This window comes from Eubacterium sp. SB2, assembly GCF_001244405.1.
In the GTDB taxonomy this organism is placed as follows: Bacteria; Bacillota; Clostridia; order Lachnospirales; family Lachnospiraceae; genus Faecalicatena; species Faecalicatena contortus_B.
The window spans coordinates 1-230,686 of the sequence record NZ_LN865153.1; the positions used below are offsets into that span (position 1 = coordinate 1).

Here is a 230,686-nt window from a genome sequence, read left to right on the forward strand (position 1 = left end):
GTCCTGTACTGATCTGCTGTCTTTCTTTTCCCTTTACTCGCTGTGTCCCACAGACATTATTTTTACTGCCGATCCCAGATTGATCACGGTCAGCGTGGTAAATATGTACGTTTGGATTAACGGTTCCCCGATATCAAAGATCGCATTCAGCGGCAGTACTGTAACCGCACGCAGAAATGGCACCGTCGTGATCATGTTGCTCAAAAACGTCATCAGGTGCATCCACAGTTCGATGACAATATACCCGCCCAGAATATTTCCGAAAAGCCGGAGCCCCAGGGAGATCGGTAATGTACACTCCTCCAGGATCTTCAGCGGGAACATGAACGGATACGGGTCACACATTTCTTTGAGTTTCCCCTTTACTCCATGCACCCGGATGGAGTTACACAGGATCATCAGGAACGTCAGTCCTGACAGTGCAAACGCCACATTTAAGTCCGCCGTAATCGGGCGGATTCCGAACATCCCAAGGCAGCTCGCACAGAATACGAACCCAAGGATACTCCCCACATAGGGCGCATAGGACTTGTTCTCCTTCCCCATGTTGTTCTCCGTAAACTTATACACCCAGCCCACGATGAATTCCGCCAATATCTGTTTCCCTTTCGGCACCGTCTTCAGCCCGCTTCCGAGCCAGATCCCCAGCACCGCCAGTATCACGGCGATCACGAGTCCAAACAATGTACTCTCTGTGATAAACAGCTTTCCCTCTCCGAAGCCCAATATAATCCGGGCGCCGAGTTCTTCCACGTTTATCATTGTTTTTTTACTCCTCCTATTCCATATACGATGAAAATAGCCAGCGATAAGCCTAAGATTCCTGCTGCATACATCAGCACCGCCGCCCTCCCGGCCCTCATGGACACGTACGCGGCTGCGATATAGAGCAGATAACGGAAAAGAAATATCTGGACAACAAAAATATTCCTGACACCCAGCAGCCGGCCTACCGCTAATTTTAATAAGTAGTAATTAGCAAAGGCGGCTGCGGATCCCAGAAGCAGCCCAGTCATGGCCTTATATCCGGTTCCGCATAGGATACCGATTATCCCGGCCACTATAATATAAAGAATATAGATAGCTGCTAACTTCCCGCTCTTATTGTCACTCATTCCCATTTTCCTTTTGCTGACAGCTATTCCATTCTCTCTTCGATATCAGAAATTGACCCATACCCGTACATCCGTGTCGTGTTCTCCCTGATAAGAGACGCCAGGTTTCTATTCTGAGCAACGCACTCCTGAACATATTGAGAATACAGCTTTTCTGTGTTTTCACCGTAGGAATACAATTCCCCTCTTTGATACGTCTCAATAGAGGTTTGGCCCGGTGCCTCCTGACATGCACGGATCGGACGCCCCCGCCGTGCGTATTCAGGATGTTCCTGCTCAAATTCTTCCGCCCATTTTACATGTGCAGCAACCGTTTCATCCACGCGCATTTTCCGCTCATCAGAAATTACGGGAAGAACTTTTTTTAATTTTTCGAACTCTTCAGGCGCCGTACTTTCCATCATATACGCATACTTTGCAAACAACAGATTCCTGCCCTCTTCACGGGCTTTGCACAAATCATCGTAATAACTGTCCAATATCTCCTGCGGCCAAACAAGGAACTGACTTTTTCTCATAATATAGAAGGTTTTCCAGTCATCCTGGCAGGATGCCCTTCCGCCCTGATTGTTTACCTTTTGAAACTGTCTCCATTCCTCTTCGACTATTTCTCTTATATTACTCATAATTTTTACCCCATAAGTACCGGTAATGACCGAATCCGCTTATCCTGAATACGGGTCATCACTGCATAGGCATGTTCCTCGAGATAATCCGATGTACTGCTGCTTATTCCTTGGCTCCACAGTTCCTCTCTTACTAAATCCGCTATCTGCTCCACCATATCAACCATCGGATCTTCCCTGTTCAGTTTATACCGGCACTCTTTCCATTTACCCGAATCCCAGTGACTAACGTCCAAAGCCCCAGCCGCCATATTCTTCAAAAGATCTTTGACCTTGCCAAGCTTTGGCAGTTGTTCCATGCCTCTCCACATCCATTTATAATATGGACAATAAACACGATTCAGAAGAAACACCAGAGATATGGCATTTCTCATGAATTCGTCCAGAGCAAATTTTGCTGCCACAACATCGTGTCTCCACATCATACGTGCATAATTGCACTGTCCGGAATGCGCCATCTTGACTGCACAGGCTGCAATCTTTTTCAGCCTGATGTCTTCTGGATAATAATTGAGAAGCTTCTCACGTATTTCAGTAAACATGCCCAGATTATCCTCGAACACCTCTCCGTTCGTCGCTACAGCAAAATAATGTTCTGGAATCCGGAGCCAGTCTGTCAAGTTTTCCGGGACTATATCCCGGGTAAGAAATTTTTGATAAAAGCCCTCGATCTCCAGAATTCCCCGGCGCCCCGCAGACTGTTCTCTAATCAGGTTTGCGCTGACGCCTTTATATTCTTTCGGAAGTGCATCATAGATCTCAGACATGCTCTCCCTGACCTCGGTATATATATTTCTTGGAAACCATACACAAAAAGACGGTCCATAATCATGATCCATGGAAATCTGATCGTCAAAACCAAAGCACTCTGACCCTTCTCCAACCAGACCGACCGCCGCTTTTTCCATATACTCGGGAAACAATTCCATCAAAATGGGTTTACCGACATTTTCATAATATTCCCGTGACAAATCCAGGCCTTTCATCTCAACTTCTAATCCGCTCAACTGGCTCATCATTTTTTTTCTCCGTTCAGCAAAGCCTGAACGCCCTTATAATTCCGCTCCAGACGCTCATAGTCTGCATTTTTGCCATAATACTTCATTGTCTCATTCATTGCCTTCTCGTACATGTCCAGCGATTCCTGCAGATCCTTCTTCAGATAAGCAATATACGCCTTCATGGCCAATACACTGCAATAATGAGCACTATCTCCCTTTCCCTCAAAAAGCTTTAATGCTTCGTCCACACATGCATCCGCCTTTGCAACATCAGGCACTTCACTTCTCAATAACACGCCGGCCAGATTGCTGTAAGCGGCTGCACACTCATCCCAAACTTCCGGAATCGTCTTCAGCACGTCGATCGCCTTCTCACAATACCGCATGGCATCTTCACTTTTTCCGAGCTCCAAATATGCCACTGACATGTTGTTATATAAGGCGCCTCCACGGTACTCTTTTTCCAGTCCTTGTTTGCTGTAAGTCTCTTCCACCTGCTGATAAAGTAACAATGCTTCCTTAGGCTTACCGGCAGCCCGATAGACATTCGCTACATTCAGATAAGTAGTAATTCCTTCTGCACTGTCTCCTACCGCATACTCTTCTGTAATCTGTATTGCCCTGAATGCGTAATCCCACGCTTTACCAAGCTGGCTTATGCCGCGGTAATACCCCATCAATTCATTGATGATAGAAAGCTCCACCTTCCATTCTTCCTGATTCTGTGCCAGAACAGCCTTTCCCTCAAGAAATGCTGCGGCCTCCGCATGTTTTCCTTCGGCAAATAGTGCATCCGATTTTTCAAGTATTTCTTTAATTACCATCCTTCTTCCTCCCTTTATATCATAAGCTATATTTTCAGCTTACTTTTTTACTTAGCAATTCCTCTTTGTTCATAGCCCGATAGAAACATCTATGATATACGAACAATGCTCCGATAAAACAAATTAACTCTGTAGTTGGCTGGCCGCTTGCCACACCTTTCATAGCAAAAAGTGAATTTAAAAGGAATGTGATCGGAATATTGAATACAAGCTGCCGGATTGCGAGCATAATCAGTGAATATTGCCATTTCCCTACGGCCTGGCATAATGTACTTACCAGCAGTACAATTGCCATAAATGGTGTACAGAGCATATATTTACGCATAATCTGAACACCAGCCTCTATTGTAGCCGCATCATTGATGAATATCTTAATGATACCTGCACTGAATATCAGAGAAAGTATCATAATTGCCCAAGCAAGTATTTCTGTGATAAGGAATGCACATTTGTTAACACTCCGTACTCGCTTGAAGTTCTTGGCTCCGTAATTGTATCCGATTAGAGGCAGTACTCCCTGTGCTACGCCATGAACCGTATAAATGGAGATAAAACTGATTCGGTTAACAACGCCCCAGCCTGCTACTGCTGCATCGCCATACAAAGAATAAAGTGAGGTCTGTATGATACATCCTGTAGCACCGAGTACGGTCAAACAACCTGACGGCAGCCCGACCAGTATCACATCTTTTATCAGCTTCCAGGACACACCACCCGGGAATGGTTTCAATGTTATATAAGAAGTCTCACGTATCCGGATATAAACAACGATCAGGAAAATCAGCGATACACAATTAGAAATCAGTGTAGCCACAGCCGCACCCGCAACTCCCATATCTGCTCCGAAGATAAAGATCGGATCAAGGATACAGTTTAACAGGCCACCCAGCATAAGCCCGCTGCTTGCTGACTTTGCATGTCCTTCTGCACGCAGAAGATTGCTCATAACAATAGAAAGGACAGTAGGAATGCCGCCAATAACAAACACGATCAGCATGTATACAGATGCTGAATCATAAGACTGTGCGCTGGCTCCTGCCACGTAAAGAAGCGGTTTCTCCAGTATTTGGAATATGACGCATACCACAGCCATAAATACAAGGCTGCCCCAGAACCCATGAGAAGAGGCTTTTGATACCCGGTCATAGTCCTTTTCTCCAAGCGCCCGTGACATGACGCTGTTCGTACCAACTCCCCAGAGGCTTGAGAAAGCATTCAGGAACTGATAGTACGGAAATGCCACTGTAAGTCCAGCGAGCTGCGAAGGATTATTTAACATACCGACAAAAAGTGTGTCCGCCAGGCTGTAGATAATTGTAATAAGTGTGCTGGCAAGCGAAGGAACAACAAATTTAGCCACCGCCTGCGGTACAGGAAGTACCTCAAATACTTCCTTATTCACTTCTTTTGCCATTTAGAAGACTTCCTTTCCGAAATCATTTCCAGCGGCTGTATTCACCCGTCAGAGAAAAATATTCCACACTGTCAAGAACCAGGTAACGTGCCCCAACAGTCTCTTCCGTATAAGTTGCTTTTACAACCGGACATTCCATAGCCTTGGCAATGACGTCTTTGTCTGTCACCTTCTGTGCTGTCCCCTTGATACGCAGCCATGTCTCTGGTGTGCTGGCGCAAATCTCAAAATCCGGTTTTGCATCTATCTGCTTTGCCATGGCCTTTGTTGTGCTGATCGCAAGAATCAGCTCGTCTTTTATCTCTTCTATGTATGCGAGAGGCCGAACCCTTGGCATTCCATCTTCCGTTGTAGCAAAGAAGAAGAACCCCGCCTCACTTATAAACTTCAGTATCTTTTGATTTAATTCCTTTTTTTCCATAACTAATCCTCCAAAATTAGAAATATCTTTCACGGACATCAATGGATTTGCGAGTTGTCAGAACTGGTATATCCCCCGCCGCATCTATTGTTATAATCTCCGCAAGCTGCATAAGATCTTTGTCTACAAAAAAAACATACCCGGATTCCATCGAAATCACATCGTTCGGTTCCGACGAACCAGGAACAAGTCGAAGCTCATCCCGGCATGCATTGCAAGTAGGTTTAATATGCTGGATTTTAAATTTTGTCTGTCCTTTGGATCCAAAAGTTGTCTCCAACATCTTCTTCCCTTCTTTGGTTATCTTAATCATACAATGTCCTCCTTTTCGAAATCTCTTTAAAACACAAGATGAATTTTGGATTTCTGAGAACCAACCATTTCCAGTGCTAGTGCCACTGCTGCAGACCGGCTTCGTACTCCCATGCTGTCAAATATATTAGAAAGATGTTTTTTGACTGTACTAACACTCAGATTCAGTATGTAGGCAATATCGCCATTGCTCTTGCCCTGGCAGAGCCAATACATTACTTCCGCCTCGCGTTCCGTAAGTCCATGTCCTTTTAATATTTCCATGTCTGATTCTTTTTCTGGTATTGGCTTAATAATTCTCGATGCTTCTGTGCTGCCGGTTTCCATGATCGTATCACAAAAATAGGCATAATTTTTCCCAATAAGCCATAAATCCTGTCGTTCTCTTGCATCCCAGAATTGATCAAACATATCTCCATTCTGGAAATGCATCGTAACGATACGGGTTAGTGGTTTCTCGGAAAAAACTGCCTGATTAAACTCAACTGGTCTATTATTCTCATCTAAAATCAGTTTATTGAGAAATACAGCACCTACCGTGTTTGACAGTTCTTCGACTGCCGGCACAATATCGCTAAAATAACGCTTTGGTAACATTATCTGATTATGTGCAATTAAAAACATACACGTTCCTCTCTCCCATTAAATCCAGATTAAATAGAAGCCACATCTCATCCAACACGTGGGGGGCTACCTCAGTGGCGGAAAATCTCTCCCCCAAGTGATAACCCCTCACTGCCATTTTTAAATTATTTTGCTGCCGCCGGCGCTTCGTCTAATTTTGGTTCAGCTTCCGGCTGTTTTCCCCATAAGAATACTTTTATCTTACTAAGGAGCAATTTTCTCCAGAAATTAAGCATCGTTCCTACGCCCAGAGCTGCGATAATCGTTCCAATCCAAATGCCCTGATAGCTGTGCAGGAATACTAAAGAAAGAATCAACGACGTTGCAACAATACATAAATCAAAAATTCTCTTTACATTGCCCAAAGGTTTCTTAACCAGCCAAGCAAATGCAACCGCCAAAGCATCAGGCGGAATAGCCATAATATCTGCTTCCAAATATGCCATCAATCCTAATCCAAGGATAATAACACCAACAATTATGAATACTAACTGGATATACCATTTATCCGGTGTTCCAAGCGGCGAAATCAACCACTTACTGAAATCAGTAAAATATCCAAACATAACAGCTGCCGGGAACTGCAGAATATAAATAGGTTTAAATTCCTTACGATAAACTATTGCTTCAATGATAATATAGCAGCCGTATGCAATCCACGTTCCTGTACCGACACTGATATTCAGGATTCTGCCGACTACATAAGGCAGCGTTGTGACTGGTGAAACACCAAAATTAGAATTAACGGCAAATGCAATACCGAGACTCATAATCCACAAACCAATCACATAGGTCAGCAAGCGCTTAATGCCCATTGGCTTGCCCAAAAACTTTACTTTACTCATTATTAGGAGTCCCCCTTTTCAGTTCCGCCTATCTTACAAATCAGGCCGTAAGACCTAAAAATGTCACGGATTACCTCCATACGCTCATCTGATGGGGATTCCACCTCTTCTCCCAATGGATATTCCCGTCCGAGACCTGTATACTTGCCCATTCCCATACGGTGATAGGGCAGGATATGAATCTCTCTGGCACCTATCTCTTTCGCATACCTAGCAGTCGCGTCCATGTTTTCGTCTGTATCATTCGCACCCGGAATAACCGGGATGCGAATGATTACTTCTGTATTCGTCTCATCCATAATTTTACGAAGATTATCCAGAATCAATTCATTGGATACTCCTGTCAGTTCCTTGTGGGCTACCGGATCCATATGCTTCACATCATAGAGCGCCAGATCCGTATATCGTAATACAGGTTCAAATTTATCCCATGCCACATATCCACAGGTCTCTATAGCTGTATGGATATAATTGTCCTGACATTCACTAAAAAGTTCTTCTAGAAATTCTGGATGCATCAAAGGCTCGCCGCCGGATACGGTAATTCCACCGCCGTTACTGAAGAACGGTTCATCATGTAAAATTACATCCATTACCTCATCGACTGTCATCGGTTTCCCGACCCTTTCGATTGCCGCTTCATAGCATGAATGCTCACACATATCCTGATCTTCACATGTTACGCAAACATCGTGATCAAAGATTGGGTTATCACCCAGCTTCTCCGGCAGCTTAACTGCTCCTTTGGTGCAAAAACTTACACAACGATAACAATGTACACAAGAGCTAGGGACATGGATAACATCGGATCTAAAAACCTGTGACTCCGGGTTTGCGCACCATTGACAGCTCAGCGGGCATCCCTTCAAAAATACGGTTGTCCTTACCCCAGGACCGTCCTGGATTGAAAATCCCTGGATATTAAATACAAGGGCTGTTAAATCACTCATAATCTCTCTCCCTATTGTTTATTTAAACATTGTAATCAAAATTTACCATGTCTGGCTGGTACGTGCAATAATCTCATCCTGTACAGCATCTGCCAGTGTTACGAAGTAAGCACTGAATCCTGCAACACGTACGATCAGGTCTTTGTTCTCTTCAGGAGCTGCCTTTGCTGCCAACAGTTTTTCCTGTGTTACACAGTTGAACTGTGCCTGGTATCCGCCTTCATCGAAGTATGTCTTCAGAAGAGTCAGGAATTTGTCGATATTCTCTTTACCGGTCAGGGCTGTTGGGTGGAACTTCATGTTAAAGTGAGTAGATCCATAAACTACCGGGTCAATCAATTTAACGGCAGAGTGGATAACTGCTGTCGGTCCACTTGTATCTGTTCCAGGTGTTGCGGAAAGTGTAGCATCCGTAAATGTCTCGCCTGCTTTTCTTCCATCCGGTGAAGCCCAGCTTCTCATACCAAATGGATAATGTCCTGTTACTGAGTAAGCAGAAGGTGTAATTGTCGGACGGCCCATGTAATCAGGTCTGCGGTTATGGATTTCAGCGAAATCAGCATGTAACTGACGTCCAAGTAAATCTACATAATCATCATCGTTGCCGTACTTCGGAGCTTTCTTACACATGTTCTGGATATCTTCATATCCTTCCCAGTTAGCTGCAACTGCTTCAACAAGCTGTTTCATGGTGATTACTTTGTCATCATAAACAAGTTTCTTGATTGCTGCCAGACAGTTTGTTGTATCAACATTACCAGAGATACAGATTCCATCACCCCAGTTGTATCTAGCGCCACCGTCTACAACGTCCATACCTCTTGCAAGGCAGTCATATGTAACTGCGGAAAGCAGCGGACACGGGAAGTCTCTCATAACGTTCCACTCTAATGTAGAGATATCACGGCAGATAATTTCCCAATATTCATAATATTTCAATAACTGAGCATAGAAGTCATCCCATGTCTCACACTCGCAAGGATCGCCGTAAGCTGGTCCAATGCGTTTGCCGCTCTTGAAGTCAACGCCGTTTGAAAGCATGAATTCGAGAGGTTTGTACATATTGAAACGAGCTTCCCAAGCACCATCTGTGTAACCCGGAATAACGGACTGTACACAACCTGAAACAGCCTGGTTACGGATGTCTTCGATTGGGCCGTGCTCATGGAGCAGACGACGTTTCATAGCAACTTCCTGGCCATGGAATGATGGCTGTCCAATACCAGTAGCAACAAGTTCGGCACATTTAACAAGGAACCTGTGTGATAATTTATTGTGATACATACAAGCGAGAAGCGGTTCCGGACACTGTGCACGGCGCTGTGCTTCTACTACCAGATAATCAAGTTCATTTGTTCCGTCGTCGCCGGTCTTCGGATCAAGTCCGCCGATGGTCAGCTGCTGAGCGATACGGCTTGAGTTCCACAGAGCAAGCTCAGGTGACATAACGAAGTTCTGTGTATTAACTTTCAGGAACCAGAACTGGATTAAGTCGATAACTTCGTCGTCTGTGATACGTCCAGCATCGATATCATCTCTGTAGCAACGATACATATACTGTGGGAAACGAAGCGGTGCATGGTCAACTGTCATACACAGGTTCTGCCATCCGCCCATGGTGATGAACCACAGTGCCTGGATTGCTTCCTTGAATGTACGTGCCGGATTGCCTGGTACCCAATCACATGTCTCAGCCATTTCTTCTAACTCAGCCTTGCGTGCAGGATCAGTTTCAACTGCTGCTGCTTCTCTTGCTGCGTCTGCATAGCGATGTGCCTGAAGAATCAGAGCTTCACAAGAAATGATACAAGCCTCGTAGAATTCCCATTTCTTATAGTCAGGCATTGGAATCGTTGATTCATTGAATGTGTTTTCGTCAGGAACTTCACCAGCTAATGGGTCCGGACGGTCAACATTCCATATTTTCAATCTTGACTGATAGTCTTTACATTTTGCAATAATTGAATTTAAACCTTCATTAATAACTGTATCGTGATCCGGGAATGTTGTTGTACCCATATCATCGTCAAAGTTAAGGCCTACACCAACATCAATCAGTTCCTGAACATCAAGTCCGTAACGATCTTTAATAATCGGACGAACACGGTCTTTAACTGCATTTCCTACCCAGAACTCACCACATTTTCTGATGATCTCTTTTTCTTCTTCTGTTGCGATAGCTGAACCTCTCTGGAAAGCAAATTCATCGCGGTCAATTGCCCACTCAAACTCTCTGAACGGCTGGAAATAACTTCCGTATGTATAGTCTGTCAGATGTCCACAGATCGGATTGTCATCAATCCATACCTTTTTCTCGCGGCTTAAGCGGTCAAATACCATAGCTTTCAGCATGTTCGGGCTCTTTGTAAAGCCGTATTTCTGATAAATATCAGTCTCGATAATAAGTTTACGAGTATCAATGTGTGGCTCTGTAGCAAATAATTTTTCCTTTGCCGCTTTCAATCTCGGTGTTAAATCATCCCTCTTAGTGTAATTAAGTTTGATCTTTCTAGACATTCGTCTACCTCCTTTTGAAAATGTTAATACGTTTCTAACTGACTTAATAATAAACGAATATCTAGTTTTTCACCATACTACTTTCGGCTACTTTTTTTGTGTATATCGCCGGAAAATAATAAATACACAAAAATGTTTTGTCAATTTTACACAAATAAATCCACCAAAGTACACTTGCCGAGCCCTATACTTAAATATTATACATATTACGCCAAAAAATCAAGCAATACTAGTGAAATTTGCACATCTCCCATATCCGCCTCCCGTCAAAATAACACGCTTCATCAATAGCCGTCACACGGTTACTGTTCAGACCGTGCCGTGCCCCCCGCTGCACGGCATCGGAGCCGATAAAGTGATTGCCGCAGGGGATACAAATGTGGTCATCTGCCGGGCGTTCAGGGAAATGGAGCCGCTTATCCATTTTCCTGAAGCCCGGCAGATGACCACATTCGTATCCCCTGCGTCGCCCCCATCCTCATCTTGCCGACTTCTATTCATACCGCACCATCTCGCGTTTCAAGCGCTGCATGATTTTTTTCTCAAGCCGCGAGATATAGGACTGTGATATTCCCAGCAGATCCGCCACTTCTTTCTGTGTCTTTTCCTCGCCTTCCGGGTTATCGAGGCCAAAACGCATTTTTACGATCAGCTTTTCCCTGCTGGACAGCTTATTGATGGCTTTGATCAAAAGCTTTCTTTCCGCTTCGTTTTCCAGATCCTTATATATGGTATCCTCGTCCGTACCGAGAATGTCCGACAGCAGAAGTTCATTTCCGTCCCAGTCTACGTTGAGAGGCTCATCTATGGATACCTCCATCTTGGTTTTACTATTTCTGCGCAGGTACATGAGGATCTCATTTTCAATGCACCGGGATGCGTAGGTGGCCAGCTTGATTTTCTTCGTAGGGTTAAATGTATTGATGGCCTTGATCAGACCGATCGTCCCTATAGAAATCAGGTCTTCCACTCCGACTCCTGTATTGTCGAACTTTTTAGCTATGTAAACGACCAGACGGAGATTGTGCTCAATCAGAAGCTTTTTGGCTTCCTGGTCATACTCGGAACCGAGATGTTCTATCACTTCTGTTTCCCGTTCTGTCTCCAGCGGGGCCGGCAGCACCTCGGATCCTCCAATATAATGTATTTCTTTGTGGTTAGGGAAGAAAATGCTTCTGATGTCTGGTATTACTTTCAGTTTAAACTGCTGGGGTACTGCTACTTTTACAACCATTTTATATGCCTCCTAATATGTCAGGATTTAAAATCATCTGATATTCCTCTTCTTCTGAAACATGCTCCTCGCAGACGCCTATAACCGGCCTCTCGATCCACCGTTCCTCCTCCAGATGAATACACATTTTCCGAATTCTGAAAACCGGCATAATACTTTCCTTTCCGACCGTTCGGTACGGTATGTAATGGAAACCGTTTTTCATGTCGTCATCTGTCAGAATGGATTTTGCCAGAGCTTTATCTACTACACTTACCGGTTCTCTCGACACACTGTCCTCCAAACCGTTTCCCGTGTCAATTAACGCTTTTACTTTCTGTTCGCCTGCACTGGTATACAGCGTAATCTCACATATCTTTGCCTGCAGAGTCCGCAGTCTGATCAGGAATTTCCAGATTCCCCGTATCAGATAATAGCTGCCCACGGCTGCCGCAAAAAACAGGCTTCCCGCGCGCGCATAGGGATGAAATGCCTGCAGAATCCCCCCGTACAGAAATGCTGCGATATACAACAAACCAAATGCTTTCCAAAATTGCTTTTTTCCTTTGATCTTTAATCCTGTTTTTATCATGAATGTATTGATAACCGCGTGGAATATGATTAATTTTATGACACCCGGCATCGGCACAACTGTCACTGCACATGTCAGTACTGATCCCAATGCTCCGCCCAGAAAGATGCGTCCACGTGTGGTAGGACATTTCAGCACCTGGTTCACTGACAAAAGCAGAAGGGAATCCATCATAAAATTTACAAGAAACAACACGTCTATGTATAATTCATAGTACATGTTCCACCCTCTTTCTCGTTGGTACCATTGGGCACTCAAGCAAGACTTATTATATATTGCATGTCACTGAAATTTTGTCAGATGTTGACGGGAAAAAAAGAAATTGTTTCGACAATCTCACAAGAATCTAATAGAAAGGCTTCCCTGAGAATTTGCTGTAGAAAGAACAGGCAGGAGCTCCGCGGGGCTCCTGCCTGTTTTTTCTTATTGTAACCAGCCTGTCCGGTCTTATTTCTTAAAGAAATCCGGAATCTTAATGGACTGCTCTTTTACTTTACTTGACGGTGTTCTGGGCTGATCCAGGGTCGGCATTGTGCCGCCTGCCGGTCTGCCCGCCGGTCTCGGAGATGCTGTTCTGCGCTCCGGATCAATTGCACTTCTGCTTACCACATCGCCTGACGGAAGAATCGATCCCACCTTCTGCTGGCCTTCCAGTCTTGCTTTTAACTTGGAAGAACTGCCGCCTACGTTATGTAAGCCGGTTGCGATAACAGTAATTGTTGCCTCATCGGATCTGGAGTCATCATACATAGCACCGAAGATGATATTTGCATTCTCACCTGCGAGTTCCTGAACATACTCAGCAGCATCGGATGCATCCATGAGTGTAATATCTCCTGAAATATTGATAATAACGTGGGACGCTCCCTGGATGGTTGTCTCCAGAAGCGGACTGGCAACAGCCTGCTTTACAGCCTCCAGCGCCTTGTCGTCTCCGCGGCCTGCACCGATACCGATGTGCGCGATACCCTTGTCCTTCATGACGGTCTGAATATCCGCGAAGTCCAGGTTGATCAGGGACGGCACATTGATCAGGTCGGTAATACCCTGAATACCCTGCTGCAGCACTTCGTCCGCCTTCTTCAGGGCTTCCGGCATTGTAGTTCTTCTGTCCACTACTTCAAGCAGCTTGTCATTCGGAATGACAATCAGCGTATCCACGTTCTCTTTTAGCTTGTCAATCCCCGCAAGGGCGTTGGCCATACGGGTCTTCGATTCAAAACGGAAGGGCTTTGTTACGACGCCTACCGTCAGGGCGCCCTGTTCTTTTGCGATACGTGCAACGACCGGAGTTGCTCCTGTTCCTGTTCCGCCGCCCATACCACATGTTACGAATACCATGTCAGCGCCTTTCAGTGCGGCAGATATCTCTTCTGAGCTCTCCTCTGCAGCCTTCTCCCCTACTTCCGGCTGCGCACCAGCACCGAGCCCCTTTGTGAGCTTCTCGCCTATCTGCATTAAAGTTGGTGCTTTACATAACTGGAGTGCCTGTTTATCTGTATTAATCGCTATAAATTCGACACCTGCAATCTGCTCATCGATCATGCGGTTTACTGCGTTATTACCGCCGCCGCCGACTCCGATAACAATGATTCTTGCAGCTGCTTCTGATTCGTTGGTTTTAATTTCTAACAAGAGTATTTCCTCCTTTGTCGTCCTATTAATATTATTTTATACATCCCTTATGCTTGAACGATATAATTCAATAAGTATATAATATAGTCTTTTCGGTAAATAATCAATAGATATTTGTGTATTTTCTGATTTTTTTATTCAATTCACGGGCCTTTTATTTTCTTCTGCCAGGTCCCTGAAAGGCTTTTTTTATGGGGTTCTGGAAACATCTTCCATGTGGCTGGTACAGCAACTCATCTCCCTTTCCTTACTCCGGGGCCGGTTCCGTACCTAATGGTTCCTCCGGATTGTCTGTTTCCGGAACAGAATCCTGGTTCTCTGTGTCCTGTGGTTCCGTCACATTCTGTCCATTGTCCTGGCTCTCTTCCCCGCCCGTTATATCCTGCTGTCCTTCTGCTGCCTGTCCGTCGTCCTGCCCATCGCTCTCTGCCCCTTCCTGTGCTTCTTTCGGCACAAAACGCACCGCCTTGTCTGTGGCATCATAATTCTCCAGGTGCAGGGTGCCCTGCTTGTCCGGATACTGTTCTGTCAGTTTCTGCAGAATCGGCGGTACCTGCGCGAGCCGTACTTCGTAATTCGTCTTTCCCAGCAATACCTCAACATTGCCGAAATACAGGTTCAGGTCGCTCCCTGAGCAGGTAATCCGGTCCGGCGAGAGCTCGTACTTTACCAAAAGCTGCGAGATTTCCACAATACGCTTAAATACATTCTTATCGGAAACCGGCAGAACCTTGCCCAGTTTTACCTTAGAAGCATCCACTTCCATGCCCTCTATATAAGCCGCAGAATCTATCTTCTCCACGGTGGACAGCACAGCCGTACCGTCTTTGTCAAAGTAAAGGTACTGGTTGTTATAGTCAATATAACCGCTTATCTCCTTTTCTTTCACGGTAACCCGTATGGCCCAGGGGGCCCTGAACGAGATCTTTGAGGACTCTACCACCGGCAGCTGTTTCACATCTGCCTTATTATACTTCCACCAGACGTAAACCGAATTCACGGCATACTTGTCTTCCCGGAGCCAGCCGATGACATCATTTTCCGTGCAGTACTTGTTTCCTTTGACCTCGATCTTTTGTATATGAAAAAGAAGCAGAAAGGCGAATACAATAATTACAATACCAAGAATAAATGTCAGCAGTCCAAGAAATACTCCCCGCCGTTTTTTCTTTTTACGCTCCGGCGGACGGTATCCTTCCTTATATAATACTTCGTTTATATATGCCTCATCATCGTATTCTTCATATCTTTCACGTCTGCTCTTTTTTTTACGTTTCATCTGTCGTCCTCCTTTGTATTCTCTGCCCTATTCTATCAGATTGGAAACACTCAGCACAAGCCCCATTTCCAAAAGCAGAAACATAACAGATGTGCCCCCATAGCTGATAAAGGGAAGCGTTATACCAGTATTCGGGATCGAATTCGTTACAACTGCTATATTCAGGATCACCTGAATCATCATATGCGCCATTGCGCCGGCGGCAATCAGAGCCCCCATCAGATCCTTGGCGCGGGTTGCTATGACAAAAAAACGCCAGATCAGAATCAGGAAAAGCAGAATAATCAGGCTTGCCCCCACAAGGCCCAGTTCCTCGCATATGATGGAAAATATCATGTCGTTCTGTGCTTCAGGCAGAAATCCCAGTTTCTGTACGCTTTCTCCCAGGCCCCTGCCGAACAGGCCGCCTGAACCGATGGCATACAGGCCCTGCAGGGTCTGATACCCCTTTTCATAAAGCTCCGGATTCCTCCAGATGGCCAGCCGTTCCAGACGGTAGCTTTCCAATGCCAGAAAGATACCCATAAATCCGCCGGCGGCCACGATCATCCAGACAAACTGCGCGTATTTAGGGCTTGCCACAAAGATCAGCACCGCTGCGATTCCCATAATAATAATCGCAGTACTCAGGTTGCTGGCTCCAACCAGCCCTACTATAGGGAGAACCGGGACCATTACCTTTATGAGCGTCGTAAGTTTCCCCATTTTTTTTGCATTTTTCGTAACCAGGCAGGCCAAAAACAAGATGACGGCAACCTTAGCAAACTCCGACGGCTGAAATGAAACAGGCCCTAAAGACAGCCATCTTTTGGACCCATTGTACTCGTCTCCTATAAACATAACTGCAACCGATAACAGTATCGCCGTCAGGTAGCCCAGGCCTGCCAGGGGTACCCATTTGTGATAGTCAATTTTCGCCACGATCATCATGCCAACCAGTCCCAGTGCAGTTGCAAATCCCTGTTTTTTCAGGTAATAAAAAGAATCGTGGAATTTTACCCGCCCATTATAGGCACTGGTGCTGTACAGAAGAACCAGCCCTATGATCACCAGAAGTAACACAACAATCAGCAGTGTATAATCATACCGCTTCTTTTTAGCAGGATGCTCCAATATAAATTCACTCCTTATAACTGATTTACAAGTTCTTTGAATTTATCTCCACGTTCTTCATAATTCTTAAACATTCCCCAACTTGCGCAGGCAGGCGACAGAAGTACAGCGTCACCGGGCCGCGCATATTTTACGCAGGTTTCCACTGCCTCCTCAAACGTATCTGCAAGGATAATATCGCAGAAACCAAGACGTTCTGCTGTCTCTTTAATCTTTTCTCTTGTCGCTCCCAGCAGCACAAGCTTTTTTACTTTGCCGCCAAAAGCCTGAATCCATTCATCATAAGAGGATGCTTTGTCATATCCGCCCCCAATCAGCAGCGTGGGGCGCTTCATCGCCTGAATCCCTTTAATGGCAGCGTCCGGATTGGTTCCCTTGGAATCGTTATAGTATGCAACTCCGTTCTTTTCCGCAACGAACTCGATCCGGTGCTCTACCCCCGGGAATTCCTTCACGGTCTTCCGAATAATCTCCATCGGCACTCCATACGCCGCAGCCATAGCCGCCGCAGCCATTACGTTTTCATGATTATGTGTGCCCAGAAGCTTCAATTCATCTATATGGCAGACCGCCTCCGGTGTCCCATCTATACTGCAGACAATGCTTCCGCCTTCCAGATATATTCCCTTCTCTAGTTTACGCTGGCTGCTGAAATATAGAACCTTTGCGTTCACTTTTTCCGCAAAACCTCTTGTCACCTCGTCCTCATAGTTCAGAACACATGTATCTTCCCCGGTCTGGTTTCTCGCTACATTCAGTTTTGCTGCAATATAGGCGTCCATCGTGTGGTGCCGGTTTAGATGATCCGGCGTAATATTGAGAACAGCGCTTACTTTCGGACGGAAGGTATGTATGCTCTCCAGCTGAAAACTGCTCATCTCTGCCACAATCACCGAATCTGCCCTGGTGTCCAGCGCAATATCTGTATAAGGGTTTCCTATATTCCCCACCACAAAAGTACTGTCCCTGTAATTTTTCATGATCTCCCCGAGAAGCGCTGTGGTGGTCGTCTTTCCATTGGTACCGGTTATGGCAAGCACATCACCCTTCCCTGAAACAAAGGCCAGCTCAATCTCGCCCCATACAGGAATATTCTTTTCTCTCATCCGGCCTACGACAGGAAGATCCGTTGGCACGCCTGGGCTCATAACGGTGAGATCCAGTGTCTCCAGAACCGCTTCCGGAAACTCCCCAAATATCATCTTAACGCTGCCATTTTTACCATCCAGGATTTCTTCCCTTATCTGCTTCTCGTCCAGAGACGCGTTGCCGTCATAAAGGATCACGTTGGCGCCCTTTTTTACAAGCAGACGGCTTGCCGCCACGCCGCTGATCCCTGAGCCGAACACCAGTACATTTTTTTCTTTTAAGTCCATGATTTATACCCCCATCAGCCCGATCAGACACAGGATCGCCGTCACAATGGAGAATACGGCAACCACCCTCGTCTCAGACCATCCGCACAATTCAAAGTGATGATGGATCGGCGCCATTTTAAAGAATCTTTTTCCGCCTGTCTTTTTAAAATAGGTGACCTGGATCATGACCGAAGCCACTTCTACAAGGTAAATCAGGCCTACAATGATAACAAACAGCGGCATCTGCATCATATATGCCGTTCCAATGACAAAACCTCCCAGTGCCAGAGAACCTGTATCTCCCATGAACACGCTGGCAGGATATACATTAAATAGAAGGAATCCAAGCAGCGCCCCCACTACCGCACAGGTAATCGGCTCCACCCCGCTCTTCGTTCCGATTGCCACAACGGTAAAAAATGTCGCTACCAGCACGGTTACACTGGAAGCCAGGCCGTCCAGGCCGTCCGTAAAATTTGTGCCGTTTACGGTTCCAATCACCGCAATAAACATAAGCGGGATCGCGACCCATCCGATATCCCAGTACCTGCCGCCAGAAAACGGAAGCAGCAGCGTAAGCGGAATCTTTGCGACCTTTATAATATAGTAGGCAAAGATTGCGGTCACCACAATCTGAAGCGCCATCTTTTGTTTCGGATACAGCCCGTCGGACCGTTTCATTACCACTTTTAAATAGTCATCCAAAAATCCGATCAGTCCAAAGCCTATGGTTAAAAACAAAATCGGAATAATATTGGGATAATCCTTCACATAAAACAGGGAGGTAATGATCACGCTGCCAAGGATAATGACACCGCCCATCGTCGGGGTACCTGCTTTTTTCAAATGAGACTGTACGCCGTCCGTTCTCTCGGTCTGCCCCATCTTCAGTTTTCTAAGAAACGGTATTACCACTGGTCCCATGAGTAAACTCAATACAAATGAAATCAATACCGGAATCGCTAAATGATAACTCATACACACACCTCTTCATCTCTTTTGTTAACGGAAATTCGCTCCATACTCTAACTACTTTCGTGTCCTCCCGGCCCGCAGCAGAACACCTCATTCAGTATACCTCATTGGCTGCTGTTTTTCAACCAAAACTCTCTCTCGTTCCCTGACAGAACTCTTTCATTTTTTCTGCTTAATCCGCTATATTTTCTTCCCCTGTACCGTTCTCTTCTGCCTCATCCTGTGCGATTTCCTTTTTTTCTATCCCCAGATACGGCAGGACATTATCGTATATGCTGCGTACCACCGGTGCGGCGATTGTTCCTCCATAATACACGCCCTGCGGGTTATTGATCAGTACCATGCAGAGCACTTGCGGATTTTCTGCAGGCGCGAATCCTAAAAAAGATGAAATATACTTATTAGCGCTTCTGGGCAGTGTCTGAGATGTCGCAGTCTTGCCGCCGATGGTATAACCTTCGATATAGGCATTCTTTCCTGATCCTTCTGAAACAACGCTTTCCAGAAGCATCCTCATAGTTGCGGAAGTCTCCTCCGACACAATTCCCTTCTTCTCTTTATACTTTAATTTTTCGATCTCATTCCCCTCTTTATCCAGTACTGCCATCCCTAAGTGCGGTGTTACTCTCCTGCCCCCGTTTACAAGAGAACTGACTGTTGTCGCCAGCTGAATCGGCGTAACCTGAAATGACTGCCCGAAGGAGATTGTGGCCAGTTCCACCGTACCGATATCTTCCTTCTTATGCATAATGGTTCCAGCCTCTCCCGGCAGGTCAACATTTGTCAGGCTGAGGAGGCCGAACTGTTTAAAATAATCATAAAATTTATCGGAACCGAGCCTGAGCCCGATATCGATAAATACAGGGTTGCAGGAGTTCTGTATCCCCTGTACAAAGGTCTCGGCGCCATGGCCGCCCACCTTATGACAGCGTATTTTTCGGTCCTCCACGACTCTGTAGCCGGGGCATGAGAAGTTATCACTGAGGCTGACAACGCCTTCCTCGAGACATGCAGAAGCCGTAATGATCTTAAATACAGAACCCGGTTCATATGTGTCGTTGATGCATCCATTTCTCCACATACGGTTCAGCTCTTCCTGTTTCTGTTCGTCCGTCAACGTGTCCATATCTGTCCCTGTATTTAGTATATACGGCTCGTTCAGATTAAATTCCGGAACATTGACCATTGCCAGTATTTCACCGTTCTGTGGATTCATCATCAGCACGGAAACGCTGTCCGCCTGTTTTTCTTCTTTTACTTTCAGGGCCGCCTGCTCACAGAACGACTGTATATTGTAATCCAGGCTTATCTGCAGTGTATTTCCCGCCACAGGTTCAATTCGGTCCTCCGCAATTCCCTCCAGTTCAATTCCCCTCGCATCCGTCACAGTCAGGATCGTCCCATTTATTCCTTTGAGGTACTCTTCATACTTCACTTCCAGGCCGATGATCCCCTGGTTATCACCGCCTGTAAATCCCAGTACCTTTGAGCCAATCTCATCGTAGGGGTAATAACGCTTAAAATCTTCGTCTACTTTCACGCCGGCCAGATTATAATTGCGGATTCTGTCTCCCACTTCTTTGGCCACATTTGTTTTTACTTTTTCCATCGAAGAGACTTTTTCGACCCTCTTGCGCACAGTCTCCTCATCCAGCTCCAGCTCCTTCATCAGCGTCTGGATTACCAGTTCCGGATCTTCTATCTGATTGTGTATTACGGAAATCGTACAGACCGTCTTATTTGTGGCAAGCACTGTCCCATTTCTGTCCACGATTTCTCCTCTGGCCGCTTTGATCTCCCGCTCTCTCTCGTGAAGTGATTCCGCTTTTTTCTGGTAGTATTCTGCATCGAATACCATGAGATATACAAGGCGGCCGATCAGTGCCAGCAAAATGACAGATGCACAGCAGAATACGACAAGTATCTTCCTTTTATTATATGTTTTGTTCTTCATAAATAAATAACCTTACAAAAGACATTTTTATAACATATTACATCTTTTGTAAGGTTATGCGTATTCTATTCCGTTGGCTGACCGGCCGCCCAGTCATCCAGGTCCGGATTGTAGTTTTCATCTATATAGGAGCCGTCTGCATTATCATAAGTATCCTCATAGGCAGAATCAAAATTCTCGTACTCTGTCTGCTGGGGCTGTGTGCCCTCCTGTACGGTTCCTACCGTAGCTGCAGTATATCCCTCCATTGTTGTGATGCCAAGATAAGGAAATGCCTGCGCCATGATTTTATTTGACAACTCCAGAACATAGCTGCTTGTGGACTGATCCGGCACGTTTGGCTCGTCTATGACCACATATACAACGACCTCCGGATTCTCCTGGGGAGCGTACCCTATAAAGGATAGCAGATACTTTCCCTGATCACGCGGCAGTTTTTCGGCAGTACCGGTTTTTCCTCCGATATCATAGCCCTCCACTGCGGCGCCCTGTCCTGTTCCGGTAGTCATAACCGCCTTCATATACTGTTTGACCGTGGTCGATGTTTCAGAAGAAATTGTCTTTCTGAGGAGTACCGGATCCTTGGTCTCAATGACCTTTCCGCTTTCATCCTGGATCTGTTTTACTACATGGGGTTCGTAGTAATACCCTCCGTTGACCAGAGAGGAAAATGCCGCCGCCATCTGCGTCATAGTCACATTAAATCCCTGCCCAAAGGAATTGGTTGCCAGGTCTGTAATTCCCATTGTCTCTTCCGTATAGACAAGAGGTGACGTTGAGGCTTCTCCCGGCAGGTCTATCCCCGTATATTCACCGAATCCGAAAATATGCTGATACCTGGTGAAATCCTTGATTCCAATGGACTCAGCCATCTGCATCAGTGCCACATTGCAGGAGTTTGCCACTGCCTGTTCCACTGTTTCCGGGCCATGCCCTGTCCGGAGATGGCAATGGATATCATAATCTCCGACATGCAGATAGCCGCCGCAGACATAGTTCTCATCCCCCTTTAATGCCCCCGTTTCCAGTCCTGCCGCTACCGTAAAAGGCTTTGCTGTAGAACCGGGCTCAAACGCATCGCTGACACAGAAATTCCTCCACAGCGCATTCATTGCTTCAAGCTGTTCATCATCCGACATTTCTTTCAGCTGTTCTTCCGAATATAAGCCAGTCAGGTCTCTGGGATTATTCAGGTCAAAATTCGGATAAGATGCCTCGGCCAGAATCTCCCCTGTATTGGGGTTCATGATTATGACTGCTGTATTCTTACTTCCGGGTTCCCCTTCCCGCTCCTGTCCGGTATGCGCCTCGTTGAATTCTCTAATGCACTGCTCTACAATACTCTGTAGCGTCATATCTATCGTGGATACGACCGTACTGCCATTCTTTGCCGGCTTCACCGTGCGCTCTACCGTAGACTTGCTGTCAAAGTAACCATATTCACGGCCATCGGTCCCGTTCAGAATCGCATTGTATGCGCTCTCAATTCCGACCGCGCCCTGATTGCCGGATACGGTAAATCCTACCACATCGCTGGCCAGGGAGTTGTATGGATATGACCGGTTATAATCGTCTTCCAGCCAGATTCCCTTGACATTCGGATTCTTTTTCTTATCTTCCTCTATCGCCTCAAATTCCTTTGCCTTCTCGTAGGATACGCCCTTTGCCAGTATTTCATACCTGCTTTCCGGCTTTTCCTTTATAAGGGTCCGGATCTTTGATTCCTTGATTCCAAAGCAGTCTTCCAGCACTTTAATCGTGGGCTCTATATACTCATCGTCCGATACCATCACATTAACATCCAGGATGACATTGTACACTCTCTCGCTGGTGGCGATCTTGGTGCCGTTACGGTCCACAATATCTCCCCGTTTATAAGGGATTACTCTGCTGTCATACTCCTGCTGGTCAAGCACAATCTTGGTATATTTATTCCCCTTAGAGGCATTAATATAAGTAATTCTCCCTACAAGAACAATAAAAGCCAGTATGATTGCCATGAACAGCATTACCAGCTTTTTTTGCATCCTCTTCGGAAATTTTTTAGTTAAAAATTGAAATCTATTTTTTCTTTTACGTTTTGCCATAGTTGTTATCCTTAATCTGATACGTCTCTGGATTTCGCCAGAACACCGTCAGATGGTATGTCATTGTACTGCTTTACATAGTCGCTTGTAGGGCTCTCATACTCCACTACATTGCCCTGCGCCGCATATACCATTCCCATCTCATTCATGGCTTTGCTGCGTATCTCCTCCAGATTTACGGAGTCCGCAGCTGCGTTATACGCCGTATCATTCTCGTCTGTCAGGTCTGCAAGCTTCTCCTGCAGCACTGAAATGTTCTCTGACCTGTTTACAATGTCTGACTGCAGTTTCAGATATGCAACGCATATAAAAACTGCACAGACTGCTGCTGCTACCAAAAATACCGCGTAAGCGGGGCTCATATTCATAGCTCTTTTCCGGTTTTTTCGCACCTGGCGGCTTGTCCTTTCCGGACGCTGCGGCCGCTCCTCTGGCATTCTCTTTGGCAGGACTTCCGGCTGGCGTACTGTATTACCATAAACATATGCCTGTCTATGGCTGCTATTCATGCTGTCTGATCTTCTGTATGCGGTAACTTGTCTTCTTGCAGCCATGATCGTCTGCCCCTTTCCTTGATGCTGTTCCGCCAGGCTCTCCCCTTCCTGACGGAGCTCTATTTGCTATACTCCTTATAAATGCAGCTTCCCCACAATCGGAAGCTTAACCCTCATCAGGCTCCCTACTTCCTGATGGGATGTACTAGCTCCGTTCAAATATCCGCAGTTTTGCGCTCTTGGAACGGCTGTTTTCTTCCAGTTCTTCCTCACTGGGCAGAATTGGTTTTCTTGTAATTACTTTTCCTTTTGATACATTTCCACAGACACATACCGGGAAATGGCTCGGACAGGTACACGGATTCTCATTCTTCCGAAACGCACTCTTGACAATCCGGTCCTCCAGTGAATGGAAGGTTATGATACAAATCCTTCCGCCCGGATTCAACAGTTCAATCATGTCGTCCAGCGTGTCCCGAAGTACTTCAAGCTCACGGTTAAGTTCGATCCTGATGGCCTGATATGTCCTCTTGGAGGGATGTCCCGAAGTCTTTTGGATCTTCATCGGGATGGCCTGTCTGATAATCTCATTCAACTGTCCTGTAGTTTCGATCGGGCCCTTCCCGCGTGCGATTACAATATGCTTTGCAATATTCTTTGCAAACCTGTCTTCCCCGTAATCCCGTATCACGCGGTAAAGGTCCGATTCGCTGTAGCCATTGACAATATCCTTTGCCGTCATCTTCTGCCTCTGATCCATCCTCATGTCCAAAGGTGCATCTGTCCGATAGGAAAATCCCCGTTCTGCCGTATCCAGTTGGTAAGATGATACGCCCAGATCCAGAACAATTCCATCGACTTTGTCAATGCCTATCTCATGGAGCCTCGGCTTCATATCACAATAATTGCTCCTGATTATTGTAACTCTCTCCCCGAAGTCGAGTAATCGGGCGCCGGCCGCTTCAATCGCCGCCGCGTCCTGGTCTATTCCTATAAAACTCCCCTTGCTGCTTAATTTGCTGCACACTTCAAAGGCATGTCCGCCCCCGCCGAGTGTAGCGTCAACGTAAATCCCGTCCGGCTTTACCGCCAGACCGTCTACAGTTTCTTCAAGTAAAACTGATGTGTGCCTGAATGCCATAAATTCCTCCATTTGTCATCAGAGCAGCCATCACTTTTAGATTCTGATCCCAATTGCTTCCATTCTTTCTGCAATGGCATCCAGATCCTCTTCGCTGACCATGCTCCGCTCTTCCCAAAGTGCCTTATCCCAGATTTCAACGCGGTCCTGAACTCCCACGAGGACAACATCTTTTTCCAGTCCGGCTGCTTTCCTGAGCGTGGGAGGTACAAGTACCCTTCCCTGCTTATCAAAACTGCCTTCTGATGCACTTCCGAAGAAATAACGCTTGAATACTCTGGCATCTTTACTCATGCGTGGTAAGGTTTCCAGTTCGGCAACGAATTTGTTCCATTCGTCCATGGAGTAGACAAAAAGGCAACCCTCCAAGCCATTACAAATTACAAAACTATCTCCCAAATCGTCTCGTAACTTGGCTGGGATGATTAGTCGGCCTTTTTCATCAATTGTATGATTAAACTCTCCTAATAACATCCGGAACCCCTTCTGCTAAGTGGGCCTCCACATTCCTCCCCACTTTGTGCCACTCACTACCACTTCCTACCACTTGTCACCATTGTAAACCACTCTTCCTCCATTTTCAAGTCCTTTTTTCAAAAAAATTCTTGGGAGGGGGTGGGGCGTTTGGGTACGTCCGCCGGGAAAAGCGGGAATATGGGGGCCTGGGGCGGTATGCGGGGGTAAGCCAGACTAAAAGAAAAAAGACGGAAAACCAGGACAACCTTGACACTGAGCCCAAAATCTGATCATTTTGATCTCAGGGTCGAGGAAAAACTGTGATTTGTGATCACAGTTTTTGTCCTGGTTTTCCGCCTTTTTTCTTTAAGTCCGGCTAACTCCCGCAAAGACGCCCCTGGCCCCCATATTCCCGCTTTTCCCGGCTGTGTTCATCCGGAAACTGACAACTGCCGCTTCCCCTTTGGGGAATTGGCGGGAATGGCTGGGGCGCGGGGCTGGGCGGAGGTTTACGCTTGCGCTTTGGGGAGGGGATTTTGTGCGATGGAGAGAAGTGGGGGGAAATATGTTTAGGTGGTGGCCGGTGGGGGAATTAATCTGAGTGGAGACAGGTTGAGATGTTCTTCAATTCGTGGTGGCTGGTGGGGAATTAATTTGAGTGGGGACAGGTGGAGATATTCTTCAATTCGTGGTGGCTGGTGGGGAATTAATTTGAGTGGGGACAGGTGGAGATCCTCTTCAATATGTGGTAGCTGGTGGGGGAGTTTTAAACGTATCCCATCCCCGTCCCCCTTTCGTCACCGTCCACGAGGCCCGGTTAAGTAATCCCCAGCGGGGCATATCCGCCATGATGCATCCAGCCTGAACGGCAAGGTGTGTATGCCTTTTGCAGGGGCTGTATATGCCTCTTAGATTTGCTTAAATGAAAAAGACGAAAAAGCAGGGTCAAAACCGTGATTCCGGATCACGGTTTTGCCTCGGCCGGACGTGCGAAATTCATCAGAATTTCGGACGGCCTGCCGGGGTTGCCCTGCTTTTTCGTCTTTTTCATTTTAGCAAATCTTGATACATATACCGCCCCTGCAAAAGGCATACACACCTTGCCGTTCAGGCGGCCCCACATCTCGCGCATCTCCCCGCTATTGACTCAACTGACTCATATAATTATTGATGGAGTCATAGTTTACCTGGGCTACAGGTCTTTCTTTCCCCGCTTCATGTGTCTGGTATGCCGAGTATCCCAGCCATCCGACTAAAGCTATTACTGCTAAGCTGAGCACTGTTTTGCGCACAACATTCATAATTCTCTGCTTTTTAACTATTTTCTTCCTGTTGGCCTTTTCTTGTTTGTATCTATCTACTTTTTCCTGGCTCATCTTTAAACTCCTTCGTGTTTCTTTTTGAGATCATTATCCGGTCTCACTGCCTAAAAGCATTTTATCACAAACTTTTCTATATCACAACTATAATTCCACCGTCGCTTGCATACATTGTGCTGATCCCGGCTGTATCTATAATGAAGCTGGTCTTTACGTGAATCTTTTCTAAAAGCATCCGCTGTACTTCCAGCGCCCTCTCTTCACAGTTACAGTGGGAAATCGCCAATATCTTTTCCTCCGGCATCTCCAGATCTTCGATTATGTGATCCGCCATTTTTGCCAGCGCCCTTTTCATGCCTCTTGCCTGTCCCAGCTGACAGATGACGCCCTCGGGTTTTGCACCCATGACCGGCTTGATGTTCAAGGCGCTTGCCACGATTGCCTTAATACCCGACAGCCTGCCGTTTTTTCTCAGGGTATCCAGGGTCTCAAGTACAAAATAAGTATTCTGCCCGGCGATATATCTTTCAACGGTGTCAATCACCTCTTTGAATGTCATTCCCCGGTCTTCGCATTCCTGTATCTTCATCGCAATCAGGGTCTCCCCCACGGATGCGGAACGAGAATTGAAAATATAGATGTCCTTTTCTCCATATTCTTCTTTGTAAAGCTTTCTGCCCAGCTCCGCGCTGTTATAGGATCCGCTCAGTTCCGCAGACAGAGTAACCGCGTAAACCCTGTCCGCCTCACAGTGATATCTCTCCATGTATTCTTCCGGCGACGGGCAGGATGACTTGGGACATTCCGGGCTTGCCGCCACGCGTCTCAAAAAATCTGCCTGGTCAAATGTCTCATCGTCTATGATCCGGACTCCGCCCACTTCCATACTCAGGGAAGCTGTCTCAAAAAGTCCGCTTTTTTTCATATCTGCTGTTAATTCACCACAGCTGTCTACAATTACTTTATAGCTCATATTATATCCTCCCACACTACAAATAGTGCATTTCGCATCTATTATATGTAGTTTTAAATACTACATACTAATATAGCACACTTTATATCGTATGAAAAGATATTTTTTTAATTACCCGTCACTCAATTTGATTTTTCTGGATATTCCCAGTGCAATCCCCATCTCCGTCATCAAAAACAAGATGGATGTTCCCCCATAACTAATGAAGGGAAGCGTAATTCCCGTTGTAGGAATCAAGTTGGTAACAACCGCAATATTCAGAATTACCTGAAGTGCAATGTGGGCAAAAATCCCGGTGGCAATCAGGGAACCGTACAGATCGGGCGCATTTCTGGCTATAAACATCAGCCTGTACAATAAAAGACCAAACAAGACCAGAATCACAATTGCACCGAAAACCCCCAGCTCCTCGCAGACAATAGACAGAATCATGTCATTCTGCACTTCCGGAATTACCCCGAGTTTCTGTGTACTGTTTCCAAGACCTTTTCCAAAAAATCCGCCGGAACCGATTGCATACAGCCCCTGCATTACCTGGAAGCCGCCTTTGTCCGCGTGGTTTTCCGGATCCAGCCATGTAATGATCCGGCGCAGACGAAAGTTTTCACTTGTGGTAATGGTCGCCGCCATCACGGAAATCCCCACGACCGCCACTGCGGTAAATGCTCCCGCCACCGCGATAAAAGGCTTTGTCTTAGGGTGAACTACAAAAATCAGTATGCAGGTGATCGCCATCACAATAATCGCCGTACTCAGATTGTCTGTCAGAAACATGACTCCCCCGGCCGCAATTACGCCGAATGCCATAATCCTCACAATCCCTTCCCTCGTATTGATTTTCTTTCCCAGCCTGCACAATTCATAGGATATAAACAATATCACCGCTATCTTGGTTATCTCGGATGGCTGCAGTGTCAAATTTCCAGGCAGCTGGATCCATCTTCTGGCTCCATATATTTCAATTCCCAGCGGTGTCTGTACCAGAGCCATCATAATCATCGCGAATATGTAAAGTTCAAACGCAAACGCACCATATATATGATAGTCAATCTTGGATACTATAAACATAGCGGCAAAACTTAAAACACTGATGACCGCCTGTTTGGAAAAATAATACATATCGTTCTCAAAGTCTGACTGTGCGCTGTAGGCGCTGGTACTGTAGAGCATCACCAAACCAAAGCACATCAGAAAAATGATCACCAGCAGCAGATCGTAATCAAAATACCGGATGCCCTTTTTCACCCGCTGCTTCCTTCCGACCTTTTTCTCCGCAGGCGGCGGAGAATGCGGAATGCTCTGCATGGGCCATGTTGCGTCCGGCCTCTTTCTCCTGGCTTCTATACTGCCGCCATCACTGCTGCCTCTGCCCGGCGGCGTTGCACGCTTCCTCCCGTTATTTCGAATCGGCTGCACTGTCCTGCTTCTCATGATATCTCCCCTGTTCCTGAATTTTTACAAAAGATCTCGTCTGTTTACTCCTGCCAGGTATTATTGTGGCATTTTACGAAAACAGACGCGCTAAAACAGCCGGCCGCCATCGACTCCGGCCGGCTGTCCTTCTTTTCCTATCTGCTGCTCATAGCCGGATGCACCGGTTTGCCATGCTCAAAAAATCTGTCATACCACACAAGGAAAATATAGACCGTCCAGATCTTACGGCTGTTGTCTGTTTTCTCATTTGTATTCTTACCATCCTTATGCTCATCCAGCATTTTCACCAGCATGTCTGTATTGAAAAACTTCTCCGCTGCTTCGGATGTAAACATCTTTTTTACTATATTATAATACTTCTCTTCCCTCAGCCAAACTCTGATCGGAATCGGAAAGCCCAGCTTTTTCTTTTCTGCTGTCTTACTCCGTATTACTTTATCTGCTGCCGCCCTCAGGGCCACCTTAGTCCTCGGTGCGCGCACTTTATAATCCAGCGGCAGGGTCTCGGCCAGTTCCAGCACCTCCCTGTCCAGAAACGGCACTCTGACTTCCAGCGAATTAGCCATTCCCATCTTATCGCCCTTCATCAGGATATCGTGCACAAGCCACAGATGCAGATCCACATACTGCATCTTCGTTACCGGGTCTTTTCCCTTTACCCGTTCGTAAAGCGGGCGTGTTACCTTCTGAATCCCCGGCTCACATCCTTTCTTGAGCAAGCGGCTGGCTTCTCTCTCCGTAAAAATATTCGTAGCATTTGCAAAATAACGCTCCTCCAGTGTCTTGCCGTGCCTCATCAGGAATCCTCTCCCCTTCACTCCTCTTGGCAGACAGCGCTCCGCAAACTTACCAAGCACTCTTCTGATGCACATGGGAATCTTATTAAATGCGGTATGCTCCAACGGTTCACAATATATGTTATAGCCTCCGAAAAGCTCGTCAGAGCCTTCTCCCGAAAGTACTACTTTTACCTTCTTGGCAGCCTCTTCACTCAAAAAATACAGGGCGATAGCAGCCGGATCAGCCACCGGTTCATCCATATAATACTGGATATCCGATAATTTGTCCCAATATTCCTCCGGCGTAATTACCTTTGCATCGTTCTGCATATTGATGCTTGCCGCAAATTCCTTTGCATCCTGAATCTCACTGTATTTCCCCTCGTCAAACCCTACGGTAAAGGTACGGTCCACCTGCCCCAGATACGTCAGATAACTGGAATCCACGCCACTTGAAAGGTAGGACGCAACCTCAACATCACTGATCTTGTGTTTTTCCACCGACTCTTTCATAACGTGTTCGATATCTTCCACAATCTCCTCAAAGGACTTCCTGCTGTTCCCCGTAAAATGCGGTTCAAAGTACCTGGTTATCTCCATCTTTCCGTTTTCATATGTGAAATAATGGCCCGGCTGAAGACAGAATACCCCCTTGAAGAAAGTCTCATTTGTGGGTACAAACTGAAAAGAGAGGTAATTTCCAAGGGCCGCCTCATGAAAGACTTTATCAAACTTTGGATGCTCCATAAATGACTTGATTTCTGAGCCGAACATCAGTGTACCATTCATCTGTGCATAATATAGCGGCTTAATGCCAAAAATATCCCTTGCCGCAAAAAGTTTTTTCTTCTTGATGTCCCAGATTGCAAATGCGTACATCCCGCGCAGCCTGTCCACAAGGTTCTCGCCCCACTCCTCATAACCGTGCAGAAGCGTCTCAGAATCCGTATTTGATACAAATATATGCCCGGCCTCCACCAGGTCACTCCGCAGGTCCTGGTAATTATATATCTCTCCGTTAAACACCAGCACCATGCTGCGATCCTCATTGTAAAGCGGCTGGTCTCCCACCGATGAGAGGTCAATGATGCTCAGCCGTCTAAAACCCAGCGCCGCATCCTCATCCACATATCTGCCCTCACTGTCCGGTCCTCTGTGTACGATCGTGTTCATCATATTGACCAGTACCTGTTCTCTATCTTCAACTTCTCCTACAAATCCTGCAAATCCACACATAAAAATTTATCTCCTTTTATTATGCCATCCTGTTCTACCGCGTATCAAAGGATACTCTACTATATAACTTGTCCTATATTATAGCTTTTTTTACATATAAAAACAACTTTTTTTAAAAGAAGGGAAAAAGTACCCACATTCCTATTACTATTCATACCCCAGCTAACATCTAACTCGGGATTTAGTCGGCAAGCTTTAGACTTGTCGACGGACGGGGACGCTTCATGACAGGGAGGCCGGGGAGGTGCTGGGGCTGTATATGCCGTTGCGATATGCACCCGTGCTGCTAAGTGTTTCTAGAACAGCCGCTGCCGGATAGGCGGGTACGCTGAACACATCACGGGAAATCTGATGATTTCCCGCGCTGGGTTCAGCAACAACTTGATTTGGAGATCAAGTTGTTCCCCGCCTATCCGGCAGCGGCTGTTCAAGAATCACTAAGCGCACTCCAGCATTTCGCAACGGCATATACAGCCCCGGCACCTCCCCGGCCTCCCTGTCATGAAGCTGGCTCATCCAATCGGCAGGAAAGCCCGCCAACCGGGTGGGATCCCGGACCAGGGCAGCGGATGTGGATTGGCTATGCGTGTCTTTTCATCTTCAAGATGCGTATTGAATTATTTTGATACTGGAACCGTATCCCTTTGCTTATGTACACCTACTGGGGACATAAAAGTCCCGCCAATTCAATATCCATACGCTGCCCCCGTTTGAGGCTCCAACTTAGGAACGAGTCCTTTTCCTGCTGGTCGGATGCACCAGCTCCATGAAGGGATAGCTGAAAACCTCCCGGAGAACATCCATGTCCTTTCAAAAACGCTCAAAGCGAACCTTAGAAATTCTTGGTGGGAAACAGCCCTGAAAATGGAGAGATTTTTGGATTCCGAATCCAAAAATCAGCTGACCCAGCGCGAGAAATCATCGGATTTCTCGTGATGTGTCAGTGGTGCTCCATTTTCAGGGCTGTTTCCCGCCTAGAATTTCTTAGGCCCGCGGCCGCGTTTTTGAAAGGACATGGATGTTCTCCGGGAGGTTTTCGGCTATCCCTTTATGGGGCGTCCCCATCCGCGCCGAAACTAAAGCTCGTCGCTAACTCCCGATTTAGATGTTGGCTGGGACGTGTAAAGTAACGTCTGAACAGTAACACCTTCCCTGTGCTGGTCGAATAATTAAATTGAAACTTCCCAATTATAAAACAAGGGGATCACAGGACACGGAACCGTTTGGAGGTTATCCTCCAACACATGAACGTATAGTAATACATAAAGAAGAATCCCACAGGAAATATCAGGTCTTGAAACTCTTGATTCCCATGGGATTCTTCTTACTTCATATCAAACAGACTGAAGACATCGCCCGCACAAGCGGCTTTATTTACATCCACAATCCTGACGTATATCGAATTCTGGATTAATAGCATAGAAGTTTTTGCTGTCCAGATTATCCTGAACGATACGCAAACTTTCTCCGAATCTCTGATAATGAACAACTTCACGTTCCCTCAGGAAACGAATAGGATCGCAGACTTCCGGGTCTTTCACCAGTCTCAGAATATTGTCATAAGTAGTTCTAGCTTTTTGTTCGGCAGCCATATCTTCATGGAGATCTGTGATTGGATCGCCTTTCGACTGGAACACGGTTGCCGTCCATGGCATCCCGCTCGCCGCCTGCGGCCAGAGCGCAAGTGTATGGTCTACATAATAGGTACCGAAGCCGGATTTTTCAATTTCTTCCGGTGTCAGGTTTCTGGTGAGCTGATGGACAATGGCACAGATCATCTCCATATGAGCCAGTTCTTCCGTGCCGATATCTGTTAGAATACCGGTTACCTCTTTGTAAGGCATTGTGTATCTCTGTGAGAGATAGCGCATGGAAGCAGCGAGCTCGCCGTCGGGTCCCCCGAATTGTGTAATAATGATCTGAGCAATTTTCGGGTTGGTCTGTGTGATTTTTACAGGATACTGCAGTCTTTTTTCATAACCCCACATATACTAACATCCTCCTTCCTGCCATGGCCATGGCTCATTGATCCAGTCCCACCTGTCAGCGCAGGAATAGACAGTGGTATCAATTGTAAGAGGACCATAGTATGCGGCATATTCTTTCAGAGCCTCATTTCTCATGCGGCTGTACTCACGAAAGTAAGCGAGTGCATCTTCATCGCAGGGGTGGGTATCCAAAAAAAGTTTCACGTCATCCACCGCGAAGCTGACCGCATTGATATGGTCTAGTAAATCTTTTCTGCATGGACGTTCACTCATCGATTACACCCTCCTCTTCCATGAAATGGTTTTGAAAGGTCTTCAAAAATTGTACCTCTCTGGAACCCTTTACAAGGTTCGTATAAATTCCGCCATTTCTGCCAGGGCACGTATGCCATAGCAATTGGGAAATCTTCCAATGCATCATAACGGCATCCACACGGCTGTGACGGACGGCGTTCCGGGGTGCGACATTCACACGGTTCTGGTTTGTGGTGTTCCGGATGATGTCCGCATGGTTCCGGTGTGCGGCAACCGCACTGTTCTGGTTTACGGGGTTCTGGTGTGCGGCAGCCGCACTGTTCCGGTTTGCGGGGTTCCGGAGTACGGCAGCCGCATGGTTCCGGTTTGCGCGGCTCAGGAGCGCGGCATCCACAAGGCTCCGGCTCGCCGCACTGGCGGTCAGTTCTCGGCATTGGTGCAGGACGGCAGTTATTATTACCGTTGGGCATGCTGCGGCAGTTATTATAGTTCATTTGTCTGCCGTAGCGCATATTGTTTTGACAATTCGCCATTTGCGATATCTCCTTCCATATCATTTACAATATTATAGTATGGGAGAAAATTAAAAAGGTTCCACTTTACAATTTGGCAAAAGTCTTATATAATAGAACAAGTGAGGCGGGGTGTGGCTCAGTTTGGTTAGAGCGCACGGCTGGGGGCCGTGAGGTCGCAGGTTCGAATCCTGTCACCCCGATTCCTTATATTTACAGGGTTCTTGGAATCTAACAGCAAAGAAATTGATTGGAGTAGTCCTTTAGGGTTGCTCCATTCTTTTTTCCTTTTTTTTCTATTTCTTTCTTTTTTTATTTTGTTGTCATTATGAGTCTTATTTGGTATAATTCAAATAAAGTGTGACACTTCGACACTTTTAAGCAAAAAATCGTAATTTGATTTATCAATACACCATAAACTTCTTTGAGAACAGCTCAAAAACTATGTAGATAAATCTCTTTATCTGTATCAACGGAAGCGATGTTATGCCGGGTTGGCTTAACATAATAAGTTACCTTACATTAAAAACATAAGGAGGGGATTTTGATGAAAAAGAAAATCTTAACGATGCTGTTAGCAGCGGTTCTGGCGGTATCACTTGCTGCCTGTGGTTCCGGTGGGAAAGAAGCCACCGAAAAAAGTGCAAACAAAAGTGCTGCTTCAGAAGATAAGAAGCAGGCGGAGACAAAGGATAACGATGAGGCCGGCTCTCAAAAAGAGGATACAACAAAGGAGCCTGAAAAAGCTGCTGAAGAAACGCCTGAAGTGGTGACAGGTCCGTACGAAACAGAACTGGAAGCAGGTGACTATTATGTTGGCAGTCATATTCCGGAAGGGGTATACAATGTAGAGGTTGTTTCAGGATTAGGAAACATGATGACAAAATCCGGTATTGTAACCTCTTTAGGGTCCGGTACAGGCGTAGAATATGCATCAACCTACGAAAACGCAGCTCTTAAAAACGGGGATGTATTAAAATTAACCCAGTCTCTTAAAGTGAAGATCTCCACCCAGGAAGCTACTTTCAGTACAATGACAGGCTATGAGAACACGGCAAAAGAAGAAAAAGAATTTGGCCCCGGCGACTATTTGATCGGACAGGATATTACACCTGGCTATTATGATATATCGGTTGTTAGCGGTACAATCGTTAATGTGAGTTTAACTGATGGGGCTTTCACCGGGATGTTTTCATCTGATCCCGCCATGGCAGAATCAGCAGGCTCGTCATATAAAAACGTAGCGTTCCGTGAGGGCGCCACTCTGAAGGTATCCACCGGTTCCATTAAGATTACACCAATGGCCAATGTCACACCTATCACTCCATAAAATTACAGGACGCTGCCTTACCATAAAGGCTGCGTCCTGTATTGTATTTATGCGGTATCTGCCGCTGTGTGTTCTTTTTATCCCTGCAGGAAATACATCGAAGAGGTCCTGCAGGTATATATCTGCGTTCCTATATGGCTATTCCTCCTTTGCACCTAATGTTACCTGATAGGTATTTTCAGTGTATTCCCCGTTACTTCCTGGAACCTCAACCGTCAGCGTCACGGTGTCACCTTTTGCATAATATCTTAACTGTTCTTTCAGTGTATTCATGCTGTCAATGGTAGTTCCATTCAATGCTGTTATAACTCCGCCCTTTGTCATTCCAGCTGCTTTTGCTCCGCCTCCGCTGGTAACATCTGTCACATAAACGCCAAGCGGCATATTAAATCTCTGTGCATTCTCAGAGGTCACATCAATACCTTCGATTCCCAGATATCCTCTGTCTGCTTCCGCAACTTTGGATTTTGTCTGCTGATTCATGAGATTTGTAATAATATCTGACACATCGCTGATCGGAATTGCGTAGCCGACACCTTCAACAGAGCTTCCTACGAGTTTGGAGGAGTTAATTCCGATAACCTCTCCGTTTGCATTCACCAAAGCGCCGCCGCTGTTACCTGGATTGATCGCTGCATCTGTCTGAATCAGTCTGACATCGCTGGTTGTTGTTTCACCTGTCATAGTGTCTGTAGTCGTACTCTCACGATCCGTCGCGCTTATAACACCAGTCGTAACAGACTGGCCGTATCCGAGTGCGTTTCCGATGGCAATGGCCGGCTCCCCAACTTTCAACTGAGTAGAATCTCCCAGGGTAGCTACTGCAATCTTATCCATTGTATCTTTGGAAATCGTATCCAGCGGCACGGCAATGACTGCCAGGTCATGGGACGGGTCTGTCCCTTTAATATCTGCCTCAAGGCTTGTGCCGTCATCGAATGTAACTGTCAGTGTCTCACTGCCTTCCACCACATGATTGTTCGTTACAATCAGAAGTTCCGAGTCATTCTGGGCTATGATAATACCCGTACCTGCACTCTCGCTTTGCTGCTGAGATATGCCTCCGAAGAAATCCTGCACCTGCTGGACGCTCATATTGGTGATTGAAACAATGGAAGGCATAACGCTCTCCACAACACCGGACACATCCGATGTGATGACACTGGATGTTTTGGTAAGAGAACTGCTGTTAACCGGAGCCGTATTCTTGGCCGTTGTATTAGACGACTCATTCAGACCCAGTACCTTACTGCCTACAATATTAGATGTTAAAAATGTTGCGCTGGAGACAACTCCAAATAATAGAGCGCATCCGGTTACTACCACAGCCTTGGGCATTTTCTTTTTTAGTTTTCTGCTGTGACTGTTATGATCCGGCTGGCTATTATACTGAGCATTCCCCTGCTGTCCTTCGGGATTGTAATAATTATATTGGTTTTCCATACAAATACCTTCTTTCTCTTGTATTTTATATTGATATAATAGCCGCTCTTTGTGATGGAATTGTGTTTATTTATTTAACAAATTTTGAAACAGCAGTTATTTTATTCAACTGTTACCGATTTAGCGAGATTTCTCGGCTTATCCACATCGCAGCCCCTGCCTACAGAAATATAATATCCAAACAGCTGAAGCGGGATGATAGCCAGGGAATTTGTAAAATAACGGTTTGTCTCCGGTATATAGATTACATAGTCAGCTGCGCGCTCTACCTCGTCGTTGCCCTCGTTTGTAACAGCCAGAACAAACGCCCCCCGGGTCCGGACCTCCACCATATTACTGATCATCTTCTTATACAAATTCTCCTGCGTCAGAACCGCGGCTACAAGCGTCCCCTCCTCAATCAGGGAGATCGTACCGTGTTTTAACTCACCTGCAGCATATGCTTCCGAGTGTATGTAAGAAATTTCCTTCAATTTCAAGGAGCCTTCCATAGAAATCGAATAATCGATTCCCCTTCCGATAAAAAATACATCTCTGGCCGCCAGATATCGATTGGCAAATTTCTGAATTCTGTTTTTATTATTCAGAAGCAGTTCTACCTGATCCGGAATCCGTTTCAAGTCCTCAATATACGTCTTTAGTTCCGCATCGGTTATTTTTCCCCGTACTTTTGCAAATTTCATAGCCAGCAGATACATCGCGATGAGCTGACAGGAATATGCTTTGGTGGTAGCCACCGCGATCTCTGGTCCTGCCCAGGTATACATGACATTATCGGCCTCCCTGGCAATGGAACTTCCCACCACATTTACGATTCCCAGAACCTTGGCCCCTCTTGCCTTTGACTCCCTCAGGGCCGCCAGTGAATCTGCTGTCTCACCCGACTGGCTGATGATAACAACCAGGGTTCCCTCCTCAATGATGGGATCCCGGTATCTGTACTCCGAGGCCAGGTCCACTTCCACGGGAATCCTCGCCATTCCCTCGAATACATATTTACTGGTCATCCCTGCATGGTATGCGGAACCGCAGGCTACGATCATGATCTTGTCGATCTTTTGTATCTCCTCGTCCGTCATATTCAGCTCTTCGATCACGATATCACAGCCTTTGATGCGCGGTGAAAAGGTATCTGTAATCGCTTTCGGCTGCTCATACATCTCCTTCAGCATAAAGTGCTCATATCCGCCTTTTTCGGCGGCATCCACGTCCCATTCGATATGGGTGGACTCCTTTTCAATCGGTTCCTCATCCACATTGAAAAACTCCATGGAGTCCGCAGTCATTCTGACAATTTCTTCGTTTTCTATAAAATAGACGTCTCTCGTATACCTCAGCACTGCCGGCACATCGGATGCTATAATGCAGCCTCCCTCAGATTTGCCGACAATAAGCGGACTGTCCTTGCGTACCGCATAAAGCTCATCCGGATGGTCTTTAAACATAATTCCCAGCGCATAGGATCCCTCCATACGGTGCATAATCTTCGTGATCGTCTGCAGCGGATTTCCCTGGTAATAATAGTCCAGCAGATGGGCGATCACCTCCGTATCCGTATCCGATATAAATTCATACCCTTTATTTACCAGTTTGTTTTTCAGTTTCAGATAATTCTCTATAATTCCATTGTGTACAACGATGATACTCTCTTCTTTATTGAAATGCGGGTGTGCATTGACATCGGACGGTTCCCCGTGGGTAGCCCATCTCGTATGCCCGATTCCCACCGTTCCCGGCAGGGTCGCCCCGTCATGGGTCAGCTCATTCAGTACCTTGAGGCGGCCCTTGGATTTCTTCATCTCGATCTCCTGCCCGTCATATACTGCAATGCCGGCGGAATCATAACCGCGGTATTCCAGTTTTGCCAAACCGTCCAGCAAAATCGGGGCTGCCTGTTTTTCACCTACATATCCAACTATTCCACACATAATGTAACTCCCTTCATACTGTCTAACTCATCTGGTACAATAGTTCAGACAATTCTGAACTCTTACTTTTTCTGCATCTTACGGCAATGTATAAGGCGCCTGGTTAATTGCAAAATTAGGGTTATAGAACGGATCACCATTTTCCAGTATCTCCGGCCATTTCTTCTGAAATTTTTCTACTTCTTTCTCAAAACGTTTTAACTTTTCTGGAGTATCTTCGTAGCCTCTAGATTTTGATTCATAGTGATGCCACTCTGAAAATGCATTATAAACTATCAGTTTATCTGCTTTTCTTAATTTCAGGCAGAGATCCACATCATTGCAGGCAACAGCAAATTGTTCGTCAAAGCCGCCTACCTCCTCAAAAAGGGCCTTCTTGGTCATCAGGCACGCGGCTGTTACCGCACTATAGTTGCAGTTTATCCGGGCCCTCACCATATATCCATAGTCATCGCGCTTCAGTCCTACGTGTACATGTCCTGCATAATTTCCGAAACCAATGACTATCCCTGCATGCTGTACTGTATCATCAGCATACAGCAGTTTCGCTCCTACAGCTCCCACATCCTTCCGCATACAGATACCAAGCATCTCTGAAAGCGCAGATTCTGTTATCATCTCCGTATCATTGTTCAGAAACAGCAGATATTCACCGGCAGCATACTGTACACCAAAATTATTGATAGCAGAATAATTAAATCCTTCTTTCCAGTATACTACTTTAACATTGGAGTATTGCTCTTCCAGATATTTATAATATTCAAAGGTTTTCTTTTCGCTGCTGTTGTTTTCTATGATAATAAATTCGTAATTTTTATAAATACTCCGTTTCTGAATTGATTTAATACAGAGGTCTAAGTCCTCTATATGGTCTTTATTTGGTATAATAATAGATATTTTAGGATCTCCCGGAGTCGCATATTTTACATGGTACATTCCCCACAGTCCCACGTGCTCAACAGACGCTTCGATTCCAACTCGTTTTAAGTGCTCTTCGATTGCATGTTTTCCTGCTTCATATGCATACATTTTGCTTGCAGGATCACCGGCTACAGAATTCATATGAATTCTCCAATGATATAATATTTTCGGTATATGCCGTATCTTATCAGACTCTTCAATGCATCTGAACATCAAATCATAATCTTGAGATCCGTCAAATTCACTTCTGAACCCACCAATTTTTTTAATAATTTCTGTCTTAACAACGAAGAAATGCGTAATATAATTATGGGAACGGAATAAGTCCATGCTGAAATCCGGCTTAAAATTCGGATCATTGAACTCCGAACCGTCTCCTGTCATCTTATCCTCATCTGTATAGAGTATATCGTATCTGTATTCCTGTAATGCACTTGCCACTTCAAAAAGGGCATCCGGTGTCAGTACGTCATCATGGTCAAACAGCCCCACATAATCTCCGCTCACTAAATCCAGCGCTGCATTTGTATTTCCTGAAATACCAAGATTTTCTTTTAGTAAACAATATTTGATTCTGCTGTCCATGACAGCATACTCCTCAAGAATTCTTTCTACGTTTTCGTCACCACCGCTTCCGTCGGCAATACACAGCTCCCAGTTCTGATAGGACTGATTCCTGACAGAATCAATCATCTCCCGTAAAAAAATTTCCGGAGTTTTATAAGTGGGAACAATAATACTGACTTTCGGCTGCCATGCAAATATGGTCTCTCTCTGCTTTTTCAAATCTGCTTCTGTTGCTTTATTTTCCTCAAACCACTGTTGATATGGTTTCCCCTGTGCATTTACACAGGACAATATGTGATCCTTCAATCCATGCAATCCATTTTTCCGAAGGTACTTCATCCCTTTTTCTATGTTCTTTTTATTTAATGCCTTTACAAACCGTACTGCAAACTGCTTGCTGCGCTGTGCTCTCTCGTACTTTTTAAGTTTTACCGGATCAAGCCGGATCTTTTTCCGTTTCACCCCGTCTTCTATAACCAGTGTATAGCATTTTCCTGGATCGCATATAAATTCAACTATAAATCCGCATTCCACATTGTGCGCCTCAATGAGCCCTGCATCCTCTACATCTTTGCGCTTTGTCCTCTGCATTTTTACTTTTAGAGCCTTGCCCATATCATCCCTTACACTGACATGCACCTTATCTGTACCCGATGTAGATACTGCCCATCCTGATAGTATGATTTTCAGCGGCTCAACATGCACCCAGTCAATATTGTAAGAAATCGTACTCTCATCCTTTAAAGCAATGATCTCTTTACGGTCCATGGAGACAATACATTTTCTGTAACTGCCCCGGCGGATGTAAAGACGATAGCTTTCCGGAGTAACACCATTTTCGACATAAGTCTTTATGTGAAACCCGGTATCTGCAGACGGACTATACTTTCCGTTAAACTTGCTTTGTACGTCAGGACGTACAATTTTTTTAATTCTGCTCTCCACCACTTTACCATTCACTTCTGATTCGTAGGTAAACGGCTTTCCTTTTTTCTCAAAACACCATCCATTTACACGAATATATCTTTCTGCCGGTTTTATTCTGAACTTTTTTTGATCAATATAATATTTAAAATCCATACAATCCTTCTCTTTCTGAATCTGCCTATTTGAATAACCTATACAAAAACTTAATGAACACTGCTACATATAATATAAATACCAACAGGACAATAAAGGTCTCCAGATCAAATCTTTCTGTTACTGCTTTAAGAATCATTGTTCCTGTTGTACTTACGCCTTTAATTGTGAGTTCCGTTCCTGCTTCTGTTTCAGGCTGAAAACTAAACCCTATTCCCTTAGATTCATCCACACTTTCGTTCTCAAAAATTATTTTGTACGTATTCCCCTTACAATTTTTCACAGTGTCAAATTTAAAATAATAAAAGCGTCCATTTGTTATTTTTTCAGCATCCGCAGTGCCCTGTGCCTCTAGCTTGCCGTCATTCATGTTTATCAATGAATATTTTACTTTCATTCCCGTAACATTCCCAATCACTTGGCACTTGGCACGAATTCCATCCAGTGTCTCCTCCTGACTTACAAAAGTCTGCTCTATTTCCGCTACAGCTCCTGTTGGAATATACTGACTGTTATCCACATTCTTATCATATACCAGATTATTTTTTCCTATATGGGCATACAAAAATGCAGCCGCGAGTATAAGAACAATTATAATCAGACTTTTTACTTTTTTCATCTTATCTCCTCAGCACTTATCAATAGCATTTACTATATTCTTCACAGATTTTCTCTGCATCTCCAAATTTTCTGAGCTTTCCCTTTTCAAGCCAGACAATCTTGTTGCAGATAGATTTTACCTGCTCAATGCTGTGGGATACAAACAAGATTGTTGTCCCGGAATCCATCATGTGGTGAATCCGCTCCTCACACTTTTGCTGAAAACGAAAATCTCCGACAGACAGCACCTCATCCACAATCAATATATCCGGCGTACCGATCGTTGCTATAGCAAACGCAAGCCGGGACACCATTCCTGAAGAAAAATTCTTAACCGGTACATCCATAAAGTCATGCAGCTCGGAAAACTCCACGATGTCGTCGTAATACCCCTCCATCACTTTCCTTGAGTATCCCAAAAGTGCCCCATTCAGATAAACGTTCTCCTTGGCCGTCAGATCAAAATCAAATCCTGCACCAAGTTCAATTAACGGGGCCACATTCCCATAGACTGCCACGGAACCCTGGGTAGGTTTTAATACCCCGGCTATTGTTTTAAGCATCGTACTCTTCCCGCTGCCATTGAGACCAATCAGTCCCAGAGAGTCTCCCTGCACAACCTCAAAAGATATATCTTTCAGCGCCCAAAATTCATCATAAGATACCTGATTTTTAATGCTCTTTATAATATATTCCTTAAAGCTGTCAAACTTTTCAGATGAAAGGTTAAACTTCATTGATACATTTTCTACTTTTACCACTGTTTTCCTATCCATACTCAACTCCTAAATATTTAAAATAAACTTATCCTGATTTTTATAAAAGACGTACAGACCAATCCCCAAAGACAAGCATGCCTCAACAAGTGCAATCAAAAATGAAGATAAGCTAAACATACTGTTGTTTAACATCACATCACGGAACATCATTAAAATATTAGTCAATGGGTTCAGCATGACCACTTTATATAACCAGTCAGGTAAAATCGACATCGGATAAATAACAGGTGTTAAATACAACAGACCTGTTACAAAAACTCCATATAAATGTATAATGTCTCTGAATTTAACTGTTACTGCTGACAGAATCAGACCGATTCCTAATGAAAAGAGTACCAGCAGGATCAACGGTATGGGGAATAAAAAGGCTGTCCAGTGAAGCTCTGTTCTTGTTGCCACCATAACAATCAGCATCGCTGTAAAGGATGCCATCAGATTAATCGTGCTGGAAAAAACTCTGGACAGAACAAATAAGTATTTAGGAACGTACACCTTTTTAATTAACGCTGCACTTCCTATTATGGCCGACATAGCACCCGATGTAGCATCTGAATAAAAATTAAAAATCACCTGACCGCTTAGAATATATAATGGGAAATTTTCAATATCGAATTTAAACAGATTTGAAAAGACCACGGACAAAATAATCATCATACAGAGTGGATTTAGTAAGGTCCATAGTACACCCAGAACAGACCTTCTGTATTTAATTTTAATATCCCTTGCAACCAGTTCCCCCAACAGAGGTTTAAATTTCAAAAAATTTTGAATATATCTTGACAAAACAGTTACTTCTCCTCTTCTTTTGCGGTAGTTGAATCTATCAGGAGATACCCTGCAGAATAACGCGAACTGGCAGCATCCCGGGATACTGCCAGGTTCTTCCGCAAATTTTTCTTATCTATTATAGCACCCTGTTCCATATAGAGCAACGTTTTCTGTATCATGAAAAATGGCTGGTTTTCCCAGCCATTCTCTTTGATACATTCAACAGACTGTTACAAATCAATAAAATCTACTGAATAATCATCGTCATCTTTTTTCTTTCTGTTTCTGACTGAGGGTGTTTCTTCTTCATATTCTTCAAATTCGTCATCATAGGAATCATCGTCATCCTCATATTCGTCATTGAAGTCTTCGTCATATTCTTCGAAATCGTCGTCATAATCATCGTCATAATCGTCATCATATTCTTCCTTATCTTCCTGGAAACCGACAAACTGATCTCTGTCCCTCTTTCTTGACTTCGGCATATCATCCGGCTCATCCCCATCAATGTCATATTCATCATACAGGTCGTCCAACTCCTGATTCCTGCGGCTCAGTTTTACGCCCAGGACGATTATGATAATCAGCATGATAAGAAACACGCCCCATACAGCGCATAATATAATTGTCATATATTTATTTATAAAGTTTGTAAGCTTATCAGTCAGCGTATTGCTGCTCTCTTTTTTCTCTACCACTGGAAGCGTATATCTCTGGTAGGTCTTCTCTGTAGTATCATATTGGTAATATCCTTTGGTACCCTCACTGCTGAGTGCATATACTAAATAATACTCTTTTTCAGATGTATTCTGCCATGCAGTAAACACCTTTCCACCAATATCCGTTGTTGTCTCTTTATACTCTTCCGGCAGACCTTCTTTGTCCTTGTGGTCCATCAAAAAAATGGAAAGTGAAGAATTAACGTCCACTACCGCTGTCTGTGAAAAAGAGCCATCGTCACTGCTGTAAAGAAAATAGTCAGAATTGCCGTCGCTGTCCTGCAAATAGAATATATACTGCCCACTGGTCTCCTGAAGCATTGCCTTCGTCTTCTTACCGTCCAGTTCCGTATCCGCTGCCGCAAATCCATTTGGGATCACCGCCTCTGAAAAGTTTGCATTTACCGTATACTCTTTCCCGTCTACGGTTACCTTTAGCCCGTCTGAACCTGCCTGGCCTTCGTTTTCACCTGCTTCTTCCTCAGGAACCGGCGTACCACCCTGTATGGTCACCTGTGAAGTACCTAAAGTAAGATTAAGAGCTTCGTCATTGGCCAGATATGCCGTATATTCTTTTACCTCAAGTGTAGCAGTCCCTTCTTTCAGGGCCGTAAACTCCATAGAGTAACTTACTTCCATCGAAGTCCCGTCACCCTTTGCAGACAATTTGACTGTACCGTCGCCGCCAGTTGCATTTGTTCCACTTACAAATTTTAATATAGAAGGATCATAAGTGACTGTAATATCCGTGTCGCCCACAGCAACGCCTTCTGCGCCGGATATCACCTTTGCTGTGACCGTAACATTTTCTCCTGCCGCCGCTGAGGGGTCTGAAAACTGCAGAGAACCTTCTGCCGCCAATGCAACAAACGAAAAACATGAAACCGTCAGGCACAATGTCAATATTGCGGTTCCTATCTTTTTAAATGCTTTTTCCATCTTATCTACCTCTTTTGCCATCTTTTATTGTACTGCTCCACTTAACTGGTCTGAAGTTCCGCCTTCGGCTTCGCTCTCAGGATACTCGGTATTTCCACCTGTTCCAGAACTGTTTTCTCCGCTTTCCGGTACGCTGCTGCCGCCAGTGCCATCTGTATTCCCTGTACTTCCGCCGGTAACGTCCGTATTCCCTGCACTTCCATCATCATTTCCCTGGGGTGCATCATTATAATAATAGCTGCCCTCTTGTGGTTCGTAAGCTGCGGCCTCTTCATCCGAAATTATATTCGTAGCATAACTGCCTATCTCGGTACTTATCTCAGTTACAGTAGAGGACGGACTGTATCCATCATCACCAAAGAAAAATTCATGCAGCAAAAGGACATTACTCTGCAGTGTCTCCGGTACCACTGAACTGCCTACCCCGGATAAACTTGCAGTAGATTTATCGAACGGGAAACCACTCATATCTGTTAAATTATATTCAAAAGCATCTTTTGCATATGCTAAAATTTCTGTCAGTGAAAAATTAGTTTCAATCATCGGAAATACTTTATCAATGATCTTATTGATAGTAGTAAGATCAGCTGTCTGAGCTTTTTTTACAATCTGTTCCAATACCGTGCGCTGCCTCTCTGCCCGCTTGAAATCATCGCCCTGTGTATAGCGGATTCTGCAATAAGATGTGGCCTGTACTCCATCCAGTATCTGTTTGCCGGGCTGCGTCAGTTCGGTGGTCGTCTTACCCGTTACCCTTGATGTTTCCGTGCAGTAGCCGTTAGTCCAGAAAACTTCTTCTGACGTAAGATCCAGCTCAATGCCGCCCAGTGCATCTATAACATCGACCAGCGCATTAAAATTAACCGTTGCATAATGCTGTATGTCCATATCCAGATTTTTATTCAGCATGGCTACAGCCTCTTCAGGACCCCCAAAAGAATAAGCTGCATTTGCTTTATTGTATGATCCGTCCTCCTGCTGAAGCAGTGTATCCCTGAATACGGAACATAATCTGACTTCTTTATTCTCACGGTTCAGGCTTGCTATAATGATAGTGTCACTTCGTTCCCCCTCTTCGGGATTTCCCGGCCTGGTATCAAGGCCGAACAACGCCACATTCAAATATCCAGTTTCATTATGCTCAACTTCTGTCGATATATTCAGCTTTGATGCATCCAGCTTTGTGGTTTCTATCTTATTGAGCTTTGATGCCGCAAAGGCTACTCCGGCAGTTGTCAGCAGGATAACAGTCCCCCCAGCGATAGCCAGTGCTTTCTTCCATACTGCCCAAGATGCAAATCCTCTCTTCGCTCTTCTTCTGCGTCTTCTTATATTCTTTTTTCTCGCCATTGTAAATCCTTCCTAAAATATCGAATTCATGATCACAATTAATCATACAATACTTCCAGCTAAACTTCAATCTTAATTTCCGTATTCTTCCTGCTTCAATTCCAATATTTAGGATTTGAGGAGAGCTTTACTACTAGCCTTTGTGGAAGATGCTTATAACGCTGTCCCAGTTTATACCCCAGGTACTTAAACCCACTTTTTATTACAAGCGGCACAATCAGCCAGGGGCTCCTTATCTTAATAAGGTATCCTGCCGTATCTCTCACCAGTCTGATTCCTTCACTCTCAGACTTAATGCCGCCAAATATATCTGGATTATCAACCTGTGAAACAGCAACATCAAAATTTCTCTTGAACTGTTGAATACAAGAATAATTATGTGAGTGAATCACCTTTGCTTCCGATGCATATACACAACTGTACCCCGCCTTCAGCATTCTCCCAGCCATAATCATATCTTCATTAAAAATTGCCTTTTTCACAAACCCCCCCAGCTCATCATAATAGGTTCTTCTGTATGCCGCACATACATTAGAACAAAAAAATGCTTTTACCCCTATTTTATCAACCGAATTTAAATCTTTTATACAACCTTCTGCCGGATAATTAAAGCCTCTCGTATAGCGTTCAATCACATCACACTTCTCGTCCGGCAACTGCCTTGCATAGGCACAGGCGACTTTATCATCCTTAAAGGCCTCAGAAAGATGCAATATAAGATCACGATCTGCCGGAACGGCATCCTGGGTCATACAGATAAAAATATCGGCTTTACTTAAACCCGCAGCCATCCGGCGGGTCCCTCCGTGGTCAAACGCTTCCTTCTCAATCTCTTTCACTGTCACCTTGCTGTCCGGTCCCACAGCTTCCCAGGGAAATCGTCCCCCTTTTGTATGGATAATAAAAATATTCTGTATGGGATATGACTGCCTTTTCAGCCCTCTGATCAGCTTTTCAAATTTTATATCCGGTTTGTAAGCGGGAATAATAATATCTACTGTGGGTGTGTTCATAATTACTTCTCCTAATATCCTGCAGCATCTCCGTAATCAGCGCCACTGCTATCTGAGCCATCCGTATATCCATAATCTCCATTATCCTGGGTATCTGTAGATCCATAGGCATCTGTGCTTCCGGTTCCGCCTGCAGTATCCGTGTCTTCTGCACCGCCGGCGTTATCATCGTAAGAACCAGCGATTCCTGTCAGATAAGCTACATCACTGTCAATCTGCAGCACCTTGTCAGATACCTGATAATTATCCACACCAAACAAGAACTTGTGGAGCTGTCTCACATTATCAGCAAAACCAATTGATACGACAAAAGAACCCTCTAGCCCGCTTACTTCTTCCGATGTGGTAACATCAAACGGAAATCCCGACATTTCACCGATTGTATACCTTGCAGCACTTGCTGCCAGACCTACAAAATCGCTGGTAGACAAATTAGTCGAAACCTGTGGAAGTACCTGGTCAATAATTTTATTCAAAGTAGACAGGCTCGCGCTCTTCGCCTTATCAACCACCTTCTGCAGAACAGTTCTCTGCCGCTCGGCACGTTTATAATCATCCCCCTCTGTATATCTTATTCTTGCATATGAAACTGCCTGAATCCCATCTAAAAGCTGATTTCCAGGCTGGGTCAGTTCTGTTGTTTTTCTTCCTACTACCTGTGAAGTTTCCGTACAATATCCATTTGTCCAAAATACTTCCTCTGCAGTCAGATCGATTTCGATACCTCCAAGTAAATCAATCACATCTGCCAGGGCATTAAAATTCACACTCATATACTTGCTGATATCCAGGTCAAAATTCCGGTTCAGCAGTGCTATTGCCTCCTCCGGGCCTCCAAATGAATATGCGGCGTTCGCCTTCTCGTATGTCCCGTCGTCCTGCTGGGTCAATGTATCCCTGAATACAGATACAACTTTTACATTTTTTGTTTTATTGTCAATGCTTGCGATCATCATACTGTCGCTTCTTACTCCACCGTCCAGTTCTCCTTCTCTGGAGTCAAGTCCGAACAGCGCGATATTGGTAAATTCTCCCGTATCCTGATAGATCTCCAGGTTTGAGGTGTCAACCGTCTTAAAATCCAGTTTGTCCAATTTGGACATTGCATAAGCTGCTGCTCCCAAAACAAGAAGAAGAATAATTTCAACTACAAGCAGTATAATTCTTTTTCTCATCTTTTTCTTATGTAACAAAGCACGCTGCTGCTTTGTCAGTTTACCCTTGGATTTTTTTCTAGCCATTTTCACTTCCCCTTAAAATTGATCTCTGCCTAATAGGCATTTTTGTTTACAAAACCCTTAAAAAACGTCAGGAACAATATTTTAAAATCAAATCCTATCGTCCAGTTCTCAATATAGTACAAATCGTATTCTATACGCTTTCTAATGGAAGTATCTCCCCTCAGGCCGTTCACCTGTGCCCATCCTGTCAGGCCGGGTCGTACCTGGTGTTTTACCATGTATCTGGGTATTTCCTCCCTGAACTTTTCGACAAAAAGCGGCCGTTCAGGCCTGGGGCCGACCAGGCTCATATCGCCTTTCAAAACGTTAAAAAGTTGTGGGAGTTCATCAATGCTTGTTTTGCGAATAAACTTACCTACGGTTGTTACTCTGGGATCATTTTTAGTAGTCCATCTGCTTTTCTCTTTTTCTGCCTCCTGCACTACCATAGAGCGGAATTTATACATGGCGAAGGGTTTGTTCTGCAGTCCCACTCTTTCCTGATTAAAAATAAGCGGACCGGGGGATGTCACTTTAATTGCCAGTGCAGTAAACAGCATAATGGGTGAAAATAATATAATTGCCACAACCGCGCCAAAAATATCGACGCTTCTTTTCACCACTTTATTCACGGTATTGTTCAGAGGAACACGCCTGATGTTAATCACCGGCAGCCCTAGCAGATCCTCAGTATATGGCTTTGTTGGAATAATATTATTATAGTCAGGAATGAATTTTGTATGCACACCTGATTTTTCACACATGTTTACAATATATTCAAGCTTATGATACTCGTCAATGCCAAGAGTTATAGCGATCTCATCCACTCTGTTTTGAGGCAGAATAATAAGAAGATTATCAATACTTCCAATGACTTTTACGCCTTTATATTCCGTGCCTCTCGGCTGATGGTCATCCAGAATTCCTCTGACGGAATATCCCCATTCCGGATTAGCCATTATCCGGTCAATATATTGTTCCGCAGCGCGGCTGTAACCAACCAGAATCATATGCTTCTGGTTGTATCCGTTTCTTCTGATATTGCGAAGAAAATATCTTATCAGGTTCCTGGACAAAACTTCCAGAAAAACATTTACCACAAAAAACACGAAAATCATTTTTCGTGAAAAGTTGGGCTGCTTTGTCAGGTAAAGAATCAGGATGAAGCCCAGCAGTCCTATCACATTTGCCTGGGTAATGTGCCATGCTTCCAGTCTTCTGCCTTGAACACGCCTTGGTGTGTACACCTGAAAGCATCCATATAGGATCAAATATCCAGGAACAATATACGTCAGCGCCCGCATATATATTTCAAAAGGCAGATACCAGCCATCTACCTCCATCAGTCCGCTTCTGAATCGCAGATACCAGGCAAGCGCATAAGAAGCTATGATGACCAGCCCGTCCAATACCACCTGCATCCGGTTCAGATATTTCTGATTGTCTTTAATCATTATTTTCACCTTGCTCGTTTATATATAATACCATATACTGCGGCTATGCCGCAGACCCGCACGCAGAACTTGTATTACGAGATGCCCTGCGGTATTCTTTAATAGTGAATCTCAATTCATAGATTAGGTTATACATTATCTGTTATATGATACAATACTTTCGGTAAAAGGACAAGTGAAATCTATGTGTTCTTTAACATTTGCTTAATATTTCCGTAATATAATTCGGTTTTTACAGAATAGCCAACTACCGGCCCAGATTGATTTTGTACCACTTGTCCGTCGGTTCTGATAAAAATATAATTACGGTGTCTTCTGTTTCCTTTATGCTATTCTCCCCGGGCCATGGCTCCATTCCCGGTGTCAACTCTAAAGCATGCTCTATCTGCCCCGGTGTCGGCTGGCTCAGACTATATCCTACTGTTTTCATAAAATTACACATCCTGGAGATATTTCCGTCATCCCATTCAAAGATGGCGCTGCCGACAGTGTCTGACTTTACGAGCCCTACGTCATCCATAGGTTCCATTCCAATAAACACAACTGCTTTCTTGTCATACTCAATCCCCTGGCTTTTGATATCGTACATCACCTGGTTCGCAACATTTTTGTCATATTCATAGGCCACATTTGCCGAGTAAAAAAGCATATTCATATTTTTCGCATTTAAAAACAGCAAGTAGGCCCCGCCAATCATCCCCAGCCGCTTAAGCAGTGGCTTCTTCAAAACAGAGAGGATCAGATACATTTCAACAGCACCTGAAAGGGCCAGTCCCAACAGAGTACGGCCATGCGTCTTGTAGGTGCCGAGGGCCAGATATAATATAAAGGGGGCGGCCGTCAGCGCGACTGTAAAAAACAGAATGCCCAGCCTCCTTACCGCATGTTTTTCTTTCAGAAAACTCCACACTGCAAAAACTACAAATAAAACAGTAACTATCCGGATCACTTCGCCACCGTATATGTACTCTTCACCAACCGGAATTGCAAAAGATACCCTTGCAACATTAGCCAGTGCCATAAACAGAGCCTTCCCAATACCGCCCTCCTCAAACCATCCCACGTAATTATCTGCCAGATAAGTAGATGCTCCGAATAATTTCATTAGCAGAAGATTAATACCATAATACCCCGCAAGGCCGGCAGCAAATACGCCGGCCCATCTCACAAGTTTTTTCCCGAGGCCATCCATACCATCCAGATAATTTTTCAGGCAATACGCCACAATCGCAGTCACGTAAACACAGGTGTAAGCCTGATAAACAGCAAACGCATAAATCAGCATAATCAATGCATACAACCATTTTCTTCGGCATTTCTCTTCAATTGCCTCAACACTGAACATAAATCCCACTGCTGTACACAACATCCCTGACGCAATCTGTAAACTGAACATAGAAAAAGAGAACATTTCACCCATCACAAACGGTAAAGAGCAGAAGTAAGCCTGGAAAAAAAACAGCGGAACCTTTTTTGCTTTATCTCCAAATAAGGTGAAGCCAAACAGTGCTCCACCTGCGTTCCATAAGATAATAGCAAGGATATCCCATAAAACTGGCGCATACCGCCCATTATCCATGGAAAGAAAGTTAAATAAATCAATTCCCCATCTACCCTGGACAAACCATTTAGTAAAAGGTTCCTCAATCTGTATCCAGGTTTCTTCATCAATTGATACCCCCGGATTTACAAGCATATAAATAAAACACAGAAATGATAAAATACCCGCAGCAATAAAAACAGTCCTGTTTTTCTTAAAAAAATCATTCACTCTCATCTTATAGTTCTCCTGATAAACCGGAGTCTGCAGTGGTGAAACACTACAGACTCCGGCCCTACTCTTATGTCACTGTCTATTTAGACTTCTTTTTCAGTTTTCTTTGTCCCCAGTCTGCGGCATAAGCCCATGTATTCACAAAAAGTTCCCATTCTATCCGGCAATAATGGAAAAAGAATTTCCACTGGAACGGCACTTTTCGGCACATATTCAAAGTTTTCAGTCCTTCTTTAAGTCCATCACGGTAATCCTTTCCAAATCCATTTTTACAGAAAAACAGATACTTCATTACGTAACCTGCCGTCAACGGCAGAAAATTCAATGCCAACTGAAATACTGGCATATTTTTGTAATTTAGATAAATACTGTTTCTTGCAGACAGTTTTACTTTAAACGTGTTATACTTTGATCCACTTGTACCACTGCCCACATGGCGAACCAGCGCTGTTGGACAGTAAGTATTTTTATATCCGTAAATTTTTGCTCGGTAGCCTATGTCTATATCCTCTAAATATGCAAAATGGCTTTCATCAAAATAACCTATTTTTTCGAAAACAGATTTCCGGTATATTGCAGCTCCTGCGCAGGCAGAAAAAATCTGGTCTGTCTTCCTATAATTCTTTACTGACCGACTTACTCCGCGGCAGATCCCCCAGCCCAGCAGTGTATACAGATCCCCTGCACTGTCGATCAGATCCGGGTGGTATAATTGGATCATCTTGCTGCTCACCGAAAAAATCTTACAGCTTCGTTTCATTGCCTTGACCATTTCCTCTACGTAATGTTTTTCAACAACTGTATCATTATTCAGAAGTATTACATAGGGGGTATCAGACATCTTTATGCCCTTATTCACAGCATAACTGAATCCATAATTTTTATCAAGCGCTTCTACTTGTATGTTTGGATATGAGCTTCTCATATAATCCAGGCTTCCGTCCGTCGAACCGTTGTCTACAACAAGTATCCTGAAATCTTGATAGCTTTGCCTTGCCAGAGATTTCAAACATGGCTCCATAAAATGCCTGCCATTATAATTTGGAATGATAATTGTAACTTCCATTACATATCCTCACTTTTATCTTTTTTCTATTCCTGTCATGTAGCGCATCAGCATCGTCGCACACGCTGCACGGTCAGTCGAGCTGCCCGGGGCCAGTGAACCATCACCGTTTCCGCTTATAATGCCTGCTCCTACGGCCCATTTAACCGCTTCCATTGCAAACTGGCTTGTCATTTTTCCGTCTGGGAATTGATCCAGACTGCCGCCAGCTGATACATTATAACCTCTGTATTTTGCATATCTATTCAGCATAACTGCCAGCTGTTCACGCGTGATTTCATCTCCCGGTCCGAAATATCCGTTTTCATATCCCGTAGTAATTCCTGCCGATGACGCCCATAAAGCCCCGCTTGTATAAAACTCATTATTCTTTACATCTGGAAATCTGGGTGAATATGACACCTCCGGTGACCCTGCCATACGATACAGTATTGTTACGAACTGCCCTCTGCTCACTTTTTCAGAGGCACCGAATGTGGTGGAATTCAGCCCCGTCATCAATCCATTCCAGTACATATAATAAACAGCATCATAACACCAGCTGTCCTTGCTTAAATCTTTAAAAGGCAGGGTATCATCCATCCAGAAATTCAGATCCACATTTCCGCTGATTCCATCCACTTTCCCTGAAGAGGTACACTGCCATATGTCGTAATTTCCGCTGTAATCACAGGTAGTATTATATTGTGCAACCCATTTCGACCATGAACTGTTATTGAATACAGGATCTGTCAAAAGCCTGCTCCACCAGTCCAGATTTGCATATATTCCTGTTTTGTAACCTGCATTTGAAATTGTATCACAGAAAGTTTTTGCTATACTGCCCAGCATCTTTGTTCCGACGCCTGCTGTGGAACTGTCTTCCATATCCAGATATACCGGATAGGATGGTGTATGTCCCCTTAAAAGGCGCAGAACATGCGCTGCCTCACTTTTCGCCATTGTGATATCGGTCGCATAGGAATAAATATATACTCCATATGGTATTCCAAGGCGTTCGCATTCTGATACATTTCTTGCCCACTGTGCATCGTCCTGGTATGAATAATCATCACCGTATCCACAACGCAGTATGGCAAAATCAATGCCATCACTCTTCACTTTATTCCAATCGATTATTCCCTGATGTTCACTGACATCAATCCCCTTTTTCGCTGCCCCCACAATTATATTTCCGGTATTGTTGACATAAACACCATTCACCTTTTCCCATGCATTAGGATGCTGTGCGTAAAGCTCAATCCCCGGAATCGGACTTCCGTCCTCATACCTCCAGCTGTTCTCACGTTTTCCCCCGTCTTCTGTTTGAGCTTCACCGCCTTCTGAATTGCCAGAATTTTCAGATGTAGACTGATCACTATTTGCTGCAAAATCAGCGCCGTTATCTGCTGCTTCATCCCCCGCTGCCTTTTCCACATTATTGTCTGTGTATTCGCAGTAGCCCCCGTCCGGTTCACTGCCATCTATATTCTGAATATCCTGTGCTATCGGATCTCCGCCCATCGCTGCTGCATTGCTAATCGTCCCACTGACCGGTGCTCCGAGCGTTATCATACCAATACCAAGTACCGCCGCAATTAATCTTCTTATGTGTTTTAACATCTAGCATCTCCTCTCTGTAGTTAACAATTGCCACCTGCTAAGTATATATACTTTTTCCTGCCCTTGTCAATAGAACACTTCAAGCACAAAGGCATATGCATCCTTTTTTATGGATACACATGCCTTCTTCTCACTCAATTCTAAAATAACTTCTCCGGATATACTCCCGCATCAACAAGTCCCCTTACCGCTGAAACCACAGCATCTTTATCTTCCTTATAAGTTACTCCAAACCATTTATCCCCGGACTTCAGCACCTTAACGGCCAGTTTTCCTTCTCCCAGCAGCTCCCCTATAATCGTTGGAAGGAGGTATTCGGCTTTTAGGTTCTCCTCATCTGTCATACTCAAAAACTCTTCAAAACCATCCACAAGTATCTGGAAGAAGTCCGGCCTCAGTCCCCACATGTTCATGGAAACCGGAGACTCCACATCAATCTCCCGGCTGCCGCATTCCTTCTGCACGACCGCCCGGCCGTCAACTTTTTCGATGTTATGGGTCTCCTCGATGTCTGCAAGCATGCCATTTTCATCCACGCTGCATACACCGCGGGTCACTGCCCCATTGTCGCTCAGTGTATTTTTTAACACAAAACTGATCATGCAGATCTCCATGCCATCGCTTCGGGACTCCGCCGTGAGATATTCAAACCCTTCTCTGAATGCCTGCTTACCGTAATAATCATCCGCATTGATCACAAGAAACGGCGCGTCCACCACATCCTTGCAGCAGAGAATCGCCTGACCGGTTCCCCATGGCTTTGTTCTTCCGGCAAACCGCTCTTTATAAGGCTCTGGAATATCATCCACCTCCTGGAAGGCATAATCGACATCGATTACCTTCTCAATCCTGTTTCCGATCACTTCCTTAAAATCTTTTTCCAGATCCCGTCTGATTACAAATACAACTTTGTCAAATCCTGCCTCCATGGCATCATAGATCGAATAATCCATGATAATCTCACCGTTCGGCCCAACCGGCTCCAGCTGCTTAATGCCCCCGCCGAATCTGCTTCCAATACCAGCCGCCATAATCACTAATGTAGCTTTACTCATCTTTTTCTCCTTATTTCTGCCTTATCATAGACTGTATTCTATTCTCCCAAACCATCTTCTACAATACGTACCATCTCCCGGAGTGCGGTTTCCTCGTCGTCTCCTTCACAGATAATCCGAATCTCATCTCCGCTTTTAATGCAGGCGCCAAGCACGCTTAACACGCTTTTGGCATTCGCTGTTACATCCTCGGACTTTGTTTTCTTCTCCACCGTAATCTTGCTGCCATATTGCATGGCAGTTCTGCAGAACAGGCCTGCGGGCCTGAGATGCAGGCCTGTAGGGTTCTTTATCGTAACTTTTTCGCTTACCATGTGAACTCTCTCCTCCCGTTATTCTTCCTTTGTTACGCTTTGCTCCTCTTTTTCATCTTTCTCAGTAAGAGTAACCTTTACCGTTGGATTCTTCAGCAATGTAATATTGGAACCATTCGCGCCGTCCATATCCAGATCCACGTTTACCGGCACTTCGTATGACCCCGGTTTTGTATAAGTCTTTAAATCTATATATACTGCATTTTTCACATCCAATTTCTCAAGTGCTTCCTGAGCGCCTTTAAACTGCAGCTGAATATCTGTATTGTCCTCAAAGGATACCCTGAGATTATCCTGCACATTATTCACCCGGATGGATTCTGCGAGAAGCTCAATCGTTCGGGTTCCTTCCTGCTCAATGGATACGGTTACTACAACATTATTGGCGGTCTCGTCTACCAGTTTTATCCCCTCCGGCAGATATGGCACAATATCAATCGTCTGCTCCAGCTTTTCCGTAGCTCCGCTGATGTCGATCTCTGAAGCCGGTACGTCCAGTTCGGTGAACCCGCTCAGGGCCTCCGCCGTACCGCAGACCTGAATCCGCTCCGGTTCACTGGTAAGGCCGCTGTACACATATCCTTCTTCCGGAGTCCCCATAACATTGAAATTCAATGCTACGCTCTTTGTATTGAGTATCTCCACCTCGACGGTAATGCCATCCTCCCCCAGATTATCTTTCAGCTGGCTCTTATCCACCGGATTGCCGTTGCTGTCATAATAGGTAAGCTCGGCCTGCAGTACTGTCGTCTTGGACAATCCCGATACATCCACCTTTGCCACCGCTTTATCAATACTGTTGACCAGTGATTCCGCCCCGCTCACGGTAACCTTCGCCGGATTGGTCGGCGTATTGCCGACTACATACCCGTCACGCGGTATGCCCGTCACACTGACATTCACAGGGAATGGATTCTTTGTCTGATCCTCTATCTTAACCTTTAGGTTGCCTGGTGTTGCTTCCGCGGTATACTTTCCTTCATAACCTGGAACTGTTGCTGTGATGGGAATCAGTGAACTGATCTGCATCTCACTCATGTCCGCCGTCGCAATGATACTGCTGCTGGACAGCTTAGCCAAAACTGATCTCTTCGCACGCACTACCACACTTACCTTCTGTGTGTCGTCTAATATCTTATAGGTCTTTCCTTCATTTGTCACAACCTCGGTATTCTGTACCGTAACATCTATATTCCGGAAGGTCGTCGACTCCACCGGATCATCTATATTCACTACGATCAGCCACAACAGGGCAGCGAAAACCAGTGCCATAATCTTCAGCCCCAGGTTGTTCGTAAACTTATATTTCTTCATGCCTCTGCCGTCCTTTCCGTATAGTAAATTTCTTGCCTTCCGCAGTTCTATACTGGATTTGGTTCAGCCTTGTGGCAAGGTATTCCGGCGTAACTCCTCTCGCAAGCTGCCCGCCCATCGCAACGGAAACCTGGCCCGTCTCCTCGGATACAACAATAATCAGTGCATCACTTACTTCACTCATCCCCAATGCAGCTCTGTGCCTGGTCCCCAGGTCTTTGCTGATTGACATGTTATCTGAAAGCGGCAGATAACATGTGGCTGAAGTAATTCTGTCTCCTCTTATAATTACAGCTCCGTCGTGAAGCGGAGTGTTATGTTCGAATATATTCAGCAGAACCTGGGAAGAGACTTTGCAGTCCAGTTCGATTCCGGTCATCTCATATTCCGTAAGACGGATGGCCTGCTCTACTACAATCAAAGCCCCTGTACATACACTCCCCATGTCAAAGCAGGCTTTTACAAGACTCTCCAGCGTTACATCGGAGAACCTCTGGTTTTCTCTGCTTCTGTCAAACAGATTGATATTGCTCAGAAGGTTTTTCTCCCCCAGCTTTTCCAGCGCCCGCCGCAGCTCCGGCTGAAAAACCACCACAGCGGCTATTGCCAGAACGTTGATCGACTCTCTGGCAAGGAACAATATGGTATGCATCCGAAATATAGCAGCTACCAGTATAAACAAGCCAAGGACGATCATGCCCTTCAAAAGCATCCATGCCTTTGTATTCTTAATCCACAGCATAATCTCGTAGACGATGATCGATACAATGATAATCTCTATGATATCTGTCAGGTGAACATTCGGAAAGTACATGTCGCTCACATAGTTGTCAAAAAACGTTTTGATCCACTGTTCCATTCTGCCACCTCCTGTCTTAATTATGAATGCTGCTCCCTTTATTCATTTAATGCCCAAAGAACATAAGTCCCTGAGTTCCCCTTAGGTATTATTTATCTTCCAGATCTTCAAGATTTATACCCAATTCTTTGGTAAGGCTTCTTGTCAGCAGAATCTCGTCCGCCGCCCTGGCGTGATCTATCTTTTTCGCGTGTTCCCCCTGTTTTGGCGCCGGGCGCTTTCTCTGCGCATGCGGCTCCCCTGCCGCCCTCTGTACATTTGAAGTATCAATCAGCGCCGTCTCCTGGCTGTCCTGTGACTCCTGCCATTCACTCTGGTCCTGTCTTTCATTAATATGCTTCACACTCATCTCAGGTGCAGCTACTACAATTTTCGGAACGGCTTTTACATAATAATAATATTCATCATCCTCAAACTGCATACGCTCCGTTCTGGAATAGTTCACAGAAAAGAACAAAAACTCCAGCACCAGCCCAACCACAATCGCTGCAACACCGCTGACCACCATTGTAACGTATGACAGATGCGCGTCCAGTGTAATATTCCCCGCAGCAGCGATGACAATGCCTGCAATCGCACCAGCGACCGATCCGATCTTCCATGCATGGTCAACGGATCTTGTGCGTACGGCATATACAATCAGAAGACTGACGGCAGCAGCAATCACCATCACCCACATCTCCTTATTGGTCAGAGACTGCTTTGTGAAAACCATCAGGCTGTCCACCAGGCCTTTTGCATCCCCTCCCTTGAGGGCGGTGGATGACATCTTTACGAAATGCAGCATATAGTAAACAATCGTCCCAAATGCAACGGGAAGCACACAGACCGGCGTTCCCAGTAAGCCAAAGGCAACCGGAATCACAAACGGAACCTTCAGTGCAAACGCAACCGGCGTCAGCAGAACAAGCCATGCTTTTTTCGGTGTAAACCGGAAATAAAAGATGTACATGATCAGAAAAATCGCCAGAGATACAAGAGCTATGGGCATGGATAAGGTATAAAAATGCAGCAGTACCAGCAGCGTGGCTGCGATCACCATCACGACCAGCGGCAGAAATGCACAGACTGCGGAAAGTCCCACAGTACAGACAATAGACGACGCCGCCTTCATAAAACCGATGTTGGAATTAATCAGGCCGAAGACACAGAGTCCTAAAATAAATTGTAATGCTTTCATTATATATGTGGAATACTTCGCATATATTTTTTGCAGTTGCTCTTTCCAGACAAGTAAAGTACTCATATTTTATTTTTTCTCCTTCATACACATCTTTCCCAGGCGGGATAAATCCCGGTAATACTTTTTCACACGCTGTTTTGCTTTATTGTGCTTCGACTTGTAAAAGCTGCTGGCACATACGCAGTAAGCCACAAGTAAGATAATATATGCACCCACCACGACAGCCGCGATTATAATCAGCTTTGCAACCGTCAGATCCTTCAGCATTGCGTCGATGCTGCACAGGATAACCAAACCTGCGGCAATGGCGTATCCGATCGTGACCCAGATCGCTGTGATCAGTGTGTTGAGACTTGAATAATCTTTCTTATAATAACTGCTGATTTTCAAATCATCCGGCGCCAGAGTGTTCTCATATGCCGCCATCTTTGTCATCAGCCTGATGCGCTCCTTATCTAACATTTCCTCACCTCTAAGTTTTCTTTCAGTGCAGGCACGCCTTGGCGTACTTGCGGCGAGGCGCGCGTCATGCTCTGCATGACATCATACTTCTGCGCGCCTCTGCCGCCCGCCGGCGGCTTTATTCCGGAAGGAGACCAGACTCCCTCCTAAATTTAATTTTTCTTAACCACCTGTAAAGGTGGGAGTCTTATCTCCTTTTAAGATAAACATCATTTTTAGTATAGCATATACTCAGAGTCCTTGTCCAATGCTTATAGTTAAAAAATACACTTTTTCAGCTCCTGCAAGTCTCAGCATTTTTGCGCATCTGCGGATCGTGCTGCCGGTCGTATAGATGTCGTCTACAATCAGTACTTTTGCCTTTACCGTCTCTTTTCCGGACACCGCGAAGGCCCCTTTCAGGTTGCGGATTCTCTCCGTGTCATTGAGGCTTTTCTGCGGCCTGGTTTTGCGTATCCTGTAAAGCACGTCTTTCCTAACCGGTATATGAAGAAGGCAGCCCAGCTCCTCAGCCAGTATTTCCGCCTGATTATATCCACGTTTTCTTTTTCTGGCGGGATGGAGCGGAATCGGAATGATCTCTTCAACTCCCCACCTTCTGATTTGAGCCCCGCAGTGTTCCGCCATTTCCCCGGCAAATATCCGGCCGTAATTCCTTTTATTTCCATACTTGAACCGATAAATTGCGCCCGAAACAGGCTCCCTGTGCACCCATACGCTCCGCCCCTGTTCATAGGCGGCATCCTGTTTTGCGCAGTCCCTGCAGTATTCCTGTTCCGCCTTTTCGAGCGGCTTGCCGCAGCGCATGCATCGTGGTTCCTGTACATAGATAATCTTCTTTTTACAGGCACTGCAGATCCCCTGTTCCGATATTCTGCCGCAAAACGGACAGACCTGCGGATAGAGCAGATTTAAAATCCGCGTATACACTCCGCCAGGCTTGTGTAACGGTTCTGTTCGTTTTTGTTCTGTATCATTTCCTGAAATGTCGCTTCACTCCCCACTATTGTCAGGCATTTTTTTGCACGGGTTACCGCCGTATATAAAAGATTTCTGTTATATAGCATGCGCGGTCCCTGCAGCAGCGGTATCACTACCGCAGGATATTCGCTCCCCTGAGATTTGTGGACCGTAATGGCATATGCCAGTTCCAGTTCTTCCAGCATCTCGAAGGGGTACTTTACCGTTCTTTTCTCATCGTACTCGACAACCATGGATTCATCATAGGAATTGATTTCCTTCACAATCCCCATATCTCCGTTAAAGACTCCCATGCCTTTATCCACAGTGAGTCCGAATTTGGTGCAGATTTCCCACTCCAGCTGGTAGTTATTTTTTATCTGCATCACTTTATCCCCAACACGGAACAATCTTTGCCCGTTTTCTTTTTCCGCTTTCTCCGGAGAAGGCGGATTCAGATAACGCTGCAGGATTGTATTCAGCCGCTCCACCCCCAGCAGTCCCTTCCTTGTGGGAGTCATGACTTGAATCTCCGTGGGCAGTGCATCCACATACCTGGGAAGCTTTTTCTGAATCAGGGTAATCACTACACTGATAATCACATCTGCTTCCTGCCGTTTTAAAAAGAAAAAGTCACGGCTCTTGTTGTTCAGTACGACAGGTTCCCCGGCATTGATCTTATGGGCGTTCACAACAATATCGCTCTCGCCTGCCTGACGGAATATCTTTGTCAGCGTTACCACCGGAAACGAGTCCGAAGCGATAATATCCTTCAGAACACTCCCGGGTCCCACGGAAGGGAGCTGGTTCACATCCCCCACTAATATAAGCCGGGTGCCTTCCACAACGGCTGAAAGCAGGGCATGCATCAGCGGAAGGTCTACCATGGACATCTCATCGATAATCAGCACATCCGTCTCCAGGGGATTCTGCCGGTTACGCATAAAGCCATTTACATTGCCCTCTTCCTCCGGATTCCCGCTGACCTCCAGGAGGCGGTGGATCGTCTGCGCCTCATATCCGGTGGCCTCTGTCATTCTTTTAGCGGCCCTTCCTGTAGGCGCCGCCAGCAGAATGCTCATCCCCTCACTCTCAAAAAACTGGATCATGGTATTAATTGTAGTCGTCTTACCTGTCCCGGGCCCGCCGGTCAGGACCAGAAGCCCGTGCTTGATGGATTCTATCACCGCCCTGTGCTGCATGGGGTCTAGGGAAATCTGTTCCTGCCGCTCCACCTTTCTGAGCCGCTTCTCCATCATGTCCTCCGGCATATTGCAGTCGATATTCAGATCATGCAGCATCCTGGCCGTGTTGAGTTCCAGGTAATAATAGCGGGCCGGATAGATCCTGATCTCGCCCTCCGCCTCTTTGCGCACCGTCTTTTTCTCAATGCAGAGATCCATGATATACTTTTCCACATCCTGGATGTTCACCCCAAGAAGCTGCCCGGCGCGGGCCTCCAGTACCTGTTGGGGTAGATAGACATGTCCCTCCAGGGTGGACTGCTGCAGCGTGTAAAAAATACCGCTTCTGATTCTGAAATCCGAATCCGTATGTATCCCTATTCTGGAAGCGATTTCGTCGGCCGTCTTGAACCCCACGCCTTCTATGTTATCCGCCAGCTGGTACGGGTTCTCCTCAAGCACCTGGTACAGCTTCGTTCCATAATACTTGTAAATCTTAACGGCGAGAGTCGTGGATATCCCATATTTCTGCAGATAGATCATCGCCCGGCGCATATCCTTCTTCTCTTCTACCTGCTCGGCAATCTCCCTGGCCTTCCGCTCGCTGATCCCCTTCACCTCAGCCAGACGCTCCGGTTCCTCCTCAATGATGCGGAACGTATCCTCTTTGAACTTCCTCACGATTCTCCCTGCCAGCGCCGCTCCGACCCCCTTCACGGCCCCGGATCCCAGATAACGTTCTATAGATACAAGATCCTCAGGCTCCTTTACCTCATGGGAGTTCACTTTGAGCTGGCTTCCATACACACTGTGGTTCACAAACTCCCCGTGCAGTTCCAGCATCTCCCCCTCATTAATATAGTTAAAACTGCCAACACAGGTAGTCTCCCCGTCTTCATTTTCCAGATTAAATACCGTATATCCATTGTCCTCATTCCGGAACACAATATGCTCCACATATCCGGTGACTACTTCCAAAATTTCCTCCTAACCGGAGCCTTTCGTCTCGCAGAGTATCCGCGGAACGTCCGGCAGGCTCCTCCGTAACATAAGTTAAGACAGACCCCTTCGACAGCGCATTGCACCGTCTGAAGCAGTCTGTCCCACCCTGACTTTCTCCCTTAGAAGTCAGTCCTGCCGCTCATAAATTCTACGAACTGACCTGTTCCAATCGCTACAACCTTCATGGGGTCTTCGGCGGTCATTGTATGAATCCCTGTCTTCTCCTCAATCAGTTCCTCCAGACCGCGCAGCATGGCGCCTCCGCCGGTCAGTACGATACCCCTGTCCAGAATATCCGCGGAAAGCTCCGGCGGTGTCTGTTCCAGTACGGCAATTACTGCCTCTACAATCTGCCCTGTAGCCTCCCTCAGCGCTTCCTCAGTCTCCGAAGACGTCACCGTGACTGTTTTCGGAAGTCCTGTCACAAGGTTCCGTCCTCTGACCTCTATGGTCTCTTCCTCGACAAGAGGATATGTTGTCCCAATTTTAATCTTAATATCTTCCGCCGTGCGCTCACCAATCAGCAGATTATGCTTCTTTCTCATGTAACGCACGATTGCCTCATCAAAATCGTCCCCTGCAATCTTGATCGAAGTGTTGACCACTGTACCGCCCAGCGAAATCACTGCTATATCCGCAGTCCCGCCTCCGATATCCACAATCATATTCCCGCAGGGCTTGGATATATCAATCCCCGCGCCGATCGCAGCAGCTACCGGTTCTTCTATCAAATGTACTTCTCTGGCTCCTGCAGCAAACGTGGCCTCTTCCACCGCTTTCTTTTCCACTTCCGTTACACCGCTCGGCACACAGATACTGATGCGCGGCTTCTTAAAAGTCCTTTTTCCAAGCGATTTCTGTACAAAATATTTAATCATTTTCTCAGTAACCGTATAATCCGAAATAACCCCCTGGCGCAGCGGCCGCACCGCAACAATATTCCCCGGAGTTCTTCCCAGCATCAGGCGCGCTTCTTCCCCGATCGCCTTGATGACATTCGTATCCCTGTCAAACGCTACAACTGAGGGTTCCTTCAACACAACCCCTTTTCCTTTTACATACACCAGTACACTGGCTGTTCCCAAATCTATCCCGATATCTACAGACATATTTACGCTCCCTTCCACAACCCATATTACTCTTTATCTCCACTCATTCGTACTCCTCTGCCCCGCAGAAATTTTTCTTCAAGTATATTTTTAAACACGCCTTGGTCTAGATAAATTTCTCTGTTTCCTCGTGCAGTCTCTCCCCAACTTGCACCAATAGTATAATAAACTTTTCCAGAAATGGAAACCCCTTTTTTGTATTTTTAGTATTTCTTAAGGATTGTAAAAATACACCCGCCAAAATACGACCTTTTTTATATTTTATGATACTGGTATGCAGTACCCAAAAATATAAAAGGTTCTGTATATACTTATTTAGTATGCAGAATTCGAAAGTTTTTATGTCAGCGCTTCAGCAATAATTAAAATAAGAGTTCTCGAGAGTGCTCAATCAATAATCTGAGGCGTGAAATCTCAGCCCGCTATGCTTTCACCATCTGGTTAAGAGTGCATATTTACCGCACAATCAGAAGGTGTCTTTTCTTATTTAAATTCGTGTGCATTGTTCACTGTTTGTTCAGGTACCCAGATGATAAAATAATCTTACATAATAAATATCATATGATAATTATCAGTCAAAGGAGGCAAGGGGGAAAAGAATGTATATTAAGAGTATTCCGATACTCGTATCTCATCTATTTTAAGTATGCTGTCTGCCTCTCCAGCAGGTGTTTTGCAGAAGCAAAGGCTCGATCTTCAGCCCAGTCCGCGAGGGCTCTTTTTTAGTAGACGTCATAAAATAAAGAGCAATGCCGAAGATAATCAGCAATACTTAGGATATGTTTTTTAAGGTTGTTTTATAAGGTTATTTCTGCATCAACAAAATCTGTGGTATTCATGTACTTATGCACTTATTGAGAGGAGTGGTTTAAAGATGAGCAACAATAATGAAACAAATTCATTTACATCGGGACCCATATTGTCCCCATTTCTTAAGTTTACGTTTCCGATTCTGATATCTATGTTTTTACAGGCTTTATACAGTGCAGTTGACTTGATTGTTATCAGCCGTTACTGCGGGCCTGCAGAAAGTGCCGCTGTTTCCTCGGGCGGTAATGTAATGTATCTCCTTCAGGTGGTTGTCACAGGGCTTGCTATGGGTGTTACTGTAGCAATAGGGCGTTATATCGGAGAGAACGACGGCGAAAGCGCCGCAAAATCTATGGGAGCTTCCATCAGCATATTTGCTGTTTTTGGCGTAATTCTAACGATTATCATGGTTTTTGTAACACCAGTATTGGTAAGTGCTATGAACGTGCCTGCAGAAGCTCATGATTTTGCCGTTCAGTATTTGTCGATTTGCTGCGGAGGATTGGTTTTTATTGTCGGATATAATCTGCTGAGCTGTATATTCAGAGGTATCGGCAATTCTATTCTTCCGTTGGTTTTCGTTATCATCGCCTGTGTAATTAACGTTATTGGTGATGTTGTTTTAGTTTCCGTATTTGATATGGGAGTAAAAGGTGTAGCTATTGCTACCGTAAGCGCTCAGGCTATAAGTCTGATTTTATCAATTATTATAATCCGCTTTACAAAGCTTCCTTTCGTCTTCAAGTTAAGCCACATTCGATTTGATAATTATATGATCAAAGAGATGTTTTCCATTGGAACACCTGTAGCAATGAAGGATCTTGTTACACAGATTTCATTTCTCGCTGTCAATACATTCGCAAACGGCATGGGGCTCATCATGTCAGCCGGATACGGTATTGCATGGCGTGTTGTTAGTTTCGTGTTATTGATACCGATCTCATACATGCAGTCAATGTCTGCATTTATTGCGCAGAACATGGGGGCAAGGAAACCGGAAAGAGCAAAGAGAACGCTCTTCTATGGTATGGGGACTTCCGTAGTAACGGGACTTATCGTGTTCTATTTTGTATGCTTCCACGGTGATGTTCTGGCTTCAATTTTTACCTCGAACCGCGAAGTTATCGCAGCAGCGGCACAGTATCTCAAAGGATTCTCTATTGACTGTATACAGGTTGGTATTTTATTCTGCTTTATGGGATTTTACAATGGCTGCAGCCGAACAAAGTTCGTATTTTTCCAGGCTTTCTGGGATTCATGGGTTATGCGTGTACCAGCCGCCTATATTTTCAGCCATATGGCAGGCGCAACACTTTTCCATCTTTCACTGGCAACGCCTACTGCTACAACGAGTACGATTATCGTTTGTATTATTTACTATAATATTATTAAGAAAAATATTTTTAATTATCCTAAGACGGCACCGAAAAAAGCAGCTGGATAAGCGTTTCATAGTTACCTGTGTTCCTGTATAAATGTGGAAGAATAACAGATAATTTCATTACCAGGCAAAACGTATCGGTCAAAAAGGGAACTGCTGTACAAAGTAATTTGTACACAGTTCCCTTTTTTAGTACCTTGTAGCCACTGTATGCTGCGGAGCTGTTTCCCGTTTATACAGGAAAACATCCTGCCCTGCTGCTTAAAGATACCTGCCGTATTAGATATTCTGACCAAGGAATCGCTGCAGCACTTGTCCCAGTTCCGCCACATCAACCGGTTTCGCCAGATGTACGTTCATTCCCGCCTGCAGCGCGTCACATACGTCTTCTTCAAACGCATTGGCCGTCATTGCCACAATCGGCAGGGTTAATGCATCATCCCGGTTCAAAGCCCGAATCGCCTTTGTTGCCTGGTATCCGTCCATAACCGGCATTTGGATATCCATGAAAACCAAATCATAATACCTCTCCACAGATTCCGACACCTTCCGCACCGCTTCCTCTCCGTTATATGCCTCCTCCACCTGGACGCCGCTCTCTTCTATCAGTGTGCGTGCAATCTCCAGATTTATTTCGTTATCCTCTACGAGCAAAACACGTTTTCCATTGAAATCTCCGGCAGTTCCATTGAACATCGGTTTTGGCGCTTCCTCGTCCCCGCTTAGCTTCCTAAGAAGACTGGATATTTTCTCACGGTAAAGAGGCTTGGTAAGACTCGCTGTTGCTCCGCAGCTGCGGGCTTCGCTCTCTAATTCCGCCTGATCGTATGCAGTCAGGACGACCGCAGGAATATCATTTTCCACCGCTTCCCGGATACACCGTGCGGCAACACCCCCATCCATATCCGGCATCTCCAGACCCAGGATCACCAGCCGAATCGGATCCTGCGTATCCTTCGCCTGTAAAACAAAGGAAACGGCCTCCTCCCCAGAGGCGGCAGAACTGGCATGCATTCCCATGTCTTCCAACAGTTCCACCATGCTTTCACTAACCTGCGGGTCGCCGTCCGCAATCAGGCATCGTGCCCCGCTCCATTCGAGGGGGGCAGTCTCCGGTCCTTTTGCCTGCAGCTTCAGCGGAATACTCACGGTAAAGGAAGACCCCTTTCCCAGTTTGCTCTCCACCCGGATACTCCCGTCCATCAAGTCCACCAGGTTTTTGGTAATGGCCATCCCAAGCCCGGTACCGACAATCTTGCTGCTGGTAGTATCCTGTACCCTTTCAAAAGGTTCGAATAGTCTCTTTTGGAACTCCTCGCTCATTCCGATTCCCGTGTCAGAACAGCGGAATATAAAGCTGGAGTATCCGTTGTGACTCTCCTTTACCTGCCGCACATCCACACGTATTTTCCCATCTGAAGGCGTGTACTTCACCGCGTTGCTCAATATATTGATATAAACCTGCCGAATACGGAGAGAATCTCCTATTACTGCTTCGTTCTCCAATACAGCCAGATGCACATCCAGCTTCAGCCGGCATTCTGCCGTCTGCGGCCTGAAAAGTTCAATGACATCCGTTACCAATTCAGCAAAATTAAAAGGCTCCTCTCTGATTGACAATTTCCTGCTCTCTATCTTCGACATATCCAGCACATCGTTGATCAAACTGAGCAGATGCCTGCTGGAAATATCGATCTTTTTCAGGCAGTCCGCCACTCTGTCCGGATCATCCGGATGCGCGGCCGCAATCGCAGCCATCCCAATGACAGCATTCATGGGTGTACGGATATCATGGGACATATTTGATAAGAATTGGCTCTTAGCCACATTGGCGGCCCTGGCGCTTTCTAATGCACTCTTTAAAGTTTGCTGCTGCTGTTCCTCCTCATACCGCTGCTCATCGATCCGCCGGGAAATCAGGATCGCCAGCTTATCCTCGGAATAGGGATTGTCTACCGCAATGATTTGAGTAGAGATCCAATGATACTTCCCATCCGCCAGCAGGTGTTTATATTCCCCGCTGATTTCATCTCTTTCTCCGCCCAGGGCAGCCAGAAGGTATTCGGGTGCGAAACGCTGCTTAAAATGCTCCCGATGATCTTCGTGAATAGACGGCGCCATATCGGCATACAACTCACTGTAAGACTGCTGTCCTCCAATGGAGAGCATAAGTCCCGGCCTGATATACACAAACTTCAGAGTATCATGGGACAGGTTAAGGCTGATGATCAAAGGATACGCATTCGAGATCGCTCCCACCAGTGTTAAACGCTCCTGCAAATCCCTGCGCTTAGCCTCTTCTTCTGCCAATTTTTCCTCGGTAATGTCATGAATGGCAATGATGAATACCGGATGAGCATTTTCATCCAGAGTTTTTTCCACAATCCCGGCCGCCCAAAAGTAAGAATCATCCCTTGTTCTGACCCGGATTTCAAAAACATTCTTATGTCCATTCTCTGCGGCATCCTGAAACAGCTGCACCGCTCTTTCATAATCCTCGGGATATACCATGCTGCGGAGACTCTTCCCTTCCAGGACGTCGTTCGGGGATCCTTTCGGAAATCCCAGAAGGCGTAACCCCTCCTCATTGACCTGCAGAAACCGGTACGGCTCCTCTGATGTCGTTAAGGCAATTCCCTCAGGAACAGCATTATACAGGTGACTGATATACTCCGCCTGATTACGGAGCCTGTGGTTCGCCCGGTTTACATAACGGAAATACAGCAGAACCAGCAGGGCTATTCCCAGGATAATACAGCCAATCAAGGCAAAGGTGCGCATTATAATCTGGCTGGTCTGCTTATTCACAACAGCGGAAGGGATAATGGAAACCAAATACCAGTCAGTATCCAGCTTCAAAGGGATATAGCAGAAAACAGTATTTTCTCCCTGATAGGTAAAGGTGGCCCATCCCGTTTTCCCCTCCTTTAGGGACTGTGTAAAACGCTCCAGCCCGGTGTGGCTGTTTTCAGGTACCTGCAGCATATCAAAGAGATTCTGTACGGTTTTGTTGCTGTTGGGATGAGGCGGCCGGATAAGGACATTGCCTTCTGTATCCAGCACATAAGAAAAGCCTGTGTCCTGATAAAACGAAACAGTAAAAGTGTCGACGATCCGATCCACCTCAAACTCTTTGAGCAAATATCCTTTTGTACCGTCTTTCAGCGTCACCTGCACATACAGGTTAAACACATTGACGCCAGTAACACTGCTGATATGCGGGGCAATAATTCCCTGTTTCCGGTCATTCTTCGCCAGTATTTTCGTTAAGTTTTCATCGATCCCCACATCATCCGGATAGCATGCTGCATTCTCCAGGTACAAGAGGATGCCTGTGTCCACCGCACTGTAATCCCTTAAACATTCGTCCAGTTCGTCGGCCTGCGAACTGGCAAATCCACTTAAATGGGCCGCCACGGTTCCCATTACTTCGTATTCCCCTTGCAGCTGGATCTGCAGCGTGTTGCGCCCCTGCTGGGTACTCTCAAGAATGGAAGCCATCGACTGCTGCCACAGCTGGCTCTGTACTGCCCTTACGAAAAAGGCTGTAATGGTGCTGAGCAAAACGCCTGTAACAAGCGCTGCGGTCACAATCAGCAATTTTGATTTTTTTGGTTCTGTTGCTTCATTCTTTTTCAAGGCATCCTGTCCTCCTCCACCTGCAGATCCATCCAATCCATGACTGTATCCAGCGCTTCCCCCGCAAGCAGCTTCTGTGACGCTTCAGCAGTCAGCTCCCAGATCGGCAGATCCAGCAATGCGTCCGTGCCTATCACCGTACGCCCGCTTCTGTAACAGGACACCAGCGGCAGGATCTCCTGCGCCGGTGACGGATCTGCCCCCTGCAGCGGATTGAATGAAGACTGCTGATCTGCAAATTTTTGTATATTTTCCGCCCTGGTAAAATACTCTACAAATTTCATAGCAGCATCTATATGCCCGCTGCCGGCATTTACGCTCAATTTTGTATCCGGATTGATCACCAGCAGGGAACCGTCCTCTAAAACCGGAAGTGGATGCACCTCAAAGCCGAACTCCGGCTGCATCGCGCTGACGCGCCCGGCCGCCCATGCCCCCGTCAGCATAAAAGGAGACTCTCCCTTGATAAACTCTTTCAGATCATCGGAGGTTTTCTTCGTATCGAGTGCCTTTTCTCCGTCAATATATCCTTTCCGGATAAAACTTTCCACTATGGAGAACCCGGAACTCAGATAATGGCTCAGCGTCTCTTCACCGCTGTTAATCCGAGCAAATACTTCTGCCTGCACCTCTTCCTGATAGATAGAGTAAAATCCGTACCCGATGGCCAGTGTCTTCAGGGAAATGTCATTGTTAGCAATCATCGGTGTAATCCCCCTGTCTTTGAAATAACCGCAGACCGTTTCCCATTCTCCGAGATTCTGAGGCACCTCCTGCCCGTGTTTTCTGAGTAAATCCATGTTACAGTACAGCCCAAACGCCGATACCGTGGTAGGCATCCAGTAGATTTTTCCGTTCTCCTCCATTTGGCTGCGCATCTGCCTGGTATACTCCGGGATCACGCTGAGTGATGACAGATCCGCCACCTGCCCGCTCTGCTGCAACTCCAGCAAGATATCGTGATTTACCATAAAAACGTCGTTTCCCTTGCCGGAAGCCATCCTCTTTCTTAAGGCTTCAAAGTATTCGGTCCCTTTCAGGCTTTCATAGGAAACACGGATATCAGGATTCTCCGTCATGAAACCGGAAATGATCTCCTCTATGACCGTAACATTTTCCGGTTCATACTTATTCCCAAAAAAGGTAATGGTTGTAGTTTCTTCGTCCTGACCATCATAGTTTACTACTCTGCTGTTCTCTATGCATCCGGATAATATACACAATATTAAGGCAGAAAGGATCAGCAGAGCAATCGTTCTTTTTTTCATATCTTCTATCCTTTCGCTCATTTTCCGAATTGACGATCAATAGCATGCACGGGTAATTTCATTTAAACGAAGTAAAAATCCAATATGGACCCCATCCAATATCGAATCATTATACGATGTAACTAAAATTCATGACTGAAATTCTCCATTTAAAAATGTGCAGACATGATCTTCCCACTGACATTCATTATACCATAAACAGCCTTTTTTGCAATGTTTTCCCCTCACGGAAGGCGAGTTTCCGTGGGCTGGATGCGTAACCGTTCAGTCCGTCCTGAACGGTTACATGGTCTCGCAATTATACAGAACAAACATTCGGTTTTTACTGTACATTTTCCAGAACCTCTGCTATAATCATATCTGACACTATGAAAGTATGAAATTCCCAATTATAGGGAATTGTTTATATATGGAGGTATCGGGTTTATGGATCATTTTGAACTTGTATCGGAATACCAGCCCACGGGTGACCAGCCGCAGGCCATTGCCGAGCTGGTGCGTGGGTTTAAAGAGGGCAATCAATTTGAAACTCTGCTCGGCGTTACCGGTTCCGGTAAGACATTTACCATGGCTAACGTGATTCAGGCGCTGAACAGGCCCACTCTGATCATCGCACACAACAAGACTCTGGCCGCTCAGCTTTACGGGGAATTCAAGGAATTTTTTCCTAAAAATGCGGTCGAATATTTTGTAAGTTACTACGATTATTATCAGCCGGAAGCCTATGTTCCCTCATCGGACACATATATTGCCAAGGATTCGGCGATCAATGACGAGATCGACAAGCTCCGCCTGTCCGCCACCATGGCCCTGGCGGAACGTCGGGATGTGATCATCGTAGCCAGCGTATCCTGTATCTATGGACTGGGAAGCCCGATGGACTACCAGAACATGGTGATTTCACTGCGCCCGGGCATGACGCGGGACAGGGATGAAGTCATGGCAAAGCTCATTGAGATTCAGTATGACAGAAATGAAATGGATTTCCACCGCGGCACCTTCCGGGTGCGGGGTGACGTTCTGGAGGTGATCCCTGCTTACTCCGAGGATACCGCGATCCGCATCGAATGGTTCGGGGATGAGGTGGAGCGGATTACCGAGATTGACGTCCTGACCGGAGAGATCAAGGATGAGCTGAAGCACATCGCAATCTTTCCCGCATCCCATTATGTTGTGGACAAAGAGAATATCGCCCGCGCTGTAACCGCTATTGAGGCAGAGCTGGAGGAGCGCGTTAAGGAATTCAAGCGCCAGGATAAGCTGCTGGAAGCACAGCGGATTGCAGAACGCACAAATTTTGATATCGAGATGCTCAAGGAGACCGGATTCTGTTCCGGCATCGAGAACTACTCCCGCCATCTGTCCGGGCTTGCACCGGGGCAGCCGCCCTACACGCTGATCGACTACTTTCCCGATGATTTTATCATCATGATAGATGAGTCCCACAAGACCATTCCTCAGATCGGCGGCATGTACTCCGGTGACCAGTCGCGCAAGTCTACCCTCGTGGACTTCGGATTCCGGCTGCCGTCGGCAAAGGACAACCGTCCGCTCAATTTTGAGGAATTTGAGAGCAAGATCAATCAGGTTTTATTTGTATCTGCCACACCGAGTGTTTATGAGCAAGAACACGAACTGCTTCGGACAGAGCAGGTTATCCGCCCCACAGGGCTGTTGGATCCCGAGGTTACGGTCCGTCCGGTGGAGGGACAGATCGACGATCTGATCGGCGAAGTGAATAAGGAGATTGCAAAAAAGAATAAGGTTCTGGTAACCACGCTGACAAAAAGAATGGCCGAGGACCTGACCGACTATATGCGTGAGGTGGGCATCCGTGTCAAATACCTGCACTCCGATATCGATACCCTGGAGCGTACTGAGATCATCCGTGATATGCGTCTGGATGTATTTGATGTACTCGTGGGCATCAACCTTCTGAGGGAAGGGCTGGATATTCCCGAGATCACACTGGTGGCGATCCTGGATGCGGATAAAGAAGGGTTCCTGCGTTCCGGCACCTCACTGATCCAGACGATCGGCCGTGCAGCACGTAACGCAGAGGGGCATGTCATTATGTACGCGGATACCATAACAGATTCCATGCGGACAGCTATGGATGAGACACAGCGCCGCCGCGAGATACAGATGAAGTACAATGAGGAGCATGGAATCACACCGCAGACGATCCGTAAATCAGTACGTGATCTGATCAGTATTTCCAAGAAAGTTGCCGCAGAGGAGATGCGGATGGAAAAAGATCCGGAATCCATGAGCCGAAAAGAACTGGAAAAATTAATTGCAGACCTGTCAAAGCAGATGAAAAAGGCTGCTGCTGAACTGAACTTCGAATCCGCTGCTGAACTGAGAGACAAGCTGGTGGAACTCAAAAAAGTCCTGAACGATATGGACGACTGACAGATCATTATAAATACATTAGAAGGAACAGGAAGGATTACACATGGGCAAAAAAATGGACGCCAGAAAATACATTAAGATACGCGGCGCAAATGAAAACAACCTGAAAAATATAGATTTGGACATTCCCAGAAATGAGCTGGTCGTACTGACCGGTCTCAGCGGCTCCGGGAAGTCCTCTCTTGCATTTGATACAATTTACGCGGAAGGCCAGCGCAGATATATGGAATCACTGTCCTCCTATGCAAGGCAATTTCTCGGCCAGATGGAAAAACCGAATGTGGAGAGTATTGAAGGACTCTCTCCTGCAATTTCCATCGACCAGAAATCAACCAATCACAATCCCCGTTCTACAGTCGGAACCGTAACGGAGATCTACGACTATTTCCGACTTCTCTACGCGCGCATCGGTATCCCCCACTGTCCCAAATGCGGCAAAGAGATTATGAAGCAGACCGTGGACCAGATGGTGGATCAGGTCATGAACCTGCCCGAGGGAACAAAAATACAGCTTATGGCCCCGGTGGTCAGGGGCCGAAAGGGAACCCATGCCAAGCTCCTGGAACGTGCAAAAAGGAGCGGCTACGTGCGTGTACGCATCGACGGAAACCTCTATGAATTATCCGAGGAGATTACCTTGGATAAGAATATTAAACATAACATTGAGATAATCGTGGACCGCCTTGTCGTAAAATCCGGTATTGAGAAGCGCCTGACAGATTCTGTGGAAAGCGTACTGAGCCTTGCAGAAGGCCTGCTGACTGTCGATATCATCGGCGGAGAAGCAATGAATTTCAGCCAGAGCTTTGCCTGCCCGGACTGCGGAATCAGCATTGAAGAGATTGAGCCGAGAAGCTTCTCCTTCAACAATCCCTTCGGCGCATGTCCGGTGTGCTTCGGCCTGGGATATAAGATGGAATTTTCTGAGGACCTGATCATCCCCAATCCATCGCTCAGTATCAGCGAGGGGGCCATCACAGTCATCGGCTGGCAGTCCTGTACGGACAAATCCAGTTTTACCAGAGCGATTCTGGATGCGCTCTGCAAAGAATATAAGTTTGATCTGGATACTCCCTTTGAAAAGTATCCAAAGAAAGTGCATGACATCCTAATCCACGGAACAAACGGAAAATCTGTAAAGGTATATTATAAAGGGCAGCGCGGAGAAGGCGTCTACGATGTGGCCTTTGAAGGACTTCTGAAAAATGTGGAGCGCCGTTACCGCGAAACGGGATCCGACTCTATGAAGGCAGAGTATGAAACCTTTATGAATATTACCCCCTGCTCCGAGTGCGGAGGGCAGCGTCTGAAAAGGGGGGCTCTGGCCGTTACTGTAGGCGGTCAGAATATCGCCGCCGTTACCGCTCTGTCCATCAATAAACTGCAGAAGTTCCTTCAGGAGCTGCAGCTCACCGAGACACAGCTGCTGATCGGCGGGCAGATACTGAAGGAAATCAAGGCCCGGATCCAGTTTCTGATGGATGTGGGGCTGGATTATCTGACACTGGCAAGGGCAACCGCCACTTTATCCGGCGGAGAGGCCCAGAGGATCCGCCTGGCTACCCAGATCGGCTCCGGCCTGGTAGGCGTCGCCTACATTCTGGATGAGCCAAGCATCGGGCTGCATCAGCGGGACAACGATAAGCTTCTCGGCACACTGAAGCACCTCAGGGATCTGGGCAACACTCTAATTGTCGTAGAGCACGATGAAGACACCATGCTGGCTGCCGACTGCATCGTGGACATCGGCCCAGGCGCAGGCGAACACGGCGGAGAAGTGATCGCCGTCGGAACCGCACAGGAAATCATGAAAAACAAGAACTCCATCACCGGAGCCTATCTGAGCGGCAAGATCAAAATACCGATTCCCGAAAAAAGAGAACAGCCTGCCGGATACCTCAGAATTATCGGTGCACAGCAGAATAACCTGAAAAATATTGATGTAGACATTCCACTTGGAATTATGACATGTGTGACCGGTGTTTCCGGTTCGGGTAAGAGTTCTCTTGTGAACGAAATCCTTTATAAAAAATTGGCAAAGGAACTCAACCGTGCAAGGACAATCCCGGGGAAACACAAGCGCATCGAAGGATTGGATCAGGTCGATAAAGTAATCGACATCGATCAGTCCCCGATCGGACGTACTCCCCGTTCCAATCCTGCAACTTATACCGGAGTCTTCGATCTGATCCGAGATCTGTTTGCTTCAACCCCCGATGCCAAGGCGCGCGGCTACAAAAAGGGGCGTTTCAGCTTCAACGTCAAGGGCGGACGCTGTGAGGCCTGCAGCGGCGATGGGATCCTGAAGATCGAGATGCATTTCCTTCCGGACGTATACGTTCCCTGCGAAGTTTGCGGCGGCAAGCGCTACAACCGCGAGACTCTGGAAGTTAAATATAAAGGAAAGACCATCTATGACGTCCTCAATATGACCGTAGAGGAAGCCCTGCAGTTCTTCGAGCATGTTCCAAGCATCCGTAGAAAGATGGAGACCCTCAACGATGTGGGCCTTTCCTACATCCGCCTGGGACAGCCTTCAACGGAATTATCGGGCGGCGAAGCCCAGCGGATTAAACTGGCGTCCGAACTGAGCAGACGCAGCACAGGAAAGACAGTCTACATCCTGGACGAACCAACAACCGGCCTCCACTTTGCCGATGTCCACAAACTGACAGAAATCCTAAGGCGGCTCTCCGGTGACGGCAACACCGTCATCGTAATCGAACACAACCTGGATGTCATCAAAACTGCCGATTATATCATCGATATAGGACCGGAAGGGGGCGACAAAGGCGGAACCGTAGTCGCAACCGGAACACCGGAAGAAATCGCTGAGAATCCGCAATCCTACACAGGTAAATATATCAAAGGAGTGCTGAATCGGGATTGAGGGATTGCGGTAAAGGGGCCGCAGACGGGAAAGGCGGCTGGGAATGGGTCTACGGATATATAATCTATAGGTTATTATCACTTTATTGTATGTTTCTTACCGAGCATTCAGGCAACATCCGCTGCTCCCGTTCTGATTTTCTCCCGAGGAGGGATGATTTTCCGACCGGCCGGATGCACCAGCTGTCTGGAATCGCGGCAGTCCTCTTCGGGATGCTTCTTTGCGGTGTTACAGCCGCTACATCAAAATGAAAGCCAGCATATGGACTAATCGCAGGACTTCCAGTCCTGCGATTAAGCCGACTCAAGCGGGTATGCATCGGCATACCCGTGTTTGTCGGCGGTGTCCATCATGCTGGCTTTCATTTTGATTAGCGGCTGTTACGCCGCAAAGCCGCATCCCAAAGAGGACTGCCGCGATTCCAGACAGCGTCCCCCCCATCCGTTCGTTAAAAACCTCACTCCCTAAACAAATGTGATTGATGCGTCTTTTGGGAGTGCCAGTTTACATTCTACTTCGATGCATTTGATGATTCCTGCTATGGCAGGACAAGATGCATGGCCCGGAAGTTTTTCTGCTGCATAATCGTAGAGCGGGCCGGTCCCTGGTTTTCCAAGACAGACTTCGTAGGCGTCCCATGTATCACCTAATTCTTCTGTCATTTTATTGATGGATTCGCAGCCAGATGTAATCTTTACCTGTACTTCCATCCCGTCCTCTGAAGTTGCTTCTACCTGTGTGTCAAGTCCGCATGGGCCTGGCTGAATTAATACCTTTGTCATAGTAACGCCTCCATTTTCTTTATATGTAATTGTAATACAACTATTATAGGCCTGGAATCACCGGGAAGTCAATTCTTATTATGGTTCATGGGAAGGGGAATTTGCTTCCTGGTTTTCCCCTGTCATATCGTATCATTCCATGTTATAATATTACCGCTGTTTATAACTCTTCAGAAGTACAAACGGTACTGCTGTATTTATTTTAAATATAATTAACTGCTTAGTTAGGGGAATTCATAGAATGAAAAAAGGAATTGACTTGTTAAATGGCCCCATAGCCGGGTCGCTGGCCAGACTGGCCCTTCCCATTATGGGGACTTCGCTGATTCAGATGGCCTATAATCTGACCGATATGCTCTGGATCGGACGGATTGGCAGTAATGCCGTGGCAGCCGTTGGGGCGGCCGGCATGTATATCTGGCTTTCCGCCGGATTTACCATGCTTGCAAGGATGGGGGGACAGGTGCTTACGGCCCAGTCTCTGGGCGCCGGAAAAGAGGAAAAGGCGGTACAGTATGCCACTGCTTCCCTGCAGATGGGACTGCTCTTCGGACTTCTCTACGGCGTGATATCCGTGATATTTAATAGACCACTGATTGGCTTTTTCCGCCTCAACAGCCCGGAAGTGATTCTGGATGCCCGCTGGTACCTGGCGGTCACCTGTGGAGGAATTGTATTTAACTTTATCAATCAGATTCTCACAGGGCTTCTGACGGCCATGGGAAACAGTATGATCACATTCTGGTCCACAACGATCGGGCTTGTGATCAATCTGGTCCTAGACCCGGTTCTGATATTCGGGCCTGGGCCGCTGCCCCGTCTCGGCGTTAAGGGGGCCGCTGCAGCTACTGTTTTTGCACAGATAATGGTGTTCTCAATCTATCTCCTGCGTATACGGAGGGATGCTCTGATCTTTTCAAAAGTCCGTATTCTGCAGCGGCCTGCCGTAAACCGCATGAAGGAAATTCTGCTTGTGGGTCTTCCCGCTTCCGTCCAGAATTTGATTTTCACCGGCATCTCCATGCTGATTGCGAGAATGATCGCAGGCTGGGGCGATGCAGCCGTTGCAGTCCAGAAAGTCGGCAGCCAGATCGAATCCATCTCCTGGATGACCGCGGAGGGATTTGGCAGTGCAGTCAATGCATTTACCGCGCAGAATTATGGCGCCGGCAAAAACGACCGTGTCAGAAAAGGCTACTTCAGCGCACTCAAAATCATGTGCACCTGGGGTCTTTTTACGACGCTTGCGCTCCTTCTTTTCCCGGAAATCCTGTTCCGCGTCTTCATCCCGGAAGCAGACATCCTCCCAATGGGCACAGACTACCTGCGCATTCTGGCTGTCTCACAGCTTTTTATGTGCACAGAGGCCGCATCCGCCGGAGCATTCCAGGGACTAGGCAGAACACTGCCGCCATCTCTGATCGGAATCATATTCAACACACTTCGGATTCCACTGGCAGCCGTCCTCTCGGCCAGCCTGCTGAAACTCAATGGAATCTGGTGGAGTATCAGCATCTCCAGCGTCCTGAAAGGCATCATTCTGCCCATCTGGCTGATGCTCTGCATGTACAGCCTGCACCACGTAAAAAAGAGCGGAAAACGCCGAAACGGCTTGTAAAACCATCTGCTTCCCGTCACACTCTCCTGTCTTATCAATATACTGATTATATAAGAAAGAGAAGGAGTGTATCAATATGAGACCAAATTGTTGTCCACCGCCAATTCCACCATGTCCGCCCGAACCGCCCGGGGAAAGTATCAATTTTTATGCCCAGTACGGCGTACAGTCCAGTCCGCCGTCAGGTTCAAACCTGCCTCTGATCCCCATTTTCCAGGAGGGCACTCAGATACACCTAAACGGAAACACCGAAATCATTCTGCCCCCCGGCTATCTATACCTAATAAACTATCTGCTCCTGGCCACCACAGAGCCAGACAATTACATGCAGATCGTTCCCAGAATCAACGGAACCCTGCAGCTGCTTTATTCCTTCCTTGCCCCCGCAGGCAGCGGCTCCCGCAACACCTCCGCCGCCGGAAGCTTCACCACCAACGCAGCAGCAGCCGAAGAAGCCCGCCTATCCTTCAGCCTGACCTACCCTCCGGAAGTAAGAAACATAGACATCTCCGGAGCCATATCCATAACCCCACTAATAAAAATTTCCACCCAAAGCACCTAATTCTTCAAATACGAGAACATAAAAACAATTTTAACCCCCATCCGTTTAAACCACCTCCTGATCCGTCGCACCGCCTCACCGGATGCGCCCAGCCTGCCAGCGGTTTTGGTATCAGGCACAGGGGAAGTGTGTGCTGGTTTTACAGGCATAGAATAAGCTTAGCGCAGCTAGAGAGAAAACGGCCGGATTTTATGGATGACATTTGATTCACAAAATCAAATGTCATTGAAGGCTGAGCTGCGCTGTCATCAGACAGCGCAGTGAATCCTTCATGTTCCATAAAATCCGGCCGTTTTCTCTCTAGCTGCGCTTAGCGAATGGACAGCCAGTAAAACCAGCACACACTTCCCCTGTGCCTGATACCAAAACCGCTGGCAGGCGGACCTCCACCCCTACTCCCGCAGCCCCAGAACCCCCTCCACGAGTATCTTTACATCATCGAATATATAATCAAAAGCCCCAGCCTGGCACATGTTTATCAGTACCATTCCGACCGGAACCGCCAGGATCAGCCCGAGCACGCTGCTCACCTTGTATCCAATATAGAGCAGCAGCAGCGTCACAAGCGGATTCAGTCCCATGCTGTCTCCTACCAGTTTCGGCTGCAGAAGCTGACGCACCAGCTGGGTGATCACATAGATCACAAGCAGCGCCACCGTCATCTTGTAATCCCCCGTTAGGAGCTTATACAAGGCCCACGGTATCATGGCTGTGCCCGTACCAAAAAAGGGCAGGAAGTCCAGGAATGCGATTAGAAACGCAATCAGAATGGCGTAATGTACACCGAACATCCCCAGTCCTGCAAACAGGATAAGAAATACGATTCCCATGATCTTGAACTGCGCCTTGAAATATCCGCCCACCGCATATTTCAGATTGTCCATGACAAGGCTCATCCGCTTTTCCACCGATGGAGGGGAAACTTTTTTCAGCCATAGGATCACTTCTTCTCTCTGAACCGTGAAAAAATAGGCCGACATCATCGCCACAATAAAGGCTATCAGATAGGACGGCAGACTCTTTGCAAAGTTGCCCGCTGCAGTTACCGTCGGCTGGCTGATCTTAGTCACCAGCTCGCCCATCGACTGATCCAGATTTGCAACAACAGCATTCCAGCCGTTTTGTATCCCCGCAGGAAGCTTCGAGAATACTCCCGACAGTGTGCTCCCAATCTCGCGGAGGCCTTCCTCCAGCTGGGCGTAAAGATCCGGAAAATTTTTAATCAGATCCCCGATCTCCGCAGATACTTTACTGACGGCAAAGTAAATAAGCAGTACGATCAATGCCAGCACTACGATTACAATCAGGGCCGAACCCAGTTTTTTCACAATCTTCAGTCTTTTCTCCAGCCAGTTCACTACGGGCGTGGCAATCGCCGATATGATCCAGCCAATGACAAACGGCATAAAAAATCCGATTGATTTTATTCCAATAAACACAAAAGCCGCTGTCGCCGCAAGACTAAAAACAAGGCTTACAGCGACCTGCCAGTACGGCCGTCTGTTCTCCATATCTACTCCACCTCTGCTCTGTCTAAATACTCGCTTTCTATAAGCTCCCAAATCTCATCTCTGCCCTGTTTTGTGGTTGAGGAGAACGGTATAATCTTCGTCCCTGGAACCAGGTCAAGGCCCTCTCTCACCATTTTCACATGCTTCTGAATCTGGCTTCTCTTTAGTTTATCCAGCTTTGTGGCAATGATGATCGGCTGGAATCCCTGTTCCACGATCCAGCTGTACATCATCTTATCGTTAGCAGAAGGCTCATGCCGGATATCGATCAGCAGAAAAATAGCCTTCAGCTGGGTGGATCCATTCAGATAACGCTCGATCAGCTTTCCCCACTGTACCTTTTCCTTTTCTGAGACTTTTGCGTAACCATAGCCCGGCAGGTCTACAAGATACATCTCTTCGTTGATATTATAAAAATTAATCGTCTGTGTTTTACCCGGTGTAGCGGATATTCTCGCATAGGATTTCCGGTTCATCAGCGCATTGATCAGCGAAGATTTCCCTACATTAGATTTCCCTGCGAACGCGATCTCCGGCTTGTCATTGTCCGGAAGCACGCTTGTGATCCCGCAGACTGTCTCCAAATTAATGCTTTTGATTACCATTTTTATTCTCCTGTCTGCGGTTTATCCCCGCTCGTCTCCCCGGTCAGGGCCGCCTTCAGTACCTCATCCATACTTTCAACGGGCAGGATTTCCAGGCCCTTCGTGATCTCGGTGGAAAGGCCATCCACATCTATTTTATTTTCTTTTGGAATCAGCACCGTCTTGATCCCCGCGTTTTTCGCCGCAAGCAGTTTCTCCTTCAGTCCCCCTATCGGGAGCACCCGGCCGCGCAGCGTCACTTCCCCGGTCATGGCCAGATCTGCGCGGACTTTCTGTTCCGTAATGGCAGAAAGCATAGCCGTTGCCATAGTAATTCCTGCGGAAGGGCCGTCTTTGGGAACCGCCCCCTCCGGAATGTGTACATGGATATCGTGCTTTTCGAAGAAATCCTCTGCAATCTGATACCGCCTGCTGATGGAACGAATATAGCTGATCCCTGTTCGCGCCGATTCCTTCATCACATCACCCAGTTGCCCTGTCAGCATAATCTCGCCATTTCCGGGCATGACGTTCACTTCAATCTGAAGCGTGTCTCCGCCCACACTTGTCCAGGCCAGGCCGCGTACAATACCGATCTCGTCCGAAGCATTTGCCATCTGATACGTATATTTTTCTTTTCCGAGATATTTATGAATATTCTTCTCTGTTATCGTGATCTTATTCTTGTTTACTGTCAGTATTTCCTTGGCAGCCTTTCTGCAGATATTCCCGATCTCCCTCTCCAGCTGTCTGACACCGGCTTCCTTCGTATAGTTGCGTGCCATCTTCCAGATCGCATGCTTACTGAAAGTCAGCTGCTCCTCTTTTAATCCGTGTTTCTCCAGCTGTTTTGGAATCAGATGCTCTATGGCAATGTGGAGCTTCTCATTCTCCGTGTAGCTGCTCACTTCAATCACTTCCATACGGTCCAGAAGCGGCCTTGGTATGGTCTGCAGCGTATTTGCCGTCGTAACAAACAGCACTTCTGACAGATCCATCGGCACCTCCAGATAATGGTCCCTGAACTTGCTGTTCTGCTCGCTGTCCAGTACTTCCAAGAGAGCGGAAAATGTATCCCCCTTATAATCGGTGCTTACCTTGTCGATCTCGTCAAGCAGCATAACCGGATTTTTCACGCCCGCAGTCTTCATCCCATTCGCGATTCTGCCGGGCATGGCTCCCACATATGTCTTTCTATGACCGCGGATCTCGGCCTCATCCCGCACACCGCCCAGGGAAATTCTGACATAAGGCTTTTTCAGCGCTCTTGCAAGGGACTTTGCAATCGAGGTCTTACCGGTTCCCGGGGGGCCCACCAGACACAGAATCGGGCTTTCTCCCTTTTTAGTCAGGGAGCGCACTGCAAGAAATTCCAGCACTCTCTCCTTCACCTGCTCCAGACCATAATGATCCTCATCCAGCACTTTCCGGGCGAATACGATATCTCCGCTGTCTTTTACCGACTTATTCCACGGCATTTCCAGCAGCGTCTCGATGTAGGTCCTGATAACGCCGCTTTCTGCAGGACTGTTCAGGGAACTTTTAAAACGGCTGATTTCCTTCGCCAGCTTCTCTTTCACTTCCTTGGGAGCCTTCAGTCCCTTCGCCGCTTTTTCAAACTCCTCTGCATCCGTGAGGGTTGTATCGTCCCCCAGTTCCTCCCGGATTAGTTTTAACTGTTCCCGGAGAATATATTCCCTTTGGTGTTTATCCACCCGCTCCTTTACTTTCATCTGGATCTCTTCTTTAAGGTTCATGATCTGTATTTCATTCACCAGTTTAAAGGCCAGCGCCTCGTAACGCTTCCAAAAATCGGTTTCATTTAGAATCTCCTGAAGATCTGTATAGAACAGCGGAGTATTGGCCGCGATCTCATCGACCAGCTTTTTCAGCCCCTTGATCTCCAGAACCTGTGCCACTGATTCTTTGGACATCTTCCCGCTCTTTGCAGCAAAGTCCACAAACATATCTTTAAGGCCGCGCTCCATGGCCTGTGCATTCAAATCATCCCTAATCAGCACATCGGATTCGTCCATAACATCCACTTCCGCGCGCAGATAGGGATCCTCGTATTCGATCTTCTGCAGGACGCCTCTCGTCTCCCCGGAAACGAGTACCCGCATGATATGCTTCGGCAGCTTAATAATTTGTTTGATCGTTCCTACGGTTCCTACTTCATAAAGATCCTCCTGCTTTGGATTTTCAGTTTCCAGATCTTTCTGTGTTATCATGAAAATCTTCTGATCTTCTACCATAGCCTCCTGGATCGCCGCTATTGAACGCTGGCGGCTAACATCAAAATGCACCACCATCTCCGGCATGATAGTCATACCACGCAGCGCAACCATCGGAAGGCTCTGTTTTTCACTTTTCATATTATCTCCTCCACCCACAATACTGCCTTATCGGCTTTTTATGTGCATGTGAAAAGGCGGATACATGGTATACCACTGCACCCGCCTGTCTTTCTTATGCACTCTCCGATGCCAGGAACGATCTGCGTTCTTCTCCATCGCATTCATACAATGGTTTTCCCGTCCCTTTCACCACTTCTTTTGTGATACGGCATCCTTTGATCGTATCATCAGACGGCACCTTAAACATGGTGTCCATCATAATATCTTCCATGATCGCCCTAAGGCCTCTGGCTCCCGTCTTTCTTGCAAAAGATGTCTCTGCGATTGCGTAGAGAGCATCCTCATCAAAGTCAAGCCTAACGCCGTCTAATTCCAGCAGCTTCTGATACTGCTTCACAATTGCACTCTTCGGCTCTGTCAGTATCCGGATCAGGGCCTCTTCATCCAGCATATCCAAAGTCACCGTCACAGGCAGACGTCCGACAAGCTCCGGTATAAGGCCAAACTTTACCAGATCCTGCGGCAATACCTGATGCAGCAGCACATCCACATTGTATTCATGCTTGGATGCAATCTCCGCATTGAATCCAATTGACTTCTTATCGATACGGGTCTCGATCATCTTATCGATCCCCTCAAAAGCTCCGCCGCAGATAAACAGGATGTTAGTCGTGTCTATCTGAATCAATTCCTGATGGGGATGTTTTCTCCCACCCTGAGGGGGAACCGATGCAACAGTACCCTCAATTATTTTCAAGAGTGCCTGCTGTACTCCCTCACCGGATACGTCGCGTGTGATGGACGGATTTTCAGATTTTCTTGTAATTTTATCGATCTCATCGATATAGATGATGCCGTGCTCTGCGCGGGCAATGTCTCCGTCTGCAGCCTGAATCACCTTCAGAAGGATATTCTCAACATCCTCTCCCACATAACCGGCCTCAGTCAATGCCGTGGCATCCGCAATAGCAAATGGTACATTCAGAATCTTCGCAAGAGTCTGGGCAAGCAGCGTTTTCCCGCAGCCAGTCGGCCCAAGCATCAGTATATTACTCTTTTGCAGCTCCACTCCTAAATCCTGCTCTGCCATAATCCGCTTGTAATGATTATATACAGCTACTGAAAGGACTTTCTTTGCTTCATCCTGTCCGATTACGTACTCGTCCAGAAATGCCTTTATCTCCTCCGGCGTCAGAAGATTAATATCATCAAACGCTCTTATCTCATCGTATTCGAATTCTTCCTCAATAATCTCGGCACACACGTCAATGCACTCATCACAGATATATGCCCCGTTCGGACCTGCGATCAGCTTACGCACCTGCGCCTGCGTCTTATTACAGAAAGAACATCTAACTGTATCATCGCTTACTTTTCCTGCCATAATGCTTTTCACCTCATATTGCCCTTAATGACTGGCAATTACCTCATCTATTAATCCATACTCCTTAGCCTCCAGAGCCGACATATAATTGTCCCTCTCCGTATCGACCTTGATCACGTCCAGGCTCTGTCCGGTGTTCTCGGCCAGTATCTGGTTCAACTTCTGACGTGTCTTCAGAATATGCTCTGCTACGATCTGAATCTCTGTCGCCTGTCCCTGTGCTCCGCCTGACGGCTGATGAATCATAATCTCGGCGTTAGGAAGCGCAAAGCGTTTGCCCTTCTTGCCGCCTGACAGCAAAAACGCCCCCATGCTTGCCGCCATACCGATACACACGGTAGAAACGTCGCACTTGATGTACTGCATGGTGTCGTAGATTGCCATTCCTGAGGTTACAGAACCGCCAGGGCTGTTGATGTACAGCTGGATATCCTTATCCGGGTCCTCCGCTTCCAAAAAGAGAAGCTCTGCAACAATTACGCTTGCCGACACATCATTTACCTCTTCTCCAAGGAAAATGATTCTTTCTTTTAATAATCTTGAGTATATGTCGTAGGAACGTTCTCCACGGCTCGTCTGCTCAATGACATAAGGTACTAAACTCATTGATGTCCCTCCTAATAATTATTGAATACGGACTGCCCGGATTGTACCGGGCAAGTCACCGGGTTATCTCTGCTCAGCCATAAAGCCCATTGATTTACTCTTCCACAGCAGAAGCTACCAGCAGTTTAATGGCTTCCTGTACGGCAAGGCCATCCTCCATCTGCTTCTTTTCGTTCTCTCCCATGAATCCTCTGAGTTTCTCAACTTCCATCTCATAAGCATCCGCCATCTTCTGCAGTTCTTCCTGCAGACGTTCCTCGGATGTTTCAAGATTCTCAGCTTCTACGATTGCTTCCATAACCAGTTTCGTCTTAATGCGTTTCTCTGCCTCCGGCCTTAATTCCGCAAGCATCCCCTCTTTTGACACACCTGTAAACTGAAGGTACTGCTCCATGCTCAGGCCCTGCTGCTGTATGCGCTGTTCTAATTCTCCCAGGATCTCTCTCATCTTCAACTGGATCATCGCTTCCGGAATGTCCACCTGCGCATTCTCTGCAGCCATATCAATGACTTGATTCTCTTTCTTTTCTTTTCCTTCGCGCTCTTTGCGCTCTTTGATCTTTTTCTTTACTTCTGCCTTATAGTCCTCCAGTGTCTCACACTCGGATACTTCAGAAGCAAACTCATCGTCCAGTTCCGGAAGTTCCTTTGCCTTGATTGCATGTACTGTACATTTAAATACAGCATCTTTTCCGGCAAGTTCTGCTGACTGATATTCCTCCGGGAATGTCACATTGACTTCCATCTCTTTGCCGATCTCAGCGCCGATCAACTGTTCCTCGAATCCCGGGATAAAAGATCCGGATCCGATTACCAGCGGATAATCCTGTGCCTTTCCACCTGGGAATGCCACTCCGTCAACAAATCCTTCAAAATCCAGAGTGATCTGGTCGTTATCTTCCACTGCGCGGTCTGTCACATCAACTGTTCTCGCATTGCGCTCGCGCTCTTTGTCGATCTCTTCATCGATCTCTTTTGCGGTAACCCTGGTAGATATCTTATCTACCTTTAATCCTTTATATTCGCCAAGGGTCACTTCCGGCTTTACTGCTACTTCTGCAGTAAAGATAAATGGCTTTCCCTTTTCCAGCTGTACAACATCGATCTCCGGTGGTGTCACAAGCTCCAGCTCGCACTCATCAAAAGCTTTTGCGTAGGCTTCCTGAACCAGCTTGTTTGCCGCATCATCATAGAACACTTCCGGTCCGTACATCTTCTCAACCATCTGTCTCGGCACTTTTCCTTTGCGGAAACCAGGCATGCTGATCTGATTGCGCTGTTTTAAGTATGATGCCTGGAGAGCCTGCTCCACTTCCTCGGCCGGAACTTCGATTGTAAGTTTCGCCATATTATGTTCTAACTTTTCTACCTGTAAACTCATTTTTTATCTTCCTCCTTGATTCGTACCATTCGTCATGCAGTTTTGTATCAGTCAGGCGGTTCCGCCTTTCGGTTCACACCCTTCGGACGTGCACAGTCACGGTTCCGTACCTGATAATATACATTCACAGTCATTAAAGGAGTATAGCACATTCGTCAGTAAATTTCCAGTACTTTTTACTCGTTATTCCTTATTTTTAGGGGTTTTTTAAGCCTTTCGGACACTTTTTATCCAAATATGATTGACGCTCTGACTTCGTCTGACTTTTCAGCCCCGTACAGTATGGAAATCAATTCCAGAGAAAATGAAATTGCAGTACCCATTCCACGGCTTGTTATGATGTTTCCATCCACTGCCACAGGCGTCCGTACCACTTCCGCGCCGGTCAGTTCCTTCTCTTTTGAGGGGTAGGAACATGCCCTGCGTCCTTTCAGAAATCCAAGTCCTCCCAAAATACTCGGCGCCGCACAGATTGCCGCAATATATTTTTCTCTGCCGTAAAAGTCCTTTAGAAGCCCATTCAGCCCCGGATGTTCCTGGAGATGCACTGTCCCCGGCATGCCTCCCGGCAGTACCAGCATATCTGTCCCGGCGAAGTCTGCCTCCTCAAACAGCGTATCCGCCTCCACCTTGATTCCGTGGGCGCCGCTGATCACAGAGCGTCCGGTTACGGATACTGTTTCGACGGCAGCCCCCGCCCTCCGGAGCAGATCCACAACGGTGAGTCCCTCGATTTCTTCAAAGCCGTCCGCCAGAAATACTTTCACATCCTTCATCACTGATTCCTCCTTCAAATTACGCTTTACTGTCTGCATTTTCAGCACAATTTCAGTGTATCAAATGAAGTCAGGAAATGCAATGGTTTACAATTTATACGCGCAGTATTATGATAATAAAAAAATGATAAGGAGCACTTTATGGAAATCGAACGCAAATATCTGATCGATAAAGACAACATTCCCTGCTGCCTGGAAGAATATCCAAGCCGGCAGATCGAGCAGGGCTATCTCTGCACAGAACCCGTGGTGCGCATCCGGAGAGACAACGAAGAATATGTACTCACCTACAAATCAAAAGGGCTGATGGTACGCGAGGAATACAACCTCCCCCTGACGTCAGAGGCCTATCAGCACCTGAAAGCAAAAATAGACGGACGGCTGATCCGTAAGACACGCTATATGCTGCCGCTGGACAACGGACTTACCATTGAGCTGGATCTTTTTCACGGCGATCTGGCGCCGCTGATTCTGGCTGAAGTTGAATTTCCGGATAAGGAAACCGCCGTCTCCTTCCAGGCGCCATCCTGGTTCGGCGAGGATGTCACCTTCTCCTCCAGGTACCACAACAGCACATTAAGCAGATAAAACAGGTGGCAACGAAAAGTTGCTTTTCACATCAAATATACGTTTCGTGGCAACAATATCTATTTGCAGGAAAAATTGCTATAATTTATGAAGATTTCAATTTCCCTGTGAATGGAGGTGTCGCATTGGCCAATATACAACTGGTTAAAAACTTGAAGCGTTACAGAACGGCCCGCAAATTGACTCAAAAAGAACTTGGTAAAATGCTGAACATCTCCCGGCAGGCATATTCAAATTATGAAACCGGCAAAAGAACGCCGGATTTAGATCTGCTCCTTAAAATCGCACAGATTTATAACATCACACTGGACGATCTGATTAAACATCCCTACAGGGCAGACGGCATAATCCATGAAGATAAAGGACCGTTTCGACCAGGAATAGAACTCCTGACTGGTAACACCATATATCTTTCAGAAGAAGAGGTCGCAATTGTCCTGGGCGTTCGGAATGCAGGTGAAGACGTAAAAACAGTAATCAAAAGGCTGCTTGCTGAATAGTGGAGGGTATGCGGACGCCGGAGGAGATGGGAATATGGCCTGGCTGAGGGCTACCGGCGGCGGTAAGCGCCCCTAATCAAAAAGAGCATTGAAATATTGGACACCGCTGACATTCGCGTGAATGTCGATGCATTCACACTGCAGGTCAGCTCGCCTGCAGGGCTTGTGGCCCTGCAGGCGGTCCATATTTCAATGCTCTTTTTGATGAAGGGGCGCTAACCGCCGCCTATATGCCCTCAGCCAGGCCATATTCCCATCTCCTCCGGCTGGTTCATCATATCAGTACAACTCTATTCCCCGAGAGGGACTTCAGGACGGGAGCTGCGGATGTGAAACGGCGGCGCGGTAAGGGCAGCCCATCGGAGATAATGGAAAGTCCTGCAATCGTATCCTAAACGACTTGACATTCTGCTCTTACTCCAGCCATATCCACTACACAATCCCAGTCCCATACGCCTCTCCCAAAAAGGCCCCCATTCGAACCTCCCCTTTGATGCGCCCAGCTTTCCTGACCAGGAAGAAGTCCGGCCCGTGTGTGTGCGGTGCTGTGCGGGAGGACGGATGAGGACGGAGGGCGTGTCTGCCGTTTTTACCGGCATAGAGCGCGCATACCAGCAGTTAGAAGAAAAGCAGAGAATTGCAGGGAACTGCTGGTATGCGCGCTCTATGCCGGTAAAAACGGCAGACACGCCCTCCGTCCTCATCCGTCCTCCCGCACAGCACCGCACACACACGGGCCGGACTTCTTCCTGGTCAGGAAAGCGCCCCTTTCGATCTTACTCCGCCAGTCCGAATCTGTCGTGTACTGCTATCATGGCTCTTTCTACGTCGTTTTCTTCGATCAGCACGGTGATCCGCACTTCGGACGTGGATATCATGTTGATATTTACACCTGCGTTGAACAGCGCCTCGAACATTTTTGCTGCCACACCCGGGTTGCTCATCATGCCCGCACCGACGATGGAGATTTTGGCCACGTTGTCTTTGTGTTCGATGGCCTGGATCGTTAACTCTTCTTTATTGTCACTCAAGATACTAAGCGTTTCTTCCAGGTCGTCCTGTGCAACGGTAAAGGAGATGTCTTTTGTCCCCTCACGTCCTACAGACTGAAGGATGATATCCACATTGATCCCCTTCCTTGCCAGTGTGTTGAATATTTTAAATGCCACGCCGGGCTTATCGTCTACACCGATCACGGAAACTCTGGATGTATTTTTGTCGGAAGCAACTCCGCTGATTAACATTTTCTCCAATTTCACTACCTCCTTGACTACCGTTCCTTCATTTCTGTTCAGACTGGAACGTACGACCAGCTGTACACCGTATTTTTTGGCCATCTCCACGGAACGGTTGTGGAGCACTCTCGCCCCCAGTGACGCGAGCTCCAGCATCTCATCATAACTGATGGCATCCAGTTTCCTCGCATTCGGCACGATCCGCGGATCGGCAGTGTATACGCCGTCCACATCCGTATAGATCTCGCAGGCATCCGCGTGAAGTGCAGCCGCAATGGCTACCGCGGTGGTGTCTGAACCGCCTCTGCCAAGTGTTGCATAATCCTCGTATTTATTCACGCCCTGAAAGCCTGTGACAACCACTATTTTTCTGGAATCCAGTTCGTGGCGTATTCTTTCGGATTCTACCCGTTTAAACCTGGCATTGCCGTAAGCAGATGTGCAGTGCATCCGTACTTGGAATGCATTCAGTGAGACGGCCGGCACTCCCAGCGAGTTGACGGCCATGGCCAGTAGCGACGCTGAGACCTGCTCTCCCGTTGTAAGCAGCATATCCATCTCTCTTTTCGACGGTTCTGCAGTGATTAACTTTGCTTTTTCTATGAGTTCATCCGTTGTGTCCCCCATTGCAGACAAGACAACGATCACGTCGTTTCCTTTTCTGTATTCTTCAATACAGCGCTCAGCCACGCGGAAAATGCATTCCCTGTCCGCAACTGAACTTCCCCCAAATTTTTTAACTATCAGCATGTTGTCCTCCTGGTTTCTGACCGGCTGCGCATTATTTCTGCTCAAAAAGATGGGAAATCAACGTGTGTCCCACTTCTTCAGTTATTCCGCTGCTACGAGCACTTTCTTCGTCGTAGGAAGCCAGGCCCTGCACCGCATTTCTGCTGTCAAATAGCAGGTATGGCACTGGATCTCCTGTATGAGTGCGCACGCTCACCGGTGTCGGATGATCCGGAAGTATCAGCATGCGGAACTCTTCCCCTGCCGCTTCCAGCATCTCCGCCGCCGGGCCGATGATATGGGCATCGATATTCTCAATGGCCGTAATTTTATTTTTATAACTGCCCTGATGCCCCATCTCATCCGGAGCCTCCACATGGATGTAAGCAAAATCATACCCCTCCTGTGTCAGAGCTTCCACAGCTGCCTTTGCTTTACCGGCATAATTGGTATGTAAACCGCCATTGGCTCCCTCCACTGAAATATTGTGCATTCCGGCTCCTGCCGCAATGCCTTTCAGCAGATCCACCGCTGAGATCATGGCGCCTTTCTTTCCGAACTTTTCCTCAAAGGAAGTCAGCATTGGCCTTGTGCCTGCTCCCCAGAACCAAGCGGAATTGGCCGGGTTCTTCCCCTGCCTCTTTCTCTCCACATTCAGCGGATGGACGGACAGTATGTCATAACTTTTTTCCATCATTTCCCGCAGGACAGGATCGGCGGGCAGATAGTCCCCGATTCTCCTGGTCAGAATATCATGGGGTGCAGTCAGATCCACTACTCTGCCCTCTTTCTGAATCAGAAGGTGTCTGTAGCTGGTTCCCACATAGAACTCGTAGCCTTCCCGCTCCAGTCCTTCCTTCAGTGCCTCTACGAGTACGGCCGCGTCCTCCGTGCTGATTTCATCGGAGCTGTGATCCACAATTACTCTGTCTTCATAACGGTCCTGCTCCTCCGTCAATGTCACAATATTGCAGCGGAAAGCAACGTCAGACGGTTCCATATCCACTCCGATACTCAACGCTTCCAGCGGGGATCTTCCGGTATAATATTCTTTTGGGTCATATCCGATCACAGACAGGTTCGCCGTATCGCTCCCGGGCGCCATCCCTGCAGGCACGGTACGAACCATGCCTATCTCTGATTTTGGCGCCAATTTATCTGTGTTGGGAGTCGCAGCCGCCTGCAGCGGAGTTCTGCCGTCCAGATCCTCCAGCGGTTCATCTGCTGCTCCGTCACACAGTACAATTACATATTTCATGTTATGCCTCCAGTTTATTTTCAGGTCTTTATCTTAACCTTCTACACGTATCATATGCAGAATGCTTGGAAATTCTTTCGCATTTTCTTCATAAGTACCTTCTGTCATCACACCTGTAACGAAACCGAATTCGTTTTTCAGGCCTTCTGCCTTCACAATTTCGATTGGACCGAACTTGCTCTCCAGATGCGCCTTCATTGCATCGGCATCCCCCTGGATTCTTACAAAATACTTTTTACTGGTTGCCGAGATCGGCTGAAGGCTTAACTTTTCACTCTTCCACATGGTCATGATATTTCGGTTCAGATGCTTCGCCTCATCCACCACATCGGAAACAACCGCACTGGCCGTCGGCAGTTTTCCTGCTCCGCTGCCATAGAACATGGCGTCGCCAAGCACATTGCCATGGACAAATATGGCATTGAACACATCATTTACATTATAGAGCGGGTGCTCCTTGTGGAGCATGTAAGGAGCAACAATCGCATGCAGATTATCGCCGTCTCTTTTGCTGGAAGCGAGAAGCTTTATGGTCATACCGAGTGCTTTTGCATACATCATATCTTCTTTTGTGATATTGGTAATCCCTTCGGTATAGATATCTTCAAAATCTACCTGCTGCCCTGAAATCAGGGAGGACAGGATCGCAATTTTCCTGCAGGCATCGTAGCCTTCCACATCCGCCTCCGGGTTGCGCTCCGCATACCCGTTTGCCTGGGCTTCTTTCAGAACTTCATCGTAATCAGCTCCCTCATAGAACATTTTGCTCAGCATATAGTTGGTTGTTCCGTTGAGGATTCCTGTGATCTCTTCGATCTCATCGGCCGTCATGGATGAATTCAGGGGACGGATAATCGGGATGCCTCCTCCGACGCTGGCTTCAAACAAAAAGTTAATATTGTTGTCTCTTGCAATGGAGAGAAGTTCTGCCCCATGCTTTGCCACCAGAGCCTTGTTAGAGGTCGCTACACTTTTCCCAGCCTGCAGGCAGCGCTTGACGAAAGTATAAGCCGGCTCAATACCGCCCATAACCTCCACCACGATCTGCACGTCAGGATCATTTACGATTACGTCAAAATCGTGAACCAGTTTTTCCTGAATCGGATCTCCCGGAAAATCTCTGAGGTCCAGGACATATTTGATGTTGATCTCATCACCGACTCTCTGATTGATCCGCTTCCCGTTTGTATTGATGACCTCTACGACTCCCGAACCTACTGTACCGTATCCCATTACCGCTATATTTACCATGTTTTCCTCCTTTTTCCTTTTTCCCTTTTCCTTTTGCTATGGTTTCCTACTCAGATATGCGTTAATAAACGGGTCGAGATTGCCATCCATGACACCGTTCACATTACTGATTTCCATATTCGTACGATGGTCCTTCACCATCGTATAAGGCTGCATGACATAAGACCTGATCTGGCTTCCGAAGCCGATCTCTTTGACTTCGCCCCGGATTCCGGACACTTTATCCGCCTGCTCCTGCTGCTTGAGCAGATACAGCTTTGCCTTGAGCATCTGCATTGCCTTGTCCTTGTTCATATGCTGGGAACGCTCGTTCTGGCACTGAACAACAATCCCGGTAGGCTGATGCGTGATGCGGACAGCAGAAGATGTCTTATTGACGTGCTGCCCCCCTGCACCGCCGGAACGGTACGTATCGATCCTCAGGTCTTCCTCATTGATCTCAATGTCAATGTCATCCTCAATATCCGGGATCACATCGCAGGATGCGAACGATGTCTGCCGTTTACCGGCAGCATTAAACGGAGAGATTCTGACCAGACGGTGTACGCCCTTTTCGGAGCGCAGATATCCGTATGCGTTCTCTCCTTCCACCTCAAAAGTTACGCCCTTTATCCCGGCTACATCACCGTCCAGATAATCCAGCACTTCCAGTGAAAACCCCTTTTTCTCTGCCCAACGGCTGTACATCCGGTACAGCATGCTGGCCCAGTCGCAGGATTCCGTTCCGCCCGCACCGGCATGCAGGGTAACAATCGCATTACTGCTGTCGTATTCCCCTGTCAGTAGTGTCTGAATCCGCAGCGCCTCAAATTCTTCTTCGAAACGGGCCAGTTCTTCCTCAATCCCCTTTATGGTCTCCTCGTCCGGATCTTCCTCGCTCATCTCGATCAGTAGACCGATATCCTCATGGTCTCCGTAAAGCTGCTCAATCTGCTTGACAGACTCCTGGAGAGCCTTGAGATGCTGCATCGTATGCCGCGACTTTTCCGGCTCATCCCAGAAACCGGGTTCTTCTATCTTTCTTTCTAACTCTTCAATCCGCTCCTTCTTTGACGCTAAGTCAAAGTGAATCCCTCAGATCTTTCAGCGGTTCTTCGTATGCAATCAGTTTTGCTTTTAATTCGTCTAACAAAACCACCTTATTCACCTCTTTCTCATTTAAATGAGAATCTGCCACGACAGATTCTCATATACAGTGCAGTCATTTATTCTGCACTTTTGTTTATTTTTGTAACAGTTCAGGCCTGTCTGAAGTATTACTGATTTTTATGATCTTCTTCCGCAGCACTGTTTGTACTTCTTGCCGCTTCCGCACGGGCACGGGTCATTTGGATAGACCTTCTTTTCCTCCCGTTTTTTAGGAGCGCGGACCCCGCTCTCGTCCTTATTGGTACTGGTGACCTTTGCTACCTGTTCTCTTTCCACCTTCTGTTCAATACGGAGGTGGAACAGGGTGCGGATGGTTGTCTCAGCGATGGAGTTGGTCATCTCGCCGAACATATCATATCCCATCATCTTGTACTCAACAAGCGGGTCTCTCTGACCGTACGCCTGAAGCCCGATTCCCTGACGAAGCTGGTCCATATCGTCGATATGATCCATCCATCTGCCGTCAATGACTTTCAGCAGTACGACGCGCTCTACCTCACGCAGATGCTCTGCTTCCGGGAATTCCGCCTCTTTTGCCTCGTAAGCTTTTACGGCGCGTTCCTTCAGAAGGTGTTTCAACTCCTTCTGCTGCATTTCCTGCGCCTCTTTCACAGAAGGCAGCTTCAGCTGTGGGATGACCGCGTGCAGAGTCACATCCAGGCCAGTAAGATCCCACTCTTCTGCATCTACTTCCGATGACACGAAACGGTCCACTGTATTCTCCACGTATTCCGTGATCATGCTGTAAATCGTATCCCGCATGCTCTCGCCGTCCAGCACACGGCGTCTCTCGCTGTAAATAATCTCTCTCTGCTCGTTCATGACCTGATCATATTCCAGCAGATTCTTACGAATACCAAAGTTGTTGCTCTCGATCTTCTTCTGCGCCTTCTCAATCGCACTGGAAAGCATCTTGTGTTCGATCTGCTCTCCATCCTCTACTCCAAGTGTGCTGAACACGCTCATCAGCTTTTCGGAACCGAACAGACGCATCAGGTCGTCTTCCAGGGAAATGTAGAAACGGGATTCCCCCGGGTCTCCCTGACGTCCGGAACGCCCGCGCAGCTGGTTGTCAATTCGTCTGGACTCGTGGCGCTCCGTACCGATGATCTTCAGTCCGCCCGCGGCCTTTGCCTCATCATCCAGCTTAATATCTGTACCACGGCCCGCCATGTTTGTGGCGATCGTTACCGCGCCGTGCATACCGGCATCCGCTACGATCTCGGCCTCCATTTCATGATATTTGGCATTCAGGACTTTATGCGGGATCCCCGCTTTTTTCAGCATCTTACTCAGCAGCTCGGAGATCTCGATGGTAATGGTGCCGACCAGTACCGGCTGCCCCTTCGCGTGAGCTTTCTCGACTTCTTCCACAACCGCTTTGAACTTTTCTTTTTGAGTCTTATAAACCGCGTCCTCCAGATCCACTCTCTGTACCGGCTCATTGGTCGGTATCTCGATCACGTCCATGCCGTAAATGTCACGGAACTCTTTTTCCTCAGTGAGGGCCGTACCTGTCATACCGCTCTTTTTTTCGTATTTATTAAATAGGTTCTGGAATGTTATAGTCGCAAGTGTCTTACTCTCACGCCTTACCTTTACGTGCTCCTTCGCCTCAATTGCCTGATGCAGGCCGTCCGAATAGCGTCGTCCCGGCATGATACGTCCGGTAAATTCATCAACGATCACGACCTCCCCCTCCGGAGTCACTACATAATCCTGATCGCGGAACATCAGGTTGTGGGCGCGCAGGGCCAGAATGATATTGTGCTGGATCTCCAGGTTGTCGGCATCCGCCAGGTTTTCGATATGGAAGAACTTCTCTACCTTCTTCACACCGTCCTCTGTCAGGTTGACTGCTTTTTCCTTCTCATTGACGATAAAGTCTCCCGTCTCCTCGATATCTTCTCCCATGATGGCATTCATCTTGGAGAATTCGCCGCTGGCCTCGCCCCGTTCCAGCTGGCGTGCCAGTATATCACATGCCTCGTACAGCTTTGTGGACTTGTCGCTCTGACCGGAAATAATCAAAGGAGTTCTGGCCTCGTCGATCAAAACAGAATCGACCTCATCGATGATGGCGTAGTTCAGCCCTCTCTGTACAAGCTGCTCCTTATAAATGACCATGTTATCCCTCAGATAATCAAAGCCCAGCTCGTTATTGGTAACATATGTGATGTCACATTTATATGCCGCACGGCGCTCATCATTATCCATGGAGTTCAGGACTACCCCCACGGTCAGTCCCAGAAATTCATGAACCTTTCCCATCCACTCGGCATCACGCTTTGCAAGATAGTCATTGACTGTTACGATCTGCACGCCCTTTCCTTCCAGCGCGTTCAGATATGCAGGAAGTGTAGAAACCAGGGTCTTACCTTCACCGGTCTTCATCTCCGAGATACGCCCCTGATGAAGGATAATTCCGCCGATCAGCTGGACGCGGTAATGGCGCATTCCCAGACTTCTCTTTGCCGCTTCCCGAACGGTTGCATATGCCTCGGGAAGGATATCATCCAGGGTCTCCCCATCGGCAAGGCGTCTTTTGAATTCTCTTGTCTTGTCCTTTAATTCTGCGTCGGAAAGAGCCTGAAACTCTGGTTCCAACGAATCGATCCGATCCACGATTGGGTAAATACGCTTTAATTCATTTTCGCTGTGTGTTCCGAAAATCTTCTCTATAAAACCCATAATCTGTAATTTACTCCTTGTCTAAATTTACTCTACGCTCCATTCTAACACTATCTTCCAGTGAATTCAACAAATTCATTACTTGTTAATAATTCATTTACAGCTTTGCAATAATCTCATAGGGAATGTTTCCTCCGAATAAATCCAGCGCACTGCCAATTGTAAAATCCAGTTTTTTCCCGCTCACGGAAGCAAATGTATCCAGATCTTCCATGCTGCCAATACCGCCTGCATATGTGACGGGCATTTTATTCCACCCACTTAACATACGTACAAGCTCCGTCTCCACACCGGAGGATTTTCCCTCCACATCGACACCGTGTACAAGGAATTCATCACAGGATGCAGAAAGCTTGTCCAGTACCTCAGGTGTAAGGCGGACATCGGTAAAGGTCTGCCAGCGGTTTGTTACAATGTAATATGCCCCGCCTCTCTTCCTGCAGCTCAGATCCAGTACGATATGTTTCCTTCCGACAGCGGACACCAGGCGTTTCAGATTTTCCTCATGGAACACTCCGTCCTGAAAGACGTAAGAAGTCACAATTACATGGCTGGCTCCCGCCTCCAGGTACTCTGCCGCATTACCTGCATGGATTCCTCCGCCGATCTGCATCCCTCCGGGGTATGCTGCGAGAGCGAGCAAAGCCTGTTTTTTTGTAGCTTCGTAATATTCCGAGGCGGCAGGGTTCAGTAGGATGATGTGGCCACCCTTGAGGCCGTCCCGCCGGTAAAGTCCGGCGTACCACGCAGCGTCCAGCTCCGAAGCAAAATTGGTAACCGCCTGGTCCCCCTGGTCCCGCAGGCTGCCCCCTACGATCTGTTTCACCTTTCCGTTATGGATGTCAATACATGGTCTGAATTTCATCTTCTTCCTTTCTTGTTCAAGGGGGTCAGACCCCTTTGCAGAGGGGTCTGACCCCCTTGAACCTCATTGTCAAACATTTGTCAATATCGGTTATCAAATATACGTGTAGATTTTTTCTCGCTTCTCGGCAGATCTCCGATTGATACAGGCATCACATTCACAGTAATACCGATTTTCGTCTTGAACGCCTTTTTCACAGCTTCCTCCGCCTGCTTTTTATCCACATTCTTGTTGACTTCCACAAACAGGGTGCAGACATCTTTTCCATTCATATGGTCCAGCATAAACTGGTACTCGCTGGAAGCTTCCGGTACTCCGCCCAGCATCTCTTCGATCTGGCTCGGGAAGATATTGACGCCTTTTACCTTTACCATATCGTCCGTTCTTCCGATCAGTGTATCGATCCGCGGGAACTTTGAACCGCACCTGCACTCTCCCGGTATGAAACGCGTCAGGTCATGGGTACGGTAACGGACAAGCGGCGCGCCCTGTTTGCGCAGGGTTGTAATCGCCAGCTCGCCGATTTCACCGTCGGGTACAGTTTTCCCTGTCTTTGGATCCACAATCTCAAAATACAGGTAGTCATCCCAGTAATGCATTCCGCATTCATAATCACAGCTCATGGCAATTCCCGGCCCATACACTTCCGTCAGCCCATAAATATCATACAGCTGAACCCCCAGCTCCGCGGCGATCCGTTTTCTCATCTTTTCGCCCCACCGCTCGGAACCGATCACGCCCTTTTTCAGATGTATCTTGTCAGAGATCCCCCTTTTTGCAATCTCCTCCGCCAAAAGCAGTGCATAAGAAGAAGTCGCACACAAAACGGTGGCTTTCATGTCCTTCATCATGCGAAGCTGTTTATCTGTGTTGCCTGGTCCCATCGGAATCGTCATTGCACCTAAATACTCAGCACCTGCCTGAAATCCGATACCGGCGGTCCACAGTCCGTATCCGGGAGTAATCTGAATTCTGTCCAGCGCCGTGATTCCGGCCATCTCGTAACAGCGGGCAAACATCTTCGCCCAGTCCTCCACATCCTTTTTGGTGTAGGGAATAATAACCGGAGTCCCCGTTGTCCCTGAGGAAGAATGAATTCTCACTACCTCTTCATCGGGCACGGCCTGCAGCCCCAAAGGATATGCCTCCCGCAGATCTCCCTTCCAGGTAAACGGCAGCTTTTCAAAGTCTTCCTGGCTCTGTATTTTAGAAACATCGATATCCTGAAACTTTTCTTTGTAAAAACAATCTTTGGATGTCAGCTGTTTCAGATTTTCTTTAATCAGCTCCAGCTGTAATTCTGTCATTTTCATATCTGCTCCCCTCTATGCCTGCTCAAACGCGGTCATTCCAAGTGTTAACGCTTTCCTGTTCATGTCCAGGAATTTTTCCTTCACGTTGCCGGCCACGGCACTTTCCATCTCTTCTGCGGAAATGTCCAGCACACCGCTGGCAGCCGCCGCGCCCAGCAGCGCCACATTCAGAACCCTGGAAGAACCCGCCTGCCGGCAGATCTCTTCTCCGTCCAATATGGCAAGGTTCTCTACATTTTTTTTCAGATATTCCAACATCTCGGTTCCTTCATATGTACTGCCGCTCAGCGTGGCCGTAACCGGCTTTACTGTCTTGCTGCTGACGATCACTGTACCGCCCTCTTTTAAATACGGCAGACAGCGCACCGCCTCTGCCGGTTCAAATGCCAGCAGCATATCCGCACTTTTCAGCGGAATCAGCGGAGAATGCACCTCTGTCCCCATCCGCACATGGCTCACAACTGAGCCGCCGCGCTGTGCCATCCCGATGGTCTCCGTCGTCCTCACAAATTTTCCCTGCTCCATAGCCGCATAGGCAATCAGTTTGGAGGCAAGCACAACGCCCTGACCTCCGACTCCGCATAACAGACAACTTTTATTCATCGCTTTCCACCTCCCCGATTGCACCTGACGGACATACCTGGCTGCACAGACCGCATCCATAACACAAAGACGGCTCCACCACAATTTCACCGCCATTTACTGTAATTGCCGGGCATCCAAGCTGGCTGATGCAGACCTTGCATTTTGTACAGGACTCCTGCTTTACCTCATATAATTTTCCCGGTTTTGCTACCGCAATACACGGAGACTTGAAGATCACGGCACGCACACCCTTTTCTTTGGCCGCCCTCTTCACTGTATCTGCAGCAAGCTCCAGGTTCAGCGGATCAACGGTCTCAATCCACGTTAACCCGATTCCCCGCAAAATATTCTCGATGCTGATTTTGTCCGCGACCTCCCCCATCATGGTTACACCTGTTCCGGGATGGGGCTGGTGGCCGGTCATCGCCGTTGTGGAATTATCCAGCACAATCAGCACAATGTCCGTCTGATTGTAAACCGCATTCACAACCCCTGTAATACCGGAAGCAAAAAACGTGGAATCTCCGATGAACGCAAAGTTCACCGCGTCTGGTTCTATAATATGTAATCCCTGGGCGATCGTTACATCTGCCCCCATACAGAGACAGGTATCCACCATATCCAGCGGCTTCGCGTTTCCCAGGGTATAACAGCCGATATCCCCGCTGAATACCGCCTTTTTCCCGCGCATTGCCTTCTTCACCGCATAGAAGGAAGCTCTGTGGGGACACCCGGCACACAGAACCGGAGGCCTGACCGGCAGCTGCGGTATATCCCCCCGGGCGCCGCAGAGCTCTTTCGAATCAGTTTCTTCGGTTCCGAGAAAACGCTCCAGATCCCCCCGGATACTTTCCACACTGTTTTCCCCCGCATTCTTCGTATCATGCGTAAGTTTTCCACAAATCTTTGCATTCAGATGGTATTTACCCACAATCTGAAGCAGTTCCTTTTCAATCACCGGATCCAGTTCTTCCAGTACCAGCACTTCATCCAGGTCCTCCATAAATTCCTTCGCCAGACGCTCCGGAAACGGATGAGGCGTGCTGATCTTCAAAAGCGGCACATCCTCCGGTATCACTTCGCTCGTATATGCAAAACTCACCCCGCCAGAGACAACGCCTTTCCTGCCTTTTCCTTCCCTTCGCAGGTTCTTGTCGTAGGAAGAAAACACTTCCGACAGTTCCACATTTCTCGCTTCGATCTTGATATGATTCTGGTAGGAAAGCCTGGGAAAAATAACCCAGCGCATGGTATCCTTGATAAACCCTTCCGGCTCGGGCACATCCAGCTTTGGCAGCAGATCAATGCTAACACAGGCGTGACACACTCTTGTCGTCGGGCGGAAAAGAACCGGTGTCTGGTACTTTTCCGAATACGCAAAAGCATCCGCAATCATCAGATATGCCTCATCCGGCGATGATGGATCAAACACAGGCAGCTTCGAGAATTGTGCAAAATGTCTTGTATCCTGTTCCGTCTGTGAAGAAATCGGTCCCGGATCATCCGCCGACACAATCACCATACCGCCTTTTACCCCAACATAGGCAAGACTCATCAGAGGGTCGGAAGCCACATTCAGCCCCACCTGTTTCATCGTAACCAGCGTTCTGGCACCAGCATAAGCGGCTCCTGCGCCGACTTCCATAGCGGCCTTCTCATTGGTAGACCACTCCACGTGAATGCTCCCGTCATTATGCTTAGCAACTGTCTCCAGAATCTCTGTCGACGGCGTCCCCGGATAACCGGCCACCATTCTCACACCGGCACGGACAGCGCCCAGGGCAATCGCCTCGTTGCCCATAACAAGCTTTCTTTCCATACTCATAATATGTACTCCTTTACTTTTGTTTCTTTACGTATTCGAATTATATCTTAACTTATGAAATGTCTCATTTTGCTATTTTACCACAGTAAACTTGAAAAAACCAGGGGTCTGACCCCTATGAACCTCGAATTCTTAATTGTTTGAAACAATTAAGAAAATGGGGCGCATAGGGGTCAGACCCCTTTGCAGATTCTGCCGTGTTTTCCTACTGGTTGTCTGCAGCATTGTTATCTGTGTTGTTAGCTGCATCATTATTATTTACATCTTTGTCGTTTGTATTTCTGTCTTCCAGATTATCCTTTTCAGGACCATTGTTATCTGTAAGATCATCAGCAGCATCATCTACCGCATCTGTTGCATCATCCACTGCGTTATCTACCGCACCATCACCTTTATTATCCTTGGTGTCTTTGCCGTTTGTAGCATCGTTCATATTCTTCTCGTCTGTTGTATTTGTTTTTCCATCGTTTGTGTTCTTATCTGTACCACATGCTGTTACACCGCAAAGTACTCCAACACACATCATTAATAATAAAAACTTTTTAAATCTTTTCATTTTATTTCTCCCTTTCCATTCATAATCTTGTGTTAGTAATATTTGCAATTTCAGAATGTTTATGTGTGGGAAAAATTTCTATTTTAACAGGAACCTCGGATGCTATTCTTTCCCGGCGGCCTCGCGGAGTTTTTTCATCGCATGTTCTTCTATCTGACAGATCCGCTCTTTTGACACATTCAGCTCCCGTCCGACTTCTTCCTGGGTGTGGATCCTGCCATTCTCCAGCCCAAAGCGCATGCTGATCACATGGCGTTCCCTCTCGCTCAGACTCTCCAGGAGATGAAGCACTTCTTCTTTTTGAATTAAAATATTCACCGCATCTTCGGGAGTCTTTTCTTCCTGGTCCTCAATATGATCTTCCAGAATATCATCCTCTTCCTCCCCCGTGGGAGCCTCCAGTGAAACCGGGTTTTCCAGAAATGCCAGCACGCTTTTCACTTCCTCTTCTGACTTATCCCCAATCCTTCCCGCAATCTCACCTGCAGTGGCCGCGCGCCCCAGTTCCTGACGCAATACGTTCGAAACTTTCTGTACCTTTTTCATATTCTCCGCAACATAAGCCGGCACACGGATTTCTCGGGACTGTTCATCTATCGCACGTTTCATGGCCTCCTCAATAAAGCTGCGTGCATAATCGGAAAATGCGCCGTCCCTTGTATAATCAAACATTTCTACCGCCTGCATCAGCCCAATACTGCCTTCCTGGATCAGATCCAAAAACTGCAGGCCGCGCCCGCTGTACTGCCCGGCGGCTGACACGACCAGGCAAAGATTCGCCTCCTCCAGCCTCCGTTTCGCGTCTGTGTCCCCTGCCGCGACTCTTTTCCCCAGTTCAAGCTCCTCACCGGCACTGAGCGGAGGAATGCTCCCAATCTCTTTCAAATAGATCTTCAGAGGTTCCGTCACCTCTACATTATCAGGTATTGAAAATCCCTGCCCTGCATATTTTCCCATGTCATTTCCAAGCCTTTCTGTCTTAATGTTTCTCTATGTGCAGACTGCCCGGAAAATGGATTCCGGGCAGTCCCTCGTTTCTTATATTTTTTCGATAATTTCACCACTTCGATATGCCGCAAGCAGCCTTTCCAGATCTGCTACCTGCTCCTTAAGTTCTTTTCCAATATCCGTATCACCGACCAGGCGCCGCTCCAGCACCCGCTTTACCACCATATAATCCGAGTGGATATCGCTCTCCTTCTGGATCGCCGCTTCCGTGGATTCAAAAGGCTCATGTGCAACCAGAAGCAGTCCGTAAGAATTGTATATCAACGTATAACCAGCAATTCCCGTCTCCTTCTGGTAAGCCTTCGAAAATCCACCGTCAATCACAAGCACCTTGCCGTTGCATTTTATGGGGCTTTCTCCATTCTTGCATTTTACAGGGACATGACCGTTGACAACATGCGCTTCATCCGGACAAAGACCGAACTCCCGCATAATATTGTCGATCACCTCTTCTTTCTCGAGAAGATAATAATACGGATTCTTCTTCTCCACATGTGTTTCCTTCTCTGCAAGGAAGTATCTCTCAAATGTTGCCATTTTATTCTTGCCAAACAGCGGAGAATTCGGATTCAGCCAGATATACCACATCATATCCTTGCCGTCCTCCCGTTCCCTCTCATTCAATGCAAAAAATCCTTTTCTCAGATACCGGTCCAGGGCATCATACAGTGACTTTCCTTTAAACTTTCTTCCGAACAGAGAAACTTCCTTCAGGCTGCCGTCTTCGTTCAGAGGCACACAGCCGTGATACAGCAGATTATGATTATAAACCTTGTACAGGCTGCCCTTTGCAAGCAGAAAACGCATATGTTCCTGCAGTTTCTCGCAGCCGAGAAATGCGCGCTCCATACGCTCCATGATCTCTTCCTCTTCCTCCGAAAGCTTATAGGGATCTTTGGGGTCTATTGTCGGGAAATTCGTATCCAGAAGAGGATAATCCGTCCCGTCAAGGTTAACCGTCCCTTTCTCAAAATTAATCCTGTGCAGAAGAGCCCTGTCATCCAGTCCAAAATCCTTATGGCGCTTTATAATCTGCCCCTCCACCTTAAACTGGATAATGGAAATCGCCTTGTGCATCCTAAGATCCATCTCCATCTCCGCCTTATTCGCCTTTTCCGGACCCTTCAGTGCAAAACAGGTGCACGGATCATCCCCGTAAGTCCGCAGCGCAAATGTAGCCAGCGGAAGCAGGTTAATTCCATAGCCGTCCTCCAGGATATCCAGATTGCCGTACCTCGCGCAGATACGCACCACATTCGCCATGCAGCCTCTCTGACCGACCGCCGCGCCCATCCAGAGGACGTCGTGGTTGCCCCACTGGATATCCAGGGAGTGATAGGTCATCAGTTTATCCATAATGATATGAGGGCCCGGGCCTCTGTCATAAATATCTCCCACAATATGTAAATGATCCACGACAAGACGCTGGATCAGTTCCGAGATCGCCGCGATAAACTCCTCCGCCCGGCCGATTCGGATAATGGTCTTAATAATCTCATTATAATAAGATTCCTTATCATTTACTTCCACCTTCTCCGTAATCAGTTCTTCGATCACGTATGCGAAATCCTTCGGAAGCGCCTTTCTTACCTTGGACCGGGTATACTTGCTCGCCGCCCGTTTGCTAACTTCAATCAGACGGTACAGATTGATCTTGTACCAGTCCTCCATATTGCTCTCCACTTTTTTCACCTGGGCCATCTTGTCCTTGGGATAATAAATCAGCGTAGCCAGGGACTGCTTGTCCCTGGAGCTTAAGGTATTGCCGAAAACATCGTCTATCTTTCTTCTCACCGAACCAGACCCATTCTTCAGTACATGTGCAAACGCCTCGTACTCCCCATGGATGTCTGTCAAAAAATGTTCGGTTCCCTTGGGCAGATTTAAAATTGCCTGCAGATTAATAATCTCTGTTGAAGCCGCGGCAATCGTCGGATATAAATCAGAGAGCCGCTCAAGATATCTTGTTTCCAGATCTTTCATAATACTTCCTCCCCATACATTGTGATGGTTTCAATCCACGCTTATCATGTTAAAATTGAATCACATCACTCATATCATACATACCGGCCTCTTTACCTGCCAGGAATTTGGCCGCCTCCACTGCACCCTTTCCAAAAACACTTCTGGAATAAGCCGTATGCCTGAACTCGATTACCTCGTCCGGGCCGGCAAAAATCACCTCGTGATCCCCGACAATCGTTCCGCCGCGGACCGCTGAGATGCCCATCTCCTTCTGTTCCCTCTTTTTACGCACCTGGCTTCTGTCATATACATAAGTATATTCATGATTCAGCGCCTCATTCATAGAATCTGCCAGCGCAAGGGCCGTGCCGCTGGGAGCATCCACCTTCTGGTTATGGTGCCTCTCCACCAGTTCAATATCGTAGCCCGCCGGAGCCAGCACCTTCGCGGCATCCTTAAGCATTTTCAGAAGAAGGTTGATTCCCATGGACATATTCGCCGACTTCAGCACTGCGACCTTTTTGGATACCTCACTGACCCTTTTGAGCTGTTCATTTGACAGGCCGGTTGTGCAGAGCACCACAGGAACCTGCTTTTCCACACAATAGTCCAGGAGCCCGTCCACCGCTCCGGCGTTTGAAAAATCAATCGCCACATCCACATCCACATCACAGGATTCCACGTTCTCAAATACAGGATAGTCGTTGGCAAGCCCTGTATAAGCATCCACGCCTGCGGCAATCTCCACCTGTTCATCATCCCTGATAAGTCCTGTAATCATCTGTCCCATCTTTCCGTTGCAGCCATGCATTAAAACCTTTATCATATCTGTCCCTCCCGAGCCTTTTCATATAATGTACGGAACTCTCAAAGGAGTCCCTCTATATAAAAAAGGATACCACATTTGAGCCAGTTACTCAACGTATGATATCCCTTTCACAATCATATATTTACCGAATTAAGCAAGCTTAATCCCGAAATCAGCCATTGCTTTTGCCAGATTTGCCGCATTCTTTTCCGTCATCTCTGTCAGTGGCATTCTCAGGCCGCCTACTTCCATGCCCATAAGGTTCGCCGCCTTCTTGACCGGTATCGGATTCACCTCACAGAACAGCTGCTCGATCAGCGGCAGCGCCTTAAGCTGCAGCGCACGGCTGCCTTCCAGATCTCCCTTGAAAAACTTCTCACAGATATCGTGCGTTTCTCTCGGAGCAATATTGGCCAATACAGAAATCACTCCCTTGCCGCCCAGAGCCATCAAAGGTATAATCTGATCGTCATTGCCGGAATAGAGGTCAATCTTTCCGTCTGTCAGCTGCATAATCTTCGTAATCTGGGAAATATCCCCGGATGCCTCCTTAACAGCCACGATGTTCTCCACCTCGCTGGCCATCTGCGCTACTGTAGCCGGTTCAATATTCATGCCGGTTCTGCTCTTTACGCTGTATAAAATGATCGGAGCCTTTGCCTCCTGCGCAATCGCCTTATAATGCGCAACAAGCCCGGCCTGTGTGGCCTTATTATAGTAAGGAGTCACGACAAGCAGGCCGTCAGCCCCATCCTCCGCAGCTTCCTTTGACATCTCCACCGCGGTGCGGGTGCAGTTGGATCCGGTCCCGGCGATTACCGGAATCCGTTTCTTCGTGCGCTCTATCGTAAACTTAATACAATCCATATGTTCTTCTTCTGTTAATGTAGAAGATTCGCCTGTCGTACCACAAATAATAATACTGTCTGTGCCATTCTCACAATGGTAGTTTATCAACTCATCGAGCTTATCATAATTCACACTGCCATCTGCCTTAAATGGGGTAATCAAAGCCACGCCGGCTCCTTCAAAAATTGACATATACATCCTCCTAATCTAATTCGCTTATCTCTTCCAAAGTTTAACATTAAAAATGGTTGATGTCAACGTAAAGAAAGAGCGTCATTTTCCTAAATGACACTCCTTCGGTTACTGTTCAGACCGTGCCGTGCACCCCGCTGCACGGCATCGGAGCCGATGATGTGATGGTCTCGGGGCATCTGCCCCCGCCATAGGCGACTTTAAATGGACAGATGCCGTTACTGTGCACGCCCGCAGGGTGTGCACAGTAACACACCTTCGTCCTTCTATCTTTAATCTTCCATACATTCAAGTTTACTTACAGATACTTCATACGCTATGCGTGTCTCCGTTTCTGTCTCAGATAATTTTTTTACATACTCCCGGCTCTGGATTCTGCCCAGAATCTGCACATGCTCTCCCACCTCAAAACCGGATGCATATCTGGCATTTCTGCCCCAGCAGATGCATGGAATATAATCTGATTTACCATAAGGCCTGTTCACTGCCAGCAGCAGGTCTGCGATCTCACGTCCAAGCGGCGTTTTCCGGTACACGGGCTTTTTGCATATGTATCCTTCCAGCAGTATGTGGTTTGTCTTTGCCCCGTCCAGCTCCTCGTCGATAAATTCAACTTCCCGCACAAATACAGATAACACCAGCCTGTTCTTCTGCTCTTCATGGCGGTTGTAAGAGCGGAACTGCCCGGAGGCCATAATGAATTCCCCTGTATAATCCTGGGTCACATCAATAAGTCTCTCTGAAATCATAAGCGGAATCCGGTCATCGGAATTGCTGAGCCTTTTCACAAGCACATCCACCATATAAAAACCTTCCCCGAATACCTCGTGGCTGTATGTGAATTTTGAAGCCACCTCGCCCATGATTGTTACCTGATTGTTTTCAATAATCTTATCTGACATAATTTTGTAGTTCTCCCTTCCTCTGAGTGGTATTTTTGAGTCAATACTAAGTCTATGAACATGACATATGCTTTAGAACGAAAAGCAGGTTTGAATCGTTCGACAAAGTTTTGAGATCCGGGCGAAAATTGTCCAAATAGCATGAAGAATATCGTAAAATTGCATTCCGTCTCCGCTGCCTTCTGTAAATGTGCCTTCCCTTCCGTAATTTTTTGTGATAGAATAAAAAAGTTGTAACCACATATCATAAGTAGGAAAGAGTGTTGAAAATTATGAAAACAAAACGTGAAGATATTAGAAACATCGCGATTATCGCCCACGTTGACCACGGCAAGACCACCCTGGTCGACGAACTTTTAAAACAAAGCGGTGTTTTCCGCGAGAACCAGGAAGTCGCAGAGCGTGTCATGGACTCCAATGACATCGAGAGGGAACGAGGTATCACAATTCTCTCCAAAAATACTGCCGTCTTCTATAAAGGAACCAAAATCAATATCATCGATACGCCCGGGCATGCTGATTTCGGCGGAGAGGTAGAGCGCGTCCTCAAAATGGTCAACGGCGTTGTCCTCGTTGTGGATGCTTTTGAAGGTGCTATGCCGCAGACCAAATTCGTGCTGCGCAAGGCGCTGGAGCTGGAGCTGCCCGTGATCGTCTGCATCAATAAAATAGACAGGCCAGAGGCAAGACCCGATGAAGTCATCGACGAAGTGCTGGAACTTTTCATGGATCTGGACGCCTCCGATGAGCAGCTGGACTGCCCCTTCATCTACGCTTCCGCCAAGTCCGGAATTGCCGTGCTGGACCTGACTGACGATGAGAAGGACATGCAGCCTTTATTTGAAACAATCCTGGACTATATCCCGGCGCCGGAAGGCGACCCGGAAGCGCCGACACAGGTGCTGATCAGTACCATTGATTACAACGAATACGTGGGACGGATCGGAGTCGGAAAAGTAGACAACGGAACGATTTCCGTCAACCAGGATATGGTACTTGTAAACCATCACGATCCGGATAAACTGGAAAAGGTAAAGATCAGCAAGCTGTACGAATTCGACGGCCTCAGCAAGGTGGAAGTCAAAGAAGCAAGCATTGGTTCCATCGTTGCCATTTCCGGTATCTCCGGTATTTCCATCGGAGACACCCTGTGTTCTCCCGACTGCCCGGAGGCGATTCCTTTCCAGAAGATCTCCGAGCCCACGATATCCATGCAGTTCATTGTCAATGACAGCCCTTTTGCGGGCAAAGAAGGAAAATATGTCACCTCCCGCCACATCAGAGACCGTCTGTTCCGAGAGTTAAACACCGACGTCAGCCTCCGCGTGGAGGAAACGGAAAATGCAGACAGCTTCAAGGTATCCGGACGCGGCGAACTGCACCTGTCTGTCCTGATCGAAAATATGAGACGCGAAGGCTATGAATTTGCCGTAAGCAAGGCAGAGGTCCTCTACAGAACGGATGAAAACGGCAAAAAGCTAGAGCCCATGGAAATTGCCTATGTGGACGTCCCCGACGAATTTACAGGGACCGTCATCGACAAGCTGAGCCAGCGCAAGGGGGAACTGCAGAACATGGGCGCCTCCAACGGCGGCTATACACGTCTGGAATTTTCCATCCCATCCAGAGGACTGATCGGATACAGAGGAGAATTTCTGACCGATACAAAAGGAAACGGAATCCTCAACACCAGCTTTGACGGCTATGCGCCCTACAAGGGGGATATTCAGTACCGCAAGCAGGGTTCCCTGATTGCCTTTGAGAATGGGGAGTCCGTAACCTACGGATTATTCAGCGCCCAGGAGCGAGGCACCTTATTTATCGGCCCCGGTGAAAAAGTATATGCAGGTATGGTAATCGGCCAGAATGGGAAAGCTGAAGATATCGAACTAAATGTCTGCAAGACCAAGCATCTGACCAACACCCGTTCTTCCAGCGCGGATGAAGCATTAAGGCTCACCACGCCGCGCATATTAAGCCTGGAAGAGGCGCTGGATTTCATTGATACCGACGAACTGCTGGAAGTTACGCCGCAGTCACTGCGTATCCGCAAGAAAATCCTGGATTCCAGAATGCGCAAAAGAAGTAATGCAAAATAAAAGCAGGCTTATGAAACTCGCGCCTGTGGCGGCTGCACTGCGGCATCTGTCTCTTACGCCACAGTGCGCCTCCCGCCGGGGGCTTTTTATTTTTTAAGTGGATTATCCAATAAATGCTATAACACCCTTCGTTCTGCATTCGTTTATTGCGTGCATCATTTCCCCACAGTTCGGGCTCCGCATGGCAAAGCTTACGTTGGGAAAAATTAGAAGAATTGAAGTGATTCGTTCTATACAATAAAGTTTTTACATGCTATAATATTTACATAATACAAGCAGTAAACATACGACTGTCTGTATAATATGAACAAAAGGAGTTGAGCATCATGAAATTTATTATTAGTGGAAAGAACATCGACGTAACACCAGGCTTAAAAGACACTATTGAACACAAGTTGGGAAAACTCGAAAGGTATTTTACTCCTGAAACAGAAATTATCGTAACGCTCAGTGTAGAGAAAGAAAGACAAAAGATCGAGGTAACAATCCCGGTTAAGGGAAATATTATCCGCTCCGAGCAGACAAGCAATGATATGTATGTATCCATCGACCTCGTAGAGGAAGTAATCGAGCGACAGCTCCGCAAGTATAAAAACAAACTGGTTGCAAAGAGCCAGGGGCACCCAACAGCCTCTGCCGGCGGAAGCAACTTCAAAAAAGAATTCTTTGAATCAGAAGACAGCGAACAGCAGGATGACGAGATCCGCATCGTAAGGACAAAGCGTTTCGGAATCAAGCCAATGTATCCGGAAGACGCCTGCATCCAGATGGATCTGGTAGGGCATTCCTTCTTCGTCTTCTGCAATGCTGAGACAGATGAGGTAAACGTAGTTTATAAACGAAAAGACGGGTCATTCGGACTCATAGAACCTGAATTCGATTAGATTTTGGAAGCGGGGGATGCTGTGGCTGAGGGACGCCTGAACGGAATGTGGAGAGGGAGACACCGGGACACAAGAGGATGGGGCATGGAAGTAACCCGCTTACGGAGAAGTACTAACACAAAATAAGCTGCCCACGAGGGCACAGACAACATGCGACGAGAAAGCCTGATGCTTTCTCGTCTTAGATTGTCCTGGAAAGTGATTTTGGAAAATCACTTTCCATCCCTCGTGGGCAGCTTATTTTGTGTAAGTACTTCTAGACCGTGCGCTCTATACTTCCATGCCCCATCCTCTTGTGTCCCGGCGTCTCCCTCTCCACATTCCGCTCAGGCTGGGCTTCATCCGGCTGCAGAACCTCCGCTTTTTGGGGGAATCTGACGGTAGGGCCGGATTGAATTGGGTATGCGGTGCGCTTTCCACCCCTGACATCCCTGGCTCCTCCCAATCTGCCGCACCCAGGATGCTCCATCCGCGGCGCCCCCCTTCATTCAAAAACAACCTCGCCGTCCACAACCGCATACCAGCACTCCCCCTCTTTTTGGATCTGGCTTTTTCCGTTTGTTCCTTCTATGATTTCTTTGGTGATATGTTTTTCTTCCTCCTGGGATACAAGGGCCGTGATTTCTACGGAGTCGGTATATGCGGTGTCAAGCAGCGGGATATTTTTTTGTGCGAGCAGGTATTGTATTTTTCCCAGACCGGTATAATCCGTGCTTATTTTCAGTTTAAATCCGTAAATCCTGGTTATAATCTTACTGTGAGACAGGCCTTCCCGCGATGCTGCTGTGTATGCCCTCACCAGCCCTCCTGTTCCAAGCAGCGTGCCTCCAAAGTATCTGGTGACGACGATGAGCACATTGTGCAGGCCCTGTCCCCTTATAACCTCGAGAATGGGCTTGCCTGCGGTTCCGCTCGGCTCTCCGTCGTCGCTGCAGCGCTCCTGTACATTTTCAACACCGGTTACATAAGCCCAGCAGTGATGCCTGGCATCCCAGTACTGCTTTTTTACTTTTTCCAGGTACTCCATTGCCTCTTCTGTAGAGGAAACAGGAAATACATCGGCTATGAAACGTGACTTTTTTTCGACGATTTCCGCAGAGGCTCCCTGATATACTGTTTTATAATTCATCGGCTTTACCTCAATTTCTTTAGTAATCATTAATAGAATATAACAGAACTGTAGAAAACCACAAGAAATTATTAAGATTTTTTTAGAAATATGAAGTTTTCCTATTTTTTCTTTATTTAAGCAGGTAAATTTGATATAATGAGTGGAATGATTAAAGGAGGATATGATTCATGAATTACGGAAAAGAAAATCTCGATAAGAGAAAGAAGAATATCTCTTCAAAAAAGAATATGAAAAAGAAGCGGGTTGGCGTCCGTTTTTTCAAAGCTCTAGTGATCTGCGTCTTACTCATTGCAGTAATCGGGGCCGGAGGAGTCGGTCTGTTTGTCAAAAAAATTATAGATGATGCCCCCAAAGTGACTCCTAACATGGTCAAGCCCTCCGGAGCCACTTCCTTTGTTTACACGGAAGACGGACAACTTTTGGATAAGTTCCGTCAGAAGGGATCCAATCGTGTCTATAAAACATACGATGACATTCCGATCAATCTGACGCATGCATTTGTAGCGATTGAGGATGAGCGTTTCTACAAGCACAACGGGATTGATATGCAGGGGATCCTCAGGGCCGCTGTAGTCGGCGTGACCTCGGGCAATTTTTCAGAGGGTGCAAGTACGCTGACCCAGCAGCTGATTAAAAACAACGTATTCCCGAATTTTACAGAAGAGAAGACATTCTATGACAGGCTGGAGAGGAAACTCCAGGAGCAGTATCTGGCTGTTGAGATTGAAAAACAGATGAGCAAAGAAGAGATAGCGGAAGCCTACATGAACACTATCAATCTTGGGCAAAACTGCCTCGGCGTACAGACTGCGGCAAAACGCTATTTTGACAAGGACGTATCCGAACTGAACCTCTCTGAGTGCGCCGTCCTGGCAGGTATTACACAGAATCCTACGGATTATGATCCGGTGAATTTTCCGGAGGCTAATGCCAAGAGACGGGACATAGTACTGAAAAACATGCTGGATCAGGGCTATATCAGCAAGGAAGAATATGACGAGGCCAAAGCTGATCCTGTATACGACAGAATCAAAGCAACTTCACAGGATGCTACCGATAACACCCCATATTCCTATTTTGTTGATGAACTTACACAGCAGATTATCCACGATCTCAGGGAACGCAAGGGCTATACTGAAACGCAGGCATATAACTTGCTTTACAGCGGCGGCCTGACAATCACAGCAACCCAGGATCTTGCAATCCAGAATATCTGTGACGAAGAGGTTGCCAATCCGAACAATTATCCATACACCGTTGAATATGGACTTGAATATGCACTGACTGTTACACATCCTGATGGGAACTCAGATAACTACAGCAAGGAGATGCTTGGGGAGTATATCCGCAGCGCATGGGGAAGAGAATTCCCGCTTGTATTCTCCTCTCCTGATGAAGCTGAACAGGCAATTGCGGAATATAAAGGCACTCTTGGCATTACAGAAGAAGATACCATAATTGAAAATAAGGATATCACCCCGCAGCCTCAGACCTCCGTAGTCCTGATGGATCAATATACAGGTAAGGTAAAGGCGATTGTGGGCGGCCGTGGTGAAAAGACAACGAGTCTTTCCCTTAACCGTGCAACCGATTCGACAAGGCAGCCAGGTTCCTGTTTCAAAATATTATCAACCTATGCACCTGCCATGGACTCCGGCGGTTATACACTTGCAACTACAATTGTAGATGAGCCTTACAGCTATGCGAGTGGTAAGCCTGTGAACAACTGGGATCACCAGTATATCGGCAGCACGCGTGTGCGTTATGCAATTGAGCATTCCATGAACGTCTGCGCGGTCAAGACACTGACAGCCATCGGCCCGCAGACAGGTTATGACTATCTGCTGAACTTTGGATTTACCACTCTGGTGAATAACGACGATGACAATTATCCAGGATTCACCGATGTGGCACAGGCCACGGCGCTCGGAGGAATCACACGCGGTATCTACAACCTGGAAATGACCGCGGCATACGCAGCAATTGCAAACAACGGTATCTACACAGAGCCGATCCTCTACACCAAGGTTCTGGACAAGGACGGAAATGTGCTGCTGGACAACACCAAACCTGCGACTCACCAGGTCATTAAAGACTCGACTGCAGCGCTTCTTACAAGTGCAATGCAGGATGTTATCACCCGTGGTACAGGTACTGCCGCAAGATTATACAGCATGCCTGCAGCCGGCAAAACAGGTACAACTGAAAACAGTACTGACCTCTGGCTCTCCGCATATACGCCATATTACACATGTTCCGTCTGGGGCGGCTACGACTCTAATAAGCCGATGAGCAATATGGATCAGGCATGGCATGAGGTTATGTGGAAGAACATCATGGAACGCGTTCATGAAGGCCTGGAGTATAAAGATTTCACAATGCCTTCCACCGTTGAACAGAAGACAATCTGTACGCAGACCGGGTTACTGGCTACTGCAACCTGTCCTCCTCTGACCGAATATTTTGCAAAGGGAACCGCTCCGTCACAGAGTTGTTCCGGGCACTATGTACCGAAAGAGGAAAAAGAAGACGATGAGAAAGATAAGGATAAAGATAAAGACAATGATAAAAAAGAGGAAAATCCCGAGAATCCGGATGAAAACGGAGGAAGTGTCACACCGCCGGAAGGCGGCGGCAATGAAGGCGGTGGAAACGAAGGCGGCGGCAATGAAGGCGGCGGCAACGAAGGCGGTGGAGCCGAAACGCCGGATGCCGGAGGCGGAGAAGAACCTCCTGCCGAATAATTCCTTCGCAGCAGAACTCTGATAGATCCGTCTTTTACGGCGTAACAGCCGGGAATAAAATGAAAGCCAGCATGCTGAACATGTTGGCTTTCATTTTATTCCCGGCTGTTGCACCGCCATACTACATTTCAATCGTCCTGCCGCGTTTACATACCGCAGGCCCTCTGCCATATTCCACTAAGCCAGCTCCCCCAGCACCAGCTTAGCAGCTCCGCAGATCCCCGCGTCATTCCCCAAAGTGGCGAGTACAAACTTTACATCCTTATTTGCAAAAAAGGCCCGTTCAAGGTATGGCTTCTCAATGTAAGGAATCAGCATATCTCCTGCCTTGGACACGCCGCCCCCGATTACAAAGACTGCTGGATCTGCCACCGCTGCCAGATTTGCAAGGGCATGGCCAAGATACCTGCCAAATTCCTCCGCAATTTCCTTCGCCACAACATCCTCAGCCTTAACCGCATCAAATACGTCCTTTGCGGAGACGCATTCCAGATTTAGCATTGTATTTCTCGTTTCTTCTGCCAGCTTCTTTTTCGCCAGCCTAACGATTCCTGTCGCCGAAGCATATTGCTCCAGGCAGCCGTGGTTTCCACAGCCACAAGTATCTGTCTCCTCATAATTCACACAGATATGGCCGATTTCACCGCCCGCTCCATGAGCACCGGTCAGCACTCGTCCGCCAATGATAACTCCGCCTCCGACGCCTGTCCCAAGCGTAACCATTACCATATTCTTCTGGCCAGCTCCGCCGCCTTTCCACATCTCTCCAAGGGCGGCTACATTGGCATCATTCCCGATCTGTGCGTACAGCCCCGTGAGCTCTTCCAGCTCTTTCCTGACATTTTTATAATTCCATCCCAGGTTAGCGGTACCGTCTACAATTCCCTCTTCTGTTACAGGGGCCGGCACGCCGACTCCCACTCCCACGATATCATCCTTCTTCAGTCCCTTTTCCTCAATCTTTTCCAGAATCGATGCGGAAATATCCGGAAGAATGGCTTTTCCTTCCTCTTCTGTGCGCGTCACAATCTCCCATTTATCTAGGATCTTTCCCGTCTCCTCGAATAATCCCATCTTAACGGTAGTTCCCCCAACATCTATGCCAAAACAATACTTCATGTTAACTCTCCTGTCTGATTTATATTCCCTATGCTGACTATCTGTTTTTTGTCAGGTTTTCCTGGACACGTTTGTATAATTCCTGGGCCGCATTATATCCCATCTGTTTCTGTCTGTGGTTAACCGCTGCGGATTCCACGATGATTGCAAGATTACGTCCCGGACGGATCGGAATGCTGTGGCAAACAACACGGTTACCAAGAAATTCCGTATAGTTCTCTTCCAGCCCAAGTCTGTCATACTCCTTGTCCCTGTTCCAGTCTTCCAGAGTAATGACCAGGTCGATATTCTGGGTTTCCCTGACACTCTGTACGCCAAACATCGACTTCACATCCACAATACCAATGCCTCGAAGCTCTATAAAATGCCTTGTAATATCGGGAGCAGCTCCGACAAGCGTATCGTCGCTGACTTTCCTGATCTCCACTACATCGTCCGTCACCAGGCGGTGGCCCCGCTTAATCAATTCGAGCGCAGCCTCACTCTTGCCGATTCCGCTCTCACCCATAATTAAAACACCCACACCATATACATCAACAAGCACGCCATGAATCGATATGCAAGGCGCCAGTTTTACATTCATCCATCTGATAATTTCCCCCATAAATGAAGACGTAGATTTTGAAGTTACAAATACAGGAACATCATGCTCCACTGCTTTTTTAAGCAGTATCTCCTCCGGTTCCATGTCTCTGCTGAAAATAATACACGGCACTTTATGGCTGAGGAATTCATCATATATCTGAAGCTTTCTCTCCTCCTCCAATGTCTGCAGATATGTGTACTCTACGTATCCGATCATCTGTACCCTGTCACAGTCAAAATGATCAAAGAATCCGGTAAGCTGCAGCGCCGGCCTGTTGATATCCGGAACATTCACCTCCCGCCCTAAAAGCTCAACCTCGGGGGTCAGATTCTTTAAATTCATTTTCTCGACAATTTCCTGTAGCTTTACACCATGTCCCATAGCTATCTCCTTTTCTCTTATTTTCACTGCACATCCAGACATCGCAAGGCTGCATAAAAAGCTTCATCCGGCGGCAGATTGATCCTCATGCGGTTATTATACCATAAACCATAGTTTCCTAAAAGCTCTATCAAAATGCATTTAATTCCGCGGTTCTGATTCGTTACTGTTCTGACAAGCCTGAACTGTTACGATTCGTTACTATGCACGGCCCCGTGAATAGTTACTTGAATTCCTCTTCCTGCTCTTTTGTGTGATGAAAAAAAGTATATACCGCCTGCGCCGATTTTTCGTTCATGGAGGGGACTTTGGCAAGCTCCTCCACTGATGCGGCCCTGATCGCATCCAGACTCATATAATGACGCATGAGGGCCTTTCTTCTGGCCGGCCCGATGCCGTCAATATCATCCAGTATCGAATGTACCTGGCCCTTGCCGCGGAGCTGCCTGTGATATTCAATCGCAAAACGGTGGGCCTCATCCTGGATCCGGGTAACCAGCCGGAACGCCTCAGAGGACTTATCAATCGGAATCTCCTCGTTATGATAATATAATCCCCTTGTTCTGTGGTAATCATCCTTCACCATCCCGCATACCGGAATATTCAGGCGGAGATCTTCGAGTACCTGCAGGGCTACATTTACCTGTCCCTTACCTCCGTCCATAAGGATCAGGTCCGGAAATGCAGTAAAGCCGCCCAATTCCCGGCTCTCCTCCCGCTCCTTTAGTCCATGCGTAAATCTTCTGGTCAGTACCTCTCTCATACTGCCATAGTCATCGGCGCCCTGGATCCCCTTTATCTTAAACTTCCGGTAATCATTTCGTTTGGGTTTTCCGCGCTCATATACCACCATGGAGCCGACTGACTCAAATCCATTTGTGTTAGAGATGTCAAAGGCCTCCATACGGCTGATGTCTTCAAGCTCCAGAAGACGGGCAATCTCCTTGACCGCACCGATTGTCCTGCCCTCCTCCCGCTTCAGCCGCTCTTTGTCTTTACTCAGAACCAGACTGGCATTGTTTGCCGCCAGTTCGACCAGTTTTTCCTTCGTCCCCTTTTTGGGCACCCGGATCGTTACTTTTCCTCCGCGCTTCGCACTCAGCCATTCCTCCAGCAGGTGCATATCCTCCAGCTCGGCAGGAAGCATCAGTTCTCCCGGAATAAACGGAGTGCCTGCATAATACTGCTTGATAAAACTGTCCAGAATCTCACTGTCCTGTTCGTCTTTTGCAATACGGAGATAGAAATGATCCCGCCCGATCAGCCTTCCTCCCCGGATAAAAAACACCTGTACAACAGCGTCTTCCTCCTCGGATGCCACCGCAAGAATATCACGGTCTTCTCCGCTGCTATCCGTGATTTTCTGTTTCTGAGATACCTTTTTCACACTGTTCAGCAGCTCCCTGTACTCAATCGCCTTCTCGAATTCCAGAGCCTCCGAGGCCGCCTTCATCTTCTCTTCCAGGTCGTTCAGTATACTGTCGAAATTCCCGTTCAAAAACCGTATGATCTCCTGGATGGATTTCCCATATTCCTCCCGGGAAATATATCCCTGGCAAGGCGCATCGCACTGCTTGATATGATAGTTCAGGCAGGGCCGCTCTTTTCCAATATCCTTGGGCAGATTTCTGTTGCAGCTCCTCACATGATAAAGCTTATGAATCAGGTCTATGGTGTCCCGGACCGCCAGACCGCTGGTATAAGGCCCAAAATACTTTGCCTTATCCTTCAGCATCTTTCTCGCCAGCATCACCCTGGGAAACGGCTCGTTGGTCGTCACCTTGATAAAAGGATAGGTCTTGTCATCCATCAGCATCGTATTATACTTGGGCCGGTGCTCTTTGATCAGGTTGCATTCCAGAACAAGCGCTTCTAACTCAGAATCCGTCACGATATACTCAAACCGCCGGATATGAGTGACCATCTGCTCAATCTTAACCCCCTTATTCCTGCTGCTCTGAAAATACTGGCGCACCCTGTTCTTCAGGCTGATCGCCTTTCCCACATATATGATATTGTCTTTTTCATCATGCATAATATAAACTCCCGGGCTCGCCGGGAGCTTTTTCAGTTCTTCCTGTATGTCAAAATTATAATTATCCATGCCATTTATTATAAGGCCTAACGAGGGATTTGTGAAGGGAAAATATAGGAAGAGAAATAGATTTTCAGAATCAAAATAAGAGTAGGCTAGCCCACTTTGATGCTGCCGCGATACCGCTTCGAGGCTATCTGCCTTAACGCTGCGTGTGCATCCCCCGGAGGGCTTTCAGTAATAGGAAAGTACTGAGCACTTTTCTATTATAGAAAAAGCTACCCTCTTGGCAGAGAGGATAGCTTATATAACTGTAAAGAACAGTTATCGGCAATCACTGAACGGCAATCCACTGATTAAGCCTAGATAAATTATACATGCCGGCAAAACTTTTTTCAAGTATCCATTCTAACTTTCCTTATCCGCCGGATTCCTTATAGTAACGGTTCAGGCCGTCCTAAACGGTTACTGCGCGTCCGCCTCTCCCTCAACTGGTTTCATAGCGATACGCACTTCTTTTTTTATTTCCTCACCCTGTTCCGGCTCCTCAATTCCCTTAACTTCACGGAATATCCTCATGAACTCTTTTCCCGTAATTGTTTCTTTTTCGATCAGGAATGCGGAGATGCGGTCCAGTGCTTCTCTGTTCTCGCCCAGCAGACGTTTTGCTTCATCGTAAGCATACTTTAGCATGCTCATTACTTCGCCGTCTATCTCAGCAGCCGTAGCTTCCCCGCAGTTCATAACCGGACGTCCGTCCAGATAGCGGTTCTGGATTGATTCCAGTCCGATCAGCCCGAACTTGTCGGACATACCGTACTGTGTGATCATCGCCCTGGCGATCTTTGTCGCCTGTTCAATATCGTTGGAAGCCCCTGTTGTTACCGTGTCAAACACAAGCTCTTCTGCCGCACGTCCTGCCAGCGCACCAACCAGCATGGCCTCCAGTTCTTTTTTGGTATTGAGGAACTTTTCCTCCTCCGGTGTCTGCATTACATATCCCAGAGCGCCCATCGTTCTGGGCACGATCGTAATCTTCTGCACCGGCTCCGCATCTTTCTGCAGGGCGCTCACCAGCGCGTGGCCTACTTCGTGGTAGGATACGATCTTTCTCTCCTCTTCACTCATAATGCGGTCTTTTTTCTCTTTACCAACCAGCACCACTTCTACAGCCTCGAACAAATCCTTCTGGCTGACCACATGCCGACCATTCTTAACGGCATTAATTGCAGCTTCATTAATCATATTGGCCAGATCGGAACCGACCGCGCCTGAGGTTGCCAGCGCAATGGCCTCCAGATCTACAGTCTCATCCATCTTAACATCCTTGGAATGTACCTTCAGGACATCCACACGCCCCTTCAGGTCAGGCTTATCGACAATGATACGGCGGTCAAAACGGCCCGGACGCAGCAGCGCCGGATCCAGTACCTCCGGACGGTTCGTTGCCGCCAGAAGCAGAAGGCCCTTGTTGGTATCAAAACCATCCATCTCCGCCAAAAGCTGGTTCAGTGTCTGCTCACGCTCATCGTTGCCGCCCATGGCCGTATCACGTGTCTTGCCAATTGCATCAATCTCATCGATAAATACGATACACGGCGCCATCTGCTGTGCCTGCTTGAACAAATCCCTCACTCTGGATGCGCCGACACCAACGTACATCTCCACGAATGCAGAACCTGACAGTGAGAAAAACGGTACCTTTGCCTCGCCTGCCACAGCCTTCGCAAGCAGTGTTTTTCCAGTACCGGGAGGGCCAACTAACAAAGCGCCCTTCGGCAGTTTCGCACCGATACCCGTATATTTGCCCGGATTATGCAGAAAGTCTACCACCTCCTGCAGAGATTCCTTCGCTTCATCCTGGCCCGCAACATCCTGAAAAGTGACTCCGGTCTCCTTTTCCACGTATACTTTGGCGTTGCTCTTGCCGATTCCCATCATTCCGCCGCCCTTTGACATGCGTTTCATCAGGAAATTAAACAGGATCACGATCATGATGATCGGGAGCACAACGGTGATAAATATCTCAAATATCATAGAAGAGGCTGTGTCGGGCATCTGCTGCTCAAAATGAACCCCCGCTTTATGAAGCCGGTCCACCAGCTTTTCATCCGCTGTCCGGACAACATAATAGTCCGGAGCCCGCTCCTCTTCTCCGCTTTTTTGCTCAAGCTGATTAATCAGATCCGACGCGTCCTTCGGTGTGTCACCGTCCGCAGCCTTTTTATCCGATTTCTCCTCTTTTCTTGCCTCATCTGTTAAAGTAACGTATAACTTCGATGAATCAATCGTTACTTTCTCAATTTCTCCGTCATCTACCTTTGTAAGGAATTCATCGTAACTCAGCTCCGCAGGATTCTTATCCTGCATCATTGAATACAATCCCATCACAATAAAAACAGTCAGCAGTGTGGTTACGAGGATCACTCCCCACCCCTGCTTGTTGTTCTTAGGATTATTATTATTCTTGTTATTCTGATTGTCCATTCTATGCCTCCTAAAATCCACTATCCCCATTATAAGTACAGGTTCCATATAAATCAATAAAAAGATTATGAAAATATTGTAAACACAGGGCATTTTATAGTATACTGAGAACGAAATATGTCATGAAAAGGAATGTGAAAATGAAAATAGGATTCGATAATGAAAAGTACTTATCTATGCAGTCAGAACATATCCGTGAGAGGATTAACCAGTTCGACAACAAGCTCTACCTTGAATTTGGGGGGAAATTATTTGATGATTACCATGCTGCCAGAGTGCTGCCGGGCTTTGCTCCTGACAGTAAACTGCGCCTTCTGAAGCAGCTCAGCGACCAGGCTGAGATCGTCATCGTGATCAGCGCACGCGATATTGAGAAAAATAAGGTCCGCGGAGATCTGGGCATTACCTACGATTCCGACGTTCTCCGGCTGATGGATTCTTTCCGGGAAAACGGCCTGTATGTAGGAAGCGTTGTCATCACACAATATTCCGGACAGGAAAGCGCCGTCCTCTTCAAAAACCGCCTCGAAAATTTGGATATCCCTGTATACATGCATTACTGCATCAACGGTTATCCTTCTAATATCCCTCTGATTATCAGCGATGACGGATACGGCAAAAACGATTATATTGTAACGTCCCGTCCCCTCGTGATTGTCACCGCTCCGGGCCCAGGAAGCGGGAAAATGGCGACCTGCCTGTCACAATTATATCATGAGCATAAACGTGGAATTCATGCAGGCTACGCCAAATTTGAAACATTTCCCATTTGGAATCTTCCTCTGAAACATCCGGTTAATCTTGCATATGAGGCCGCTACCGCAGATCTGAACGATATCAATATGATTGATCCCTTCCATTTGGAAGCTTATGGAGTAACTACCGTGAATTATAACCGGGATGTTGAAATTTACCCTGTTTTAAACACAATTTTTGAAAAAATTTATGGAAAAAGTCCTTATAAGTCTCCAACCGACATGGGTGTAAACATGGCCGGCAAATGTATCTGCGACGATGAAGTCTGCCGTGAGGCATCCCGGCAGGAGATTGTCCGGAGATATTTTGCATCACTGAATTCTTTATTGATGGGGACAACTTCAGAGGAGGAGGCTCAGAAAATCGAACTCCTCATGAACCAGGCGAATGTCTCCGTCCAGGACCGCAAAGTGGTTGCAAAGGCTCTGGAACGCTCCAGGGAGACGAACGGGCCTGCGGCGGCTATGGAGCTGGATGACGGGCGCATGATCACCGGCAAGACCACTAATCTGCTGGGCGCCTCTGCGGCGCTCCTGTTAAATGTCTTAAAGGAACTCGCGGGAATTGACCACGAACTGCATGTTATTTCTCCCGAATCCATCGAGCCGATCCAGAAGCTCAAGGTGGATTATTTGAAAAGCAAGAATCCGCGTCTGCATACGGATGAGGTTCTGATCGCCCTTTCCGCCAGTGCCGCCAACAGTAATATGGCCCGAAGAGCGCTGGAACAGCTGCCGAAACTGGAAGGCTGTCAGGCACACACCTCGGTCATGCTGTCCGATGTGGATATCAAAACCTTCAAAAAGCTGGGCGTACAGCTCACCTGCCAGGCTGTTTACGAGACAGATCATATTTACCATTAATGAATCCGCCGTTCAGGCAAATCTGAACGGCGGATTCAATTCTTCCAGAGTTTTTATGTACTTGAAAAAAAACTGTATTTTTTGTAGAAATTGGTGTATACTCTTTAAGTATTTTTTAGGCACAGATTTCATACAAGGAGGATTATATGGCAGTAAAATATGTATTTGTTACAGGTGGAGTTGTTTCTGGACTTGGAAAAGGAATTACTGCTGCGTCACTTGGCCGCCTGCTGAAGGCCCGCGGATATACTGTTACGATGCAGAAGTTTGACCCTTATATCAATATTGACCCCGGAACAATGAACCCGGTACAGCACGGTGAAGTATTCGTAACGGATGACGGCGCTGAGACAGACCTGGATTTGGGACATTATGAACGCTTTATTGACGAAAGCCTGACGAAAAATTCCAATGTAACAACAGGAAAGATTTACTGGTCTGTCTTACAGAAAGAACGCCGTGGTGATTTTGGCGGTGGAACGGTACAGGTTATTCCTCACATCACCAACGAGATCAAAAGCAGATTTTACCGCAATCCTGCTGCCAAAAGCACTGAGATCGCCATTATAGAAGTCGGCGGAACCGTCGGCGATATCGAAAGTCAGCCCTTTCTGGAATCCATTCGGCAGTTCCAGCACGAAAAAGGCCGTGATAACGTAATTCTGATCCATGTAACCCTGATTCCCTACCTAAAAGCCTCACAGGAGATGAAAACAAAGCCGACCCAGGCAAGTGTGAAAGAGCTCCAGGGAATGGGCATACAGCCGGATATCATTGTCTGCCGCTCCGAGTATCCTCTGGACGCCGGCATGAAGGACAAGATCTCTTTATTCTGCAATATTCCTGCAAATCATGTACTCCAGAACCTTGATGTTGAATATTTATACGAAGCCCCCCTCGCCATGGAACGGGAAAATCTGGCCCAGGTTGCATGTGAATGCCTGCATCTCGACTGTCCGGAACCAGATCTGAAAGATTGGACCGAGATGGTGGATAACCTCCGCAATCCGACCCAGGAGGTTCACATTGCCCTTGTGGGAAAATATATCCAGCTCCATGACGCCTACATCAGCGTTGTCGAGGCGCTGAAGCACGGCGGAATCTACAGCCATACGACGGTTAACATCAAATGGGTGGACTCCGAGACAGTCACTGCGGACAATGCCGCAGAGGTGTTCGGCGATGTCAGCGGTATCATTGTCCCCGGCGGTTTTGGCGACAGAGGCATAGAAGGAATGATTGAGGCAATCCGGTATGCCCGTACCAACCGCATCCCCTTCCTGGGCCTCTGCCTGGGGATGCAGCTTTCCATCGTGGAATTTGCAAGAGATGTTCTCGGATACAACGATGCACACAGCATGGAACTGCAGCCTGACACTACCCACCCCGTCATCCATATCATGCCGGATCAGATCGGCATCGAAGATATAGGCGGGACTCTGCGCCTTGGCTCATACCCCTGCGTTCTCAAAAAGGATTCCCTGGCATACCGTTTATATGGAAAAGAAGAAATCCAGGAGCGCCACCGCCACCGCTATGAGGTAAACAACGACTACCGTGAGGCGCTGGAAGAACACGGCATGATACTCTCCGGACTTTCACCGGACGGCAGGATTGTAGAAATGCTCGAAATTCCGGATCATCCCTGGTTCATTGCAACACAGGCGCATCCGGAACTAAAATCAAGGCCGAATAGGCCGCATCCGCTCTTCAAGGGGTTTGTGGAGGCGGCTCATTTGAGGAGTGGGGTGCAGGGGGAGTAAAGCGTACGCCTGCACGGTACGGGGTTTTTAATACGCTGTACCTTTCAGCGGGAGCCGGGCTCACCTTTTTTACGGCGCTCCGCTCTTTTCTTCTCGATATACGCAATTATCCTGGCGGCTGCCCATGCCGCGAATGCTCCTATGAGCAGCCCGGCTATTACGTCGCTGGGGTAGTGGACTCCTACGTAGAGACGTGAAAAGGCGATCAGGGCCGCCAGTATTACGGAGGCTGTTCCCCAGAATCTGGGCAGCATACGGTAATAGACAAGCGCCGCGGCGAAGGATGCACATGTGTGGCCGGATGGGAATGAATAATCATGCTGCTTTCCTATTAAGAGTGTCAGTCCCTCCACGACTTCGTATGGGCGGATTCTGGCTACCAGGTTTTTCAGTGTTACGTTTGTGATCAGCGCTCCGATGGCTATGGCTGCTATAGCGGTAATCCCTGCTTTTCTCGTCTTTTGAGGGATCAGCAGCAGGAGGGAGACTGCAAGCCAGAACCAGCCGGAGTCTCCGAGTGACGTGATAAACTTCCAGAAGGAATCCATCCAGTCATGCCGGATATATTCCTGTATCGCGAGTAAGATATTTCCGTCTAGCTGTAAAAGAAAATCCATAAATGCTCCCTTCGAGTTGATTTTATGTATCATAATAATTTAAAAGTATATCATACGCAGGAAGGGCTGTCTATGGCAGTTCTTTCATCTCCCTATCGTTCAGAGGATTGACATGGACCATACAGTGCTTGACTTCCGGGAACTCCATTTCAATCCTTGAATGGACGCTTTCGGCTATTTTATGCGCTTCATTTAATGTCAGATTCCCATCCGCAGCAATTTCTATATCCACATAGGCCTTCGCTCCAAACATTCTGGTTCTCATTTCATCGATCTTTGCTACTCCCGGATTTTCCAGGACCGACTGTCTCATATCCTGGATTGTCCTGTCATCACAGGATTTATCCACCATCTTGTTCATAGCATCATGGAAGATATCCCAGGAGGCCTTCCCAATAAATATACAGATAATAACACTTGCCAGCGGATCCAGAACCGGAAAGCCCAGGCGCGCACCCAGTATCCCCGCAAAAGCTCCGATCGAGGAGAGAGAATCCGAACGATGGTGCCATGCATCTGCCATCAGCGCACCGGAATTAATTTTCTTTGCTGCAGCCCTTGTATACCAGTACATCCATTCCTTCACAACAATTGATATGACAGCCGCTGCAAGCGCCAGTCTTCCAGGGGCTGCTGCCGATTCCATCCCGCCCCCCGCAATCTTTTCTATCCCGCTTACTCCGATTCCAAGCCCCGTCGCAAACAGAACCACAGCCAGGAGAATCGAAGCCACGCATTCCATCCTGTCATGCCCGTAGGGATGCTCCTTATCGGACTTTTTGCCGGATATAGTCACCCCAATCATAACAATCACCGTGCTGAAGACATCCGATGCCGAATGAATCGCATCGGACACCATTGCCCCCGAACCAGCCAGCAAGCCAGCCAGCAGCTTAAAAACAGATAAAATGACATTTACCACAATGCTTACAATTGAGACGCGCATAGCGATCTTATTTGGTTCATTCATACTTAGCCTCCCAAGGGGTCTGACCCCTTTGCGTTCCATTTTCAGAATATTCACAAAAAAGACACCTGCGGAACAAGAAAACTAAAACTGTCCCGCAGATGTCTATTATCTGCTGCCGCCATCCGGCGGCCCGGTCATGTGATACATAACCTGCTCAGTTTGTACTGTAGTTATAATATGCAGTGCAAAGAGTTTCTATTTATAATATGCAGTCGTACTCTATTTGTCAATATTTTTATGAAAATTATTGCCATGAACTAATAAGAGGAGGCTGTTACGGAAAACAGGTTTCGGTAACAGCCTCCTCTTTATGAGGGGGTCGATTTTAGTCGCACTACATATTTGCCTTCATTTTGTATTTTCTTTCTTTTTTGAAGATGTCTTTGTCTCTGCAATCTTCTTTCCTGCGTGTCTCCGCCTGCCTGTAATGAATGATTTCTTCGTCTCTGTGTACGCTCCCCAGTTCTTCTCCGATCCGCATCCTGCGGAAGTCTTTTTTATGGTTTACTCCTCCGCAGAAATCTTCGAAAGCGTATACCATTCTGTTCCAGATGCTCAGATTGGAAATTTTCTCTACGGAAAGCTTCCTGACAGAGCGGAGCCAGTATTCTGCAAGTATCCAGCAGACGATCACCAACGCTGCTGCGGAGATGAATAAGATCATAAATTTTTCTAACATAGCTTCCACTCCCTTCTGCCTTTTCTGTTATCTTTATATTATCCCTTATTTTTTAATTAGTCAATATATTTGTATTTATTTATTATTTTTTCTGTCTTTTAATGTTTTCTCATTCAATTTATCCGTCTACCGTCTCATTTTTTAACAGCCAAACTATGTTGTACTGCGATTTAGCCGCTATTCTTCTTTGCTCTTTATATAAGCCTCTGCTGCCGGATCCTTCATCTCATATTGCCGGTACCACTCTTTATTGGCATCATTTCTCAGTACATCTGAACGGTTCTGGGAAAGAAATCTGACCAGGGGATAGACATCGACCCATATCTCGTTGTTCCCCTCCCGCTGAGATTCATCAAAGATCAGTTGAAGGCCAAAGTGCAGATGATACGTGTCAATATTATTTACATTCTCCGTCGTGCTGTACCCGGTTCTTCCCATGTAGCCGATCACATCACCTGCCTGGACAATATCCCCCTCCTTCAGATTTTCCGCAAACGGGATATTCTGACGGAGGTGTGCGTAATAATAGTACCTCTTGCCGTCAAAGCTGTTGATACCGATCCGCCATCCGCCATACTGGTTCCAGCCCATGACGGTAATATATCCCGACTCCACGGCAATCACGGGTGTACCAAGAAGAATATAATATGGAAGAAATGTTGTGTATGGGTGCCACCATTTACGCATAATAATGGGATTGTAGATATTTACAATATGTAATGTTATAATAAATATATTAATTTTAAAGGAGAGGAAACGATATGGAAATTAAACTTAAAGATTTTATAGGTAAACATAAGCTATCAGGCGTGGACTACGTTCCTTCACCCGAAGGTAATAATATACTATTTTGTTTAGACGGAATAAAATATATCTTAGTAGAAAACGAATATGATGGATACCGTAGCTATATGGATGGACTAGATATTACGGATAAAAAAATATCGCATGTTTTCCCTGCACAAGTTGTTGAGTGTGTATATGAAGCCGAAATCGATAACTGGGAATCCGATATCTTATTTATGTTCTCTTTAGATGGTAAACTCATACTTGAAATAGGAACAGAAATGGTAAACGATCAGTATCCATGCGCGGTCTTTGCCTATTATCCAGAAAACATGGATATTAACTCAACTAAATAGCAATTTAAATGCGTCAAATTTTACCCTGACAAATTCAACCTACTATCCCACTACCAATGTAATTGTGAGTGGGCGCGTGTTACAGTTGCAATGCGCCGGATTGATTTTGAAGGACGTGCCAGCTAATGCAGAATTTGTCATCGGCACGCTTCCGGCCACATATCGACCATCGTATAAAATCATAAAATATGTTTTAGGCGGCGGTACAACAAGCCGTTTATTTAGGATATCTATAGACGTGGATGGCAAGGTAACCTACACGCCTACGGCAGATATCGCAACAGGTGTGGGCGTTAATATCAATGAGACCTTTATTGCAAAAGTATAATTATCATTTATAGCGCGGCTTTAAATGTATTCGGGTGAGCCGTATGTTTCCGGCAGTGCTTGACCTAACGGTAATGACTCTATCGCTGGCATTTCCGGTAACAGTATGTGTTGTTGTTATGTCATTCATCTTTATGATATTAAATGACGATGACAATGATGCGACATACCACATTGCTCCGTCTGATGTAATAACAAGAGCTGCCTCGCCAACCGGAACGCCAAAGTAATACGGCTGGGGTACATACCCAGTATCCCAGATCAGGTCATTTGTTGACTGCAAATTGCTATTTAGCCCAACAATAAAACAAAGTAACCATACTTACATATAAGTATATAATAATAAACAAGTTTTAACAAAAAGGCAAGACGATTTATTGCATAAATATCTTTACTGGTGTATGATTAAGAAAAAAAGTTCTTGGAGGTAAAATATGGAAGATATAAAGTCGGTATTTGCAAGTGGAGTAACAATAACGTTTGGAAGTACATATTCTAGATTACGCTTTTTAATGGAGGATATGGATGTTAATGGAAAAATGGAAGGTAATAAAATAGTAGCAGATATACTTATGAGTCCAGAACTCTTGATTAATATTCGTAAAATATTAAATGACAATGCTACTGAGTTAAAGGGTATGGTTAGCGATATTGATAACGGAAAACAAGAAGATTAGGAAAATGATATGTCTAAAACATATTCTATTAAAACTGAAGATCCACTTGGAAATACTATTGTATGCACAGAAGAAAGATGGAATCATCATATTTTAAACGATAGTGAGCATACTATAATGAAAGGGAATGAAATAGCTGTCGCAGATACTTTAAGAGATCCCGACACCATATACGTCAGTAGTCAAAATGAGAATCGCACCGTTTATTTTAAAAAGGGTGCTAATTCCACGTATAGTAAAACTTTAACAACAAAAGTAGTTACAGAAACTGTGGGGAGTAAATCTAAAAAAGTAGTGACTGCTTTTCCTCAAAAATCTGAAAAGGGAGGGATATCGGATGTTATATACACAAGACCTAAGTAAGGTATCATATGACCCTGAATGCGATATTCTAAATTGCACCTTTTCTAATCAACACAACTCATATGGAGATGAGGATCCGGATAACATTGTTGTATTTAGAGATTTAATTACGGATGAAATAACAGGAATTAAAATTCTAGATATTAAAAAAATGTACGCTTCTCAAGATAATAGATTGACTATTGTCAAAAGATATATAAATTTAGAAGAAATACTTCCAAAACTAAATTTCTAAAGAGAATCCTTGTCGACTCTATTTTTTACAAGCCCGGAATCCTGATGGACCCGGGCTAATATATTATTTCTGTGTTCTCTTAACCGCCGCCTGCAGCCTAGCATACCACGGAGCCTTACTACTCCATGAATAGCATGGCAAGTCCTTCCCATTATTGTCTTTGTATATCTTATTAAGAATCGTCACCTCATCAGGATGGCTAAGAGGGTGAAATTCCTTCCCGTCAAAAAAGATTACCGGCCCTTTTCCATCAATTGTATATAAACACATCATAGTTACTTCTCTCCTTCCATTCGCCCCTTGTTTCTGAGTCTCATTCACATTGTTCATAAGTTCCTTAATTCGTCTAATAAAATATTCCTTACATGCTTTCGGCCCGCCATGCAATTCTACAGATCTATGAGGGCAAGCCGTCGCAAACACTTCCTGATGCAGCCTGATTGTACTTTCATTCGGCGTAATGCCGTATTTCTTGCATAATTCCGCTGCAAGCTGTAGCCCTCGTTCTTCATTTGCAAGAAACGTATCTTTCAATCCCATGCTCTGGCAGATCTCCATAGACAGATAATTCATATTGCTGTCTTCCTGTCCGCAATGCCAAGCGCAATTAACATCATCTTCTACTTGCCGGATCGTATTCTGGTCAACATAATAATGCGCGAAACCATTACCTAAGCTATGCTCGCCACCTGCCAAGGCGTTTGCCCAATAGTTTGCATCAAGAAATTGCCCGCCTGCATCGTTATGTATGAATATGCCTTTGGGGCTGTGTCCCCGTCTTCCGGCAATGCCGCCGCATATACTCATTATTCTTCCTCCTTGTATACTTGTAACAACACCCCTATAGTTGTCTCACCAACTTCTTCCTTTGTAATTTCCTTCGGTTCGTAAATTTCTTCACCCATTACAGATATCTCCTTTCCTGCAACAAAAAGAGGACGATGTTACTTGCCCTCTGGATCCTGATTATTAAGTTCCGGCAAACCTGCTACCGACGTTGCCAAGGACAATATCCCCGCAAGCGCAGATGCAGACAGCACCATAATCCAGTTAACCTCCTGTAGCACCGCCGCGGTCCCTATCGTGGCCACAAACGTCTGCGACACGGTCTTAACTGCCCTGATACCGGCCTTCTTCGCCCATTCAATCCAATCTCTGTTTTTCATATTCAGTATCCTCCTATTTCATATTTGTTAATAAGTAAATCATCCCACCTGCTACAGCTGTGCCTATTGCACCTAGAAATGCATTAAACAGAGCCTTTGTACTATCTTTCCATTTTCTGGCAGGCTCTTTTTCGATATCTTCTACCTTATCCTTTATTTCTTCTACGCTTTTGTTCGTATGCTTCAATTCTGCAGTCATTTCTACAAGCGCAGCGGACATGTTATGGATTTCTTCAATTATCGGTTCCAGTTTGTCCAGACGGTGTGTATTGCTTTTAGACCTTTCCTCAACGGAGGTTAGTCTTTTCTCATGCTCTAAATCCATAACATTTCCCTCCAATATTTTGCATAAAAATTAGGCCTTCTGGCCCTGCCCTAATCTCCATTAAAACTCCTTAATTAATTTGTTTGCCGTTTACATATAGGTTTCCGACTATGTACATATCTCCATTTTGGCGTGTAGTACCGCCCAGCATAGCATCATTTGCGCTGAGCCCCCCACAGTATATTTTCCCCGCCACATTAAGTTCCCTACATCGTATATCCCCATCTTTTATATTCAAATAATCCGGGTATATCGTTGCTTTAACGCCGTCATGGTACAATAAAATAAATGGCGCTCCGTATTCGGGGGCAGAGTCATCACCTCCAAATATGTCTACATACATTACACTTCCATTAGATGTCATACCGCCTACGCCTAAATGGCCTGCCTGTAGTGTCCCACTCTCTCCAGTAATCTTATTATGTATGCGTACACCTCTTTCGAACCTATTAGCAACTTCTATTTGAATATCGCCTCTAAACAATCCGTTTTTAGCCTCCATACTGCCGTCTTGAAGGATCTTGAAGTTTTCGTTTGCGGTCACAACACCATTTAGGTTTATCTTATTTGCCTCAATACTTACGGCTTCTGCGGATTGATTTATGGTAGAGATCAAACTGTCTTTACTGACTTTTAATTCAATCTCTTTCGAATTAAGTTCTATCGATGATTTGGCCTGGGTTATTGCACTGAGCACACCATTGATGTCTTTGTACTCCGAGGATGATACTGCCAAATTTATTGAGTTCAGATCCATTTCGACAGCCGACAATTTACTGTACATTGTCTTATCGCCGTTCTTAAGTTCTTCTATCTCGGATGCGGATACAAGCAGAGCAATATTTCCCTGGACCATATTAATAGCGGTCTCCTGGGCCGTGAACTTTCGGGAGATAGCGTATCTGTCATAGACTGTTGCGCGGGACGCCAAAATTAAGGACATCATATCACCTTCTTTCTTTTTTTTATTTGGGACCTTATTTGCGTTTACATATAAATCAACTAAATAGCAATTTGACTGTAAAAACTCGGACGATTGAGGGAGCGTACTTAAACATGCAGGTTACATCGTATGGGGAGATTGCATGGGTAAGAATATCCGGTTACCCTAAAGTCGCTATGAAGCAAGGTCAGGAATATAAGCTCTTTCAGCCATCTTCTGAAACGCCCCGATACGGTCTTTATCGAAGGGTCAACATATCTTCGACAGCGGGTTTTGTCTTCCAGATGTCAGCGGAAAATGCAGAGATAACTATTACACCATTTGGGGCAGACCTATCTACTACGACCGGAGTCAACGTCTCCGAATGCTACATTATGAAATGATTATAATCCGATATCTAATACAGCTTAAAGAGGCTGGTATGTATGCCGGCAGTTGCAGCCGTACTCCAGACAGCATATACTCTGTTGCTGGATGTCTTTGCGAGTTTAGGGTATAACGCTTCTGATCCGCCGTCTATCTTAATAAGTACCGGTGCGGCATCGGCGGCGCCCATTATTATCAGGTATACACTCTGCTTCCCGGTGGAAGCTGTGGAATTAAGCACAGCCAAGAATGCACAGTTGGTAAAATTCCCTGGATACAACTGGGATCCGGCAAACGACAGTACATTATCAGCAGAGTATTCTGCTGTAACTGAAGCGATGAATTGATGGTCAAATCTTAAGCCACCTAATTTTTCCCAATTGCTATTTAGTGAATCAATAGAGGATCCGTACCCGTTCCATTTTGTTCTTTCTGCGTCCGTAATTGTACGGTTACTTGCATCCTTGGTAGTGTCTGCTAATTTTCCACTTGTCGCAACAGTTGAAAGCCCGGTTAAATCAGATGCCTTTCCGCTTGTGGCCACCGTTGCCAGTCCTAATTTCGTTTTGATCCGATTAAATAGGTTTAGAAATGTTATTTTCTTCGTTGCTGTTGTATCTTCTATCAGCATGATATCTGCATCGCCTGGACTTGTTGATGCAGTTAAATCCTGCAGTTTTTTTGTTGCCATATTATTCCTCCTTGCATATCAATTCATTCCCGGCTTTGTCAAGTATTGTCTCCCCGGCTTTGGTAGCGATCCTAAACTGTTCCGGTACTATTGTTACGCTGATCACGAATTTCTCCCCTGTAGTTACCGTAGATGGTGTAATCTTAACAGCGCTTATCACAATGTTTGGTGCCATCAGGAAACCACCACCCTTATTTTGTCAACCCAGATCTCATCCGCGACCTCGTATATAAATCGAAGTGTGTAGGATTCTATTTTCTGTGGAGATATGTACGCATCAAGCTCATGCTCATCAATTATGCACTCACCAGAATCTTCGATAATTTCTGATTCGTCAATAAGTTCCCATTTGGCGGTGCGGATCAGAAACGGTAGGTCTTCACCGGAAATAATTTTTACGGTAGTTCTCACATGTCTTTTTTCTCCAAAGTCAAAGCTAACCTTTTGCAATCCCCTACACCTCCCTGTAAAATTTTCAGCTCTGCTAATACGGCCTCTAAACCATATTGGTCAAGTAAGGCAATTAGCTCCTGGCTGTCTAAAATCCCTGCGTACTCAATTGGTATCAGATAAGCCTGCAGAGTATGATCACTCACGATATACAACATGGTGGCCATATATGAGACATTACCGGCCGTATCGTATGCCCACAGCTCTACCGGATACTCTCCATAAATGTTTGGAGGGGTAACCGCATCCCAGCAGTCCCCCTCCTTAAGTTCAAATATCAGTTCGAAATCATTGGCTTTCCCTATAACTCTATCGACCATAGGCGCACCCGCCTTAGTCAGTAACCGTAACTGAAATTACAAATGTCTTTCCAGCGTCAACCGGGTTCGGGGTTAAGGTTACCGCAGAAATCACAGGAGCCGCTGTATCTAGTTTCACAGTCCTCGTCACAGTTGTGCTCTTCCCAGCCCCGTCCGTGGCTACAATTGTAATGGTATTAGTTCCGGAAGTAAGTGTGAGTTCTTTACTGAATTTTCCGTCAGACGCAACTGTAACAGCTTCTGCCGCGCCGGAATTAAGTTTGATGGTAAGGGTAACAGGACTGCTTGTAACATCATTAGTGGTTCCTGTAACTGTTACTTTTGCTTGATTTGTTTCAAGCCCGTTAGTCGGGGCAGTTACAGACAGGACTGGTGGGACAGTGTCAATCTTAAATGTGCTACTCTTCTGAGTCGCTGCATTTCCATCGTAATCTGATGCGTCCACTTTAATTGTATGGCTGCCGTCAGAAAGTGCAGTTGTAGGCGTATATGTACATCTGTAGCCATTGGTAATGGCTTCTTTGGTGATGCTGCTTCCGGTGATTGCAGCCCCAGAATCTATCGTGAGTTTAATTGTGTCCGGATTAACTCCCGAATCATTGTCGGTTACAGTCCAGCTAATTGCTGGCTTATTATTTATGATCAGGGCGTTTGCAGAAGGTGCCGTGATTGCGATCACAGGTGCAACCTTCTCTTTGACAACAAGTCTTAAACTGCTACCCAGCGTAGCGTCGGTGGCATTCTTTGTCACTGCATTGCCAGCGTTATCAGTTGCCCTTAATGATACGCCGTAGTAGTGCCCCGACTGCTTGTATGACGATGTAGCAGGAGCTGTTATCGTGGCTTCCCACTTGCCCGTGCTGCTGTTTAACGTCAGATTGTAACTTTGGCCATTTATGGTGGCCTGTACTGCTTTTACACTCATATTTTATATCTCCTTTTTAGATACATTTTGCAATTAATTGTTCTCCAGCCTTCGTCTGCAGGCCGAATCCGTCTCTTGTCATGATCTCAAACTCATCCCAGATCAAAAATTTACATTCGAAATTTGCCATCATAGTCACATCCGTTCCGGAAAGCTGTATTGAATATCCGGTAATCCTTTGTCCATTCCATGCGTCGTCCCCCGAATCATCCTCAGACAGCCGGCTCCAGACATAGTGCTCCGGGCCGAATGTCTCTGTTACCTCTTTGTTACTCGCATATAGCCTGGCGTGGATCGTTGCTGTTTCCCCGTCTCCGGTATGCCCGCCCTCTACATAAGTCTGCAGTGTATAGCCCCCGGAGGAAGATGCCACGCCATCGATCTCCTCCTGCATTGTGTCAAACTTAGCAGATACTGTCTGGCCCGTCCCATCCACAATGACTTTGCTTCCCTGGATCTGCACATCGCTGCCATTGATATTTTGCACTAGCGTCTGTACATTGACCTTATAGCCGCTAATACTGGCGTCATCCGCCACCATGCTATCTTTGATTATCGGTGCCTTAATTCCTGCGGCAGACACGCCGTTAAGGGCATCAAACATCGTGTTCCCTGTGGCATCCACGATATAGTAATTAAATGCACCGGTGGAATCAAGACCCGCCTGCATCCTTATCCTTCCATCTTTATCCATCCACTGCTGAGTGGCCCCGAATATCTTCATCCCACCTGCAGTGTCAGACCATATTTGGAATTTGTTTGTGTAGATCGTGCCTGCCAGAAGATCATTTACAGTCACCGACTGGATCACAGCGCTTTTAATCAGCGCACTTTCGATCACCGCGTTTTGGGAGGTTAGGTGTATATTGGTCAGGTCACCCACCCCTGCATTCCCCGATAGTAAGTTTTCAATGTTTCCAAGGTTGATATTTGCGGTATTTATCTTTGCATTTATTGCCGTCAGCTCTTCTGTTTCAATTTTTTTAAGTTTCGCGTTAATTGCTTCCAGATCTATGATCTTTGCATAGGTGATGTTGGCAACGTTAGCGTCTATTTTATTGACTATTGCATGATCTACTAAGGCAAGCTGTACGGCATAGCGCTCTATTGCCTGCGTTACAGGACCCTTAAATCCTTGTTGCTCTTCCGCTTCGGATTCAGCGACAGATTCAATGGTCGTTGACAGACCGCCGTCAAAGTCCTGGGTTATGCTCATTACCGGAACGCTGTAGTCTGTCCCGTCCTGACCCCTGACACCGACAATATCCCACGGATCTATGCGCGGATCTCCCAAAAACTTTAAGTTTCCAGCCATATAAGAGAAGCCTTTTAGTTTAGTAGCCACGCTGTCTAAGATGCTTTGGGTCATCAGCGGATTGGAGATTGTCATCTCCCGATTGCCACTACCTGCGCTGATAGATATGGTGTTTCCTTCTGTGTCTTTTCCAGTATGACATACGATTTTCTGGAATGTGTATGGAAAATCATTGTGAACAAAACTGTCCCAATACTTTCCCGGGAGTACTTGAAGGGATGAATTAATATAGGACTTAATCTCAATCTGCCCCTGTCGGTTGCATATAGCAAACCCGGCATACATCTGCGATATGTAGGATAGCACCTCGCGGCAAGTATATCCGTCCGGCCTCTTAATCGTTATTGCTGACAGTCCTGCAGTTACTATGGGAATGCTAAGAAACGTAGACATTTCTTTTAGTACGGCCACAGTTGTTGTGGATACAGGCAGAGAAGAAAAGTACGCCCTTTCTGTTTTCATCATTCGGTCGAACGCCGTGAACTTAACCATATCTTCATCGGCTTCAGGCTTCTGCGCAGTGAAAATTCCCATAGGGATATATTCTTCCACCGTTGCAGAAATATCAGCTCCTATGCGCCATTCAATCTCTTCATTTTCTATGAATATGGATGGCTTTTCCATTTCTACTTCTATGTACTGACTGATGCAACTCCCAATAATAAAAGAGGTTCCACTATTGGAACCCCCTTTTAATATAATACTTTTAATGCCTGATTCAATTTCATTTTCACCGATAATTAATTTGCTTTTAAACGTCCGGGAATCTTTCTGTACCAATTCCGTAAACGCCGCTGAGGATTGATACATTATCTCACCCCCGATACTACTCCATCATCAGATCCAATAATGTGATATCCTGAACTGACAACGCGTCAAACTGTTCCAAATCGCACTTCTCAATCTCATCAAACGTAACCGTATGAAGCTGCATCTCATTTTCAATTGCCAACAGTTCATTCATTTCCCGCTCATATGCCACAATATCCGCAATGATATATGATCCATCATCTACTCTGAATTTTCCTGAGTCATCCTTCTCAGCATATTTTTCGAGTATCTTTTGCCGCTCCTCCTCATAGGATGTTGCTACTGGATCCATGATTTTAATGTTACGCGTAATCGCATACCCCAGTTTGATTGGAAGTTTTTTCTCTTTAAGATTCATTATCCCATTTATGAAATTAACTATTTGACTGTTTTTAATCTTCATTACTGCACTCCCCCCGTATGAATAGAATCTTCTATTTCATATACCAGCTGATCGAAATCAGACAAATCTTTCCGGCATTCAACCTTATTTGCCTCGTACAGTACTTTATCCTGTATGCTACTGGAATGGCTGGTTGTGCCCCCATCCGTAGATATATTTGCCTGCATGTAGACTACTTGTTTATCATTAATAATGCTATTTCCTGACAGGTTAATAGTTTTGCTTGTCTTTAACATTTCGTCCTCCTATTTCTCTACCAAATCTACTTTTACCCCGTTATAAGTAATCCCGTTGCCATTCACATAAGTGTAAACTGGATATGTGGGCGTGCCCGCATAGAACGTCCTCGTAATACGGGTATTACTTCCTGGATCCAAAAACGTTACATTAAAAAAAGCAGGAGACACAGCTTGATCGATTTTCGCTGTATCTGCCCTGCTTAATGGAGGCCATTCGCACTGCAATTTATATTTTATTGCAACCAAGTCGCCTATGACATTCCCATCTGCTGCTCTTCCAGTGTTTCCGGACCATACTTTTTCCTTTGTAATAGTTAATCCGCCTTTTTTAAGCGATGGCATTGTAATGCCACCTATGATAAGAGGCTGTGTCATATCTTCACCACACTTTCTTATATATAAAAAGAACACCTACCATAATGGTAAATGTCCCTTACATCTATTGCCGTAACTGTATATACAAATTAACTCCAAGAGTTTATTTTTATTTTCAAAACAACTTCATTTATTGGTTCATCATATTTCCATTCAACAAGAATAACTCCATTTTTTTCACATAAGCTCTTCTTTTTCGAATCAAGTTTTTTTCTATTTTCGTATGATTCTATACCACCAAAATGATTTATTGCTTCATAATGTTGTATTCCTTGATATTCAATTCCGATTCTTTTGCTTGGTATGAATACATCAATAGACTGATTTCCTAACCATTCTGATCTGTATTGAAAAACTGCATCCGGGAAGAACGCCCTGATTAGTTTAAACAATTCATATTCCGACTTCCACTTAGGACTTACAGTTCCCTTATCGACCAAGTCATGATAAATATCATTATATTTCTTTTTAAAGTCTGAAAGCATTTCATAAAATTTTTGATTATCCTTCTGTCTTGCTTTCATTATAAATTGAGAATCTCTCTTTTTTAATTTACTGTACTCTGGAAAATCCTCATATCGCATTTTATATGGAATATAATTTTGATTTAAAAATCTTTCAACTGCCACGGTTTGAGTTAGCGATATTTTATCTTTATGAGGAATACTTCTAGGAATGGAATAATAATTCACCTCTTCGTCAGACCACTCATAAATTTTTCTTAATAGTTCCCTATGATACATCACCTTTTCTTCAGAAATGAATTTATTTAACCCCAATAATGGTTCTTTAGTTTTTTGTTCAATGTTTCCAAAGCATCTTGCTGGAGGAGTTATTTCCATACCTAAATAGAAGTCTTCAATAGGAATTCTCTTTACCGCATACCCTGAAAACATATTATTTGAACTATTAAATAAATATTGCATAAATGCAATGTCTTCCAACCGATTTTGATTGAATTTAACAACATAGTTTTTTGTATCATCATCCAGAAAAGCGTTTTGAGCCATATAACTTTCATCTGCTGAATTCGCAAATTCTCTGGCAATATAATAAGCCTTCGTCTCCATATCATGAAAAAACAACTCTACCATACCATCTTCTCTAAATATATTGCACTCAGGAAGCAAATCCATATAATATTTCAACTCAATCATTTGCATGGCTTCTTCTCCTTAAATTCAAACTATGAGAATATTATACCAAGCCATAGCGAAACTTAAAAGAAAAAGGAGCAGCTAAAAAGCCACTCCCAATATTATAAGGCCTATGTAAGCGATAGAGTCCATATCATCGGAATCTCCGTAGAACTGGTACACATAGTCATAACAAAATCAATTTTCATTATGAGAGTTTTCATAATACTTTGGGATTTAGTATATGAATCCGAACTTTGGGTCAGATTGTTTCATATTGTTATAATCTTTTACGATTTTCTTAACTAACTTCTCTCCACCTATTTCCAATGTTAAATACAAGTCACCACCCTGTCCGTTTCCAGATGATGATAACGCACTTGTCACAGCATTATACACAGCGGGTCCAACTGCTGCAGCAATACCGTCTGTAATCTGTCTGTTATTTGCAACAGTATTTTTGTTTCCCATCTTACCGAGCATTTCTGGGCCTTTTTCATTCGCCACAAATAGTTCTCCTGTATTTGGGAATCCTCCCTTCGCATACCAATTCACCCTGAAACTCGGTATTGGAATGCTGGTATTTCCGACTTTGAGGCTACTAAAAGATACACTTAAATGAGGTAGCGGTATATGTAGGTTTGAGAAAGACCTGAGGATACTGGACGCACTCGACGAAGCGTTCCCCTCCGCTTGCCTGAACTTGTCACGTATTCCTGAAATTGCCTCACTCGTATCTTCGGATAGCCCTTTCAATGTTCCACTCATCGACTTTTTGATGTTTTCACCCAATGAACGAACATTTTGTTCTGCACTTGAACTTTTGCTCGTAAATCCGTCATTAAATCCGTCAATAGTATTGATCCCAAATGATCGAAAAACCGTAGACGGAGAATGAATGCCAAGAATATTTTTAAATACATCAATTATCTTCTGACCAATTCCTTGCGTTGCAGCTTCAACTTTACTTCTACTTTGTTCAAGCCCTTCTTTATAACCATCCCCAGTGCTTAGTGCGGCGATTTTAGCTTTTTTCGGTGCATCTGTTCCTAACTTGTCTAAAGATTGTGATAGCTTATCTGCAAAATCTTCTGAAGATACACCAGCCTTATCCAATTCATCCCGAACATAGACCATTGCATCAGTAAATGGTACTCTTTTTGTTTCGGCAGTAGTCAAAGTTTTATACAAATCGTTGAATTGATCATTTGTAATTGATCCTTCTTCTTTCAACAGACTTAACGAATTTAGTAGTGCGGTATAATCCGATGACTTTGCTGTATCATTAAGCGTTTGTATTCCCATCCTAAACGCTTCCGTAAAAGCTACAGACGTTAGAAATTTCCCACCTAAACCAGTAATCTTCCCGCCAAAAAGATCTATCGAACCACCAGCAGTACTTGCTGCAGCTCCCACGCCAGATGCTGAACTTGCAGCAGAAGAGGCGGTTTTTCCAAAAATACTGCCCAATGCTCCATAGCCAGTTTTCACCTTACCGACAAACTCGCCTATGGAAGCCAGTACTGATGCCCCTTTAAATGCAACAGCTAATCCTGCCATAAAAAGTGCAACTTTGCCTCCCGTTGTCTGAGAAAGACCTTCTATAAGCCCCCCTAAAACCTCAGAAATAATTGTAAATACTTGTCCTAAAATAGTTTTCCAATCAATATTTGACAGAAGCTCTCCCAACTTCCTACCGAACATTTCCCAATCAGTTTGTTCTGCTACATCAACGAATACTCCAAGAACACCCGTTACAAAATCGCTAATTGCTTTTCCGGCTTCACCTGGATCTATTCCTCTGATAATCTTATTTAAACCATCTGAAATCTTTTTTCCTAAACCTTCAAACGGTTTCTCAGCATTAAAGTTCTTCAGAACCTCAAAGATTCCATTGAATCCTTTAACGAATGTATCTGCTATAGTATCAAAGTCTATCTTTTCAAATAGACCCTTTAAGGCTCTTCCGAGTCCTTTTCCTAGTTCTGCCCATCCGGTCAGCCCTAAATCATTTTTCCTGGACATATCGGTAACAAAGCCATTCAATATCTTCCATGAAATCATGAACCAATTCCCCAAAAGATTACCAAGTTCAGTCCATGGTATTTCATTTATGGCGCCACGTAGCCCTGTTGAAATACCGGTTCCAATTGCTTTGAAATTGATACCGCCATCCCCAATAAATAAATTTGCTGTTTTTACAGCAGTATTTATGCCTGTTCCTATAGTCCTTCCAAGCGTATCCCACAGGCCGCGGTTCTCAATAACTCTATTAAAAGTCCGTGTGAAACCATCTGCAAATTTTGTAATTTGAGACCCAACATTGTTCCAATTTATCGCATCATAAATCTTCCGCAATCCTTTATTAAGTCCTTCTGCTATAAGATCGCCCAAACCTTCCCAATCTTCTTTCAGGAACGCTTCTCTTAATCTTTTTGCAAAATCAGCTACTGCACCGGTAACCGGAACAGTTTCGAACATATCGCTTGGAGATAACTCAATTCCGCCTCCTCCGCCAGAACCACTGTTTCCCGAGTCATTGTTAGGTGCATTTAATACATTCAATTCATCAAATCCCAAAATAGTCCGCTGCAACTCTTTGGCTGATTTATTTGCATCATCGAGACCACCGGAGGTTTTATCTAGAGATGCACCATAATCCTGGAACACCTTTTTGGCCTGAACAACAAACCCTTTTCCTGTCAATGCTGCCATGAACTTACCTACAGCATTTAAAGCCGAGGCAATCATATTAATGAAAGATTGAATATAAGGACCCACTACATTAACAATCGGTGCAAACGCCGCAGCCCATGCATTTTTCAAATACAAAAGTGCTGACACAATAGAAGAAATACTTTTATTATATTCACTACTGTATTGCACTAAATTATTTGTTCCATCTGCTATGGCCTGTTTGATCCCAGATATCATGCCAAATACAGTGGAATACAAAATTGACATTCCTATCATCTGAGGAACACCAAATTTTCTCCCTGACTGCTTTTGTACGCCAAGCAATGCATTCTTAAACTTTTTAAGAGTTGCAATGGGAGCCGCCAGGCCTTTAATCAAGGTCCTGCAACCGTTTACAAAAAATTTAATGCCTTTCGCCGCTTTTTTTGCTCCATTCCCTATAGTTGAAAAGATTTTCGAAACATCAGCCAAAACTCCTTTTAAAGTTTTTAAACCTGCTGCAGTATTTTTAGTTGATGCATTTGAATCATTTTCAGCTTTAATAGACGATCTTAATTCCTTCTCATAATTCCTTTTCGCATATGTTACTTCCTGTAATTCCCGTGCAATAGCATCATATTCAGGATCATGTTGTGTATAACCTTGATTTGACAGATCCGCAAGTTCTTTTTTGAGACGCTTTATCTGCGCCTCATATGTGTTGATTTTTGCAGAGTCCATTGATCCTTCGAAATCATTAATAGCATTACCTGCTGATTGTGCAGTCCCTCCAAATCTCCTCATTAAATCGTTAAAATTACGAATTTCTTCAGAGCCTTCGCCAAATACCATTCTCATAGCATCTGGGTCATAATTCATAGAACTGGGATTTATCTTCGAAACTTTTGGCACATCTTCCAGCGACGAAACGGAATTATTCCTATCAATAGTAAATTTATTCATCTTTGCCGCTTCGGAATTATATTTTTTCAATGCTTCTCGAGCTATCTCCAACTGATTGCTTACTTTGGCAATATCATATTGTTGACTCACCCAAGACTTACCCGGAATTTTCTCACCTTCAATGGCCTGTCTTTTCTCCTGGTTACCATACATTCTATCAAGCGCAGATTCCATCGACTTTATCTGCTTCCGCAATTCAGTGCTATTCATCCCTGAGAAGTCAATGTTTTTTCCAACATCTTTAAATTTCTTTTGAAGCTCTTCAGCGGTCTTAGCTGCATATTTAATATCTGCTTTATTAATCCTAGGTGTAGCATCCGTATTGTGGGATTTCTTGGATTTTCCAAGTAGTTCATCTATGTTTTTAGATGCTTTTTCATATTCTCCAAAGTCAACATTTCCAACATTGCCCAAAGCACCGGATAATGCGCCAAGTTTATCCAAGGCGTTTGCAATATTGGTTATGCGTTTCTCCATTTTGGCCAGATTACGATTCGCTTTACTGGCCTCAGCCTCAACGACAATTTCCAGCCTATCGATCTCATTTCCCACTTACGCCACCACCTTTCATCATGGCGCTCATGGCACTCTACTTTTTCTCAAATGCTTTATTAAAAACATCTACAAATTCAGCGAATCTAATTGCCGAAATATCGCTATCTTCATCTTCATCTTCATCAAAAGATCGCATTCCAAATGGCTGATTTGGATATTTCGCTTTTTTGGGATCTAATGCTTTTTGAATTGCACAGACCAAATATTGCCCCATTAACCAACAGGAATAATCCATTTTATCAGCCTCAGCCTGCATCTTTTGGTTATAATCGTCTTGAAAATGCTTTAAGCGTTTTGGGTTCATCCTCCAGAAAGCTTCATATGGGATCCCATATCTTATTGCTGCTGGAAGCCATACTTCATATATGCAATCCGTGTAGCTTTTTACTTTGTTTCTTTTTCCGCCGGAACCTTTTCCTCCATTGATACTTTCCGTGTTTCCTCCGTCTGCTGAATATTCAGCATCTTTCGGAAAAAATCCGACTCACCAGCTGCCTCCGAGAAGGTATTAACAATATCAATTAAATTTCCCCCACCGTACACATGCTGCGTAATTAATTCTTCTGCTTCTTCCCTGTCAAGCCCTGTAATTACACAAACAAATCCCATGGCAATCAGCATGTACTGTTTTTTTTCAAAAGCCTCCGTAACAGAAAATCCCTGCTCTTCCATTTTCGTAAAATGCTCAAATACTAATTCCGGGACTCTATATTTCTTGTTATTTATTTTAATATCCATCTATGTGCTCTCCTTTTCACAAAAAATAGGAGCGGTTATCCCGCCCCTAAAATCTTCTACTCTACTGCATTAGGTGAAATAACAGTGGATGGTGTAATAGTGATCGTCATCTCACGTACGCCATTTACTTCACCTTCATTCACAAATACGCTATGCTGCCCCTTCCAGCTGAATATTCCATCAACACCTGCCTCACCAAATTCTAACTGATAGAACTTTTCCTTATCAGCTGCCGCTTTTACTGTTTCATAGGTGTTCTTTTCATAGTTTGCTGTAAACTGCATGGATTCGACCTGCTGAACACCCGGCACAAATGTCTGCATGGTATCTTCCATATCAGTTGTCTCAAGCTGCTCCGGTTCTCCACCTAACTGTGGATATGTCTTGATTTTACATAACTTCGCAAGACTTTCTTTTGCATCACCACATTTTAATACTGTATTAATGGTACTTCTTCCACCTGCCATTTACACTACCTCCAATAAAAAAAGGCGCTCAATGGCGCTCGAAATCATTTAATTATCAAATTTATCTATATCCTCCACAGACGACACAATTCTTTTGAATCTTGCCACCATGCGGAAGATATTCTTATCACTCACATTGTCTACTTTCTTCGGACCATAATCTCTTTCATACCCCATAAGTCTCATTGCATCACTGCATTTATTTATAAGTGATTTGCTTTCAAACAATGATTTGTTAGAATATGATCTAATCTCAATTATGGACCTCACTGCATTCTCACTGTTTTCCAAATCCACTGCCACATCCGGATTATCAATCTGCTCTACTGACACCGCCGGAAATCCTGCCGGAGTTACTGAACTATCATTCACAACATTCTTGCAGGATGCAGAAATTGTTTGCTTTATGTTAGAAAGAACTCTATTCGATACGTCAATCATTACCAAATACCTCACGTGCAATTTTAACAACCTTATCTGCTAACTCCTGCCCGGTTTCATACATAAATGGACGAGAAATCATACCTTTTGTCCAATGCCACACTCCGTCTTTATAATAAAACCATCCAGATTCTCCATGGTTGTTAACGTCATATTTCCAGTTTGCTAGTCCTGTATCTGGATGAGGATTTTCACTTCCTACAATCCCAACGCCAAACTCTACGAAAGGTGCCCATTCACAACCGGTATAAATAACAAAAGACGCGCCATTTGAGGCAACGTCTCCCGGTTCCATATTTAAACTGTTGAGTAACTCTCCTGTTTCAATTGCATCATATCCGGATACCTTCAATTTTGCCAGTGATACGCCCTCTTCTGCCATTCTTTCAGCAAAATCATAGCACTTATCTGTCAGATCATTTCTATACTGGTGGATTTCTCTGGCTATCCTTCTGAATCCGCTACCAGACAAACCAGTCCTGAATCTCTTAGACATTCTTTGCCCTCGCTTTTAATGCAATTATCAATTCATTCAAACCTGCCGCCGGCGGAGCTGCAACTTTATAATCCGCACTTTCAGGATCTGCCCTGCCATCTTCTAATATTTTAGGTTTAGTTTCATACCAGACTAACGATGTTTCCGTTATAGGTAGTGACAGTTCTGTTGTTGATATTGTTCTAGTAAAATCAACATTTACTCCGAATATATCTGCCTGTGCAGAGCCTTTCCCTGCAGATAAATTAGCATAGAAAACTACTGGGGAGCTGTAATAAACAGTGTTTTCCCCGGTAAAATCTCCATTTTCGTCGACTATTTCTTTCTTTTCTTTATATAAAGCATAATAAAGAGTACACTTATTTTTTTCCAATGAACGCATGATCTCATATCCTCCAAATAATCACTACGCCTTGATCACTCTGCCCACCACCGCCTAATGAGTGTCACCCTGCGGACTTCTCCACGCACAATCTTCTATCAATACTTTCATTGATTAGTCAATAAAGTATACCGTTCAAACCTGAGAAAATGGAATCGCTGGAACGCCAGCTATCTGCAAAACGCTACCACACCATTTTTACAATCTATGCGGTTTTTCCATGTACGGCTAGTCCCATTTTCTGAATGAGCAAGCTGCCCTTCTGCACCAATCTGGTTATAATCGTACAAAGCAAGTTCACGTATATTGGAATAATAATTATTTAAATCATTCATAATCTGCTCTTCTCCGTAGGATACCGGATAATTCCGGTCCCTACGGATTTCTCGAACAGCATTCTTGACCTTTGAGGATAAAGCGTCTTCATCAAAATTTTTATCTTTCGATAATTCATCTGTCAAATCTGTAATTATCTCATTAATTAGTTTTTTCTCCATCCTCAATCACCTTCTTTATTCTTTTGCTGAAACTGTAGCGGTGCCCGCTTTCACTGCCAGATAATCCGAATCACACTCGATAACACAAATCTTCTTTCCAGTAACCGCAGTAATGTCAGTAGTACCATCCCATGCAGTGTAGTTCTTCACAAACGCACCGTATTCCGGAACGCTCACATCTGTTCCTACTTTATACTTATAAGAATGTCCGCTTTCTAGTTCCGGAGATACCGTAATTTTCGTATCGCCAGAAGCCGCTCCCTCTGCACTTGTTACCGTTAATTCCTCTAATTCTCCCGGGCCACCATCATCAATTGTTCCCGTTGACAACAGATACACAGAATCCATTCTTTCGTAAGAGGGAAGCAATGTCTCTGAAACAACAGTAGTTGTCTGCATAGTTGAATCGTATGTAGTCATAACAACCACTGCAACTCCAGATGGCAGGATAGTAACATCTACATCCTGCGCTTCCATCTTTGATAGCTCTTCAGGAGTCATACCGAACCAAGTATTTCCAAGTTTTCCTTCTGGTACAAATGCAATGAATCCATCAGGAACAAACGCTTTTGTCGCGCCGGACTCGTCCTTAAATTTTTTCTTATATACTATAACCTCTACCCCAGGGAACGTATTGGAAATCAGTTGTTTCGCTACAGTAGCGGTCATCATCACATGAGCTGTAGTATTCTGTGCTAACAGTGCTTCCTTCACTGAATCACATGCCATAAACAGGTTAAGCTCAGCCTGAGACATCACTAAATACTTAATCGGCTCTTCCGCATTTTCGACAATCTGCCGTATATCCTCAAGTGGCTGTGCCGTCTTTCTATTTGCCCACAGTTTTGGTCCTGTCAAAGTTTTCCTGTTGTTTTTCGCCCAGTTTCCGTCCACATCATAGTTGTACTGATATGTGACTCCATCAGATGAGATGTAAATAGACGGTCCGCCTGTCTCCGGGAATAAAAGCTGCATTCTCATGCGCTCCGGAACAACATCTGCACCATCAACAAGATTCTTAGTATCATTAAAGATATTTGCAACCACATCCTTTACGAATGGAGACGTGCAATCGTTCAATTTTGCAAGTTCAATCCGATCATGCTCGGAAATCACCATACTTTCACGGAAGAAAGCCATTTCCTCTTTTGTGAACTTGAATCCTTTCCTCGCACGAATCGTAGCTTTCGCATCAAAGTTGCTGGGTGCAAGAGACACTGGCAGTCCATTTGCCGTCTTAATCCATTTCAAATCAATGGACGCTTTTCTTTCATTCGGCCAAAATGCCGTACCAAGATAAGGAATAGCATTACTTTTTTCATTCTTTACATATACAGCAATTGCAGCCGAATCATAAACATCATTAATCTTAATCATTGTCCTTTTACCTCCTTATTCAAACACGATCATCGGAAGCGCCGCCTTTGCTGTATCAGCAATTGCTGTTCCATAGTGTGATGTAATTACGTCATTCCTGACGTATGCTTTCTTTAAAATAGTTCCTTGCGGCCTGCTCTGAAGGACATCCTCTTTTAGGATTCCGATACAGCTTTTATCATTTTTGATAACGCCCCCGGCGCCAATCGGTGCTCCTGCCCTGCAGACACCATCTGTAAACGCTGTAGAGTCCAACGTGATTGGGATTGCTTCGAATCCCGGTCTTTTTAGAATCTGCACTTCATCTGCAATTTTATTTTCTGTAACACTCATAGCCTGAATTGCCATAACCTCTTTACCTCCTTATTTATAAGCTCCAATAATGTCTTCCGCTCCCTTTGCACCAGATGCGCTCTCTTTTACCATCGCTTCTGCGAATATTTCAGCATCCGTCTTCTCTCCTTCGTCACCGGAACCTCCAGTTCCGCCAGGCGTCTTAGTCTTATCCATTAATTCTTCTTTTACCTTTTGCTCAGTTGCTTCCTTCTGCTTATTAAGCATATTTGCCAGTGACGTTGCCATAGATTTTGACTTTTCAGCATCTTCTGAGACAATTCCGTCAATCAGCCCCGAATAATCATCCTCTTCAAGCCCCGCAGAAATCAGTATTTTTTCTACATCTAAACGGTTTGTCTTTTTAGCATATTCAGCCTTAGTATTATCTGCCTCTTTTAATGCTTTCTGGATTTTTTCAGCATCTGTCAAATCTGCATCAAGCAACTTCTGGTATGCTGCATCATTCTCCTGCAACCGTTTTAATTCTTTTTGATCAACATTATTTTTCTTTGCAGCTGCTAAATCCGTGCCATTTATATTCAATATGGCTGTTATCTGTTCATCTGTAGCATCCGGAAACTGTTCTTTTACTTGTTCGTGTGTCATTTTTATCTCTCCTTTTCTAAAACATACACTTTTTTAACACGGTGCGCTCCGCATAGTTTCTGCCTTCTTACGCTCAGGCAAGCAAAAATAAAAGAGCATCATCAATTGAATGTTACTCCACTTGATGTCGCCCTATTTTTCAAATAACTAGGCTTTCTTTTAGGTATAAATTCATGTTTTCCAGTGGATGTTTCGAAAATATTCATTCCACCGCATTCTGTTCGAGTACACTTGACAGTTCCTTTACCTTCAAAATCACCAAGGAGTTTTCCACAATTTTTACACCTTATTTCCATTACCTTCTACACCTTCCTTTGTTAATATTGCAAGTTCTAACGCTGCCTGTTTTTCTTTTTCATACTCAATTTGCTTATCTTCTGCCGTTTGATACAATGCATCTAAGTATTCTTTGGATTGCATGTAAACCTTTTCCGGGTCCCCCCAAAGATCACAAGTTTTAATGGCAATCTTGGGATGAATCCCTTTTTCAAGCAAATAAATGAGTGCTTGTGCTTTTACCAGCATGTTATCCGTCTTGTTTCTGGTAATTTTCACATCGATATCCGCTATAGTTAATTCTTGCGATATCTGCTGCTTTCTTTTCAGGATAAGCAATACATTACGCAGGAAGTCCTTTTCTGACTTAATTGTAAGTGGTTCATCTATTTTAGCCCTCTGTTCTGCGAAGTCCCACCCATTTCTTAAATATACCGCCTGCCCTGTGTCTCCTCCAGTATTTTGCTCTCTGTTTGGCATACCCTCAATAATAAGGGCATTTTTATACAAGTCATCTTTCGCAGTTTGAGTCTGCTGCTGATCTAGTTGTTCAGATATCATACCGACATCTGCTGGAAATGACGGATTTACCGTTTTTACTTTCAATGCACCTAATTTACACATTTTTAAAAAGGTATCTTCATCTATCTCACAATTAACAAATTTCATAAACGCCTGTACGAACTGTTCAATACCATCTATACGGTTTGATTGGATCTTGTTTATTCCATCAAGCATGGTAATGACAATTTCAATATCTGATAATCGCCTATGATTATTAGGGTATTCCGTAAGGAGTACTCGCCCATACCCGTTAATTGTTTCATCTACGTTTTCACCTTTTATTTCATATACATGGTTATCGGTGGTGCATAAATAATAAGACTCGCCTTTTTCGTCTTCACAAATAGAAACCGACATCATTTTCCTATGTCCATGGGTTGATGAGTAGATAATGAAATTGGAACGCGGGTCTGATACATCAATACCCATCAGTGGTTCTCCTGGATCAACTTCACGCCTTAATTTCGACCAAACTTCACGATACGCTGTTCCTGCAGTACTCTGCCAGTCTCCTAAAAGAACATCGTCACTGGCCTTATCAAGAACTTTCATAATATTGTTTAACGCATCAATTTCCTTTGTTTTTTCTTCGTCATTATTAACTGATACGTACTGAATGGGCTCACCATACATTTGAGCTGTCATAAATCGCATAATTTCAAGAGCATGGTTTTCAACTATATTATTCTTTATATCTGGTCGCACATCCTTGGCCCGATACAATATAGGCTGATCTCCGTTTGTATAGTGATATAAATAGTCAATCTCCCGTCTATTCTGATTATGGATAGAAAGTGATTTAGATAATATTTCTAAAACATTGGATTTTGAAATCGTTTTCGAGTTGGTATAGATTACTTTTCTCCCAAACCGGCCATGGCAGACATCTACAAACGATTTTCTATTTTTATGATAAATAATGCTACCTATATCCACTATTTCACCAACTTTCATACAACAAAAAAGCATCGGCAAATTTTATAAGCCAATGCTTTATGGGGGATTTTTATTAACTTTTATCTTCAACACTCTTTTTACATTCTAATAATACCATATATAATTATGAAATTTATGAGACTTTGCTATTTTAAATACTTTTTTATCCTTAATGACACATTTGATTGATCCATTCCGATTTTATTTGCAATCCACTGCTGGCTTTTACCCTCAACGGTGTATTCAAAGATCATCTTATCCTCAATGTCTGTTATTCCGGAAATCAATTCATCAATTGCTAATTTCAATTCCTGCATTCTCTCAATATCCTGCTTAATGCTTATTTCAAGATATCTACACTTAACATCCCATTCTTCCCATCGCTTATATTCTTCAGATTCAGCTCCACAAACAGTAAAATTGCATTGTACATACGGGAATCCCCGGGAAGAACCTTTAACTTTTCCTGCCGTTACACCAGGTTCCCTGTCTTTATACCGCTCAAGTTTCTTTTTATTTTTTTCAATTGCCGGTTCCAATAGATGATAGTTTATGACATCTTTTCTTGTAATTATCATACATGCCTCCATTAACATGGTCTTTTTACTGCCTCACATTTTGCATATGATTCGCCAGATATTAATTGAAGAAGCTGTACTAGGCCATCAGCGCTATCTTCATGTTCATTCTTTCCAATCTGCACTATCATGCATAATTCTTCCATTGCTTTTTTATACTCTTCACTCTGTAATTCTGGCTTCAAAAAATAGAATCTGCGCTTAATGTCAGGGGCGTACTGAATGATTTTAGCCATTTTCCCCATCTGATTACTTGCCTTAGCCCATGTAATATTTGTTTTGAATCCTTGTTCCTGAAGCAAACGGTCAATATCTTCCGCATATTCATCCCCACCATTATTAGCTTCGAATCTCTCCATATTTGGTTTATGTTGCATCGTTTTGGCTATGACTAATGGTTTAGTAATATATTTATCGCCTTTATTGAATATCCAATCTGGTATATATACTGGGCCATCTTCTCTACTTCCAAATACTTTTCCAAACGGCATTGATAAACTATCGCCACCACCCCACGCAACATCACAGGCCGCAGCGGTAATACAATCACCGTCAGGAAGAACACCATTATAATAATTCAACTCATCTTCAGGGAATAGCAATCCTTCCCTCACAAATGGATTCTGCATATATTTTGCCATCCACTCATTTTTATCAAGTCGGTTTTTCATATCCAGATAATATCTGGTAGAGAATCCTAATCCAAAATCATACTGAAAGTTGGATTCATTATGCTCATTTAACGCTGGGATTTTTCTGAATCTATAACGTGGATTGTCTTTATTATCCTTTTCTACTCTTCCGAGCGGATCAAGCACATTCCACCGAGTCCCTACCATTAATTCTTTGGCTCCATCATTTTTTCGGTCAACCAGTACATTCAAATAATCCTGATACCGGTTCTCCAATCTGATAGGACTTAATGACTCAGTTCTGTCACGAATCATATCATCCACATACAAATATCCATCAGAAGATATGTCAACAGCACCGGTCCATGTACCATCAATACCACGACAAGTAAGTGTTGCAAATGCTTCAAGCTCACTATATCTTAATTCATTCTTCTCTGCTGATTTCCCACATAGCGAAACGTTCGGAAATATTTCTGAAAAAGTATACTCTTCATTTAGCGTGAGTTTAATTACATCATTATAAAATCTATCTGCCAGTACTCCTGAATGGCCTGACATAGCATTATGGCTTTCTGGATGCCGACCAATAATCCATGCCAAGAAGAAAATACATAACGTACTTTTCCCTACTCGTGGCGGGAGACTGATTCCAAGAAAATCTAGTTTACCATCTTCCAAATCCTGTAAATCATCTACTACGATTTTGAGTGTTCGCCTTCTTGGAAAGTAAAATCTCTTCTTAGGCTTCCTGTTACGCTCCATGTACAAAAGAAAAGATTCAAATATATTAGGTGCCTCAAATAAAATGGCTCTCCAATATAAATTATTTAGTTCCTGTGTGGGGGGAAGATTTGGAATTAACTCTTTTATGTATTTCGTTATCTTCAAACAGTAATCCAAATCCGTCTCATCTTCCTGATATACCAGTATAGCCATATCTAAGAGATCACGAAGATGATTGTATTGAGTCAGGTCAGAATCCTTTATTGCTTCGATTATTTGTCTATTTTTGTCTGAAACTGCCACATTGCACCATCCTTTGAATGGCGCTCAGTGGCACTCTATTTATTTTTGTCGTTATTCCCTCTGTCAGTAATAGCGGAACCGCGATACTTTCTCTGCAAATTCAACAAATGATATTTTCTAGTGGCATGCTCTATACTTTTAGCTCATTGCCATGTTCTAAACCTCTCATATATCCTTTCACAAATGAAACATCTTCAATACAACCACAATTTTTGCAGCAATACTTTGGGATTCTATTTATTTTATCTCGTTCAAAATCATGTCTACTACAAGATTCCTCTTTTGCATTATTTTCATTAATCTGACGCATTATATCAATTTGCTCTTCACTAATTCCTTTCTGACGCGCTTTTTCTAAATCAAACATCTTCTTCACTCCTCATAAACAATGACACCCGCGGCTGACCGCCCACCACTGATAAGAAAATATTTGGACGTTTGCCGGATTTCACTTCTTTCAAAATTTGTACAATCTCATCATCCGAAAATTTCCAGCAAGAAATCACTTCATCTGTCTGAAACTGTTCGTTATATATCTTGCATGCTGGGAGATTATCACATCCTTCCGCTGTAAAGACTACATTTTGTTCTGAAAACTCTATTGGATTCATTTGCGACACCTCCTTTTCATCTGAAATCCATGGATTTTACGCCAATTACTCACGTCTGCCGGCACCTCCAGAAAAAAAATACCAACCATCGAATATTGACGGTTGGTAAAATACAATCCTATTCTTTTTCTTTTAAAAGTTCGATAAGCAATTTTTCTTTTATCTTATCTTCTATTGCCTCTCCTGGTCTTTTGTCTCTTTGCAAGGCATATTGGAAAACCTCATTTTCTTTCAAATTGATTGCAATATTGTAATTTTTATATTTTACATATACCGCCATGCTACCATCATGATTCTTGGAAAACTCTAAATCTTCGTTTGTTGATTCGACTAATTTCTCAAACTTAGCTTTCACATCTTCTTTTGAATTAATCAAATCATAAATCACTTTCTGATATCCTGTATTTGCCAATGGTATTTCCCCTTTCGTAATTTGATAGGAAAATTATACCACTCAAACCGCCAATATTCAATTATCAATGTTCTATGTTAGATTATATTTCATATTCAGGATAAGCAGTTTCCCACGCATCCCTATGATATGTATTAACCTCGCCGTAATTTGCGTCAAATATCTTCTTAACACCATATCCCAGTTCAATACTTTTCTCTTTTAGTTTCCTCCAGTTAAAAATTTTCCAATCGACACCGTTTATAGTTGCCACTCTTTTAATTGAATACCAATCCTTGCTATAATCCAATTCTATTTGAAGTTTTTCTTTTTCCTGTTCTGCAATCTGCCGTCGCTCTACTTCGTCTGCATATGCTCGTAATGCAGAAGGAAAATTTTTCGGCATTTGCCCTTTCTCCATATCATCAAATCGTTTTACATACCGAGCCGTGAAAATGATTCCCTTTTCTCCAGTAAATTTATTCGCAAGGAAATCGCAGCCGAGTTTCGTCACCTTGTAGCACTTATTCTCTTTCCCGCTGGCATCTTTATAACTGGAAAGAAAGAAATAATCACTCAACACAAAATTGTGTTCAGTTAAAATACTGATAATTCCCTTGACTTTTCCGTCCTTTGTTCCTTCCAACTTTTCTATCACCTTTTGATGTCTTATCTCCATCATTTCAGCAATTTCCAATGTCGTTATCGTTTGTATCTTATTTGATTTATCTTCTGTGAAAAGTTCTGCCATACTGTGCATAACATTATCCTCCCATATTTTCTTTTATTTGGCTCACACCAATAAGGTATGAGCCTTTGTAATTCCGTCCAATATGGGTAACCAGTCTCTTCACTGGAAAATCGGCACACACAGAATCGAACTGTGATTACACGGATATAAGCCGTGCGCCCTCCCATTGTGCTATGTGCCATCATGCAGTTCCCGCTTAAATTGTCACACTTGCGCATATGCCGCGACCGCATATAACATTAAAGGTTTCCGAGCATACCATTGGCATAGGCCTGAACTTCCTGCAAGCAGTTTTCAGCAGACTTTTTCGTTCTCTGTGAGGCATTCTGCTTACTCTCACATCATCCGGGCGCGACCCGGCATCTTGGAAAAGTTTGGATTCGAACCAAAATCTTGCTCTCCCTGTTTTATGGTGCGCACCGCTGCTCTGCCAGTTGAGCTACTTTCCCATAACCGCCATCCGACGGTTAGCAGTAATATTTTTCGTGCCTTGCGTTGCACTATCCGGTTTTTATTATTACGCCTCCCGAACCGGCAAGTACACGGCGTGCAGATTACTCCGCAGATATGAATTCATATACGGTCTTTCCCGTCGTCAAGAGGGAATAGTCCCACACAGTTCACCCTCCCATGGTCTGCTTCCTTACTGTCGCTTTCGCTTGCCTCCGCAGTTATACTATGTATACCGCTCTTTCAGACCTCTTCCACTTTGCCTTCGAGTCTAAATCTATTTGCACAACCTTGAAACAATTGCTTTAGTGGCTGAAATAATCAGATATGCTACTGTTGATGCAAGCATGCATTTTATGATCGTCCATCCAATAAGCATTCCTGTAAGCGCTCCGGCATCAAATGCAATGCATGCGGTCAGTATGGCCTTAATAAACATCACCCACAAGCCAAAGTATGCGGCTGCCGCAATCCCGGCAACTGTTATAATCAGCGACAGAAATGCCTTCGCTGCCTGTTTTAGATTTTCATTTTTCATCTTCGCATTCTCCTTTTCATCGGCAGGCCATGAAGCCTTCTCCAATTGTTTTGTTTCAGTTTTTCAATATCAAAACCATATACTAGAAAAAGATACAAATCCCCTTTGCTAAGTCCATCTTTCGGACTTAAACTAAAAGTAATTTCACTATCCTGCTTATTGAAAGTTAAATCATTGGCATAATCGAATTCAATTGCATCATACTGACCAATCCTTTCTAACGTGTGAAACTCTCCATCTCCTCCGACTATCCCATACTCAATCTCTTTCTCATCAGGACCCATGTCACATCTCCTATCAGTTCTATCCCTTTTTTATTTAAAATTTGCTTGGGGGACCGAGCAGGTGCCCCGGGGGGCGTTTCCACCAGACCCCCACCCCCATTAACCGTAGTCCCTAAAACGCATCAAAAGATTTTTGATCTATACGACAAATAACTATTTGTTATACAGATAGCATGCTACATATTGTGTTATCAATTGCTTGCATACAACATATAGATTCATCCCTAGTATTATCTGACAATTGCTTTGAATTGTTTTAAAATTGTATCTCAAAAATCCTTATCTGGGAGCTGTTTGGGCTCCTGGTAGTCAGATAAAATTTGATCCGCCGTCCTCTGGAGCATGCGATTTTCGCTTTGTCCGATTGCCGGGGCCTGCTCACTCCATCCTCTCCGGGCCTTGAGAACAAACATCGGCCCAGGGTTGCCCGTTGTGGCCTCGTCCTGCCAACTGCTCTCTGATTCGCGATCCCATTTTTTTACTACGTCGGAGCGTGTGGCCCCGAGCTCCGGGCAATAATCGTTGCGGTACTCACCCTTATACCAACTGTAAAACGTATCTCTAGCAATGCCTATTAATATACAATAACGCTCTATGGTGATCACATGATTATATCTGTAACATAATCCGGTATATATATCCCAAAGGTTATCTAACATAACCAGATCATCAGTATTAACCATAGGTGCAATCTTTTTAGCGACATACTTAATCATACCAGCAAAACATTGTTTGCGTTTTATGTCGTCTATATCATTTAGGACTGTGTTTATATACTCCTGTACATAGAGCTGTATATAATCTGCATACACATCAGTTGTATTACCATCATGATCTTTGATTGTATTATCTACCATTTACTGCACCTCCTTTGCTGATCTGATTATCTTAATACTGTGGACAGTCATCAATATCCTGCTTATTACACGTACTGCATTGCTTATACTCATCACATAAATCACCAATACACTCTGTATCCAGATCCTCGCATATCCTATCATCATCCAATTTAAGACATCTCCAAAAATTACAGCTCATAATTTTAATCCTCCAAAAAATATAATAAAAAAGCCGCCACCTGCTGCAATTACGTTATGCAACGGGTCACGGCTCCTAGAGCTACCAAGATTTCAATCCACCTCACAAGAGGACTATTATATTATCTATTACGATACCATTAGATCATGGGGCTTGTCAACCCCTTGATTTTATATTATAGAGCCGGTGGCAAGTCCGGCCCCCAGTCTATGGTGTTATGCTGTTCTCTTCTCCAGCTCCTCAACTCTTCTATTGAGCTGATCAATCATCTTGAGTAATAGAGCTGTATTATCGCTTTCAAGTTTCGTAATTCTGTAATACTGACTTAATTCATCCATATTCTTCTTGACCTCATTAATCTGTTTTTCAAGATATGTCTGAGTTCTTCCGATTTCATCAAGCAGGGAATCCTCTGTCTTGCTGGCTCTTTCGTCTACCTCTTCCCTGACAACTTGTCTGATCATATCAATATCTTTCTGATCTAACATTTCTCTACCTCCATTCTTTTCAGGCACTTGCCTTACCTGTTAAGATTATTATAATCTATTATCGTGTATTAGTCAATAGTCTATTATTGTGTATTTCTACTTATTTTTATATTCCATAATCTGTCCTGGCTGACAATTTAATAATCGACACAAATTACATATAACCTCACATGTCACGTTTTCATTTTTGGTCAACTTTGCAACCGTGTTTGAGTGTATTCCATTATTCTTCAACCATTGTTTATTAAGATCTTTAGTTCTCATTAAAACCCATAATTTTGAGAAATCAATATAACCATTATCTCCATAATTAGCCATTAAAACACCTACTTTCCTATGTATATAATAATAGATTTTCTTCATTTCGTCAACGTCTATTTTCTTGTTCTATTTCCATCAAAATACACATCCTGTTCTGATATCAGCTTATCCGCATCAATCAACCGCATATTCTCTTCCTCCTTTTCTAAATGTCATCACCACTTTTTACAATTTCAATAATGCCTTTCCAGAATGCTCTATTATTTTCCATTTCTTTGTACAAGTCATACCCCTGAGAATTTAATTTAATATTGACTTCTGCAGCCATCATTCTTGATTCTAACTCTGCAATCACACTCTCTATGTCATAAGCTGTTGGTTCGCCTGATATTAAACGTAGAAAATGCTGGTGTTCAATGTTATGATTTTGCTTTATTTTTGTGTCAATATGGGGATTATGTAAAATCCCATTGTGAACCTTTCTCATTAATGAATCTTCGTCTATTAGCCTTCCCATCTAATCTCCTTTCTCAACTAAATGCCAGTTTAGCTTTCTTCTACATCGTCTATATCCCGGCACTGCTCCCATAGCTCAACCAGCCCTCTGTTCTTCTTCCATGTGTGCGCCAGCTTTATTTCCGCCTGTATGAATGGCCTTATCTGGTCTGGATACCGTTTCATATTCTCAATGGCATGCTGGTCATTCATGAACATGCAAGCCATACAACTACAGCGCCCCAGATATTCATAACAAAAATGCGGTTCCAGCCCTAATTCTTTTCCCTGCTCAAACATTTTACCTTTCTCGAAATCGAGGCAAGGTCGGTACCAGTGACAGGTAAAATCTGCAACCCTTTTTGTTTTGAGAGTTGTACTATGATATTCTATTTCTGGCAGCTTCGCCCGGCCCCTGCTCTCGTCCCGGCGTTCTCCGCTGATAAACAGACACTTGGTGCCCAACATATCCCTGTGCGTCCGTATCCAATGGTCGGTTACACCTGTTTTTAGATACGCCGTGCACCAGCGGTTTTTCATGTCGGGCCATTTTAGCCGTTCCTCCAACAGAAGATTCAAAAACCCCTTTTGGTGCTGTAGTAATACCGGCTTAACTCCGATAAATGCAGCTGTCCGATAAAACATTTTGATATTTTCTGGATACTCAAATCCAGTATCGCAATACAGGAGAAATATCTTCTCTTTTGGAAATTCCTGTAAGGCCCAGTACAGTGCCCCTGTACTGTCTATTCCATTGCTGTAGCTTACGATCACACTTGTATAATCCGTCTGTACCCCTTCCGGTACAATTATGTTTGTTTTTGCCATTTTTAAAAAGGTTCCGTGTACACTCTCCCGGCCGGGGAACGGCTCCTTTCTGTTATTCACTAAATCTTAATTTTCCCAAGAAATCGGCATAAAAATATTTTCTCCTTTTAACCGTTCCTTGACATATACAAATACACCTTTTCCCATATCTTTAAATAAACCATATACCGTCCATCCACAGGCTTTGCATTCATATGGATTCATCGTTATTTTTCCGCAGGACGGACAACGAAACAGCATTTCTCCTATGGCTCTTCTGAAATCTTCCATTGTATCGAATACTTTTACGTTGCCGCCTTTAATTTCCGGCTGGTTACAATCCTGATAGTAATTCATGTACCAATAGTTCCTGTCCCACTCCCAGCTATCGAGAATATCCTCCCAATGAAGGCCTGTGGCCTCTCCATATGCTTTCGCCCTGTCAATAACCCATTTGAATTTATCGCAATATTTGTGGAAGCACTTTTTATTGCATTTACAGCAGCCGTCCGGGTGGAATACTCCGCCGTCCTCCTCACAGTCTTTCTTGGCTGCATTACTCAATTTCTCATATCCTGTTTTCATCAACCTTCCTCCATAAAATGTTAACTTAACTTTTCAAATATTATATATCTCTCATAATCTCCAAAAAGTTTCTGATTGATATGGTTTTCTGCCGCTTCAAACTCCGCGAAATGTACCGGAAGAAACTCGCAGTCATAATTATCAAAAATATAATACGGACACCCCATCATCTTCACCTCCTAAATGTTAATATAGTTAATTAGTGGCAGCTCTGTCTGCCCTATCTCATAATTCATCCATAGTGTTTCTACTCTTGGTATCCCTGCTTCCGCCTGAGTCTTCTTCTGGACCTTCCGCCATCTGGGAAGTAGGTCATTGTACAGACCATTATCATAACCAGATATCAACACCTTTCCCGGATGTTTTGCCAGTAAGGTTAATAATTCTATGTGCTCCTGATCCTCCATCTCGTGTCGATATAGATAATTCTTTCGTGTCCCGTGCAGATATGGTGGATCTGCATAAATAAAAACGTCTGGTGTATCATAACGCCTGATCAGTTCCACAGCTGGAAGGTTTTCAATCTGCGCATTCCGTAGCCGGTCACTCGCCTGCAGCAATCTTTCCGGAAGGTTTCGCCACTCTTTCGTAGTATGTGGACTTGTCTGCTGCTGGCTGCTCCGGAATCCATTGCGATATAGGTTGCTGCATCCGAATCCCATCCAACACCGTACTGCAAACTTTCTGGCTCGCTCAATGTCCGAATCCTCTGGGTCATATTCACATGCCCGGTAATACTCGTCACGACTATACGGCGTCATTTTCAGCTGGACAGCCAGCTCATCTGTCCTCTCCCTGACTACCTTGAAATAGTTAACCACATTCCCGTCTAAGTCATTCAGTGTTTCGATTCTGGCCGGAGACTTGTTGAAGAACACAGCTCCGCTGCCGAAGTACGGCTCCAGATAGACTTCATGTGGCGGTATGTATTCGCATATCCAGTTAGCTATACGATTCTTAGCTCCTGGATATTTCAGTACGCATTTCATATCCCGCTCCTTCTCTAAATGTTAACTTATTTACTTAACGCCTGTCCACAGTTAGGACAATATTTATCATCAATAATACCTTGTTCACAGTTATTTTCAGATCCACACGCTGGGCAAATATACTCGTCGACATGTACTTCTTCAATCCTCATAGGAGTTGATTTAATTTTAAGTATCTCAACATCTTCCGGAGTCAAACCTGTATCTTCATAACATTTTAATCGATTATAATATAATTGTGTCTCAGCATCTCCAAACAGTATAGTACCTTGTGTTAATCTCTCCATTATCTGCTCCTTCTTAATATTTTTTCTGCTTAGTGTAACCAAAATAACAATTTCAACACTGTTTTTTACAGCTGCATATGTTATTCACTACTCCTTTAGCTGTTATAAAAGCATTCTAGTATTTTATTCTTTGCACTACTCAAATACCTCGAGTATATTGATTGGCTAACCCCTAGTTTTTCTGCCTTCTGTTTTTGGCTAACACTTGGCAAATCAATGCTAAGCGCAACAGCAGAAAACTCTCTATCATTTAGGTAATCAATGCTACTTTGAATGACCATAATAGCTTCTACTTCCCCGAACCCATCCCTCTTATCCGCAATCGTGTCTTTTAAAGTAATATCTTCCGTATCTTGTATGGGATCCTCCAGAGACAAAACATACAGATGCTTTTTCTGTTTACGCAGAAATTGAAGAATCTCATTGCTGATCACTTTTCCTGCATAAGTTGTAAAGCTGAAACCAGATCCCTTATCAAATTTTTGTGCTGCTTTTACTAATCCTACATTTGCGATACCAAGAAGGTCATCATACTCAATAGGGACACCTCTAAACTTATTCGCCATGGAATATGCAAACATTAAATTATCTTCAATTAATTTATTTCTTTCTTCTGTCATTACTAGTCAGGAGAACCCGGGTATTATGCGCGCACCTCTTTTCTCCTTTCGCCTAAATTTATAAATCTACATAGGTATAAACCAATCTAATCCACTTACTTTTATGTAATGACGAAATGTGTTTAGATCTGTGTATATACCAAAATATATTTGCATATATTGCCAAACTTCTTTTATGGGCATCCCCTGAAAAAGTAAGTCCTGAATCTTTGCGTAATATGGAGTATACACACTTTGCTTTTTACACACTCTTATCTACACTCTCTTTCTTAAATGAACTATTCAGAATATCAATCCCGATATCATCCAGCAGTGCTTCGTTAAGTAATAAAAAATAATCTTCATCTGTCTCCACGAATTTAAGTTGCCTTATTATAAACTCCATATAGGCTAAAATCTGATCTTTGTTATAATCACACTCCCTATATAGATAATCCACACTTATTAAAAGAAAGCTATCAAAAGCCCTTTTGATGTCTTCATCCGCTTGCTTCTTTTGTGCTTCTTTAAAACGAGGGTCCTTCAAGGCTTGTTCAACTAAATTGTGAATCTTATGTTTCTTGATCTCTTTATCTGCCCAGCTAATTCTGATCACCTTCTTTTCTCATTGAGACAAACATCTTTCTTACAACAATCGACCATCCAGAGACAAAAAAATCATTTGCCTCCTTCACGGTTTTTGCAACATCCTTATCCGGAAAATCATATATCTCAGACACTATCTCATCCATATCCCGATTATATTTGGACATGTTTCCTGATTTTGCGAAGTCCGTGTACGCTTTCCAATTTTTATTCTGTATATCCTTTATTAAGTTGTGTAGCTTCTGAATATCAACTTTTTCTTCCATTGATTATCTCCTATTCAAAAACTAATTCCATATCATCTGATACAGGAACAAAGCCATCATCATGTTTATTCCATCCATACAACTTGTTTTCAGCCACATAGTTCTTAAGCCGCTTTGACTCCTTCTCATAAAACAGAGGAATGAAATAATCCTGGATTCCACCATCACGGTCTTTGGCAATCTCAATTACATTTGTTGCCCTGTACAATTCATTATCGTCTTTCCAGCCAAACATCTGCTTTGTCAGTCTCCGGAAATCCTCGTTGACTCTATGAACAATAAAAGCATTGTCAACAGCATTTCCCAAATCCCCGGTTCCACTTATATCATCCAATCTCAAAAATCCCATTGCCTTTCTTGGATGTGCCACGAATAGGATATGAATATCCTTCCGCTTCGCCAACTGTTCCAATCCAAGCACAAAAGCTGTCTGTGCGTCATATTTATTGTCACTCAAGCCAGATATATTAAATGCCATTAGATTATCAAGTATCAGCAAATCCAACTTCTTTTCTTCCACCTGTTTCTCGAACTGCCCAAAAACAGCCAGATAATCATTGCCATATTCATTGTTGTAAAGGAAGAAATGCTCTCCAAGCCAATCAGCAATATACTTCTGGTATTTCTTCTGCACATTATAGTATCCTTCGAACTGAGTTGGCTCCGTATATCCTTTTCCTGCCGCCTGCAGATTCATCCAGCGCATAAAGTTCTTCGGTGATAGTTCTCCCGAGAATACGCCCGCATTATTTCCTGTTTCAACACAATCCAAACATATTTCAGAAATAACAGAACTTTTCCCTGATGCGCGCAATCCTGAGATTACAGATACATAACCTTTTTTCAATCCACGCATCTTCTTGTCAATATCCATGATACCAGTTTTTATAAATGCTTCATCCGTCACTGGCAGATCAAGAATGTCCTTTGCCGTGTAAAATATCGGTCTGCCTTCCACAATCTCAATTTTCTTTATATCCTGAAACCGGTTTGGTTTCTGGTATATTCTATGCTCATATTCCAGCTGCCGCTTCTCGTATGCATCAGGCTCATAGAGCAGCCTCACGTCACGCCATGTCTTGTCTGAGCATGAATTGTGGAAGCAGTGAAAGCCGATCGCACCGGAACGTGATTGGAAGATGCAGGCATCTTTCCCCTTGTGGTTACTGTCGAATGGACAGCAATCCAAGATATACTTCGTTCCGTCTGAATAGCTGCTCTTCCGATATCGAAGTCCGTATTTACTCAACCACTCTTCGAGATCAAACTCTCGCGGCTGGTAGTTGTTATACCGCTGCGGCTTCTCTTCCTTTGGGTACAGATTGCACAATTTCTGCAAATATTTGATGTCATTTACCTCAATGTTCTCTGGGCTACCGATGATATAACTCATACGATGCGGTCTCGCGTCCGTATTTGCCCCTTTCTGTGCTAATGTGCCATACAGCTTACAAACTCTCGCCGGATTGAAGTTTTTCATGTCTATGCCTATCTCAGCGTCTGTGAATAGCATGTCTAATGTTTTCAAAGACTTCTTCATCAACGCTGTAACTTCTTCAGACTTGTCAAGATATACCCTGTACAGTAAATGCACGCCGTTTCCACTAAACCCAAACAGAGGATCATTAAAACCGAGATCTTTCAAGAATTTATAGATCTGATTTCCCTTCGCCTTTGCCTTTTTGATCTGCTCATCAGTAGAAGATGTTCCTGTCGGTCTGATTGGGTCAAGGTCAATCATCATCCAGTCATATCCTGTTACATCATTGTCACTGGTCGTTGCTTTTGGGTTTTTCTCAAATCTATCTCGTTGAGTTCTGTCATAACACGCATCATTCAGCGTGTTCAGCGTGATGTAGATATTGCAATCTCCAAAATTTCTAAGTTTGTCAAAACCACGTACCAATGCATCTGCATTCTGAAAATATCCGCTATACAACTGTTTATTGCCATATATTACCCGGACCTCGAATAACTGATTGTCAGGCTTCATAAGCGCAATTGCTTTTCGCACCTCTTTTTCGTTTAGCATCCTTGCCTACCTCCTCCAATATTGGTATTTTTAAGTATTGGATCCACGATATTCGCATCGTCATAATTACCATCCAGCACTTTGGGAAAATTATTCGGAAGCACGAACCAATCGAATGTAATAGTCCATTGTCGCCGGTTACTGCTCCGTCCCTGAAGGAAACTGCTATATTTGATTTTATCAATTGCTTTTAATACATCATCGATACCATACTGTTTTATTCTTGCGATTAAGCTGTCATATCTCTTTGTACCGGATGCCAATTTTGATACTGGTTTGATTCCGAAAGATTTTAAATTATTCCAAGCGTTTACACATCGTTGGACGTCAGTCTGACGAACAGTATCTTTAGATACTGTAATATATTCTTTACTATCCTTTACTTTACTTTCCTCTTGTGCTAGTGAATCCTCATTCTCTCCAAGTGAATACTCATTTACTTTAAGTGAATCCGCATTTAATATGCATTTCCCCTTATTTGCGGGTACAAAAATCACACCCTGACAATCTTTGTTATTTTTGTCAAGCAACCAGAATTCACTATATACCTCTGTTCCTTTCCTATTTTTGGATTTAAGAACCACGAGGTAACTTTTTTGGATACCCCTACTGGTAAGCACTCCCCACCTATCAAACAGCCCTTTGTCAAAAAGACCAATCTGCAAGCAGTAGTCCACAGTTTCCTTAACTGTACCGGCACCAACACCCCCGCCCATCTTCCTCGCGGTAGTTGCACAGAGGTCGTAGCACCATTCATAGTAGTATCCTTCACTGCCGAATGCCATCTGACATAGATAGAAATATATTCCAAATCCACACCATCCCTGGGCATCTAGCAATTTATCAATTTTTGTATCGTTGGAGAAAATATCTACGGACCACCCAGCATAATCAATACGCTTTTTGGGTTTCCCTGCCAATCTCCTGTACCTCACCCTTCAATAATTTTATTATCATCTTGCCTGATTCCTCAGGCGCACAGAAAAGAAATTTTACCCCATACTTTTTCTGCATGGTCCGCATTGCTTTTGCAAGTGCAGTACCTTTTGTAGCGCCTGGATATTTAAGAACCTTCCTATGCTCTCCTGACGGTTCTGTGACCCATTTTTGTATCTTAGACCTGGGGTTTTCCCATATTTCCAAATCATCAATGCATTTAACCCCATCTTCATTTTCAATGAGCACATATAGATTAATCCCATTATTCTTAGCCAAAATACATTCATCACGAAATCTTTCATGCTGCCGTCCACAAACATTGCCAATAATTTCCTGTAAATCCTTTTTGGTATCTACGCAAATGGAATATGTTCCCAGAAAATCCATTTTCTTTGGTTCCATTCCCCGTTTCTGTTTTCTTGCAATAACGTCCATCACCTCATTGGTACAGAGAATATAATCCCCACAGGGGAGAGGATATCGCTCCCAATAAATACCATGGGATTCAAAATAGATATGTTTAAGCTCATGTTTATTGGTTTGTTGCCCTTTATCCTCTATTACTATCATCGCCATCACCTGCCTTATATTCTCTGTCGCTTTCCAGATACTCTTCTGTCCGTTTTTGCAAATTCAGCATACCGCCAAGCCGTTTGAGAACTGCTTTGTTGTTTTCAGAATTCGAGAAATCGTGTACATATCGGTATAAGTCCACGGTATCTTTATACTTTCTTCTTTTCAGTCTTTCCTTATGGAGAGCGGTAGCAAGCCTATTTCTCTCTTGCTTGTCTTTTGCAAATTCGAACTTGTGCTGCCAACTCCGAACTCGCTCGATTGAGTCAAGTCGTTCACATTCGCTTTTGGATTCAGTGTAAATATCATTCGCGTAGTTCAACAAATCAATGAAGTCCTGAATAATCTCAGATGGTTTTCTGTCTCCCAAAGTTAACCACCGCCCTTAGTCAAACGGAAGCTGTTCATTGATTCCGTCAGGGATATTCATAAATCCGTCTCCTGAACCTTCCGGCGCTGGTCCCGTATTCTGACTCTGATTTTGCTGGTTTTCAGATTTGCTTTGCGCAAATTCATGTTCCTCAATCATGACTTCAGTTGTATAAACTTTCACACCATCTTTGTTCGTGTAGCTGCCAGTCTGAATGCGTCCGGAAACAGCTACGCGCATCCCCTGGCGAAAATACTTTTCGGCAAACTCAGCTGTACGCCCAAATGCTACACATGGGATAAAATCTGCTGTAGGTTCGTTGTCCCTCTTGAATCTGCGTTCAACAGCTAATGTATATCTCGCAACTGCAGTTGAATTATCCCCCTGTGAATACCTAACTTCTGGATCTCTTGTCAACCTACCCACTAAAATTGTTTTATTCATGTCTTCGCTCCAATCTCCGGCAGTCAATGATTGACTGCCGGAATATTTATTATGATATAACCGTAAACGCCGGGTATTCAGAAAGTTCTTGCTGCAAATATTCTTTAATTGCTTTCATAGCTACATTCTTCCATGCGCCTCCATCGGCTTCGAAAATTGCGCATCCTACACCGCTTATCTCGTCCTGGCGCATCCGGAACACAAATGCACTTTCAGGCTGCTCCACTTCGATAAATGTTCGGAATGGCCTTAATTTCACTGGATTAGGTACAACCGCCTCGCCCTTAGATGCTATGCCAGTTTTAATTGTAGCTTTCTGTGTTACTCCATCATCCCCATACTGTGCTACAGTTCCATTTTCAACAGTTCCAGCGAATTTAAGAAGCAGTTCACTATCACCGTTTGGAATAAATTTCGACTGAAGAGCAATAATAAAACTCTCATGCCCCATATACTTCCCAAAATCAAAATTAGGGATTTGAGCATTAACATCAACTAAAATCTCACGTTTTCGATCATCGTCCAGGGCGGATACCAACCGCACCTCACATGGTGATATAACCTGCACAATCATCTTATCCGTAGATTTATCCGTATTGGATTTGATATACTCTACAAGGCTTGTTAACGTACTCATCTCTAATGCTTCTGCCCGGCGCATTTCATCCACCGGATATAATTTCTTATCTGAATAAGTGACTGCCATACGTTCAACCAAATTTGGCTCCGCCAATTCATTTCCATACTGTACCAGTTCTTTTAATCCGCTTTCCATCATTATAGAATCCTCCTTATGCCTGTTTTGCAGTTCTTAAATCGACTACTTTGTTCTCTTTAATTTCACCAGTTTCTGTGTCAACCACTTTGCCATCAATCATTTCCTCTTTTTTCGCCAAATCTTCAATGGTCATCTGTCCTTTAATTCCCGGACCATATTCGGACGCAAATACTTTTCCGGTTTCCAAATCGCGCTGCAATGCAAATTGTGTCTTAATCGGAGATGCCGGAGCGAGCTTTGTCTCAACGGAAACCTCTGCTACCGAATCATCTCTTAACTCATTTTGAGTGAGTGCTACTTTAATTGTGATCACACGCTTATTCTTGTATGGAGTATTCACATCAAGCATATTCTCCGTCACCTGTTCGAACGCTCTGTCGAACTTTTCCTGCAAAGCACCGCCTGCAAATTCTTCTAAATTTACTTTTGTCATAATAAAATCCTTTCTCAAAATAAATTGATTAAATAACATATATAAAAACTGACCGGTCAAGTTGTTTTTTACCTATGATTTCAATTCCGTCATCTTTCTCCTAAAACGGAAAATCCAAGTCTACCTCAAGGCCTTCATCCGCCACATAAACCGGGCAATTAACGACCTTTTGCGCCTTAGCTTTAAATTGTTCAACATCAGCATTACTTCTGCTCAAATGGCACAACACGACGTTCCTCAAGGTCGGATTGTTGTTTGCTTTTAAAAATTCGCAAGTTGTTTCGATTTCCATATGTCCAGTGAGTACATGGTCGCGTTTTGCTGATCCAGCGTCCACATCACAGAAGAACTCTTTCGCATAATTTGCTTCTACCAAAATATGATTTGAATTTTTGAACCGCCATTTAACGTATTCCGTGTCACTGGCATATATAAGACTCCCCATTGACGGTTCTGCAACATAAAATCCATAGCATGCTATATCATGTACCAGAGGAAAAGGCTTAACTACAAAGCCTTCATATGTACGCACCTGCAGTTCCATTTCCGATTCATAAGGCTTAAATACTGGTATTCCTGCCTTTTCATATTCAGAAATATATCCAGAATGATCCTTGTGGGCGTGAGAGCATATTACTCCAACGATCTTCCTTACATTAAAATCTAATGCTTTCTTGACTTTTATGAAAGGTAAGCCAGATTCGATTATTAACGCTTCGGCTTCTGATTCTAAGATATAACAGTTCCCGGAAGATCCAGAGCCGAGTACTTTAAGTTTCATCAAACACCACACCCTTCACTCCAATAAATAAGCTCGGCGGAACTGGTAACACACCGGAATACTTCTCAATTGGTTTCCAGATATGCAGACAATGTTGAATGTTGTTTACATATTCGCTTTTTGGCGGATGGTACTGTACGCAACATTCGTCATCTGTAAAAAACATATCTTTAAGCTGACACATCTCATCCCATGACGGCATACGTTTCTTTCCATCAATACTGACGTGTTCCCACCCACCACCATAGCTCCAAATAACGGTCATATCTTTAAGTTTTCCTTTGGTAAATACACCCATACCACCGTCAAATGTTTTTCGGATAATCTCGAAATCTTTTAGGTTCTCTAATTCTTCATATAACAATTTAATATTTTTCATAGTCTAATCCTCAAATGGATGATCGCTATCCTGCGACGCTGCTACTACCTTCGGATTTTCAACTGTTTCAGCTATCTCCGATTCGTTTATTGTAAAATCCTCACTGTTAGCATTTTCAGCAATTTCTTCTTTAACTTGCTGATATGTATCGTCCATTTGGAGCAACGATTGTGATGCAATAGAATTGAAGTTCTTCGGATACTTCTTAATCGCGTTATTCCGCATTTTACGGATAATCATAGCTTCCGGCGTGTCAAGCCATGCCGCACTGATAAAAGGCTTTGCCGTTTCGCAAGATAGCATGTCCTCAATCGTAGGACATGCTCTTAAGGCGTCAAGGATTTCACTCTTCTTCGCCTTAATTTCCGCTTTCTGCGTTTCATTAGCTTTGTATCTGTCCTTACAGATTCCAAATGTTTCGTTCATCATACTGTTGCGAATATGAGCTAATAGATTAGCTTTAACACTCTCTCGCTCCGCAATCAAATATTCAACATGACCATTCATCATTTCAACTGGATAAACCACTCGAATCACCTTCTGTGACTCCCCTTTTTCTTCCCATTCCGGCGGGATCAGTTCCATTCCTTTGTGTTTTGGATAAGTAAAAATGTCTCCCTCTTTTACCAGCCATACCGGATGCACTTTCGCCACATTCACACCAAACTGGCGAAGAATGGCATCGTTACCATCTCCCTCAATTCCAAGTTCTACTTCTTTATGCCAGTTACCACTTTCATCCTGCTTGTTCCTCAGCTGAAAATAGCACTCCCTCGGGACTGCATTAGCATTCAGTTTGAGGCTTGCCACCTGCCCGAGCACCTGTCGAAGATTTGAACCAGGTAAATTCTGCATAGCTACTTTATTTGACGTAGCCAATCCGTAAATAGAACTCATTGCTGCCATTACACAGTGTTTAGAATAATCATCGAATACAAGATCATGTTCCGCAAAATCCCGCTCCATCAGGCAAGTATATTCATTTGCATAAAATGAAAGATTTGTATTCATTTTTGCCACTTCTTTTTTCTGTTCTGCCATTACTGTTCCTCCCTAAAATAATTTCGGCCTCATACACGCTGTAATACTGACTGTCAGAAGATTATGCGCCTGCTCTTCCGAAAATCCAGCTTTAACAAAAGACTCTTTTATAGCAAAAAATTCATCTGCCATTTCTTCATACTTCTTATACTTTTCTAATCTACTGATCTGTGATTTTAAATCATCAATTACCGCCAGATTATTATCTATTTCTTTCTGTAAGTCCTGTTTTGTTTTCGTTTCCATTATTGCTTCTCCCTTCTACAAATGCGGCTCCCGTATCTTCGAAAATATCATATCTACATTCCCTCCACTTTCAATTCTTTATCCGTGGTCACATTCAAAGCTATCAATTGCGTATTATCGTTTCTAGGAATGTTCCAATCGTTCACTTCGGCAGCTTCATCAAGGAAAACCGGATAATACATTCCAAAGAACTTCTGCAATGAATAGCAGATATCAAGTCGTACTTTTACTTTCAGTCCACCATTCATATCCTCCCACTTGGTAAGATCTCCAGCGTCAGAAATCACAGCTGGGATACAGGTTTCTTTGTAATTTCCATTCTTCTGATAGTCAAACAGAATCCATTTTACTACTTCAAAATGCTGGTTGATTTCATCCACAAGGAGTTCATTCTTACGCTTAGAAAGCGTATCAAGTTGATCGAGTATCTTTTCAGAATCAGCTTTCGCCTGTTCGTACTCCCGCTGCTTCTTCTGCAAATCTGCTATCTGTTCATCAATCTCAATATTCCTGCCGGCAACGGCAATCTGTTTTTCTACTTCAGATAAATCGCGTCTAAAAGAATCCAGTTCATTTTTTAAAGAACTGCGGTATGTAGCGCCGTCATTCATTGATGACAATATCTCTTCTAGTCTGGCAGCCTGATTTTCAAGCATTTCATACTCCTGATTGCCTGACAAATCAATACGTTCTGGAAGTTCTGAGAGTTTTTTTGTTTCCTCAGTCTGTTCCTTGTTGAACCTGATTTTATCTGCTTTGATCTGTTCCAATTCAGCTTTTTTAGCTTCGAGCTCCTTTGCCTTTTCTGCAGACTCGCGCTTCAATTCATTACCACGAGAAATCAATTCATTTAAAGTATCCTGTCTCCGTTTATCAAAATCTTCCGCGGCCTTATTCTTTCTTGCTTCGAATTCAGATCTCAGCGATTCTATCTTTTTTGAATCATAGGCCCTGCCACAAGTCGGACAGAGCGTAGAATCCTTTGGGAAAGTCCATTCTGAGTCATCAAATTTCTTATTAACATTTCTGTTATACTCTTTTCCAAGTTCGGCCCGCTCTTGATCCATTCGTTTTATGTAATCTCCCAACCGCTTTATATCCAATTCGATCATATTATGCCGCTGTACTGCTGTATGAAAATCCTTTTCTGCAATATCAATTTTATTTTGAATTGAGCGTCTTTCAGCATTTAGCTTGTCCTGGGCCTGTTGCTGGATGGAATTCATCTGAAACTTCAATTCCATAATTTTGTCCGTCAGTTCCTGATGCTTACTTAATGTACTCTCAGCATCCGATAACATATTTTCTTTCTCTGCAATCTGTTCTTCAATGCCAGATTTTTGTAACTCAAGTTCTGCTGTATCATAATCAACCTTACTCTTTTCCATACCGATAATCTGATTCGGAATATCGCGAACCTGCACCTCTGCTTTCTTTTTGGATGCTTTATGCATTGCTTCAATTTCTTCTAGCTTATATCCCTGTGAAAGCAAGGCAGCAATATCAATAGTATCAGATTTCATATTAGCAATATCCAGATCTGATTTTTCACTTGCCATTTTGAAGAGAATCTTTCTCATATCCGTTGCTTTCTGACCAGTAAATACATTCGGATGGCTTAATGCCAGAAACAATTCCCAATTGATTCCCTCATCCTCAAGATATTCTCTGAAGTCTCTTTCAGTTTTCGGTACACTATTGATCTCATATATGTTAGAAGATGTAACTTTGATAATACCTTTGCTGTCTGGTTTGCTCTTAATTGTTTTCTGCTGCTTTGTTACTGTAATTTCTTTACCATCAATATCAAGAACCGCATCTACCCGAGGAATACACTCTTCCATCCCATTCGGCCGGACGTTCGGATTACTTTTTAAGTCATAATCCTTGTCCATGGTCAGCCAATACCAAGCGGTTGCAATAGTAGTTTTCCCTAAACCATTTGCCGCAAAAATTTTAGTATTATTGGAAAAATCATACTCCCCTTTCCTTACCCCCTTAAAATCTGTCAGAGTTAACCTCTTAATTTTTACAGTCGCCAACCTTATGCCCTCCTACTTTTGAATTGTTTTTATTTCATCTGTCAGTTTGTGGATCAACTGCAGATCTGTTTTAGATTCATGTATCAACCGCCATTCGTCTGGATCCAAGCCTTTTCGACTTAATAACATTTTCTGAATACGGCTCAACTTTTTTGGCTGTTTCATTCTTGCATTTCCCCCTGAATCTGCTATAATAATGTTGATTAATTTTCTGAGTGCTTACGCCTTGCCGGGCTTATGTAAGCGCTCTTTTTTATTTAATCCGGTAAAGCAACTGAAACTTATATCCAATCTGCTCAATATCTTCCACGGTCAAAATTTTTCCTTCTTCCGGCCGGCCATTGAGTTTAAAAACAAGTGCCCTCTGGCCGACCTCCTGAATGAACATCTGCCGGTTTATTGGGATCTTTACACTGAGCAGTGCTGTCATGATATCCGCTGTTGAAGCGTGTCCTATTGCTGAGTTCAGGTTATCGCGGTTGCCTTTAACCAGGTCCCTCGCCTCATCCAGTGTAATGTCCGTAAGGCTGTACTCACCTGCTGTTGTCAGGATGCTTGTGTTTAACAGTGCTAATTTCATATTGTTCTCCTTTTCTTAATTAGTCGATTGTGTCAATTTCTACTGGAATCCACATGTTAGGGTTAAAATTCAAAGTATATTTATATTTTTCAACATCTTTACTTGTAATGTCTTCAACCACATAGGTAACATTGTCACTTAGTCCGATGAAGTGTTTCTTATAGTTTCCGTTTTCATCTTCAACAACAACCTCTAATTGGTTATCGCCTGTGTCTGCAGTTATTGACATTTTGCCCGTCATCTGAAATAGTACATCTCCTTGTAAGCAATTGATTACTGTTATCTGTCGAATATCATTGAAGTTATCAGCTTCCTTTGACAGATTACTTGATACCCTGTCTGCTTCTGTGCATCCAGTCAATAACACCCCTGCCATCATCGTTAATACAATTGTTTTTGTTATTGTTTTCACTTGTTTTTCCTTTCTTTTTCTGGTCTACACTGTTGCTACCCCGATCAGGAACAATACTGCCAGTGCCACTCCTACGTAGCACCAGTCCCGTATCGTCATCAGGCGGTCACGCTGTCTGTGTTTCATCATTCCACCCCTCCCAATATCGCAGATCAAATATCTGTTTTAATTGTTCCTCTGTGTAAGTCAATGCGTATTCAGTGCCCGCGCAGGCAGTGACGCATATGATCAGATGACATGTAACTTCAAAATCGTCTGCCCCCTCCCGGCGCCACTCTTTGACTTGGCCCTGGATGTACCTGTAACGTTCCTTAAACTTCTTTTTGACCATAGGCTTGTCCTCCAATATACCGCCTAAGCGGTTTTATCATCAGTCACATTTTCAAGTTCCTTGTCTCTTTTCCGCTGGTAATATATGCCTACCAGCGCCTCGGTTAGCCGCTGTTCACAGCCTTCGGTGTATTCGACTGTGCAGGTATACTCCTTTTCATTTTTAGCCATATACACGCCACCTCCTGTTAATGTATATGAGATACTGGTTGTCTAAGTTGCTGTTTATGCTTGTACGTTTTGGTTGTTACAGATGTAAATATTTGGTATAATCTTCCTAACAAATGATGAAAGGAAAAACTTATGAAAATATCAATTGGAGCCCATGATGCTAATAAATGCAACCAGTATCCCGTTCCTCTGGAAATTGCACGCCCCTCAAAATGTCCACGATGTCAAACATCCTATGCTGGCATGCCTGAATATGCGGTTTATGTAGACTCTAATATATCGGGTGATTGCATATATGCTATATTCTACTGTCCCGCCTGTGAGCAGTGTTTTTATGCCGAATACGATATTATTAGTGATGACCTTGAACAAACTGTAATGACTATGATTTATCCCGTTTCAGAATCTATTACACGTTTTTCGGACGGAATAAATGAGTTATCTCCAAATTTCGTTTCAATATATACTCAAGCTGAAATAGCTGAATCCACAGGACTTGATAAAATAACAGGTCTGGGTTACCGAAAGGCTCTTGAATTCCTCATTAAGGATTATGCGATTCTCCTTCATCCTGAACAAAAAGAAGACATCAAAAAGCAATTGTTGTCTCCATGTATTTCAAAATACATTAAGAATGAGAAACTTCAAACTCTTGCAACTGCTTCTACGTGGCTCGGAAATGACGAAACGCATTACATTCGCAAACATGAAGAATATAATATACAGCATATGAAATCTTTTATTAATGCAGTTGTAACGCTTATAGATTCTGATCTTTCTTACAGAGAAGCGCTTAACCTCCTGCAATCTCCGAAATAGAATCCTTAATTGCATCACATTCAGCATATATTTGGGGAATCAGCATTTTCTCGTCCATTTCTGCAAGAAAATTCCCATCCAAGTCCCAGTATTGTATAACCTCACGTGCTGGGTCTTTTTCTGTTCCTAATCCCCGTTTAGCCTTTGTCTCAATCACTTGAATAACCCTTGCTGAATCTGTTCCTCTTGGTCTTGCCATTCTTCACTACTCTCCTTCCTCTAACATTCCTGCGCTCATATGTAATCCTCGTTTCTGCTCGAAAACATCTCTCCAAAATTGGATACATCTTTCACCGTCCTTTCTAAATAACTTCCTCTGGTTAATATATTGAAATTTATTTAGATATTCGATGTAATTTAATTAGCCCGTTCCGAAAGGGGGTTGACATTTTGGAAAAGCTCATAGCTTTCTTAATGTCGAATCCAAGCACCATGATGAATAATAAAAGGTGTAACCGCCAATTATTATGATAAGCGTTTGCTTTGGGCTGTGGGTGTCTACCACATAAGAATCGCAATTGTCACAACGTGACGCACTACCTATGTCACAGAAGTCCGGTTACACATAGTCGCGAATATGTGTGAGTGCCTCTGAGCGCCGGATGTTGTTTCAATCTCATGGTATACAATGGACTGCTAATAGTCATCTGCTTGTAGTGCGGTAGATGGCTATTATGTATTTAATCGAATATCTAAATAAAATTTCACGTTATTTTCTGCATAGTCCAACGGATTCACACCAAGGAACTTTCTATTTTTCTTATTCTGTGATACACTCCTATTAAAGAAAGGGGGTGTATCAAATGCAAAAGCGATTCACTGGTTACTGTCCTGCACAAGGCAAAGATTACACAATCTCCATTGAATACATAGATACATCGGATTTTTCCCAGAAATCCTACGAAAAAGGTATTGCGCATTGTGATTACAATATGTATGGAGATAAATGTGATTCATCCAAATGTCCTATTATCAAATCTGCACCACAGAGCCTTTAAACATTAGAGCCATCTTCGGATGGCTTTTTTGATTCGTAAAAAGGTCGAAACACTTCTGGCAATATCGGAATCATAACCGCATCTATCGTCATGTCCGTTGCAATTAAATCAATGTGTAAAATCGGTGCTGTTCCGGCTTTACGCTCGAAACTTACTTTTCTTACACCATCCAATTTTTCCCCATCGACAAATACTTCTGTCCGACAGTTATTTGTTTTGATTTCAATATGTGGAGCTTTTATTTTCCTCACCTCTCTCCTATTCATCTGGCGTCCGCGGTTTAAGAAATTTGTCTTACATATTTCTTTTCTTGTCTTTTGACCTAAAATATCCTATACTTTAAATACTTGCATCTGCCACTGCCAACTATTAGTGAAAGGAGAATTAACACCATGTTTAACTTAGAAAACTTAAACATTCCAGAAATAGGTCCTCTTCCAATTGCATACTCCTATTCAGATACCCAGTTTGAAATATTAAAAAAGTATATTCGTGATTTTGAAGAAACACTTGATGCCGATCATGAAATTGGTCTATTATTAACAAACTTTGGGCAATCTATAATAATGCAAGTAACTGAAATAAGTTATGAAGAATCTGTTATTATGATTTTTAAAGGTTATGTCAATGGAAAAATGTCTAATCTCGTCCAACATGTCAGCCAATTAAACTTTTTGCTTACATCTATTGAAAAAGAAGCAGATCGGCCCAAAAGGACTATTGGTTTTATTCAACCCTCCGAATAATTTCATATATGGACTCCATTGTTCTGTTAAGTCTTTGGAGTTCATTCATTTGTAAAGCCAAAACATCATAAACTCTTAATACACTCGCTTCACTTGCCCCTTTAAGTTCTACCGCTTTTTTAGTAATAGCTTCTTCGATTTCTTTCCTGCTGTCTTTATCGTAAAAAATATTGTTACATTTAGCTCTTAAATCTTTTGTTTTTTCTTCTTTGACTTTCACCTATTTCTCCTCCCTTTGGAATTCATCTTGTTTCACTATTTGTAGCGGACAATGCACCTGATAATGAATTCAATACATCCATAGCCAACATTATTCTCTCTTCAGTAACTTTTTCATTATTGCTATTAGGTTCATCTCTCTTTAACGCGATATAATCTTCAAAAACCGACATCGCCAAAGTGTCTACTGCTCTTTCCAAGGTGTAAACTTCATTCTTATCAAGCAACACCGTTTTATCTCCCTTTTTTAAAAACTGCATTTCATCTCCTCCTGTTCATCTGGCTTGTCTGATTTATCTGATTTGAACAGATATTCACTATTATATTCGGGAAGCAATTCACGCATTGTCGTCTTAACTTCTGGATAAGTAAAAGGTGTTTCCTCATTGATTTTATTCCATAAGGTTTTTTGAGAGACTCCCAACACAGACGCATAAGCTGTCAACGTAATTCCCTTTATATCCAGTGCTCTTTTTAAATTTTGCAACAAATCTTTTTCCTCCTTTCATTTACGACCAGTCGTAATTCTTGAGTTTATTATATACGTGTACTTGAACTATGTCAATACTTTTTTACGAGTACTTGTATTTTTTTATTGCATTTATTAACTTTATATGGTAATCTTCAATTAGAATAGAGGTGATAAAATGAATTTCCTAGAAAAATTAGATTTTTTAATGAACAAATACGGACTCAACAAAAGAACTCTTTCACAAAAATGTGGTATTCCATATACGACTATAGATGCATGGTACAAAAAAGGTTATGAGGGTCTCAAACTTACCACTTTACGTAAATTAAATGATTTTTTCAATACTTCTTTAGATTATTGGATCTTGGATGAAATCACAGACCCTAATTACGGAAAATCTTCTGGTTTCGAGGTGAGATACGAGGAAATGGAACACATAAAAAAATACCGATCCCTAGACCCTCACGGGCAAGAAACAGTATCATATATACTTGATATGGAAACCATCCGTGTACAGCAGATAAACAATGCTTATAAAGACGGACATTCCATAATAGAGTACCCGACATACTTCATGACGTATTACCATAACCTTGCATCTGCTGGAACAGGTGAATATATCTTTGAAGATTTGCCGACCGATACAATAGAAGTTCCGGTTAATGAATTGTCACAAAGGGCTGATTTTGTCATCGGCGTAAATGGAGATAGCATGGAGCCAACTTATTATGATGGAGAAAAAGTTTACGTGGAAAAGATGCAGGTTTTAGAGATCGGTGATATCGGAATCTTTATGATTAACAACGAATGCTTTATAAAAGAGGTTGGCGAAGATGGGCTTATATCACATAATCCTAAATATGATATTATTTCAGGCAGTGAAAATATCGAATGTATCGGTAAAGTGCTTGGCAAGGTTGAACTTTCTGATCCGGCTAAAATACAAACCTTATCATCAGAAGGCGTAAGAGCACGTAATATCGGAAAGACTCTTCTTGGTAATAAAAATCATAATCAAAAGCAAAAATAACTGGAAAATATTGGCTGTAAATATCCACCAATTGTAGTGGTACTATATTCTTAGAACTACTACTGCGGAGGATAAAAATATGTTTTCATTCAATTCAGAAAAGGAGATAAGTAAGCAGCTCATTAAACTATCAGCGTATGATGCATTATTGAATTCCAAAGTTTCAGTACTACCCGTTGATATATTTCAGATTTTTAAGACCAGAGAAGATGTTTTGTTATATGACTCAAAACTTTTCCAGACTTACGATAACTGGGATAAGCAAACATATACCTGGGTATTTGGACAATATGGAACCCTTATATATGATAAAGAGATTAACAAGTATTACGCTTTTTATAATGATTTCAATTCTGAGCCAGTTATACGATGGGAGTTAACATGTCTACTAGCCCTACTTGAGTTAAATCTAGCTTCCGTTGACTATGCAATTCAAATTTATTGTAATGATGGAGATTACACGGAAACATTTTCCTATTATTTCACTGCACCTGATGCGATCCTGAACGAAATAGGTATCAACTCTGCAGAAGAGATTATGAAAAGTTGCAATATTCCCTTTGATAAAGCGCGCAAAAAAAGCCGCTATTTGAAAAAGTCTTGGATTGATAAAAAAACATATCTGGATAAAATCCTTAAAAGTAATTTTTATGATTTTATCCATTTACATAAGGAATGATTTGTGGTGTTTAGGTACAGATAGAGGGAGGGATCATATGGCATTAATTAAATGCCCAGAATGTGGTAAAGAAATAAGTGATAAAGCACATTTTTGTCCTGATTGTGGATATCCGTTATTGGATCAAATTGCTCAGGAAAAGTATTCAGAAGAAAGGGTGGAACGTTCTGAAGAATATACAGAAACTGGATATACTGGTCGTAAGGGTTTAAAATGTCCTATTTGTGAATCAACAAATATATATGTTGAAAATGATATACCAACATATAAAAAAGTATCCGAAATTGCAATGTTTGGTACTGTAAGTCCTATGACCAAAAAGCAATATCGTGAAAATATGTCATATAAATGTAATAATTGCGGTGCACATTGGGCTGAGAATTCAGCGACAGCGCAAAATACTCCTATTAATTCAGCATCTTCAACTGAGAGTAAAAGAATTATCGTCTTACCTATTTTGGCTGGTATAATATCCATTTGTTATGCTCTTTTAATTATTATTACCATTCTATCGGTTGATGGCGGAATCACCGGCAATATATGGCAATTTCTATATGCTTTAAGTTGTTTTTCGGGTGGTATATTAGCATTTATAAGCATTGGAGTGCATTCAGCAGCAAAAGTTACCAGAATATTGTTTATTTTAGCACTTTTGTTTTCTGCCTTGTTAGCAGTAAATGGAGCATCAGTAACCATATGTATTATTACCATTGCTTTTATCGGTATAGTCGAACTAGATATTGCAAAAAGTAAATAAAAACCGCCCCTGCGCCAACAGGAACGGCTTTATTAGATGCTATACAGGCTGCAGAACAGCCGATATAACTATCCCGCAGATAGATTATATCACAAACTCTCTGCACCTGTATAGGGTGTATTTTTTATACCCTAAATTAATACAATGCAATATGGAGGAATGTGATATGAAAATAGGGATCTATCCAAGAAAATCAGTGTACCGGGATAACAGCGACTCAGTTGCTGTGCAGATAAAAATGTGTAAAGATTATGCTGGGATCATCTTCCGCGGTGAAGAATTAGAGTTTTTCATATATGATCAGGATGAGGGCTTTTCTGGAAAGAATACGAATCGCCCATCTTTCCAGCAGTTGATGCAGGACGTGAAGGCGAATAAGTTGGATGTCGTAATGGTATATAAACTTGACCGAATCAGCCGTAATGTAAAAGAGTTCTCCGCTATGTACGATACCATGCAGGATCATGACGTTTCTTTCGTCTCTGTGAAAGAGTCTTTTGACACTTCCACACCGATCGGCCGCACAGTAATGTATATTCTGGCTGCCTTCGCTCAGCTTGAGCGTGAGAACACGTCAGAGCGCGTAGGCGATAATATGAAGCAGTTAGGAGCCTCTGGAAAATGGACTGGCGGGCACCTTCCTTCCGGTATGACCTCGATCCGGAAGAAAGTAGACGGGAAAGAGCACTCTTACCTGATCGTCAACCAGGAAACCATAGGCCGCGTAAAGTTGCTATACCAACTGATCCTGGAAGGGTATCCTATCACCCGGGTAGAGAGATACTGCCGAGATCATAATATTACCAGTGAGACAGGAAAGTTTTTAAATACCTCTCAGATATATGGAATTTTGACGAATCCTGTATACTGCCAGGCTGATTTGCAGGCATTTTATTACTTACATGGCAAGGGCTGCACTCTCCCGGATAAAAGACTTTTTGACGGGACAAAGGGGCTTATCGGATATGGACGAACACAGGGAACGGAAAACAAGAAGAAATTAGGTATGGATAGATGGATCATAGCCCTGGGCATCCATGATTATGTTATTCCTGCAAATGATTGGATAGCTGTACAAGAACGCCTCGGACAAAATAAGCAAGTCCGTACACTAAAACATGAGGTCGGGATCCTGAGGGGAATCTTAAAATGTAGATGTGGAAGGACTATGCAGAACCGTGTGTATATAAAAAATCAGAGAATGTTTGCTTACTATTTTTGTCCTGCCAGGGACAGAGAAGGAATAAATTATTGTGACGCTGATTTTGTGAAAATTGATACCATCGACAATATTTTTATAGATAAGCTGAAAGCAATTCGAATTGATGAGGAATTTGTGCATCCGCAGCATAATCAGCACAGTGTTACCGATATCAATGCCCTTAAAAAGGATATCCGCTCTACCGAATCAGCACTTGAGAACCTGACCCGCCAGCTCCAAGAAAATGTGACCTCAACGGCTGCAAAGTATATTGTCCAGCAAATAGAGAATCTTGATAAAAAACTTAATACTCTCAAAAACCAGTTACAACTTGAGGAATTGCGGGACAATAAAGAGCGATCAGAAACAGAAGAACGAGAAGAAATATACAAAAATATCTGTTACTTACTTGACAATTTCGACGACATGGCATATAAAGAAAAAAACGAGCTTATTCGTCGCACTGTAAAGAGATGCGTGTTAAATGACAAGAACCTAGAAATCTCTTTCTAGGTTCTGTATATCTTTCTTCTTGGTGTACCCACCTGCCCCATCATATCGTGCCCCAGATGGTTTCTCCGGTAACCATAGCTTCTGGACACCCCGAAGTCATCGTAATCCGAATAGGGAAATGTCTTTGCAATCGGACAGTATGCTTTCAGCCCGTAATACTTTTTCCAGACCTTTTTATCTGCCCCTTCCCCATCCGGCCGTTCAATCTCATATTCGCCTACCATTCCATCCAGGACAGCGCCGTATGCTTCCCGGTAATACCCGTAATACTGCATGTCTGCAGTCAGTTCTTCCATGGTCACCTCGCCCGACAACAGCTTTTCGGCAGCTTCTGTCATATCACGCTCCGAATAACGTGTAAAATCCCCGCCGTATTTCGCGCCGAGATACGCCAAAAGCTCCACCCAGTTCAGATGGACGTCCTCCTCATAGGTTTCCACATCATATGTATAGGCCCTGTTCAATGCTTCATAAGTCACATTGAATTCCACCCACTTAATAAAGTCTTTTTTCTCCTCTCTCTGTACCTCATTCTCCCAATAACCGGTTTCTGTTCCGCTTTGTGCATTGACAGAAACACTGTCCGAAATACCTCCTCTGCTTATCTTCCGCCCATTCTCTCCGTCTGCATCCCCGGCCTGCCAGATAGAAAGAACCAGAAACAGCAGCAGAACTTCTACAGTAATCCCAAACGGGGAAATCAATCGTTTACGCATAAATTTGGACGCCTTCCAGGATAAACTCTTAATAGTTTATGCGCCATGAACGCTACAAATACTTCTGAATATACTGAATACAAACAACAATTATGATGTCAGGAGCAGATTATGCATCTAATCTCATCACTTCTATTCGCAATTTCTGCAAATATAGACAGCTTCATTGTCGGTATGTCCTATGGAATCAAAAAATCCAATATCGACCTCTTAAAGAGCACTGTCATCAGCCTCGTGACACTGACAGGCACCGTGATTGCCATACTGATGGGCACACAAATCTCACAGTTTCTGCCGGCCTCTTCCACACAGGCCATAGGATGTGCTCTTCTGATCGGCCTCGGCCTTTACTATATCATAAAATCTTTTTTCAGCTACATCCGGGAAAAAATCAAAAAGGCTGAAGTAAAGTCGAACGAATGCGGTTCCGGAACCCAAAACAATGTACCTGCAAAGGCCTCCCTGCTTACCATGAAAGAGGGGCTCTTCCTTGGCCTTGCCTTATCCATCAATAACTTCGGCATGGGCATCGGAGCCAGCATAACGGGACTGAAACTGCTTCCCACCGCAGTCATGTCCCTGGTCGTGTCCGTCATCTTTCTGTATGCAGGCAACCTGATCGGAAAAACAAAAGTCCCACACATATCCGACCAGTCCGCCGACTTTATCTCCGGCCTGATTCTGGCCGCTCTGGGAATATACGAACTCCTGGCCTGAATCACTGATGCATGCCAAAAGCCCGGAGTAATAGAAAAAAGGAAACCCACAGCACACAGTATCCTACATGCTTTGGGTTTCCTTTTACACTCTGTCATTGACTGTCTCAGACCCCGGCTCACGCAGAATCCCACATTCCACAGGCCCTCTCTAAAACGCCCCCGTACCAACACTCTCCCTCCCCTGCTTCATCCTTCTGTCCACCTGAGCGTAGAAGTCTTCATTCTCCCGATACTCTATCATATAGAAGCTCGTCAATATATACATACTGATTTCTTTTCTCCTCGTCTCGTTCTCCGGCTTCTGAAGCATATACTGCGTATCCTTCAGAAAATAATGCCAGTCCGCAATGAATTTCTGGTTTTTCTCAAGTTCCGGAGTATCAATCCATTTTTTAACCTTTATTTTTGCGCGGTTTTCCTTCAGACACTCATGGATCTGCAAAAAATACCGGAAGCTTCTGTCTTCATAATATCTTCCCAACGGAAAAATCCTGCATATCCCCGGTCTTGCATCGTGGATACTGCACCTTCCCCGGCTGTTCAGAAAAACACAGCTTTCTCCCTCTCCGTCCATCTTTAAGTTCGGCAAAATCAGTCCGTCTGCTACATTCAGCTCTATTTTATCTCTCAGCAGCTCCTCAAACTTCACACCCAGAGCAGTCGTCATGCGGTATATATCCAGAGGATCCAGGACGATGGTCTTCCCCATCCCCCGGCAGCACGATGCAGGGCATCCCTCACAGCCCCCGCAGTCGGCACGCACCATATCATTCGGCCCGTAAAGCCTCCCGTCCGAGATTTCTTCAAGTCTGACATATCTTTCCATATCCGCATCTCCTTATCCTATACAAATATCCTGCTCATCAAACAGAGCTGCCACTGCACTCTCATACGCTGCCAGCTTTTCTGACTTTTTAATCTTCTTCGCGTACTTCTCGCAATTGGAAAATACAGAGGCCATATAAAACCAAAGTTCTTTCATCTTAAATAAAATTGTCTTCTCCCCATACAGAATTTCTTGATAATCCCGGTATATCTGGTCATGGAAAGCAAGCAGCGTCTCCTTATCCATCGGGCCGCTTCCGCGAATGGAATTTACCAGCCCCGGATTGGAAAGAATGCCGCGTCCCAGCATAACACATCCTGTTTCCGGAAATGCTTCTGTAAACCTCTTAAAATCCTGCACGGTAAAAATATCTCCATTATAACACACAGGGCACTCACATCTGTCCAGCGTCTCGCCGAAAACCTGCCAGTTGGGTGTGTTCTTATACATATCCGACTGCAGCCTTGGATGGATGATCAGTTCCTTCACCGGATAGTGATTATAAATATCCAGAATTTCCTTAAAATCACCGGAACTGTCCTTACCAATTCTTGTCTTGATCGATATTTCCATATCCGTGTATGCAAATATCTCTCCTAAAAACTGATCCAGTCTGTCCGGAAATGCCAGGAAACCGGAGCCCCGTCCCTTTGATACAACCGTCTTCGAAGGACACCCCAGGTTCAGATTCACCTCTTTGTAACCGTACTTTTTCAGCTTCCCGGCTGTTCTGATAAAATCTTCCGCCGAGTTCGTCAGGATCTGGGGAACCGCTTCCATTCCCTCATTGTGTTCCGGAAGGATATCATTCTTCTCCTTGGAACTTAGATGCCCGAATTGATTGGGACTGATAAAAGGGATAAAATATTTATCCATCTCTCCGAAATATTTATGATAGGCATTACGGTACACATACCCGGTAATCCCTTCCAAAGGCGCCAAATAAAATTTCATGTTCCTAATTTTCCTTTTCTCTTTTTAGTATAGCATCCTGTTTTCTCGTGGTAAATAAGACTTTCAGCTCTATTTTTCCCTCCGAAATAATCAGTCCCAGAAGTGTAAGCACGGCACCGGCTGCCGCCAGCTTGGTCAGCTGCTCATGCAGGATCAGCACAGATGTGACAATCGTTACCACCGGTACCACATAGATATATACACTCGTCCGCACGGCTCCCAGTACCTGGACGGCAAAATTCCATGTCACAAAGCAGACTGCCGATGCCCCCGCTCCCAGAAACAGAATATTCAGCAGGTTAACAGGCTCCAGAAACCTTGCGATTCCCAGGTGAAAGTCAAATGCAAAGGCGGCCGGGATCATAAAGAGAATCCCATACCCGAAGATGTGCCTGGTTGTCTGAATCATCGGATACCCATAGCTGCTGATCTTCTTCGTCAGCACGGAGTAGCAGGCCCACACAAAGGCAGCCGCCAGGGCCAGAAGATCCCCTGCCGGATTCAGCGCAAAATCCTGACCGCCGAAGCTGATCATACAGATTCCGCCAATCGCAACTCCAAATCCCAAAAAGAACGACAGCCGCAGCCTGCCTTCCTCCTTCATAAAAATATGGGTCAAAAAGGCCGTAAAAAAGGGAGCCGCCGAGATGATGACTCCTACATTCGATGCAAGTGTATAAGTCAATGCTATATTTTCCAGCAGAAAGTACAGGCAGATGCCACATAAACCTGCTCCGGCAAACAGCCATTCCTGTTTCTTTTCTTTCAGCCTGACCCAGCCTGGTTTAGCAGCCAGCAGAAGGAGATAGCCGATTACAAACCGTATCACCAGGATTTCCACAGGCTGAAAGTCCCTGAGCAGAACCTTTGTAGAAATAAACGTTGTCCCCCACACAACGATTGTAAATAACGCCGCTAAATGTCCGGCTCCATTTTTCTTTTGCATCATACATCCCCTCCTTCCTGCATTCCGCACCCTTGCCGCCATTGCATTTTCTTTTCCATAATGTCCTACCTCACTGTCTGTTTTTTGGATATCCTACTGTTAGTTATACTATACTTTCCGAACTTTTGCTTGTATTATATCTTCAATCCAGGAATTTCCAGAGACAGTGACAGCCATTTTTTATCTTCTGCTTCTGTCAGGCAGGCAGACAGCCTTCCGCCCATCGCCTCCGCCAGGTGCTTTGCTATGGGAAGGCCCAGCCCCGTACTCCCCTGCTTTCTCGCGCTGTCCCCTGTATAAAATCTTTCAAACAGGGAATCTGCGTCCTGTTGATTCTCCATATCCGTATCATTTATCATCCGCACATATACCTTGCCTGACTCTATAGTCAGACTTACAGAAAAAACGCTTAAAGCGTAACGTCCCGCATTTTGCAGCAGATTCTGAAAGATCCGCTCCAGCGCTTCCTCATTTCCCCTTACAAAAACCGGAGTATCTGGAATGTCCACACTGACATTCAGATTCTTTAACTTCAGTTCCTGATAGGAATCCAGGACCGTCTCCCGCAATATCCTGCCCAGATCCGTTTTCTTCAATTTCAGCTGGTAGTCCTCCGCCGCCAGCCTGGACAAATCGTAAAACTGAGCGGTCAGCTTTTTCAGTGCCAGGGCTTTCTTCTTAACCACTTCCAGGGACTCTCTGTCCTCAACGTCCAGAGAGTCCCTGTCAATCAGCTCCAGAAACCCGATGATAGCCGTCAGCGGCGTACGAAGGTCATGGCTGATATTTTCAATTTGATTCAATAATTCCCGCTCTTTTTTTCCATAGCGGATTTTTACTTTCCGGATTTCTGTCAGGTTCCGGTTAATTTCCGTCAGCAGCTGCTCCAGTTCTCTCTGGGGCACTGCCAGCTTTACCACCCTGTTCTCTTCCAGATCTGCGGTAATCTCACGCAGTTCCCCGGCAGCCTGCCGGACCGCGCGTTTCAGAAGCAAAAAGCGCATGCAGAAATACACCGCTGCAAGACACGCCCCTGCTAAAAAGATATAGACCATTACTGCATGCACCTCCCCGATCTAACTAATCTCCCTTTTGCGAAATGCCAAGATTCCTGCCGCATAGAATACCAATATCCCGATGGCGCCTGCTATCAGGCATTTGGCCGCTCCTTCCGGCGTATCCCACAGGCAGCGATAACCGGACATGTTAACGGAAACCTCATATTTCAGGTAATTCCAGGGCATCCATTCCGAAATTCTTTCAATGGATTCTATTTTCAGCCCCAGGAAAAAACAGACCACAGGCAGCCACCACATGATTCCCAGCCACCAGAGAACAACCGCTGTTTCTTTCTTAAAACAGCAGCACAGAGCCGATGCCAGAATAACCGAAGCAAATGCAGCCGGCAGATTCACGGCGGTGCCTGTCAGCAGTTGTCTGACCGGCATACTGCCTTCTGTATTCAAAAGCAGATATGCACTGCCGATATAAACGGCGAGTACCACAAGCATACTCAAAAAAGCTGCCGCTGCACACGCAATACATTTTCCGGTAAAAAATGCATTGCGGGAAATACCGTAAGAAATTGCATTTTTCAGGGTACCATTCTTATATTCGTCCGAGAACAAAAAGAGAACGATGATCAGCCCGGCCATAAGCAGCATCGGCATACTCCCCGTCATCATGTTCAGAGAAAATGTCACCGTTGCATATGGAAAATCCGGAGTCAGCCTGTCAAAGGCAAACAGAACCAGATTCATCAGCACAGTCAGGCCGGCCAGCGCGGCCGTTGCCGAGTAGATCTCTCTTCCGTGCCGAATCCTGTAAAATTCACTCTTCAAATAATTTAACATGACAGTCTCCCCCTCTCCTTTAATTCCATATAATATTCTTCCAGCGACTTCTGCTTCTGCTCCAGCCTCATAATACTGACCCCATGTCCGGATGCCAGACCGCTGTATGCTTCCACCGGAAGCTGCGGGTTCTGTATCCGTATCTGTAAGTCCGGCATTACTTTGTACTGCACGCCGTCCATCTCTTTCTCCAATAGTGCTGCGTAGCGTTCCGGATCACTTACTTTGATCTCCAGATAACCGGCGCAGTGTTCGTGCAGCTGCTCCGCCGTCAGTTCCCGCAGCAGCCAGCCCTGGCTTAGAAAGCCGTAAACGGTTGCAATTTGTTCCAGCTCCGAGAGTATATGACTGGATATGATGATTGTAATATTCTTTTCCTGATTCAGCCTTAACAGAAGATTTCTCATCTCTATGATACCGCTGGGATCCAGTCCGTTGATCGGCTCATCCAGGATCAATAGCTCCGGCTCTCCGAGCAGCGCGATGGCAAGCCCCAGTCTCTGTTTCATCCCCATGGACAGCGCGGCGCACTTTTTCTTTCTCTTGTCCCAGAGCCCCACTGCCTTCAGGGCATCCTCAGTCCGGTTCTTTCCCGGTATCCCCTTCTGAATCCGGTAATACTCCAGATTCTTTTCTACCGTAAGCTTTGGATAAAATCCCGGCGATTCTACGATCGCTCCGGTACGTTTCCTGTTCTGTTCCAGTTCCTTTTCGGAATAAGCCCCGAACAGTTTTAGTTCGCCGCCTGATGGATAGATCTGTCCGGTCAGCAGTTTTAAAAATGTAGTCTTGCCCGCCCCGTTGTCGCCGATCAGACCGTAAATATCTCCGCGTTTGGCTGTAATATCAACGTCTCTGAGAGCCGTAACATCTTTGTATTTTTTCGTAACGCTTCTGGCTTCTATGACATGCTCTTTCATTCTTCTTAGTTCCTTTCTTATGTGATTGCCTCTTGACGTAAGTTATTGTAGCCCGGTGGTCTTTAATAAGTCCTCAAGAAAGTTTAAAGAAATCGTAAAGTTTATGCCATTTTAAAACCAATTCCCCAGACCGTCCGAATGTACTCATCCTCCGGATCGGCTGCTGCAATCTTTCTGCGCAGATTGCTGATATGGACGTTTACCGTGTTGTCCTCCCCATAATAACCGCCCTTCCATACCTGCTCATAAAGGTGCTCCCTCGAGTACACTTTTTCAGGGTCCTTAATCAAAAGATACAGAATATCATACTCATGCATGGTCAGGGGCAGCTCCTGTCCCCCGATCTCCGCTTTACGGGAGTCCGGATGGAGACGCAGCTTCTTATATCTGTATACCTCCGTATCCTTCTCCGGCTTCCCGGCTTCTATCTTATAACGCCTGAGGGCAGCGTATACTCTTGCCAGAACCTCCTCCGGTTCGAAGGGCTTGGTCAGATAATCGTCCGCGCCGCCTTTGAGGGCCGCTACTTTTGTCTCCAGGCCTGCCCGGGCAGAGAGCACCAGAATCGGCAGGTCCAGTTTCAGCTCCTCTCTTACGGATGTAATAAGCTCCTCTCCGCTCATCCCCGGCAGCATCAGATCGAGCAATATTAAATCAGGGGTCTCCAGTCCAAGCAGCAGTTTCGCTTCTGTTCCTGAAAATGCCTGGATCGTGTCATAACCGTCCTGCACCAGAATCCGTTGCAGTAAGCGGTTGATATCGGTGTCATCTTCCACAATTAAAATCTTGTGCCTGTCCATCTCTTCTCTCCTCCATACCGTCTTATTGTACACGAAAAAACTCTGGAAATAAAGAGGGGGATTTGGAATGGGAATCTGGGCTCATGGATGGGAGGGACGCCAGGCGGAGTGTAAGCCGCAGGCCTTCCTGCCTGTAAGGGCGGTTTAATATCCTGACCGCTTGGCGGAGAAGTTCTAATAGAGCCGGAGACATCCGGAAGGGCACATCCGGCATGCGCTGAAAAAATTGATATTTTTTCAGCACAGGCCGGATTGAAACTTGATTTTGGTGAATCAAGTTTCATCCCTTCCGGATGCCTCCGGCTCTATAAGAACTTCTAGTCGCCCGCTATAAGGCGTTTTAAACCGCCCTTACAGGCAGGAAGGCCTGCGGCTTACACTCCGCCTGGCTGGTTCATCCGATCGGCAGGGAGGATTCTATTCGGGGTGGGATCCCTGGGCGGGTGCGGCGGATGGGGATTGGCTGGGCTGAACATAATAAAGGCTGGGGTTGTTATTTACGCAAATGAGAACAGAGCGTGTTTATAAATTGGTTTTCGTAAGATATCGTCCCAATTATGGGATAAGTTATTTTTTGCCCTGGTAGGTTCGGTATTTTTGGTAGGCCAGGATCAGGCAGAAGACGGCGACGGCCAGGGCGGTTAGGAGATGCCGGTGGATCTGGGCGGCGGTGAATCCAAAGCTCCAGTTCATGGGGAGGTACATGGGCATGGATGCCATGAAGTGGTTTACTGCACGGGTAAGGCTGTATCCCAGTATCCACATGGGGGCAAAGACTTTGAGCCAGACCACGGGGATCAGGTAGAGGGATAGTGAAACGACTACGGTCAGGAAGGAATTTCTGCACAGGGCGGAGGCTGCCAGGACACATCCGGTCAGCAGGAGCCCTCCTGCCAGGCCCAGGGCCGATATGGACAGAAGGAATCCCCCGATGCTGCCGGGGCCGTAACCGAAAAATGGGGCTCCCCCCAGGACGGCGGAGGCATCCAAGCCCTGTGTGCCGTATACGAGCAGATAAATGAAGCAGATATATGCCGTTACTATGAGATATACGATGACGGTAAAGGAAAGCGCTGCTGCGATCTTCAGATAGATGCAGCTCTTTTTTCCCCGCTGTGTGGACAGAAGGATGTCCGCTGTCCGCAGTGTGTATTCCTCTGCAAATACTGGTGAAAGCCCGATGATTAGGATTACGTATAGTAACAGGATGCCCATCATACCGTAAATCTCCTGGAAATCCTGCCAGCCATAGAAGTAGTCAAATTGAAGATTATCCTTTAGGAGCGGCGCTGCGTTTTGTTCCCACTTTTCGCCCTCATAAAACCGGATTTGGGACGGATCATTTCCGCTGGTCTGGTTATAATTTGTCATCTGCTCTGTTACAAATTTGCTGCAGAAATTTCCTGCATAGCTTTCTGTTTTATCATCATAATAATAGAATCCGTATTTATCATAGATTTCCTGCACCTTCTCCCGTGTCAGCATTCCTGCATACTCTGCGGTCAGCTTCCGGTCCTTTTCTATGGCCTCTTTTCCGTGATAACTTTGTCCGTCAATCGTTACAGAATAGTCTTTCTGTTCAGCGTAAAGACGGAAGGTTATAAAGGCGAGGAGCAAAAGCACACCGCACCAGATTACTTTCCGGGATGCAATTTTATAGATCTCTTTTTTCCAGATTTCCCACATGATCCGACGCCTCCTCAAAATAATACATATACACATCCTCCAGCCCGGGATGTACCGGCACTGCTCCCTCGCAGGGACAAGTTTCTGAGACAAGCCGGAGATAGATCCTGTCCCCTTCATTTCTTAGGTTGCTGACCGAAAAAGCCGCATTCATCCGCAGTGCCTCTGCTTCATCCGCCCGATATTCCCATACCCGGCCTTTCACGCTCTCCGTCACTGCCCCCGGTGATCCCTGTTCTACAATACATCCTGCCTTCATAAGAAGAATTTCATCCGCTATGAACTCTACGTCCGAAACAATGTGGGTGGACAAAATTACAATCCGGCTTTTGGACAACGCGCTGATGATGTTGCGGAACCGGATTCTTTCTTTGGGGTCCAGGCCGGATGTAGGCTCATCTAAAATCAGAATTTCCGGCTCATTTAAAAGAGCCTGGGCGATTCCCAGCCTTCGGATCATTCCTCCTGAAAACGTTCGAATTTTCTGCTTTTGCTCATTTTTCAGCCCGACCAGTTCCAATACTTCCTGTACCTTCCCTCCGGCGATCTCTTTTGGAACCGCTTTACACGCTGCCAGATATTCCAGATACCGCTTTGCTGTAAAATCCGGATAATAGCCAAAATCCTGGGGCAGGTACCCCAGCATGCAGCGGTACTCACCGTCCAGAACCCGGATCGGTACACCATTGCAGAGTATATCACCCGAAGTGGGCCTGAGGACGCCACAGAGCATCCGAAGCAGCGTGGTCTTACCTGCACCATTTGCCCCCAGGAATCCGTATACTCCCGACTTTAGCCGGAGTGATACTTTATCCACTGCAATTTTATTTTTAAACTGTTTTGTCACTCTGTCTAATATTAATTCAGGCATAACCCTTCCCCTCTTTCTATCTTTTCCAACATATAGCGTATTTCCGCCGCCAGCAGCAGACAGCCCGCAGCCGCCAGTACTCCCCATACCGGTAAATATACCGCCTTATAGGCATCCTCCATGAACACCGGGATAAGCGCAAGCAGCCCGCCGATCAATCCCGCCGAAACCTGCCAAAAACCCGGCCATATGCTCCGGAGTGCGGTCAGCATATACAGATACAGTAAATCTGACCACAGAAAAGGAACCAGCATATACAAAAGACAGGCTCCGGCTCCGGCTTCATTCTGTCCGCCTGCGATACCCACAATCATTCCTAATACAAGCAGATCTGCCGCCCCTCCAAACAGCATCTGGATACAGACCATCTGTTTCAGGTTCAGATACAGCGTCTGTTCCAGTTCAGCCATATTCCGTGAGAAAAGCCGGCCCAGACCGCTCAATCCAATATTGCCCGCAAATACCAGAAATACAGCGCAGACAGAGATGGCTCCCTCTCCGTCTGCTTCTGCTCTGCTGAGATATAGAACCAGCGCCATGGCGGCCACAAGTATCCCGCCCTGCACAGCCCAGTACTTCCACGACTGAAACTTAAGCTGGCTCCGGATATTTGCCGCCAGAGACGGATACTTGCGGATTTGCTTTTTTTCCGCAGCCCGGCCAATCCTCCCCAGACTTTCCCTCTTTCTTTTTTCATCCAGCGGAAATCTCCAGGATTCCCTTTCCGGTTGTCTATCCATAAAAATCCTCCTTGTCCAAAAGCTGCTGCAGCTTGCCGAGTCCCTGATTAACCCTGGACTTAACCGCTGCACAGGATGCCCCGGTCATGCGGGCAATCTCACGGTTTTTATAGCCATAAAAGTGATGCAGAAGAACTGCCTCCCGCTGTATATCCGGAATCTTCAGAAGCGCTTCCGCCAGCAGCCGGCTCTGCTCCAGCTCCTCCATGGCCTGTACGGTGGTATCCGTTTCCCGCCCCTCTGATGCCGTTATATCCCCGGCTGCTGCCCTGCCGGATCCCGCCGCATTCCCATTGATATTTTCCACCGTTTCCGTAACCAGGCGCGTCCGCCCCGTCTCGTGAAAATATCTCCTGCACAGATTCATGGCAATCGTCAGCAGATAGCCTTTCAGATTCCTGTACCTGTACTGCTCTGCGTACCGTATAAAGCGGAGAAACGTCTCCTGTGCCAGATCATAGGCGTCTTCCCGGCTGCCGGTCTGATAACAGCAGAAATAGTAAATATCATCATAATATTTTTCGGCAATTTCATTCAGATATTCCTTCTGCCCGTTCTGAATCCGCCTGATCAGTTCCCTGTCCTCCAAAAAACGCTTCCCCCTTTCTCTTTTTGTAAAACGTCTTACTCTCTATATAATCCTGTATATAACCAAAAGGATTTAAAATAAGCAAAAAAATCCCCGATATGTACTTTTCTGCCATACCGGGAATGAATGCTCATCTCTTTTTTAAATTATAAGCCACCTAAAAAAGCCGTTTTCGCAGCTTACTCCATATGTGCCTCTGCACATAATCATATGCCCTGTCATAAATCCAAAGCCCTGCCTGCCCCGCAGCAATCAGCCCTGCCATCCATGCCGGGGAAAGATTCCTGCCGAACAAAAGCTGCTGGAACACGATCAGCGCAGGAATATATAAAATATTAAAAATAATATACTTAATCGCCCAGAACAACGCCTTTCTGTTTACCCTGGCCTCAGTCCGGCCCAGCATCACAAACGCTTGTTCCGCCGCAAGTATATAAAAGCCCATGGCCGCAAAAGATACGACATAAATCTTATTCGGCGCCACGATAAATCCGAGCAGCACAGCCGCGATATAGAAGGCCGCACCTGTCCGCATTCCCGTCTCACGGATAATAATACCCACGAAATAGGACGCCGCCGCCAGAAGAAATAAGGTATTAGATTCTATCACGCTGCCCAGCACCATACAGACAATTGTCAAAGCCAGCAGCAGTCCTCCAAAAGCCATTTTCTTAGCCTTTACATGCATGAACAAAGATCTCCTCCCATACATTCACATAAGCTGTCCGCACACCACAGGTCACAGCACAGGTTTCCCGTACCGCAAGATTGGTTGTTGCCGCCGTATCCGCCGCCATATGGATTATTCTGATACCGCTGGCTGTTCCACTCGAGCTGGTTTAACAGCTGGCGGTACTGCGGATTACCGGGATCCAGATTCACGGCCTGGCCCGCATGATCCTTTGCCAGCACGTTGTTGCCCATGCCCATGTTAGCCGCCGCACTCAGATAATACCATTGTGCATCCCGCTGCGGCATACGGTTCAGAAGATTGACTGCTTCCTGATAGCGCCTTGAATTGATATAATTGACGGCAGCCTGCATCTCTGCATTCTGCGGCCCGCTACTCTGCTGGTAACCGCCTGCAGAACCGCCATAACCGTAGCCATAACCGCCGGAACTGCTTCCTGAACCATAGCCTGCATAACCGCCGCCCTGCTCCCGCTCTTTCATGATTACATCATAGGCTTCCTGTACTTCCTTGAACTTCTCCTCCGCCAGGTCAGCCAGCGGATTATTCACGTTGGCATCCGGATGATATTTTCTGGTCAGATCCCTGTATGCTTTTTTTATGTCATCATCCGATGCATTCTGAGAAACTCCCAGCACATCATATGGATTCTTTGTCATTCTGATTATCCTCACTTTTCTTCTTTTGTTCCTGCATCTTACGATAACGGGTCCACACACCATCATATAATATATTCCGCAAAATGTCTACATCTAATAAACAGGGAAGCAGTTCAAACTGCGCACTGCATTCTGCGATCATCATACAGAGAAGTTCCTTGCACCGCTCCTCATAGTCCTCCCTCCGGCTCAGTTCCTTCAGAGGGTTGTAGCATCCGGCCTTCTTGTCCTTCTCCAGGTCTTCGTATGCGTCCATGATATAGATAAATTTTCCAAGGTAAAAAGCCATCTTGCGGAGCCTTCCCTCCCACAGGTCTTCCCGGAACACAAACATCTCTGCCATCAGCCTGCCGAAACACCCGGCTGTCTTGTCGATATCCTGCGTTGCTTCTTTTTCAAAGTCTGCAAGATTTTTCAGTTCTTCCTCTATCACACGGCTCTGCCTCGGATACTTCTCCACGACCTTCTGCGCCCTGCCCTTAAGGGCATGATACCCCGCGAAACCGCTGATCTTCTTCTCATCCTCCCAATCGTCCTTCTGATGATAATAGGCCAGGAGCACGTTCATATCCGCCGCATATTCCGTAATTTCATTCTGGAGCATATTCTGCTTTTTCACTGGATGAACCTTGCAGCGATGGCTGGAGAATCTGGTTTCGCTCTCATATAATGAGGTCAGCAAAATAACCGCGAACGTCATGTCATAGGTCAGGGTCAGCTGTCCCAGGCCCCCAAAGCGCTCCTTCAGCGTCCGGCACAGTCCACAGTAATATGCTCTGTATTTCCTTAAATCCTTTACTTTGAGCTCAGGCTCACATATCGTTACATAACCAAACATAGTCCGCACAAGTAATGTATCCCTGATACATTTTCTCCTTTTTGCTGCATATGTATGCTATTATAACATCAAAATTTCTCATTGCAAAGATATTTTTCTGAGATTAGGGACGTAGTTTTTTTCGGGGTGGGGGACGCTCCATGAAGGGAGAGCCGAAGGCCCCCGGAAGAACATACCTGTTATGAAAAATCGCGGACACGGACCTAAGTAATTCTAGGCGGGAACCGGCCATGGAAATGGAGCACTGCTGACACATCACGTGAAATCTGATGATTTCACGCGCTGGGTCAGCAGCTTCATTGATTCGGAATCAATGAAGCTCTCCATTTTCATGACCGGTTCCCGCCAAGAATTACTAAGATCCGCTTAAGCGATTTTTCATAACAGGTATGTTCTTCCGGGGGCCTTCGGCTCTCCCTTCATGGAGCTGGCGCATCCGGCCGGCAGGAAAAGACTCGTTCCTCAGATGGAGCCTTAGACGGGGGCAGCTTATGGTATTGGATCAGGGGGAAATTTTTTGTCCCCGGAAAGTTTTATTAGGGCACACTTCCCGGCATTTTGGTTATTAGAGGCCCCATCCGCGCCGAGGCTAAAGCTCGCCGCTAATTCTCGTAGCTAATTAGCAATTCTTAGAAGCGGACATGGATACTTAGCACGCCGTCGTTGTAGCGTGCGCTGATTTTCCCATGCATCTGTTCCGTCAATATTTTTGCAATGGAAAGGCCCAGCCCCGTTGACTTATCTGCTGCCTCGACCGTGTAGAAGCGGTCGAACAGTCTTCCGACCTGGATCTCGTTGAGCCGGGATGCATGATTGGAAAAGATTATCTCACCATCTTCCCGCAGCATGATATGGAGGTCGCCATCGCTGTATTTTACCGCATTGTTTATAATATTGCTGAAAATCCGGGATACTGATTTTTTGTCCAGCCTGCGCCTGATTTTTTCTTCCGGTATGGAGATCTGCGGTTCAATACGGCTGTTTTTCAGGGCGGCATAATATGCAGATATACTTTCTTCCAGAACGTGATTTAATATGATATCTTCCTCATTGGCGTCCCTGTGTACTGATGTGATCACAGAGTAGCGGAAAAGTTCCTCCGTGAGCTGTTTTAATGTTTCGGAACGCTCTTTTATGACCGCCAGGTATCTGCCGGCTGTCTCTGATATTTCTTCCTGTTCCAGCAGATCCAGGTAGCCGCAGATTGCGGTCAGAGGGGTGCGAAGATCGTGAGAGATATTCGTAACCGCCTCTTTCAGTTCATAATCTCCCTGCTGAAAACGGCGGCGCTGTGCACGAAGTTCCCTGAGCTGCACGTTGATCTCTTCGGCAAGCCTGCACATATAGCGGTCACGGGTAGAAAGGAGGATCAGGGTATTCGTGTCATTCTCCAGCTTCTCGACAAATTGAGAGTGTATTTCATCGGCCGCCCGGTGAAGCAGAACGATTTTGACAAGCAATATGACGACTGTGATTCCAAGAACTGCACATAAAATACCGAGCCAGAGCATGACACGTCCTCCTTTCCTTTGAGCATTCCCGGACATTCTTTTGCGGCTGAATTGCCGGGAGTACTCACTTGATATCCTTTTTCCGGAAGAAAAACAGGCCGGCCCCTGTTGCCACAATGGTGATTGCCGCAGAATACCCGGCCAGCCTCCATGGGCTTACCGCCTCCATCGACGTTATCTGGAGGGATTGGCATGTAGGTATAACATCATAGAGAAATGTATACACTTCCCGCTTTGTGCCGCTGAGGTAATTGGGATTAGGTTCCTCTTCGACCTCCACGATTTTCCCGCTTTCATCCTTATACACGTAACCCTCATATACTTTTGGCTCATAGAGCTTTGTCCGGATATAAATGGCCCCAAAGAGCAGAATAAATACACCCAGCATATTGATCACCGCCACAAGTGCTTTGTTCTGGTTCAGCATTGAAACCATTGTAAAAACGGCAGTAAAGGCCAGCGACATGATAACGCTGCACAAAATCAATCCCAGAATCACCTGAATATCCGTCTGGAAAAATCCCAGCAGACAAGTTCCAATCATTCCTGCCGGCAGAAAATAGGCCGCACACATCAGCAGCCCTGCCGCTGAACATACCAGAAAGTGCGAGAGATAAACCTGAATTCTGCCATGACCGATTACAATCTTATTCCGTATCGTTCCGTCACTATATTCCGTGCCCACAAACAGGCTGCAGAATGCTGACAACAGAATTCCAATGTAGACAGCATATACAAAAAATGAACTCTCCAGGGGAATTTTGTATCCTCCCTGATTCATATTGATATAGTTCATGACAGGACTTAGAATTCCCACTGCCAACATAAATATCATACCGATCCAGAATACCTTGTCTTTTTTGAGTCTCGCAAAGTCTGCAGACAAAAGTTTACTCATAGCTGCCACCTCCTACAAGACTGACGTAATAGCTTTCCAGGCTTTCATCCCGGATATTCATGGACAGCACTTCACAGTTCATTTCTGCAAGCTCCAGTACCAAAGCGGTTACATTTACACTGGCAAAGATGTCCGCCTGGCTGTCAGACAGGATCTCATACTCCAGTTCCATCCGGTCCAGCACCTTTGACAACGCCCCAGTGTCTGTCACTTCCACACGCACACACTTACGGCAGGCAGCCTCCAGTTCCGGTGCACTGATCTCCTTAATCATATGTCCCCTGTCAATAAAACCATAATGCGTGGCAAGACGGGACAGTTCATCCAGAATATGGCTGGAAATCAAAACGGTAATCTGCCGCTCCCTGTTCAGCTTTAGAATCAGCTCCCGCATCTCGATGATCCCCTGCGGGTCCAGACCATTAGCCGGTTCATCCAATACCAGAAAATCCGGATCCCCCGCCAGTGCAATTGCGATTCCCAGTCGCTGCCGCATCCCCAGGGAAAAGTTCTTTGCCTTTTTCTTTCCGGTATCTTCCAGTCCCACCAGCCTGAGAAGCTCCGGTATCGTATCAAAAGACGGCAGACCCAGGATACGGTACTGCTCCTTCAGATTTTCCTGTGCGGTCATATCCAGATAGATAGAGGGCGTTTCCACTACTGCCCCCATTCTGCGTCGGGATTGTGCAATCTTCGCACCTCCGCTGCCGGCCCCATAGAGCGTATACTGCCCCGATGTCGGTTCCTGCAGGCCGCATATGAGCCGGATCAGTGTCGTCTTGCCGGCGCCGTTTTTACCCACAAAACCATAGATTGCCCCTTTCGGGACATGTATGGAAAAATTATTCAACGCTTTAAAATGTCCGTATTGTTTGCTTAAGGCATCGGTTGTCAGAACATATTCCATTTATTTTGCCTCCTTTTGTTTGATACTGGCATTCTAACTGATAAAGGTTAAGACAGCAGTAAAGAAGGCAGTAAAGAAATCGTAAAGATTTTATTCTTCTTTCAGTTTAAAACCAATTCCCCAGACAGCTTCAATGTAATCCCTGCCCCCGGCTTCCCGCAGTTTCCTTCTCAGATTGCTGATATGAACCTTTAGAGAGCTTTCCACACAGTCGGGGGTATCCTCACTGATTCTGTCCAGTATCACAGACTTTGGTATCACCTGAGACGGATTTTTCATAAGAAGTTTTAAAATCGCAAACTCCGTTTTCGTCAGACGGACTCCGCACTCCTTCACGCTGACAGAGTGTGCGGACAGATCCATGGACAATTCCTCCCATTTAAGAACAGAAGAAGCCTCTGTACAGGATCTGTTCCGAAATTGGACCTCAATCCGTGCAAGCAGCTCCTGTATATCAAACGGTTTTGTAACATAATCCGCTGCTCCGCCCAGCAGCAGTTCCACCTTATCACTGACTTCCGCTTTTGCACTGATCACAATCACAGGAATCCCCTTTATCTCAGGAAGCACTTCCTCCCCGCTTAACCCCGGCAGCATCAGATCCAGCAGGATCAGGTCCGGTCTGTTCGCCTCCAGATAAAGAAGAGCCTCTGTCCCGGAATACGCACGGGAAACCCTGCACCCCTCCCTGGTCAGAACCTCCTCAAGCATATTCCCAATACTTACATCGTCATCTATAATCATAATATTTTTCATCAGAATCACCTCCCGCTTAGTTTCAACTACTATACTGAAGTCTATTATAGGGGACATGGGGGATAATAGCAACTGTGGGATTACTCGTATTGATGGGGGACGCTTAATGACAGGGATGCAGGGAAGGGGACGGGGCTATATATGCCGGTTCGAAATGCACCCGTGCTGCCAACTGCTTCTAGGACAACCGCTGCCGGCATATATAGCCCCGTCCCCTTCCCTGCATCCCTGTCATTAAGCTGACGCATCCGGACGGTAGTTAAGAGCTGATTATCCGGAGGGACTTCGACGGTTGCAGCGGATGTGAACTGGCTGCAAATCGACGTCCTTCTGTCCTGAAGGAATTGAAACATTCCCCGGTGGTATATTAGTCCAATTGAATCGAAGATGTTTAAAAACTTACTGACAATAAAAAGTTCCACCAATTCACTACCCATACGCTGCTCCCGTCTAAGGAACCTCCATGGAAACGAGTTTCACTTCCCGTTGGATGCACCAGCTCGAGGAAGGGAGAGCCGTGAGCCTCCAGAAGAATATACCTGTTCTCTCTATACGCTAAAGCGGATCTTAGAAATACCAGGCGTGGTACAGCCGTGAAAATGGAGAGATTTTTTGATCCCGAATCAAAAAATCAGCTGACCCAGCGCGAGAAATCATCAGATTTCTCTCGATGTGTCAGCTGTGCTCCATTTTCAGGGCTGTACCACGCCTGGTATTTCTTAGGTCCGTGTCCGCGTATAGAGAGAACAGGTATATTCTTCTGGAGGCTCACGGCTCTCCCTTCCTCGAGCGTCCCCCTCCGCCAACAAATTATCTCGTTACCGTCCCCCCGCATAAGGCAGTCTTCCAAACCGGATCTTCACATATTCTTTTATGATCTCCCCGGTCTTTTCAAATCCGACTTTACCGCTGTCGATACTCAAGTCATAATTCTTCGCATCATCCCATTCCAGGCCTGTATAGTATCTGTGAAAATTCCCCCGGTATTTATCAATTTCTTCCACATACCGCTCCAGCTCTTTTCCGGTAAGCGCAACGCGCTCTCCTGCTCTGTCCAGGCAGAACTGCTTGTTCGCATGTACAAAAACGCTGATTGCATTGGGATTATCACGGAGCACAAATCCGGCGCAGCGCCCGATAATCACACAGGATTCTTTTTCCGCCAGTTCCTTCATAATCTTGGCCTGATAGTAAAACAGGTTCTCGGTGGATACAAAGTTGTCCCGGCCCGGAGGAATTAACTGCCCGTCATAGATATGCTTGGATATCCCGAACAGCTTGCCCGACTGGATCTTTTCATCTGCCTCGTTAAATAATGCTTCGTTAATTCCGCTGTCGTCCGATGCCATGCGCAGGATGTTTCTTCCATAGCACGGAATGCCGAGTTCTCTGGCAAGATCTTCACCTATCGTCTTTCCGCCGCTTCCAAACTGCCTCTGAATTGTAATAATAATGTTGTCCACAAGTACACCCCCTCTTATTCACCCAGATAAGCTTTCTTAATTGACTCATCGTTCATCAGTGCTTTCGCTTCTCCTGTAAGCACTATATTCCCGGTTTCCAGAACGTATGCTCTGTCTGCAATACCCAATGCCTTTTTTGCATTTTGTTCCACGAGCAGTACGGTTGTTCCTCCGGCGCTTACCTCTTTGATGATATCAAATATCTCATTTACAAAGATGGGGGAAAGTCCCATGGACGGTTCATCCATCAGAATAATCTTCGGATGGCTCATCAGCGCCCTTCCCATGGCAAGCATCTGCTGCTCGCCGCCGCTTAAGGTTCCTGCCGCCTGGTTCCTGCGCTCCTTCAGCCTCGGGAAACGCTTATATACCATTTCGAGTGTCTGTTCTATCTCCGTTTTATCCGATCTTGTATAGGCGCCAAGCTTCAGGTTCTCATATACTGAAAGCTGCGCAAACACACGTCTTCCTTCCGGTACGTGCGCCATTCCCATGGATACAATCTTATGGGCAGGTGTCTTCGTAATATCGGTTCCCTCGAATTCTATTTTTCCGGCTTTCGGCGCAATCAATCCTGTAACCGTGTGGAGAATCGTCGTCTTCCCCGCACCGTTTGCCCCAATCAGCGCGATGACCTCTCCTTCTTTTACTTCGAAGGATATCCCTTTGATTGCCTGGATTACCCCGTAATATACTTCCAAATCTGTAATTTTCAACATTGACAACTATATCCCCTCCTATTCGCCTAAGTAAGCCGTAATTACTTCCGGATTACTGAGCACTTCTTTTGTATCTCCCTGGGCAAGTACCTGGCCGAAGTTCAGTACCGTCAGCTTCTCGCAGATTCCGCTGACCAGCTTCATATCATGCTCAATCAGAAGGATCGTCATCTTGAATTCTTTTTGCACAAACTTGATTGTATCCATCAGTTCATTCGTCTCGTTCGGGTTCATTCCAGCCGCAGGTTCGTCCAGCAGCAGGAGCTTCGGATTCGTTGCAAGAGCTCTTGCGATCTCCAGCTTCCGCTGTTTTCCATAGGGAAGATTGGATGCAAGATATTCCGACTCTTTATCAAGATCAAAGACCTTTAATAATTCCATCGCTCTTCTATCCATCTCTTTTTCCACCCTGTGATAGCGTGGAAGTCTCAGGATCCCCTCCACGGTACTGTAACGATATCCATTGTGAAGGCCTGCCTTTACATTATCCCGGACAGTCAATGCTGAAAACAGACGGATATTCTGAAAGGTTCGGGCCACACCGGCTCTGTTAATGTCGATGGTTTTTTTCCCTGTTATATCTTTGCCGTCGAGGAGGATCTTGCCTTCCGTGGGCTGGTAGACACCTGTCAGCAAATTAAAAATGGTTGTCTTTCCCGCTCCGTTCGGCCCAATTAATCCATAGAGCTGGCCGGGTTCGACAGTGACATCAAAAGAGTCTACCGCACGGAGACCTCCGAATGAGATTCCCAGATTCTTTACTTCTAATAGAGCCATCTTAGTTCCCTCCCTTCGCTGCATGGTCTTTTCTGCCAAATAACTTCTTCAGGGAATGGCGCGCCTTCCAGTCCTGAGCCTTCGGGCTCCAGTTAAAGAGCATCATAACAATCAATACGACCGCATAGATCAGCATACGGTAATCATTGAGCCCGCGGAGCACTTCCGGAAGAAGGGTAAGAATTACTGCCGCAATAATAGATCCGCGCATATTTCCGATTCCGCCGAGCACCACAAATACCAGAATCATGATGGACATATTGTATCCAAAATTTTTCGGAAGCGCTGTCAGCGTTGCAAGATTATGTGCATAGAGGACGCCCGCCACACCTGCAAGACTGGCAGAGATTGCGAATGCCATTAATTTATATTTTGTAATATTGATTCCGATAGATTCTGCAGCAATACGGTTATCGCGGATAGCCATAACTGCACGTCCATCTCTGGAATTCATCAGATTAAGAATGATAAACAAGGTAATCAAAACCAGTATTACACCGATTGTAAAAGTAGAATTCTTCGGTGTTCCTGAGATTCCCTGCGCACCTTTTATGATAACTTCGCCGCCCTCTTCAAGGTTGAGCGACATCTGGTCCTTCAACGATAAATGAAATCCGGATGAATCTTTTCCAACGTATAGAACATTCATCACATTTTTAATAATTTCTCCAAATGCCAGCGTCACAATCGCCAGATAATCTCCGCGCAGACGAAGAACCGGAATTCCGATTAGAATACCGAAAACCGCTGCCACCAGCGCACCGATCAGAATGGCCAGGAAAAAACGAAGTCCGTCCGGCATAGTTCCGAAGGTGCATTTTGAGAAAAAGGCTCCGGTAAACGCACCGATACACATGAAGCCTGCATGTCCAAGACTCAGTTCCCCCAGCACACCCACCGTTAGATTCAGGGAGAGCGCAAGAATGACGTAAGTGCACAGCGGCACTAAAAGCCCCTGCATCAGATTGGACAAGCTGCCGGATAATAGGAATATCTGCACAATAATATAGGCCAGAATCACCATGCCATATGTAATAAAATTATTTTTTGTAGTCTTTAGCATCTTCTTTTTCATCTGTCCCACCTACACTTTCTCATTGATCTTCTTGCCCAGAATACCGGTAGGCTTCACAAGCAGCACAATAATCAGGACGCCAAAAACAATTGCATCCGAAAGCTGTGAGGAAATATATGCCTTGGAAAGAATCTCGATCACCCCAAGAATCACACCGCCGAGAAGTGCGCCCGGGATAGAACCGATTCCTCCAAACACCGCTGCTACAAACGCCTTAATGCCCGGCATGGAGCCCGTATAAGGCGTCAGGGATGGGTATGCAGAACACAGGAGCACGCCTGCAATTGCTGCCAGACCGGAACCGATCGCAAATGTAAGGGAAATCGTCTTGTTGACATTTACCCCCATCAGCTGCGCTGCACCTTTATCCTCGGATACAGCCAGCATGGCCTGCCCTGGTTTTGTTTTCATAAACATCGTCAGGATAATCATGATTACAAGACAGGTTACAATCGTCACAATCGTCTCTCCTGAGATAATCAGCTTACCACCCGCCAGATTCAGCGCCGGAACCTTCACCACGGATGTAAAGGATTTCGGATTTGCACCAAATAAAAGGAGTGCAATGTTCTGTAAAAAGTAACTGACACCGATCGCGGTAATCAGTACGGCCAGCGGCGAAGCTCCCCTAAGCGGCTTGTATGCCAGTCTTTCAATCACGATACCAAGTACGGTACAGATTACAACAGACAGTAAAACTGCCAGCAGCGGATTCATCCCTGTTGCGCTCGTAGTTATGAACACAACAAAACTGCCAATCATAATGACATCACCATGAGCGAAGTTCAACATCTTGGCAATACCATAAACCATGGTATATCCCAGCGCTATGATCGCATAGACACTGCCAAGGCTTATGCCATTAATTAAATACGACAAAAAACTCATAAGGCACCTCTTTCTCATTCTTTTTTCTCACAAAAGTATAGCATATACGGGCGATTCCGACAATAATTTTATGCAATCCTGTTTTCTCTGTAAAAAAGAACGTTACTGTGCACGCCCGTAGGGGTGTGCACAGTAACAAAAGAACGAAGAACCACATGCCGGCAGTTCTCCGCTCTCTTTTGCATTTTTTCTGTTTTTACTTTCTTTCGCTCCGCTATTACATTGCTTTATATGCACCGTCTTTGATGACAACTGCTTTTGGAGACTTGTTCGGTTCTCCGTCAGCTGTCCATGTAATTCCTTCTTCTCCGCCGGTCAAACCTTCTATCTTGATGGCTGTCATGCCTTTTTTAGCTGCCTCGCAGATGTCGGAAACGCTCATGTCCGGAGTCACATTCTCCGCTTCAAATGCAGCCTTCAGCGCATACATTCCATCGTAAGCATCTGCTGCAAACTGATTCGGGATATCACCGTATTTTTCTTTGTATGCAGAAACAAATTTCTGTGTTGCCTCATCATCTGCGTCTGCTGCAAATGGTGTAAGAAGCATTACGCCTTCCGCGAGTGATGTATCAAAGTTCTCAACCGCAAGAATTCCATCCAGGCCATCGCAGCCGAAAAATTTCGTATCAAAACCAGCTTTTTTAGCCTGGTCAAGGATCAAAGATGCTTCGGTATAGTAGATTGGCAGGAATACCAGTTCCGCACCCGCATCCTTTGCTTTCTGAATCTGTGTTGAGAAGTCTTTGTTGTTGTCAGCGGTAAATGCTTCTGCTGCAACAATCTCAAAATCCTGGTTCTTTGCTTCTTCTGCAAACTTTTCATAGATACCGGATGAATATACATCAGAGCTGTCATAGATTACAGCTACCTTTGATGCCAGCTTATTCTCTCCGATATATTTAGCGGATGCCAGCCCCTGGTTGGGATCTGAAAAGCATACGCGGAATGCGTTGTCGTACTGTACGCATTCTACTGCTGAACCGGATGGTGTTAGTAAGAACATGTTGTCTGCATATGCCTCATTGGCTACGGCAACACAAGGCGTAGATGTTACAGTCCCAAGCAGCGCCTGCATCCCCCAGTCTTTCAGTGTGTTATAAGCATTAACAGCCTTTTCCGCATCGTGCTCATCATCCTGGAAATTCAGTTCAATCTGCTTGCCATTGATGCCGCCTGCCTCATTAATCTCAGCGACTGCCAGCTCTGCTGCATTTTTCACTGCCTGTCCATAAACAGCCACTCCGCCTGTGGTTGGTCCGATGCCTCCAATCTTGAAGGTATCGCCGTCAGAAGAACCTGAATCAGTGCTCTCTGCAGTGCTCTTTGAGGTACTGTCTTTGGCACTGTCATCGGCACTCTTTTCTTTGCCTCCGCATCCTGCTGCTCCAAGCACCATCATGCCTGCCAAGAGAATGCTTAAAATTGCTTTTCCTTTTTTCATAAAAAATTCCTCCCTTTTGTTTTATTTATGATACCTTCGAAATTCTGTTTTGTCAATAGAATTTCTTATCCTAAAGAGAAGCTTCTGACCGATATAAATGAATATTTCAAAGGTTCTTTAAACAATATGAAACGCAGGTAATTATCAGACTCTAACTTTATCCGGCTGCTATGAAAAATCTAATCTTTACTGCCGCTTTGCTTTTAATTTCACAACTTTCACTTAAAATCCGGTACTGTTTACTTTTTACAGAATAAAATAAAGTAACTATATTGAAAGGATTCTATCCATGTTGACCATATTAATTATAATTGGCGCTGTTCTGCTCCTTCTGGCTGTGATATTTGTCATCGTCTGGAAGGTGCGTACACACAAGTTTAGTCCTACTTCGGATAAGGCTTTGCTGGCAGCTAATGTAAACGCGGATTTAAAGGAAACCGGGTTTGCCTATGATATGAAGGGGGATTACTTTTACTCCCTGATGAACTGCTGGCAGAGAGAGATGGGGTATTGTGAGGCTTATGATGAGGGTTCCCCGCTTTTTAACATGATCATGGACTGCGAGCCTGTCACATTTTCTTATGGCGGGAAACGCTGGCTGATTGAACTTTGGAAAGGTCAGTACGGCATTACCACCGGAGGAGAAATCGGAGTCTACAATACAATAAGAGAAGACATTGACCACGAAAAATTCAAAGGAACCTTCTATGAGGCTGTCAGCGACGCGGAATTGATACCGCTGTCCTTTGTACTTAAGAAAAACCGAAAAGTTCTAATCAAACGAAGCGCGGTTCACTGGTGGCTGACAGGGTTTAAGCTGGGCGAATTTTCCGAGACAGACACACTGACAATGGACGCAAAAATCACCTTCCCGGATGCAGAAATGCGCGATAACTTTGTAAGCGCCCTCCAAAAGATCGGGTATACGAAAAAAGAGTACTCCGTGAAAAGACTGACGGTTCTGGTTCATTATGACAAACCGCATACTCCGCAGTCGCTTACCAGGAACGCGGCACAGGAAACCGCCGTACAACTGACGAATAAAAATAATTGTGCACTATATGAACTTGCAACGCATAAGTATAAATTCACATTGGATAAACTGGAATATCTAAAAACGGCAATGCCGGAAGTATATGAATTCTTCCTGCATTCTCTCTATGCACGGGGATTTTACGAGGCATTTAAATGGCTGATTGATCTCATCCACGGCCTGAAACCGGAACCGACTCCCCCAATCCCGCCAAAACCCTGCCCGCCGGTACCACCAATACCATGCCCGCCTGAACCTCCCAGGCCTTGCCCGCCTGAACCTCCGAGCCCATGCCCGCCGAAGCCTCCGAGGCCTTGCCCGCCTGAGCCTCCCTGGCCTTGCCCGCCGAAACCTCCGAGGCCTTGCCCGCCTGAGCCCCCGAGGCCTTGCCCGCCGAAACCTCCGAGGCCTTGCCCGCCAGGATCCTGCAAGCCCTATCAGCCAGGATCCTGCCAGCCGTGTCAGCCAAATAACTGCCGGTCATGTACTCCGAGATCCTGCCGTCCGTGTTCACCAAGGCTCTGCCCGTCCAGGCAGAATGCAGCGGTCCCACGTCAGGAAGGCAGATTTCAAAGCAATAATTACCCGATAAGCGGGGACACTTATGAGACGGAAGATTCTATGTACCGTTCCGGACAATTTGATGAATCAGAATTCAACAGTTCAGATTATGAATTCTTTTACGATGAACAGGAAGATGAATTCAGAGATTAGAAGTATTTCCGGCATTGATTAACAGGAATGCACTAAAAAAAATAAAGCATCAGGGGATCAGCAATCTGGATTTGCTGATCCCCTGTTCTTATTTCATCTATATCTTTAAAACTTACATTTACCTTACATTTATGACAGAAAAGGGAATTCAGAAATTCTCCATGCTATAATAATAACAGAAATAGGAAAAGGGGGACTGTTCATGTCACTGGATTATTTAAAAGGGAAAAAAATCCTTCTGGTCGATGACGAGGACGATCTGCTGGAAATGCTCCTCTCCATTCTGCAGGACGACGGCTACCGGAGGATCCGTACCGCTTCCACGCAAAAAGACGCCCTGGAGCTCTGCCGCACCTGGAAACCGGAGCTGGCCGTATTGGATGTCATGCTGCCGGATGGAGACGGATATACACTCTTCAAAGAGATACGCCGGATCTCGGATTTTCCTGTCCTGTTCCTGACCGCGCGCGGAGAAGATGAAGATAAATTCCGCGGGCTGGGGCTGGGCGCCGACGATTATATTGTAAAACCATTTCTGCCCTGGGAACTGACCCTGCGGCTGGGAGCCATCCTGCGCAGAAGCTATAAGCATGAAACGCCTCTTCTGCGGCTTGCCCACTGTACCGTTGATTTTGAACGGGCGGAAGTCATACGCGAAGACGGCACTTTGTCGCTGACAGCGAAAGAATTCGAACTCTTGGCCGCACTCTCACGCAATGCCGGCAGGATTGTCACTACTGATCTCCTCTGTGAAGCCCTCTGGGGCGACAACCCCTATGGTTATGAAAATTCTCTGATGGCCCACATCCGAAGGCTTCGCGAAAAGATAGAAAAGGCACCGTCCTCCCCCGAGTCCCTGCTCACAGTAAAGGGGTTAGGCTACAAACTGATCGTTGAGGAGGAACAGGCATGAAAAGTATCCCAAAACTGATCCGGCGGTTTATTGGAATCTTAATTCTGTCCGTCTTTCTTCTTCTATTTTTGAACCTGGCCCTCTTGGTTCTCGCAGCCGGACGCCAGTTAAAAAGCCAGGGAGGATGGACGACAGCCGACACGATATCCGCGGCTTTAACGAAACAGGCAGACGGTCCATATGTCCTGGACGCCAGTGCGGCTGCACAGCTGAAGACAGATAACGCCTGGGCAGTCCTTATCGATGGACAGACCCTTCAGGTTACCTGGCACAGTGATTTCCTCCCGAAGGAAATTCCTTCTTCCTACAGCGTTGCCGACATTGCTTATCTGTCCAGGGCTTATCTCAGGGATTATCCCACTACAACTAGCAGCCATCCCGACGGCCTTCTGGTTGTAGGCTTCCCCAAAGACCGCTTTTGGAAACTGGTACACAATACCTATGACTATCAGCTGATTGCCGATTTTCCCAAAACAGCACTGCTTTTTATCTGCATGAATTTTCTTTTAATTTTTCTGATCTACATGGCAGTGACTACCCGCCTGCTGGGCACAGTAAAACCGATCATTGAGGGCATCAAAAATCTCCCCGGCGGTCAGCATGTGTCTGTCAGAGAATCCGGTCTGTTTTCCGAAATAGCCCGGGCGGTCAACCGCACCTCGGAAAAACTGAAGCTTCAGGAAACAGCACTGCGCAGACAGGAGCAGGCAAGGGCAAACTGGATCGCGGGTGTTTCCCACGACATCCGCACGCCGCTTTCTATGATTATGGGATATGCGGGACAACTGGAAGAGTCTCCTTTGGTGCCTGAGAGTATGCGCGGTAAGGTTTCTGTCATACGAGAGCAGAGTATCCGCATGAAACATTTGATCAATGACCTGAACCTTGCATCGAAGCTGGAATACAATATGCAGCCTCTGCACACGGAACTAAACGATATCACTCCCATAATCCGTCAGACTGTGGTTGATGCGCTGAATATGGATCTGGAAAACAGATACCCCATAGACTGGGAGACAGACGAATCACTTAGTATGTGCATGTCCATTACAGATAAAGATCTCATCCGCCGTGCCGTATCTAACCTGCTTGTCAATGCCCAGACGCACAATCCCCAGGGCTGTACACTATATGTAAGTGTATCCTATGAGAACGAAACATGCAGTATCACGGTTGCGGATAACGGTGTGGGAGTCACGGACGAACAGCTGGAGGCGTTAAACACGGTTCCGCACTATATGATCTGTGACAGCAGGACAGACGGACAGCGGCATGGACTGGGACTCATGATCGTAAAACAGATCGCCATGGCCCACGGCGGCTCACTGGAACTGGGACACAGCAAATACGGCGGCTTTCTCGCCAGAATAAAATTACCGGCATTTCTCTCCTGAAATGCCGGCGCTTTTATTTTGCAGCTTTTATTTTTTTCCACATAAACCGTATTACCAGATACAGGCAGACCACAATCAGTGCTGCTTTTATGATAGCCGAATATTTTTGTATGTACACCAGAACAACTTCCCAGGAAGCTCCCAGAATGGCTCCCAGCGACACGAGTACGATATTCCAGATGGTACTCCCCACAATCGTGTAAAGGAGGAAAACCGGCATATTAATTCCCGCCATCCCCGCAGGCACCGAAACAAGGCTTCGTATAATCGGAATACACCTGCCAAACAAGATCGCCTTTTTTCCGTGTTTATCGAACCAGCAGAGTGTTTTTTCCACATCCTCTTTTTCAAACCCAAGCAGCCGGAATGCTTTCCCTTTGGTCAGTGTCTCCAGCCGCTCCGGATTCAGCGCCGTTCCCGCCCAGTACAAGACAAGCGCTCCTATCGTGGAGCCGAGAGTAGAAAAAATAATGACCCCCGGTACTGTCAGCCTTGTATAGGTCGTCATAAATCCGCCAAAAGTCAAGATGACTTCTGAAGGAATCGGCGGAAAAATATTCTCCACAGCTATCAGGAAACAGACCCCCAGATATCCGAATTGATTCATAATCTGAATAATAATCTCCTGCATAAACCCATCCTTCATTTACCACATTCTGTAAAATAAGTATATGAAAAATTGAGCGAATCATTCCTGTTCGCCGCTAAATAATAGCAGAACCCATCAGATCTGTTGAAGCATATCCAAAGGGCACCCCGTAACTCATGCCCTTCGGGCGGGTCTTCAGCAGAGCTGCAGAATCATGTTTAATGGCAGGTATCCGTTTAATTGAAAGAAATCGTCAGGCCAGCCTGCTGCCCTCTGCGATCAGAATCACAACACAAAATGTCTCTGCATCATAGGTAATATCCACCGTTCCCTGATAGCGTCTCACCACATCTTTGACATTCTCTATGCCGATCCCATGCTGCTGCTTCTCCTTTTTCCATGTCCTGAATCTTCCGTTTTCCATCAGAACCTCCTCGTTTTTGGAGTTCTCAATCTCAAAACTGAAATACCCTTTTTCCGTACATCGCGCCTTCATAGATATTCTGCGTTTCTCCGGGTCTGTCTTCATACATGCCTCTATGGCATTATCCAATGTATTTGAAAAGATGGTACAGATATCCAAAGGATCAATGAAAAACAACTCGTCAATCTCAATATTAAAAAAGCAGTCAATTCCCTGTTCCAATGCCCGGTTGTACTTTGCATTCAGAACCGCATTGACAATACTGTTTCTGCAGAGCGAACGCCCTTTTGCGCTAAGCTGTCCTGACAGTTTCCGAAAATATATCTTTGCTTCCTCCTCTTTTCCATCGTCCATCAAGCCCGCCACCACACTGAAATGATTATTCATATCATGCCTGAACTTCCGCAGTTCCTGCTGCCCGGCCTCTAATTCTCTGTAATAATCCTGCTGCAGTTTTTCATTTTTCTGTTCCAGGCGGCCGCGGATATTCTCCGCCAGATAGAATACCAGCCTGATACTTGCAAAATTGGTAATCAGACACGCCAGCATACAGAGCCATACTTTATAGGATTCCTTCGGCGTATAGTAAACACAGCTCATCACAGCGGTCAGCGATGCCAGACAGACCGCATCCAGAAGAAGCCACGACTGCTCATCCAGAGTATCCACCATCTCCCTGGTTTTATTTTCCGAAATCTTCCAAAACCAATACCAGAACAAGGTATTTAAAATGTAGGACAGATTCGATAATACCGCATTGGCAATTTCGTTTCTTGCCAGCATATTTATCCAGATCCATGTCCCAATCTGCTGTATCAAAAAATTAAAAGAGATGACGATCGGAAAAAACATAAGCACAACAGAAGCCTTTACCAGTATCTTCTGCCTGAATCCAATCAGCAGCATTGCGAAAAAAAGAGGAATCGTAACCGTAATATTTACCACATCCCTTGGAAATATCACCACGGAACATACGCACAACCCAATAAGATAACTCACTGCCCGCCGGATAAACTGTCTGCGCGGTTCCAAAAAGCAGGTAAGAGTACGGTAAAAAAAGTAACTCCCTATAAAATATAAGCCTGTCCCCAATATGTCAAAAAACCCTGTTATATACATGTTGTCCCTTCCTGTGCAAAATGCTACTTCAACATCAGCTTCGCAAATGCTACTGCCGCCGCCTGCTTATATGCCCTGCTGACCGGCAGGCTCTGCCCGCCGCAATCCAGACTGCTTCCCTCCAGCTTATCCACGTATTTCAGATTCACAAGATACCGGTTATGTATCCGGATAAAAAACGACGGCATCTCTTCCTCAATCTCACCAAGCTTTCCATAAAATTTTACGATTTCATAAGCAGCGCTGCCTTCCATATCTCCGTTGTCAAGCAATGCCTCCACGGTCCGTCCTTCACTTTTAAAATACAGTACCCTTCCAAACGGCAGGCGCAGCGTCCCCGCTTTCTGCTCTACCAGATAATACTTTTCCTGGTTCAGCCCGGTCTCTTCCACGGCTTTCCCGAGTACTTCCCGTATCTTCTCCTCTTTATAAGGCTTCAATATATAATGGAAGGCATGCACCTCATATCCCTGAAACACAAAATCCGGATAGGCTGTCACAAAGATCAGCACCGTATCCTGATATTTCCTGCGAAGCTCCCTGGCCGTCTCCATTCCGTCCATTCCATTCATCTCTATATCCAGGAACAATATATCCGGCACATTTTGTTCTATCCGGGCAAGCAGATCCTCCCCGCACTCATATTCCTGAATCTCATAGTCCACGCCATCCAGCTGCAGCTGCGTCTCCAGCACCCTGCGCAGGCTGTTTCTCAGTTTTTTCTCGTCATCACAGATTGCAATTCTCATCTCGTATATCCCCCAGATTCCGTTCTCCTCCATAGGCTATCATACCCACCGCCATAATTGCAATCCCTTTCCCTGAATTCTGTTACATGCACTTTCCAAATATGACAGAATCTATGCCAAACTTGACAGTACGGCAGATATTTATTTTTCCCCTGATCCACTAAAATAGAGTCATCAAGTACAGAGAATACAAGGAGGAATCACAAGATGTTAAAGGTCAATCATTTAAGTAAAAGTTATCAGACAGGAGCCGCCGTTTATCCGGTGCTTAAAGATATTTCATTTGAAATTAAGAAAGGGGAATTCGTTGCAGTTATGGGGCCCTCAGGAAGCGGCAAGACGACACTGCTAAATTGCATCTCCTGTTTTATCCCCCACGACAGCGGCGAAATACTGCTGAATCAAAAAGATCTCTCCGGCCTCAATGAAGCCAGGCTTGCAGCTGTGCGGAATCAGCATATGGGGTTTGTCTTCCAGGATTTCATGCTCCTGGACGGTCTGACTGTATTCGAAAATATCTGCCTCCCGCAGATCATTGCAAAAAAGCCGGCCGCTCAGATGGAAGCCAAGGCGAAACGGCTTTGTGAGATATTCGGCATCGACCCGATCGCAGCTAAATATCCTGCTGAAATATCGGGCGGAGAAAAACAGCGGACGGCGGTTGCCAGGGCTCTGATGAACCAGCCTTACATGCTGCTGGCGGATGAACCTACAGGCAACCTGGACAGCAAGTCCTGCCGTGCTGTTATCGACGCATTTCTTCAGGCAAAAGAAGAAATGCATGCAACCGTATTTATGGTAACCCATGACAGCTACGCCGCATCCTTCTGCGACCGGGTAATTGTGCTGAAAGACGGTGAGGTGAACCAGGAACTGGTGCGCACCGGAAGCCGCAGGGAATTTATGGACCAGCTGCTGGATGTACTCAGAATACTTGGAGGTGACGATTCTAATGACGCTGCATAGCATTTTTTCAAAACTCAGAAAACAAAATAAAGGGCAGTACCTGATCCTGGGATTCTGCATCTCCCTCTCTGTCCTGCTGATTACCTCTTATGCCTTGATGTACCTGGGACCTACTGTACAGGATTTTCTGCCGCAGGGCGGGGACACGCGGAAGCTCGCTTCTCTTCTGCTGGCTGTTACAGCCGTGGGCTGCACTATATTCACCCTCTATGCATCCAGCTTGTTCTTCCGGTATAAGAGCCGGGAATACGGCATTCTGCTGGCGCTCGGTTCTCCAAAAAAAGCGCTGCGGCCGCTGCTGTTTTCAGAACTTGCCTTTGTCACAGGCTTTAGTGCGCTGATTGGCCTGATCCTGTCTGTTCCGGTATCGTTTGGTATCTGGAAGCTCTTCGAGTCCTTCCTTCTCCCCACCGAGGATATGGCATACCGCTTCGGATGGACGGGATTTATGGTAGGAATTGCATTTTGCATTGTCCTGACTCTGCTGCTCTTTCTTGCGGGCAGACGCTTTTTACACAGAACCGATATCATGGATATTCTACGTTCAGGCCAGAAGACCGAGACGGTAAAAGAAATCCCTTCCTGGACCAGGAAGCTTGGCATCATCCTAACGGTCTCAGGAATCGTGCTCGGACTGGGTGTACCGTCCATCTGCGCAAAATTATTTTATATCCATATACCTTCTATCTTTAACCTTATTTATTTCGTTGCCCTTGCCGGAATCTATCTGATCATACTAAGCTGCGTGTCTCAGAATTCGGCGGGAAAACGTAAAGATAAATACTATAGCAATCTGGTATCTATCAGTATGATGCGTTTTACTGCAAAAGTAACAACCAAAAACATGTGCGTTATCGTACTCTTACTGTTCTGCTGTTTGTTTGCTGCATTTTTCGGCATGTTGTACAGCGACACTACCGGAATTTCCATGGATGGGAATGAAAAAGCATATTCTTTTCATTTTCCGGCAGAGGAAGAACAGATTACCAAAAATGATATTGAGAATTTAGCCGATGAATATCAGATAACCCTGGCATCCTATGCGGAAAACGATGCCGCGAATCTTGTGGTCTCCTATCGCTACCGGGATATGATTGACAACAAATATGTTACCCTGGATGCTAAGAATGGCAAACTAGCGCTGTTTTTCCCGGAGAGCGCCTATGAGGAGATCAGCGGTCAGGATATCTCCGTAGAACCGAATACGTATCAGACTATTACCTATAAAGATTACAAGGAAAAGATATGGGAATTCACAGACGGGCTGTACGCTGTCTACAATCCGGATACCGGTAAAACTCTTCAGCTTTCCTTTGGCGGCACCTTAGAATTCGACGCTCTGAGCGATATGAGTTCGCCCTTTGCCTATGTTCTGAATGATGCAGATTATCAGGCTGCATCGGCCTCTCTCGGAAGCCAGTACATGGAAAAGATCATCTGCTTCGATGTAAAAGATACAGAACATTCCTATAATTTTGCGAAAGCACTGCAGATGGAATATGTACGCCACACCAGCAGCCTGTCTGATTTCATGGGAAATTATGATGCATGGGAGGACCGGACCGCGCAGGAAAACGGAGAGACTTATGGATATGCCGGAAGTATCGGGCTTTCCCCTGATATGGAACGCGCTCCTTCCGATTGGAAATATGCGCCCCGTTTAACCGTCCAGATGCGTCAGGAGCATATGCAGCAAATATCCGTTTACGTCATGCTCTGCCTGTATATTTTCATCATCATGCTCGCAACCATCACGATTATGAGCTATGTACGGAGCATTACGGTGGCCACAGATAATAAGGCGCTTTTCGAAAGCCTGACAAAGCTCGGAGCCAGTCCGGCCTATAATAAAAACATTTTGAAAAAGCAGCTGCGGAAAATCTTCCAGTACCCCGCAATTATTGGATGTGCCATCGCCTGGCTCTATGCCTTATTCATGTCCATCTTCAATGATAGAAGTCTATCAAACAGTGAGCTTATGAATCTGGGTTATTTAGGACTGCTGATGCTGTTGATCTGGGGTGTACTCTATGCAGTATACAGACGCGCACTCCGCAAATCTCAACAAATACTTGGGATTCTGTGATATACAGCCAATGGGAACGGCTGTTTTCTATAAAAGCTGCGATTAAAACTTATACGGGACAAAAAGGGGAACCGGCATGCAAAAAATGCCGGTTCCCCTGCTACGTATCTCTGCTCATCACTTCAATTCCGGCCAGAACCCCTGGTTGGCCTTAATCATCTCATCGAGGATCTTTTTCGCTACTGCGGCGCTTGGCACTGTTTTTGACAGTGTTATGGCCTGCCACATTTTCTGATAACTGCCTTCTATCCAAGCCTCTACCGTAAGCTTTTCAACGCTGACCTGCTGCTCCATTAAGCCTCTCTGAAATTGGGGGATGGCTCCCTGGCAGATTTTTTCGTAACCATTGCTGCCAACTATACAAGGGATCTCTACCATAGCGGTTCGGTCGAAGTTTTCTATTGCCCCTTCGTTTGGCACGATCAGCAGGAACCGCTCTCTCGTATTCTCTGCGATGGCGCATGCCAGATCCACAATGTAGGACGCATGTACATCTGCTTCGAACCCTCCGCCTGCACTTGTTCCTCTTTCGATAATGCTGCGGCATGCTCCGAACACCTGTTTCTCCCGGCCGTCCATAACCTCATTGGCACGGGTATAGTCCGGATTGCTGTGGGATACGACGTAATCAGGATATAGATAATACTTCAGATAAGTGTTCGGTATCGTATCCGGATCCAATGCATAGACATCTTTTGCCTTTGTAAATGTCTCCCTCCAGCTCTCATCCACATGCTGGTTCGTTTCCGACAGCGCATCGGCAAATCCATTTTCTTTTACATGGGCACGGATCTTCGGCATAAGGTCATTGCCGTCCTTATCGTAAATAGCGGACCACCAGCCAAAATGATTTAACCCATAATAAGATACCGTCATTTCCTTCCGTGAGCTAATGCCGCACATTGCCGCCATCTTTTCCTCCAGGTCGATTGGCATGTCACAAATATTCAGTATCCTGGAATTGGGGCGCAGCCTTCTTGTGGCCTCCGCCACGATTGCCGCCGGGTTGGAGTAGTTCAGCATCCACGCATTTGGTGAATATTTCTCCATATAATCCAGTATCTCGATGACTCCCCCTATGGAGCGCATTCCATATGCAAGTCCTCCCGGGCCGCATGTCTCCTGTCCCACTACGCCGTATTTCATCGGAATCTTTTCGTCCTTCTCCCGCATCGCATATTTTCCGACACGTATGTGTGCAAGCACAAAGTCTATATCCGTGAATGCATTTTCCGGCTCCGTGGAGTAGGAAAATGAAATCTCCGGCGCGTGCTCCTTCAGATAAATCCCGCAGGCCTTCGCTACGATCTCCTGTCTTTCTTTATCATTGTCATAGAATTTGATCTGACGGATTGGGAACCGCTTCTGGTTTTCGAGCAGCATCAGGACAATTCCTGGTGTAAATGTGCTTCCCCCGCCTGCTACTGTAATAGAATATTTTTTCATATTATCATCCTTTCCGGCTGTTAACGCCTCTTCTTTCCGGCTGTTTTGTCTCTATTCTTTCGCCGGTATTCCTGCCGCTTCGTTATTTCCCTTATCCCGGGCCATCATATTTTCGAATTCATCCCGTACATTCGCTACATCCATTCCTACGATTACCTGGACGGCATTCCCCTTCACTACCAGCCCATGAGCCCCTGCGGCCTTGAATACCGCAGCGTCCTGCACGAGGGAAATGTCCTTCACCGTAAGCCGGAGGCGGGTTGCACAGTTCGTCACATCACCTATGTTCTCTCCGCCGCCCAGCGAAGATAGAAAATCAGCCGCGCGCTGGCCGTATGTATTGCCGTTTTTCTCACCGGATTTCTTTTTTTCTTTATAATCCGCCTTGCTGAAAAACTTCACTTCTTCCGCCTCTTCGCGTCCCGGAGTTTTGATATCAAAATTCAGGATCAGCGTCTTAAACACGAAGAAATACACGCCGATAAATAAAATCCCGATTAAGACCTGTTTTATGTAAGTCATATAGTAGATCCCGCCCATGGGAATCCAGTTGATTGCCGCAAACTCGATCAGTCCGCCTGCAAAGTTCCCCACTACTCCGGCCATATAGGTTATCATATCCAATATCCCGGAGAGTACCGCGTGCACTGCAAACAACGGCGGGCAGATAAATAAAAATGTGAATTCAAGCGGCTCCGTTACACCTGCTACAACTGCGGTCAGGGTAATTGGTATCAACAGGCCTGCCACCTGCTTTTTCCTGTCTTTTTTGGCAGTCGCATAAAATGCCAGTGCAATACCTATGGAGCCAAAAATCTTTTCCATCCCGTAAAGAGCGAATCCTCCCTGCGGAAACAACGCCTTTAGAGGCTGTCCTGAAGCTGCAAACTCCGCCAGATGCTGTGTCCAGTATGCAACTACGCCGCCCTGTACCGCCACATTGTCGTACAAAAACGGAGAATAGACAAAGTGATGCAGCCCTGTGGGAATAAGAATCCGGTTCAGGAAGGCATAGATACCGACTCCCGCCGGCCCTGCCCCTGCAAGAAATGTCTGCAGAGCACCTATTCCATGCTGTATCTGGGGCCAGATCAGCACCGCCAGAAATGCAACCGGAATCATGACAAAGAATCCCAATATATAAATAAATGTGGAGCCTTTAAATATTCCCAAAAATTCCGGGAGTTTTGTGTCAAAATACCGGTTATGGAGCCAGACTACAATTGCCGCGATCATGATCGCGCCCAGCATTCCCATATCCAGGGTCTTAATACCAGCCACGCTGGCAAGTCCTGTGCCGCTGCCCGCGTCCACAGTAAAATCCACACCGAAAACCGTTCCCCACTGTGTCAGAATAGTATTGACAAAATAGTTAAAGGTAAGATAGATCACCAGCGCCTCCAAACAGGCCCTCGCATTCTGTTTTTTAGCAAGCCCAACCGGCAGTCCGATCACAAATACTAAAGGCATGTTGTTGAATACAGTCCATGCCCCCTGGTTGATAATGTTCCAGATCTGATACCACATGCCCGACGGGCTAGCCAGGCTTCCAAGTATCTGTTCATTCATGCACAGCGTAGAAATGCCTGCCATGATCCCGGCAAAAGCAAAGAGAAGAACCGGCGTAAACATGGCGCCTCCGAACCTCTGTATCTTCTGCATCATAATTTTTCCCTCCTAAATCTTCCTTTTTCTCTGATCAGACTTCCTTATCGATAGGTCAATCATAGCCATTGCCACCCCGAAAATCAATACTTTTACCGCCTTTAGGGAATTCATTCCTATCTAGTGCCACTTCACATCCGCCCGTGAAATTTCACGGCTTTTCCAGGCTGTCTGCACAAAAAAATACCGCCGGTTTCCCAGCGGCATTGTCTATATTTTTACTGTCATAATGATTCTTCACGGCGTTTTTCTTCGTAAATCAGATACTTCAGCAAAATCATCTCCACCGTCATAAAGTAAAGCGTTGTCGTTTCATAATTGCGGATGTAGGAAGTACTGACCCTGGATGTACTGATGTAAAGGCTTTCCGTGCTCATCTGCGCCAGTGTATTGTTTCTCAGCTTGGTCATAGAAACAATGGGGATTCCCTTCATATTAAGCATTTTTGCAAACTCGAGGACATGCGCCGACTCCCCGGAAAGCGAAACGATAATGACCAGATCCCCTTCCCGCAGAATATCGCTGATCAGCTCCCGCTCCCCTCTGCCTCCTTCAATCTGGTTCATACAGATCTGCGCAGACAAAAATGCCCTTGCAAACTCCTTCGCTACAAAGGACTGCACCGCGCCTGACCCATAGACAAAGATTCTTTTTGCCTCGTAAATCAGACGACAGACTTCCGCATAGTCATTTTTTTCCATCTCGTCAATCCTCTTTCGGTAATCACTGCAGACCTCCTTGACAATATCCCGGGTAGGCTTCTTTGAATCTGCAATCTCCATCTTCAAATGAATCTTCAGCTCACTGAACCCATCCATAGATAGCTTTTTGGCAAATCGTAAGATCGTTGTCCGTGAAACGCTGCATTTCCTCGCCAGCTCCTCAATCGTACACTGGCTGCACTCCAGCCGGTGGCTATCGATATAGTTCCAGATATGCAGGTCATTTTCATTTAACTTTCCATAATTAATTTTTACCAAATCATCCAGTGCCATAACCACCCCTCCTCTCTCTTTCTTTCAGCTCTAATCTCCTTCTTGAAAAAAACGCACAAGAAACTTTTTCCTCAAATACATATATCCGATTCCATCCGCAAGCAACCATCCGATAGGAACCGCGGCCCATATCCCCGTTACCCCGATCTGAGGGACTGCAGACAAAACGTAAGCCAGCGCCACCCTGCTCCCCAGTGATGCCACGGTCAGGATCACGGACATACCCGGCATCTTGACCGCCCTGTAGAATCCATAGAACAGGAATAAAAATCCGATCAGGCAGTAAAAGCTTCCCTCAATTCTCAGATAGTTCATACCCACTGCAAGTATCTCTGTCTCCTGTGGTTTTACAAACAGCAGAAGCAGTGGTTTCGCAAAGATACACACACCTGCAGAGATCACCAGACAAAAAATTAATACGAGCAGCACGGCATCTCTGATTCCTTCCCGTATGCGCTCCTTCTTCCCTGCCCCATAATTCTGCGCTACGAATGTGGAAAATGCATTTCCGAAATCCTGCACAGGCATATAGGCAAAAGAGTCGATCTTTACCGCAGCAGAAAAAGCCGCCATCACGATCGTACCAAAACTGTTCACAAGCCCCTGTACCATTAATATCCCGAAGTTCATAACCGACTGCTGGATACAGGTCAGAAAAGATAATTGAAAGATTTCCTTTAAAACCGGCATATTCCATCTGAAATGCTTTCTGCCGGGCATCATATCCCAAAACTTCAGCACGACATACAGACTGATCCCTGCCGCGGATACATACTGTGAAATCACCGTAGCCGCAGCTGCTCCCGCAACCCCCATCTTTAAGGCCAGCACAAAATACAGATCCAGCCCAATATTCAGAACCGCCGATATCCCCAGAAATACCAACGGCACAGTGGAGTTGCCGAGGGCCCTCAGCCATGAGGCGAAAAAGTTATAGAGGAAGGTCGCCGGTATCCCCCAGAAGATAACCCATAAGTACTGACGCATCATTCCGTAAATCTCCACGGGTACCTGCATGAGCCTGAGAATCAGGTCGATTCCTCCGAATACAATCCCAACCACAAAGGCTGTCACGCCTCCGATCAGGACAAAAGACATAAACACCCCGTTTTTCAGGCCATCCATGTCTTTTTTGCCAAAACAAAGGGAAAACTCCACGCCGCTGCCCATACACAGTCCTAACAAAATCGATGTCAGAAATGTCATCAACGTGTAGGAAGCACCGACTGCCGCCAGTGCCTCCTTCCCTAAAAATTGTCCTACGATTAAAGTATCAACAATATTATATAGCTGCTGAAGCAGATTTCCCGCCATCATAGGCAGGGCAAACCAGATCAGAGACTTTCTGATACTGCCCTCTGTAAAATCCCGATTCATGTTTCTTCACCAGATAAGGCCTGCAGTTAATCCAATATCTCTACAGCTGCCCGTTCGATCGGCAGACCTGCCACATACCTCTCCATAAACTTCTCAAAGCCTTCCACATCCTTCGGATCCGGCTCGAGTGTCACAGACTCCTCGTCTGCAAATATCTTCTGCGCCAGATAGGCATCCAGTGTCTCGCCCGCCTCTTTGTTCTTCATATAGGAAGCCAGCAGTGCAATGCCCCAGGCGCCTCCCTCTCCTGCCGTCTCCATGACAGATACCGGCACCTTTGTCGCTGCTGCCATGATTCTCTGTCCTACACCGGCTGTCTTGAACAACCCGCCGTGACCCAGAATCTGGTCAAGCTCCACACCGTCGTTGTAGAGGATGTCCATCCCCAGCTTCAGAGCGCCCAGGCAGGTGAACAGATGGGAACGCATAAAGTTAGCCAGCGTAAACTTACTTTCGGATGTTCTCGCAAACAGCGGGCTTCCCTTCTCAAAACCGGTAATGTGCTCACCTGAAAAATAGCAGTAGGAAAGCAGTCCGCCGCAGTCCGCATCGCCTTCCAGCGCCTTATTATACAGGGTTCCATACAGCTTATTCATGTCCACATCCATGCCCATCGCTTCTGAAAATTCTTTAAACAGATTCACCCATGCATTTAAATCTGATGTACAGTTATTGGAGTGTACCATAGCCACAAGATCTCCTGCGGGTGTCGTTACCATATCGATCTCCGGATATACTTTGGAAAGTTCTCTTTCAAGAACAACCATAGCAAAAACAGAGGTTCCGGCTGATACATTTGCTGTACGCTTTGCGACACTGTTTGTCGCAGCCATACCCGTACCTGCGTCACTCTCCGGCGGGCACAGCGGAATTCCTGCTTTTAAAGTACCTGTCACATCCAGCAGTTTGGCCCCCTCTTCGCTGAGCACGCCTGCATCTTCCCCTGCCACCAGTACTTCCGGAAGCAGCGCTCCCAGGTTCCATGGGAATCCGCACTCTTTTACAAGTTCGTCGAACTGTCCGATCATGTAGCGGTTGAAATCCTTCTTCTCTACATCGATCGGGAACATGCCGGAAGCCTCGCCGATACCAAGCACCTTTCTGCCCGTCAGCTGCCAATGCACATACCCGGCCAGCGTTGTAAAGAAATCAACATCTTTCACATGTTCTTCCCCATTCAGAATCGCCTGGTAAAGATGCGCGATACTCCATCTCTGCGGAATATTATAATGAAATACCTCTGTCAGCTTCTCTGAAGCCTGTCCGGTGATATTATTGCGCCATGTACGGAACGGTGTCAGCAGCTCTCCGGCTTTATCAAAAGGGAGGTAGCCGTGCATCATGCCGCTGAACCCGATGGAACCAATTGTTTCCAGTGCCAGCCCATATGTAGCCTTTACACTGCCTGCCAGATCCTGATAGCAATCCTGCAGCCCCTTCCATACAGCATCCAGGCTGTATGTCCAGATGTCGTTCACGTACTGATTCTCCCAATCGTGACTGCCTGATGCAAGAACCTTACCGGCCTCATCCACCAGTACGGCTTTAATCCTTGTAGAGCCAAATTCAATTCCCAGAGCGGTCTTTCCCGCAGTAATGATTTCTTTTGCTTCCATGCTTATTAAACACCCTTTCCTACTTATTCAGAATTGTCTCCTTACTTCCAGGCCTTCTTCTCATGCTATTTTACAGAACTCCTGAATTAACTCTATTTTATCCTTTCCGGGTATTTAATACAACTATTTTTTAACAAAGTTTTCTTGCCGGGATTTACTCGTTACTGTTCAGACCGTGCCGTGCACTCCGCTGCACGGCATCGGAGCCAACGTAGTGATGCGGGGCATCTGGTCTCCGCTCCGTTTCGGTCCGTGCTTAACATGCACCGCTGGCGCATAGCACCCCTCGCCAAAGGCGACTTTTAATGGGCAGATGCAGTTACTGTACATGCCCGAAGGGTGTGAACAGTAACATTTGCCCGAGGGCACATATACGCGAAATGAAAGAATTGTCCTCTAGCTATTTATTTCTACTAATTCCAATACTTCTCCATGTACTTTTCAACCTCCGCCAGCTCCAAACCGAATTCTTCTGCTACCTTAGCTTTGGAATCGTCCTTGGAAAATCCCATCTTACGACAAAAATTTATCAATATCTGTATTCCTTCCTGTATTCCCCTCAGATGCCCTTCTTGGAACCCCTCTTCTTTTACCTGCCGCATATGCTTTTCCTCATCATATTCGTAGATGCTCACACTTTTCGCCTCCGCTCTGTTCTTTCTAAGAAATCCCGCCAGAATATCCTCCCTGATACATTCCGTAATCGCCAGTTCCACCGCAGCCTCGAGGTTCATGCTGCAAGCATATTCCCTCACCCTCGCGACATACTCAGAATAATCTTTCAGTGTCTTGCATGTATCTAACAGTTTTGTATTGTGTCCCGGATTTATATTAAACAAAACTGCCGTCAATTCAAGCGCATACTCTCGTTCAGGTACGGTAAAGGCGTCAGATAGCCTTAAAACCTTCATATCTTCCAATTTTTCAGTCCCGTTATAAAAGATTACAAATCTCGGAGTTGGAATCCGTATTGGCTTCTTTCCATATAAGTTTTCATCTTTTGTCATAACAGAGTATAAATCCGACACATACATCAAACAGCGCAGCGGAAGATTCGGACTGTACGTAGACTGATGCTCGTATAATGTCAGACGGGAATCAATGATAAAGGACAGGTCATTCCTCATAGACATATAAATTGCATTTTCCAAGGTATTAATTTCCAATAATTCCGGATCATTATAATCCGTTCCATTCATTGCATTATACAATTCCAGTAATGCCCTCTTCTCACTGAATATCATTTCAAACAGTCTGGATTTGTAGGTACGTTTTACGTGCATCCCACCGGCGTTTTCATTTACCGCCTCGTGTTCCTGCCGCTGTGCTGATTCTTTGTAATTGGCATCTTTCTGCATATATCTGCCTCCTTCGTAATGATGCAGGAGGCTCCCTACTATCCAAAGTATATTCTGCTGAAACCTCTCTGCTGTTTAAATTGGAATCCAAAGCATTGAGATTTCTTGTATTGATATCTGTCTTTAGAAATGAGACCAGATCCGGGCTTGCCCGTTTAGAAGTTTTAGAAATATGTTCATGCTTTTAAAATATCTTAACATATTAAATACATAAGCGCTAGTCTATTGTCAGCAGAAAACAGAAGTGACATACTTCTACAAGTATGATAGAATGGTACTGGACTAAATAAATTAACTATAAAGAAAGAATTACTATGAAAACACTTTATAATATATGCATAGGCCTGTCATTAGGCCTGTTGTCTGGTGGTATTGCGGGCGTGATAAAGTCGGTGTGCAGCCGGAAAACATATTCTGAAAAAAAGGTGCAGTCTAACCGGCGGTTAGTCAATCGATTGGCATCTATATTAAAATATATTACATTTATGCTCCTGATTTTGGGATTGATTTGGTGTAGTTATTTTCTTATACTGGGGATCTTTGTTCCGGGGCAGGCGGATTATGCGAATAATATGGCTGAACTTGTTGTTTCTGTTCTTAGTGTCATCTCTATTTTATTTGCCTTTGTTGAATTTTTGAGAAGAAAGGATGATAAAAAGTAGGAAACAGAAATAGACTGTTTCCTACTTTTCACCTTACTAGATAGACCATTATTTAAGCCAAGGTAATCGTGATTTTCTTCATTTCTCTCTCTTGCAAATACCCGCGTTTGATTTCCAGCACTACATCCGCCTGCTTTGCTGCTTCAGCGGAGTGCGTCACCACAACAACGCATTTTCCGAACGCATGGGCGCTCTCTTTCAAAACCACTGTAATGTCCCTTGCACTATCTGCGTCCAGGTTCCCAGTCGGTTCGTCCGCCAAAATGACCGGAGCATCGGAGGCCAGCGCCCGCGCAATCGCTACACGCTGCTGTTGGCCGCCGGACAGCTTCAGCACATTCCGGGTGCTCTCGGCCCTGGTAAGTCCCAGCCGCTCCAGGATAGGCCCGGCGTCAAGCTTGGCGGTAAGCCGCACATTTTCCATTGGCGTCATGTAATCGATCAGGTTGTAGCTTTGGAAGATCAGGGAGATATGATTCCTGCGGTGATATTCCAGGCTCTTGGTCCTGACGTCCTCACCGTCGAACAGGATGTTTCCTTGTGTCGGCGTATCAAGTCCGCCCAACAGGGACAGCAGCGTGGTCTTGCCGGATCCGGACGGACCAAGGACGGCATACATTCTCCCTGCTTCCAGTTCCGCATTGACATTTGATAAAATCTCCTTCCCCTTTTCGTAGGCATAGCAAACATTTTTCAATTCTAAAATACACATAACAGTCCCTCCTTCAACTCATTTTCGACAGAATTTCCCGCGGCTTTAGACGCATGACGGTGATAGACGATACACTCACGGCCACAATGATGATGGCAAATCCGATCAAATACAGCTGGACAAGGTTAGCAGCCCCCACGGACACCTCTATGCGATTCTTTTCAGGCAATGGTTTCTGTATAAGATTGTCTGCGCCCACATCAACAGCAGCGGCAGAGGCAGTAACATCATCACCGGCCTCCGGTTTTGTCTGCATACTCTGCTCCAATAGTTGATTCCCAATCTGCCCTGCCATGGCATTGCCGGTGAAATAGGAAAAGCCAAAGGCGAGAACAGCAATCAAGAGCACCTCTATCAAATACTGGCCGATAATGGCCGGCTTCCTGATGCCCATGGACAAAAATACTCCTGTTTCATGGATGCGGGTCTTTGTCCAGAGGGTCAGGATCAGTGCCAGAATGATGGCGCTGACAACAATAATCACTACCAGCAGAGTAACCACAAGTTCATTCAACGCAGTCAGCGGCGCCGTTGCGTTTTCATAAACTTTGTTGTCCGTTTCAACAGTAAAAGCTTTCCAGTCAATCCCCTGCAGATCTTTTACGTCAGACACCACCCGCGCCAAATCCTGCGGGTCTTCTACGGTGACATTGACTGCTGAAAATCCGTAGTTGATTGCACCGCCGTCAATTTCGACTGCCGTTTGCAAATCTACGAACACCTGGTTCTGGATTTTGTCGTAGGTTGTAACTGTTTCTCCAAACTGCTCCACCTTATCAGGGGTAAACAGTCCGATGACCTGCACCCGCATCTCCTGTCCGGTAAAGCCCTGGTCTTCGATGCTGTAACTGTGCGCGGTAATATAGTCCCCGGCCTGCAGGCCGCTCTTTTCTGCTAAATCCCTGCTGATCAGTGCCACATGACGATCATTCACGGAAATGTGCCGCCCTTTCGTCAGCGCCAGCGTCCCGGTGGTAAAATATTCATCGTCTTCACTCATACAGACACCCAGCACCTTTGTATGTCTCTTATACTTTTCATCGATAGCTACCGTTCCGGGAAACAGAGAAAATTCCTCAAATGGAGCAAGAATGTCCTGCCTTGCACTGCAGTATTTTACGCCTGATATGGCCTTTATTGCAGCGATGTTGTCCGGCGTAAACTGTAAAGTTGAATACTGTAGAAAACTGGTAGACGTTTTTCCGGTTTCCTCATCAGCCTCATTATCTTGGATGGTTTCCCTGACCACATACGGACTGTTTTCCCAATCTACCCGAATATCAAACCTGCCTCCCAAACTTTCCCGCAGGGCAAGCTGCGTATCCTCTGACGCTTTCCAGATACTAAGCCCCGTCAGTACAAAGGTTGCCATTACCAGCAGAATGACAAAAAGCAGGACGCTTTTGCCTCTTTTTTTTGTGACGTATAAAAATGCCCGCCTGATAAATCCCATACTATGCACCTCCATTTTCTTTGCAGAGATAGAATAGCATGCCAATATGGAGGCAGTATGAAAGGAATATGGAATCGGCAAGGAAGCAGATGAGAGTGCAGAGAGCTTCCTCTATTCTTTATAGCTGAATAACAAAACGCATTCCAGGCGGCTGCTTCATCGGACGGAAGGCATAGGACAGTCCCAGATCTCCCAGGAGCATATCAACAATATACAGCCCCAGCCCGTTTCCCCCGTCATTACGGTTCCTGGCATAATCGGGCCGATAAAACGGCTCAAAAAGATTCTGTAAGTCTTTGGCTGGGATCGGTGTGCATTCGTTCTCTATGACAAAAGCAGGCCCCTCAAAATAGACGGAAACCGTCTTCCCTGGATCTGTATAAGCAACAGCATTGGCGAGAATGTTAGACACCGCTTTACTAAACAATTTGGGCGGCAGCACGGCGGAGAAGCCGCCTGACAAATCTATATGAAAAACGATGCCGCGTGCTTTGGCGATCTGATCATACGGCTCGCATAACACGGTCAGCAGCCCGGACAGGTCAGTCTGGACCGGGATCTCATTTTTCAGCGGGCCGCCCGCGCCGGACGCTTCCAGGATCTCCTGGATCATTCCTGACAGCTGCTCCGCCATTTCCTTGCACTCCGGCAGACAGGCCTCAACATCCCGGTACTTCCCGATGCCTAGGATCATGTTCTCCAGCGTGGCGTTCAGGGCGGTCAGAGGGGTTTTCAGTTCGTGCGATGCCGCCCGCATAAAATCCACCTTAGCCTGCTCCAATTCCCTTATACGCTGCTTTTCGATTTCAAGGGTTTCAATGGCTGAAAGCAGGTTTTGGTATAAGCCGTTGATATTATCAGCCAGCACGCCGATCTCGTCTTCAGTCCGGATCTGGCAAACCGCGGACTTATCCATTTTTGCCATCCGCTCGGTCACGACAGAGAGCTGCTTAACGGGAACCGTGATCTGCCGGGAGAACAGGAGGGAGCACAGGATGGAGACCACAACGCAGCAGATAAGAGAAATTGGCAGAACTTTTTGAATCATCTGCATAATATACGGTGTCAAATTGAATTTGCCGGTAATGATCAGGTCACCGCTGCCGGGTCCAGGGGATAAATCAAAAGAAACCTGAGGGGTGAGGAAATACAGTAGGGCGTGGGCCACCAGCACGATAAAAAGCATGAGCCCCAATGTGTAGAAAAATATCTTTGGATAGATTTTCAACCGTTTCATTGATCCACCTCTAATTTATATCCAATCCCTTTTACCGTAACCAGGCAGCCGAGACGCAGTTTCTTTCGAAGATTTTTAATGTATGTGTCAACGGTTCGGTCGATGATTGGATTGTCGTCGCCCCACAGCTCGTCCAGGATTTGATTCCGGGTCAGAACGAGACCCTTGTGTTCCACAAATAGACGCAGCAGGTCGATTTCCTTGGGTGTCAACTCAATTATTCCTTCCTCGTCCCTTGCCGTATAGCCGGAAAAATCTACGGTAACATCACCAAACGCCATCGTTTCCGGTATTGCGCTCTGCCCGCTCCGCCGCAGCAGCGCCATGATCCGCTTCCCCAATAAAACCATGGAGAAGGGCTTGGTAATATAATCGTCCGCCTGCTCGTCAAAGCTCTTTACCTGCGTGTATTCATCCTCAATCGCGGTGAGCATAAGGACTGGCGCAAAGCTGGTGCGCCGGATTTCATGCAGTACAGCCAGCCCGGTCATTTTGGGAAGCATGATGTCCAAAACCACCAGGTCAGGCTTCTCCTCCCGAAAGTGCCTTACCGCCTGTGCTCCATCGTAGGCCGGAATGGCCTTATGCCCGGCGGATTTCATATACTCACATATAGCTTCATTCGTTTTAAAATCGTCTTCCACAATCAATAACGTGGCCATAAAAATCACCTCCAGTCTCAGTATAGCATCTCCATGTGGAAAGAGTATGGAAAGATTTCTATGATTGTTTACCGTCCATCTTATAGACCGCCTCCTCTGATCCCTCTGTCTCCCAGATCTTTAAAAGCACTGCCTCATAGGCGATTTATCATCCGTATATTTTTTCCAAACATGAAAATACTATTCTGAGAAACTATTTAAGGAGGCACGTATGGACACACAAATACTGCAGTTGATTAACGTACAGATTAATTTTGAATTCTTTTCTTCTTATCTTTACCTTGGTTTTGCAAATTATTACGCGGAAGCCGATCTGGACGGTTTTGAGAACTGGTTCCGCATTCAGGCGCAGGAGGAACTTGATCACGCCATGCTGCTGATCCAGTATCTTCATAATAATGACGAAAAAGTCGAACTGGAGCAGATCCGTAAACCCGATCTGAAACTGACCTCCCATGCCCAGCCGCTGAAAGTCGCTTATGAGCATGAGAAGCAGGTAACCGTGCGGTTTAACCAGATTTATGAGACGGCTTTTAAGAAAAAAGATTTCCGTACCACACAGCTGCTTGAATGGTTCATTATGGAACAGGGCGAGGAAGAAAAGGCAGCCAGCGACCTCGTGGCCAAAATGAATCTGTTCGGTAATGACTCGAAAGGACTCTACGAACTCAACAAAGAGTTTGCGGCAAGAGTCTATGCTGCCCCTTCACTCGTTCTCTAAAACAAACTGCACCATTTTGGGCAGGCCATGAAAAGTATCATTCAAACGGAGGAATTAAAAATGTCAAAACATGAACCAATTTTTTACGCCTGTGACAATTGTCATATCATAATTGAAGAAATCAACGGTACAAAAGAGGGGTTTTCCTGCTGTGGAATCCAGATGGAAAAACTTACCCCGAACACTTCTGAAGGCGCCCACGAAAAGCATATGCCGGTTGTGGAACAAAACGGAAACACTATCACCGTTAAGGTGGGGAGTATCTTTCATCCTATGTCTGAGGAACACAGTATTGAGTGGATCTACCTGCAGACAGAAAAGGGCGGCCAGAGAATCCATCTGGATCCGGACGAAGAACCGGTCGCAACATTTGTAGTGTGTGATGGGGACAGGGCGCTGGCGGCATACGCATACTGTAACCTGCATGGGTTCTGGAAGGTGGATATCTAGACGGGAGGTGCGTGGAAGAAGTACGCCTGCACAAAAAGAGAGTCCGTCCGGTACGGGCGAAAAAGAAAAGGCCCCTTTGCAGGCGTATTCTATGCTCCTGCAAAGGGGCCTTTTCTTTTTCGCCCGTACCGGACGGACTCTCTTTTTGTACATCCGGGCGGCAGGGCTCTCCGACTTGGGGGGTATCTCGGACGGGAGCGTTCGATGCTACTCCATTCCGAAGGGAATCTCTGCCAGTACGCTCATGTCGCCGTTTTTATCTATTACTTGTAGTATGAATTGTGTGGCGTCGGAGTGGTCGAATACCATTCCCTGTACCTGGCCTCCGTTTTCTGTGTCTGTTGTGCTGCTGCCGAATTCTTCATATACGCGGTTTCCGTTGGTGTCTGTCAGGATGACTGCCGGGTTTCTTTCTATATATTCTTCGGGCATGAAGAGTTCGATGTGCATATTACTTGGTGTTTGTGTTACTTTCTGTACAATGAATCCGTTGTTTTCTGCATTTGGCTCTGCCTCTTTGTTCTGGGTTGTGTCCATGGTTGGCTTGAATTTCAGAGTCCAGCTGCCTTTTATGCTTTTGAATCCGAGTCTGCTGAAGTCTGCTTTGCCGTAGTTTTCCAGGGTTGTGTCTTCCTCTTCGCCGAATCTGTGGGCGCCTATGGCGTCTGCGTGGATTTCTATTGTTGTGTTTTCGGTGAATTCACCATTTTCTACGTAGGATGCAGGTATCCTCATGAGGGAGACATAGACTCCGTCCTCCGATTTTTTTCCGGTTAATGTTTCTGTGGTGTATGCCTCTTTTCCATCTACGGTAAGCCAGGCCCAGAAGGAAACCGGATCCCCTTCCTTGTAGGTGAGCAAATCGAGTCTGTCGGCGGTGTTCAGCTCCGGATCCTCTGTGCGCATGGAAAGGGTAAAGTATAAATCCAGTCCGTCACAATATGCATCTGTCACGCTGATGGTGATTCCCTGGTCTTCCGCTACGTTTGTGATCTCCTCTTCGGGCTCTGTTACTACCGGCTTGGAATGCTTCTCGATATTGCTGTATGCGGTCTTGTCTTTCTCGGGGTAAGGGGTATCCTCCCGCATCTTCTGCAGGCGGCCGAATACATCTCCCAATAGCGGG

General features: G+C 45.4%; 234 protein-coding genes, 3 tRNA genes, 1 pseudogene and 1 riboswitch (1 of these 239 cut by a window edge). Of the genes and pseudogenes, 36 read left to right on the forward strand and 202 right to left on the reverse strand.

Translation table 11 applies throughout. From position 1 onward, the window contains the following. Positions 1-33: 33 nt before the first annotated feature. The 33 genes from BN1938_RS12230 to BN1938_RS24080 all read right to left on the reverse strand — a co-directional run bounded on the left by BN1938_RS12230 (position 34) and on the right by BN1938_RS24080 (position 33,067). On the reverse strand, positions 34-762 hold the full coding sequence (locus BN1938_RS12230) for a F0F1 ATP synthase subunit A (protein WP_050640896.1): 729 nt from the start codon (positions 760-762) through the stop codon (positions 34-36). Then, a complete protein-coding gene (locus BN1938_RS12235) occupies positions 759-1,115 on the reverse strand; it encodes a hypothetical protein (protein WP_050640897.1) in 357 nt (118 codons plus the stop codon). Before BN1938_RS12235 ends, BN1938_RS12230 begins: the two co-directional genes overlap by 4 nt. A gap of 23 nt (positions 1,116-1,138) precedes the next feature. Then, the gene (locus tag BN1938_RS12240) at positions 1,139-1,741 is read right to left on the reverse strand and encodes a DUF4125 family protein (protein WP_050640898.1); all 603 of its coding nucleotides are present in this window, start codon (positions 1,739-1,741) and stop codon (positions 1,139-1,141) included. Positions 1,742-1,746: 5 nt separating this feature from the next. Beyond that, positions 1,747-2,760, reverse strand: coding sequence for a DUF4037 domain-containing protein (locus BN1938_RS12245; RefSeq protein ID WP_050640899.1), 1,014 nt, complete (start codon positions 2,758-2,760; stop codon positions 1,747-1,749). Next, complete coding sequence (locus BN1938_RS12250) at positions 2,757-3,566, reverse strand: tetratricopeptide repeat protein (RefSeq protein WP_050640900.1); 810 nt, start codon at positions 3,564-3,566, stop codon at positions 2,757-2,759. The genes BN1938_RS12245 and BN1938_RS12250 overlap by 4 nt, the downstream gene beginning before the upstream one ends. A 34-nt stretch (positions 3,567-3,600) precedes the next feature. Further along, a complete protein-coding gene (locus tag BN1938_RS12255; protein ID WP_050640901.1) occupies positions 3,601-4,980 on the reverse strand; it encodes an MATE family efflux transporter in 1,380 nt (459 codons plus the stop codon). A gap of 22 nt (positions 4,981-5,002) precedes the next feature. Next, entirely contained in the window at positions 5,003-5,401 is a 399-nt protein-coding gene (locus BN1938_RS12260; RefSeq protein ID WP_050640902.1) for a pyridoxamine 5'-phosphate oxidase family protein, read from the reverse strand. 16 nt (positions 5,402-5,417) lie between these two features. Beyond that, complete coding sequence (locus BN1938_RS12265; RefSeq protein ID WP_050640903.1) at positions 5,418-5,714, reverse strand: hypothetical protein; 297 nt, start codon at positions 5,712-5,714, stop codon at positions 5,418-5,420. A 26-nt stretch (positions 5,715-5,740) separates the two neighbouring features. Next, entirely contained in the window at positions 5,741-6,337 is a 597-nt protein-coding gene (locus BN1938_RS12270; RefSeq protein WP_050640904.1) for a response regulator transcription factor, read from the reverse strand. A 125-nt stretch (positions 6,338-6,462) separates the two neighbouring features. Continuing rightward, entirely contained in the window at positions 6,463-7,182 is a 720-nt protein-coding gene (locus tag BN1938_RS12275; RefSeq protein ID WP_050640905.1) for a YczE/YyaS/YitT family protein, read from the reverse strand. A gap of 2 nt (positions 7,183-7,184) precedes the next feature. Next, positions 7,185-8,132, reverse strand: coding sequence for a glycyl-radical enzyme activating protein (locus BN1938_RS12280; protein ID WP_050640906.1), 948 nt, complete (start codon positions 8,130-8,132; stop codon positions 7,185-7,187). 42 nt (positions 8,133-8,174) lie between these two features. After that, on the reverse strand, positions 8,175-10,595 hold the full coding sequence (locus BN1938_RS12285; RefSeq protein WP_187376312.1) for a pyruvate formate lyase family protein: 2,421 nt from the start codon (positions 10,593-10,595) through the stop codon (positions 8,175-8,177). A 363-nt stretch (positions 10,596-10,958) separates the two neighbouring features. Beyond that, a complete protein-coding gene (locus tag BN1938_RS12290) occupies positions 10,959-11,150 on the reverse strand; it encodes a hypothetical protein (protein ID WP_050640908.1) in 192 nt (63 codons plus the stop codon). Then, positions 11,143-11,883 (reverse strand): RNA polymerase sporulation sigma factor SigE, encoded by a 741-nt coding sequence (gene sigE, locus BN1938_RS12295; protein WP_025655694.1) that lies wholly within the window; start codon positions 11,881-11,883, stop codon positions 11,143-11,145. The genes BN1938_RS12290 and sigE overlap by 8 nt, the downstream gene beginning before the upstream one ends. 1 nt (position 11,884) lies before the next feature. Further along, positions 11,885-12,673: a sigma-E processing peptidase SpoIIGA gene (locus tag BN1938_RS12300; protein WP_050640909.1), complete on the reverse strand. Its 789-nt coding sequence runs from the start codon at positions 12,671-12,673 to the stop codon at positions 11,885-11,887. 228 nt (positions 12,674-12,901) lie between these two features. After that, positions 12,902-14,089 carry a cell division protein FtsZ gene (ftsZ, locus tag BN1938_RS12305; RefSeq protein ID WP_050640910.1) on the reverse strand — a complete coding sequence of 396 codons (1,188 nt, stop codon included), beginning with the start codon at positions 14,087-14,089 and terminating at the stop codon, positions 12,902-12,904. A gap of 247 nt (positions 14,090-14,336) precedes the next feature. Continuing rightward, positions 14,337-15,368 (reverse strand): cell division protein FtsQ/DivIB, encoded by a 1,032-nt coding sequence (locus BN1938_RS12310; protein ID WP_082202972.1) that lies wholly within the window; start codon positions 15,366-15,368, stop codon positions 14,337-14,339. Positions 15,369-15,395: 27 nt separating this feature from the next. Then, positions 15,396-16,481: an FtsW/RodA/SpoVE family cell cycle protein gene (locus BN1938_RS12315; protein ID WP_050640911.1), complete on the reverse strand. Its 1,086-nt coding sequence runs from the start codon at positions 16,479-16,481 to the stop codon at positions 15,396-15,398. Positions 16,482-16,495: 14 nt separating this feature from the next. Beyond that, on the reverse strand, positions 16,496-17,857 hold the full coding sequence (gene murD / locus BN1938_RS12320; RefSeq protein ID WP_050640912.1) for a UDP-N-acetylmuramoyl-L-alanine--D-glutamate ligase: 1,362 nt from the start codon (positions 17,855-17,857) through the stop codon (positions 16,496-16,498). A 3-nt stretch (positions 17,858-17,860) separates the two neighbouring features. Continuing rightward, on the reverse strand, positions 17,861-18,817 hold the full coding sequence (gene mraY, locus BN1938_RS12325; protein ID WP_050640913.1) for a phospho-N-acetylmuramoyl-pentapeptide-transferase: 957 nt from the start codon (positions 18,815-18,817) through the stop codon (positions 17,861-17,863). Positions 18,818-18,986: 169 nt separating this feature from the next. Further along, complete coding sequence (locus BN1938_RS12330; protein WP_050640914.1) at positions 18,987-20,768, reverse strand: peptidoglycan D,D-transpeptidase FtsI family protein; 1,782 nt, start codon at positions 20,766-20,768, stop codon at positions 18,987-18,989. A 65-nt stretch (positions 20,769-20,833) separates the two neighbouring features. Continuing rightward, positions 20,834-22,855: a peptidoglycan D,D-transpeptidase FtsI family protein gene (locus BN1938_RS12335; protein ID WP_050640915.1), complete on the reverse strand. Its 2,022-nt coding sequence runs from the start codon at positions 22,853-22,855 to the stop codon at positions 20,834-20,836. Positions 22,856-22,866: 11 nt separating this feature from the next. Further along, on the reverse strand, positions 22,867-23,409 hold the full coding sequence (locus BN1938_RS12340; RefSeq protein ID WP_050640916.1) for a hypothetical protein: 543 nt from the start codon (positions 23,407-23,409) through the stop codon (positions 22,867-22,869). 145 nt (positions 23,410-23,554) lie between these two features. After that, positions 23,555-24,490, reverse strand: coding sequence for a 16S rRNA (cytosine(1402)-N(4))-methyltransferase RsmH (rsmH, locus tag BN1938_RS12345; protein WP_050640917.1), 936 nt, complete (start codon positions 24,488-24,490; stop codon positions 23,555-23,557). A gap of 36 nt (positions 24,491-24,526) precedes the next feature. Then, the gene (mraZ, locus tag BN1938_RS12350; RefSeq protein WP_025655684.1) at positions 24,527-24,964 is read right to left on the reverse strand and encodes a division/cell wall cluster transcriptional repressor MraZ; all 438 of its coding nucleotides are present in this window, start codon (positions 24,962-24,964) and stop codon (positions 24,527-24,529) included. 946 nt (positions 24,965-25,910) lie between these two features. Next, a complete protein-coding gene (locus BN1938_RS23400) occupies positions 25,911-26,069 on the reverse strand; it encodes a hypothetical protein (RefSeq protein WP_156320701.1) in 159 nt (52 codons plus the stop codon). A 16-nt stretch (positions 26,070-26,085) separates the two neighbouring features. After that, positions 26,086-26,322, reverse strand: a complete 237-nt coding sequence (locus BN1938_RS12355; RefSeq protein WP_025655683.1) for a hypothetical protein — start codon at positions 26,320-26,322, stop codon at positions 26,086-26,088. Positions 26,323-26,398: 76 nt separating this feature from the next. Next, the gene (locus BN1938_RS12360; protein WP_050640918.1) at positions 26,399-27,238 is read right to left on the reverse strand and encodes a DegV family protein; all 840 of its coding nucleotides are present in this window, start codon (positions 27,236-27,238) and stop codon (positions 26,399-26,401) included. Between the two features lie 111 nt (positions 27,239-27,349). Beyond that, positions 27,350-28,669 carry an FtsW/RodA/SpoVE family cell cycle protein gene (locus BN1938_RS12365; RefSeq protein ID WP_148487198.1) on the reverse strand — a complete coding sequence of 440 codons (1,320 nt, stop codon included), beginning with the start codon at positions 28,667-28,669 and terminating at the stop codon, positions 27,350-27,352. Between the two features lie 137 nt (positions 28,670-28,806). Then, positions 28,807-30,687, reverse strand: coding sequence for an asparagine synthase (glutamine-hydrolyzing) (gene asnB / locus BN1938_RS12370; RefSeq protein WP_050640919.1), 1,881 nt, complete (start codon positions 30,685-30,687; stop codon positions 28,807-28,809). A gap of 1,370 nt (positions 30,688-32,057) precedes the next feature. Next, entirely contained in the window at positions 32,058-32,675 is a 618-nt protein-coding gene (locus BN1938_RS12375) for a manganese catalase family protein (RefSeq protein ID WP_050640920.1), read from the reverse strand. Between the two features lie 3 nt (positions 32,676-32,678). After that, the gene (locus BN1938_RS12380) at positions 32,679-32,948 is read right to left on the reverse strand and encodes a spore coat protein CotJB (RefSeq protein ID WP_050640921.1); all 270 of its coding nucleotides are present in this window, start codon (positions 32,946-32,948) and stop codon (positions 32,679-32,681) included. Next, a complete protein-coding gene (locus BN1938_RS24080) occupies positions 32,945-33,067 on the reverse strand; it encodes a spore coat associated protein CotJA (RefSeq protein ID WP_083487071.1) in 123 nt (40 codons plus the stop codon). Before BN1938_RS24080 ends, BN1938_RS12380 begins: the two co-directional genes overlap by 4 nt. A gap of 20 nt (positions 33,068-33,087) precedes the next feature. On the opposite strand from BN1938_RS24080, the gene BN1938_RS23955 reads away from it, so the two are divergent. The 3 genes from BN1938_RS23955 (at position 33,088) to BN1938_RS12395 (ending at position 34,772) form a co-directional block, all read left to right on the forward strand. After that, positions 33,088-33,501 (forward strand): hypothetical protein, encoded by a 414-nt coding sequence (locus BN1938_RS23955; protein WP_050640922.1) that lies wholly within the window; start codon positions 33,088-33,090, stop codon positions 33,499-33,501. Positions 33,502-33,570: 69 nt separating this feature from the next. Then, positions 33,571-33,645, forward strand: a tRNA-Pro gene (locus tag BN1938_RS12390). A gap of 344 nt (positions 33,646-33,989) precedes the next feature. Continuing rightward, the gene (locus BN1938_RS12395; RefSeq protein WP_050640923.1) at positions 33,990-34,772 is read left to right on the forward strand and encodes a hypothetical protein; all 783 of its coding nucleotides are present in this window, start codon (positions 33,990-33,992) and stop codon (positions 34,770-34,772) included. Positions 34,773-34,910: 138 nt separating this feature from the next. On the opposite strand, the gene BN1938_RS12400 is transcribed toward BN1938_RS12395, so the two are convergent. The 23 genes from BN1938_RS12400 to BN1938_RS12510 form a co-directional block, all read right to left on the reverse strand. Next, entirely contained in the window at positions 34,911-36,215 is a 1,305-nt protein-coding gene (locus BN1938_RS12400) for a S1C family serine protease (RefSeq protein WP_050640924.1), read from the reverse strand. Between the two features lie 101 nt (positions 36,216-36,316). Then, positions 36,317-38,143 (reverse strand): glutamine--fructose-6-phosphate transaminase (isomerizing), encoded by a 1,827-nt coding sequence (gene glmS, locus BN1938_RS12405; protein ID WP_050640925.1) that lies wholly within the window; start codon positions 38,141-38,143, stop codon positions 36,317-36,319. Positions 38,144-38,221: 78 nt separating this feature from the next. Beyond that, on the reverse strand, positions 38,222-40,711 hold the full coding sequence (locus BN1938_RS12410) for a glycosyltransferase family 2 protein (protein WP_082202978.1): 2,490 nt from the start codon (positions 40,709-40,711) through the stop codon (positions 38,222-38,224). A 25-nt stretch (positions 40,712-40,736) separates the two neighbouring features. After that, positions 40,737-41,330: a hypothetical protein gene (locus BN1938_RS12415; protein WP_050640926.1), complete on the reverse strand. Its 594-nt coding sequence runs from the start codon at positions 41,328-41,330 to the stop codon at positions 40,737-40,739. A 19-nt stretch (positions 41,331-41,349) separates the two neighbouring features. Further along, positions 41,350-42,087, reverse strand: coding sequence for an ABC transporter ATP-binding protein (locus BN1938_RS12420; protein ID WP_050640927.1), 738 nt, complete (start codon positions 42,085-42,087; stop codon positions 41,350-41,352). Between the two features lie 9 nt (positions 42,088-42,096). Further along, positions 42,097-42,873: an ABC transporter permease gene (locus BN1938_RS12425; protein ID WP_050640928.1), complete on the reverse strand. Its 777-nt coding sequence runs from the start codon at positions 42,871-42,873 to the stop codon at positions 42,097-42,099. A 215-nt stretch (positions 42,874-43,088) separates the two neighbouring features. Next, on the reverse strand, positions 43,089-44,516 hold the full coding sequence (locus tag BN1938_RS12430; protein WP_187376313.1) for a cohesin domain-containing protein: 1,428 nt from the start codon (positions 44,514-44,516) through the stop codon (positions 43,089-43,091). 24 nt (positions 44,517-44,540) lie between these two features. Continuing rightward, positions 44,541-45,866: an LCP family protein gene (locus BN1938_RS12435; protein ID WP_050640930.1), complete on the reverse strand. Its 1,326-nt coding sequence runs from the start codon at positions 45,864-45,866 to the stop codon at positions 44,541-44,543. A gap of 95 nt (positions 45,867-45,961) precedes the next feature. Beyond that, positions 45,962-46,879, reverse strand: coding sequence for a glycosyltransferase family 2 protein (locus BN1938_RS12440; protein WP_050640931.1), 918 nt, complete (start codon positions 46,877-46,879; stop codon positions 45,962-45,964). A gap of 11 nt (positions 46,880-46,890) precedes the next feature. After that, positions 46,891-48,120 carry an LCP family protein gene (locus BN1938_RS12445; RefSeq protein ID WP_050640932.1) on the reverse strand — a complete coding sequence of 410 codons (1,230 nt, stop codon included), beginning with the start codon at positions 48,118-48,120 and terminating at the stop codon, positions 46,891-46,893. 29 nt (positions 48,121-48,149) lie between these two features. Beyond that, on the reverse strand, positions 48,150-49,553 hold the full coding sequence (locus tag BN1938_RS12450; RefSeq protein ID WP_050640933.1) for an undecaprenyl-phosphate glucose phosphotransferase: 1,404 nt from the start codon (positions 49,551-49,553) through the stop codon (positions 48,150-48,152). 247 nt (positions 49,554-49,800) lie between these two features. Then, positions 49,801-51,330 carry a glucosyltransferase domain-containing protein gene (locus BN1938_RS12455; protein ID WP_050640934.1) on the reverse strand — a complete coding sequence of 510 codons (1,530 nt, stop codon included), beginning with the start codon at positions 51,328-51,330 and terminating at the stop codon, positions 49,801-49,803. Between the two features lie 76 nt (positions 51,331-51,406). After that, complete coding sequence (locus BN1938_RS12460; protein ID WP_050640935.1) at positions 51,407-52,393, reverse strand: glycosyltransferase family 2 protein; 987 nt, start codon at positions 52,391-52,393, stop codon at positions 51,407-51,409. A gap of 15 nt (positions 52,394-52,408) precedes the next feature. After that, complete coding sequence (locus tag BN1938_RS12465) at positions 52,409-53,995, reverse strand: S-layer homology domain-containing protein (RefSeq protein ID WP_050640936.1); 1,587 nt, start codon at positions 53,993-53,995, stop codon at positions 52,409-52,411. Between the two features lie 140 nt (positions 53,996-54,135). Next, on the reverse strand, positions 54,136-55,050 hold the full coding sequence (locus BN1938_RS12470; RefSeq protein ID WP_050640937.1) for a nucleotidyltransferase family protein: 915 nt from the start codon (positions 55,048-55,050) through the stop codon (positions 54,136-54,138). 38 nt (positions 55,051-55,088) lie between these two features. After that, positions 55,089-55,364, reverse strand: coding sequence for an HPr family phosphocarrier protein (locus BN1938_RS12475; protein ID WP_025655660.1), 276 nt, complete (start codon positions 55,362-55,364; stop codon positions 55,089-55,091). 18 nt (positions 55,365-55,382) lie between these two features. Continuing rightward, positions 55,383-56,678, reverse strand: a complete 1,296-nt coding sequence (locus tag BN1938_RS12480; RefSeq protein WP_050640938.1) for a CdaR family protein — start codon at positions 56,676-56,678, stop codon at positions 55,383-55,385. Next, positions 56,665-57,537: a diadenylate cyclase CdaA gene (cdaA, locus tag BN1938_RS12485; protein WP_025655658.1), complete on the reverse strand. Its 873-nt coding sequence runs from the start codon at positions 57,535-57,537 to the stop codon at positions 56,665-56,667. Before cdaA ends, BN1938_RS12480 begins: the two co-directional genes overlap by 14 nt. Positions 57,538-57,625: 88 nt before the next feature. Beyond that, the gene (locus BN1938_RS12490) at positions 57,626-58,783 is read right to left on the reverse strand and encodes a hypothetical protein (RefSeq protein ID WP_050640939.1); all 1,158 of its coding nucleotides are present in this window, start codon (positions 58,781-58,783) and stop codon (positions 57,626-57,628) included. 3 nt (positions 58,784-58,786) lie between these two features. Further along, positions 58,787-59,182, reverse strand: coding sequence for a hypothetical protein (locus tag BN1938_RS12495; protein WP_050640940.1), 396 nt, complete (start codon positions 59,180-59,182; stop codon positions 58,787-58,789). Positions 59,183-59,413: 231 nt separating this feature from the next. Then, on the reverse strand, positions 59,414-60,112 hold the full coding sequence (locus BN1938_RS12500) for a ComF family protein (protein WP_050640941.1): 699 nt from the start codon (positions 60,110-60,112) through the stop codon (positions 59,414-59,416). Then, entirely contained in the window at positions 60,094-62,304 is a 2,211-nt protein-coding gene (locus BN1938_RS12505; RefSeq protein WP_050640942.1) for an SF1B family DNA helicase RecD2, read from the reverse strand. The genes BN1938_RS12500 and BN1938_RS12505 overlap by 19 nt, the downstream gene beginning before the upstream one ends. 143 nt (positions 62,305-62,447) lie before the next feature. Beyond that, positions 62,448-63,437 carry a rod shape-determining protein gene (locus BN1938_RS12510; protein ID WP_025655654.1) on the reverse strand — a complete coding sequence of 330 codons (990 nt, stop codon included), beginning with the start codon at positions 63,435-63,437 and terminating at the stop codon, positions 62,448-62,450. Positions 63,438-64,311: 874 nt separating this feature from the next. Here BN1938_RS12510 and BN1938_RS12515 point away from each other — a divergent pair. After that, a complete protein-coding gene (locus tag BN1938_RS12515; protein ID WP_070102401.1) occupies positions 64,312-65,691 on the forward strand; it encodes an MATE family efflux transporter in 1,380 nt (459 codons plus the stop codon). A 216-nt stretch (positions 65,692-65,907) separates the two neighbouring features. On the opposite strand, the gene BN1938_RS12520 is transcribed toward BN1938_RS12515, so the two are convergent. Together BN1938_RS12520 and BN1938_RS12525 are read right to left on the reverse strand one after the other, a co-directional pair. Next, positions 65,908-69,267 carry a response regulator gene (locus BN1938_RS12520; protein WP_050640943.1) on the reverse strand — a complete coding sequence of 1,120 codons (3,360 nt, stop codon included), beginning with the start codon at positions 69,265-69,267 and terminating at the stop codon, positions 65,908-65,910. Beyond that, the gene (locus BN1938_RS12525; protein ID WP_050640944.1) at positions 69,264-70,535 is read right to left on the reverse strand and encodes an ABC transporter substrate-binding protein; all 1,272 of its coding nucleotides are present in this window, start codon (positions 70,533-70,535) and stop codon (positions 69,264-69,266) included. The genes BN1938_RS12520 and BN1938_RS12525 overlap by 4 nt, the downstream gene beginning before the upstream one ends. 426 nt (positions 70,536-70,961) lie before the next feature. Between BN1938_RS12525 and uvrB the strand changes: the two genes are divergently transcribed. Then, positions 70,962-72,950 carry an excinuclease ABC subunit UvrB gene (uvrB, locus tag BN1938_RS12530; RefSeq protein WP_050640945.1) on the forward strand — a complete coding sequence of 663 codons (1,989 nt, stop codon included), beginning with the start codon at positions 70,962-70,964 and terminating at the stop codon, positions 72,948-72,950. Positions 72,951-72,993: 43 nt separating this feature from the next. Further along, the gene (uvrA, locus tag BN1938_RS12535; protein ID WP_050640946.1) at positions 72,994-75,840 is read left to right on the forward strand and encodes an excinuclease ABC subunit UvrA; all 2,847 of its coding nucleotides are present in this window, start codon (positions 72,994-72,996) and stop codon (positions 75,838-75,840) included. 464 nt (positions 75,841-76,304) lie between these two features. Here uvrA and BN1938_RS12545 read toward each other — a convergent pair whose 3' ends face one another. Beyond that, a complete protein-coding gene (locus BN1938_RS12545; protein ID WP_025655649.1) occupies positions 76,305-76,622 on the reverse strand; it encodes a DUF6951 family protein in 318 nt (105 codons plus the stop codon). Between the two features lie 241 nt (positions 76,623-76,863). Here BN1938_RS12545 and BN1938_RS12550 point away from each other — a divergent pair, with 241 nt between their 5' ends. Then, the gene (locus tag BN1938_RS12550) at positions 76,864-78,240 is read left to right on the forward strand and encodes an MATE family efflux transporter (RefSeq protein WP_050640948.1); all 1,377 of its coding nucleotides are present in this window, start codon (positions 76,864-76,866) and stop codon (positions 78,238-78,240) included. Between the two features lie 76 nt (positions 78,241-78,316). After that, positions 78,317-78,802, forward strand: coding sequence for a hypothetical protein (locus BN1938_RS12555; RefSeq protein WP_050640949.1), 486 nt, complete (start codon positions 78,317-78,319; stop codon positions 78,800-78,802). Between the two features lie 392 nt (positions 78,803-79,194). Here BN1938_RS12555 and ytvI read toward each other — a convergent pair whose 3' ends face one another. From ytvI to BN1938_RS12590, 7 genes are all read right to left on the reverse strand, one after another. Next, positions 79,195-80,313 (reverse strand): sporulation integral membrane protein YtvI, encoded by a 1,119-nt coding sequence (ytvI, locus tag BN1938_RS12560; RefSeq protein ID WP_050640950.1) that lies wholly within the window; start codon positions 80,311-80,313, stop codon positions 79,195-79,197. Positions 80,314-80,315: 2 nt separating this feature from the next. After that, positions 80,316-80,918: a ribosome biogenesis GTP-binding protein YihA/YsxC gene (gene yihA, locus BN1938_RS12565; RefSeq protein ID WP_050640951.1), complete on the reverse strand. Its 603-nt coding sequence runs from the start codon at positions 80,916-80,918 to the stop codon at positions 80,316-80,318. A 2-nt stretch (positions 80,919-80,920) separates the two neighbouring features. Then, a complete protein-coding gene (gene lon / locus BN1938_RS12570; protein ID WP_050640952.1) occupies positions 80,921-83,272 on the reverse strand; it encodes an endopeptidase La in 2,352 nt (783 codons plus the stop codon). Between the two features lie 94 nt (positions 83,273-83,366). Beyond that, positions 83,367-84,638 carry an ATP-dependent Clp protease ATP-binding subunit ClpX gene (gene clpX, locus BN1938_RS12575; RefSeq protein WP_050640953.1) on the reverse strand — a complete coding sequence of 424 codons (1,272 nt, stop codon included), beginning with the start codon at positions 84,636-84,638 and terminating at the stop codon, positions 83,367-83,369. Between the two features lie 24 nt (positions 84,639-84,662). Then, positions 84,663-85,244, reverse strand: coding sequence for an ATP-dependent Clp endopeptidase proteolytic subunit ClpP (clpP, locus tag BN1938_RS12580; RefSeq protein ID WP_025655644.1), 582 nt, complete (start codon positions 85,242-85,244; stop codon positions 84,663-84,665). Positions 85,245-85,338: 94 nt separating this feature from the next. Next, positions 85,339-86,625, reverse strand: a complete 1,287-nt coding sequence (tig, locus tag BN1938_RS12585; RefSeq protein ID WP_050640954.1) for a trigger factor — start codon at positions 86,623-86,625, stop codon at positions 85,339-85,341. Positions 86,626-86,852: 227 nt separating this feature from the next. Then, the gene (locus tag BN1938_RS12590) at positions 86,853-87,401 is read right to left on the reverse strand and encodes a DJ-1 family glyoxalase III (RefSeq protein ID WP_050640955.1); all 549 of its coding nucleotides are present in this window, start codon (positions 87,399-87,401) and stop codon (positions 86,853-86,855) included. Between the two features lie 141 nt (positions 87,402-87,542). Here BN1938_RS12590 and BN1938_RS12595 point away from each other — a divergent pair, with 141 nt between their 5' ends. Then, positions 87,543-87,989: a CYTH domain-containing protein gene (locus tag BN1938_RS12595; protein ID WP_050640956.1), complete on the forward strand. Its 447-nt coding sequence runs from the start codon at positions 87,543-87,545 to the stop codon at positions 87,987-87,989. 5 nt (positions 87,990-87,994) lie between these two features. After that, a complete protein-coding gene (locus BN1938_RS12600) occupies positions 87,995-88,489 on the forward strand; it encodes a helix-turn-helix transcriptional regulator (protein WP_242843858.1) in 495 nt (164 codons plus the stop codon). A 776-nt stretch (positions 88,490-89,265) separates the two neighbouring features. Here the strand turns inward: BN1938_RS12600 and BN1938_RS12605 are convergent. The 15 genes from BN1938_RS12605 to BN1938_RS12675 form a co-directional block, all read right to left on the reverse strand. Continuing rightward, entirely contained in the window at positions 89,266-90,414 is a 1,149-nt protein-coding gene (locus tag BN1938_RS12605; RefSeq protein ID WP_369794800.1) for an aspartate kinase, read from the reverse strand. A 91-nt stretch (positions 90,415-90,505) separates the two neighbouring features. After that, positions 90,506-91,711, reverse strand: coding sequence for a cofactor-independent phosphoglycerate mutase (locus BN1938_RS12610; RefSeq protein ID WP_050640959.1), 1,206 nt, complete (start codon positions 91,709-91,711; stop codon positions 90,506-90,508). A 33-nt stretch (positions 91,712-91,744) separates the two neighbouring features. Continuing rightward, complete coding sequence (locus BN1938_RS12615) at positions 91,745-92,962, reverse strand: homoserine dehydrogenase (RefSeq protein WP_050640960.1); 1,218 nt, start codon at positions 92,960-92,962, stop codon at positions 91,745-91,747. A gap of 36 nt (positions 92,963-92,998) precedes the next feature. Beyond that, a protein-coding gene (gene prfB / locus BN1938_RS12620; RefSeq protein WP_129878883.1) for a peptide chain release factor 2 occupies positions 92,999-94,100 on the reverse strand; the annotation gives its coding sequence in 2 pieces (ribosomal slippage) (positions 92,999-94,024 and positions 94,026-94,100; 1,101 coding nt in all). Positions 94,101-94,228: 128 nt separating this feature from the next. After that, the gene (secA, locus tag BN1938_RS12625) at positions 94,229-96,802 is read right to left on the reverse strand and encodes a preprotein translocase subunit SecA (RefSeq protein WP_050640962.1); all 2,574 of its coding nucleotides are present in this window, start codon (positions 96,800-96,802) and stop codon (positions 94,229-94,231) included. A 97-nt stretch (positions 96,803-96,899) separates the two neighbouring features. After that, positions 96,900-97,667: a phosphoribosylformimino-5-aminoimidazole carboxamide ribotide isomerase gene (gene hisA / locus BN1938_RS12630; protein ID WP_050640963.1), complete on the reverse strand. Its 768-nt coding sequence runs from the start codon at positions 97,665-97,667 to the stop codon at positions 96,900-96,902. An 80-nt stretch (positions 97,668-97,747) separates the two neighbouring features. Beyond that, positions 97,748-98,980, reverse strand: coding sequence for a phenylacetate--CoA ligase family protein (locus tag BN1938_RS12635; protein WP_050640964.1), 1,233 nt, complete (start codon positions 98,978-98,980; stop codon positions 97,748-97,750). Positions 98,981-98,992: 12 nt separating this feature from the next. After that, positions 98,993-99,583: an indolepyruvate oxidoreductase subunit beta gene (locus BN1938_RS12640; RefSeq protein ID WP_050640965.1), complete on the reverse strand. Its 591-nt coding sequence runs from the start codon at positions 99,581-99,583 to the stop codon at positions 98,993-98,995. Beyond that, a complete protein-coding gene (gene iorA, locus BN1938_RS12645; protein ID WP_050642688.1) occupies positions 99,576-101,384 on the reverse strand; it encodes an indolepyruvate ferredoxin oxidoreductase subunit alpha in 1,809 nt (602 codons plus the stop codon). Before iorA ends, BN1938_RS12640 begins: the two co-directional genes overlap by 8 nt. Before the next feature lie 211 nt (positions 101,385-101,595). Further along, positions 101,596-101,946, reverse strand: a complete 351-nt coding sequence (locus BN1938_RS12650) for a hypothetical protein (RefSeq protein ID WP_050640966.1) — start codon at positions 101,944-101,946, stop codon at positions 101,596-101,598. 102 nt (positions 101,947-102,048) lie between these two features. After that, positions 102,049-102,903, reverse strand: coding sequence for a sigma-70 family RNA polymerase sigma factor (locus BN1938_RS12655; protein ID WP_050640967.1), 855 nt, complete (start codon positions 102,901-102,903; stop codon positions 102,049-102,051). Positions 102,904-102,984: 81 nt separating this feature from the next. After that, positions 102,985-104,937, reverse strand: coding sequence for a fructose-bisphosphatase class III (locus tag BN1938_RS12660; protein ID WP_050640968.1), 1,953 nt, complete (start codon positions 104,935-104,937; stop codon positions 102,985-102,987). 49 nt (positions 104,938-104,986) lie between these two features. Then, a complete protein-coding gene (dapB, locus tag BN1938_RS12665) occupies positions 104,987-105,745 on the reverse strand; it encodes a 4-hydroxy-tetrahydrodipicolinate reductase (protein ID WP_050640969.1) in 759 nt (252 codons plus the stop codon). A gap of 132 nt (positions 105,746-105,877) precedes the next feature. Further along, positions 105,878-106,768, reverse strand: a complete 891-nt coding sequence (gene dapA / locus BN1938_RS12670) for a 4-hydroxy-tetrahydrodipicolinate synthase (protein WP_050640970.1) — start codon at positions 106,766-106,768, stop codon at positions 105,878-105,880. Positions 106,769-107,040: 272 nt separating this feature from the next. Then, a complete protein-coding gene (locus BN1938_RS12675) occupies positions 107,041-107,670 on the reverse strand; it encodes a single-stranded DNA-binding protein (RefSeq protein ID WP_025655625.1) in 630 nt (209 codons plus the stop codon). A 272-nt stretch (positions 107,671-107,942) separates the two neighbouring features. On the opposite strand from BN1938_RS12675, the gene typA reads away from it, so the two are divergent. Together typA and hpf are read left to right on the forward strand one after the other, a co-directional pair. Then, on the forward strand, positions 107,943-109,769 hold the full coding sequence (gene typA, locus BN1938_RS12680; RefSeq protein ID WP_050640971.1) for a translational GTPase TypA: 1,827 nt from the start codon (positions 107,943-107,945) through the stop codon (positions 109,767-109,769). Positions 109,770-110,095: 326 nt separating this feature from the next. After that, positions 110,096-110,653: a ribosome hibernation-promoting factor, HPF/YfiA family gene (gene hpf / locus BN1938_RS12685; RefSeq protein WP_025655623.1), complete on the forward strand. Its 558-nt coding sequence runs from the start codon at positions 110,096-110,098 to the stop codon at positions 110,651-110,653. 256 nt (positions 110,654-110,909) lie between these two features. Here the strand turns inward: hpf and BN1938_RS12690 are convergent, their stop codons facing one another. Together BN1938_RS12690 and BN1938_RS12695 are read right to left on the reverse strand one after the other, a co-directional pair. Next, positions 110,910-111,122 carry a hypothetical protein gene (locus tag BN1938_RS12690; RefSeq protein ID WP_050640972.1) on the reverse strand — a complete coding sequence of 71 codons (213 nt, stop codon included), beginning with the start codon at positions 111,120-111,122 and terminating at the stop codon, positions 110,910-110,912. 15 nt (positions 111,123-111,137) lie between these two features. After that, positions 111,138-111,782 carry a YigZ family protein gene (locus BN1938_RS12695; protein ID WP_050640973.1) on the reverse strand — a complete coding sequence of 215 codons (645 nt, stop codon included), beginning with the start codon at positions 111,780-111,782 and terminating at the stop codon, positions 111,138-111,140. Positions 111,783-111,952: 170 nt separating this feature from the next. On the opposite strand from BN1938_RS12695, the gene BN1938_RS12700 reads away from it, so the two are divergent. Continuing rightward, a complete protein-coding gene (locus BN1938_RS12700; protein ID WP_050640974.1) occupies positions 111,953-114,529 on the forward strand; it encodes a transglycosylase domain-containing protein in 2,577 nt (858 codons plus the stop codon). A gap of 177 nt (positions 114,530-114,706) precedes the next feature. Here the strand turns inward: BN1938_RS12700 and BN1938_RS12705 are convergent, their stop codons facing one another. From BN1938_RS12705 to ftsH, 4 genes are all read right to left on the reverse strand, one after another. Next, the gene (locus tag BN1938_RS12705; RefSeq protein WP_050640975.1) at positions 114,707-115,648 is read right to left on the reverse strand and encodes an ROK family glucokinase; all 942 of its coding nucleotides are present in this window, start codon (positions 115,646-115,648) and stop codon (positions 114,707-114,709) included. Positions 115,649-115,685: 37 nt separating this feature from the next. Next, positions 115,686-116,615, reverse strand: a complete 930-nt coding sequence (gene hprK, locus BN1938_RS12710) for an HPr(Ser) kinase/phosphatase (RefSeq protein ID WP_025655619.1) — start codon at positions 116,613-116,615, stop codon at positions 115,686-115,688. Positions 116,616-116,838: 223 nt separating this feature from the next. Beyond that, on the reverse strand, positions 116,839-118,719 hold the full coding sequence (gene uvrC / locus BN1938_RS12715; RefSeq protein ID WP_050640976.1) for an excinuclease ABC subunit UvrC: 1,881 nt from the start codon (positions 118,717-118,719) through the stop codon (positions 116,839-116,841). Positions 118,720-119,115: 396 nt separating this feature from the next. Continuing rightward, entirely contained in the window at positions 119,116-121,137 is a 2,022-nt protein-coding gene (ftsH, locus tag BN1938_RS12720; RefSeq protein ID WP_082202985.1) for an ATP-dependent zinc metalloprotease FtsH, read from the reverse strand. 140 nt (positions 121,138-121,277) lie between these two features. Here ftsH and BN1938_RS12725 point away from each other — a divergent pair, with 140 nt between their 5' ends. Both BN1938_RS12725 and BN1938_RS12730 read left to right on the forward strand, forming a co-directional pair. Beyond that, on the forward strand, positions 121,278-122,756 hold the full coding sequence (locus BN1938_RS12725; protein WP_050640978.1) for a DUF1846 domain-containing protein: 1,479 nt from the start codon (positions 121,278-121,280) through the stop codon (positions 122,754-122,756). A 146-nt stretch (positions 122,757-122,902) separates the two neighbouring features. Then, complete coding sequence (locus BN1938_RS12730; RefSeq protein WP_050640979.1) at positions 122,903-124,519, forward strand: CTP synthase; 1,617 nt, start codon at positions 122,903-122,905, stop codon at positions 124,517-124,519. A gap of 44 nt (positions 124,520-124,563) precedes the next feature. On the opposite strand, the gene BN1938_RS12735 is transcribed toward BN1938_RS12730, so the two are convergent. The 4 genes and pseudogenes from BN1938_RS12735 to BN1938_RS12750 all read right to left on the reverse strand — a co-directional run. Continuing rightward, the gene (locus BN1938_RS12735) at positions 124,564-125,136 is read right to left on the reverse strand and encodes a phosphatase PAP2 family protein (protein ID WP_050640980.1); all 573 of its coding nucleotides are present in this window, start codon (positions 125,134-125,136) and stop codon (positions 124,564-124,566) included. Positions 125,137-125,206: 70 nt separating this feature from the next. Continuing rightward, positions 125,207-126,106, reverse strand: coding sequence for a cation diffusion facilitator family transporter (locus BN1938_RS12740; protein ID WP_050640981.1), 900 nt, complete (start codon positions 126,104-126,106; stop codon positions 125,207-125,209). Between the two features lie 85 nt (positions 126,107-126,191). Beyond that, a riboswitch (NiCo riboswitch) is annotated at positions 126,192-126,274 on the reverse strand. A gap of 166 nt (positions 126,275-126,440) precedes the next feature. Further along, positions 126,441-126,785: a hypothetical protein gene (locus BN1938_RS12745; RefSeq protein WP_050640982.1), complete on the reverse strand. Its 345-nt coding sequence runs from the start codon at positions 126,783-126,785 to the stop codon at positions 126,441-126,443. A gap of 177 nt (positions 126,786-126,962) precedes the next feature. Further along, positions 126,963-127,421: pseudogene (locus BN1938_RS12750) on the reverse strand (M23 family metallopeptidase); the annotation flags it as partial. Positions 127,422-127,546: 125 nt separating this feature from the next. Between BN1938_RS12750 and BN1938_RS12755 the strand changes: the two are divergent. The 5 genes from BN1938_RS12755 to BN1938_RS12770 all read left to right on the forward strand — a co-directional run bounded on the left by BN1938_RS12755 (position 127,547) and on the right by BN1938_RS12770 (position 129,529). After that, complete coding sequence (locus BN1938_RS12755) at positions 127,547-127,927, forward strand: hypothetical protein (protein WP_050640983.1); 381 nt, start codon at positions 127,547-127,549, stop codon at positions 127,925-127,927. A gap of 76 nt (positions 127,928-128,003) precedes the next feature. Beyond that, positions 128,004-128,255, forward strand: coding sequence for a hypothetical protein (locus tag BN1938_RS23405; RefSeq protein ID WP_148487200.1), 252 nt, complete (start codon positions 128,004-128,006; stop codon positions 128,253-128,255). A gap of 433 nt (positions 128,256-128,688) precedes the next feature. Beyond that, positions 128,689-128,931, forward strand: a complete 243-nt coding sequence (locus BN1938_RS12760) for a hypothetical protein (protein WP_050640984.1) — start codon at positions 128,689-128,691, stop codon at positions 128,929-128,931. A 9-nt stretch (positions 128,932-128,940) separates the two neighbouring features. Continuing rightward, positions 128,941-129,294: a hypothetical protein gene (locus BN1938_RS12765; RefSeq protein WP_050640985.1), complete on the forward strand. Its 354-nt coding sequence runs from the start codon at positions 128,941-128,943 to the stop codon at positions 129,292-129,294. Further along, complete coding sequence (locus tag BN1938_RS12770; RefSeq protein ID WP_050640986.1) at positions 129,269-129,529, forward strand: hypothetical protein; 261 nt, start codon at positions 129,269-129,271, stop codon at positions 129,527-129,529. The genes BN1938_RS12765 and BN1938_RS12770 overlap by 26 nt, the downstream gene beginning before the upstream one ends. A 63-nt stretch (positions 129,530-129,592) precedes the next feature. Here BN1938_RS12770 and BN1938_RS12775 read toward each other — a convergent pair whose 3' ends face one another. The 66 genes from BN1938_RS12775 to BN1938_RS23440 form a co-directional block, all read right to left on the reverse strand. Beyond that, positions 129,593-130,336 carry an N-acetylmuramoyl-L-alanine amidase gene (locus tag BN1938_RS12775; protein WP_050640987.1) on the reverse strand — a complete coding sequence of 248 codons (744 nt, stop codon included), beginning with the start codon at positions 130,334-130,336 and terminating at the stop codon, positions 129,593-129,595. 137 nt (positions 130,337-130,473) lie between these two features. Next, on the reverse strand, positions 130,474-130,695 hold the full coding sequence (locus tag BN1938_RS12780; RefSeq protein WP_050640988.1) for a holin: 222 nt from the start codon (positions 130,693-130,695) through the stop codon (positions 130,474-130,476). 13 nt (positions 130,696-130,708) lie between these two features. Then, positions 130,709-131,020, reverse strand: coding sequence for a hypothetical protein (locus BN1938_RS12785; protein WP_050640989.1), 312 nt, complete (start codon positions 131,018-131,020; stop codon positions 130,709-130,711). A 70-nt stretch (positions 131,021-131,090) separates the two neighbouring features. Continuing rightward, the gene (locus tag BN1938_RS12790; RefSeq protein WP_148487202.1) at positions 131,091-131,876 is read right to left on the reverse strand and encodes a hypothetical protein; all 786 of its coding nucleotides are present in this window, start codon (positions 131,874-131,876) and stop codon (positions 131,091-131,093) included. A gap of 484 nt (positions 131,877-132,360) precedes the next feature. Continuing rightward, on the reverse strand, positions 132,361-133,020 hold the full coding sequence (locus BN1938_RS12800) for a hypothetical protein (protein ID WP_050640991.1): 660 nt from the start codon (positions 133,018-133,020) through the stop codon (positions 132,361-132,363). A 1-nt stretch (position 133,021) separates the two neighbouring features. Next, positions 133,022-133,195 (reverse strand): hypothetical protein, encoded by a 174-nt coding sequence (locus BN1938_RS23410; protein WP_156320702.1) that lies wholly within the window; start codon positions 133,193-133,195, stop codon positions 133,022-133,024. After that, complete coding sequence (locus tag BN1938_RS12805) at positions 133,195-133,431, reverse strand: hypothetical protein (protein WP_050640992.1); 237 nt, start codon at positions 133,429-133,431, stop codon at positions 133,195-133,197. Before BN1938_RS12805 ends, BN1938_RS23410 begins: the two co-directional genes overlap by 1 nt. Beyond that, positions 133,428-133,790 carry a PF13754 domain-containing protein gene (locus tag BN1938_RS12810; RefSeq protein ID WP_050640993.1) on the reverse strand — a complete coding sequence of 121 codons (363 nt, stop codon included), beginning with the start codon at positions 133,788-133,790 and terminating at the stop codon, positions 133,428-133,430. Before BN1938_RS12810 ends, BN1938_RS12805 begins: the two co-directional genes overlap by 4 nt. A 13-nt stretch (positions 133,791-133,803) precedes the next feature. Further along, complete coding sequence (locus BN1938_RS12815; RefSeq protein WP_050640994.1) at positions 133,804-134,715, reverse strand: Ig-like domain-containing protein; 912 nt, start codon at positions 134,713-134,715, stop codon at positions 133,804-133,806. Between the two features lie 16 nt (positions 134,716-134,731). Further along, positions 134,732-136,840 (reverse strand): hypothetical protein, encoded by a 2,109-nt coding sequence (locus tag BN1938_RS12820; protein WP_050640995.1) that lies wholly within the window; start codon positions 136,838-136,840, stop codon positions 134,732-134,734. A 16-nt stretch (positions 136,841-136,856) separates the two neighbouring features. Then, a complete protein-coding gene (locus tag BN1938_RS12825; protein ID WP_050640996.1) occupies positions 136,857-137,243 on the reverse strand; it encodes a hypothetical protein in 387 nt (128 codons plus the stop codon). Continuing rightward, positions 137,243-137,479, reverse strand: a complete 237-nt coding sequence (locus tag BN1938_RS12830; protein ID WP_025655602.1) for a hypothetical protein — start codon at positions 137,477-137,479, stop codon at positions 137,243-137,245. Before BN1938_RS12830 ends, BN1938_RS12825 begins: the two co-directional genes overlap by 1 nt. Positions 137,480-137,488: 9 nt before the next feature. Further along, positions 137,489-137,824, reverse strand: a complete 336-nt coding sequence (locus tag BN1938_RS12835) for a DUF6711 family protein (protein WP_025655601.1) — start codon at positions 137,822-137,824, stop codon at positions 137,489-137,491. 122 nt (positions 137,825-137,946) lie between these two features. After that, the gene (locus tag BN1938_RS12840) at positions 137,947-139,020 is read right to left on the reverse strand and encodes a hypothetical protein (protein WP_025655600.1); all 1,074 of its coding nucleotides are present in this window, start codon (positions 139,018-139,020) and stop codon (positions 137,947-137,949) included. A 210-nt stretch (positions 139,021-139,230) separates the two neighbouring features. Beyond that, positions 139,231-143,184 (reverse strand): coiled-coil domain-containing protein, encoded by a 3,954-nt coding sequence (locus BN1938_RS12845; protein WP_050640997.1) that lies wholly within the window; start codon positions 143,182-143,184, stop codon positions 139,231-139,233. A 37-nt stretch (positions 143,185-143,221) separates the two neighbouring features. Further along, positions 143,222-143,491, reverse strand: a complete 270-nt coding sequence (locus tag BN1938_RS12850) for a hypothetical protein (protein WP_050640998.1) — start codon at positions 143,489-143,491, stop codon at positions 143,222-143,224. 80 nt (positions 143,492-143,571) lie between these two features. After that, a complete protein-coding gene (locus BN1938_RS12855) occupies positions 143,572-143,925 on the reverse strand; it encodes a hypothetical protein (RefSeq protein ID WP_025655597.1) in 354 nt (117 codons plus the stop codon). Between the two features lie 56 nt (positions 143,926-143,981). Further along, positions 143,982-144,392 carry a hypothetical protein gene (locus BN1938_RS12860; RefSeq protein WP_050640999.1) on the reverse strand — a complete coding sequence of 137 codons (411 nt, stop codon included), beginning with the start codon at positions 144,390-144,392 and terminating at the stop codon, positions 143,982-143,984. Positions 144,393-144,440: 48 nt separating this feature from the next. Beyond that, positions 144,441-144,764 carry a hypothetical protein gene (locus BN1938_RS12865; RefSeq protein ID WP_148487206.1) on the reverse strand — a complete coding sequence of 108 codons (324 nt, stop codon included), beginning with the start codon at positions 144,762-144,764 and terminating at the stop codon, positions 144,441-144,443. A 61-nt stretch (positions 144,765-144,825) separates the two neighbouring features. Beyond that, a complete protein-coding gene (locus BN1938_RS12870) occupies positions 144,826-145,329 on the reverse strand; it encodes a hypothetical protein (RefSeq protein WP_050641001.1) in 504 nt (167 codons plus the stop codon). Further along, on the reverse strand, positions 145,322-145,711 hold the full coding sequence (locus BN1938_RS12875) for a hypothetical protein (RefSeq protein ID WP_050641002.1): 390 nt from the start codon (positions 145,709-145,711) through the stop codon (positions 145,322-145,324). The genes BN1938_RS12870 and BN1938_RS12875 overlap by 8 nt, the downstream gene beginning before the upstream one ends. Before the next feature lie 170 nt (positions 145,712-145,881). After that, entirely contained in the window at positions 145,882-146,208 is a 327-nt protein-coding gene (locus BN1938_RS12880; RefSeq protein WP_050641003.1) for a phage head-tail connector protein, read from the reverse strand. Between the two features lie 15 nt (positions 146,209-146,223). Next, the gene (locus BN1938_RS12885) at positions 146,224-147,585 is read right to left on the reverse strand and encodes a major capsid protein (RefSeq protein ID WP_050641004.1); all 1,362 of its coding nucleotides are present in this window, start codon (positions 147,583-147,585) and stop codon (positions 146,224-146,226) included. Positions 147,586-147,600: 15 nt separating this feature from the next. Continuing rightward, positions 147,601-147,933, reverse strand: a complete 333-nt coding sequence (locus BN1938_RS12890) for a hypothetical protein (protein ID WP_050641005.1) — start codon at positions 147,931-147,933, stop codon at positions 147,601-147,603. A gap of 15 nt (positions 147,934-147,948) precedes the next feature. Then, positions 147,949-148,527 (reverse strand): hypothetical protein, encoded by a 579-nt coding sequence (locus BN1938_RS12895; RefSeq protein ID WP_050641006.1) that lies wholly within the window; start codon positions 148,525-148,527, stop codon positions 147,949-147,951. Between the two features lie 279 nt (positions 148,528-148,806). Next, on the reverse strand, positions 148,807-150,321 hold the full coding sequence (locus tag BN1938_RS12900; RefSeq protein WP_050641007.1) for a phage portal protein: 1,515 nt from the start codon (positions 150,319-150,321) through the stop codon (positions 148,807-148,809). A gap of 128 nt (positions 150,322-150,449) precedes the next feature. Beyond that, positions 150,450-150,881, reverse strand: a complete 432-nt coding sequence (locus BN1938_RS12905; RefSeq protein ID WP_025655586.1) for a hypothetical protein — start codon at positions 150,879-150,881, stop codon at positions 150,450-150,452. An 11-nt stretch (positions 150,882-150,892) separates the two neighbouring features. Further along, on the reverse strand, positions 150,893-152,542 hold the full coding sequence (locus BN1938_RS12910; protein WP_050641008.1) for a hypothetical protein: 1,650 nt from the start codon (positions 152,540-152,542) through the stop codon (positions 150,893-150,895). A 130-nt stretch (positions 152,543-152,672) separates the two neighbouring features. Next, positions 152,673-152,909, reverse strand: a complete 237-nt coding sequence (locus tag BN1938_RS12915) for a hypothetical protein (protein WP_050641009.1) — start codon at positions 152,907-152,909, stop codon at positions 152,673-152,675. Next, positions 152,902-153,153: a hypothetical protein gene (locus tag BN1938_RS12920; protein WP_050641010.1), complete on the reverse strand. Its 252-nt coding sequence runs from the start codon at positions 153,151-153,153 to the stop codon at positions 152,902-152,904. The genes BN1938_RS12915 and BN1938_RS12920 overlap by 8 nt, the downstream gene beginning before the upstream one ends. Positions 153,154-153,271: 118 nt before the next feature. Further along, entirely contained in the window at positions 153,272-153,565 is a 294-nt protein-coding gene (locus BN1938_RS12925) for a hypothetical protein (protein WP_050641011.1), read from the reverse strand. Positions 153,566-153,647: 82 nt separating this feature from the next. Beyond that, complete coding sequence (locus tag BN1938_RS12930; RefSeq protein WP_050641012.1) at positions 153,648-154,304, reverse strand: Rha family transcriptional regulator; 657 nt, start codon at positions 154,302-154,304, stop codon at positions 153,648-153,650. Between the two features lie 101 nt (positions 154,305-154,405). Beyond that, a tRNA-Ile gene (locus BN1938_RS12935) sits at positions 154,406-154,476 on the reverse strand. Positions 154,477-154,660: 184 nt separating this feature from the next. Beyond that, positions 154,661-154,744: transfer RNA gene (locus BN1938_RS23420), tRNA-OTHER, on the reverse strand. A gap of 278 nt (positions 154,745-155,022) precedes the next feature. Next, entirely contained in the window at positions 155,023-155,283 is a 261-nt protein-coding gene (locus BN1938_RS12940; protein WP_050641013.1) for a hypothetical protein, read from the reverse strand. Next, on the reverse strand, positions 155,280-155,567 hold the full coding sequence (locus tag BN1938_RS12945) for a hypothetical protein (RefSeq protein ID WP_050641014.1): 288 nt from the start codon (positions 155,565-155,567) through the stop codon (positions 155,280-155,282). Before BN1938_RS12945 ends, BN1938_RS12940 begins: the two co-directional genes overlap by 4 nt. A gap of 269 nt (positions 155,568-155,836) precedes the next feature. Continuing rightward, positions 155,837-156,424 (reverse strand): hypothetical protein, encoded by a 588-nt coding sequence (locus BN1938_RS12950; RefSeq protein ID WP_025655580.1) that lies wholly within the window; start codon positions 156,422-156,424, stop codon positions 155,837-155,839. Positions 156,425-156,455: 31 nt separating this feature from the next. After that, on the reverse strand, positions 156,456-156,605 hold the full coding sequence (locus tag BN1938_RS23425; protein ID WP_156320703.1) for a hypothetical protein: 150 nt from the start codon (positions 156,603-156,605) through the stop codon (positions 156,456-156,458). 215 nt (positions 156,606-156,820) lie between these two features. After that, complete coding sequence (locus BN1938_RS12955; RefSeq protein WP_050641015.1) at positions 156,821-157,093, reverse strand: hypothetical protein; 273 nt, start codon at positions 157,091-157,093, stop codon at positions 156,821-156,823. Between the two features lie 96 nt (positions 157,094-157,189). After that, entirely contained in the window at positions 157,190-157,456 is a 267-nt protein-coding gene (locus BN1938_RS24230) for a helix-turn-helix domain-containing protein (protein WP_082202988.1), read from the reverse strand. Positions 157,457-157,559: 103 nt separating this feature from the next. After that, positions 157,560-157,871, reverse strand: coding sequence for a hypothetical protein (locus tag BN1938_RS12965; protein ID WP_050641017.1), 312 nt, complete (start codon positions 157,869-157,871; stop codon positions 157,560-157,562). 29 nt (positions 157,872-157,900) lie between these two features. Then, positions 157,901-158,737 carry a phosphoadenosine phosphosulfate reductase domain-containing protein gene (locus tag BN1938_RS12970; protein WP_050641018.1) on the reverse strand — a complete coding sequence of 279 codons (837 nt, stop codon included), beginning with the start codon at positions 158,735-158,737 and terminating at the stop codon, positions 157,901-157,903. Positions 158,738-158,743: 6 nt separating this feature from the next. Further along, positions 158,744-159,241, reverse strand: a complete 498-nt coding sequence (locus tag BN1938_RS12975) for a hypothetical protein (protein ID WP_050641019.1) — start codon at positions 159,239-159,241, stop codon at positions 158,744-158,746. Between the two features lie 20 nt (positions 159,242-159,261). Then, positions 159,262-159,411, reverse strand: a complete 150-nt coding sequence (locus BN1938_RS23430) for a hypothetical protein (RefSeq protein WP_156320704.1) — start codon at positions 159,409-159,411, stop codon at positions 159,262-159,264. 9 nt (positions 159,412-159,420) lie between these two features. Then, positions 159,421-160,230 (reverse strand): DNA adenine methylase, encoded by an 810-nt coding sequence (locus BN1938_RS12980; protein WP_050641020.1) that lies wholly within the window; start codon positions 160,228-160,230, stop codon positions 159,421-159,423. A 26-nt stretch (positions 160,231-160,256) separates the two neighbouring features. Beyond that, on the reverse strand, positions 160,257-160,517 hold the full coding sequence (locus BN1938_RS12985) for an FmdB family zinc ribbon protein (RefSeq protein WP_050641021.1): 261 nt from the start codon (positions 160,515-160,517) through the stop codon (positions 160,257-160,259). 95 nt (positions 160,518-160,612) lie between these two features. Then, a complete protein-coding gene (locus BN1938_RS12990) occupies positions 160,613-161,137 on the reverse strand; it encodes a sigma-70 family RNA polymerase sigma factor (protein WP_050641022.1) in 525 nt (174 codons plus the stop codon). A gap of 241 nt (positions 161,138-161,378) precedes the next feature. After that, positions 161,379-161,732, reverse strand: a complete 354-nt coding sequence (locus tag BN1938_RS12995) for a hypothetical protein (RefSeq protein ID WP_050641023.1) — start codon at positions 161,730-161,732, stop codon at positions 161,379-161,381. Continuing rightward, on the reverse strand, positions 161,719-161,988 hold the full coding sequence (locus BN1938_RS13000; RefSeq protein ID WP_050641024.1) for a hypothetical protein: 270 nt from the start codon (positions 161,986-161,988) through the stop codon (positions 161,719-161,721). The genes BN1938_RS12995 and BN1938_RS13000 overlap by 14 nt, the downstream gene beginning before the upstream one ends. Positions 161,989-161,998: 10 nt before the next feature. Continuing rightward, positions 161,999-164,020, reverse strand: coding sequence for an AAA family ATPase (locus BN1938_RS13005; protein ID WP_050641025.1), 2,022 nt, complete (start codon positions 164,018-164,020; stop codon positions 161,999-162,001). Beyond that, complete coding sequence (locus BN1938_RS13010) at positions 164,014-164,940, reverse strand: DUF4373 domain-containing protein (protein ID WP_050641026.1); 927 nt, start codon at positions 164,938-164,940, stop codon at positions 164,014-164,016. The genes BN1938_RS13005 and BN1938_RS13010 overlap by 7 nt, the downstream gene beginning before the upstream one ends. Further along, on the reverse strand, positions 164,912-165,529 hold the full coding sequence (locus BN1938_RS13015; RefSeq protein ID WP_050641027.1) for an ERCC4 domain-containing protein: 618 nt from the start codon (positions 165,527-165,529) through the stop codon (positions 164,912-164,914). The genes BN1938_RS13010 and BN1938_RS13015 overlap by 29 nt, the downstream gene beginning before the upstream one ends. Then, the gene (locus BN1938_RS13020; protein WP_050641028.1) at positions 165,510-165,902 is read right to left on the reverse strand and encodes a hypothetical protein; all 393 of its coding nucleotides are present in this window, start codon (positions 165,900-165,902) and stop codon (positions 165,510-165,512) included. The genes BN1938_RS13015 and BN1938_RS13020 overlap by 20 nt, the downstream gene beginning before the upstream one ends. 15 nt (positions 165,903-165,917) lie before the next feature. Further along, positions 165,918-166,346, reverse strand: coding sequence for a single-stranded DNA-binding protein (locus BN1938_RS13025; RefSeq protein ID WP_025655562.1), 429 nt, complete (start codon positions 166,344-166,346; stop codon positions 165,918-165,920). A gap of 49 nt (positions 166,347-166,395) precedes the next feature. Continuing rightward, the gene (locus BN1938_RS13030) at positions 166,396-167,124 is read right to left on the reverse strand and encodes a hypothetical protein (RefSeq protein WP_044926699.1); all 729 of its coding nucleotides are present in this window, start codon (positions 167,122-167,124) and stop codon (positions 166,396-166,398) included. 13 nt (positions 167,125-167,137) lie between these two features. Further along, on the reverse strand, positions 167,138-167,557 hold the full coding sequence (locus BN1938_RS13035) for a hypothetical protein (protein WP_025655560.1): 420 nt from the start codon (positions 167,555-167,557) through the stop codon (positions 167,138-167,140). Between the two features lie 100 nt (positions 167,558-167,657). Further along, entirely contained in the window at positions 167,658-168,338 is a 681-nt protein-coding gene (locus tag BN1938_RS13040) for an MBL fold metallo-hydrolase (protein WP_050641029.1), read from the reverse strand. Continuing rightward, on the reverse strand, positions 168,328-168,717 hold the full coding sequence (locus BN1938_RS13045) for a DUF7694 domain-containing protein (protein WP_050641030.1): 390 nt from the start codon (positions 168,715-168,717) through the stop codon (positions 168,328-168,330). The genes BN1938_RS13040 and BN1938_RS13045 overlap by 11 nt, the downstream gene beginning before the upstream one ends. A gap of 3 nt (positions 168,718-168,720) precedes the next feature. After that, complete coding sequence (locus BN1938_RS13050) at positions 168,721-169,758, reverse strand: hypothetical protein (RefSeq protein WP_050641031.1); 1,038 nt, start codon at positions 169,756-169,758, stop codon at positions 168,721-168,723. A 12-nt stretch (positions 169,759-169,770) separates the two neighbouring features. Then, positions 169,771-170,004, reverse strand: a complete 234-nt coding sequence (locus BN1938_RS13055) for a hypothetical protein (protein WP_050641032.1) — start codon at positions 170,002-170,004, stop codon at positions 169,771-169,773. Between the two features lie 53 nt (positions 170,005-170,057). Further along, on the reverse strand, positions 170,058-172,046 hold the full coding sequence (locus BN1938_RS13060; protein ID WP_050641033.1) for a hypothetical protein: 1,989 nt from the start codon (positions 172,044-172,046) through the stop codon (positions 170,058-170,060). Between the two features lie 12 nt (positions 172,047-172,058). Further along, positions 172,059-172,211, reverse strand: a complete 153-nt coding sequence (locus BN1938_RS23435; RefSeq protein WP_155857939.1) for a DUF6906 family protein — start codon at positions 172,209-172,211, stop codon at positions 172,059-172,061. Between the two features lie 88 nt (positions 172,212-172,299). Then, positions 172,300-172,626, reverse strand: a complete 327-nt coding sequence (locus BN1938_RS13065) for a YddF family protein (protein WP_050641034.1) — start codon at positions 172,624-172,626, stop codon at positions 172,300-172,302. Between the two features lie 19 nt (positions 172,627-172,645). Continuing rightward, positions 172,646-173,038: a beta-sandwich lipoprotein gene (locus BN1938_RS13070; protein WP_082202993.1), complete on the reverse strand. Its 393-nt coding sequence runs from the start codon at positions 173,036-173,038 to the stop codon at positions 172,646-172,648. 106 nt (positions 173,039-173,144) lie between these two features. Further along, positions 173,145-173,369 (reverse strand): hypothetical protein, encoded by a 225-nt coding sequence (locus BN1938_RS13075; protein ID WP_050641035.1) that lies wholly within the window; start codon positions 173,367-173,369, stop codon positions 173,145-173,147. A 23-nt stretch (positions 173,370-173,392) separates the two neighbouring features. Further along, entirely contained in the window at positions 173,393-173,539 is a 147-nt protein-coding gene (locus tag BN1938_RS23440; protein ID WP_156320705.1) for a hypothetical protein, read from the reverse strand. Between the two features lie 132 nt (positions 173,540-173,671). Here BN1938_RS23440 and BN1938_RS13080 point away from each other — a divergent pair, with 132 nt between their 5' ends. Further along, on the forward strand, positions 173,672-174,358 hold the full coding sequence (locus BN1938_RS13080; RefSeq protein WP_050641036.1) for a DUF4145 domain-containing protein: 687 nt from the start codon (positions 173,672-173,674) through the stop codon (positions 174,356-174,358). Here BN1938_RS13080 and BN1938_RS13085 read toward each other — a convergent pair. Further along, positions 174,333-174,557 carry a hypothetical protein gene (locus BN1938_RS13085; RefSeq protein WP_240285678.1) on the reverse strand — a complete coding sequence of 75 codons (225 nt, stop codon included), beginning with the start codon at positions 174,555-174,557 and terminating at the stop codon, positions 174,333-174,335. The two genes, BN1938_RS13080 and BN1938_RS13085, sit on opposite strands and share 26 nt — an antisense overlap. A gap of 604 nt (positions 174,558-175,161) precedes the next feature. Here BN1938_RS13085 and BN1938_RS13090 point away from each other — a divergent pair. Next, positions 175,162-175,356 (forward strand): hypothetical protein, encoded by a 195-nt coding sequence (locus tag BN1938_RS13090; protein ID WP_050641037.1) that lies wholly within the window; start codon positions 175,162-175,164, stop codon positions 175,354-175,356. Here BN1938_RS13090 and BN1938_RS13095 read toward each other — a convergent pair. Beyond that, positions 175,353-175,607 carry a hypothetical protein gene (locus tag BN1938_RS13095; protein ID WP_050641038.1) on the reverse strand — a complete coding sequence of 85 codons (255 nt, stop codon included), beginning with the start codon at positions 175,605-175,607 and terminating at the stop codon, positions 175,353-175,355. The genes BN1938_RS13090 and BN1938_RS13095 overlap by 4 nt on opposite strands. Positions 175,608-175,748: 141 nt before the next feature. Here BN1938_RS13095 and BN1938_RS13100 point away from each other — a divergent pair, with 141 nt between their 5' ends. After that, positions 175,749-176,102, forward strand: a complete 354-nt coding sequence (locus BN1938_RS13100; RefSeq protein WP_050641039.1) for a DUF6173 family protein — start codon at positions 175,749-175,751, stop codon at positions 176,100-176,102. Here the strand turns inward: BN1938_RS13100 and BN1938_RS13105 are convergent. From BN1938_RS13105 to BN1938_RS13115, 3 genes are read right to left on the reverse strand one after another with little or no spacing between them, the layout of a single operon-like run. Continuing rightward, complete coding sequence (locus tag BN1938_RS13105) at positions 176,083-176,322, reverse strand: hypothetical protein (protein WP_050641040.1); 240 nt, start codon at positions 176,320-176,322, stop codon at positions 176,083-176,085. The two genes, BN1938_RS13100 and BN1938_RS13105, sit on opposite strands and share 20 nt — an antisense overlap. A 22-nt stretch (positions 176,323-176,344) precedes the next feature. Beyond that, positions 176,345-176,581 (reverse strand): hypothetical protein, encoded by a 237-nt coding sequence (locus BN1938_RS13110; protein ID WP_050641041.1) that lies wholly within the window; start codon positions 176,579-176,581, stop codon positions 176,345-176,347. Further along, positions 176,569-176,811 (reverse strand): hypothetical protein, encoded by a 243-nt coding sequence (locus BN1938_RS13115; RefSeq protein ID WP_050641042.1) that lies wholly within the window; start codon positions 176,809-176,811, stop codon positions 176,569-176,571. The genes BN1938_RS13110 and BN1938_RS13115 overlap by 13 nt, the downstream gene beginning before the upstream one ends. Before the next feature lie 157 nt (positions 176,812-176,968). Here BN1938_RS13115 and BN1938_RS23445 point away from each other — a divergent pair, with 157 nt between their 5' ends. The 4 genes from BN1938_RS23445 to BN1938_RS13135 all read left to right on the forward strand — a co-directional run bounded on the left by BN1938_RS23445 (position 176,969) and on the right by BN1938_RS13135 (position 180,973). Next, complete coding sequence (locus BN1938_RS23445; protein ID WP_148487210.1) at positions 176,969-177,823, forward strand: S24 family peptidase; 855 nt, start codon at positions 176,969-176,971, stop codon at positions 177,821-177,823. Between the two features lie 79 nt (positions 177,824-177,902). Continuing rightward, positions 177,903-178,502 (forward strand): hypothetical protein, encoded by a 600-nt coding sequence (locus BN1938_RS13125; RefSeq protein WP_050641043.1) that lies wholly within the window; start codon positions 177,903-177,905, stop codon positions 178,500-178,502. Positions 178,503-178,539: 37 nt separating this feature from the next. Further along, complete coding sequence (locus BN1938_RS13130) at positions 178,540-179,259, forward strand: zinc ribbon domain-containing protein (RefSeq protein WP_050641044.1); 720 nt, start codon at positions 178,540-178,542, stop codon at positions 179,257-179,259. Positions 179,260-179,425: 166 nt separating this feature from the next. Further along, positions 179,426-180,973, forward strand: a complete 1,548-nt coding sequence (locus tag BN1938_RS13135; protein WP_050641045.1) for a recombinase family protein — start codon at positions 179,426-179,428, stop codon at positions 180,971-180,973. Here BN1938_RS13135 and BN1938_RS13140 read toward each other — a convergent pair. Continuing rightward, positions 180,970-181,689: a hypothetical protein gene (locus BN1938_RS13140; protein ID WP_330581572.1), complete on the reverse strand. Its 720-nt coding sequence runs from the start codon at positions 181,687-181,689 to the stop codon at positions 180,970-180,972. The two genes, BN1938_RS13135 and BN1938_RS13140, sit on opposite strands and share 4 nt — an antisense overlap. A gap of 111 nt (positions 181,690-181,800) precedes the next feature. Between BN1938_RS13140 and BN1938_RS13145 the strand changes: the two genes are divergently transcribed. Next, positions 181,801-182,406: a manganese efflux pump gene (locus BN1938_RS13145; protein WP_025655537.1), complete on the forward strand. Its 606-nt coding sequence runs from the start codon at positions 181,801-181,803 to the stop codon at positions 182,404-182,406. Between the two features lie 150 nt (positions 182,407-182,556). Here the strand turns inward: BN1938_RS13145 and BN1938_RS13150 are convergent, their stop codons facing one another. The 25 genes from BN1938_RS13150 to BN1938_RS13280 all read right to left on the reverse strand — a co-directional run bounded on the left by BN1938_RS13150 (position 182,557) and on the right by BN1938_RS13280 (position 205,219). Continuing rightward, positions 182,557-183,234 (reverse strand): YkgJ family cysteine cluster protein, encoded by a 678-nt coding sequence (locus tag BN1938_RS13150; protein ID WP_050641046.1) that lies wholly within the window; start codon positions 183,232-183,234, stop codon positions 182,557-182,559. A gap of 12 nt (positions 183,235-183,246) precedes the next feature. Continuing rightward, positions 183,247-184,188, reverse strand: coding sequence for a tRNA dihydrouridine synthase (locus tag BN1938_RS13155; RefSeq protein WP_050641047.1), 942 nt, complete (start codon positions 184,186-184,188; stop codon positions 183,247-183,249). A 4-nt stretch (positions 184,189-184,192) separates the two neighbouring features. Further along, positions 184,193-185,137 (reverse strand): DMT family transporter, encoded by a 945-nt coding sequence (locus BN1938_RS13160; RefSeq protein ID WP_330377724.1) that lies wholly within the window; start codon positions 185,135-185,137, stop codon positions 184,193-184,195. Positions 185,138-185,268: 131 nt separating this feature from the next. Continuing rightward, positions 185,269-186,189, reverse strand: coding sequence for a sensor histidine kinase (locus BN1938_RS13165; RefSeq protein WP_050641048.1), 921 nt, complete (start codon positions 186,187-186,189; stop codon positions 185,269-185,271). Positions 186,190-186,210: 21 nt separating this feature from the next. Beyond that, complete coding sequence (locus tag BN1938_RS13170; protein ID WP_050641049.1) at positions 186,211-186,987, reverse strand: ABC transporter permease; 777 nt, start codon at positions 186,985-186,987, stop codon at positions 186,211-186,213. After that, positions 186,981-187,907, reverse strand: a complete 927-nt coding sequence (locus BN1938_RS13175) for an ABC transporter ATP-binding protein (RefSeq protein WP_050641050.1) — start codon at positions 187,905-187,907, stop codon at positions 186,981-186,983. Before BN1938_RS13175 ends, BN1938_RS13170 begins: the two co-directional genes overlap by 7 nt. A 101-nt stretch (positions 187,908-188,008) precedes the next feature. After that, on the reverse strand, positions 188,009-188,707 hold the full coding sequence (locus BN1938_RS13180) for a response regulator transcription factor (RefSeq protein ID WP_050641051.1): 699 nt from the start codon (positions 188,705-188,707) through the stop codon (positions 188,009-188,011). 567 nt (positions 188,708-189,274) lie between these two features. Beyond that, positions 189,275-190,393 carry an ABC transporter permease subunit gene (locus BN1938_RS13185; protein ID WP_050641052.1) on the reverse strand — a complete coding sequence of 373 codons (1,119 nt, stop codon included), beginning with the start codon at positions 190,391-190,393 and terminating at the stop codon, positions 189,275-189,277. Continuing rightward, on the reverse strand, positions 190,362-191,264 hold the full coding sequence (locus BN1938_RS13190) for an ABC transporter ATP-binding protein (RefSeq protein ID WP_050641053.1): 903 nt from the start codon (positions 191,262-191,264) through the stop codon (positions 190,362-190,364). The genes BN1938_RS13185 and BN1938_RS13190 overlap by 32 nt, the downstream gene beginning before the upstream one ends. Beyond that, on the reverse strand, positions 191,252-192,004 hold the full coding sequence (locus BN1938_RS13195) for a hypothetical protein (protein WP_050641054.1): 753 nt from the start codon (positions 192,002-192,004) through the stop codon (positions 191,252-191,254). The genes BN1938_RS13190 and BN1938_RS13195 overlap by 13 nt, the downstream gene beginning before the upstream one ends. Continuing rightward, positions 191,997-192,593: an RNA polymerase sigma factor gene (locus BN1938_RS13200; protein WP_050641055.1), complete on the reverse strand. Its 597-nt coding sequence runs from the start codon at positions 192,591-192,593 to the stop codon at positions 191,997-191,999. The genes BN1938_RS13195 and BN1938_RS13200 overlap by 8 nt, the downstream gene beginning before the upstream one ends. Before the next feature lie 157 nt (positions 192,594-192,750). Next, a complete protein-coding gene (locus BN1938_RS13205) occupies positions 192,751-193,281 on the reverse strand; it encodes a hypothetical protein (RefSeq protein ID WP_050641056.1) in 531 nt (176 codons plus the stop codon). Continuing rightward, positions 193,272-193,943: a J domain-containing protein gene (locus BN1938_RS13210; RefSeq protein WP_050641057.1), complete on the reverse strand. Its 672-nt coding sequence runs from the start codon at positions 193,941-193,943 to the stop codon at positions 193,272-193,274. Before BN1938_RS13210 ends, BN1938_RS13205 begins: the two co-directional genes overlap by 10 nt. After that, positions 193,924-194,781 carry a DUF5685 family protein gene (locus BN1938_RS13215; protein WP_050641058.1) on the reverse strand — a complete coding sequence of 286 codons (858 nt, stop codon included), beginning with the start codon at positions 194,779-194,781 and terminating at the stop codon, positions 193,924-193,926. Before BN1938_RS13215 ends, BN1938_RS13210 begins: the two co-directional genes overlap by 20 nt. A gap of 629 nt (positions 194,782-195,410) precedes the next feature. Beyond that, positions 195,411-196,292, reverse strand: coding sequence for a sensor histidine kinase (locus tag BN1938_RS13220; protein ID WP_050641059.1), 882 nt, complete (start codon positions 196,290-196,292; stop codon positions 195,411-195,413). A gap of 64 nt (positions 196,293-196,356) precedes the next feature. Next, on the reverse strand, positions 196,357-197,190 hold the full coding sequence (locus BN1938_RS13225; protein ID WP_050641060.1) for an ABC transporter permease: 834 nt from the start codon (positions 197,188-197,190) through the stop codon (positions 196,357-196,359). After that, complete coding sequence (locus BN1938_RS13230) at positions 197,183-198,097, reverse strand: ATP-binding cassette domain-containing protein (protein ID WP_050641061.1); 915 nt, start codon at positions 198,095-198,097, stop codon at positions 197,183-197,185. Before BN1938_RS13230 ends, BN1938_RS13225 begins: the two co-directional genes overlap by 8 nt. Positions 198,098-198,187: 90 nt before the next feature. Further along, on the reverse strand, positions 198,188-198,853 hold the full coding sequence (locus BN1938_RS13235; protein WP_187376314.1) for a response regulator transcription factor: 666 nt from the start codon (positions 198,851-198,853) through the stop codon (positions 198,188-198,190). Between the two features lie 80 nt (positions 198,854-198,933). Beyond that, entirely contained in the window at positions 198,934-199,290 is a 357-nt protein-coding gene (locus BN1938_RS13240) for a hypothetical protein (protein ID WP_050641062.1), read from the reverse strand. A gap of 381 nt (positions 199,291-199,671) precedes the next feature. Continuing rightward, complete coding sequence (locus BN1938_RS13250) at positions 199,672-200,316, reverse strand: cytidylate kinase-like family protein (protein ID WP_050641064.1); 645 nt, start codon at positions 200,314-200,316, stop codon at positions 199,672-199,674. 14 nt (positions 200,317-200,330) lie between these two features. Next, entirely contained in the window at positions 200,331-201,035 is a 705-nt protein-coding gene (locus BN1938_RS13255) for an ABC transporter ATP-binding protein (RefSeq protein ID WP_330377725.1), read from the reverse strand. Between the two features lie 18 nt (positions 201,036-201,053). Then, positions 201,054-201,812: an ABC transporter ATP-binding protein gene (locus tag BN1938_RS13260; RefSeq protein ID WP_050641066.1), complete on the reverse strand. Its 759-nt coding sequence runs from the start codon at positions 201,810-201,812 to the stop codon at positions 201,054-201,056. Between the two features lies 1 nt (position 201,813). Continuing rightward, positions 201,814-202,887: a branched-chain amino acid ABC transporter permease gene (locus BN1938_RS13265; RefSeq protein WP_050641067.1), complete on the reverse strand. Its 1,074-nt coding sequence runs from the start codon at positions 202,885-202,887 to the stop codon at positions 201,814-201,816. 9 nt (positions 202,888-202,896) lie between these two features. Further along, the gene (locus BN1938_RS13270) at positions 202,897-203,775 is read right to left on the reverse strand and encodes a branched-chain amino acid ABC transporter permease (protein ID WP_050641068.1); all 879 of its coding nucleotides are present in this window, start codon (positions 203,773-203,775) and stop codon (positions 202,897-202,899) included. Positions 203,776-203,992: 217 nt separating this feature from the next. Then, positions 203,993-205,219 (reverse strand): ABC transporter substrate-binding protein, encoded by a 1,227-nt coding sequence (locus BN1938_RS13280; protein ID WP_050641070.1) that lies wholly within the window; start codon positions 205,217-205,219, stop codon positions 203,993-203,995. Between the two features lie 289 nt (positions 205,220-205,508). Between BN1938_RS13280 and BN1938_RS13285 the strand changes: the two genes are divergently transcribed. The 3 genes from BN1938_RS13285 (at position 205,509) to BN1938_RS13295 (ending at position 209,273) form a co-directional block, all read left to right on the forward strand. Beyond that, positions 205,509-206,966, forward strand: a complete 1,458-nt coding sequence (locus BN1938_RS13285; RefSeq protein ID WP_242843859.1) for a DUF4474 domain-containing protein — start codon at positions 205,509-205,511, stop codon at positions 206,964-206,966. A gap of 202 nt (positions 206,967-207,168) precedes the next feature. Then, positions 207,169-207,879, forward strand: a complete 711-nt coding sequence (locus tag BN1938_RS13290) for a response regulator transcription factor (RefSeq protein WP_050641071.1) — start codon at positions 207,169-207,171, stop codon at positions 207,877-207,879. Continuing rightward, positions 207,876-209,273: a sensor histidine kinase gene (locus BN1938_RS13295; protein ID WP_050641072.1), complete on the forward strand. Its 1,398-nt coding sequence runs from the start codon at positions 207,876-207,878 to the stop codon at positions 209,271-209,273. The genes BN1938_RS13290 and BN1938_RS13295 overlap by 4 nt, the downstream gene beginning before the upstream one ends. A 13-nt stretch (positions 209,274-209,286) precedes the next feature. Here the strand turns inward: BN1938_RS13295 and BN1938_RS13300 are convergent, their stop codons facing one another. From BN1938_RS13300 to BN1938_RS13310, 3 genes are all read right to left on the reverse strand, one after another. After that, entirely contained in the window at positions 209,287-209,904 is a 618-nt protein-coding gene (locus BN1938_RS13300; protein WP_025655512.1) for a DedA family protein, read from the reverse strand. 211 nt (positions 209,905-210,115) lie between these two features. Further along, the gene (locus BN1938_RS13305; RefSeq protein WP_050641073.1) at positions 210,116-211,405 is read right to left on the reverse strand and encodes a sensor histidine kinase; all 1,290 of its coding nucleotides are present in this window, start codon (positions 211,403-211,405) and stop codon (positions 210,116-210,118) included. 23 nt (positions 211,406-211,428) lie between these two features. Beyond that, the gene (locus tag BN1938_RS13310) at positions 211,429-212,187 is read right to left on the reverse strand and encodes a LytR/AlgR family response regulator transcription factor (RefSeq protein ID WP_242843860.1); all 759 of its coding nucleotides are present in this window, start codon (positions 212,185-212,187) and stop codon (positions 211,429-211,431) included. Positions 212,188-212,361: 174 nt separating this feature from the next. On the opposite strand from BN1938_RS13310, the gene BN1938_RS13315 reads away from it, so the two are divergent. Together BN1938_RS13315 and BN1938_RS13320 are read left to right on the forward strand one after the other, a co-directional pair. Next, positions 212,362-213,120: an ABC transporter ATP-binding protein gene (locus tag BN1938_RS13315; protein WP_050641074.1), complete on the forward strand. Its 759-nt coding sequence runs from the start codon at positions 212,362-212,364 to the stop codon at positions 213,118-213,120. Then, on the forward strand, positions 213,107-215,206 hold the full coding sequence (locus BN1938_RS13320) for an FtsX-like permease family protein (RefSeq protein ID WP_050641075.1): 2,100 nt from the start codon (positions 213,107-213,109) through the stop codon (positions 215,204-215,206). Before BN1938_RS13315 ends, BN1938_RS13320 begins: the two co-directional genes overlap by 14 nt. Positions 215,207-215,323: 117 nt before the next feature. Here BN1938_RS13320 and BN1938_RS13325 read toward each other — a convergent pair whose 3' ends face one another. The 6 genes from BN1938_RS13325 to BN1938_RS13350 all read right to left on the reverse strand — a co-directional run bounded on the left by BN1938_RS13325 (position 215,324) and on the right by BN1938_RS13350 (position 223,663). Then, the gene (locus BN1938_RS13325; protein WP_050641076.1) at positions 215,324-216,652 is read right to left on the reverse strand and encodes a 6-phospho-alpha-glucosidase; all 1,329 of its coding nucleotides are present in this window, start codon (positions 216,650-216,652) and stop codon (positions 215,324-215,326) included. Between the two features lie 51 nt (positions 216,653-216,703). Next, complete coding sequence (locus tag BN1938_RS13330) at positions 216,704-218,317, reverse strand: alpha-glucoside-specific PTS transporter subunit IIBC (protein WP_050641077.1); 1,614 nt, start codon at positions 218,315-218,317, stop codon at positions 216,704-216,706. Positions 218,318-218,541: 224 nt separating this feature from the next. Next, complete coding sequence (locus BN1938_RS13335; protein ID WP_050641078.1) at positions 218,542-219,312, reverse strand: MurR/RpiR family transcriptional regulator; 771 nt, start codon at positions 219,310-219,312, stop codon at positions 218,542-218,544. Positions 219,313-219,342: 30 nt separating this feature from the next. Further along, positions 219,343-220,689 carry an MATE family efflux transporter gene (locus BN1938_RS13340; RefSeq protein ID WP_050641079.1) on the reverse strand — a complete coding sequence of 449 codons (1,347 nt, stop codon included), beginning with the start codon at positions 220,687-220,689 and terminating at the stop codon, positions 219,343-219,345. 26 nt (positions 220,690-220,715) lie between these two features. Continuing rightward, complete coding sequence (locus BN1938_RS13345; RefSeq protein WP_050641080.1) at positions 220,716-222,305, reverse strand: xylulokinase; 1,590 nt, start codon at positions 222,303-222,305, stop codon at positions 220,716-220,718. Positions 222,306-222,718: 413 nt separating this feature from the next. Beyond that, complete coding sequence (locus BN1938_RS13350; RefSeq protein ID WP_082202999.1) at positions 222,719-223,663, reverse strand: RpnC/YadD family protein; 945 nt, start codon at positions 223,661-223,663, stop codon at positions 222,719-222,721. Positions 223,664-223,977: 314 nt separating this feature from the next. On the opposite strand from BN1938_RS13350, the gene BN1938_RS13355 reads away from it, so the two are divergent. Further along, the gene (locus tag BN1938_RS13355; protein ID WP_050641081.1) at positions 223,978-224,325 is read left to right on the forward strand and encodes a hypothetical protein; all 348 of its coding nucleotides are present in this window, start codon (positions 223,978-223,980) and stop codon (positions 224,323-224,325) included. Positions 224,326-224,377: 52 nt separating this feature from the next. On the opposite strand, the gene BN1938_RS13360 is transcribed toward BN1938_RS13355, so the two are convergent. The 4 genes from BN1938_RS13360 to BN1938_RS13375 form a co-directional block, all read right to left on the reverse strand. Then, positions 224,378-225,037 (reverse strand): ATP-binding cassette domain-containing protein, encoded by a 660-nt coding sequence (locus BN1938_RS13360; protein WP_050641082.1) that lies wholly within the window; start codon positions 225,035-225,037, stop codon positions 224,378-224,380. A 13-nt stretch (positions 225,038-225,050) separates the two neighbouring features. Then, complete coding sequence (locus BN1938_RS13365) at positions 225,051-226,490, reverse strand: ABC transporter permease (RefSeq protein ID WP_050641083.1); 1,440 nt, start codon at positions 226,488-226,490, stop codon at positions 225,051-225,053. Between the two features lie 118 nt (positions 226,491-226,608). After that, positions 226,609-227,676: a HAMP domain-containing sensor histidine kinase gene (locus BN1938_RS13370; RefSeq protein ID WP_330581573.1), complete on the reverse strand. Its 1,068-nt coding sequence runs from the start codon at positions 227,674-227,676 to the stop codon at positions 226,609-226,611. A 47-nt stretch (positions 227,677-227,723) separates the two neighbouring features. After that, on the reverse strand, positions 227,724-228,389 hold the full coding sequence (locus BN1938_RS13375; protein ID WP_050641085.1) for a response regulator transcription factor: 666 nt from the start codon (positions 228,387-228,389) through the stop codon (positions 227,724-227,726). A gap of 211 nt (positions 228,390-228,600) precedes the next feature. Between BN1938_RS13375 and BN1938_RS13380 the strand changes: the two genes are divergently transcribed. Both BN1938_RS13380 and BN1938_RS13385 read left to right on the forward strand, forming a co-directional pair. Then, positions 228,601-229,110, forward strand: a complete 510-nt coding sequence (locus BN1938_RS13380) for a ferritin (RefSeq protein ID WP_050641086.1) — start codon at positions 228,601-228,603, stop codon at positions 229,108-229,110. Between the two features lie 60 nt (positions 229,111-229,170). Further along, positions 229,171-229,560, forward strand: a complete 390-nt coding sequence (locus BN1938_RS13385; RefSeq protein ID WP_050641087.1) for a desulfoferrodoxin family protein — start codon at positions 229,171-229,173, stop codon at positions 229,558-229,560. Positions 229,561-229,767: 207 nt separating this feature from the next. Here BN1938_RS13385 and BN1938_RS13390 read toward each other — a convergent pair whose 3' ends face one another. Then, positions 229,768-230,686, reverse strand: the 3' portion of a protein-coding gene (locus BN1938_RS13390; protein WP_050641088.1) for a DUF4179 domain-containing protein. It continues 254 nt past the right edge of the window; 919 of the gene's 1,173 nt are visible here — the last part of the coding sequence; the start codon falls outside the window, past its right edge; the stop codon is at positions 229,768-229,770.

What these genes read in the sequence shown, in the direction of transcription:
- BN1938_RS13090 (WP_050641037.1), top strand. Translation starts at nt 175,162, where the DNA reads ATGCAAAAGCGATTCACTGGTTACTGTCCTGCACAAGGCAAAGATTAC.
- BN1938_RS12985 (WP_050641021.1), bottom strand. Translation starts at nt 160,517, where the DNA reads ATGGAGAGATTAACACAAGGTACTATACTGTTTGGAGATGCTGAGACA.
- BN1938_RS13000 (WP_050641024.1), bottom strand. Translation starts at nt 161,988, where the DNA reads ATGGAAGAAAAAGTTGATATTCAGAAGCTACACAACTTAATAAAGGAT.
- BN1938_RS12275 (WP_050640905.1), bottom strand. Translation starts at nt 7,182, where the DNA reads ATGAGTAAAGTAAAGTTTTTGGGCAAGCCAATGGGCATTAAGCGCTTG.
- BN1938_RS12395 (WP_050640923.1), top strand. Translation starts at nt 33,990, where the DNA reads ATGAAAAAGAAAATCTTAACGATGCTGTTAGCAGCGGTTCTGGCGGTA.
- BN1938_RS13370 (WP_330581573.1), bottom strand. Translation starts at nt 227,676, where the DNA reads ATGCTTTTTATCGTGCTGGTGGCCCACGCCCTACTGTATTTCCTCACC.
- BN1938_RS13295 (WP_050641072.1), top strand. Translation starts at nt 207,876, where the DNA reads ATGAAAAGTATCCCAAAACTGATCCGGCGGTTTATTGGAATCTTAATT.
- BN1938_RS12255 (WP_050640901.1), bottom strand. Translation starts at nt 4,980, where the DNA reads ATGGCAAAAGAAGTGAATAAGGAAGTATTTGAGGTACTTCCTGTACCG.
- glmS (WP_050640925.1), bottom strand. Translation starts at nt 38,143, where the DNA reads ATGTGTGGAATAGTTGGATATGTAGGTGAAAAACAGGCAGCCCCGATT.
- BN1938_RS13330 (WP_050641077.1), bottom strand. Translation starts at nt 218,317, where the DNA reads ATGATGCAGAAGATACAGAGGTTCGGAGGCGCCATGTTTACGCCGGTT.
- iorA (WP_050642688.1), bottom strand. Translation starts at nt 101,384, where the DNA reads ATGGAAAGAAAGCTTGTTATGGGCAACGAGGCGATTGCCCTGGGCGCT.
- mraY (WP_050640913.1), bottom strand. Translation starts at nt 18,817, where the DNA reads ATGAGTTATCATTTAGCGATTCCGGTATTGATTTCATTTGTATTGAGT.
- BN1938_RS13385 (WP_050641087.1), top strand. Translation starts at nt 229,171, where the DNA reads ATGTCAAAACATGAACCAATTTTTTACGCCTGTGACAATTGTCATATC.
- BN1938_RS23435 (WP_155857939.1), bottom strand. Translation starts at nt 172,211, where the DNA reads ATGAAACAGCCAAAAAAGTTGAGCCGTATTCAGAAAATGTTATTAAGT.
- BN1938_RS13180 (WP_050641051.1), bottom strand. Translation starts at nt 188,707, where the DNA reads ATGGACAGGCACAAGATTTTAATTGTGGAAGATGACACCGATATCAAC.
- BN1938_RS12990 (WP_050641022.1), bottom strand. Translation starts at nt 161,137, where the DNA reads ATGACAGAAGAAAGAAATAAATTAATTGAAGATAATTTAATGTTTGCA.
- BN1938_RS12380 (WP_050640921.1), bottom strand. Translation starts at nt 32,948, where the DNA reads ATGAGTGAACGTCCATGCAGAAAAGATTTACTAGACCATATCAATGCG.
- BN1938_RS12875 (WP_050641002.1), bottom strand. Translation starts at nt 145,711, where the DNA reads ATGCGTTCATTGGAAAAAAATAAGTGTACTCTTTATTATGCTTTATAT.
- BN1938_RS12475 (WP_025655660.1), bottom strand. Translation starts at nt 55,364, where the DNA reads ATGGTAAGCGAAAAAGTTACGATAAAGAACCCTACAGGCCTGCATCTC.
- BN1938_RS12885 (WP_050641004.1), bottom strand. Translation starts at nt 147,585, where the DNA reads ATGATTAAGATTAATGATGTTTATGATTCGGCTGCAATTGCTGTATAT.
- BN1938_RS24230 (WP_082202988.1), bottom strand. Translation starts at nt 157,456, where the DNA reads ATGAAGAAAATCTATTATTATATACATAGGAAAGTAGGTGTTTTAATG.
- BN1938_RS12775 (WP_050640987.1), bottom strand. Translation starts at nt 130,336, where the DNA reads ATGAGTATATGCGGCGGCATTGCCGGAAGACGGGGACACAGCCCCAAA.
- BN1938_RS13270 (WP_050641068.1), bottom strand. Translation starts at nt 203,775, where the DNA reads ATGAGTTTTTTGTCGTATTTAATTAATGGCATAAGCCTTGGCAGTGTC.
- BN1938_RS12780 (WP_050640988.1), bottom strand. Translation starts at nt 130,695, where the DNA reads ATGAAAAACAGAGATTGGATTGAATGGGCGAAGAAGGCCGGTATCAGG.
- BN1938_RS12515 (WP_070102401.1), top strand. Translation starts at nt 64,312, where the DNA reads ATGAGCAACAATAATGAAACAAATTCATTTACATCGGGACCCATATTG.
- BN1938_RS13150 (WP_050641046.1), bottom strand. Translation starts at nt 183,234, where the DNA reads ATGGAAAGATATGTCAGACTTGAAGAAATCTCGGACGGGAGGCTTTAC.
- BN1938_RS12740 (WP_050640981.1), bottom strand. Translation starts at nt 126,106, where the DNA reads ATGAATGAACCAAATAAGATCGCTATGCGCGTCTCAATTGTAAGCATT.
- ftsH (WP_082202985.1), bottom strand. Translation starts at nt 121,137, where the DNA reads ATGGACAATCAGAATAACAAGAATAATAATAATCCTAAGAACAACAAG.
- BN1938_RS12420 (WP_050640927.1), bottom strand. Translation starts at nt 42,087, where the DNA reads ATGGATAGGAAAACAGTGGTAAAAGTAGAAAATGTATCAATGAAGTTT.
- BN1938_RS23425 (WP_156320703.1), bottom strand. Translation starts at nt 156,605, where the DNA reads ATGAGCTGTAATTTTTGGAGATGTCTTAAATTGGATGATGATAGGATA.
- BN1938_RS13365 (WP_050641083.1), bottom strand. Translation starts at nt 226,490, where the DNA reads ATGGGATTTATCAGGCGGGCATTTTTATACGTCACAAAAAAAAGAGGC.
- BN1938_RS12735 (WP_050640980.1), bottom strand. Translation starts at nt 125,136, where the DNA reads ATGGATTTTCTTTTACAGCTAGACGGAAATATCTTACTCGCGATACAG.
- BN1938_RS12955 (WP_050641015.1), bottom strand. Translation starts at nt 157,093, where the DNA reads ATGTTAGATCAGAAAGATATTGATATGATCAGACAAGTTGTCAGGGAA.
- BN1938_RS13355 (WP_050641081.1), top strand. Translation starts at nt 223,978, where the DNA reads ATGAAAACACTTTATAATATATGCATAGGCCTGTCATTAGGCCTGTTG.
- BN1938_RS12415 (WP_050640926.1), bottom strand. Translation starts at nt 41,330, where the DNA reads ATGAAAAAAGTAAAAAGTCTGATTATAATTGTTCTTATACTCGCGGCT.
- BN1938_RS12410 (WP_082202978.1), bottom strand. Translation starts at nt 40,711, where the DNA reads ATGGATTTTAAATATTATATTGATCAAAAAAAGTTCAGAATAAAACCG.
- BN1938_RS12290 (WP_050640908.1), bottom strand. Translation starts at nt 11,150, where the DNA reads ATGAATAGAAGTCGGCAAGATGAGGATGGGGGCGACGCAGGGGATACG.
- BN1938_RS13035 (WP_025655560.1), bottom strand. Translation starts at nt 167,557, where the DNA reads ATGACAAAAGTAAATTTAGAAGAATTTGCAGGCGGTGCTTTGCAGGAA.
- BN1938_RS12760 (WP_050640984.1), top strand. Translation starts at nt 128,689, where the DNA reads ATGGAAGATATAAAGTCGGTATTTGCAAGTGGAGTAACAATAACGTTT.
- BN1938_RS12940 (WP_050641013.1), bottom strand. Translation starts at nt 155,283, where the DNA reads ATGAAAAATGAAAATCTAAAACAGGCAGCGAAGGCATTTCTGTCGCTG.
- BN1938_RS13005 (WP_050641025.1), bottom strand. Translation starts at nt 164,020, where the DNA reads ATGCTAAACGAAAAAGAGGTGCGAAAAGCAATTGCGCTTATGAAGCCT.
- BN1938_RS12725 (WP_050640978.1), top strand. Translation starts at nt 121,278, where the DNA reads ATGAAAATAGGATTCGATAATGAAAAGTACTTATCTATGCAGTCAGAA.
- BN1938_RS23430 (WP_156320704.1), bottom strand. Translation starts at nt 159,411, where the DNA reads ATGATGGGGTGTCCGTATTATATTTTTGATAATTATGACTGCGAGTTT.
- BN1938_RS12590 (WP_050640955.1), bottom strand. Translation starts at nt 87,401, where the DNA reads ATGAAGGATGTGAAAGTATTTCTGGCGGACGGCTTTGAAGAAATCGAG.
- BN1938_RS12635 (WP_050640964.1), bottom strand. Translation starts at nt 98,980, where the DNA reads ATGAAAATGACAGAATTACAGCTGGAGCTGATTAAAGAAAATCTGAAA.
- BN1938_RS13125 (WP_050641043.1), top strand. Translation starts at nt 177,903, where the DNA reads ATGTTTTCATTCAATTCAGAAAAGGAGATAAGTAAGCAGCTCATTAAA.
- BN1938_RS12930 (WP_050641012.1), bottom strand. Translation starts at nt 154,304, where the DNA reads ATGCACAGTATGGCAGAACTTTTCACAGAAGATAAATCAAATAAGATA.
- BN1938_RS13170 (WP_050641049.1), bottom strand. Translation starts at nt 186,987, where the DNA reads ATGTTAAATTATTTGAAGAGTGAATTTTACAGGATTCGGCACGGAAGA.
- BN1938_RS13195 (WP_050641054.1), bottom strand. Translation starts at nt 192,004, where the DNA reads ATGGATAGACAACCGGAAAGGGAATCCTGGAGATTTCCGCTGGATGAA.
- BN1938_RS12745 (WP_050640982.1), bottom strand. Translation starts at nt 126,785, where the DNA reads ATGTTAGAAAAATTTATGATCTTATTCATCTCCGCAGCAGCGTTGGTG.
- BN1938_RS12245 (WP_050640899.1), bottom strand. Translation starts at nt 2,760, where the DNA reads ATGATGAGCCAGTTGAGCGGATTAGAAGTTGAGATGAAAGGCCTGGAT.
- BN1938_RS13235 (WP_187376314.1), bottom strand. Translation starts at nt 198,853, where the DNA reads ATGAAAAATATTATGATTATAGATGACGATGTAAGTATTGGGAATATG.
- sigE (WP_025655694.1), bottom strand. Translation starts at nt 11,883, where the DNA reads ATGGTTGTAAAAGTAGCAGTACCCCAGCAGTTTAAACTGAAAGTAATA.
- BN1938_RS12945 (WP_050641014.1), bottom strand. Translation starts at nt 155,567, where the DNA reads ATGGGTCCTGATGAGAAAGAGATTGAGTATGGGATAGTCGGAGGAGAT.
- BN1938_RS12440 (WP_050640931.1), bottom strand. Translation starts at nt 46,879, where the DNA reads ATGAACACACCCACAGTAGATATTATTATTCCCGCTTACAAACCGGAT.
- BN1938_RS13190 (WP_050641053.1), bottom strand. Translation starts at nt 191,264, where the DNA reads ATGCCTGAATTAATATTAGACAGAGTGACAAAACAGTTTAAAAATAAA.
- BN1938_RS12545 (WP_025655649.1), bottom strand. Translation starts at nt 76,622, where the DNA reads ATGACAAAGGTATTAATTCAGCCAGGCCCATGCGGACTTGACACACAG.
- BN1938_RS13085 (WP_240285678.1), bottom strand. Translation starts at nt 174,557, where the DNA reads ATGGCAAGACCAAGAGGAACAGATTCAGCAAGGGTTATTCAAGTGATT.
- BN1938_RS12855 (WP_025655597.1), bottom strand. Translation starts at nt 143,925, where the DNA reads ATGGATATTAAAATAAATAACAAGAAATATAGAGTCCCGGAATTAGTA.
- BN1938_RS23410 (WP_156320702.1), bottom strand. Translation starts at nt 133,195, where the DNA reads ATGGCACCAAACATTGTGATAAGCGCTGTTAAGATTACACCATCTACG.
- BN1938_RS12310 (WP_082202972.1), bottom strand. Translation starts at nt 15,368, where the DNA reads ATGAAACGTAAAAAAAAGAGCAGACGTGAAAGATATGAAGAATACGAT.
- BN1938_RS12235 (WP_050640897.1), bottom strand. Translation starts at nt 1,115, where the DNA reads ATGAGTGACAATAAGAGCGGGAAGTTAGCAGCTATCTATATTCTTTAT.
- BN1938_RS12900 (WP_050641007.1), bottom strand. Translation starts at nt 150,321, where the DNA reads ATGAAAGTTGGTGAAATAGTGGATATAGGTAGCATTATTTATCATAAA.
- BN1938_RS12400 (WP_050640924.1), bottom strand. Translation starts at nt 36,215, where the DNA reads ATGGAAAACCAATATAATTATTACAATCCCGAAGGACAGCAGGGGAAT.
- mraZ (WP_025655684.1), bottom strand. Translation starts at nt 24,964, where the DNA reads ATGTTATTAGGAGAGTTTAATCATACAATTGATGAAAAAGGCCGACTA.
- BN1938_RS13135 (WP_050641045.1), top strand. Translation starts at nt 179,426, where the DNA reads ATGAAAATAGGGATCTATCCAAGAAAATCAGTGTACCGGGATAACAGC.
- dapB (WP_050640969.1), bottom strand. Translation starts at nt 105,745, where the DNA reads ATGATAAAGGTTTTAATGCATGGCTGCAACGGAAAGATGGGACAGATG.
- uvrB (WP_050640945.1), top strand. Translation starts at nt 70,962, where the DNA reads ATGGATCATTTTGAACTTGTATCGGAATACCAGCCCACGGGTGACCAG.
- BN1938_RS12980 (WP_050641020.1), bottom strand. Translation starts at nt 160,230, where the DNA reads ATGAAATGCGTACTGAAATATCCAGGAGCTAAGAATCGTATAGCTAAC.
- BN1938_RS12810 (WP_050640993.1), bottom strand. Translation starts at nt 133,790, where the DNA reads ATGGTCGATAGAGTTATAGGGAAAGCCAATGATTTCGAACTGATATTT.
- BN1938_RS13255 (WP_330377725.1), bottom strand. Translation starts at nt 201,035, where the DNA reads ATGTTGAAAATTACAGATTTGGAAGTATATTACGGGGTAATCCAGGCA.
- murD (WP_050640912.1), bottom strand. Translation starts at nt 17,857, where the DNA reads ATGGACTTAAAAGAAAAAAATGTACTGGTGTTCGGCTCAGGGATCAGC.
- BN1938_RS12270 (WP_050640904.1), bottom strand. Translation starts at nt 6,337, where the DNA reads ATGTTTTTAATTGCACATAATCAGATAATGTTACCAAAGCGTTATTTT.
- BN1938_RS13065 (WP_050641034.1), bottom strand. Translation starts at nt 172,626, where the DNA reads ATGAAATTAGCACTGTTAAACACAAGCATCCTGACAACAGCAGGTGAG.
- hisA (WP_050640963.1), bottom strand. Translation starts at nt 97,667, where the DNA reads ATGAAATTCAGACCATGTATTGACATCCATAACGGAAAGGTGAAACAG.
- BN1938_RS12595 (WP_050640956.1), top strand. Translation starts at nt 87,543, where the DNA reads ATGGAAATCGAACGCAAATATCTGATCGATAAAGACAACATTCCCTGC.
- BN1938_RS12640 (WP_050640965.1), bottom strand. Translation starts at nt 99,583, where the DNA reads ATGAATAAAAGTTGTCTGTTATGCGGAGTCGGAGGTCAGGGCGTTGTG.
- BN1938_RS12360 (WP_050640918.1), bottom strand. Translation starts at nt 27,238, where the DNA reads ATGAGCTATAAAGTAATTGTAGACAGCTGTGGTGAATTAACAGCAGAT.
- BN1938_RS12770 (WP_050640986.1), top strand. Translation starts at nt 129,269, where the DNA reads ATGTTATATACACAAGACCTAAGTAAGGTATCATATGACCCTGAATGC.
- BN1938_RS13310 (WP_242843860.1), bottom strand. Translation starts at nt 212,187, where the DNA reads ATGGAGGAGAACGGAATCTGGGGGATATACGAGATGAGAATTGCAATC.
- BN1938_RS12820 (WP_050640995.1), bottom strand. Translation starts at nt 136,840, where the DNA reads ATGTATCAATCCTCAGCGGCGTTTACGGAATTGGTACAGAAAGATTCC.
- cdaA (WP_025655658.1), bottom strand. Translation starts at nt 57,537, where the DNA reads ATGGAACAGTGGATCAAAACGTTTTTTGACAACTATGTGAGCGACATG.
- BN1938_RS13205 (WP_050641056.1), bottom strand. Translation starts at nt 193,281, where the DNA reads ATGCATGTAAAGGCTAAGAAAATGGCTTTTGGAGGACTGCTGCTGGCT.
- BN1938_RS13325 (WP_050641076.1), bottom strand. Translation starts at nt 216,652, where the DNA reads ATGAAAAAATATTCTATTACAGTAGCAGGCGGGGGAAGCACATTTACA.
- BN1938_RS12435 (WP_050640930.1), bottom strand. Translation starts at nt 45,866, where the DNA reads ATGGCGAGAAAAAAGAATATAAGAAGACGCAGAAGAAGAGCGAAGAGA.
- BN1938_RS13160 (WP_330377724.1), bottom strand. Translation starts at nt 185,137, where the DNA reads ATGATGCAAAAGAAAAATGGAGCCGGACATTTAGCGGCGTTATTTACA.
- BN1938_RS13320 (WP_050641075.1), top strand. Translation starts at nt 213,107, where the DNA reads ATGACGCTGCATAGCATTTTTTCAAAACTCAGAAAACAAAATAAAGGG.
- BN1938_RS12355 (WP_025655683.1), bottom strand. Translation starts at nt 26,322, where the DNA reads ATGAGCCAGGAAAAAGTAGATAGATACAAACAAGAAAAGGCCAACAGG.
- BN1938_RS12700 (WP_050640974.1), top strand. Translation starts at nt 111,953, where the DNA reads ATGAATTACGGAAAAGAAAATCTCGATAAGAGAAAGAAGAATATCTCT.
- BN1938_RS12610 (WP_050640959.1), bottom strand. Translation starts at nt 91,711, where the DNA reads ATGAAATATGTAATTGTACTGTGTGACGGAGCAGCAGATGAACCGCTG.
- BN1938_RS13040 (WP_050641029.1), bottom strand. Translation starts at nt 168,338, where the DNA reads ATGAAACTTAAAGTACTCGGCTCTGGATCTTCCGGGAACTGTTATATC.
- BN1938_RS13230 (WP_050641061.1), bottom strand. Translation starts at nt 198,097, where the DNA reads ATGGAATATGTTCTGACAACCGATGCCTTAAGCAAACAATACGGACAT.
- BN1938_RS13285 (WP_242843859.1), top strand. Translation starts at nt 205,509, where the DNA reads ATGTTGACCATATTAATTATAATTGGCGCTGTTCTGCTCCTTCTGGCT.
- BN1938_RS13345 (WP_050641080.1), bottom strand. Translation starts at nt 222,305, where the DNA reads ATGGAAGCAAAAGAAATCATTACTGCGGGAAAGACCGCTCTGGGAATT.
- BN1938_RS13075 (WP_050641035.1), bottom strand. Translation starts at nt 173,369, where the DNA reads ATGGTCAAAAAGAAGTTTAAGGAACGTTACAGGTACATCCAGGGCCAA.
- BN1938_RS12800 (WP_050640991.1), bottom strand. Translation starts at nt 133,020, where the DNA reads ATGGCAACAAAAAAACTGCAGGATTTAACTGCATCAACAAGTCCAGGC.
- BN1938_RS23445 (WP_148487210.1), top strand. Translation starts at nt 176,969, where the DNA reads ATGAATTTCCTAGAAAAATTAGATTTTTTAATGAACAAATACGGACTC.
- BN1938_RS13015 (WP_050641027.1), bottom strand. Translation starts at nt 165,529, where the DNA reads ATGATAGTAATAGAGGATAAAGGGCAACAAACCAATAAACATGAGCTT.
- BN1938_RS12330 (WP_050640914.1), bottom strand. Translation starts at nt 20,768, where the DNA reads ATGAAGAACAAAACATATAATAAAAGGAAGATACTTGTCGTATTCTGC.
- BN1938_RS12445 (WP_050640932.1), bottom strand. Translation starts at nt 48,120, where the DNA reads ATGGCTAGAAAAAAATCCAAGGGTAAACTGACAAAGCAGCAGCGTGCT.
- BN1938_RS12550 (WP_050640948.1), top strand. Translation starts at nt 76,864, where the DNA reads ATGAAAAAAGGAATTGACTTGTTAAATGGCCCCATAGCCGGGTCGCTG.
- BN1938_RS12455 (WP_050640934.1), bottom strand. Translation starts at nt 51,330, where the DNA reads ATGAGAGTGAATGATTTTTTTAAGAAAAACAGGACTGTTTTTATTGCT.
- BN1938_RS12615 (WP_050640960.1), bottom strand. Translation starts at nt 92,962, where the DNA reads ATGGTAAATATAGCGGTAATGGGATACGGTACAGTAGGTTCGGGAGTC.
- BN1938_RS12675 (WP_025655625.1), bottom strand. Translation starts at nt 107,670, where the DNA reads ATGTCAGATAAGATTATTGAAAACAATCAGGTAACAATCATGGGCGAG.
- BN1938_RS12250 (WP_050640900.1), bottom strand. Translation starts at nt 3,566, where the DNA reads ATGGTAATTAAAGAAATACTTGAAAAATCGGATGCACTATTTGCCGAA.
- BN1938_RS23400 (WP_156320701.1), bottom strand. Translation starts at nt 26,069, where the DNA reads ATGTGGGGCCGCCTGAACGGCAAGGTGTGTATGCCTTTTGCAGGGGCG.
- BN1938_RS12260 (WP_050640902.1), bottom strand. Translation starts at nt 5,401, where the DNA reads ATGGAAAAAAAGGAATTAAATCAAAAGATACTGAAGTTTATAAGTGAG.
- BN1938_RS12890 (WP_050641005.1), bottom strand. Translation starts at nt 147,933, where the DNA reads ATGGCAATTCAGGCTATGAGTGTTACAGAAAATAAAATTGCAGATGAA.
- BN1938_RS12240 (WP_050640898.1), bottom strand. Translation starts at nt 1,741, where the DNA reads ATGAGTAATATAAGAGAAATAGTCGAAGAGGAATGGAGACAGTTTCAA.
- BN1938_RS13100 (WP_050641039.1), top strand. Translation starts at nt 175,749, where the DNA reads ATGTTTAACTTAGAAAACTTAAACATTCCAGAAATAGGTCCTCTTCCA.
- BN1938_RS12655 (WP_050640967.1), bottom strand. Translation starts at nt 102,903, where the DNA reads ATGGGAAAATATGCAGGGCAGGGATTTTCAATACCTGATAATGTAGAG.
- BN1938_RS13080 (WP_050641036.1), top strand. Translation starts at nt 173,672, where the DNA reads ATGAAAATATCAATTGGAGCCCATGATGCTAATAAATGCAACCAGTAT.
- BN1938_RS12690 (WP_050640972.1), bottom strand. Translation starts at nt 111,122, where the DNA reads ATGGAGCATCCTGGGTGCGGCAGATTGGGAGGAGCCAGGGATGTCAGG.
- BN1938_RS13350 (WP_082202999.1), bottom strand. Translation starts at nt 223,663, where the DNA reads ATGCAGAAAGATGCCAATTACAAAGAATCAGCACAGCGGCAGGAACAC.
- BN1938_RS13315 (WP_050641074.1), top strand. Translation starts at nt 212,362, where the DNA reads ATGTTAAAGGTCAATCATTTAAGTAAAAGTTATCAGACAGGAGCCGCC.
- BN1938_RS13265 (WP_050641067.1), bottom strand. Translation starts at nt 202,887, where the DNA reads ATGAAAAAGAAGATGCTAAAGACTACAAAAAATAATTTTATTACATAT.
- BN1938_RS12880 (WP_050641003.1), bottom strand. Translation starts at nt 146,208, where the DNA reads ATGGAGAAAAAACTAATTAATGAGATAATTACAGATTTGACAGATGAA.
- BN1938_RS12825 (WP_050640996.1), bottom strand. Translation starts at nt 137,243, where the DNA reads ATGAAGATTAAAAACAGTCAAATAGTTAATTTCATAAATGGGATAATG.
- BN1938_RS13280 (WP_050641070.1), bottom strand. Translation starts at nt 205,219, where the DNA reads ATGAAAAAAGGAAAAGCAATTTTAAGCATTCTCTTGGCAGGCATGATG.
- clpP (WP_025655644.1), bottom strand. Translation starts at nt 85,244, where the DNA reads ATGAGTTTAGTACCTTATGTCATTGAGCAGACGAGCCGTGGAGAACGT.
- BN1938_RS12860 (WP_050640999.1), bottom strand. Translation starts at nt 144,392, where the DNA reads ATGGCAGGTGGAAGAAGTACCATTAATACAGTATTAAAATGTGGTGAT.
- rsmH (WP_050640917.1), bottom strand. Translation starts at nt 24,490, where the DNA reads ATGGCATTCAGGCACACATCAGTTTTACTTGAAGAAACTGTAGACGGT.
- tig (WP_050640954.1), bottom strand. Translation starts at nt 86,625, where the DNA reads ATGAGTTTACAGGTAGAAAAGTTAGAACATAATATGGCGAAACTTACA.
- BN1938_RS12265 (WP_050640903.1), bottom strand. Translation starts at nt 5,714, where the DNA reads ATGATTAAGATAACCAAAGAAGGGAAGAAGATGTTGGAGACAACTTTT.
- BN1938_RS12335 (WP_050640915.1), bottom strand. Translation starts at nt 22,855, where the DNA reads ATGGCAAAACGTAAAAGAAAAAATAGATTTCAATTTTTAACTAAAAAA.
- BN1938_RS12815 (WP_050640994.1), bottom strand. Translation starts at nt 134,715, where the DNA reads ATGAGTGTAAAAGCAGTACAGGCCACCATAAATGGCCAAAGTTACAAT.
- BN1938_RS12480 (WP_050640938.1), bottom strand. Translation starts at nt 56,678, where the DNA reads ATGAAGAAATATAAGTTTACGAACAACCTGGGGCTGAAGATTATGGCA.
- BN1938_RS13145 (WP_025655537.1), top strand. Translation starts at nt 181,801, where the DNA reads ATGCATCTAATCTCATCACTTCTATTCGCAATTTCTGCAAATATAGAC.
- lon (WP_050640952.1), bottom strand. Translation starts at nt 83,272, where the DNA reads ATGAAAAGTGAAAAACAGAGCCTTCCGATGGTTGCGCTGCGTGGTATG.
- hprK (WP_025655619.1), bottom strand. Translation starts at nt 116,615, where the DNA reads ATGGGACATGGTGTAAAGCTACAGGAAATTGTCGAGAAAATGAATTTA.
- BN1938_RS12465 (WP_050640936.1), bottom strand. Translation starts at nt 53,995, where the DNA reads ATGTTAAAACACATAAGAAGATTAATTGCGGCGGTACTTGGTATTGGT.
- BN1938_RS12730 (WP_050640979.1), top strand. Translation starts at nt 122,903, where the DNA reads ATGGCAGTAAAATATGTATTTGTTACAGGTGGAGTTGTTTCTGGACTT.
- asnB (WP_050640919.1), bottom strand. Translation starts at nt 30,687, where the DNA reads ATGTGTGGATTTGCAGGATTTGTAGGAGAAGTTGAAGATAGAGAACAG.
- clpX (WP_050640953.1), bottom strand. Translation starts at nt 84,638, where the DNA reads ATGGCAGGAAAAGTAAGCGATGATACAGTTAGATGTTCTTTCTGTAAT.
- BN1938_RS12490 (WP_050640939.1), bottom strand. Translation starts at nt 58,783, where the DNA reads ATGAGTACTTTACTTGTCTGGAAAGAGCAACTGCAAAAAATATATGCG.
- uvrC (WP_050640976.1), bottom strand. Translation starts at nt 118,719, where the DNA reads ATGGATAATTATAATTTTGACATACAGGAAGAACTGAAAAAGCTCCCG.
- BN1938_RS12470 (WP_050640937.1), bottom strand. Translation starts at nt 55,050, where the DNA reads ATGAGTAAAGCTACATTAGTGATTATGGCGGCTGGTATTGGAAGCAGA.
- BN1938_RS13130 (WP_050641044.1), top strand. Translation starts at nt 178,540, where the DNA reads ATGGCATTAATTAAATGCCCAGAATGTGGTAAAGAAATAAGTGATAAA.
- BN1938_RS12840 (WP_025655600.1), bottom strand. Translation starts at nt 139,020, where the DNA reads ATGCAAATGATTGAGTTGAAATATTATATGGATTTGCTTCCTGAGTGC.
- BN1938_RS13225 (WP_050641060.1), bottom strand. Translation starts at nt 197,190, where the DNA reads ATGAGTAAACTTTTGTCTGCAGACTTTGCGAGACTCAAAAAAGACAAG.
- BN1938_RS13175 (WP_050641050.1), bottom strand. Translation starts at nt 187,907, where the DNA reads ATGAAAGAGCATGTCATAGAAGCCAGAAGCGTTACGAAAAAATACAAA.
- BN1938_RS12830 (WP_025655602.1), bottom strand. Translation starts at nt 137,479, where the DNA reads ATGTTAAAGACAAGCAAAACTATTAACCTGTCAGGAAATAGCATTATT.
- BN1938_RS13050 (WP_050641031.1), bottom strand. Translation starts at nt 169,758, where the DNA reads ATGGCAGAACAGAAAAAAGAAGTGGCAAAAATGAATACAAATCTTTCA.
- BN1938_RS13300 (WP_025655512.1), bottom strand. Translation starts at nt 209,904, where the DNA reads ATGCAGGAGATTATTATTCAGATTATGAATCAATTCGGATATCTGGGG.
- hpf (WP_025655623.1), top strand. Translation starts at nt 110,096, where the DNA reads ATGAAATTTATTATTAGTGGAAAGAACATCGACGTAACACCAGGCTTA.
- BN1938_RS12460 (WP_050640935.1), bottom strand. Translation starts at nt 52,393, where the DNA reads ATGGAAGTTACAATTATCATTCCAAATTATAATGGCAGGCATTTTATG.
- BN1938_RS12785 (WP_050640989.1), bottom strand. Translation starts at nt 131,020, where the DNA reads ATGGATTTAGAGCATGAGAAAAGACTAACCTCCGTTGAGGAAAGGTCT.
- ytvI (WP_050640950.1), bottom strand. Translation starts at nt 80,313, where the DNA reads ATGGAGAACAGACGGCCGTACTGGCAGGTCGCTGTAAGCCTTGTTTTT.
- BN1938_RS13220 (WP_050641059.1), bottom strand. Translation starts at nt 196,292, where the DNA reads ATGCTCTGGCTCGGTATTTTATGTGCAGTTCTTGGAATCACAGTCGTC.
- BN1938_RS13210 (WP_050641057.1), bottom strand. Translation starts at nt 193,943, where the DNA reads ATGACAAAGAATCCATATGATGTGCTGGGAGTTTCTCAGAATGCATCG.
- BN1938_RS12230 (WP_050640896.1), bottom strand. Translation starts at nt 762, where the DNA reads ATGATAAACGTGGAAGAACTCGGCGCCCGGATTATATTGGGCTTCGGA.
- BN1938_RS13140 (WP_330581572.1), bottom strand. Translation starts at nt 181,689, where the DNA reads ATGCGTAAACGATTGATTTCCCCGTTTGGGATTACTGTAGAAGTTCTG.
- BN1938_RS13290 (WP_050641071.1), top strand. Translation starts at nt 207,169, where the DNA reads ATGTCACTGGATTATTTAAAAGGGAAAAAAATCCTTCTGGTCGATGAC.
- BN1938_RS12920 (WP_050641010.1), bottom strand. Translation starts at nt 153,153, where the DNA reads ATGAATCCAATAGAGTTTTCAGAACAAAATGTAGTCTTTACAGCGGAA.
- BN1938_RS12695 (WP_050640973.1), bottom strand. Translation starts at nt 111,782, where the DNA reads ATGAATTATAAAACAGTATATCAGGGAGCCTCTGCGGAAATCGTCGAA.
- secA (WP_050640962.1), bottom strand. Translation starts at nt 96,802, where the DNA reads ATGGGTTTTATAGAGAAGATTTTCGGAACACACAGCGAAAATGAATTA.
- BN1938_RS12340 (WP_050640916.1), bottom strand. Translation starts at nt 23,409, where the DNA reads ATGGCTGCAAGAAGACAAGTTACCGCATACAGAAGATCAGACAGCATG.
- BN1938_RS12755 (WP_050640983.1), top strand. Translation starts at nt 127,547, where the DNA reads ATGGAAATTAAACTTAAAGATTTTATAGGTAAACATAAGCTATCAGGC.
- BN1938_RS12510 (WP_025655654.1), bottom strand. Translation starts at nt 63,437, where the DNA reads ATGTCTGTAGATATCGGGATAGATTTGGGAACAGCCAGTGTACTGGTG.
- BN1938_RS12835 (WP_025655601.1), bottom strand. Translation starts at nt 137,824, where the DNA reads ATGCCATCGCTTAAAAAAGGCGGATTAACTATTACAAAGGAAAAAGTA.
- BN1938_RS12430 (WP_187376313.1), bottom strand. Translation starts at nt 44,516, where the DNA reads ATGGAAAAAGCATTTAAAAAGATAGGAACCGCAATATTGACATTGTGC.
- BN1938_RS12375 (WP_050640920.1), bottom strand. Translation starts at nt 32,675, where the DNA reads ATGTGGGGTTATGAAAAAAGACTGCAGTATCCTGTAAAAATCACACAG.
- BN1938_RS13110 (WP_050641041.1), bottom strand. Translation starts at nt 176,581, where the DNA reads ATGCAGTTTTTAAAAAAGGGAGATAAAACGGTGTTGCTTGATAAGAAT.
- BN1938_RS12905 (WP_025655586.1), bottom strand. Translation starts at nt 150,881, where the DNA reads ATGATAATTACAAGAAAAGATGTCATAAACTATCATCTATTGGAACCG.
- BN1938_RS23440 (WP_156320705.1), bottom strand. Translation starts at nt 173,539, where the DNA reads ATGGCTAAAAATGAAAAGGAGTATACCTGCACAGTCGAATACACCGAA.
- BN1938_RS13260 (WP_050641066.1), bottom strand. Translation starts at nt 201,812, where the DNA reads ATGGCTCTATTAGAAGTAAAGAATCTGGGAATCTCATTCGGAGGTCTC.
- BN1938_RS23955 (WP_050640922.1), top strand. Translation starts at nt 33,088, where the DNA reads ATGCATCATAACGGCATCCACACGGCTGTGACGGACGGCGTTCCGGGG.
- BN1938_RS12660 (WP_050640968.1), bottom strand. Translation starts at nt 104,937, where the DNA reads ATGAAAGATCTGGAAACAAGATATCTTGAGCGGCTCTCTGATTTATAT.
- BN1938_RS12895 (WP_050641006.1), bottom strand. Translation starts at nt 148,527, where the DNA reads ATGACACACGAACAAGTAAAAGAACAGTTTCCGGATGCTACAGATGAA.
- BN1938_RS12300 (WP_050640909.1), bottom strand. Translation starts at nt 12,673, where the DNA reads ATGTACTATGAATTATACATAGACGTGTTGTTTCTTGTAAATTTTATG.
- yihA (WP_050640951.1), bottom strand. Translation starts at nt 80,918, where the DNA reads ATGGTAATCAAAAGCATTAATTTGGAGACAGTCTGCGGGATCACAAGC.
- BN1938_RS12705 (WP_050640975.1), bottom strand. Translation starts at nt 115,648, where the DNA reads ATGAAGTATTGTTTTGGCATAGATGTTGGGGGAACTACCGTTAAGATG.
- BN1938_RS13155 (WP_050641047.1), bottom strand. Translation starts at nt 184,188, where the DNA reads ATGAAATTTTATTTGGCGCCTTTGGAAGGGATTACCGGGTATGTGTAC.
- BN1938_RS13165 (WP_050641048.1), bottom strand. Translation starts at nt 186,189, where the DNA reads ATGGTCTATATCTTTTTAGCAGGGGCGTGTCTTGCAGCGGTGTATTTC.
- BN1938_RS12280 (WP_050640906.1), bottom strand. Translation starts at nt 8,132, where the DNA reads ATGAGTGATTTAACAGCCCTTGTATTTAATATCCAGGGATTTTCAATC.
- BN1938_RS12525 (WP_050640944.1), bottom strand. Translation starts at nt 70,535, where the DNA reads ATGAAAAAAAGAACGATTGCTCTGCTGATCCTTTCTGCCTTAATATTG.
- BN1938_RS12850 (WP_050640998.1), bottom strand. Translation starts at nt 143,491, where the DNA reads ATGAACCCAAAACGCTTAAAGCATTTTCAAGACGATTATAACCAAAAG.
- BN1938_RS13055 (WP_050641032.1), bottom strand. Translation starts at nt 170,004, where the DNA reads ATGGAAACGAAAACAAAACAGGACTTACAGAAAGAAATAGATAATAAT.
- BN1938_RS12495 (WP_050640940.1), bottom strand. Translation starts at nt 59,182, where the DNA reads ATGTTAGATAAGGAGCGCATCAGGCTGATGACAAAGATGGCGGCATAT.
- BN1938_RS13030 (WP_044926699.1), bottom strand. Translation starts at nt 167,124, where the DNA reads ATGATGGAAAGCGGATTAAAAGAACTGGTACAGTATGGAAATGAATTG.
- BN1938_RS13335 (WP_050641078.1), bottom strand. Translation starts at nt 219,312, where the DNA reads ATGGCACTGGATGATTTGGTAAAAATTAATTATGGAAAGTTAAATGAA.
- BN1938_RS12915 (WP_050641009.1), bottom strand. Translation starts at nt 152,909, where the DNA reads ATGTTTGATTTAGAAAAAGCGCGTCAGAAAGGAATTAGTGAAGAGCAA.
- BN1938_RS13025 (WP_025655562.1), bottom strand. Translation starts at nt 166,346, where the DNA reads ATGAATAAAACAATTTTAGTGGGTAGGTTGACAAGAGATCCAGAAGTT.
- BN1938_RS13340 (WP_050641079.1), bottom strand. Translation starts at nt 220,689, where the DNA reads ATGAATCGGGATTTTACAGAGGGCAGTATCAGAAAGTCTCTGATCTGG.
- BN1938_RS12765 (WP_050640985.1), top strand. Translation starts at nt 128,941, where the DNA reads ATGTCTAAAACATATTCTATTAAAACTGAAGATCCACTTGGAAATACT.
- BN1938_RS12650 (WP_050640966.1), bottom strand. Translation starts at nt 101,946, where the DNA reads ATGAAAAGATTTAAAAAGTTTTTATTATTAATGATGTGTGTTGGAGTA.
- BN1938_RS13380 (WP_050641086.1), top strand. Translation starts at nt 228,601, where the DNA reads ATGGACACACAAATACTGCAGTTGATTAACGTACAGATTAATTTTGAA.
- BN1938_RS13360 (WP_050641082.1), bottom strand. Translation starts at nt 225,037, where the DNA reads ATGTGTATTTTAGAATTGAAAAATGTTTGCTATGCCTACGAAAAGGGG.
- dapA (WP_050640970.1), bottom strand. Translation starts at nt 106,768, where the DNA reads ATGTCAATTTTTGAAGGAGCCGGCGTGGCTTTGATTACCCCATTTAAG.
- BN1938_RS13215 (WP_050641058.1), bottom strand. Translation starts at nt 194,781, where the DNA reads ATGTTTGGTTATGTAACGATATGTGAGCCTGAGCTCAAAGTAAAGGAT.
- BN1938_RS12950 (WP_025655580.1), bottom strand. Translation starts at nt 156,424, where the DNA reads ATGGTAGATAATACAATCAAAGATCATGATGGTAATACAACTGATGTG.
- BN1938_RS12365 (WP_148487198.1), bottom strand. Translation starts at nt 28,669, where the DNA reads ATGAGAAGCAGGACAGTGCAGCCGATTCGAAATAACGGGAGGAAGCGT.
- BN1938_RS12870 (WP_050641001.1), bottom strand. Translation starts at nt 145,329, where the DNA reads ATGTCTAAGAGATTCAGGACTGGTTTGTCTGGTAGCGGATTCAGAAGG.
- uvrA (WP_050640946.1), top strand. Translation starts at nt 72,994, where the DNA reads ATGGGCAAAAAAATGGACGCCAGAAAATACATTAAGATACGCGGCGCA.
- BN1938_RS12975 (WP_050641019.1), bottom strand. Translation starts at nt 159,241, where the DNA reads ATGAAAACAGGATATGAGAAATTGAGTAATGCAGCCAAGAAAGACTGT.
- BN1938_RS12555 (WP_050640949.1), top strand. Translation starts at nt 78,317, where the DNA reads ATGAGACCAAATTGTTGTCCACCGCCAATTCCACCATGTCCGCCCGAA.
- BN1938_RS13375 (WP_050641085.1), bottom strand. Translation starts at nt 228,389, where the DNA reads ATGGCCACGTTATTGATTGTGGAAGACGATTTTAAAACGAATGAAGCT.
- BN1938_RS24080 (WP_083487071.1), bottom strand. Translation starts at nt 33,067, where the DNA reads ATGGCATACGTGCCCTGGCAGAAATGGCGGAATTTATACGAACCTTGT.
- BN1938_RS13305 (WP_050641073.1), bottom strand. Translation starts at nt 211,405, where the DNA reads ATGTATATAACAGGGTTTTTTGACATATTGGGGACAGGCTTATATTTT.
- BN1938_RS13240 (WP_050641062.1), bottom strand. Translation starts at nt 199,290, where the DNA reads ATGGGTAGTGAATTGGTGGAACTTTTTATTGTCAGTAAGTTTTTAAAC.
- BN1938_RS12965 (WP_050641017.1), bottom strand. Translation starts at nt 157,871, where the DNA reads ATGGGAAGGCTAATAGACGAAGATTCATTAATGAGAAAGGTTCACAAT.
- BN1938_RS13185 (WP_050641052.1), bottom strand. Translation starts at nt 190,393, where the DNA reads ATGTGGGAAATCTGGAAAAAAGAGATCTATAAAATTGCATCCCGGAAA.
- typA (WP_050640971.1), top strand. Translation starts at nt 107,943, where the DNA reads ATGAAAACAAAACGTGAAGATATTAGAAACATCGCGATTATCGCCCAC.
- BN1938_RS12450 (WP_050640933.1), bottom strand. Translation starts at nt 49,553, where the DNA reads ATGATTAAAGACAATCAGAAATATCTGAACCGGATGCAGGTGGTATTG.
- BN1938_RS12790 (WP_148487202.1), bottom strand. Translation starts at nt 131,876, where the DNA reads ATGGTCCAGGGAAATATTGCTCTGCTTGTATCCGCATCCGAGATAGAA.
- BN1938_RS13045 (WP_050641030.1), bottom strand. Translation starts at nt 168,717, where the DNA reads ATGAAAAATATTAAATTGTTATATGAAGAATTAGAGAACCTAAAAGAT.